This is a genomic window from Actinomadura sp. ATCC 39365, from assembly GCF_054392275.1.
In genome coordinates this window covers 10075001-10303959 of sequence record NZ_CP184335.1, presented here as the reverse complement: position 1 = coordinate 10303959, position 228959 = coordinate 10075001, and the positions used below count along the sequence as shown (strand labels likewise).

The window sequence follows — 228959 nt, the reverse complement described above, 5'->3', positions numbered from 1 at the left end:
CGGTGACCGTGCTGCCCGCCGTCGCCGGCGGGTGACATGCGGTTCGACTCGCTGATCGACTCGGTCGGGCGCACGCCGCTCGTCGGGCTGCCCCGGCTGTCGCCCTCGCCCGAGGTGCGCGTCTGGGCCAAGCTCGAAGACCGTAACCCGACCGGGTCGATCAAGGACCGGCCGGCGCTGTGGATGATCGAGCAGGCCGAGAAGGACGGCCTGCTCACGCCCGGCTGCACGATCCTGGAGCCCACCAGCGGCAACACCGGCATCTCGCTCGCGATGTCGGCCAAGCTCAAGGGCTACCGGCTGATCTGCGTGATGCCGGAGAACACCTCCGAGGAGCGCCGCCAGCTCCTGCGCATGTGGGGCGCGGAGATCATCTCCTCGCCCGCCGCGGGCGGCTCCAACGAGGCCGTCCGCGTGGCCAAGGGCCTGGCCGCGGAGAACCCGTCCTGGGTGATGCTCTACCAGTACGGAAACCCGGCCAACTGGCGCTCCCACTACGAGACCACCGGCCCGGAGATCCTGGCCGACCTGCCCACGGTCACCCACTTCGTGGCCGGGCTCGGCACGACGGGCACGCTCATGGGCGTCGGCCGGTTCCTGCGGGAACGGGTGCCCGGCGTGCAGATCGTCGCCGCCGAGCCGCGCTACGGCGAGCTGGTCTACGGCCTGCGCAACGTCGACGAGGGCTTCATCCCCGAGCTGTACGACGAGTCCGTGCTGACCACCCGCTTCTCCGTCGGCTCGGCCGACGCGCTGCGGCGCACCCGCGAGCTGCTGGCCGCCGAGGGCATCTTCGCGGGCGTCTCGACCGGCGCCGCGCTGCACGCCGCGCTGGGCGTGGCCGGGAAGGCCGTCAAGGCGGGCGAGCGGGCCGACGTCGTCTTCGTGGTGGCCGACGGCGGCTGGAAATACCTGTCCACGGGCGCCTACGACGGCACCCTGGAGGAGGCGGAAGAGCGCCTGGAAGGGCAGCTCTGGGCCTGACGACATGAAGAAGGGGGCGGCCGGTCCGGCCGCCCCCTTCTTCCATGGTCAGTTGAACAACACCCGCAGCGAGAAGTCCGCCTCGGTGGCGCTCTGCTTCCCGCTCAGCCCGACGGCCCGCAGGACCTGCGCGTTGGCCTTGTCGTCGCCCTCCATGCTCTGCAGGTAGAGGTGCTCGACCTTGTCGAGGTCCACGAAGAGCGCGAAGGTCGCCTCGCCGGCGTCGGGGATGGCGGTCTGGAACGTCTCGGAGTCGCCCAGCGTGCCTTCCTCGGCCAGCTTCTTGGCGTACTCCTCGCTCGTCGCCGCCGTGAAGACGCCGTCACCGGGCACCTTGGCGAGCTGCGGAGCGGGCTGCCCACTGGCCGCCAGCGCCTTCTCGATCTTGCCGACCACCGCCTGGGCCTTGGCCGGATCGGTGACCACGCGGACGCCCGCCTTGATCTGGTCGCCGTCCAAGCCCTGGCTGTCCACCGCGACCGTGAAGTTCTTGCCGAGCACCGTGGCCAGGTCGCCGGGCAGGTCGAGGCCGAACTTGGTCTTGGCCTGGTCGAGGAGCTGCCGGACCTCGGCGCCGCCGCCGGCCGCGGCCGACTTCTGGATCTGGGCCCACTGGCTGGTGATCATCTGGTCCAGGCCGGAGATCGACAGGGCCCCGGCGGTGCCGGCGGGCAGCGTGCCGAGGGCGGCGGGCTGGAGGTCGTCCGAGGTCACGCCCTTGGCGCCCCTGACCAGGCCGGCCAGCTCGACGTAGGCGCTGTCGAAGCGCAGCGCGCCGGCGAACCGGGCGTCCTTGATGGGCTCGATGCTCGCGGCCTGCTCGGCGGGGATGGGGGAGAGCTTGGCCAGCGCCCCCATGTCCGCCCAGAACGACAACACGCCCTGCTCGCCGACGTCACCCATGTCGTCGTTGAACTCGCTGTTGTCGGCGAGCGTGGCCTCGCCCTTCGCGTACTTGTCGGCCAGCGCCTGGGTCGAGGACAGCAGCGCGTAGTCGTCGCGGAAGGCGATGCCGTACTTGTCGCCGTCCATGAGCTTGGCGATGCCCGCCTTGGCCTGCGCCTGGTCCTTGACCTGCACGGCCACCGCGAAGTCGGGCTCGGACTTGCCGGAGGGCACGGCGGCGAAGCCGACCCTGCTGCCCAGCCACGGGTCCACGTCCTTGGCGAAGTCGACCTTCTTCTCGCCGGTCTCGTTGACCAGGTTGAACAGGGCCTGGCGGGGGTCCTCGCCGGTGAAGGAGCCCTTGGTGACCGTGAACTTCCTGGCGAGCTGGAACAGCGCCAGCTTCTGGTTCGCGGCCGGGTCGAGGTCGAGGCGGGCGTAGGCGATCGCGTCGGCGGGCAGGACCTCGTTCGGCTGCGTGCCGCCGCCGCCGATCGCGCCCACGGCCCACACCGCGCCGCCGCCGAGCAGCACCACCGCGAGCGCCGCCGCGCCGGCGATCAGCCAGCCCTTGCGGCCGCCCTTCTTCGCCGGCTGGGGCGGGCCGAAGCCGTCGGGGCCCTGCTGCTGCCAACCCTGCTGCGCGTACTGGTCCTGCTGCTGCCAACCCTGCTGGTGCTGCTGGGCGTACGGGTCCTGCTGGTGCTGCTGGGCGTACGGGTCCTGTTGCTGCCAACCCTGGTGCTGCGCGTGCTGGTCCTGTTGCGGCCAGGTCTGTTGCTGCTGCTGCTGTTGCCGGCCTTGCTGCGCCTGGCCGCCGTACGGGGCGCCGTAGGCGGGCTGCTGGCCGTAGGCGGATTGGGGGTTGTAAGCCGGCTGCCCGTACGAAGCTCCCTGCCCCGGCTGAGGGGCCTGCTGACCATAGGGCTGCTGGTACGGCTGCTGCTGCGGCTCCTGCGGCTGGTCCCAGCCTCCTCGGTACGCCGTGGTGCGCTCAGGATCCTGGCCAGGTGGGGGATTATTCGCAGACATCACTCAACTCACAATGTGGACTTTTGACCACAGAGAAGGTAGCTGATGTTGCTAGATGGCCGCTTGCAATGTGCTGAAGTCGGGATTAGGCCCGGTTCAGCTCCTTTTTCAGCACATCGAGGTGAACTTCGCCGCCTGTCCAGTCCGTCACGCAGGCCCAGGGCACGAACGTGCACCCGGCGTACACCGTCCGCGCCAGCGTCTTGGACAGCCAGGGGGAGCGGCCCTGACGGTCACGGGTGAGCCCGAGCAGGACGGGCGCCCGCCGCCCCGAGACGACCAGCCCGTAGACCGTCTGGCTCTGCTGGATCTCGCCCCTGTGCCTGTGGGCGCGGATGTCGACCACGTGACCGACCCAGATCCCGTTGGAGTCCCACACCGACTGACCGATGAGTTCGGTGACAGTTGCCATGATCGAACTGTCCCATCCGGGTGGTGTTTCCGCAGGTAGGCGCGCTGATATCGGAACGGCGTGGTGCGAACGCCGCAGCCCCGCGTAAAGTGGGGGGACTACTAGAATATAGTTCCGTACGGTGAAGGCAGGGCGGGATGACCAAGTTCGACGAGGCCACACAGGCGATCAGGGTCGACGAGACCACCTATGACGTGTGCCTCGACCCCGGATACTCCATCGGCGGCCCGCTCAACGGCGGCTACCTGATGGCCGTGGTCCTGCGCGCCGCCGTGGACGCCTCGCCGTTCGAGCACCCGGTGAGCACCACCTCGCAGTTCCTCAGATCGCCGGTCGCCGGCCCCGCCCAGGTCCGGGTCGAGCCGCTGAAGTCGGGCCGCACGGCCGCCTTCGCCAGGGCCACCCTCGTCCAGGACGGCGTGCCGCAGATCGAGAGCCTGATCACCACCGCCACCCTGGCCGGCGCCGACCCCGTCTACACCGACGCGCCCTCGGTCGTCATGCCGTCCGTCGAGGAGTGCGTCAAGCTGCCCGACCCCAAGCCCGAGAACAACATGACCCTCAACGCCCAGATGGACATGCGCTTCGACCCGCCCACCATCGCCTGGCTGGCCGGGGAACCGACGGGCAGGCCGGAGTCGCGGGCCTACTTCAGGATGGCCGAGCCGCAGGACGCCGACCCGTACGTGCTGGCCCTGGCCGTGGACGCGCTGCCGCCCGTGGTGTTCTCCGCCGGCGCCCGCGGCTGGGCGCCCACCGTCGAGCTCACCTGGCACCTGCGCGCCCTGCCCGCCCCCGGCTGGCTCACCCTGATCGGGAGCGGCCGGCTCATTTCGGACGGCTGGTTCGACGAGGAGGTCGAGGTGTGGGACTCCGCCGGCCGGCTCGTGGCCCAGTCGCGCCAGCTCGCCAGGGTCGGAAGGGGCTGATGTGAGCAACACGACAGTCGCGCCTTCATCAGGTGTGAGCATTCTTACGCGGTGTTGATCGAGCAGGTCGCCTACCCTCTAGAACGTGCCGGACGAGAGTATTGGGATCTTCGACAGCGGGGTGGGCGGCCTGACGGTCGCGCGCGCGATCATCGACCAGCTCCCCCACGAGTCGATCACCTACGTGGCCGACACGGCCCGCCAGCCGTACGGGCCGAAACCCATCGCGGAGCTGCGCGCCTACGCCCTTGAGGTGATGGACCACCTCGTCGAGCAGGACGTCAAGATGCTCGTCATCGCGTGCAACAGCGCCAGCGCCGCCGTGCTGCGCGACGCCCGCGAACGCTACGACGTGCCGGTCGTCGAGGTGATCCAGCCCGCCACCAGGCGCGCGGTGCGCGCCACCCGCACCGGCCGGGTCGGCGTGATCGCCACCCAGGCCACCATCACGTCGCTGGCCTACCACGACGCCTTCACCGCGGCCCCCGACGTGCAGCTCACCGGAGTGGCCGCGCCCCGCCTGGTGGAGTACGTCGAGCGCGGGGAGACGATGAGCAAGGAGCTCATCGACGTCCTGGCCGAGTACCTCGATCCGATCAGGACGGCCGGCTGCGACACGCTCATCCTCGGCTGCACCCACTACCCGCTGCTCACCGGCGCGATCTCCTACGTCGTCGGCGACGGGGTCACGCTGGTCTCCAGCGCCGACGAGACGGCCAAGGACGTCTACCGGATCCTGCACGACCGCGGACTGGCGGCGGGAGGCGAGGCCACCCCCGGCACCGCTTCCGCGCCACCGGCGACTCCCAGCTCTTCGCCCGCCTCGGCAGGCGGTTCCTGGGCCCGGAGATCGACGTGGTCGAAGTCGCGCCAGTGGGGGGTACTACCTTTAGCGGGAGGCCCACATGAAGGTGACCATCGTCGGATGCTCGGGCAGCTACCCCGGCCCCGACAGCCCCGCGTCCTGCTATCTCGTCGAGGCCGAGGGGTTCAGGATGCTGCTCGACCTCGGCAACGGGTCGCTCGGCGCGCTCCAGCGCCATATCGGCCTCTACGACGTGGACGCCATCTGCCTGTCCCATCTGCACGCCGACCACTGCCTCGACGTCTGCGGCTACCACGTGGCCCGTACGTACGGGCCCGACGCGCCGTACCCGCCCGTGCCGGTCTACGCGCCCGAGGGCGCCCCGGCCCGGCTCGCGGCCGCGTACGGGATGCCGGACGAGCCCGGGCTGGAGACCGCCTTCGACTTCACGCCGCTGTCGCCCGGCTCGTTCGAGGTGGGGCCGTTCGTCGTCACCGCCGGCCTGGTGAACCATCCGGTCGAGGCGTACGGGTTCCGGGTGGCCAGCGACGACGTGTGCATGGCGTACTCGGGGGACACCGGGGAGTCGGCGGAGCTGGTCAAGCTGGCCGCGGGGGCCGACCTCATGTTGTGCGAGGCGTCGTTCGTCGAGGGGCCCGACCTGCCGCCCGACCTGCACCTGACCGGCCGTCAGGCGGCCGAGCACGCGGCCAAGGCCAACGCGGGCAAACTCGTGCTCACCCACCTGGTGCCGTGGAACGACAACGCAAGAGTGCTGCAGGACGCGTCGAGGGGCGGTTACGCCGGGCCGATCGAGCTGGCCCGCAGCGGCGCGGTCTACGACCTGGCCTGAGCGTCGTCGAAGTCACGTAATCGGGGCAGCGGCGAGAACAGCAGCGGCACGAACGACATGACCCGGCCGATCATGAACACCCATAAGGCCGTCCGCACGCCGAACTGCTGGGCGACGATCCCGCCGAGCAGCGCGCCCAGCGGGACCGAGGCCCACGTCAACGACCGGAACGAGGCGTTGACCCGGCCCAGCAGCCGCTCGGGGACCGTCGTCTGCCGGTAGGTGATCTGGCCGACCGCGCCCAGCGCCGAGCTCCACGACAACGCGATCGAGGTGACGGCGAAGAACGCCACCCGCCAGTCGGCCTGGGTCATCGGCAGCAGCAGGGCGAAGGGCGCCGGCACGGTGAGGGAGAGCCAGGTGACCCTGGCCGTGCCGACCTTCCTGGCCAGCAGCGCGCCGAGCAGGCCCGCCGCCACGCCGCCGAACCCGCCGGACATGAGCAGCACGCCGATGAGGCCGGGCGCCAGCCCCACCTCGTCGGCCAGGAACAACACCGACAGGCCGAGCACCGCGCCGACCGTCAGGTTCGCCAGCACCGAGGACGCGGCGAACATGCGCATCAGGTGGTCGCGCCACACGTAGCGCAGCCCCACGCCGATGCCGCGCAGCAACGGCTCGGGCTCGCCCACGGCCGGCGGCTTGTCCGGGGTCTTGATGGTGCTGAGGAACAGCGCCGACGTCAGCGAGCCCAGCGCCGTGGCGAGCATCGTGAACGGCGCGCCGACGAGCTGCACCAGCAGGCCGCCGAGGCCAGGCCCGCCCAGGAAGCCGCCGGAGCGCACCACCTCCAGCTTGGAGTTGCCGTCGCCGAGCTGCCCCGCGCTCACCAGGCTGGGCAGGTACGTCTGGTCGGCGACGTCGTTGAACACCTGCGCCACACCCGCGAGGAAGGCGACCGCGAACATCATGCCGATCGACAGCACGCCCAGTTGCGCCGCCAGCGGAATGCTCGCCAGCAGCACGAACCTGACCAGGTCGGAGACCACCATCACGCGGCGCCGGCGCATCCGGTCGACCCACACCCCCGCGGGCAGGCCGAGCACGAGGAACGCGGCGGTCTGCAGCGCGGACAGCAGGGCCACCTGGGCCGGCTGCGCGTGCAGCGTGACGACCGCCACCAGCGGGAGGGCCACGCGCGAGATATTCGCTCCCAGTTCGTTCCCTACGTGCGATGTCAGGAACCGGAGGAAGTCAGGGTTTCGCAACACCCCCGTTGTCATTGCGTAAGGATCCATGTGTCGGACACATTTGGTCAAGAGTGTCGTGCCGCGGAGATAGGGTGATCTGCATGTCCCGACAGGATGGCCGCAACCCCGACCAGCTACGCCCCATCACCATCACCCGGCAGTGGCTGGCGCACGCCGAGGGTTCGGTCCTCGTCGAGTTCGGCGGCACGAGGGTGCTCTGCGCGGCGTCGGTGCAGGACAGCGTGCCGCGCTGGCGCAGGGGCAGCGGCCAGGGCTGGGTCACGGCCGAATACGCGATGCTCCCGCGGGCGACCAATACCCGTAATGACCGGGAATCGGTCCGCGGCAAAATCGGCGGGCGCACGCACGAGATTTCCCGGTTGATCGGAAGATCACTTCGCGCGTGCGTCGATTACAAAGCTCTCGGCGAAAACTCCATTCTGCTCGACTGCGACGTGCTGCAGGCCGACGGCGGCACCAGGACCGCCGCGATCACCGGCGCTTACGTCGCCCTCGCCGACGCCGTCGCCTGGATGAAGGCGCGCAAGATGTGCCCGGGAGACCCGCTGATCGGCTCGGTCGCGGCCGTGTCCGTCGGGGTCGTCGGCTCGGTCCCCATGCTCGACCTGTGCTACACCGAAGACGTCGCCGCCGAGACCGACATGAACGTCGTGATGACCGGCGAGGGCGCCTTCGTCGAGGTGCAGGGCACCGCCGAGGGTGTGCCCTTCGACCGCGCGGCCCTCGACCAGCTGCTCGACCTGGCCGCCGCCGGGTGCGAGGAGCTCACCCTGATCCAGCAGGAGGCGCTGAGCGCATGAAGATCGTGCTCGCCACCCGCAACCCGGGCAAGATCGCGGAGCTGCGGCGCATCCTCGCCGGGTTCGAGATCGTCGGGCTCGAGGAGTTCCCCGAGATCGGCGAGGTCGCCGAGACCGGCGTCACCTTCGAGGAGAACGCGCTGCTCAAGGCGCACGCCGTCGCCAAGGGCTCCGGGCTGCCGGCCGTGGCCGACGACTCCGGGCTCTGCGTCGACGTGCTCAACGGCATGCCCGGCGTCTTCTCGGCCCGCTGGTCCGGCCGCCACGGCGACGACCAGGCCAACCTCGACCTGCTGCTCGCCCAGCTCTCCGACGTGCCCGCCGAGAAGCTGTCGGCGCACTTCGCCTGCGCCGCCGCGCTCGCGCTGCCGTCCGGGGAGCACCGGGTGGTGGAGGGCACGCTGCCCGGCCACCTGATCACCACCCCGCGGGGCACCAACGGCTTCGGCTACGACCCGATCCTGGTGCCGCTCGGCCACGACCGCACCACCGCCGAGCTGTCTCCCGACGAGAAGGACGCCATCAGCCACCGGGGCCGTGCCTTCCGTGCGCTGGCGCCGATCGTGCGTGACATCGTCGGCTCGTAACCACCGCGTAAGAACCTGCTGACCGTGGGCGACGTAACGTCGTACCGTGCAGAAGAACGAGAGGGTGCCCGCCTGGGCCGGCGCCCTGGCGGGGCTCACGGCGGGTGCGCTGGCGCTGGGGATCGCGCAGCTTGTCGCCGGGTTCGCCGGTCCTGAGACCTTTCCGGTGGTGGCGGTGGGGGACACCGCCGTCGACCTGACACCGGCGCCGGTGAAGGACTTCGCGATCAACACGTTCGGGGAGAACGACAAGACCGTCCTCATCGGGGGCGTGCTCGTGGTGCTCGCCGGGATCGCGGCCGTCATCGGGGTGCTGGCGCGGCGCCGGCTCGCGTACGGGTACGCGGGGCTGGCCCTGTTCGGGGTGGTGGGGGCGGCCGCGGTGCTCACCCGTCCGGGGGCCGGGGCGGGGGACGTGCTGCCGACGGTGGTCGGGGTCCTGTGCGGGGGGCTGGTGCTGGGGTGGCTGCTCCGGCGCGCGGGCGGTGGTCGCGGCACGGTCGCGACGGCCCCCGAGGCCGGTGGCGGGGTCCCGGCCGCTGAGGCCGGTGGCGAGGCGGCGCCTGGGGGCGGCGGTGACGGCGCGGTCGCCGAGGTCGGTGGTGCGGGGCCGGTCTCCGAGGTCGGTGGTGACGGTACGGTCTCCGACGAGGTCGGTGGTGCGGGGGCGGGCGGCGAGGGGGCCGTGGAGCGGCCTGCCGTGATGCGGGCCGGGGCGGGGGAGCGCGGCTTCGACCGGCGGCGGCTGATCACCGGTGTGGCGGGCGGGATCGTGGTGGCGGGGGCGTCGGCCGTGCTGGGCCGGCAGCTCGGCGGGCAGCGGGAGCTGGACGCGACGCGGGTGAACCTGGCGCTGCCCAGGCCGGCGACGCCCGCCCGGCCCCTTCCCGCCGGTACGGACTTCCGCATCCCCGGCCTGTCCCCCTTCATCACGAAAAATCGGGACTTCTATAGGGTTGATACGGCGCTCGTCGTCCCCCAGGTGGACCCGCGCACCTGGACGCTTCGCATCCACGGCATGGTGGACAGACCGGTCGAGATCACCTACGCCGAGCTGCTGAACCTGCCGCTCACCGAGGCCGACATCACCCTGACCTGCGTCTCCAACGAGGTGGGCGGCCCGTACGTAGGCAACGCCCGCTGGCTGGGCGTACGCATGGCCGACCTGCTGCGCCGTGCCGGGCTCCAGCCGGGGGCCGACATGCTGCTGTCCACCTCCGACGACGGCTTCACCTGCGGCACGCCCGTGGACGTCGTGATGGACGGCCGCGACGCCCTCTTCGCCATCGCCATGAACGGCGAGGCGCTCCCGTTCGAGCACGGTTTCCCCGTACGCCAGGTCGTGCCCGGCCTGTACGGGTACGTGTCGGCCACCAAGTGGGTGGTGGACGTGAAGGTGACCCGGTTCGACCGGGACCAGGCGTACTGGACGCCACGCGGGTGGGCCGCCAAGGGGCCGATCAAGACGGAGTCGCGCATCGACGTGCCGAAGAGCGGCGACTCGCTGAAGGCCGGGCGCACGACCATCGCCGGGGTGGCGTGGGCCCAGCACACCGGGGTGGACGCCGTCGAGGTGCGGGTCGATCGCGGCGAGTGGCGGCAGGCGCGGCTGGCCGCCGTGCCGGGGCCCGACACCTGGCGGCAGTGGGCGCTCGACTGGGACGCCACGCCCGGGGAGCACACGATCGAGGCGCGGGCGACGGACGCGGCGGGTCGCACCCAGACCGAACGGCAGGCGCCGCCCGCGCCCGACGGCGCCAGCGGGTGGCCGGCCCTGACGGTCCAGGTGGCCTGATTCGCGGACGTTTGCGCAGGTAAAGCCGTTGGCCCAGACGGATAATCTTCCCCACTTCCCCCTCTCGGACGCGACGGCGGCCCTACGATCGGTCGTCCAAGCAGGACAGGAGGCAGGACGTGGTCCGCGAACGCAAGTCGAGCGTCCGAGGGGTCCTTCCGGAGGGGCAGTACAACCCGGTGGTGGGAGAGGGGGTCCGGTGGCTCGACTACGAACGTGCCGCCGAGGACGTCCCCGGCGAAGCACCCGCCACGACCGAGGTGCCCTCCTCCCGTGAGGGCTCGACCCCCTTAACGCCCGCCGCCTCCCGCGCCCCCGCCGAGGAGCCGCCGCCGTCCGGCCTCCGTACGCAGGCCCCTGCTCCCTCCCACCCGACCCCCGGCCCGCCGCAGCCTCCGTCCCTGGTGTGGTCTCCGCTCTGGACGTGCTCACCGGCCTCGCCACCCGCCCGGCCCCGGCCCGCACCGACACGCCGTACGGCCTGACGTTCAGCCTGAACACCCTCAACCGCCTCGCCACGGCCCTCCCGGACGAGCGGGAGAGCGCACATCCCGGCCGGCCGGACGACCGGAAGGCGCCGACGGGCGTGCCGGACGGCCCGTCGCCACGTTCCGCCGAGGCGACCACCTGCGCCGACGGCGGCGGGGCGACCGGCGCGGCGACCGGCGGGCAGGCCGCCACAGTGCCGAACCCGGACGTGCCGAACGCCGACGTGCCGAACGCCGGGGAAGCGCACGCCGGCACGTCCGGCCACCGGGAGGGACGTCCTGACGCGTCCGACGACCGGGAGCTCCCGCAGGCGCGGGCATCGCGCACGACGGCCCACCCGGCCGCGGCCCGCGATCCGCACGGAGCCCCACCCATGCCGGACGAGGGGGAGCCGGGGGAGTTCCCAGGGGGCGGGACCGGCGGGCCGGAGAGCCCCGGGGACGCGCTGACGCCGGGTTTCGGGGCGGCGGTCAACGGGATGCGGCGGCTGGAGTTCGGGGAGAGGGACGGGGCCCGTGGCGCGGACGGACGGCATCCGCTGGAGGCCCGGATCGACCGGGCGAGGAACCGTGCCGCCGTCGACTGGTTCGAGGGCGAGCGGCGGCCGCCGAGGCTGGCCGACTGCCGGCCGTACGGGCTGCCCGGCGGGTTGGCACAGCCGGACCCGCAGGTGGAACGGGAGCTGAGGCAGGCGCTGGAGCCCGGTGCCAGGTTCCCCGATCCGCGCGGCACCTGGGTCCGGCTGATCAACGGCGGCGGCCCGGCCGACGACCCGTTCCGGGCCTCCAATGCCGCCGACTGCGCCCTGGCCGTGTTGTCCACCTGGCACGGCGAGCCCGCCACCGCTGCCCCCCGGCTCCCCGAGTACGACGGGATCGGCCGGCCGCTGCTCACCGGCGAGAAGGGCGGAGCGGTCCGGATCGAGCGGTGGACCGGCCGGCGGTTCCAGTACGCGGGCCAGGGGCGGCACGCCTACCCCATGATCGCCCGGCGGCTGCTGGAGGCCGGGCACGGCGCGAGCGCGGTCATCGTGGTGCGCTGGCCGGGCGGCGGGTCGCACGTCTGGAACGCGGTCAACTCCGGCAGCGAGGTGATCTGGATCGACGCCCAGCGTGGGCACATGTCGGTCGAGCCGCCGTACGCGACGGTGACGGGGGTGTTCTGCATGATCCTCGACCGGCAGGGGCGGCCGCGATGAACATGGACCAGGCCAGGGCGCTGGCGGAGGAGTACGTCAACGGGACGCGCCCGCCGGACGAGCCGCTGTCGGTGGGCCTGTACGGCTTCCACGACGGGTACGTCGCCTGGATCCGGGAGCTCGACCCCGACGACCCCACCACCCTGCCGGACACGGTCGGCGGGGCGTGCATCGTGATCGACAAGGCGTCCGGGGAGGTCGTCGTCCGGCCTCTGCTGGATCCGGAGACCGTCGCCGAGCTGTGGCCCGGCCGCACCCCGCGCTGACCGCGTGACGCACGGGAGGCCGGGCGCCGCCCCCATAGGGCGCCCGACCTGTCGTCACGTGCGTGGCCGCGCCCCCATAGGGCGTCCGACCTGGTGGCACGTGCGTGGCCGCGCGGCCTCGGCGTCCCCCACGACACCCGTCCCATGAGACCGCGCAGCCCCTGCGCGTACCCTCTATCCTGATTTTTCGCTTTTATTCGCTTTTGCCATGGATCACCCCGTAGCCAACGAACCGACGATCGACGCCCTGGCCGCCCGCCGGGCAGGCACCACGGCGGCCAGCACGCCCGCCAGCCCCGAGAGCACCACGAACAGCGCGATCTGCCCGAGCGGCGCGGAGAAGACCGCCCCGGGCAACATCGCCCGTACCGCGGCCCAGCCGAACACGCCGCCGAGCACCACGCCGACCAGCGCCCCGACCAGGCCGAGCAGCAGCGCCTCGACCGAGAGCATCCGCCGCAGCTGCGGACGGGTCAGCCCGAGCGCCCGCAGCAGCGCCGACTCCCTGGTGCGTTCGTGCACCGACAACGACAGGGTGTTGGCGATGCCGAGCAGCGAGATCAGGATCGCCAGCCCGAGCAGCCCGGTCACGATCATGAGCAGCATGTCCAGGGTCTCGTCGAACTGCCCGCGTACCTCGGTCGAGCTGGCCATCTGGACGGTGGGATGGGCCGCGATCGCGGCCCTGACCACCTGACGGGCCTGGTCGGTCGCGACGCCGTCGCGGATGTTGATCATCACGCGGGAGTCGGGCACCCGGTCGTAGTAGGTGTCGAACGGCCGCTCGGCGACGGTGAGCGGGGGAAGGGTGGAGTTCGTCCCGGCGAGGACGGCGACGACCTTCAGCGGCACGGACCCGGCCAGCTCGGTCTTGACCGTGACAGTGTCGCCGACCTTGACGCCCAGGGCGGAGGCCGCGTAGTCGAGCAGCGCGACCTGCCCGGCCGACAGGCCCGCCATCGAGCCGGACAGCACCTCGGGGGCGACGGTCCCGTGGTAGGTGCCGATGTCGAAGCGCCGGTCGCCCACCTTGCCCGGGGTCTCGCGGATCTGCAGCACCGAGGCCAGCTCGGGACGGCCGCGCAGCTTCTCGGCCACCGACCTGGGCACCCCGCTGTCCTGCACCTGGCCGGCCAGCATGTAGTCGACGGGGAACTGCTCGTCGAGCTTGTTCCACACGGTCAGCCGGGTGGAGGCGCTGAGCACCGAGATCAGCGTCATCAGCGTGACGCCGATGGTGAGCGCGACCGTGGTGGTCGCGGCGCGCCGGGGGTTGCGGGCCGAGTTGTCCAGCGCCAGGCGTCCTGGCACGCCGAACAGCTTGGCCGGGATCCAGCCCACCACCGCGCTCAGCGGCCTGACCAGCACCGGCCCGAGGATCAGCACGGCCAGGAAGACCAGCGCGCCGCCGGCCATCACGACGAACAGCGTGCTCGTCTCGCCCGCCGGCAGCCCCGCCACGCCGAACGCGGTCATGCCCGCCCCGGCCAGCAGGAACAGCCCCGCGAACACCGAGCGCAGCAGGCCGGTGCGGAAGTCCTGCTCCTCCGGCTGGGCGCGCAGCGCCGCGACCGGCGGCACGCGGGTGGCCGCCCGCGCGGGCAGCAGGGCCGCGAACAGGGTGACCACCAGGCCGACGGCCAGGCCGATCCCGATGGTGGCCGGCGTCAGCGCGACCGCCGCGTCCGTGGGCATGGGGGCGTCGAACGCGGCCAGCAGCGTCAGCGCGAGCACGGCCAGCCCGTACCCGGTGAGCAGGCCGAGCGCGGAGGCGAGCAGCCCGACCGCGAACGACTCCAGCACGATCGAGCCGAACACCTGCCCGCGGGTCGCGCCGATGCAGCGCAGCAGCGCCATCTCCCGGGTGCGCTGCGCGACCAGGATGGTGAAGGTGTTGTAGATGACCAGCGCGGCCACCATCATCGCCACCGCCCCGAACAGCAGCAGGCCGATGGTCAGCGTGCGCATCGACAGCCCGGCCGAGGCCGCCAGGTCGTCGGCCAGCTCCGTGCCGGACTTGACCTCGTAGGCGTCGCCGAGCGCCGCGGCCACGGCCTGCTTCAGCCCGGGGGCCGAGCCGGCGACGTCGATCTCGCGGTAACCCTTGGCGCCGGTCATGCGCTGCGCGGTGGCCGCGGTGAAGCCGACCGCGCCGGTGAAGGACAGCTCCTGGTCCACCCCGGGATCGAGCAGGCCGACCAGCCGGAACTGGTGGCGGGCCTGCTTGCGGTCGAGCACGGTGATCGTGTCGCCGAGCCGCAGGCCCTGCGACTTCGCGGTGTTCTTGTCCAGCACGGCCGCCTGGTCGTCGGTGCCCGGGCCGGTGCCCGCGACGATCGAGGTGCGGTCCAGCGGGCCGGGGACGATGGACAGGGCCGTGGTCGGGCTGCTGCCGACCGCCCTGCCGTCCTTGCCGAGCAGCGGCGCGGGGTCGCGGATCAGGCCCTGCGCCTCGGTCACGCCGGTGAGGGCGCGCACCCGTTCCAGGGCCTTCTCCGGCAGCACGCCGTCGCGCTCCTTGGGCAGGACGGCCACGTCCACCTTGTCGGCGTCGGCGGTGACGCGCTGGGAGAAGCCCGCCTGGATGGTGTCGTTCAGCACGAACGTGCCCGCGATGAAGCCCACCCCCAGCGTGATCGCCAGCGAGGTGAGCAGCAGCCTGAGCTTGTGCGCGCGCAGCCCGGCCAGCGCCGTCTTCAGCACCTCAGCCCTCCAGCTTCACGAGCGTGTCCAGGACGGCCTGCGGCGACGGCGAGGTGATCTCGGTGACCAGCTCGCCGTCGCGCAGGAACACCACCCGGTCGGCGTAGGCCGCCGCGACCGGGTCGTGGGTGACCATGACGATGGTCTGGCCGAGCTCGCGGACCGAGGTGCGCAGGAAGGACAGGATCTCCGAGCCGCTGCGCGAGTCCAGGTTGCCCGTGGGCTCGTCGGCGAAGATCACCTGCGGCTTGCTGATCAGGGCCCTGGCCACGGCCACGCGCTGCTGCTGGCCGCCGGACAGCTCGGTCGGCCGGTGCCCGAGCCGGTTCCGCAGCCCGACGGTGTCGATGACCCGGGCGAACAGCTCCTCGTCCGCCTGCCGGGCGGCGATGTCCAGGGGCAGCCTGATGTTCTGCTCGGCGGTGAGCGTGGGCAGCAGGTTGAACGCCTGGAAGATGAAGCCGATCCGCTCCCGGCGCAGCAGCGTGAGCTGCCGGTCGGCCAGACCGGTCAGCTCGACGTCGCCGATGTGCACCGTGCCCGAGGTGGCGGTGTCCAGGCCGGCCAGGCAGTGCATGAGCGTCGACTTCCCGGAGCCGGACGGGCCCATGATCGCCGTGAAGGCGCCGGTGGCGAAGGCCACGTCCACGCCGCGAAGGGCGTGGACCTGGGCGTCGCCCTGGCCGTACACCTTGGTCAGTGCCTTGGCCACCACCGCGGGCGGTGCCGCGCGCCAGGACTCGGTGAGGGTCACTTTCACTCCTTGTCGCAATTTCTCGTCGCGACCAACGTTAGGAGTGGAAATTTCAGGAATTGTGGGGCCTGAGGAGGGACTTCGTGTAGGACCTCAGACGACCCCCGTCAGCCTTTCGGCCGATGCGAGGGCACGACGAGCCCCGCCTCGTACGCGTACACGACCACCTGGGCCCGGTCCCGCAGCCCCAGCTTGGCCAGCACCCGGCCGAGATGCGTCTTCACCGTGGCCTCGGCGACCTCCAGGCGGCCCGCGATCTCCATGTTCGACAGGCCGCGGGCCACCATGAGCAGCACCTCCCGCTCGCGCGGGGTCAGCTCGGTCGCCGCCGGCAGCTCCTCCACCGGCAACTGGGCGGCGAAGCGGTCCAGCATGCGGCGCAGCGTGCGCGGCGCGACCACGGCGTCGCCCGCGTGCACCTGCCTGATGGCGTTGACCAGGTCGGCGGGCGGCACGTCCTTCAGCAGGAACCCGGCCGCGCCCGCCTTGATCGCGGCCAGGGCGTACTCGTCGAGGTCGAACGTGGTCAGGATCAGCACCTTCGGCCCGTCGATGTGCCTGGTCGCCTCGACGCCGTCCATGCGCGGCATGCGGACGTCCATGAGCACGACGTCCACCTCGACGCGGTCCAGCAGCTCCAGGGCCGTGACGCCGTCGGCGGCCTCGGCCACCACGTCGATGTCGGGCTGGGCGCCGAGCACCATCTTGAACCCGGCCCGCAGCAGCTCCTGGTCGTCGACCAGCATCACCCTGATCATCATGCCGCCCTGGCCGCCGGGAGGCGGGCCAGCACCTCGAAGCCGCCGCCGGTCAGGGGACCGGCCGAGACCGCGCCGCCGTACATGCCGACGCGTTCGCGCATGCCGATCAGGCCGTGCCCGTCCGGGCTGCGCGGCGCGGCGGCGCCCCGGCCGTCGTCGGTCACCCGGACGACCAGCTCGGGCCCGCCGTAGTCGATCTCGACCCGCGCCTGGACGTGCGGGCCGCCGTGCTTGAGCGCGTTCGTCAGCGCCTCCTGGACGATGCGGTAGACGGCGAGCTGCTGCCCTTCGGGAAGGTCGCCCGGCACGCCGCCGATGCGCAGGCTGGCGGGCACGCCGGCGCCGCGTACCAGCTCTTCGAGCTGGCCCAGGCCGGGCTGCGGGGTGTAGTCGGTGCCGTCGTCCTCGTTCTCGCGCAGCACGCCGACCATCCGGCGCATCTCGGCCAGGGCCGCCCGCCCGGTCTTGGAGATGTTCCGTACGGCCAGCCGGGCCTGCTCTGGGTCGCTGTCGAGGGCGAAGCCCGCGCCGTCGGCCTGCACCACCATCACACTGACATTGTGCGCCACCACGTCGTGCAGCTCCCTGGCGATCCTGGCGCGCTCGGCCGCCGCGGCCATCCTGGCCTGCTGGTCGCGTTCGCGCTCGGCCCGCTCGGCGCGTTCCTCCAGCCCTTCGAGGTAGCGCCGGCGGGTGTTGGCGTACAGGCCGGCGAGCCAGATGGTGACGACGAAGATCGAGCCGCTGAAGAACATGCCGAAGGTGGCGACGGACCAGTTCACCAGTGCCAGGAACACCCCCAGCTCGGCCACCAGCCCGGCGGCCAGCGCCCACCGGAACGCGCACTCGGAGGCGACCGTCCACAGCGCCACCATGACCGCGAGGTTGGCGGGCAGCGGGTCGACGTGGGCCAGCCACTGCCCGAAGGAGGCCAGCGAGATCACCGCGTACGCCGCCAGCGGCCTGCGCCGCCACAGCAGCGGCGCTATCAGCAGCACCGAGAGCGCGACGTAGCCCGCCACGCCCAGGTACCGGCTGCCCCCCGCCGGGGTGAGCGAGGCGTAGGGGATCGCCAGAAGCAAGCTGAAGACGGCGAGGGGGGCGACCCGCAGGACGCTCACCAGCCCGCCGTGGCGCCTCGACCACGCCCGTACCCTGCCGAACACATCATCACGATATGTAAGCCACGCCGGGGATTTGTCCGCCTAGAGGGGGAAGTCCGCGTACGACCCAGGTCTTACATGGGTCTTACAAGGGACCAGGCATGGTGGTACATGGGAGCGCCCCTCGCGGGCGAGTAAAGGGAGATCGTGATGGCGGATCATGATCGAGACGCGGGTCGCGCGGTGAAGAGGAAGCACCGCGCGACCCGGCCTCCCGGACGGCGCGACCCTCGCAGCCGCTGCGTGTGCGGGCGGGGGGGACTCGAACCCCCACAGTGTCTCCACCAACAGGACCTAAACCTGCCGCGTATGCCATTTCGCCACGCCCGCGATCCCGCCGAGGCGGGCTGGGAACAGCTTAGCGCTCCGGCCGTGGCCGGGCAGCCTTCCGCGACGACCGCGGGCCCCCTGTCGGCGGGCCCGCGAGCCGGGGTCAGGCCAGGCCGAGCTTCTTCTTGAGCGAGGCCACGTGGCCGGTGGCCTTCACGTTGTAGAGCGCCTGCTCGATCTTGCCGTCGGCGTCGATGACGAACGTCGAGCGGATCACGCCGATCATCTCCTTGCCGTAGAGCTTCTTCGGGCCGTACGCGCCGTACGCCTGGTGGACGGCGAGCTCCGGGTCCGACAACAAGGGGAAGGTCAGGGCGTCGCGGGCGACGAACTTGGCCAGCTTCTCCGGCTTGTCCTTCGACACGCCGAGGACGACGAAACCCTCATCGGTCAGCTGGCCGAGGTTGTCGCGGAAGTCGCAGGCCTGTTTGGTGCAGCCGGGCGTCATGGCGGCGGGGTAGAAATAGAGGATCACCCTCTTGCCGCGAAGGCTGTCGAGGGCGACGGTGCCGCCGTCGGCGGTGGGTAGCGTGAACTCGGGCGCGGCGTCGCCGGGCGCGAGCTTGGTCTCTGTCATGGGCCCTCCTGAGTTCCTCCGGCAAACCTACCGGCCCGGCCGCTGTGCCGTACGGCACGCCGACCTGACAGACTGATCACGACCAGAACGGACGGAGCTCGCGACGGACTACGTAGCGGGCGCGACCACGCGTACGGTCGAAAGGAGAGCCATGGCTGACACCGATCCCGACGAGTTGGAGCGGCGGATCGCGCGCACGCGCGCGGAGTTGGCGCAGACGGTCGACGCCATCGCCGACCGGGTGAGCCCCAAGCGGGTCGCCGAGCGTACGGTCGCCGATGTCAGGAGCCGGGCGGGCCACTTCGTGGCGTCCGTGGGGGACGCCCTCGGGGTGACCGCCCGCCCGGTCGACTACGGCGACAAGCCCGAAGGGGTGTGGGAGGACGAGCAGCCCAACCTGGCGCCGGTGCTCATCGGCGTCGGCGCGGTGCTGGTCGTCGGCGCCGCGATCGTGCTGTTCCGGCGCAGGCGCCGCCGGCGCTGAGCGCGTGCCGGGGCCTGGGTCAGAGGAACGTCCTGCCCTCGCCCCGGTACGTCGGCACCGACTCGGTCAGGGTGTCGCCGTCCACGAGGTGCAGGGTGTCGAAGCGCTCGCACATCTCGCCCGCCTTGGCGTGCCTGAACCACACCCGGTCACCGACCCGCAGCTCCTGGGCCGCCTGGCCCAGCAGCGGGGTCTGCACCTCGCCCGCGCCCTCGTCCTGCGCGTACCGCAGGCCGGCGGGCAGGTACGGCTGCGGCAGCCGGCTCGGCCCGGGAGGGCCGGAGGCCAGGTAGCCGCCGCCCAGCACCGTCACCGTGTCCGGCCCGGGACGACGGACGACCGGCAGCGCGAACAGGGCCGCCGGACGCCCGGTGAAACGCCGGTAGAAGTCGAACAGCCGCGGGTGGAAGAAGCCCGATCCGGCGGCGACCTCCGTGATCGCCTTCTCCCTGACGGTCGTCTCGATCGAGCCGGTGCCGCCGCCGTTGACGAACTCCAGGTCGGCGACCTGGCGCACGGCGTTCACGACGCGGCCGCGGCGGACGACCAGCTCGCGGGCCGAGCGCGCCTGCATGACCCGGACGACCCGGGCGAAGGCGGCGTTGCCCGGCGGGTCGTCGCCGACCCCGGCGATCTGCGCCTCGTAGGCCATGAGCCCCACCAGGCGCAGCCCCGGACGCTTGGCGATGGCCGTGGCCAGGTCGGCGGCCTCATGGGGCTCGCGCACGGGGGAGCGGAGTGCGCCGGCCCGGAACTTGCCGCCGAGGGTGACGTAGCCGGCGTCCAGGTCGAGGGAGAGCCGCAGCTCGGCCCTGGGATGCACGCCTGACACGGCCTTCTCGACGAAGTCCAGCTGCTCGCGGGAGTCGACGGTGATCGCGATCTCGGCGGCGGCCCGCGGGTCGGCGGCCAGGGCGGCGAGCGCGTGCCGGTCGGCCGTGGGGTAGGCGACCAGGATGTCGGTGAAGCCCTGACCGGCCAGCCACAGGGCCTCGGGGAGGGTGAAGGCCATGATGCCGCGGAAGCCGTCCATGGCCAGGATGCGTTCGAGGACCGCGCGGCTGCGCACGGACTTGCTCGCCACCCGGATCGGCTTGCCGGCGGCGCGGCGTACCAGGTCGGCCGCGTTGGCCCGCATGGCCGCCAGGTCGAGGATCGCGAAGGGCGGTTCGAGCGCGGCGGTGGCGCGGTCGTAGCGCCGGCGGTCATCCATGTCAGCAGGGTAACGGCATATCGGGTGAATGAATATGAGTGGGGTTCATATTCATTCCTGGAGCCGGGAGAGGTTCACTTTCCTTGGTGCGGCCGTAATGATCGGGCAAACGGGCGGCGAGGGCGCGGTCGCGGCCCCTCCGGATCCATGTACGTCTGTCGTTGTGATGACCACGCTTCAGCAGATGGTGCCCGCAGCCATCACCGCCCAGCACCACACCGGGCTGCGCAGGGCGAGAAGGGCGCTCAGACCGGCGCGTGCGCTGCCCGGCGCCCTCGTCGCGCTCGTCCTGGCCGCCGTGCTCGGCGCGACGACCGCCGAGGTGGTGACGTCGCTGCTCGGCAAGCCGCTGGGCTGGGTCCCGGTGAACGAGGCGATCGAGCTGGCCGGCGCGCGGACGTGGCCGCAGGTCTCCTCGGCCGCGCTGCTCACCGCCGGGGCCGGGCTGCTGATGCTGCTGCTCGCGCTCGTGCCGGGACGGTCCAGGACGGTCCCGGTCGAGACGTCCGACCCGCTGATCGTCATCGGCATCACCCGCGCCGGGCTGCGCCGCACCCTGCGCGCGGCCGCCCAGAAGGTGAACGGCGTGGACCGCGCCCGGGTACGGCTGCGCCGGCGCACCATCGAGGTCACCGTCGTGACCGGGCCGGAGAGCTCGGGCGCGATGCTCCGGCAGGTCGGCACGGCGGTCGGCGACCGGCTGGCCGGCGTCGGCACGCTCGGCACCGGCGAGGTCGTCGTCCGGCTGCGCAGGAAGGGCGTGTGATGCGGCAGTACACGGGCAACCGCGTCGGTCTGGCCCTGGTCGGCCTCGCCCTGCTCGGCGCGGGCGGCTACGGCTGGCTGCGCGGCCAGGGCCTGCTCTTCGACCTGCCGCGCAACGCCAAGGTGCTGCCCGCCGAGATCGCCCGCACGATGGCCGCGGACCCCTGGACGTTGTGGCTGCTGGCCTTCGCCATGCTGATCCTGGCCATGCTCGCCGTGCGCTGGCTGCTGCTGAGCCTGGGCTGGGGCCGCCGGGGCGCGGCCAGCGGCACCGGCACGGCCATGCTGTGCGTGGGCCTCAAGGGCGTGGACGGCCTGGGCCGGGCGGGCGTACGGGTCGCCGACAACGGCCTGCGCGTCGCCCTGACCTGCCCCTCCGACGCGGACGTCGGCGCGGTGGTGACCAAGCTCGACCAGGACATCGTCGGCCGCATCCGCCGTGAGGTGCGCGACGACGAGACGCCTGCGGTCGTCCGCGTCCACGTCCGCCGCCAACCGGCCGAGCGCCGCTGACCAGTCAACCGGCTGCTCGTAGCTGAAGGAAGAAGGCGCGACTCGGCGCCTTCGCCGTCGAATCCGATCGGGAGGTCGTCATTCACCGCATCATCGGCGCGTTCGCCGCCGCAACCCTCGCTCTCGCCCTGACCGCACCCGCCGCCCACGCGGAGACGGGCGACGGCTTTCCGCTGATCCCCTGCAGGATCGGGGAAGACGGCCAGATGCAATGCGTCGGGGATCACCTGCCCGGCCTGCTGGCCCACGCGCTCAGCCCCGCGGTCGGCCTGATCTGCGTGAACAGCCACACCACCACGGTCATCTGCCGCTCGTCCGCCTGACACCCGGCCCGCCCGGCCCCTCCTGCGCGGAGGGGCCGGGCGGGCCGCCGCGTCTCTACTCGTAGTGGTAGCGAGCCTGCAGGACGACGATCTCGTCGTGTACGACCAGGTACACCAGGCGATGCTCGTCGGTGATGCGCCGGGACCAGGCGCCTGCCAACGCGTACTTGAGGGGCTCGGGCTTGCCGATGCCCTCGTAAGGATCGCGCAGGACATCCTCGACAAGCCGGTTGATGCGCTTGAGTACCTGCCGGTCGGCCGTCTGCCAGTGGACGTAGTCCTCCCAGCCCTGGCTGGTGAACGCCACCTTCACTGAGCAGCCTCGTCGCCCAGCAGTTCGTGCCGCTCATGACGCCCTTGGATCGCTTCCTGATAGGACTCGATCAGCCGGCGGGCGTTGGCCGGGGCACGTAGCAGATAGGCCGTCTCCTGCAGTGCTTCGTACTCCTCTGCGGCCACCAGGTAGGCGCTGCCGCTCTTGGACACGATCTCCACAGCGGTGCGGTCGTCGTTGACTTCTTCGATGAGCGGGAACAGGCGACGGCGAGCTTCGCTGGCGGTGATGGACATGAGCGCCTCCTCCGAGTGGTACAACTCTACGGTACCACTCGGAGGAGGGTCAGCACTCGATGACGTTGACGGCCAGGCCGCCGCGGGAGGTCTCCTTGTACTTGTCGAGCATGTCGCGGCCGGTGTCGCGCATGGTCTTGATGGCCTTGTCCAGCGCCACGTAGTGGCGGCCGTCGCCGCGTAGGGCGATCCTGGCGGCCGTGATGGCCTTGTTGGAGGCCACCGCGTTGCGCTCGATGCACGGGATCTGCACCAGGCCGCCGATCGGGTCGCAGGTCAGCCCCAGATTGTGCTCGATGCCGATCTCGGCGGCGTTCTCCACCTGCTCGGGGGTGCCGCCCATGACCTCGGTCAGCCCGGCCGAGGCCATCGAGCAGGCCGAGCCCACCTCGCCCTGGCAGCCGACCTCGGCGCCGGAGATCGAGGCGTTCTCCTTGAACAGCACGCCGATCGCGGCCGCCGTGAGCAGGAAGCGCACCACGCCGTCGTCGTCGGCGCGCGGGACGAACCTGGTGTAGTACGTCAGCACGGCCGGGATGATGCCCGCGGCGCCGTTGGTGGGGGCGGTGACGATGCGGCCGCCGGCGGCGTTCTCCTCGTTGACGGCCAGGGCGAACAGCGCCACCCAGTCCATCGCCTGCAGCGGGTCCTTCTCGGCCGACTCGGCCTGCAGCCGCCGGTGGAGCTGGTTGGCCCGGCGCTTGACCTTCAGCCCGCCGGGCAGCACGCCCTCCTTGGAGATGCCGCGCCGCACGCACTCCGACATCACGCGCCACAGGTTGAGGATGCCCGCGCGGATCTCCTCCTCGGTGCGCCCGAACGCCTTCTCGTTCTCCAGCATCAGGGCGGAGATCGACAGGCCGGTGTTCGAGCAGTGCTTGAGCAGCTCGTCGCCCGAGGCGAACGGGTAGGGCAGGACGGTGTCGTCGGGCTTGATGCGGTCGGCGCCGGTGGCCTTCTCGTCCACGACGAAGCCGCCGCCGACGGAGAAGTAGACCTTCTCGCGCACGGTCTCGCCCTGCTCGTCACGGGCGGTGAAGCGCATGCCGTTGGGGTGCTCGGGCAGGGAGATCTTGCGCTCGAAGACGAGGTCCTGGCCCACGACGAAGGGGATCTCGTGCTCGCCGTAGAGGTTGACCGTGCCCGAGGCGCGCATCTCGGCCAGGCGGGCGTCGACGGAGTCGACGTCGACCAGCTCCGGCTTCTCACCGGACAGGCCGAGCAGCACCGCCTTGTCGCTGCCGTGGCCCTTGCCGGTCAGGCCGAGCGAGCCGTACAGGATGACCTCGACGCGGGCCACGCGGGGGAGCAGGCCGTCGTCGTGCAGCCCGCGGGCGAACTTGTGCGCGGCGGCCATCGGGCCGCCCGTGTGGGAGCTGGACGGTCCGATGCCGATCTTGAAGAGGTCGAAGACGCTGATCGCCATTGATGGGCGCCCTTCAGTTCAGGAAGTGCCGGGGCCCGTCGCGGGCCCCGGCGTTGGTGTCAGGACTCGCCTGAGGTGAGCGCCGTGTACTCCTCGGCGGACAGCAGGTCCTCCGCGTCGCCCTCCATGCGGACGCGGAACATCCAGCCGTCGCCGTACGGGTCGCTGTTGGCCAGCGACGGGTCGTCGGCCACGGCCGCGTTCACCTCGACGATCTCGCCGCCGACGGGGGCGTAGATCTCGCTCACCGACTTGGTGGACTCCACCTCGCCGACCGAGTCACCCGCCTCGACGGTCGAACCGACCTCGGGGAGCTGCACGAAGACGACGTCACCAAGAGCCTCGGCGGCGAAGGCCGTGATGCCGACGGTCACGGTGATGCCGTCGTCCACGCCCGACACCCACTCGTGCTCCTTGGTGTAGTTCAGGTCGTCAGGGATGTTGCTCACTTGTTCCTCCTGTAGAAGGGCAGCTCGACCAGGTCCATAGGTTCATGGCTGCCCCGGATGTCCACGGCCAGACCTGTGTCGGCCCCGGCGTCCACGTAGGCCATCGCGATGGGCTTGCCCAGGGTCTGGGAGGGCGCACCGCTGGTGACCTCGCCGACGACGGCGCCGTCGCGGGTGACCGGGTAGCCGTGACGCGGCACCCGGCGGCCCTGGGCGACCAGGCCGACGAGGCGGCGGCGGGGCTGGTCGTCCTTGACCGCCTCCAGTGCCGCCCTGCCGACGAAGTCACCGGGCTTGTCGAATTTCACCACTCTGCCCAGCCCCGCGTCGAACGGGGTCAGGTCGGAGCTCAGCTCGTTGCCGTAGAGCGGCATGCCGGCCTCCAGCCTGAGGGTGTCGCGGCTGGACAGACCGGCGGCCCTGAGCCCGTGCGGCTCGCCCGCCGCCTCCAGGGCGCGCCAGAGCGGCACGGCGTCCTGGTTGGCGACGAACAGCTCGAAGCCGTCCTCGCCGGTGTAGCCGGTGCGGGCGATGAGCGCCTGGCGGCCGTCGACCACGCCGGGCAGGCCCGCGTAGTACTTGAGACCGTCGAGGTCGGCGTCGGTGAGCGTGGCCAGGATCTCCTGGGCCTTCGGGCCCTGGATCGCGATGAGGGCGTACTGCTGGGAGCGGTCGTCGACCGCCGTGTCATACGACTTAGTACGATTTTTCAGCTCATCAGCGACCTTGTCGGAGTTCGAGGCGTTGGCCACCACCATGAACTCCTCGTCCGCCAGCCGGTAGACGATCAGGTCGTCGAGCACCCCGCCGCGCTCGTCCACGATCATCGTGTACCTGGCCCGGCCGGGCGCGAGCGCCGACAGGTGGCCGACCAGGGCGTAGTCGAGGGCCTCTCCGGCCTGCGGACCGGTCAGGAAGATCTCGCCCATGTGCGAGAGGTCGAACAGCCCGGCCGCCTCGCGGACGGCTTTGTGCTCCGCCGACTCGCTGCCGTACCGGAGCGGCATGAGCCATCCGGCGAAGTCGGTCAGCGTGGCGCCTAGGGCCTCGTGGACGTCTCGTAGCGGCGTAGGTCGGGACATTTGTCGCACCTCAGGACAGGATTGGATGCCAGCATCCTCCCCCTCTGTCATGGATGCCTGAGAGCTTCGCCCGAGTTTTACCGGACTTTCACCTTCGGCGAGGCCCGAGGGCCTGCTTTCCAGAGGTCACCTCCCCGTAAGAACGCCTTACAGGGCTGCCGCGCGGTCCTTTGCCTTGAGAGGTTCGCGGGGAGGGCTTGCTCCTTCAGGGACCCTGACCGGCTGTCAGGGTGCTCTCCCGCACGGTTTCGCCGGTGATGTCCGTCAGCCTAGTGCCGTCATGGGGGTGTTGTCGCGCTTCGCCCCCTGCCTTCCGCAGCATCCGCGACATCCCGCACGCAGCGAAAAGCGGCCGCGGCCCCGGAGAGGCGGGGTCGCGGCCGCGTTGGTGGCCGCGCGCGAGCCGGTCATGGCAGGTCAGCTCGCACGCGGCAGCTCGGGGCGGGCCGGTGGCGACCGGCCCGCGCGTAGATCAGGCCCTGTGGATCAGGCTCTAAAGGTCAGGCCCGAGGATCAGGCCCGCGCCCAGAGGGCGGGCACGTTCGGCGGCTCCCAGCCCGGCAGGCTGGTGTGCGCCTGGAGGCAGCGGTAGCTGACCCCCTGGTAGGTGACGACGTCTCCGGCCGTGTACGACTTGTAGGCCGTCCAGGTGGTGCCCTGGCCGTCCCCTCCGACGGTCAGGGTGAAGGACGCGGAGTGGTCCGCCGTCGCCCCGTCGCCGTTGATCCCTATGGTGTACGTCCCCGCCGCGGCGCCGCTGGTGGTGGCGATCGTGACGGTGGACGACTGACCGGCCTGCACCGTGGACGGGCTGAAGGAGACGGTGACCCCGCTCGGCACGTTCCCGGCGGAGAGCGCGACGCTCTGCGCCTGGCCGGACGTGACCTGGGTACTGACCGCCGCGGTAGCCGACTGACCGGCCTGGACCGATGCCGACGACGGGGTCACCGAGATCGAGTAGTCGTTCTCCGTGGGCGTGCTGGTGCCCACGGCGAGCTTCCATATGGCGTACGCGATGGCGTCGGAGTTGCGGTCGAGCGCCGTGGTGTTGATGGCACTCGGGTAGCTGTCGCAGGCGCTGTGGTAGCAGCGGTCGAACGGCTGCCCGGCCGAGCCGCCCCACTTGGCGGCCTGGGCCGAGCTCTTGACCGCCCCGGCCCCCGTGGCCAGGCCGCCGACCCGGACGCCCGCGCTCTTGAACGAGGCGTGGTCGCTGCGGCCGTCGCCCTCCCTGTCGCCCTCGGTCTGCAGGCCAATGGTGGCGAAGTAGTCGTTGAAGGTGCGCTGGATCGCCGCGTCGTCGTCGTAGACGAAGTAGCCGGCGTTGGTCGAGGCGATCATGTCGAAGTTCAGGTACACCTCGACGCCGCTCGCGCCGCCGTTCTGCACGTAGTACCTGGACCCGACCATGCCCGCCTCTTCGGCGCCCCACCAGCCGAACCGCACGTGCTTGGTGAGGGTGGGCCTGCGGGCGGCGAGGGTGAGGGCGTTCTCCAGGAGCGCGGCCGAGCCGGAACCGTTGTCGTTGATCCCGGGGCCGGCCGCGACGCTGTCGAGGTGGGCGCCGAGCATCACGGTCTGGTTGGCCGGGCCGCCCGGCCAGTCGGCGATCAGGTTGCTGCCGCCGCTGAAGCTCTGCACGCGGGTGGTGAAGCCGGCCGCGTCGAGCTTGCCCTTGATGTAGTTCATCGAGGCGGTGAAGCCCGGCCTGCCCGAGGCGCGGTTGCCGCCGTTGCTCGTGGCGATGGACTGCAACTGGCTCAGATGCGCCGTCACGTTCGCGACGGGGATGTCGGGCGCGGGGTCGGCGGCGGCGCCGGCCGGTCCGGCCGGCGTGGTGAGGGTCAGGGCCAACGCGGCGGTGGCCGCGGCGCCCAGCCTGAGCATGGCGTTCACGATCTGTGGCTCCTCAAGGGGGTTGGGCGGCCACCCCGGCGTGGCCGCCCAGGTGTTGCGACTTAGACCGGCTGCCAGAGGGCAGGGGTGTTGGGCGGCTCCCAGCCCGGCAGGCTCGTGTGAGACTGCAGGCAGCGGTAGCTGGTGCCCTGGTAGGTGACGGTCTGTCCGGCTGTGTAGGCCGTGTACGTCTGCCACGTGGTGCCCTGGCCGCCGCCCACCGTCAGGCTGAAGGAGGCCGAGTGGTCGGCGCTCGCGCCGTCGGCGTTCAGGCTGATCGTGTACGTGCTGGGCGTCACGCCGCTCGTGGTCGCGAACGTCACCGTGGACGACTGCCCGGCGGTGATCGTGGACGGGCTGAAGCTGACCGTCACGCCCGCGGGCACGTTGCTCGCCGACAGGGCGATGCTCTGCGCCTGACCGGCGGTGACCTGCGTGCTGACCGTGGCGGTGGCCGACTGACCGGCCTGCACCGAGGCCGACGACGGGGTCACGCCGAAGGAGTAGTCGTTCGGCGAGCTCTGCCCGATCTGCAGGTTGTAGGTGGCCTGCCGGTCGACGTCGGCGCCGTCGGCCGTGATCGCGATCGAGTGGTTGCCCTGCGGGCTGCCCGCCGAGGTGGTGATCGTCAGCGTGGAGCTCTGCCCCGCGGTGATGGTGGCCGGGCTGAACGAGGCGGTCACGCCGGTCGGCAGGGTGCCGGTCCGCAGGGTGATCGACTGCGCCGAACCGCCGGTCACGGTGGTGCTGACCGTGGTCGTGGTGCTCTGGCCCGGAGTGACGCTGCCGGAGGCGGGGTTCAGGTTGACCGAGAAGTCGTTGCTGCCCTGGGTGCAGCTCGGCTCGCCGGACTGGGCCCGTACGCTGACGCCGTCCCAGGCGTTCTTGACCACGTTGAACTCGGTGCAGCTGCCCGGGTACAGGGTCTTGGCGGCCTGGAGGGTGGCGACCCTGGCCTTGGCGTGCGTCCACGGCTGGGTCTTCGTGTTCAGCGCGGACATGAACACCTCACCGGCCTTGCGGATGCCGATGCCGGTGATCGCGGCGCCGTTGTCGCAGCGCGTGCTCGCGGGCTTGCCCGAGGGGTTGGTGCCCTCGGCCACGAGGTAGAACCAGTGGTTCTGCGGGCCGGCCGCCGCGTGCACCTCGGTGTTCGGGATGGAGGCGCTGTAGCAGTTCGGGTGGCTGAGGGCCGACGGGTTGTACATGTTGCGGATCGGCCCGGACCCGGAGAGGTTGACCTCTTCGCCGACCAGGTAGTCCGGCGGGTCGTTCGGGTTGTTGGCGTACGCCTCGGTGAGCGCGCCGAAGATGTCGCCGGTGGACTCGTTCATGCCGCCGGCCTCGTTGCCGCTGCCCGAGCCGCCGCTGGTGAACTGGAAGATGCCGTGGCCGAACTCGTGGCCGACCACGTCCATCGACGTGAGCTGCTGGGAGTTGGCGGAGTTGTGGCCGAAGGAGCCGTACTGGCCGTTCCAGTAGGCGTTGACGTCGGCCAGGCCGACGCGGGCCGGGTAGCCGCCGCCCTGGCCGTTGATGCCGCTGCGTCCGAGCCAGGCGCTCAGCATGTCCCATTCCCGCTGCGCGGCGTAGAGCGCGTCGACGCAGGCGGTCTCCAGGTTCGTGCCCGAGCCGTTGCCCCAGGTGTCGGTGGTCTTCGTGTACGGCGAGCCGTTCTGGCCGCCGCACTGGACACCGCTCCTGCGGGGGTCGCGCATCGTGTACGAGGGGCTGGTGTCGATGGTGACGGTGCCGACGTAGTAGCTGTTGCCGGTGCCGTCGCGCACCTCGTCCCACTCGTCGATGACCTTGCCGGTGAGGGCGTCCACGTACACGTGGAGCTTGGTCTCGTGACCGGTGGCGTTGGCGCCGGTGACCAGGACCTCGTAGGCCAGCCGCGGGGTCTTCGTGGCGGCGTGCACGGACAGCACGGGCGTGGCGACGGTCTCGACCCTGGCCACCTTGGCCCTGGCCGTCACGGCGGCCTGGGCCGCGGTCACCTTCGCCTTCGTGCCGATCCCGATCTTCGTGCGCTGCCCGGTGGCGACCGTGTCGACCACCGCGCCGGAGGCGTCCGTGGCGACGACCACGTCGCCGCCGTAGACGGGCAGGCCCGCGTGGTTACGGGCGTAGGTCAGGTACTGCAGGCCGCGGACGCCTTCGACAGTCGACGTCAGCGTGAACGTGTCCTGCTCGGATGCCAGCAATGCCGCCGAGTCGGCCAGGATCGCGTTGTGTGCGGTGGCGATCGCGTTCCTGCGCTCGTCGGGGCTGGGAGGATCGGCCACCTGCGACGCTTGGGCTGTGGCGCTCGTGGCGCCCACCAGCGAGCTGGTGGTCAGGGCTAGCGCGAGCATTGCGGCAGCCCCCAACCTGAGTTTGGGGTTCACTCTCTGGCTCCTCAGGGGGGTGTGGAGTGGAAGAGCCCCGGCCGGCTGGGGATGAACACAGGGTGACACCGGGATGGCGCGACCCGGTACCCAACAAGTTTCCTATAACGTGGTGGTATGGCCCTCTGAACTGGGATTTCACGCGATTTCAGCGCGTAGAAAAGGTAAAGAAGCTTTCCAGTAACGGTCTCAGCAGGCCGCCGTGAACGCCTCGAAGAGCGCCGGCCCGTCGCCCGCCTCCGGGTGCCACTGGACCGCCACCGCGAACCCGCCGGAGTCGAGCTCCACCGCCTCGATCGTCCCGTCGTCGGCCGTGGCGGTGACCGTGAGGCCGGGGGCGAGCCGGTCGACGGCCTGGTGGTGGTAGTGCGGGACCGCCACCGGTTGCGTGCCGAGCGCCTCGGCCAGGCGGCTGCCGGGGACGGGCGTGACCGGCAGGTGGCCGAACTCGCCGGGCGCGGGGGAGTGGCCGGTGTGCCCGGTCACGTCCGGCAGGTGCTGGTGCAGGGTGCCGCCGAGCAGCACGTTGAGCACCTGCAGCCCCCGGCAGATGCCCAGGAACGGCAGCCCGGCCGCCAGGGCCGCCGCCAGCAGGGCGAACTCGGCCTCGTCCCGGAACTCCCGGACGTAGCCGGTGCGCTCGTGCGCCGTCCGGCCGTACCTGGCCGGGTCGACGTCGCCGCCGCCGGCCAGGACGAGACCGTCGAGCCGCCCCACGACCTGGGCGGGATCGCCGGCCGGCGGCAGCAGCACGGGCTGCCCGCCGGCCTGGACGATCTTCTCGACGTACATGTACGGCAGCAGCGCGACGGGCAGGTCCCAGACGGTGAACCGGGCGGGCTCGACGTACGTCGTGACACCGATGACCGGACGGGTCACAGCGGCGTCACGTACGCGCCGGAGATGCCGCCGTCCACCAGGAACTCGGCCCCCGTGATGAAGGAGGCGTCGTCACTGGCCAGGAACGCCACGGCGGCGGCGATCTCCGACGCCTCGGCGAAGCGGCCCACCGGAATGTGCACCAGACGCCGCTGGGCCCGCTCGGGGTCCTTGGCGAACAGCTCCTGCAGCAGCGGCGTGTTCACCGGCCCCGGGCACAGCGCGTTGACCCGGATGCCCTCGCGGGCGAACTGCACGCCCAGCTCGCGCGACATCGCCAGCACGCCGCCCTTGGAGGCCGTGTACGAGATCTGCGACGTGGCCGACCCCATCACCGCCACGAACGACGCCGTGTTGATGATCGACCCCTTGCCCTGCCGCCGCATGTACGGGATGGCGTGCTTGCAGCACAGGTACACGCTGGTCAGGTTCACCTCCTGGACGCGGCGCCAGGCGTCGAGGCCGGTCTCCAGGATCGAGTCGTCGTCGGGCGGCGAGATGCCGGCGTTGTTGAAGGCGATGTCCACGCTGCCGTAGGTCTCGTGGGCCGTGGCGAACATCCGGACGACGTCGTCCTCGCTGGTCACGTCGGCCTTGACGAAGAGGCCGCCGACCTCGGCCGCGGCCTTGGCCCCGGCGTCCTCGTCGATGTCGACGCAGACGACCTTCGCGCCCTCCTGCGCGAACCTGCGCGCCGTGGCCAGCCCGATGCCGCTGCCCGCGCCGGTGATGACGGCCACGCGGTCCTGCAATCGCTGCACTGTACTTACTCCCAGGATATGAAGACGTTCTTGGTCTCGGTGAAGGCCGTCAGGGCGTCCGGGCCCAGCTCCCGGCCGAGGCCGGACTGCTTGAAGCCGCCGAACGGGGTCCAGTAGCGCACCGAGGAGTGCGAGTTCACCGACAGGGCGCCCGACTCCACCGCGCGGGCCACCCGCAGCGCCCGCCCGACGTCGCGCGTCCAGATGGACCCGCTCAGCCCGTACGGGGTGTCGTTGGCGATGCGCACGGCCTCGGCCTCGTCGGTGAACGGCACCACCGACACGACCGGGCCGAAGATCTCCTCGGTGAAGGCGCGGTCGGTGACCTTCGAGGTGAGCACGGTCGGCGGGAACCAGTAGCCCTTGCCCTGGGGGCAGTCGCCCTGGAGGTAGGGCGTGCCCTCGACGAAGCCGCGGACGCGGTCCAGGTGCTCGGCGCTGATCAGCGGGCCCATCTCGGTGGACTCGTCGAGGGGGTCGCCGACCTTGACGCCGCGCACCGCCGCCGACAGGCGCTCCAGGAACTCGTCGTACACCTCGGCCTGGACGAGGATGCGGGAGCGGGCGCAGCAGTCCTGGCCGGAGTTGTCGAAGACCGCATAAGGGGCGGTTTTTGCCGCTTTTTCGAGGTCCGAGTCGGCGAAGACGATGTTCGCGGACTTGCCGCCCAGCTCCAGCGTCACCCGCTTGACCTGCGCCGCCGCCTTCGCGGCGATCTCCTTGCCCACCTCGGTCGAGCCGGTGAACACGATCTTGGCCACGCCGGGATGCTCGACCAGCCGGGCCCCCGCGACCTCCCCTGTTCCGGGCAGCACCTGGAGCACCCCCTCGGGGAGGCCCGCCGCCAGGGCCAGCTCGGCCAGCCGCAGCGCCGTGAGCGGAGTCCATTCCGCCGGCTTGACGATCACCGTGTTGCCCGCCGCCAGCGCCGGGGCGACGCCCCACGACATGATCAGCATCGGGAAGTTCCACGGCACGATGACGCCCACCACGCCCAGCGGCTCCTGGAACGTGATGTCCACGCCGCCGGGCACCGGGATCTGCTTGCCGTGGTTGCGCTCGGGGGCGGCGGCGTAGAAGTGCAGCACGTCGCGGACGGCACCGGCCGCCCAGCGCGCGTTGCCGATCGGATGCCCGGCGTTGTCCAGCTCCAGCCGGGCCAGCTCCTCGCCGTGGGCGTCCACCAGGTCGGCGAAGCGGCGCAGCAGCCGGGCCCGGTCGCCCGGCGCCACCTCCCGCCAGCTCCGGTACGCCTTCGCGGCCCGCTCCACCGCCCGGTCGACCTCGGCCGCGTCGGCCATCTCGACCTCGGCGACGACCTCTTCCGTCGCCGGATTAACGATCCTCATGCCTACCGTCACATTCGCTCGAAACCACGGAACAGCTCCCAGTCCGTCACCGCCGCGTCGAAGGCGGCCAGCTCCACGCGCGCGTTGTTCGCGTAGTGCTCGACCACGTCGTCGCCGAACGACTCCCTGGCCAGCTTCGACCCCTCGAACAGGGCGAGCGCGTCCCGGAGCGTGTGGGGCACGGTCTCGGCGCCGGAGTCGTAGGCGTTGCCTCCGAAGGCGTCCTCCAGCGGCAGCTCCCGGTCGATGCCGTCCAGCCCGGCCGCGATCAGCGCGGACACCGCCAGGTACGGGTTGACGTCCCCGCCCGGCACCCGGTTCTCCACCCGCAGCGAGGGCCCGTGGCCCACCAGCCGCAGGGAGCAGGTGCGGTTGTCGACGCCCCACTTGACGGCGGTGGGCGCGAAGCTGCCGGGCACGTATCGCTTGTAGGAGTTGACGTTGGGCGCGTACAGCAAAGTGAGCTCGCGCATGCGGGCGAGCTGCCCGGCGATGAACCGCGCGCCGAGCGGCGAGAGCCCGTACGGCCCCTCGCCCGCCATCACCAGGCCGCCGTCGAGGCCGCGCAGCGAGATGTGGATGTGGCAGGAGTTGCCCTCGCGCTGGTTCGGCTTGGCCATGAAGGTGATCGAGCGGCCCTCCTGGGCGGCGATCTCCTTGGCGCCGTTCTTGTAGATCGAGTGGTTGTCGCAGGTGCGCAGGGCCTCGTCGTAGCGGAAGGCGATCTCGTGCTGGCCGAGGTTGCACTCGCCCTTGGCGGACTCGACGTACATGCCGGCGCCCTCCATGTCGCGCCTGATGCGCCGGAGCAGCGGCTCGACGCGGGCGGTGCCGAGGAGGGAGTAGTCGACGTTGTAGAGGTTGGCGGGGGTCAGGTCGCGGTAGGCGCGCCGCCAGGCGTCCTCGTAGCTGTCGTCGTAGACGACGAACTCCAGCTCGGTGCCCACGTACGCGGCCAGGCCCCGGTCGGCCAGGCGGGCGAGCTGGCGGCGCAGGATCTGCCGCGGCGAGGCGGTGACCTCGCCGCCCTCCTCCCAGGCCAGGTCGGCCATGACCAGGGCGGTGCCGTCCTGCCAGGGGACCCGGCGCAGGGTGGACAGGTCGGGCTTCATCGCGAAGTCGCCGTAGCCCCGGTCCCAGGAGGACATGTCGTAGCCGGCGACGGTGTTCATGTCCACGTCGACCGCGAGCAGGTAGTTGCACCCCTCGGAGCCGTGGTGCAGCACCTCGTCCAGGAAGTAGCGGGCGGAGAGCCGTTTGCCCTGCAACCTGCCCTGCATGTCGGCGACGGCGAGCAGCACCGTGTCGATCCGGCCGGACGCGACCTCGCCCCGCAGTTCCTCGACGGACAGGAATCCGTTGCCCGCTGGTTCGCTCACCCTAGGTCGCTCCGATCTGCTCTGAAGCGCTTTCCCGTTGATTGGGCTAGTCTCAGACCATTGATGTGCATGCCGGGATCGCTTGTCAAGACCTGAGGACACCTTGGACGATTCGGCGCGTTTGATGACAGTGCTGCGGCCGGTGAAGGCGGGAAACGCCTTCGAGGAGACCGTGGAACGGCTGCTCCAGGCGATCAAACTGGGCGTGGTGGCGTACGGCGACAAGCTGCCGCCCGAGCGCGAGCTCGCCGTGCGGCTGGGCATCAGCAGGGTCACCCTGCGCGAGGCGATCCGCGCCCTTCAGGACGCGGGCTACCTCGACGTGCGGCGCGGCCGGTACGGCGGCGCGTTCGTCACCTATGTCCCGCCGCGGCCCGACGCGGGCGACCTGCGGCAGGCGGTGGCCGACATGGGCATGGCCGAGCTGTCGGACGCGCTGACGTTCCGGCTGGCGGTCGAGTGCGGGGCGGCGCAGGTGCTGGCCGCGGCCGACCTGGCCCCCGGTCAGCGGGAGGTGCTGCTGCGCCGGCTGGCCGAGCTGGACGCGGCGCCCCTGGAGGACTACCGGCGCCTCGACACGGCCTTCCACTTGTCGATCGCCGAGCTGACCGGCTCGACGCTGCTCGCGGCGACGTGCGCAGACGCCCGCTCCCGGGTGAGCGACCTGCTGAACGCGATCCCGATGCTCCAGGTGAACATCGAGCACGCGGCCGCCCAGCACCGGGCCATCGTGGACGCCATCCTGGCCGGCGACCCGGACGCGGCGCGCCGGGCGATGGCCGAGCACCTGGAGGGCACGGCGGCCCTCCTGCGCGCCTTCCTGGCCTGAGCCTGGGCGGGCCTTCAGGCCGCGGCGCCGCCCGGGGCGCGGACCTGGAAGGTGTGGCGGGTGCCGTCGGGCCAGGTCAGCGTGATGTCGTCGGCCGTCACCGCCGTCGGCACCGTCAGCGCCATGTCGTCAGCCGTCACGGCCGCCGTCGGCACCCCGGCGGGGTCGCCGCCCAGGACGGCCGCGCTGACCGCCCAGCCGTCCGCCGCCACCCCCTCCAGCACGGGCACGGCCGCCGGAGCTCCGAAGGCGCTGCCCTCGGGGTCGCCGGCGACGTACGCCCGGCTGTAGCCGCGCACCGCGACCAGCTCGGAGACCAGCCCGTCGCCGTCCCGGACCCGGGCGCCGGGCCCGCCGGCCGGGTCCGCGGCCGCGACGAGCGCCCAGCCGCTCTGCCGGACCGCCGAGCCGGGCGCGACCCGATGGACGCGCACCTCGACGGCCCCCTGATCACGCTCAGGCTCTCCACGCCGCCGCTCGCCGACGCCGCCCACGCCAGGTCGCCCGCCGAGCCCGCCCCCGAGGGGTGATCGTGCCGCGCCCGGCGACCGTGCCGTCCGGGCCGACCACGCCGAAGTGGTTGTCGGGGACGCCCATGGTCGGCGCCGTGCGGGTGGAGTAGGCGTAGCGGTCGTACAGGGGGTCGCCGGGGTGGTGCTGGCTGCCGTGGTTGAGCAGGCGGGCGACGTCGCCGGTGTGCTGGACGACCAGTCCGGGGCCGGGCAGCGCGGCGAGCCCGGTGGGGCCGGGCTCCTCGGGCGCCGTCCACACCGGGTGGCCGGCCGGCAGCAGCAGCCCGAGGAACGCCTTCGACGCCCAGTACGGCGACGCCGAGCCGGAGTAGGACTGCAGCGAGGGCTCGTGGGGGCCGTGCCAGCCCAGCGTGAGCAGCCCCTCGGGGGAGAGCGCGCCCTCGTCGAGGAAACGGCGCAGGACGCCGGAGGCGATGCGGCGGGTCTGGCCGGGGGACAGCGGGGTGGCCTCCAGCAGGGCTCCGGCGAAGAGCGAGGTCGCCGAGGCGAAGCGGTAGGTGAGGGAGCGGCCCTGGTAGAGCATGCGGCCGTCCTGGTCGAAGGTGAGCGCGTAGCTCTCCAGGAAGCGGCGCAGGCGGGGCCCGGGGGAGCCCTGGCCCGACAGGTGGGCCAGCAGGGCCGGGTAGAGGTGCATGGCCCAGCCGTTGTAGTGGTCGAAGGAGCGGTTGTCGCCGTCGGCGTACCAGCCGTCGCCGGCGTACCAGGGCTCGATGCGGGCCAGGCCGCGCGCCACCGCCGCGCCGGCCTCCTCGGCGTGCAGGCCGACGGCCGACAGGAAGCCGCCCACCATGGCGGGGAACAGCCACCAGTTGTTGTCCACCGGCTCGTGGCGCAGGGCCGCGGCCAGGTAGGCGGCGACGCGTTCGCGGGTGGCGGGGGACAGGCGGTCCCACAGGCTCTCGCGGGTCAGCCAGAGTGACAGGGCGATCGAGGCCGCCTCGACCATGGGCTGGGTGCGGTCCTCGATCGGCTGCCAGACGCCGGGGCCGGACTCCAGGCCGCGCGCGTACGGGGCCAGCAGCTCCTCGGGGCCGCCGCCGGCCACGCGGAAGGCGGCCAGCAGGAAGGTGCGCGCGTACCCCTCCAGGCCGTCGCAGCGCGACCAGCTCTCGCGCCCCGGCAACGTGATCACGGCGCCGTCCGGGGAGCGGTACGGTTCCACCGCGGCCAGCAGCCCGTCGGCCACCGCCTCCCAATGGGCGCGGGTCCAGCCGGTGTACGGGCTGAGCGTTCGATCCTCCGGGGGAAGCGGGAACATGCGGCACTCCAAAGGGACGTCCGGTCTCGGGCGGGACCTTAGCATCCTGATCGAACGAAAGCATCCGTTCAAAAACGAAAGCACTTCCCGCTAGGATCGTAGGGTCGAGTCAGAAGGAGTCGCGGTGTTCGCCGAACAACGTCATGAACTGATCCTGCGCGAGGTGCGCGAGCGCGGTTCCGTACGCCTGGCCGAGCTGGTCGACCGGCTCAACGTCTCGATGGTCACCCTGCGCAGGGACGTCGAGCACCTGGCCGGCCAGGGCCTGGTCAACCGCGTGCACGGCGGCATCACCCGGCCCGAGTCAGTGCCCGCCCCCACCAGGGAGCGCTCCCTGACCCTCGGCATGCTGGTGCCCTCGGCCACCTACTACTACCCGGCGGTCATCAGGGGCGCCCGCGAGCAGGCCGAACGGCTGGGCGCGCGGCTCGTCCTCGGCGTCTCGCGCTACGACGACGAGGAGGACCGCACCCAGGTCAGGCAGCTCGTGGACGGCGGCATCGAGGGCCTTCTGCTCACCCCGAGCAGGCAGCCGGACGCCTCGCACGAGGGCTGGCTGGCCGAGCTGGGCGTGCCGGCGGTGCTCGTCGAGCGGCGGGCCGAGCTGGGCGGGCCCGCCTCGCTGCTGGACGCGGCGGCCTCCCACCACGCCCACGGCGCCTTCCTCGGCGCGCGGCACCTGGCCGAGCTCGGGCACCGGCGCCTGGCCATGGTCTCGCGGGACAGCCCGACGGCCCCCCGGGTGCGGCACGGGTTCCTCGCCGCCGTCCGCGACCTGGGGCTGGCCGAGCCCGTCCACCTCGACGTCGCGCAGGAGGGGCCCTCGCGCGAGCAGGTGGCCGGCGTGGTCGCGGCGATCAGGGGCGGTGTCACGGCCATGCTCGTGCACAACGACGAGGACGCGTTGCTGCTGGTCCAGCACCTGCGGGCGGCCGGGGTGCGCATTCCCGAAGAGGTGTCGCTGGTCGCCTACGATGACGAGGTGGCGGCGCTCAGCGACCCCCGCTCACGGCCGTCGCGCCCCCCAAGGCCGCGGTCGGCCGCTGTGCCGTCGACCTGCTGGTGAGCCGGATCCAGGAGGGCCCGCGGCGCCCTGCCCAGCACGTGGCGCTGCTGCCCGAGCTGAGGGTCCGGGAATCCACGGTCGCGCCGCGTCCGTGAAGTTACGCATCCATTTCGTTATTGATCGATTTGTGGCCTCTCTCTAGACAACCGATCGAGTATGAGCGAATGATGCCTTATCGATCGAAAGCGATGAGGAGCCATCGATGGGACGCAAGAGCGCCGGCATTGCCGGACTGCTGGCCGGTATGAGCCTGCTCGCCGCCGCGTGCGGCAGCACGGAGCCGGCGCAGCCCGCGGGTGAGGCGGGCAAGCCCGCCCAGGTGACGTTCTGGGGCTGGGCGAAGGGCACCCAGCAGGTCGTGGACGCCTTCAACAAGTCACACAAGGACGTCCAGATCAAGTACGAGGAGATCCCCTCGGGCAACGCGGGCGGCTACGCCAAGTTCTCCAACGCCGTCAAGGCCGGCAACGCCCCCGACGTCATGTCCGTGGAGTACCCGCAGCTCCCCGACTTCGTGAACCAGGGCGCCCTCCAGGACATCTCGGCCGACGTGGCCGACGTCAAGTCCAAGTACCCGGCCGAGGTCTTCAGCCTGGTCGAGCTGGGCGGCAAGGCGTGGGCGCTGCCCATGGACGCCGCGCCGCAGGTGTTCTTCTACCGCAAGGACCTGTTCGAGAAGAACAAGATCGAGGTCCCCAAGACCTGGGACGACTTCCGCGCCGCCGCCGAGAAGGTCAAGAAGGCCGACGGCAAGTCCCGCATCGCGACCTTCTTCCCCGACGACCCGAGCGTGCTGGCCGCGCTGTCGTGGCAGGCGGGCGGCAAGTGGTTCGGCACCGAGGGCGACGCCTGGAAGGTGACGATCAACGACGAGCCCAGCAAGAAGGTCGCCGAGTACTGGCAGGGCCTGGTCAAGGACGACCTGCTCAAGGTCCAGCCGTCCTTCAGCCAGGAGTGGAACGCCGCCTTCGAGGACGACACCCTCTGGGGCTACGTCGGCGCCAACTGGGGCGCGGGCGTCATGAAGGGCAACCACGCCGGCCAGTCCGGCAAGTGGGCCATCGCGCCGATCCCGAACTGGGGCACCCCGGCCAGCGGCATGCTCGGCGGCACCACGTTCGGCGTGAGCAAGGGGTCGAAGAACGCCAAGGCCGCCGTCGAGGTCGTCAAGTGGCTGACCGGCTCGGAGGAGGCGTGGACCGCCCGCCTGTCCTCGGGCACCTCCAGCGGCTTCCCGGCCATCGCCGACCTCGTGCCGGTCGCGGCCAAGAGCTTCGACGCCTCCTTCTACGGCGGCCAGGACATCTACGCGCTGTTCTCGGAGTCGTACAAGACGGTCCAGCCCGGCTGGACGTGGGGCCCGAGCATGGTGCAGACGCTGACCACGTTCAAGGACGCGCTCGGCAAGGTGTCCAGCGGCGAGACCACCATCCCCGGCGTGCTGGACACCGCTCAGACGGCCACCGTCGGCGAGATCAAGAGCCGCGGCCTCAACGTCGCCCAGCAGTAGCACGACGCGCGCGGCGGAGCGCCGGCTCCGCCGCGACCCACCGAAAGGCAGCTTGTGACTCCTCCAGTAGGAAGCGGTCGCGGCGGCGAGGGGTGGCGGCGGCGGGGGGCGATCCTGCTGTTCGTCGGGCCGTTCTTCGCCCTGTTCGCGGCCGTGATCGTGGCCCCGCTGGCCTACGCGGTCTACCTCAGCCTGTTCAGCGAGAAGTCGTCGGGGCTCGGCTTCGGCGGCGCGGAGACCGTGTTCGTCGGGCTCGGCAACTACCTGGACACGCTGAAGGACTCCGCCTTCACCGACGGTTTCCTGGTCATCCTCGGCTACTGCGTGCTGTACATCCCGCTGATGATCGGCGGCGCGCTCACGCTGGCGCTGCTGCTGGACTCCGGGCTGGCCAGGCTGGGCAAGTTCTTCCAGCTCGCGCTGTTCATGCCGCACATCGTGCCGGGCGTGATCGCCGGGCTGATCTGGCTCTACCTGTACCTGCCCGGCATCAGCCCCATCGTGGACCTGCTCGGCGACGTCGACTTCCTCGGCGGCGACCACGTGCTCGGCTCGGTGGTCAACATCGCGCTGTGGGAGTGGGTGGGCTACAACATGATCATCTACTTCGCGGCGCTCCAGGCCATCCCGGCCGAGGTCGTCGAGGCGGCCAGGATGGACGGCGCGGGCCCGCTGCGCGTCGCCCTCCAGGTCAAGGTGCCGCTGATCCGCGGCGCCGTGGTCACCACCGTGCTGTTCACGATCATCGGCTCGCTGCAGCTGTTCACCGAGCCGATGGTGCTCGACAACGTCAGCGACGGCGTGGTCAGCACCTGGACGCCCAACATGTACGCCTACAACGAGGCGTTCGGCAACAACGACTACGGCCAGGCCGGCGCGGCCTCCATCCTGCTCGCGCTGCTCGCCGCCGTGCTGTCCTACGCCGTCACGAAGTGGGGGAACCGCCGGTGAAGTGGATGTCCCGCGCCACGGTCAACGTGCTGCTGATCATCTCCGCGCTCTACACGCTGCTGCCGCTGACGTGGCTGCTGTTCGCCTCCACCAAGTCGCTGTCCGACCTGTACTCGACGCCCGGCTTCTCCTTCGCCGGCTTCAACCTGTTCGAGAACATCAGGGCGGTCGCGCGGGAGGGCGACGGCGTCTTCTTCCGCTGGTACCTCAACAGCGTCCTGTACGCCGGCGTCGGCGCGGCGGTCAGCTCGTTCGTCACCGTGATGTGCGGCTACGCCTTCGACAAGTACTCCTGGTTCGCCAAGGAGAAGATGTTCGGGCTGGTGCTGCTCGGCGTGCTGGTGCCGACCACCGCCACCGCCGTGCCGCTCTACCTGCTGGCCTCCAAGGTCGGCGTGGTGAACACGTTCTGGTCGGTGTTCGTGCCGGTGCTGGTCCATCCGTTCGGCGTCTACCTGGCGCGGGTGCTCTCGTCCGGGTACGTGCCCGGCGAGGTGCTGGAGGCGGCCAGGTCCGACGGGGCCGGCGAGCTGCGCACGTTCGTGTCCGTGGCGCTGCCCATGCTGCTGCCCGCGTACGTGACGATCTTCCTGTTCCAGTTCACCGCCATCTGGAACAACTTCTTCCTGCCCCTGGTCATGCTGAGCGACCAGCAGCTCTACCCGCTGAGCCTCGGCCTGTACGGCTGGGAGAAACAGGGCAACGCCTTCCCCGAGTTCCACAGCCTCGTGATCACCGGGTCGCTGCTGTCCGTGGTGCCCCTGCTGCTGGTGTTCGTGTCCCTGCAGCGGTTCTGGAAGGCCGGGATGACGGCGGGCAGCGTCAAGTGAACGAGCTCTCGGGGGAGAACATGAACAAGCCGGTGACGGTCGTCGCCATGGCCGCGGGGGTCGCCGAGCGCATGCTCACCGGCGAGGTGCGGGCCCGGCTGGCCCGGGTGGCCGACGTCCGGGCCGAGGTCGCCGCGTTCGACGGCGCCGACCTGTCGCAGGCCGAGGTGCTGTTCACCTCGTGGGGGTGCCCGCCGGTGACCGCCGAGGTGCTGGCCCGCGCCCCCCGGCTGCGGGCGATCGTGCACGCGGCCGGCTCGGTCAAGCACCACGTCACCGACGCCTGCTGGGAGCGCGGCATCGTGGTCTCCTCGGCCGCCTCGGCCAACGCCGAGCCGGTGGCCGAGTTCACGCTCGCGGCGATCCTGTTCGCGAACAAGCGGGTGATCGACATCGCCCGCGCCTACCGGGCGCGGCGGGCCAACGACGACTGGGACGCCCGCTTCCCCGGCTTCGGCAACTACCGGCGGGTGGTCGGCATCGTGGGGGCCTCCAGGATCGGGCGGCGGGTGATCGAGCTGCTGCGGCCGTTCGACTTCGAGGTGCTGGTCAGCGATCCGTACCTGGCGGAGGACCTGGGGGCGCGCCGGGTCGGGCTGGACGAGCTGGTCGCCCGCTCCGACGTGGTCAGCCTGCACGCGCCCGACCTGCCCGAGACCCGCCACCTGATCGACGCGGGCCGGCTGGCCGCCATGCGCGACGGCGCCACGCTGATCAACACGGCCAGGGCCGCCCTGGTCGACCAGGACGCGCTCGTCGCCGAGCTGACCTCGGGACGGCTGTACGCGGTGCTCGACCACACCGAGCCGGAGTTCCTGCCCGCCGAGTCCCCCCTCTACGACCTGCCGAACGCGCTCGTCACGCCGCACGTCGCCGGCTCGCTGGGCGGCGAGCTGGCCAGGATGGCCGACCTCGCGCTCGACGAGCTGGCCCGGCACGCCCGGGGGCTGCCCTTCGAGCACGGGATCGAGCCCGCCACGCTGTCCCGGTCCGCCTGAACCCCTCTGAACTGCTCAGAGTTCGCCTGAAACACCCCCGGAGAGGAAACATGCGCCTTCAGTTAGTCGCGGCCCTGGTCGTGGCGGCCGGACTGGTCGCCACCCCCGCGGAAGCGGCCGCCGCCAGGAACTTCTTCGTCGACTGCCAGGCGCCGGACGGCGGCTCGGGGCGCAACGCCGCCGGGCCGCTGAACAGCCTGGACGCCGTCAACGCCGTCACCTTCCGCGAGAAGGACACGATCAGGTTCAGGGCGGGGACCGTCTGCGCCGGCCGGCTCGAACCCGTCGGTTCCGGCACGGCCGCGCACCCCGTCGTCTTCACCTCCTACGGCGAGGGCCCCAAGCCGATCATCCAGGGCGACGGCGGCGAATGGGCCGTCCACCTGGTGGACAACAGTTACGTGACGCTGGAGAAGCTGCACATCACCAACCCGGCGGCCACCACGGCCAAGCGGACCGGCGTGCAGTACAACTCCACGACCCCCGAGCCGAAGGCCGGGCTGGTCCTGCGGGACCTGGAGATCTCCGACGTCGCCGGCTGGGGCAACAAGACCGGGGCGAACGGCTCCTGGTTCTCCTACTCGGCGGGCATCAGCATCCAGGCACTGCCCGAGGGCAAGGTCGGCTACCTGGACGGCATCACGATCACCGGCAACTACGTGCACGACACGGGCGGCGGCGGCATCAAGATCAGCCGTAAGGGCACCGACTACCACCGGAACGTGCTCATCGCCCGCAACACCATCCGCGCGGTCGGCGGCGACGGCATCGTGGTGCACGCCTCGGACCGGCCGCTGGTGGAGCAGAACCTGTTCGACGAGGGCGGCGCCGGGAAATACCCGTACGTAGACGGAAATTTCGCGGGAATGTGGCCGATCAACTCTGTTGACCCGGTGTTTCAGTTCAACGAGGTGACCCGGCAGCGGCCCACCATCTTCGACTCCACCGCCTGGGACTGCGACGGCGGCATCAAGGGCTCGTGCGTCTACCAGTACAACTACTCGCACGACAACGCCGGCGGCTTCTACCTCGGCTGCCAGAGCTGCACCGAGTTCCCCAACTACAAGGCCACCGCCATCCTGCGGTTCAACATCGCCCAGGACGACTGCCGCATCGCGGGCAACGCCTCCGGTGACAACACGAGCCCGCTGTGGCTGTACAACAACACGTTCTTCTGCCCGTCGCAGAAGCTCGACGTGGCCGTGCCCACCGGGAACTCGAAGATCGTCAACAACATCTTCCACGCGCCGTCCGGCACGCTGCCCTCGGCCCCCGGCATCGGCTACGACTCCAACGTCTACCACGGCGGCGTGGCCGTACCGGCGGCCGACGCCCGCGCGGTGACGGCCGACCCCGGGCTCGCCGCCCCCGGCACCGCCGACGGCGCCGCCGACGTGGACGGCTACAAGCTGCTCGAAGGCTCGCCCGCGCTCGCGTCCGGCGCGGTCGTGGACGGCCTCGGCGACCGCGACTACTTCGGCAACCAGGTCGCCGGCACGGTCTCGCGCGGGGCCTACAACGGGCCCGCCACCGCGCCGGTCGTGTCCGGCTCGATCGAGGAGGCGTACAACAACGTCGCGGTCAGCTCCGACCTCAACCCGAACGTCGGCGGCTTCTCCACCAGCGGCCGCAGCTACTCCGGCCAGGCGCTGGAGAAGGCGGGCCTGACGCCGGGCCGGACGGTGAACGTGCTCGGCGCCGACTTCGTCTGGCACCCGCGCCCGTACGGCACGACGGACAACGTCAAGGCCGCCGGGCAGACGGTCGCGCTGTCCGGGCAGGGCGCCAGGCTGGTCCTGCTCGGAGCAGGTGGGCTGAAGGCGCGCGAGGGCGTGTTCAAGGTCACCTACACCGACGGGACGACCGAGGACAGGACCGTCAGGTTCGGCGACCAGTGGGACGCGACCGCGCCCGCCGGGGGCGTGCTCGTGGCCCGCGCCGAGTACCACAACATGACCCAGACCAGCTACAAGAACCCGGCCACCGGGCAGACGCGCGAGTCGGGCGTGTCGGTGTTCGGCTACGCGGTGCCGCTCGACGCGTCCAGGACGGTCGCCACGGTGACCTTCCCGGCGGGCAGCCCGCTGGCGAACGCGGGGTTCCACGTCTTCGACATGAAGATCGCGAGCTGACGCCATGACGAGCACCCCGGCTCCCGGCCGGCCGCGCCGGGCGTCCGGCCCTCGTCCGGGGTTCCCGGCGCGCGGGCGGGTCCTGTGGACGGCTCTCGCCCTGGCCGGGGTGCTCGTCGTCGGCATCGCGGTGCTGGGGAGGGAGGCCGGGGGCGGCGTACCCGCGCGGGCGGCGTCCGCGGGCGTGGCGGAGGTGCTCGGGATGCGTCCCGGGGACACGGTCGTCACGTTCGAGGGGGAGCCGGTGAGCGGGGCCGAGGTGCTCAGGGCGGCCGAGACCGTGCGCGCCGAGGTGATCTCCGAGTTCGCCGCCCAGGGGCTCGGCCCGGGTTTCTGGGACCGTCCCCGCGACGGCGTCACCCCGGCGCGGCGGCTCAGGGAGCGGGCGGTGCGGGCCGCCGTGCTGGACAAGGCGCGGCGGATCTGGGCCCGCGAGGCGGGCCTGCTCGCCGACGTCAGCGAGCAGGGATTTCAGCGCGAGCTGGCCGCCGAGAACGCCCGGCGCGCGCAGGCCGCGCGCTCCGGCCGCCCGATCCCGGGCGTGCCCTCCTACGACCAGTACACCTACGCGCAGGTGCGGGCCGCCGAGCTGGACTCGGCGCTCGGCAAGCTGCACGCGGCCACCCTCGACCTGTCCGAACGCCGCCTGCGCGACCGGTACGCCAGCACCGCGGCCCCCGGCGCGCCCCCTTTCGACCAGGTACGCGACAACCTCAGGCGGCAGCTCGTCATCGAGGGCTACGAACGGGCCCTCCAGGCGAGAGCCGCCTCATGAGCGCTCCCACGGCGGACATACAAGGCTGTTCCGGCTCGTACCATCGACTTCTAAGGTCATGGGGAACTGGTTCCAGAGCAACATCGTCACCACGGGACGGCTGCCGCTGTTCTGTTACTTCGTCACGCTCATCGTGGCGTTCATCGCCACCCGCATCAACGTCCGCCTGATCAGGGCCAAGGTCGGCTGGTTCCGCAACGTGAACGTGGGCGAGATGCACATCCACCACGTCGTGTTCGGCGTCGTGCTCATGCTCATCGGAGGCGTGACCGGGCTCATCGTCAACGGCGCCACGCAGGCCGGGCAGGTGGTCGCCGCCTGCGTGTTCGGCGTCGGCTCCGCCCTCGTGCTGGACGAGTTCGCGCTGATCCTGCACCTCCACGACGTCTACTGGGAGGAGGAGGGGCGCACCTCGGTGGACGCGGTCTTCATCGCCGTCGCCGTGACCGGCCTGCTCCTCATCGGCCTGCGCCCCCTGACCTGGGACTACGGCACGCCCGTCAACCCGGCGGCGCTGATCGTGGCCAACCTCGCGCTGGCGGTGATCACGCTGCTCAAGGGCAAGATCTGGACCGGGATGGCGGGGCTGTTCCTGCCCTTACTGCTCCTGGTGGGCGCCGTGCGCCTGGCCCGGCCCGGCTCGCCGTGGGCCCGCTGGTTCTTCCGCGGCGGACGCTCGCCCCGCAAGCTGGCCACCGCCGTCCACCGTGAGGAACGCTGGCGGCGGCCGGTCATCAGGGCCAAGATCGCGTTCCAGGAGTTCCTGTCGGGGCGGCACGACCTGCCCTCCAGCCGGCGCGGCCGTCGGCATACTTGACCCATGACACCGCTCGCGCCCCCCGCCGCGCTCTGATGCGCTTACCGCCGTTCCCCGAGCGCCTGCTGCGGGCCCTGTCGCCGGCCGGCGAGCGGCACGGGCTGCTGCTGGCCGGCGGTCACGCGCTGCGGGTCCACGGCTTCACCGACCGCCTGGTCGACGGCCTCGACCTGGTGACCGCCGCCGAACGGCCGCTGCCGTCCGCCGCCGGCGACGTCGTGGCCGCGTTGCGTGCCGGCGGGCTGGTCGCGGAGGTCGCCGAGAGCACCGCGTGGGCGGCCCGCCTGACCGTCACGGACCCGTCCACCGGGCACGACGCCGAGATCGCCCTGACCCGCGAGGCGCTGCGCGAGCCGCCGGTCGTGTGCGACGGCCTGCCGGTGGCGGCCCCGGCGGACGTGATCGGGCTGCGGGTGCGCGACCTGCACGAGAGAGGGCTGCCCGCCGACGTCGCCGACGCGGCCTCGGCGGCGCACGCGTTCTCCTTCCGCGACCTCGAACGCCTCGCCGCCGTCCACCTCGACGACTTCTCGCCGCAGGAACTGCTCATGCGGCTGGAGTTCGTCGAGCTGATGAGCGACGAACGCTTCGAGGCCCACGGCCTGGACGAACGGCACATCGAGGACATCCGCGCCTTCGCCCGGGAATGGACCGAGGACATCAAGCTGCGCAGGGCCGACGACGGCGACGCCGACTACGACGACCCCGACCTGCCCGAGGTCGACTGATCCGGCACCGGCGCGAGCACCGGGCGCTTGCACACCCGGCCGTCGCCCGACGAGCGGCCCCGCAGGCGCCGGGCGATCCACGGGCCGGCGAACGAGCCCAGCCAGCGTGCCTCCGCCGCCGCCGTACGCAGGCGGCCGGGCGGTGGCAGCACGGGGAGCGGCAGGTTCCAGCTGTCGTCGCTGCCGGGCAGCTCCAGCGCGTACGCCACCGACGCGGCGAACCTGGCGTGCCCCGCCGGGCTGGCGTGCAGCCGGTCGGGGCTCCACAACCGCGCGTCCGTCACCGCCGTGTCGGGGAAGGTGTCCACCAGCGTCACGCCGTGCCGGGCGGCGGCCTCGCGGACGCGGGCGTTGAGGTCGAGCACGCGCGGCAGCAGCGGCCTGGCCAGCGGCGCGATCCTGCCGATGTCGGGGAACGTGACCGTCACCACCCGCGCGCCCGCTCCGGTCAGCGCCGCGAACATGTGCTCCAGGTCGGCCGCGACGGCGGCGGCGTCGAAACCGGGACGGATGATGTCGTTCATGCCCGCCATGACCGTGGCCAGGTTGGGACGGAGCTCCAGCGCGACGGGAAGCTGCTCGGCGCGGATCTGGGCGGCCACCCGGCCGCGCACCGCGAGGTTGGCGTAGAGCAGGCCGGGATTGCCGCCGGCCGGGTGCTCGGCGAGCCGGTCGGCCCAGCCGCGGTGGCCGAGGACGTCGTCGCCGTCGCCGAGGCCCTCGGTCTGGCTGTCGCCGAGCGCGACGTAACGGGTGTAGGTCACGGGTTCTCCTCAGGGATGCGGGCGGCGCGCTCGCCGAGCGTCCGGGCGGTGCTCAGGCACCAGTCGCGCATCTCCCGCTCCAGGCGGCAGCCCGCCAGGCAGGACAGGTACGGGCCGACCCGCTCGCCCTCGCGCAGGAACGACTCCTCGTCGCGGTCGCCGCGCAGGCGCCGCAGGGTCTTCTCGAAGAACGCGAGCTTGGCGGCGGCCTCCCCGGCGCGGTCGAGGAGCTGGGCGATCAGCGGCGCCGGGTCGAGCCGGTCGGCGGCGTGGACCTTGACGGCCAGGTCGTCGCGGAGCAGCAACGGTTTGGCCGGGGCCGCGGCGAAGGCGGCCAGCTCGTCCAGACCGGCCGCGGTGACCGAGAACAGCCGTTTGTTCGGACGGCCGCGCTGGACCACCTCCCGGCCGGTGACCAGGCCGTCGGCCTCCAGCCTGGTCAGCTCGGCGTAGAGCTGCTGGGGGGCGGCGTACCAGAAGTTGGAGACGCCCACGTCGAAGATCTTGGTGAGCTGGTAGCCGCTGTACTCGCCGTCGAGCAGCGCCGCCAGCACGGCATGCCGCAACGCCATCAGCGATGCTCAAGAACATGACTACTCATGGACATGACTATAGGGCCGCCGCCGATCCCGGTGCCAGAGGGGGGCGATCGCCCGTGCGCCTCCTCCCCAAGGAGGAGGCGTCAACGAAAGTTGACATACTTTGGTCGTCAATCTAAGTTGACCCTGGCGCGGCGGTGCGGATCGCGCTGCGCCGTTCGTTGGGAAATTTCGAGAAATGTCGTGAGGGGAGTTGGGGTGCTCAAAGAGCTGCTGGCCTACATCCGGCCGCACCGGAAAGTCCTGATCGCGGGCGGTCTGCTCGGGTTGATCGGCTCGGTGGCGGGGCTCGCGATGCCCCTGCTGGCCAAGTACGTCGTGGACGCCTTCGGCGAGGACCAGTCGCTGGCCGCGCCGCTGTTAGGGCTGACCGTGGCGGTGCTCGTCGGAGCCGTCGTCTCGGCCGGGGGCAACTACCTGATGGAACGCACCGGCGAGGGCGTCGTGCTGGGCGCCCGGCGCAGGCTCGTCGACCGGATGCTCCGGCTCAGGGTCGCCGACGTCGACCGGCTCAAGCCCGGCGACCTGATGTCGCGGGTGACGAGCGACACGACGCTGCTGCGCGCGGTGCTGACCAACGGGATCGTGGAGTCGATCAGCGCGGTCTTCATGCTGGTCGGCGCGATCGTCATGATGGCCACCATGGACGGCGTGCTGCTGCTGGTCACGCTGCTCGTGGTGGTGGTGATCGGCGGCCTGGTCGCGCTCATCATGCCGCGGATCCAGCGGGCGCAGACGCAGGCCCAGGAGGCCGTCGGCGAGATGGGGGCCGTGCTGGACCGGGCGCTGCAGGCATACCGGACGGTCAAGGCCAGCGGCGCGGAGGAGCGGGAGATCGCGGTCGTGGGGGAGGCGGCCGAGCGCGCCCGCGACCGCGGGCTGCAGGTGGCCGGCTGGACGTCGCTGGCCGGCGTGGCCACCTGGATGGCCGTGCAGATCGCCTTCCTGTGCGTGCTGGCCGTCGGCGGGTCGCGGGTCGCGTCGGGCGTGCTGGAGGTCTCGTCCCTGATCGCGTTCCTGCTCTACCTGTTCTACCTGGTGCCGCCGATCGGGCAGCTCGTCCAGGGTGCCGTCCAGCTCCAGAACGGGCTGGCCGCGATGCGGCGCATCAAGGAGATCGAGGACCTGCCCGGCGAGCCGGTCAGCGCCGCCGTCCCGGCCGGGAGCACGCCGGTGGGCCTGCGGTTCGAGGACGTCGTCTTCCGGTACGGCGACGACCGTCCCGCCGTGCACGACGGCGTCACCTTCGAGGTGCCCGCGGGCGGGCTCACGGCGTTGGTCGGGCCGTCGGGCGCGGGCAAGTCCACGGTGTTCGCCCTGCTCGAACGCTTCTACGAGCACCAGGACGGCCTGATCTCCATCGGCGGCCGGGACATCCGTGACTGGCCGCTCGGCGAGCTTCGGGGCGCGCTCGGCTACGTCGAGCAGGACGCCCCCGTCCTGGCCGGCACGCTGCGCGAGAACCTGCTCTTCGCCGCCCAGGACGCCACCGAGGACGAGCTGCGCCGCGCCGTCACCCGCACCCGGCTCGACGACCTGGTCGCCCGGCTGCCCGAAGGGCTCGACACGGCGGTGGGTCACCGCGGGGTGCTGCTGTCCGGCGGCGAGCGGCAGCGGGTCGCCATCGCCAGGGCGCTGCTGCGCAGGCCCAGGCTGCTGCTGCTCGACGAGGCCACGTCCCAGCTCGACGCGGTCAACGAGCTGCGGCTGCGCGAGGTCATCGCCGAGGTGGCGGCCGAGACGACCGTGCTGGTCATCGCCCACCGGCTGTCCACCGTGACGAACGCCGACCGGATCGTGGTGATGGAGGCGGGCGGCGTACGGGCGGTCGGCACCCACGCCGAACTCGTCGCGGGCGACGACCTCTACCGCGAACTCGCCGCCACCCAGTTCCTGGTGAGCTGAAGGCCGCAAAGTGGTCCGCTGGGCGTTTTGGGACCGTAGGCGCAGGCTTCGCCTGTTGCCTGCGGTGGTCCGCTGGGCGTTTTGGGACCGTAGGCGCAGGCTTCGCCTGCTGCCTACGGTGGTCCGCTGGGCGTTTTGGGACCGTAGGCGCAGGCTTCGCCTGCTGCCTGCGGTGGACCGCTGGACGCGGTCCACCGTAGTCTTCGGGTGACAAAGGTGAATGTGTTCATTCAGGAGGGTCACCATGAGCCGCAGCGTGCGCGCACCGCGAGGCACTACGATCACCGCGAAGGGGTGGCCGCAGGAGGCGGCGCTCCGCATGCTCCAGAACAACCTGGACCCCGAGGTCGCCGAGCACCCCGAGCAGCTGGTCGTCTACGGCGGCTCCGGCAGGGCCGCCCGCGACTGGCCCTCCTTCGACGCCATGGTCAGGACCCTGACCACCCTGGAGGGCGACGAGACGCTGCTGGTCCAGTCGGGCCGCCCGGTGGGCGTCTTCCGCACCCACGAATGGGCCCCCCGGGTGCTCATCGCCAACTCCAACCTGGTCCCCGACTGGGCCAACTGGGAGGAGTTCCGCCGCCTGGAGGCGGCCGGCCTCACCATGTACGGCCAGATGACCGCCGGTTCGTGGATCTACATCGGCACCCAGGGCATCCTCCAGGGCACCTACGAGACGTTCGCCGCGGTCGCCGCGAAGCGGTTCGGCGGCACGCTGGCCGGCACGATCACCCTCACGGCCGGCCTCGGCGGCATGGGCGGCGCCCAGCCGCTGGCCGTCACCATGAACGGCGGCGTCGCGATCTGCATCGACTGCGACCCCCGCTCGGTCACCCGCCGCATCGAGCACCGCTACCTCGACGTGCAGGCGGCCTCCCTGGAGGAGGCGCTGCGGCTGGCCTACGAGGCCCGCGACGCGCGCCGCCCGCTGTCCATCGGCGTCGTGGCCAACGCCGCCGAGGCCCTGCCCGAGCTGCTGGCCGCGGGCGCCGAGATCGACATCGTCACCGACCAGACCTCGGCGCACGACCCGCTGATGTACCTGCCGGTCGGCGTCGCCTTCGAGGACATGGGCGCCGAACGCGACAAGGACCCGGCCGGCTTCACCGAGCGCGCGCGCACGTCGATGGCCCGGCACGTCGAGGCCATGGTCGGCTTCAAGGACGCCGGGTCCGAGGTGTTCGACTACGGCAACTCCATCCGCGGGGAGGCCCAGCTCGCCGGGTACACGCGGGCCTTCGACTTCCCCGGGTTCGTGCCGGCGTACATCAGGCCGCTGTTCTGCGAGGGCAAGGGGCCGTTCCGGTGGGCCGCGCTGAGCGGCGACCCGGCCGACATCGCCGCGACCGACCGCGCGATCCTGGAGCTGTTCCCCGACAACGAGCCGCTGGCCAGGTGGATCGCGCAGGCCGGCGAGAAGGTGCACTTCCAGGGGCTGCCCGCGCGCATCTGCTGGCTCGGCTACGGCGAGCGCAACGTCGCGGGCGAGCGGTTCAACGACATGGTGGCCTCCGGCGAGCTCCAGGCGCCGATCGTGATCGGCCGTGACCACCTGGACAGCGGGTCGGTGGCCTCGCCGTACCGGGAGACCGAGGCCATGGCCGACGGCTCGGACGCCATCGCCGACTGGCCGCTGCTCAACGCCATGCTCAACACCGCCTCCGGCGCGGCCTGGGTGTCCATCCACCACGGCGGCGGCGTGGGGATCGGCCGGTCCATCCACGCCGGGCAGGTCACGGTCGCCGACGGCACCGCGCTGGCCGGGGAGAAGCTCAACCGCGTCCTCACCAACGACCCCGGCACGGGCGTGATGCGGCACGTCGACGCGGGTTACGAGGAGGCCGCCGAGGTGGCCGAGGCCCGTGGCGTGCGCATCCCCATGCGCGAGTCCTGACCCCGCCGTCGCCGTCCCCCGCCCGGCGCGGGGGATGAGAATGCCGGTGGAGGAGTGTTGGAGGTGGCGTGGCTGACGGATATCACGGTGGACTCGGCGTGCTGCTCGACGGCCGGAGGTTGTCGCCGGTGCAGCGCAGGATCGCCCACTACCTGGGCGAGCACCTCGACGAGGCGATCTTCCTGTCCAGCGTCGAGCTGGCCGAGCGGGCCGGGGTCAGCCAGCCGTCGGTGACCAGGTTCGCCATGGTGCTCGGCTTCGCCGGCTATCCCGAGCTGCGCCAGGCGCTGCGCCCGCTGGTGCTCGGCGGCGGCGTGGTCGCGCCCCAGGAGAGCCTGCTGCGCAACGCGATCGACAGCGAGATCCGCAACCTCGCCGTCGTCCGCGAGCGGCTGGCCGCCCTCCCGCTCAAGGAGCTGGGCGAGCAGCTCGCCGCCACCGAGCCGCTGCCGGTGCTGGGCCTGCGGGTCTCCTGCGGCCTGGCCACCACCTTCGCCTACTACGCCAGGCGCATCCATCCCGACGTACGCCTGCTCACCCATGGCGGCTCCGAGCTGGTCGAGGGGCTGCACGCGGCGCGGCGGGCGGGCGCGGAGTGGGTGGTGGCGGTGGTGCTCCCGCGTTATCCGGCCGAGGTCGTGCAGGCGCTGGAGTACGCCGGGAAGCTCGGCCTGCGCGTCGCCGCCATCACCGACAAAGCGGACTTCCCGGCCGAGGTCGTGCTCGACGGCCCGGTCGGGGACCGCCTGGTGTTCGACTCCCACGCGGCCCCCCTTGCCCTCGCCATGGCCCTGGTCGAGGCCATGGCCGACGCCGCCCCGCTGCGTACCAGGGCCAGGCTGGAGGAGTACGAGCGGATGACCGACGAGGCCGGCACGTTCCTACCCGGCGATCCTGCGTAGCGACCGCATCGACCAGATCGTCGTGAGCACCGCGAGCACGATGAACAGCGCGAACGCGATCGGGATCGACGGGTCGCCGAGCCGCCCGGCGAACAGCGCCCGCCCGGCCTCGACCGCGTGGTAGAGCGGGTTGACCGGCGCGATCGCCCGCATCCAGCCGGGCGCGAACGCGATCGGGATGAACAGCCCGGCCAGCAGCATGATCGGCAACATGAACAGGTTGAGCGTCTGCGACATGCCGTTCTCGTCGCGCACGGTCAGCGCCAGCCCCTGTGACAGCCCGGAGGCGAACAGCCCGGTGGCCGCCATGAGCGCCAGCACCAGCACCAGCTCGACGCCGCCGATGCGCACGCCCATGGCCACGGCCACGACCAGCACCAGGACCGCCTGGCACACCAGCACGACCATGTCCTTGGCCACCCGCCCGAGCACGATGGCCGGCCGCCAGGCGGGGCTGACGGCGTACCGTTCGAGCGAGCCGTTGCGCAGTTCGGCGATCAGGCCGAACCCGGAGAACAGCGAGCCGAACACGGCGATCATCATCATCGACGCGGGCGTGAACATGCGCAGGGCGTCGACCGTGCTGCGGCCCGGCGTCAGGTCCTTGAGCAGCGGCGCGAACATCAGCAGGTAGAGCACCGGCTGCAGGATGCCGAACAGCGGCCAGACCGGGTTGCTGAAGGACTTCTTCAGCTCGTAGCCGGTGAACAGGGCGATGTGGCGGATCATGCGGCGGCTCCGGTGTCGCGCAGGGACCGGCCGGTCTTGGCCAGGAAGACGTCGTCGAGCGTGGAGCGGTCGAGCGCGATCGAGCGCAGGCCGATGCCCTGCTCCTCGAGGACGCGCAGCAGCGCGGGCAGCGTGTGCTCGCCGTCGTCGACGTAGACGCGCAGGGCGTCCTCGTCCAGGCGGACCTCGCGGGCCAGGGGCCTGAGCGCCTCGGCGGCCCGCTCGGGCTCGGCCAGCCGCAGCGTGACGACGTCGCCGGAGACCTCGCGCTTGAGCTCGCCGGGCGTGCCCTCGGCGACGATGCGTCCGTGGTCGACGATCACCAGCCGGTCGCAGAGCGCGTCGGCCTCGTCGAGGTAGTGGGTGCTGAGCAGCACGCTCGTGCCGGCCTCGCGGAGCTGCCTGATGCGGTCCCAGAGGTTCGCGCGGTTCTGCGGGTCGAGGCCGGTGGTGGGCTCGTCGAGGAAGAGCAGCGGCGGGGCGTGCACCAGCCCCAGCGCGATGGCCACCCGCCGCTTCTGGCCGCCGGAGAGCGTACGGCCGGGCCGGTCGGCCATGTCGGAGAGGTCGAAGCGGTCGAGCACGTCGGCCGTCGCCTGCTTCGGGTCGGCCACGCCGTGGATCTTCGCGGCCATCATGATCTGGGCGCGGGCGCTCGTGGTGTCCTCCACGCCGCCCGCCTGGCTGACGTAGCCGAGCCGGCGGCGCACGGCCTGGGGCTCCTTGCGCAGGTCGTGGCCGGCGACGACGGCGGTGCCGGAGTCGGGCGTGATCAGCGTGGCCAGCATGCGGATCGTCGTGGTCTTGCCGGCGCCGTTGGGGCCGAGCACGCCGAAGATCTCGCCCTTCTCCACGTCGAGGTCGATGCCGCGCACGGCCTCGACGGTCTGCGAGCCCTTGCGGCTCCTGGTGGTGAACGTCTTGCGTAACTCACGTGCCTCAATGATCATTTTTCTCCTCAGGGCAGTTCGTCCTTCTCGACCCGGCCGATCGCGCCTTCGACCCAGTCGAGCTGGGCTTGGAGCATGGCCTGGGTCAGGCGGAGGTTCTCGTCGAGGTGCCGGGGCTCGCCGTAGCGCTGCTTGGTGCCGTAGGCGTGGTCGATGGTCTCGATGTTCAGTCGCAGTTGCCGGATCCTGCCATGCAGGGCGTCGAGAATCTCCTGTTTCTCCAGCCGGTTCATGAACGTCAGCGCGACCTGGAAGGGGTCGACGACGGGTCTCACCTCGGACCAGCCGTGCATGAGCAGCCGGTGGAACTCGTAGCGGCCGGCCTCGGTCAGCTCGTAGACGACCTTGCCGCCCTTGCCGGCCTCGACGACCATGAGCAGCCCCTCGTCGGCCATCTTGCCCAGGCCGTGGTAGATCGACCCGAAGGCGACGTTGGCCCAGGTGTCGGCGCCCATCATCTCCAGCCGGCGGCGTACGCCGTAGCCGTTCATGGGGCCGTCGAGCAGGGAACCGAGGATCAGGATGCGCGTGGACGCCGACATGTGCTCAAGTTTGTACTCAAATTTGAATGCTCGTCAAGGTCATAAACTCGGCCCCATGACTGAACGACCGACTGCGCTGGTCACCGGCGCTTCCCGCGGTGTGGGCGAGGCCGTGGCGCGGGCGCTGGGCCCCACGCATCACGTCATCCTCGGCGGCAGGGACGAGTCCGCGCTCGCCAAGTTGGCGGGCGAGCTGCCCGACGCGCGGTCCTGGCCCGTCGAGCTGACCCGGCTCACCGAGGCCGACGTCAGCGGCGTCGAACGGCTCGACGTGCTCGTGCACAGCGCCGGGATCGCGCTGCTCGGCCGGATCGCCGACCAGCCCGTCGGCAACTGGCGCACGACCATGGAGCTCAACGTCGTCGCGGTCGCCGAGCTGACCCGGCTGCTGCTGCCCGCGCTGCGCCACGCCCGGGGGCACGTCGTCTGCGTGAACTCCGGCGCGGGGCAGCGGGCCAACCCCGATTGGGCCTCGTACGCGGCCAGCAAGTTCGCCCTGCGCGCCTTCGCCGACGCGCTGCGCCTGGAGGAGCCCGAGCTGCGGGTCACCACCGTCTATCCGGGCCGGGTGGCCACCGACATGCAGCGCGGCGTACGCGAGCAGGAGGGCGGCGCGTACGAACCGGACAAGTACCTCACTCCGCAGAGCGTCGCGCGGGCCGTGCTCGCCACGATCAACGCCGGACCCGACGCCCACCTCACCGAACTGACCATCAGACCGAGCGCGGGCCCGGCCAGCTGACAATTGAATGGATCCATTCACTACAGTGGACCCATGCTTGAACCACTCGCGCACATAGGACGAGATCCCCGCTCCGGCGGATACGTGAGAGACGCCTGGTCGGCCGCCGACATGGAGCTACGCGGGTGGTTCGCGGGCGAGGCCGCGCGCCGCGGGCTCGACCTGCGGGAAGACCGCAACGGCAACCTCTGGGCCTGGTGGGGCGACCCGTCGCGCCGGCCCGGCGTGGTCACCGGCAGCCACCTCGACTCCGTGCGCCACGGCGGCGCCTACGACGGCCCGCTCGGCGTGGTGTCCGCCTTCGCCGCCGTCGACCTGCTGCGCGAACGGCAGGTCACGCCGGGCCGGCCGATCGGCGTCGCCTGCTTCACCGACGAGGAGGGGGCCAGGTTCGGCGTGCCGTGCATGGGCTCCCGGCTGCTCACCGGCGCGCTCACGCCGGAACGCGCGCTCGCGCTCACCGACGACGAGGGCGACACGCTGGCCGACGTCATGGCGCGGGCCGGCCGCAAGCCGGAGACCGTGGGCCCCGACGCCGAGACCCTGGCCACCGTCGGCACGTTCGTCGAGCTCCACGTCGAGCAGGGCCGCGGCCTGGTGCACGAGGGCCGCCCGGTGGGCGTGGCCAGCGCCATCTGGCCGCACGGCCGGTGGCGGTTCGACTTCCACGGCAGGGCCGACCACGCGGGCACCACCCGGCTGGCCGACCGCGACGACCCGATGCTGCCCTTCGCCCGCCTGGTGCTGGCCGCCCGCGAGGCGGCCGAGCGGCACGACGTGGTGGCCACGGTCGGCAAGACCCGCGTCTCGCCCGGCAACGCCAACGCCGTCCCCGGTCTGGTCACGGCCTGGCTGGACGCCCGAGGCCCGGCGGAGCCCGCGGTCCGCGCCCTGGTCGGGGAGCTCTCCGCGGCGGCCGGCGCGGACGTGCGCGAGGAGTCGTGGACCCCCGAGGTCGCCTTCGGCGCGGCGCTGAGGGACCGGCTGGCCCGCGTGGCGGGCGGCGACACGCCCGCGCCGATCCTGCCGACCGGAGCGGGCCACGACGCCGGAATCCTGGCCACGGCGGGCGTCCCGAGCGCGATGTTGTTCGTACGCAACCCCACCGGCGTGTCCCATTCCCCCGAGGAGCACGCCGACCAGGCAGACTGCCATGCGGGAGTGGTGGCACTCGCGGACGTGCTGGAGGATCTGTGTCGCTGACCTACTGGTGCGAGCAGGCCTGGTTGCCCGACGGGGTCGCCCACGGCGTCCTCATCGAGGTCGAGGGCGCCCGGATCGCCAGGATCGGGCGGGGCGAGCCCGGCTCGGCCGAGCGGCTGTCCGGCCTGACCATCCCCGGCCTGGCCAACGCCCATTCCCACGCCTTCCACCGGGCCCTGCGCGGCGCCACCCAGCGCGGCAAGGGCGACTTCTGGACCTGGCGCGACCAGATGTACGAGGTCGCGGGCAAGCTCGACCCCGACACCTACTTCCAGCTCGCCAGGGCCGTCTACGCCGAGATGGCGCTGGCCGGGGTGACCTGCGTGGGCGAGTTCCACTACCTGCACCACGGCCCCGGCGGCCGCCCGTACGAGGACCGGAACGTGATGAGCCACGCGCTCGTCCAGGCCGCGCGCGAGGCCGGGCTGCGCATCACGCTGCTCGACACCTGCTACCTGTCCGGCGGCATCGGCGTGCCGCTGTCGGGCACCCAGCTGCGCTTCAGCGACGGCAGCGCCGACGGCTGGGCGGCCAGGGCCGACGAGCTGGCCGCCGCCTACGAGGGGCAGCACGACGTGGAGATCGGGGCCGCCGTCCACTCCGTGCGCGCGGTGCCGCCCGACCAGATGCCGGTGGTGGCCGAGTTCTCCCACCGGCACGGCGCCCCGCTGCACGCGCACGTCTCCGAGCAGCGCGCCGAGAACGCCGCCTGCGCCGAGACGTACGCCGCCACGCCGGTCCAGATCCTGCACGAGCGCGGCGTGCTGGGCCCGCGCTCGACCGCGGTGCACGCCACCCATCTGACCGACTCCGACGTGGAGCTGCTCGGCCAGTCGGGCACGTACATCTGCATGTGCCCCACCACCGAGCGCGACCTCGCCGACGGCGTCGGCCCGGCCAGGGCGGCGGCCGACCGCGGCACCCCGATCACGCTGGGCTCCGACGGCCACGCCGTGATCGACCTGTTCGAGGAGGCCCGCGCGGTCGAGCTCGACGAGCGGCTGACCAGCGAGCGGCGCGGCCACTGGAGCGCCGCCGACCTGCTCACCGCCGCCACCGGCGCCGGGCACACCTCGCTCGGCTTCGCCGACGCCGGCCGGCTCATCCCCGGGGCGTGGGCCGACCTGGTGTCGGTCCGCCTCGACTCGGTGCGCACGGCGGGCATCGGCGGGCTGGAGGCCGTGGTGTTCGCGGCCACGGCCTCCGACGTGCACTCGGTGGTCTCCGGCGGCCGCCGGGTGGTCGCGCAGGGCCGTCACGAGCTGGGCGACGTCGGGCACATGCTCTCCGAGGCGATAGGAAAGGTGCGATGACCACCACGCTGATCGACGGGATCGGGCTGCTCTACACCGGCGACCCCGAGCGCGAGGAGATCACCGACGCGGCGCTGGTCGTCGAGGACGGCCTGGTGGCCTGGGTCGGCCCCGCCGCCCGGGCGCCCGCCGCCGACGAGCGCCTGCACGCCGGTGGCCGGGCCGTGCTGCCCGGGTTCGTGGACAGCCACGCCCACCTGGTGTTCGCCGGCGACCGTACGGCCGAGTTCCAGGCCCGCATGTCGGGGCAGCCGTACACCGGCGGGGGCATCAGGACGACCGTCGCCGCCACCCGCGCGGCGAGCGACGCCGACCTGGCCACGCACGCGCGCGCCCTGGTGGAGGAGATGCTCGCGCAGGGCACCACCACCGTGGAGATCAAGAGCGGCTACGGGCTCTCCGCCGAGCACGAGCGCCGCTCGCTGGAGATCGCCACCACCCTCACCGACGAGACGACCTACCTGGGCGCGCACGTCGTCCCCGAGGGCGCCGACGCCGACGACTACGTCCGGCTGGTGACGGGCGAGATGCTCGACGCCTGCGCCCCCTACGCCAAATGGGTCGACGTCTTCTGCGAGCGCGGTGCGTTCGACGGCGACCAGACCAGGGAGATCCTGAACGCCGGGATCAAGGCCGGGCTCCAGCCCCGGGTGCACGCCAACCAGCTCACCGAGGGGCCCGGCGTGCGCATCGCCTGCGAGCTGGGCGCGGCCTCGGCCGACCACTGCACCCACCTGTCGGCGGCCGACGTCGACGCCCTCGCATCGAGCGGGACGGTGGCGACGCTGCTGCCGGGGGCCGAGTTCTCCACGCGCTCGCCCTATCCCGACGCCCGGCGGCTCCTCGACGCGGGCGTCACGGTCGCGCTGGCCACCGACTGCAACCCGGGCTCGTCGTTCACCTCGTCCATGCCGTTCTGCGTGGCGCTGGCGGTGCGCGAGATGGGGATGACGCCGCTGGAGGCGGTGCGCGCGGCCACGTACGGCGGGGCCCGCGCGCTGCGCCGCACGGACGTAGGGTGGCTGCGGCAGGGGGCCAGGGCGGACCTGGTCGTGCTCGACGCCCCCTCCTATGTCCACCTGGCGTACCGACCCGGTGTTCCCCTTGTCCACCAGGTGTTTCAGGCCGGTCTCCTCCTTTAGGAGGACGTCCAAGACCCTCCCTCTGACGTAGCTGTTTAGGGAATCTTTGCTTCCGGCCGGACGTTGGCCGGATATAGGACGCAGCTGCGGAACGAGGTGCCAGGGGATGGCAAGGCCTACGGGGAGTCGCACGCAGGAGCAGCACGTCGCTGATCGCGACCTGCTGGGGACGTATCTGGCCGAGATCGGCCGGGTCCCGCTGCTCACGGCGGAGGAAGAGGTGGAGCTCGCCAAGCGGATCGAGGCGGGCCTGTTCGCCGAGCAGCTCCTTGACAGCGGAGGCTCCGAGCCGCGCATCGGGGACGCGGCCGACGAGGAGCTGGAGCGCCTGGCCGTCTCCGGCCAGCGCGCGAAGGACGAGTTCATCCAGGCCAACCTGCGCCTGGTGGTGGCGGTGGCCCGGAAGTACTCGGGCCGGGGGATGCCGCTCATCGACCTGGTCCAGGAGGGGAACCTGGGCCTGGTTCGAGCGGTCGAGAAGTTCGACTACCGCCGGGGGTACAAGTTCTCCACCTACGCGACATGGTGGATCAGGCAGTCGGTCGGACGGGCCATCCACGAGCAGGCCCGTCCGGTCCGGCTGCCGACGCACGCCGGCGAGCAGATGACCCGGCTGATGCGGGTGCGCCGCGACCTGCTGGCCGAGTTCGACGCCGAGCCGACCGACGGCGACCTCGCCGAGATCCTCGACCTGCCGATCGAGCGGGTGCGCGAGCTGCGCCGCTGGGCCTCCGACCCGGTCTCGCTGCAGCTCGGCGTGGGTGACGAGGACGAGACCGAGCTCGGTGACATGATCGCCGACGAGACGTGGGCCGATCCCGAGCAGCAGGCCATCGACATCCTCGAGCGCGAGCGGCTCGACCAGTGGCTCACCGGCCTGGAGGGCGACACCAGCGAGATGCTGCGCTGGCGCTACGGGCTGGTCGACGGGCGCGAGCACACGCTGACCGAGGTGGGGGAGCGCTACGGCATCGGCCGCGACCGCGCCCGCCGCATCGAGCGCGACGCCCTGGCCCGGCTGCGCCGCATGGCCAACGCCGCCGCCTGACCTTTCTCCACTTCTTCGGCCCCGCCGCCCGGCCTTCCGGGCGGCGGCGCCGTTTCCGGGCTCTGAGGGCCTTCTACGGCCTGAGGACGCGGCGCAGGAACTCCTCCACGGCGGCCTCGGCCGTCTCCGTGTCGCCGCCCCTGGCGACCAGCAGGGCGCTCTCGTTGACGGCGGCCAGCAGCATGTGGGCGTGCAGGTCGACGTAGTCGTCGGGGACCGCGCCGGTCGCCTGCAGGGCCGCCTTCAGCATGCCGAAGGAGTACCGCTCCTCCATCGCCCGCCAGCTCTCCCACCCCAGCACCGCGGGCGCGTCGATGAGCACGATGCGCCGGATCACCGGATCGCCCGCCAGTCTGACCCAGGCCAGCGCGCCCGCCAGCAGCGCCGCCGCCGGGTCGGCGATGCCGCGCACCGCCTTGGCGATCTTGACGCCGATGGCCGACTCCGTGGCCTCCAGCACCGCCTCGAACAGCGCGTCCTTGCCCGCGTAGTGGTGGTACAGGGCCCCGCGGCTCAGCCCTGACTCCTGGAGCACGGTCTCGATCGACGTGTCGTCGTAGCCCCGCTCGGCGAACAGCCGCGTGGCGATGGCCAGGACCTTGTCGCGGGTGGCCGCGCCGCGCTCCGCCTTGAGGTTCATGCCCTCACTCTAGACAAACCGACCAACGGTCGGTAATTTTCTAGACCGACAGTCGGTCTGTAATCGAGAGGGAGTCGGCATGGACGGCATCAACTACGTGGACGTGGGCCAGGGCCCGGTGACCCTGTTCGTGCACGGCGTGGGCACCAGCTCGTACCTGTGGCGCAACGTCATCGCCGAGCTGCGCGACGAGCGCCGCTGTGTGGCCCTGGACCTGCCCGCGCACGGCGGCAGCGAGCCGCGCGAAGACCTGTCCATCCCCGCGCTGGCCGAGGCCGTGGAGGAGCTGTGCGCCGGGCTCGGCCTGGCCGAGGTGGACCTCGTGGCCAACGACACCGGCGGCGCCGTCGCCCAGGTCTTCGCGGTACGCCACCCCGGACGGCTGCGCTCGCTCACCCTCACCAACTGCGACGTGCACACCAACACCCCGCCGGAGGCGTTCAAGGACACCGTGGAGCTGGCCGCGAGGGGCGAGCTGGCCGGGCTGGTGGCCGCCGTGCTGGACCACCCGGAGCTGCTGGCCGGGACCGCCCTGGGCGCCGGCTACGAGCACATCGACGACCCCGCCGAGCTGGTGGACGCCTACCTGCGCCCGATCCTGGCCAAGCCGGGCGGCGGCCGCGCCTTCGAACGCCTGCTGGCCTCGATCGACGCCGCGGACATGGTCGCCATCGAGCCGCAGCTCACCGTGCTCGCCGTGCCGACGCTGGTCGTGTGGGGCACCGGCGACGTGTTCTTCGACGTGAGCTGGGCCCGCTGGCTGCGCGACACGATCCCCGGCGTGCGGGAGGTCGTCGAGATCGAGGGCGGGCGGCTGTTCTTCCCCGACGAGCGGGCCGCCGAGCTGGTCCCCCACCTGCGCCGTTTCTGGGGCCGGCCCTAAGCTCTCGATCATGTATGTCGAGACGTTGCGCCGCTATCCGGTGAAGTCGATGCTGGGCGAGGAGATCGCCGAGAGCGAGGTGACCGAGCGCGGCCTGGCCGGCGACCGGGCCCGGGCGGTGCTCGACGTCGCCACGGGGAAGATCGCCAGCGCCAAGAACCCGCGGCTCTGGCGCGACCTGCTGACCCTCGAAGGCGCCGCCGTGCCGGGCGACGAGGAGCTGTCGAAGCTGCTCGGCCGCGAGGTGCGGCTGATCGACGTGCCGCCGGAGGGGGCCGAGCTGGAGCGGTCGGTGCCCGAGCGGGTGCTGGCCGAGGGCATCGAGGCGGAGGTGCCGTACACGGTGGGCACGCTCGGCGGGGCCTCGCCGGAGGGCACCTTCTTCGACTTCGCGCCCCTGCACCTGATCTCCACCTCGACGATCGACCGCATCGGCGAGCTCAGCCCGCGCGGGCACGTCGAAGCCCTCCGCTACCGGCCCAACCTGATCATCAGGACGGAGGCGGCGGGCTTCGCCGAGAACGACTGGGTGGGGCGCGAGCTGCACGTCGGGGACGAGGTCGTGCTCCAGGTCATCGTGGCCAGCCCGCGCTGCGCGGTGCCGACGCTCGCCCACGGCACGCTCGGCCGCGACACCGAGGCGCTGCGCGTGGTGGCCCGGCACAACAGGGTCCAGGTGCTGGAGGCCGGGCTCCAGGCGTGCGCGGGCGTCTACGCGCGGGTGTTGCGCCCCGGCCGGATCGCCCAGGGCGACCGGGTCAGGCCAGCGGGCTGAGGTGCTTCTCCAGGTCGTCGAGGATCTTGCCGGCGGCGGTGACGCCGATGCCGGTCATCCAGATCTCGTCGTCGACGTCGTGGGCGTGGCCGGCCTTCACCGCGGCCAGGTTCTTCCACAGCGGGCCGCCGGTCACCGTGGCCTGCGACTTGGCGGCGGCCTCGCCGTAGGCGCTGTAGAAGACGGCGTCGCCGTCGGCCTTGGCGATGTTCTCCTGGCTCAGCTTGCCGAAGCGCTTGTCGTCCTGGTCGGCCAGGCGCTGGGCCTCGGGCCGCTGGACGCCGGCGTCGGCGACCACGATGCCGCTGAACGACTCGGGGCCGTACATGCGGATCTCGGTGGGCATGAAGCGCACGATGCTCACCGAGAGCTTCGAGAACTTCCCGCCCAGCGCCTCGGCCCGCTGCTCGTACGCCGACAGCAGCCCGGACGCCTGCTCCTTCTTGCCCAGGGCCTCGGCGTCCAGCAGGAAGTTCTCCTTCCAGGTGATGCCCACCTTCTCGGTGAACACGGTCGGCGCGATCTTGCTGAGCTTGTCGTAGAAGGCGGCCTGGCGGAACTTCGAGCCGAGGATGAGGTCCGGCTTGAGCGCCATGATCGCCTCGATGTTGGGCTGCTGGAGCGTGCCGACCGGCTTGGTGGCCGACAGCGCCGGGCCGAGGTACTCCGGCCAGGTCTGGTTCTCGCCCGCCTGGGCCGCGCCGACGGGGGCCATGCCGAGGGAGACCATCGTGTCCAGCTTGTCGGTGTCGAGCACCACGACCCGCTTGGGGGTCATCGGCACCTTGGTCTCGCCCATGGCGTGCTTGACGGTCCGGGTGGGGCCGGCGTCCTCCGTGCCGGTCGAGGTGCCGCAGGCGGCCAGGGCGAGGACGGGGAGCAGGGCCAGAAGCCGGAGACGCATGAGGGATTCCTTGATCTATTAGGTTAGGCAACCCTAAGTATCTCATGGCCGGATCGGCGCGTGTGAAGGGGCCGAAACCTACCCGAAACACCGTGCCGGCGAGATTCACCGGCGCGAAACACTGCAGGTCGAGCCACGAAACCCCGGCCGAACACGCTGTGGCAACACGTCACACGTAAGGAGGGTCGCGTCGTGAAGATCGATAGCGGCACCACAGCCTGGATGCTCGCGGCCACCGCGCTGGTGTTGCTGATGACTCCGGGTCTCGCGTTCTTCTACGGGGGCATGACCAGGGCCAAGAGCGTCCTGAACATGATGATGATGTCCTTCGGCGCCATCATCACGGTCACCGTGGCCTGGGTGCTGTTCGGGCACTCGCTCGCCTTCACCGACAACGGCAGCTCGCTGCTGAACAACGTCGTCGGCGGCTTCGACGCCCTGGGCCTGCAGAGCCTGGTGGAGACGGCCACCAAGGACGACGGCACCGGCATGCCGAGCCTGGTCTTCTCGGCCTTCCAGCTGACGTTCGCCATCATCACCGTCGCCCTGATCAGCGGCGCGATCGCCGACCGGGCGAAGTTCGGCGCGTGGATCCTGTTCAGCGTGGTCTGGGCCACCGTCGTCTACTTCCCGGTCGCCCACTGGGTGTGGGGCACCGGCTGGCTCAACACCATGGGCATCGAGGACTTCGCCGGCGGCACCGTCGTCCACATCAACGCCGGCGCCGCGGCGCTGGCCCCGGCCCTCGTGCTCGGCAAGCGCCAGGGCTGGCGCAAGGAGCCGATGCGGCCGCACAACCTCACGCTGGTCCTGCTCGGCGCGGGCCTGCTGTGGTTCGGCTGGTTCGGCTTCAACGCCGGCTCGGAGCTGGCCGTGGACGGCACCGCCGGTCTGGCGTTCATGAACACCCAGATCGCCACGGCGGTCGCCGCGGGGGCCTGGCTCGTCGTGGAGAAGATGCGCGACGGCCACGCCACCAGCCTCGGCGTCGCCTCCGGCGCGGTCGCCGGCCTGGTCGCCATCACGCCGGCCTGCGGCTTCGTGGACCCGTGGGCCGCGATGGTCATCGGCCTGGCCGCCGGGGCCGTCTGCGCCTACGCCGTGGGCCTGAAGTACCGGCTGGGCTTCGACGACTCGCTCGACGTGGTCGGCGTGCACCTGGTCGGCGGCGTCATCGGCGCCGTCTCGCTCGGCTTCCTGGCCGCCTATCCCTTCCTCGACCAGCAGAGCAAGGGCCTGTTCTACGGCGGCGGCCTCGGTCAGCTCGGGCTGCAGGTGCTCGGCCCGGTCGCCGTCGGCGGCTACTCGTTCGCCGCCACCTGGATCGTCGGCAAGCTCATCGACAGGACCATGGGCTTCCGCATCTCCGCCGAGGACGAGCTCACCGGCATCGACGTCACCACGCACGCCGAGACCGGGTACGACCTCGGCACGGTCTACGCCTCCGGCGTGACCACCCCGAACGGTCCGCTCACCCCGGCTCCGGCTCCCAAGAAGGTGGAGGCATGAGGCTCATCACCGCGATCATCAAGCCGTTCAAGCTCGACGACGTCAAGGCGGCGCTGGAGCAGTTCGGCATCAAGGGCATGACGGTCAGCGAGGCGAGCGGCTACGGCCGCCAGCGCGGCCACACCGAGGTCTACCGCGGCGCCGAGTACCAGGTGGACCTGGTGCCGAAGGTGCGCCTGGAGGTGCTGACCGAGGAGGACGACGCCGAGGACGTCATCGACGTCATCGTCAAGGCGGCGCACACCGGCAAGATCGGCGACGGCAAGGTCTGGTCCGTGCCCGTCGACACGGCCGTGCGCGTACGCACCGGAGAGCGAGGGCCGGAGGCCCTGTGAGAGGAGAGGCGCGCTCGTACGCCGCGGCCCGCAAGGAGCGGACCGCGGACACCGACCGCTGGCTCAAGGACCTCTTCAGGACGGCGAGCGACGGCGACCAGGTCTCCCTGGTCGCCGTCGGCAGCCTCGGCCGCGGCGAGCCGGCCCCCGGCAGCGACCTGGACCTGGTCCTGCTGCACGACGGGCGGGCCGACGTGGCGCGGATCGCCGAGCGCATCTGGTACCCCATCTGGGACTCCAGCGTCGGCCTCGACCACTCCGTGCGGACCGTGACGGAGGCCGTGGCCGTGGCCAGGCAGGACCTCAAGGCCGTGCTCGGCCTCATCCAGGCCAGGCACGTCGCCGGCGACCCCGAGCTGACCAGGAGGGCCAGGGAGGCGGTGCTGGCCGAGTGGCGGGCCGACTCGCGGCGCAGGCTGGGCGAGCTGCGCGCGTCGGCCGACCAGCGGGCGCAGGTCAGCGGCGAGCTGGCCTTCCTCCTCGAACCCGACCTCAAGGACGGCCGCGGCGGGCTGCGCGACGTCCAGGCGATGCAGGCCGTGGCGGCGGCGTGGGTAGCCTCGGCGCCGGGACCGCGGGCGCGCGAGGCCCACGAGTTCATCCTCGACGTGCGGCACGCGCTGCACGTCGTCACCGCGCGCGGCGCCGACCGGCTGGTGCTCCAGGAGCAGGACGCGGTGGCCGGGCTGCTCGGCCTGCTGGACGCCGAGGCCCTCATGCGCCGGCTCGCCGAGGCGGGCCGGACCGTCTCCCACGCCTTCGACGCCACCTGGCGCACCGTTGACAGGCTGCTGTCAGGGCCGGTCCCGCGAGGGCGCCGCCCGCTGGCCGACGGCGTGGTCGAGCACGGCGGCGAGGTGGTCCTGGCCAGGGGCGCCGACCCGCGCAAGGACCCCGTCCTGGTGCTGCGGGCCGCCGCCGCGGCGGCCGACTCGGGGCTGCCGCTGGCGCCCGCCACGGTTTCCGTCCTGGCTGCTCAGTCGGCTTCGATGCCGGTGCCGTGGCCCGAGGAGGCGCGCGACGCGCTGGTGTCGATCCTCGGCGCGGGACGGGCCGCCGTGCCGGTGTGGGAGGAGCTCGACCAGGCGGGCGTCATTGTCAAGCTGCTTCCTGACTGGGAACGCGTACGGCACCGTCCGCAGCGCAACCCCATCCACCGCTTCACCGTCGACCGGCACCTGATCGAGGCCGCCGCGAACGCCGCCGGCCACGCCCGCGAGGTCTCCCGTCCCGACCTGCTGCTGATCGGCGCGCTCCTGCACGACATCGGCAAGGGCTGGCCGGGCGACCACTCGGCGACGGGTGAGGTCGTGGTCCGCGACATCGCCCGGCGCATGGGGCTGCCCGCCCATGACGTCGAGACGCTGGCCACCGTCGTACGCCACCACCTGCTGCTGCCCGAGACCGCCACCCGCAGGGACCTCGACGACCCGGTCACGATCGAGAAGGTCGCCGCCACGGTCGGCTCCCGCGAGGTGCTCGACCTGCTGGCCGCGCTGGCCGTCGCCGACGGCAACGCGACCGGGCCGGCCGCCTGGAACGCCTGGAAGGCCGGGCTGGTCGCCGACCTCGTCCGCCGCGTCAGGTCCGTGTTGTCGGGCTCGCCGCCGCCCAGGGCGCCCTCGATCCCGCCCGAGCAGGCGGCGCTGGCCCGGCACGGCGGCGGCGCGGTCCGCGTCAACGGCGGGGCGGTCACCGTCGTCGCGCCCGACCGGGCCGGGCTGTTGTGGAGCGCCGCCGGGGTGCTGGCCGCCCACCGGATGGTCGTGCGCTCGGCGTCGGCCGCCTCGGCGGGCGGCACGGCGGTCATCGAGTTCGCCGTCGTGCCCGAGTACGGCTCGCCGCCCGACCCCGCCACCCTGGAGGCCGACCTCCGTCTCGTCCTTGCCGGCCGTCTTGACATCGAGCAGCGGCTGGCCCGCCGGAGCCGGTCCGTGCGGCCGCCGCGGGTACCTGTGGCTCCACCTCGGGTGACACTGGTCGACGACGCCTCCGCGACGGCCACCGTGGTGGAAGTCAGGGCCCATGACAGGCCGGGGCTCCTGTGGCGCATCGGACGGGCGTTCGGTGAGTGCGGTCTTGACGTGAGGGCCGCCCGCGTGGAGACTCTCGGCGCGGAGGCGGTGGACGTCTTCTATGTCGTGGACCGCGCCGGTCGCCCCCTCAGCGACAGCGCGCAGCGAGTTCAAGTCCGCGATCAGGTGCTGGCCGCACTGCGATAACCAACAGTGAACAACTGTCGGTCACATATGTAACGATTGTGTCCGAAATGCCTGTTAAGTCGGATGCTGCGGATACCTTGTGGACGGCTTGAACACCCGTCGTTGAACGGGACGATTGAGGGGTAGCGAAAGCAGTGATCACGGGGAACTCCGACAGCGGCCATGCCGCGAGGCGGGACCGCGGGAAGCGGTCGCTGCCTCGCATCGGCCTGCGGAACTGGCGCGTGAGATGGCGTCTGACGGCGCTCATCCTCGTGCCCACCATCGCCGGCGTCGTGCTCGGGGGAGCACGTGTGGTCGGCTCGGTCCAGAGCATCGGCGACTACGACCGCACGGCCACCGCGGCCGAGCAGGCCGGCCGGATCCGGGACCTGGTCCAGGCACTCGGTCTGGAGCGTGACACGGGGGGCTGGATCGGCGCCTATCCCAAGTTGCGCAAGTCCAAGGCCGGCGAGCTCGGCGAGTACAAGGCCGCGGTCGACAAGCTGGTCACCAGCGTCCGCGCGGACCTCGACACCATGGACGAGTCCTACGGCGAACGCGTCGTCAAGGCCGCCGGCCAGGCCAAGTACGACCTCAACCGGCTGGCCAAGATCCGCGCCGAGGGCCAGGCCGACACCATCCGGTACGACTTCCTGACCGACACCCTGCTCAAGCTGCACGACGAGCTCTCGCTGCTGTCGGACGACTCCCAGATCATCGGCCACTTCCGCGCCCTGAGCGCGCTCGCGCAGGCCAAGGAGGAGATGTCCCGCCAGCGCGTGCAGCTGCTGAAGAACTCCTACAACGTCGAGCGCGTCGACGCCAAGGAGGTCGAGCGGTTCATCGCCTCCAACGCCCGTGAGCAGAGCGACATCACCACCGTGGGCGCCGAGGCCGGCGTCGAGATCGGCCTGCAGCTGTCCAAGCTGCTGACCGGCAAGAACGAGTACGTCAACGTCCAGCTCACCAAGGCCCGCGCGGTCACCCTGGCCAGCGGCCGGGCGCCGGGCGTGCGGATCGCCGACAACCTGATCTCCTCCCGGTCCAACGCCCGCGAGCAGTGGTTCAACGACAACAAGGTCGCGATCGGCGTCCTGCACGAGATCGAGAAGGACCTCGCCGACAAGGTGAACCTGCGCAGCCAGGAGCTGCGCGAGTCCGAGATCCGCAACGCCATCATCGCCGGCGTGCTGATCCTGGCGCTGCTGCTGATCGTGCTGCTGCTCACCGTGGCCATCGCCCGTTCGATGGTCGGCCCGCTGCGCCGGCTGCGCACGGAGGCCCTGGAGATCGCCGGCTTCCGGCTCCCCGACGTGGTCCGCCAGCTCCGCGTCTCGGGCGAGGCCAGCACCGAGGTGCGCCCGATCGAGGTCGAGGGCCAGGACGAGATCGGCGAGGTCGCGCGGGCCTTCGACCAGGTCCACCGCCAGGCCGTGCGCCTGGCCGGTGAGGAGGCCGAGCTCCGCAGCAACATCAGCTCGATGTTCGTCAACCTCTCGCGCCGCACCCAGACGCTGGTCGAGCGGCAGATCTCGCTGATCGACGGCCTGGAGAAGGGCGAGCAGGACGGCGGCCGGCTGGCCGACCTGTTCAAGCTCGACCACCTGGCCACCCGCATGCGCCGCAACTCCGAGAACCTGCTGGTCCTCGCCGGCCACGAGGCCACCCGCCGGCGCAGCCAACCGGCCAAGCTGGTCGACGTCGTGCGCGCCGCGCTGTCGGAGGTCGAGGGTTACGAGCGCGTCCAGGTCAAGGTCCACCGGGCCACGTCCGTGCAGGGCAGCGCCGCCAACGACCTCGTCCACCTGGTGGCCGAGCTGGTCGAGAACGCCATCCAGTTCTCCCCGAGCAACTCCCAGGTCCTGGTCTCCAGCAGCCTCATCGAGGGCGGCGGCGCGCTGCTGTCGGTGAGCGACTCCGGCATCAGCATGACCGAGGAGGAGCTGGCCGAGGCCAACCGCCGCCTGGCCGAGCCGCCGGTCGTGGACGTGTCGGTCTCCCGCCGCATGGGCCTGTTCGTGGTCGGCCGGCTGGCGCTGCGCCACGGCATCCGGGTGCAGCTGCGCAAGGGCGAGGGCGCCGGCCTGATCGCCATGGTGCTGCTGCCGCCCACGCTGATCGCCGACAACATGCAGCAGCCGCTGCCGCAACGCCCGGCGTTCGGCGGCGGCACCGTGCCGCCGCCCACGCCGAACGGCTCGTTCCGGTCGTTCGGCAGCTTCGACTCGGTCGAGGCGAACGGGGCCAGGCCGGCTCCGGGCGACCCGGCCAGGTTCGGCACCGGACCCTCGGCGCCCTCTGCGCCCTCGGGTGCCTTCGACAGCGCCCCCGCCGGGCCGCCGTCCTTCGACAACCCGCCACCGCCACCGCCACCGCCGGCGCCCAGGCACGGGCTCGGGGCGTTCAACTCCGACCCGGGCCGTCCGGTCAACGGTTTCACGGCCGACACCGACGGCGGTTCCTACCGGCGGCAGCCGTCCTCGTTCGACTCCGGGGCCTACCCGTCGCTGTCGTCGGGCACCGGCTCGTTCCCGTCGTACCCGGCGAGCGGCGGGACGTTCCCGACGCCGCCGCCGTACGCGACGAACTACGGGACGAACGACGTACGCCGTCCCGATCCGGCGCCCTCGGTGGACGTCTCGCCGATGGAGCCGGAGCAGGAGGAGTTTCTGCCGATCTTCGCGTCGGTGGAGTCCGCGTGGTTCCGCAGGCCGCCGGGGGAGTCGGCGCCCGAGGCGCCCTCGTCCGGTGAGAACGGCGGTGAGGCGAGGCCCGCGCAAGCCGTACCCTCTGGGGAGGAAGCGTGGCAGACGGCCGCGGACGCCGGTTGGCGTGCGGCGGCCAAAGCCAGCGAGCCCAGCCTCGGCGGCGTGACCGCCGCGGGGCTTCCCAAGCGCACCCCCAAGGCCAATCTGGTCCCCGGCACGGCCAGCCAGCCCGCTCAGCAGCAGGCTCAGCAGTCGCCGCCGCCGGCGCCACCGGTCTCAGCAGACCGGATGCGCAGCCGCATGGCCAGCTACCAGAAGGGTGTGCAACGGGGCCGCCAGGAAGTACGTGGACAGGAGGAACAGAGTGAGTAAGCGTCCCGCTGGGGAGGATGCGTGACAACGCTGAGCCATGAGGCCAACCGCTTCGACTGGCTGATCACCGACTTCGTGCGCAACACTCCGGGGGTCGCGCACGCCGTGGTCGTCTCGGCGGACGGCCTGTGCCTGGCCGCCTCCGAGGGTTTCCCGCCGGACCGGGCCGACCAGCTCGCGGCGGTCTCCGCCGGTCTTCTGAGCCTGACGGTGGGCGCGTCCAGGGTGTTCGAGGGCGGCGCGGTGTCGCAGACCGTCGTCGAGATGCAGCGCGGGCTGCTCCTGGTCATGGCGATCAGCGACGGCTCCGTGCTCACGGTGCTGGCGGGTCCTGATTGTGACATGGGGCTGGTGGCGTACCAGATGACGCTGCTGGTAGACAGAGCGGGACAGGCGCTCACGCCGGCCCTGCGCGCGGAGCTCCAGGCCGCCAGGACCCGGTGATGTGATGGAACTGATGGGAGAGGGCCGTGTACGGCAGTGACGGGACCGGGGACGACGAGCCCCTGTTCCGTCCTTACGCGGTGACCGGCGGCCGTTCCGAGCCGCGGTATCACCTCGCGATGGAGACGCTGATCTCGTCGATGTCGATCCCGGACGACGAGATGGCCATGCTCACCCCCGAGCAGGAGGCCATCATGCAGCTCTGCAGGACGTTCCGGTCGGTCGCCGAGATCTCGGCCCTGCTCCGCGTCCCGCTGGGCGTGGCGAGGGTGCTTGTGGCGGACATGTCAGACGAAGGTCTCGTCCGCCTGCACCAGCCGCGCCTCAGCCAGGGACAGCCAGACCTCAACATGCTCGAAAGGGTGCTCAGTGGACTTCGCAGGCTCTAGCCCCGGGCTCACTTCGACGAAGATCGTCGTCGCTGGTGGGTTCGGCGTCGGCAAGACGACGTTCGTGGGGGCGGTGTCCGAGATCCTCCCGCTCACCACGGAAGCGGTGATGACCGACGCGTCCGCGGGCATCGACGACCTCGGGTTGACGCCGAACAAGCAGACCACGACCGTCGCCATGGACTTCGGCCGGCTCTCGCTCGACCGCGACCTGATCCTGTACCTGTTCGGCACGCCCGGACAGCACCGGTTCTGGTTCATGTGGGACGACCTGGTCCGCGGCGCCATCGGCGCGGTCGTGCTGCTCGACACCCGCCGCCTGGCCGACAGCTTCCCCGCGATCGACTACTTCGAAGAGGCCAAGCTGCCGTTCGTGGTGGGCATCAACGGCTGGGACGGGCAGTTCCCGCACACCGACGACGAGGTGCGCGAGGCGCTCGCGCTGGGCTCGCACGTGCCGATCGTGCGCACCGACGCGCGCAACCGCGAGTCGGTCAAGACGACGCTGATCTCGCTGGTCGAGCACGTCGTACGGCTGCGCGCGGCCCCCGTCCGCTAGCCGCCGACCGCCCACGGGACGCTCTCCAGCGAGTTGAGCACGGGCACCAGCGCCCGCTCCTCATAGTCGAAGTGGCTCTCCAGCTCGGCGGCGACGCGTTCGATCGCCGCCGGGTCGCTCGCCGCGCGCAGCTCCTCGACCAGCGCCGCGATCACCTCGTGCTCGCGGCGCAGCCGGTCGAGCGCCTCCTTCAGCTCCGGGCGCGTGCCCTCCAGGTACGGGAACGCCACCCGGTCCTCGCCGGAGTGGTGGAAGCTCAGCGCGTCGCAGAAGGTCAGGCAGTGTGCCCGCAGGTCGTCGGTGACCGCCCCGCCGGCGCGCAGTGCCGCCAGCTCGCCCCTGAACCAGTCGTGCACCTTGACCAGCTCGTCCCCGAAGGCCCGCACCCGCTCGTCCATGTCACTATCCTTTGCCCAGACGACGACAAATTAGCTTTGCGAACAAAGCTAATTTAGACAGCAAGGTATTGGCGATGTCAACCGACGGCTTGAGTGTGGACGAAGGCATCAGGACGCTGCTGCTCCTGATGCCGCGCATGGTGGGCCGGGCCAAGCGGCTCAAGGTGCCCGAGGCGCTGCAGTCGTTGTCGCTGGCTCCCCGGCACCTGTCGTTGCTGGCCTACCTGCTGTTCGACGGCCCGACGACGGTCAACGAGCTGGCCGGGCGCCTGGAGGTGGCGCCGGCCACGGTGAGCCTGATGGTGGGCGAGCTGAGCAGGAAGGGCGTGCTGGAACGCCGCGAGGACGACGCCGACCGGCGCCGCACGATCGTCAGCATCGCCCCGGCCCACCAGGAGGCGATCACCGAATGGCTCGGCTACGGCGCCACGGCCTGGCGGGCCGCGCTCGCTCCGCTGACGCCGCAGGAGCGGCAGACGTTCGTGCGCACCCTGCTGGCCTACGAGCAGGCGCTGTCAGCCCGCTGACCGGCTGTTGACCAGCACCTCGACGCCGTCGAGCACGCGCTGGAGGCCGAACTCGAAGGCGTGCTCCGGGCTGTAGGCGGCCTGCAGCGCCTCCCCGGCGGCCTGGCCGACGCGCGAGGCCGTGGGGAACATGGCGGGGTCGGAGATCCGGCTGAGGAAGGGCGCGTGCGCGGCCCACCACTGCATATCCGTCATGCCGGTCAGGCTCTCGGCCTGGGCCGCCTCCACCGCGCCCCTGGCGGTGCCGTGCACGAAGCCGGTGACCAGCGTGATCACCGAGTCCATCTCCAGGTCGGTCAGGCCGATGCCGTCGACGGCGCGCAGCTCGTAGTCGTACTTGGCGGTGACGTTGGGGCCGAGGACCGGGCGGCTCGACGCCACCTGGAGCAGCCATGGGTGGCGCAGGTAGAGGGCGAAGTTCTCGCGGGCGATCAGCTCCAGCCGGGCCCGCCAGCCGCCCGGCACGTCCTCGGGGCGGGCGGTCTCGCCGTAGACGGTGTCGAGCATGACGTCGAGCAGCTCGGGTTTGCCCGGCACGTACGTGTAGAGCGACATCGTGCCCACGCCCAGCTTCTCCGCCACCCGGCGCATGGACAGCGCCGCCAGCCCCTCGGCGTCGGCCACGTCGATGGCGGCGCGGACGACGCGCTCGACGCTCAGCTCCGGCTTGCCCTTGCGGCTGGCCCGTTCGCTCGTCCGCCACAGCAGCGCGAGGCTGCGGGCCGGGTCGCCTTTACCCGGGTACTCAACTGTCACCCTCGTACGGTACACCGTACGGTTGCACGCGTCGATCGTATGTTGTACGGTACGCCGTACGATTCGACAGGGAGGTGGCCATGTCCGCAGTGCTCGCCCAGGGCCTGCGCAAGACGTACGGCTCCAAGACGGCGCTGGACGGCATCGATCTCGACGTGCCCGCGGGCACCGTCTACGGCCTGCTCGGGCCCAACGGCGCCGGGAAGACCACCGCCGTCCGCATCCTCACCACGCTCCTTCGCCCCTCGGCCGGCCGGGCGGAGGTGGCCGGGTTCGACGTGACGGCCGAGCCCCGCCGGGTCCGCGCCGCCATCGGCCTGGTCGGCCAGCAGACGGCCGTGGACGAGATCCTGACCGGCAGGCAGAACCTGGAGCTGTTCGGCCGCCTCTACCACCTGAGCGCGTCGGCCGCCCGCGCCCGGGCCGCCGAGCTGCTGGAGCGCTTCGGCCTGACCGGGCACGACGGCCCGGCCAAGGAGCTGTCCGGCGGCCTGCGCCGCCGGCTCGACCTGGCCGCGAGCATGATCCTGGCGCCGCCCGTGCTCTTCCTCGACGAGCCCACCACCGGTCTCGACCCGCGCAGCCGCGCCGGGATCTGGAACGCGGTGCGCGAGCTGGTCGCGGGCGGCACGACCGTGCTGCTGACCACCCAGTACCTGGAGGAGGCCGACCAGCTCGCCGACCGCGTCGCGGTGATCGACTCCGGCCGGCTGGTGGCCGAGGGCACGCCGGAGGAGCTGAAGTCCAAGCTCGGCGGCGACCGGCTCGACATGGTGATCAACGACCCGGCGCGGCTCGACGAGGCGGCAGCGATCCTCTCGGGGGCGTCGGCGGGCCCCGCCGAGATCGACCGGGACACCCGGCACGTCAGCGCCCCGGTGGCCGACCGCGTGAGCGCGCTCACCCGGGTCCTGCCCGCGCTGTCGGCGGCCGGCATCGAGGCCGCGGACGTCGCGCTGCGCCGTCCGACCCTCGACGAGGTCTTCCTGAACCTGACGACCGCGGGAGGCGATCGATGACCGCACTCAGATGGGCGCTGGCCGACGGCTGGACCGTCACCCGCCGCGACCTGATCCACTGGGCCAACCAGCCCATGACGGTGGTCTTCGGGGTGCTCTTCCCCGTGGTGATCACCCTGGCCTTCGGCTACCTGTTCGGCGGCGCGGTCGAGGTGCCCGCGGGGGCCGACTACTTCGCCTTCCTCATGCCCGGCATGTACGGCATGACGATGCTCTTCGGCCTGAGCTCCACCATGATCGCCGTGTCCTCGGACGTCTCCAAGGGCGTCACCGACCGTTTCCGGTCGATGCCCATGGCGCCCTCGGCCGTGCTGATCGGGCGGGCCGTGGCCGACCTGCTCAACTCGGTCCTGATCCTGGGCGGGCTGCTGCTGTGCGGCCTGGCGGTGGGCTGGCGGCCCGCGTCGGCCGGGGGCGCGCTGGGTGCGATCGGCCTGCTGCTGCTCCTGCGCTTCGCCCTGCTGTGGGCGGGCATGTACCTCGGCCTGCTCACCCGCGAGCCGGGCGCGGTGGTCGCGATCCAGACGCTGGAGTTCCCGATCGGGTTCCTGTCCAACGCCTTCGTCGCGCCCGGCACCATGCCCGGCTGGCTGGGCGCGATCTCGGAGTGGAACCCGCTCTCCTCCACGGTCGCCGCCGCCAGGCAGCTGTTCGGCAACCCGGGCTGGGGCGGCGACTCGTGGGTGGCCCAGCACGCCGTGCCGATGGCAGTGCTGTGGCCGGTGGCGATCACCGTCGTCTTCTTCGTGCTGTCCGTCCGCCTGTACCAGCGCCTGGACCGGTGAGACCGGCTCAGGCGTGGCGGTGGAAGGCCGTGGTGTCGGGGGCGAGGGGGGTGTTGCCGAGGATCAGGTCGGCGGACTTCTCGGCGAGCATCATGACCGGGGCGTAGATGTTGCCGTTGGTGACGTACGGCATGGCGGAGGCGTCCACGACGCGCAGGCCGTCCAGGCCGTGCACGCGCATGGACCCGGGGTCGACCACGGCCAGGTCGTCCACGCCCATCTTGCAGGTGCACGACGGGTGCAGGGCGGTCTCGCCGTCCTTGGCCACCCAGGCCAGGATCTCCTCGTCGGTCCGTACGTCCGGGCCGGGGGAGATCTCGCCGCCGTCCAGGCCGGCCCAGGCGGGCTGGGACAGGATGGCGCGGGCGTGCCTGACGGCCTCCACCCACTCGCGGCGGTCCTGCTCGGTCGAGAGGTAGTTGAAGCGCAGCGCGGGCTTGTCGCGCGGGTCGGCCGACCGGATCCGCACCGAGCCGCGGGCGTCGGAGTACATCGGGCCGATGTGCACCTGGTAGCCGTGGCCGCCGGCCGGGGCCGAGCCGTCGTAGCGCACGGCGATCGGCAGGAAGTGGAACATCAGGTTCGGGTACGCGACGTCGTCGTTCGAGCGGATGAACCCGCCCGCCTCGAAGTGGTTCGTGGCGCCGGGGCCGCGCCGCAGGAACAGCCAGTCGGCGCCGATGAACGGCCGCCGCCACATCGCCAGCGACGGCTGCTGCGAGACCGGTTGCGTGCAGGCGTGCTGGACGTAGACCTCCAGGTGGTCCTGGAGGTTCTCGCCGACGCCCGGCAGGTCGTGGACCACCTGGACACCCACGGACTCCAGGAGCGCCTTCGGCCCGACCCCGGAGAGCTGGAGGAGCTGCGGGGTGTTGATCGCCCCGCCGCACAGCACGACCTCGCGCGCCTCGATGCGCTCGCCGCCGCACTGGACGCCCACCGCCCGCGTCCCCTCGAAGAGCACCTTCTCCACGTGGGCCCGCGTCCTGACCGTGAGGTTGGGACGGCGGCGCACCGGATGCAGGTAGGCGCGGGCCGCGCTGAGCCGGCGGCCCCGGTGGACGTTGCGGTCGAAGGCGGCGAAGCCCTCCTGGCGGTAGCCGTTCACGTCGTCGGTGAGCGGATGGCCGGCCTGCTGGACGGCCTCGAAGAACGCCTCGAACAGCGGGCCGCGGGCCGGGCCGCGCTCCAGCTTCAGCGGGCCGTCGCCGCCCCGGAAGGGCGAGCCGGGGTCGGCCAGGCAGTTCTCCATGCGCCTGAAGTAGGGCAGGCAGTGGGCGTAGTCCCAGCTCTCCATGCCGGGATCGGCGGCCCAGCGCTCGTAGTCGAGCGGGTTGCCGCGCTGGAAGATCATCCCGTTGATGCTGCTGGAGCCGCCCAGGACCTTGCCGCGCGCGTGGTAGATGCGCCGGCCGTTCATGTGCGGCTCCGGCTCGGACTCGTACTTCCAGTCGTAGAACCGGCTGCCGATGGGGAACATCAGCGCGGCCGGCATGTGGATGAAGACGTCCCAGAGGTAGTCCGGCCGGCCCGCCTCCAGCACCAGCACGGACACCGACGGGTCGGCGCTCAGCCGGTTGGCCAGGGCGCAGCCGGCCGAGCCGCCGCCCACGATGACGAAGTCGAAGCTCAACGCGGGATCCAGTCCTTCCACACGATCTTGTTCTCCTCCACCCACTGCCGGGCGGCCTGCTCGGCGGACTTCTTCCCGTTGATCATCTCGGCGGCCACGGCGTTCTGGTGGTCGTTGGTCCAGGTGAAGTTGCGCACCAGCTCGTACGCCTTCCCGCCGCGCTCGGCGAACCGCCTGCTGACGATCTTGTCCAGCAGGTACGGCGGGTAGTCGCAGGCGACCTTGGCGGGCACGTCGTCGCACCCGACCGCGTACGGGGGCAGGTTGACCTTGACCAGTTTGACCTTGGTGAACAGCCATTGCGGCTCGTAGAAATACATGAGCAGGGGCGTGCGAGTGCGGGCCGCCGACTGGGCGGCCTTGATCAGCGCGTCCTCGCTGCCGGAGTAGACGACCTTGTAATCGAGGCCGAGGTTCTTGATGAGAACCTCGTCGTTGGTGACGAATGTCGGGTCCCCGTCGAGCACCTGACCCAAATTTCCGGTTTTGGAGGTCCGGAATAGGTGCGCGTACTTGTTCAGGTTCCGGTAGTCGGTTATGTCGGGATATTTCTTGGCCATCCACTCGGGGACGTACCAACCGATCACGCCTTTGTTACCGGTGAGGCCGGCCGACAGCGCCACCTTCTTCTGCTCGATGTACTCCTTCTTCAGGTCGTTGTGTCCCCAGTTCTCGACGATCACGTCGACCTTGCCGGATTCGAAATCGCGCCAGGAATCGCTCTCGTTGTTCTTGCGCGTGTTGACCTTGTAGCCCAGCTCGTGTTCGAGCAGGTAGGCCAGCACGGCGGCCTGGGCCTCGTACCCGACCCAGGCGTGCACGTCGATGTTGACCGTGCCCTTGGCCGCGACCCCGGTCTCGGGGGCGCCGCCGGAGCAGGACGTCAGGAGCAGGGCCGCGAGCAGCGGCCCGGCCAGCTTCTTGGTTCGCATGAGAGGTCTCCGCGACCGCGTCTTCGCCGGCCCAGCCGGCGGGCGGCCGGCGAAGACGCGGTCAAGAGGGGTCACTTGGGGAGCCAGGCCTGCCACTTGGCGGTGTTGGCCTCGACCCACTTCTTGGCGGCCTGCTCGCCGGTCAGGCCGTTGTTGGTCATGTCGTTGGCGACCGCGTTCTGGTCCTCGTTGGTCCAGCTGAAGTTCTTGACCAGCTCGTACGCCTTGCCGCCGGTGTCGGCGAACTTCTTGCTGACGATCTTGTCGAGATCGAGCTCGGCGTAGTCGCAGGCGACCTTCTTGGCGTCGGCGTCGCAGCCCTCGGTGTACGGGGGCAGGTTCACCCGGGTCAGCTCGACCTTGTCGAACAGCCAGTGGGGCGTCCAGAAGTAGAACAGCAGCGCCTTCTTCTGCGCCTGCGCCTGCTCGGCCGCCTTGAGCAGGGCCGCCTCGCTGCCGCCGGTCACCACCTTGAAGTTCAGCTTCAGGTTCTTGACCAGGGCCTCGTCGTTGGTGACGTAGCTCGGGTCGCCGTCGAGGAGCTGGCCCTTGCCGCCGGACTCCGACGTCTTGAACAGGTCGGCGTACTTGTTCAGGTTCTTGTAGTCGGTGATGTCCGGGTACTTGTCGGCCATCCACTTGGGCACGTACCAGCCGATGACGCCCTTGTTGCCGGTGGAGCCCGCCGCGAGCGCGACCTTCTTCTCGTCGATGAACTTCTTCTTCAGGTCCGGATGACCCCAGTTCTCGATGATGACGTCCACGTCGCCCGTCTCGAAGCCCTCCCAGGCGACCTGCTCCTTGATCTCGGGCAGTTGCACGTCGTACTTGAGCTCGTTCTTCAGCAGGTAGGCGACGACGTTCGCGCTGGCCTCGTAGCCGACCCACGGGTTGATCGCGATCTTGACGGTGCCCGTCGTCGCCGCGCCGGAGGCGGCGCCGGCCGACGGGGCGGCGGAGCTGGGGGAGGAGGTCTCCACCTTGGCGCCACCGCCGCAACCCACGGCGGTGAGGCCGACAACGAGCAGGCCTGCGAGCAGGCGAATCTTCATGTGCGCTTCCTCTTTCGGGGGAAGGGCGCCTGTCGGCGCCCTGCGTGATGCGGTCGAGCATGACTCCGAGCAGGACGGTCGCGATGCCCGCCACGAAGCCCATGCCGAAATCCGTGCGCTGGGAGAAGCCGACGACCACGTCGTAGCCGAGCGCGCCCGCCCCGACCAGGCCGCCGACGACGACCATGGCCAGCGTCATCACGATGCCCTGGTTGGCGGCGAGCAGGATGGCCCGCCGCGCCATCGGGAGCTGCACCTTCCACAGGAGCTGGCCCGGGGTCGAGCCGGCCGACGCGGCCGCCTCGACGACCGTGCCGGGCACCCCTCTGATGCCGTCCTCGACCAGGCGCACCACGGGCGGCACCGCGTAGATGACCGAGGCGAAGATCGCGGTGAACCGGGTCGTCTCGAACAGGGCCAGCGCCGGCAGCAGGTAGACGAACGCGGGCATGGTCTGGGCGGCGTCCAGCAGCGGGCGCTGGACGGCCGAGTAACGCGGCGAGCGGGCCGCGGCCACCCCCAGCACCAGGCCGACGACCAGGGTGACGAGCACCGCCACCGCGACCGTGGTCATCGTCTGCATGGCGTGCTCCCACACGCCGAGCAGCGCGATCGCCAGCAGGCAGCCGAGCGCGGTCAGCGCCGGGCGTACCCCGCTCACCCGCCAGGCCAGGGCCAGCACCGCGAGGGCGACCAGCCACCACGGGGCGGAGGTGAGCAGGCCCTCCAGCGGGTTGAGCAGGAAGGCCGAGGTCAGATCCTTGACGAACGTCGTGACCGGGTACCAGGTCGTCTCCGCCCAGCGGACGGCGTCGTTCACCGCGCCGGCGAAGGTGACCGTCAGGCCGTCGGGCCAGCCGGCCGGCAGCGCGAGCCCGGCCGCCACTCCCGCGCCCGCCAGCGCCGCCGCGACCACCAGGTCCGGCCGGCCGAGCGCCGCGTGTGCCTCGCGGCGGGCCACCGACATGAGCATGCGGTCGAGCACGACGGCCATGACCACGATGGCCAGGCCCGCCGGGAGCATGATGCCGACCTGGGCCCGCGACAGGCCGCGGATGATGTCGCCGCCGAGGCCGGGGGCCGAGATCAGGTTGGCGATCACGACCATGGACAGCGCCATCATGATGGTCTGGTTCACCGCCAGCGCCATCGTCGGGCGGGCCAGCGGCAGGTGCACCTTGAACAGCGTCTGACGGCGGGTCGCGCCGAGCGACGCCGACGCCTCGACCGCCGTGGCGGAGACCCCCTCGACGGCCAGCGCCGTGATCCGGATCGCGGGCGGGATCGAGTAGATCATCGTCGCGATCGCCCCGGCCGGGGCGCCGATGTGGAAGAACAGCACGAGCGGCGCCAGGTAGGCGAACGTCGGCATGATCTGCATGACGTCGAGCACCGGCGTCAGCACCCGGCGCACCCGTGCCGACAGCCCGGCCCAGACGCCGAGCGGCACGCCGACCGCCAGCGACAGCAGCACCGAGGCCGCGACCAGCGCCAGCGTGTCCACGCTCGACTGCCACAGGCCGAGCACCCCGAACGCGCCCACGCCCGCCGCCGCGAGCAGCGCGATGCGCCAGCCGCCCGCGAGCCAGGCCAGCGCGGCCAGGACGCCGATGAGACCGGGCCAGTTCAGCGCGGTGAGCACGGTCTGGGAGAAGGTGTAGACGCCGTCGACGAACAGCCGGACGTAGTTGAGGAAGTACAGGAAGAGCGGGCTCTCGTTGCGGTGGTCGTCGATCCATTCACGCAGCTCGGTGACCGCCAGGAACTGCGGCGCCTCCTTGTCGTGCGGCAACGTGCCGGTGCCGCGGAAGACCAGGTACGCCACGGCGAACAGGATTGCGACCCCGGCGGGACCGGCCCATCTGGGGATCTTGAGCCTGGTGGGGGCGCTGACCGCGGTGGTGCTCACGCGCCTGCCCTTACCGCGGCGTCCGCGCCGGCGAGGAAGGACAGCAGGTCCACGCGGTCCACGACGCCGGTCAGCTCGTCGCCGTCCATCACCCGGATCGGGCGGGAGGAGGCCGAGGCCGCGGCGATGGCGTCCTTGACCAGGGTGGTGGCGGGGAGCTGGGGGCCGTCCAGCGGCTCGCCGGGCTCGGGCGCGCGGCGGATCCAGCGCAGCGTCAGCACATGGCTGCGCGGCACGTCGCGGACGAAGTCGGCCACGTAGTCGTCGGCCGGCGCGCCCACCAGCTCCTCGGCCGTGCCGAGCTGCACGATCGAGCCGGCCCGCATGATGGCGATGCGCTCGCCCAGCTTGAGCGCCTCGGACAGGTCGTGGGTGATGAACACCATCGTCTTGCCGACCTCGCGGTGGAGCCGGATCACCTCGGTCTGCATGTCGCGCCGGATCAGCGGGTCGAGCGCGCTGAACGGCTCGTCGAACAGCATGACCTGGGGATCGACGGCCAGCGCGCGGGCCAGGCCGACGCGTTGCTGCATGCCGCCGGAGAGCTGGTCGGGGTAGGAGCCGGCGTACCCGTCGAGGCCGACGAGGGTGAGGATCTCGGCGGCCCGCGCGTGCCTTTCGGCCTTGGGGGTGCCCTGGATCTCCAGGCCGTAGGCGACGTTGTCGATGACCTTGCGGTGCGGCAGCAGGCCGAAGTGCTGGAAGACCATGCTGACCCGGTGGCGGCGCAGCTCGCGCAGCTTGGCGGGGGAGGCGCGGCCGACGTCCTCGCCGCCGATGCTGATGCGGCCGGCGGTGGGCTCGACGAGCCTGGTCAGGCAGCGTACGAGGGTGGACTTGCCGCTTCCCGACAGGCCCATGACGACGAAGACCTCGCCGGGGCGCACCTCGAAGCTCACGTCACGGACGGCGGCGGTGCAACCGGTCTTCTCTCGCAGAGCGGCGGGGTCGAGGTGTCTGTCCTCGCTGTCCAGCACCTTTTGCGCCCTGGATCCGAAGATCTTCCAAAGCCCTTCGACGCTGATAGCCGCGCTGTCGGGAGAATCCCGCACCCTCGCCTCCTCGATTGCCGGGGCTCAACATATGCGGTGAATAACGCAAATCTCAACGCTGTGACCTGGGAGAGACCTGGCTGCTCCTCCCGTGTTATGCGCCTGGAACGCGCTAAACGCCCATACCCGGACATATGAAGGTATAGGGGGTTATTTCTGGTTGGACAGACGGCGAGATGGGGCTCCAGCTTTCGTCCCACTGGGCACAGAAGTTGAATTTCGCACCGATATGTGCGGGTGGCCACCTCCGCTTAGGATGTGTTCCAATTACCCGCACTTGCTGATTTCTCTCAAGGGCCACAGCCCTGACAAATACGCCGATTCGGGCGAGGTGCGTTCGGTGACAACACAGCTGGGCGAGCGACAGGCCGTCGAAGGCAACTGGCGCCTGCGCAATTGGCGCGTACGTGCGCGCCTGGTCGCCCTCATCCTGGTGCCGACCGCCGCCGCCGTGCTGCTGGGCGGCGTCCAGGTGCTGTCCTCGACGGGCGCCGCCGCCGACTACGACCGGACGAACCGATTAGCCGTGCTGTCGGAGCAGGTGGGCGACCTGACCCACCAGCTCGCCGGTGAGCGGGCCAAGACCGCCTGGTACATCGCCAGGAACCGGCCCATGAACGGGCTCGGCGGCGTCCGGTCCCAGATGGACCAGGTGGACGTCGCCATCAGGGAGGTACGCGGCACCGCCCAGCAGATCCTGGCCGACGTCGAGGGCCGTACCGCCGACCAGATCGAGAACATGCTCAGCCGCCTGGACGACCTGACCTCGCTGCGCGAGCAGGCGATGGACGCCGACCTGCTGCCCGGCCCCGCGGTCGACCTCTACACCACGGTGATCGGCGAACTTCTCTCCATCCACACCGAACTGATCAAGGGCAGCTCCGACGACGAGCTGTTCCGCCAGACCCGCATGCTGGACGGCCTGGCCAGGGCGAAGGAGAGCGTCTCCTACCAGCAGGCGCTGCTCACCACCGTCCTCGTCGAGGGCACCTTCGGCCAGGACCAGCTCAAACGTTTCCTCGGTGAGCTGTCCGCCGAGACCGCCGACCGCAGGGGTTTCGCTTCCGAGGCCACCGCCGACGAGCGCCGCTTCTTCGACGAGACCGTCAACGGCCGCAGCGCCGACCGCATGTTGTTCCTGCGCGAGCTGGTGCTCATCAGGGCCTCGGCCTCGCTGCCGCTGCGCGGGCTGGACCTGGCCAAGCGCGACGACGCCAAGGAGTGGTTCGACGCCTCCAACGTCGTCGTGGACTCCATGCGCAAGGTCGAGCAGCGCCAGGCCGCCGGGATCGTGGCGCGCAGCGGCACGCTCAGCGCCGAGGAGCAGCGGCGGGCGCTGGTCATCGCGGGTGCGGTGCTCGCGCTGCTCGTCGCCGTCCTGCTGATCACCACCGGCGTGGCCCGGTCGCTGGTCCGGCCGCTGCGCAGGCTGCGCGGCGAGGCGCTGGAGATCGCCGGGCGCCGCCTGCCGGACTTCGTCCAGCACCTGCGCGAGTCGCGCGACGGCGCGGTCGACGCCGAGGTGCCGCCCATCGGCATCTTCTCCAAGGACGAGGTCGGCGAGGTCGCCCGCGCCTTCGACGAGGTGCACCGCGAGGCCGTCCGGCTGGCCGGCGACGAGGCGCGGCTGCGCTCCAACGTCAACGCCATGTTCGTGAACCTGTCGCGGCGCAGCCAGACCCTGGTCGAACGGCAGCTCACCCTGATCGAGCGCCTGGAGCGCGGCGAGCGCGACGACGAGCGCCTCGGCGACCTGTTCAAGCTCGACCACCTGGCCACCCGCATGCGCCGCAACAGCGAGAACCTGCTGGTGCTGGCCGGTCAGGAGGCCGCGCGCAAGTGGAGCGAGCCGGTCGAGCTCATGGACATCGTGCGCGCGGCGCTCGGCGAGGTCGAGAGCTACGACCGGGTCAGCGTCCAGGCGCAGTCGGACGTCGCCATCGCCGGGCAGGCCGTCACCGACGTGGTGCACCTGCTGGCCGAGCTGGTCGAGAACTCGGTCTCGTTCTCCTCCAAGGACACCAAGGTGATCATCTCCAGCAGCCGCATCGACGGCGGCGGGCTGATGGTCTCGGTGACCGACAACGGCATCGGCATGACCCCCGAGGAGCTGGCCGAGGCCAACTGGCGGCTGGCCAACCCGCCGGTCGTGGACGTGTCCGTGTCGCGGCGGATGGGCCTGTTCGTGGTCGGGCGGCTCGCGCTGCGGCACAGCATCAAGGTGCAGCTCCGCCGCCAGGACATCGGCGGGCTGACCGCGATGGTGCTGATCCCGGAGATGCTGCTCGCCGCCGTCCCCGGCTCGATGGCCGGGCACCTGCACGGCTCGATGGCCGCGGCCGCGCACACCCCGGCCATGACCGCCATGGGCCGCCCGGACCAGGCCCGCGCCGAGTCCTTCCCGAACGCCGAGCCCTTCCGAAGCGCCGAGCCCTTCCGAAGTGCCGACACCTTCCAGAGCGCCGAGCCCTTCCACAGCGCCGAGCCCTTCCAGGGCGCCGAGCCGTACGCGCCGCCCACGGCACCGATGCCCGCCTACGGGCACCCGTCGTTCGACCCCATGCCGTCCGCGTCCGAGTCGTCCTGGTTCACCTCGTCCTCCTCGCAGTCGGTCGAGCAGCCGCAGCCGCAGCCGTCCGCGTCCGGCGCGTCGTACCCGTCGTTCGCCACGGGGCCCGAGCCGGCCGGGGCCGAGCCGGCGGCCGGGAACGAGTTCCTGCCGATCTTCGCCTCGGTCGAGGAGAGCAGCTGGTTCAGCAAGGCCGCGCCGACCGCCGACCGGCGGGACCCGGCCTGGTCATCGCCCGCCGACCAGGGCTGGCAGGCGGCGAACACGACCGCCGAGCCCGCCAGAGGCGGCACCACGAACTCCGGCCTGCCCAAGCGCACGCCGCGAGCGAATCTGGTGCCGGGTACCGCGGTTCCCCAGCCGCCGCCCGCGCCGGTTCCGCCGCCGTCCCCCGACCGGCTGCGCAGCCGGCTGGCCAGCTACCAGCAGGGCGTGCGCAAGGGCCGAGCCGAGCTAGAGGAGGACTGATGAAGGAACTGAGCCAGGGGGCCAGGGACATCAACTGGCTGGTGAGCGCGTTCGTCGAGGAGGTGCCCGGCGTGGCCCACGCCGTGGTCGTCTCCGCCGACGGCCTGCCGATGGCCTTCTCCCGCGGCTTCCCCAAGGACCGCGCCGACCAGCTCGCCGCCATCGCGGCCGGGCTGGTCAGCCTCACGCAGGGGTCGGCGCGGGTCTTCGAGGGCGGCGGCGTCACGCAGACCCTGGTGGAGATGGAACGCGGGCTGATGCTGGTGATGTCGATCAGCGACGGTTCGTGTCTGGCGGTGCTGGCCGCGCCGGACTGTGACATGGGCCTGGTGGCGTACCAGATGACGATTCTGGTGGAACGCACGGGGCAGGTGCTGACCCCTGCCGTACGGGCGGAGTTGTCATCCGCGCGCCCCTGGTGATGGGAGTGGACGTTGGCATCGTGGCATGACGGGGAGCCGGAGCCCCAGCGCAGCTCGCTGGTGCGCATGTACGCCGTCACCGGCGGCAGGACGGCGCCGCGCACCGGCCTGGCCATGGAGGCGCTGGTCTCGTCGGCGACCTCGGCCCGGCTCGGCATGACCTATACCCGCGAGTACCGCGCGATCAGCGAGCTGTGCCGCCAGGTGCGCTCGGTGGCCGAGATCTCCGCGCTGCTGGCCGTGCCGCTCGGCGTCGCGCGGGTGCTGGTCGCCGACATGGAGGCCGACGGGCTGGTCAAGGTCTACCAGCCGCAGCTGGAGGCCGGGCTGCCGGACCGCAGGCTGCTCGAAAGGGTCCTGAGTGGACTTCGCCGGCTCTAGCCCAGCGCTCACCTCAACGAAGATCGTCGTGGCGGGCGGGTTCGGCGTGGGGAAGACCACGTTCGTCGGCGCGGTGTCGGAGATCGTGCCGCTGACGACCGAGGCGGTGATGACGGACGCCTCGGCCGGCATCGACGACCTCGCGCACACCCCGGGCAAGTCCACCACCACGGTCGCGATGGACTTCGGCCGCGTCTCCCTCGAACGCGACCTGATCCTCTATCTCTTCGGCACGCCGGGCCAGCACCGGTTCTGGTTCATGTGGGACGACCTGGTGCGCGGCGCCATCGGCGCGGTCGTCCTGGTCGACACCCGCCGCCTGGCCGACAGCTTCCCCGCCGTCGACTACTTCGAGGAGGCCGGGCTGCCGTTCGTCGTCGGCCTGAACGGCTGGGACGGACGGTTCCCGCACATGGAGAGCGAGGTGCGCGAGGCGCTCACGCTCTCACCGCAGGTGCCCATCGTGCGCACGGACGCGCGTGCCCGCCAGTCGGTCAAGAACACCCTGATCACCCTGGTCGAGCACGTGATCGGCGCCCGCCCCTACTGAGCGTTCCACCAGTACGCGGCCACCAGCTCGGCCACCAGCGTCTCGGTGAGCAGCGCCACGTCGGGGTCGTCGTCGTGCGCGTAGCGGATCGCCGCCGCGGCGTCCTTCACCTCGCCGCCCACGGAGATCACCGTGGAGCCGCGCTCGCGCACCCAGTCCATGGCCTGCTCGTCGTAGCGGGAGCCGGGGAAGAGCAGCGCCCGGTAGTCGAGGGTCTTGGTGAGGTAGACGTCCACGTGCGACCAGTCGCCCGCCTCGCAGGCGTCGGCCGCGCGGCGCGGGCCCTCGCGGAACATCAGCGCCGACTGCTCGGCCGACGACAGCCGCTCGACGGGGGCGATCGTGTGGACGCCGTCGGGCCCGTCCAGGAGCTCCATGGTCAGCGGGAGCCATTCGTCCCGGCGGTCCAGGAGGTCGCGGGTGGCCTCGGCGGCCCGGGTGAGCAGCGCGGGCAGGTCGCCTCCCGCGCCGGTGAGCCGGGCTTCGAGCGCCAGCAGCAGCGCCAGCGTGTGCTGGAACGTCCGGCAGGCCACGCCGCCGCGCTCCTCGCCCGCGCCCATGGGGACGACCAGGTCGGCCGCCTCGGTGACGGGCGAGCCGGGCACGTTGGTGATCGCGGCCACGTACGACGGGCCCCCGGCGTAGCGGGCGAGGGCGTCGAGGGTCTCGCGGCTGCCGCCGGTGGCCGAGATCGGCACGACCAGCGTGTCCGGCCCGGCCGGGTAGGTCGCCGCGGCCGAGGCGTAGTCGGCGTAGGCGTCCACGCCGGCCGCGCGCAGGCGCAGGGCCGCCACCCCGGCGGCGTACCGGGAGCTGCCCATGCCGAGGAACAGCACCCGGCGCACGCCCTCGGGCAGCCCGGCGAAGGGATCGGCGGCGCGCAGCCCGTCGGCGAGGGCGGCCAGGGCGGCGGGCTTGGCCTCCAGGTCGGCCAGGTAGAGCTCGGGATTCACGGCAGATTCTCCTCGGGGTACCAGGTGCGCAGCACGCCCATGGGGGCGTAGCGCCAGCGGGGCAGGTGGCGGGCGGCGTAGATCAGCTCGCGGCACTCCTGCTCGACCTCGAACGGGCGGATCAGGGTCTCGTCCAGCAGGTCGGAGCGGCCGAGGCCGGACAGGCGGCCGCGGTAGGCGTCCAGCAGGCCGGTGCGGGCCCGCGCCGCCCAGGCCGCGGCGTGGGCGGGCGGGGTGCCCCGGCGCTTGACGGCGACCTGGGCCACGTGCTCCAGGCTCGTGGTGAGCTGGGCGACGTCCCTGGCGGCCGGCTGGCGCACGACGGTGTCGGCCACGGTCGGGTTGCCGTCGAAGTCGATCACGGCGTACCCGTCGCGCCACCGCAGGACCTGGCCCACGTGCAGGTCGCCGTGGATCCTGATCACCGGGCCCGCGAAGCCCGCGCGCAGCGGCTCCAGCTCGCCGGCCAGGACGCCGGCCCGCGCGGCCAGCCACTCGCCGTCCTCGCCGCCGGTGAGGGCCAGCGCCTCGGCCAGCGCGTCCGCGGCCCGCGCCGCCGGGTCGGCCTGCCGCGCGGACGAGCCGCCGGGCAGCGTGGACAGCGCGACGTGCAGGTCGGCGGCCAGCCGGCCGAGCTCGCCGGCGAACTCCGTGCCGCCCGACTCGGCCTCGTCCACGCACCACTCCCAGCCGTCGCGCGCCTCGGGCAGGTAGCCCGTCACCAGCGCGAGCAGCTCCTCGCCGGTGTCCGACGCGCGGGTCAGGGCCAGGTACGGGGGCGCGGTGCCGGTGAAGCCGACCTCGACGAGGTGGGCGAAGATCTCGGGCGTCGGGTGGGGGAGCGGGACCGGCGGGGCCAGCCACTTCACCACCATCCGCTCGTCCACCACGACCGAGTGGTTGGTCTGGTCGACGTGCGGCCCGAACCCGCGCTCGGCGGCCGTCGCCGCGAGGACGGGAAGGTCATGGAACCGGCGGACGGCGAACGGGTGCGGCGGGTCGTGCGCCAGCGCCCGCAGCAGGCTCGTGGACAGGCCGTGATCCCGGTCGGAGACGGGCTCCGCCGCGAGGGCGGCGAGCCGGGGCGCAATTGAATCCCAGTTCAACAGATTGACCATGGTTCCCGATCGACGTGTGGAAGGAAGTCTCGCTCATGTTGATTACCGCTGCAACTTCGCCCTCTTCGGGGCCCGTCATCGCATTAGGGGAAAAGCGCCTGCGCCGGTCAGGAGGGTACGGTCCCGCCCCCGGTGCTCGCTCCGGGCCGCCCCTGTCTCCGTGCGCGAGCACGGTCCGCGCGGTGTCACCGCGACCGATGACCCGCTCTGGGCTGATCCGGATCGTTCGCCCGTTCGCTGAGCACCCGCCAGGGATTGCGCGCTCCCGAGCCGATAGATTACGGCTGGGAGAGATGGCGCGAAGAGCGCGGCCCAAAGGCGGTCCGTACGCGAGGTGAGAGGTCCCTCACGGACCGGGATGAGGCGACTCCGTTATTGAATCTCGATTCAACACTCTGATCAAACTTCCTGGTAGCAATGTCGGGAAAAGTCTTGCTCATGTTGATTTCTGCTGCAACACTCCTGCTCTGGTCTGCCGTGTCCAGTAAGGTCGCGCGACCCCTCAATCCTCAGCACCAGAAGGAGTAGCGGCCGTGTCCCGTAACCGGTTCACCCGTCGTCTTCCGGCCGCCGTGGCGGTGGCCGGCCTCGCGCTAGCCGTCGCGGCGTGCGGCGGTGGGTCGTCGAGCAGCTCAGACGGCACGACCGCGGCAAAGGCCGAACAGCTCCAGCCCAACGCCGACCTGACCAAGCAGTCGCTCCAGGTGACCGTCTGGCCGGGTTACACCCCGGAGGAGCTGCCCGAGAAGGTCAAGCAGCAGCTCAAGGTCAAGGAGATGGGGATCACCAACCACGACACCAACGAGCTGGCGATGGCCAAGCTGACCGCCTCCGGCGACAGCGGCATCGACGTGGCGTTCGTGTCCGGCCAGTACGCCCAGGCGCTCAACGCCCAGGGCCTGCTGGAGCCCATCCACGCCGAGCTGATCCCCAACCTGGCCAATCTCTACCCCGAGGCCACTCAGCTCTCCTACGACAAGGGCAACAAGTACTCGGTGCCCTACACCTGGGGCACCACCGGCATCTGCTATCGCAGCGACCTGGTGAAGACGCCGCCGACCAGCTGGAACGACATCCTCAAGCCCGCCTCCTGGGCCGAGAAGAAGGTCACCATGATGACCACCGAGCGCTGGCTGGTCCTGCCCGCGCTCAAGGCGCTCGGTTACTCGGTCAACACCGAGAAGGACGAGGAGATCGCCAAGGCCAAGGAGCTCCTGGTCTCGCAGAAGCCGCACCTGCTGCGCTACGACGACACCACCTTCGGCGACCGGCTGAAGTCCGGCGAGGCCATCATGGTCGAGGCGTGGGACGGCTGGTGCCCGACCACGGACGAGAAGCAGAACATCAAGTTCGTGGTGCCGAAGGAGGGCAGCGACCTCTGGGTGGACACCATGGTGATCATGAAGTCCTCCAAGAACAAGGAGGCGGCCCACGCCTTCATCAACATGATCCTCGACCCGGAGATCCACCGCTGGGCGGCCGAGAACATCAACTACAAGGTCCCCAACAAGGCCGCCATGGACAAGGTGACCATCCCCAAGGGCTCGCTGCTGGACATCAAGCCGGCGGAACTGCTCAACGGTGAGTCGATCATCGACCTGGGACAGGCGTCGACCAAGTTCAGCCGCCTGTCGCAGGAAGTCACGGCCGGATAGTCGTTGGTGCAGTGAGATCCGAGGTCAAGGCCCGGCCGGTGTCCCGTACGCGGGGTCGCCGGCTGGGCGCGTTCGTTTTCCTGTCGCCAGGTCTGACGTACCTGGTCGTGCTCCTCCTCGTGCCGCTGGCGCTGGTGCTCAGCTACACCGTCTTCCAGCGGGGGCGCTTCGGGGGCATCGTCTACGAGTTCACGCTGGAGAACTTCCAGCGCCTGTTCGACTCCCTCTACCTGAACGTCGTCGGCGACTCGCTGAAGATGGCGACGATCGCCACGCTGATCGCGTTGCTGCTCGGCTACCCGACGGCGTACCTGATCGCCCAGCTCCCGTCGAAGTGGAAGACGATCGCCCTGGTGGCGATCGTGCTGCCCTTCTGGACGAACTTCATCATCCGCGTCTACGCGTGGATCATCATGCTCAGCAGCCAGGGACTGCTCAGCAACCTGCTGGGCAAGGAGATGGAGCTGCTGTACACCCAGGGCGCGATCGTCACCGGGCTGCTCTACTCGTACCTGCCGCTCATGGTGCTGCCGTTGTACTCCTCGATCGAGAAGCTCGACCCGCAGCTGCGCGAGGCGTCGGCGAACCTCGGGGCCTCGGCGTTCACCACGTTCCGGAAGGTGACGCTGCCGCTCACCCTGCCCGGCGCGCTGACCGGGGCGATGTTCGTGTTCGTGCCGAGCTTCGGCAACTTCGTCATCCCCGAGATGCTCGGCGGCAACAAGTCCATCATGGTGGGGAACCTGATCCGCAACCAGTTCCTGGTCGCGCGCGACTGGCCGTTCGGCTCGGCGCTGGTGCTGGCGCTGATCGCGGTGCTGATCCTGCTGCTGCTGGTGCAGGCGTGGGCGGCCCGCCGTGCGTAGACCCAAGCTGCTGTACGTGCCCTTCTGGGCGACCTACGCCTTCCTGTACGTGCCGATCATCGTCCTGGTCGTCATGTCCTTCAACTCCGGCAAGTCGGCCTACACCTACGAGGGCTTCAGCCTCAAGTGGTACGGCGAGCTGGCCGCCGACGAGAAGATCCGGGAGGGCCTGGTCAACACGCTGATCGTGGCCCTCGGCTCGACGGCGATCGCCACCGTGCTGGGCACGCTGCTGGCCGTCGGCCTGGCCCGGTACACCAAGTCGAAGCTCCTCGACGCGATCTCGCTCATGCCGGCCGTGCTGCCCGACCTGGTGCTCGGGATCGGGCTGCTGGTCCTGTACGCCCTGATCAACACCTTCCTGGCCCAGTGGGACGCCCAGTTCGCGCTCGGCCTGCCCACGGTGACCATCGCGCACGCCGTGTTCTCGATGGCGTTCGTCGCGGCGGTGGTGCGCACCCGGCTCACCAACGCCGACACCTCGCTGGAGGAGGCCTCGCGCGACCTGGGGGCCGGGCCGGTGGTCACGTTCATGAAGGTCACGCTGCCGCAGCTGGTGCCCGGGATCGTCGCCGGGGCGCTGCTGGCGTTCACGCTGTCGCTGGACGAGTTCGTGATCGCCTTCTTCACGATCGGCAACGCCGAGCCGACGCTGCCGATCGTCATCTACTCAATGGTTCGTTTCGGGGTGACCCCGAAGATCAACGCGCTGGCCGCGATCCTGCTCCTCGTGAGCTTCACGGCGGTGATCGCCGGGCAGCGGATGACCAAGATCGGGAAATCACGTGCTCAGGATTGACGGGGTCACCCGCAGGTTCGGTGACGTCACCGCGCTCGACGGCGTCTCGCTGGAGATCAAGCAGGGCGAGTTCTTCGCCCTGCTCGGGCCCTCCGGCTGCGGCAAGACCACGCTGCTGCGCATCATCGCCGGGTTCGAGTCGCCGGACGCCGGCACGGTCACGCTCGACGGCGAGGACCTGCTGTCCAAGCAGCCCAACCGGCGGCCGATCAGCCTCATGTTCCAGTCGTACGCGCTGTTCCCGCACATGACCGTGGCCAAGAACGTGGCCTACGGCCTGGAGCGGGAGAAGCTGCCCCGGCAGGAGATCAAGCAGCGGGTCGGCGAGGTGCTGGAGACCGTGGGCCTGTCGGCGCACGCCTCCCGCAAGCCCGCGCAGCTGTCCGGCGGCCAGCGGCAGCGGGTCGCGCTGGCCCGTTCCATCGTCAAGCGGCCGCGGCTGCTGCTGCTCGACGAGCCGCTGTCGGCCCTGGACAAGAAGGTCCGCGCGGACATGCAGCTGGAGCTCAAGCGGCTGCAGAGCGAGGTCGGCATCACCTTCGTGGTCGTCACGCACGACCAGGAGGAGGCCATGTCGCTGGCCGACCGCATCGCGGTCTTCGACAGCGGCAGCGTGCGCCAGGTGGACGCCCCCGTGGCCCTGTACGAGCGCCCGCGCTCGCCGTTCGTGGCCGACTTCGTCGGGGCGAACAACCTCTTCGAGGGCGTCTGCACCGGCCTGGACGGGATCAAGAGCGAGGAGTTCGGCATGCTGGCCGGCACGCCGCTCGAAGACCTGGCCGCCGACTCCAAGGCGCTGCTCGCGGTGCGGCCCGAGAAGATCGAGCTGGCCGACGAGAGCGCGGCGAGGGGCCTGAAGGGCAGCGTCCTGGACGTGAGCTTCTACGGCGGCGTCTCGCACATCTCGGTGGACGTGCCGGGACGGGCCAAGCCCGTGCTCGCCGCGGTGCAGGGGGCGAGCACGGTGCAGCCGGGCGCCAAGGTGAAGGTGCGCTGGGAGGCCCAGGACGCCGTCATCATGGCGGTCGATCAATGAGCCAGGTCGTTGCCCGTCGCCGCCCGCGCGTACGACAGGATCAGCTCGGCCGCCTCGTCGGGGCCGATCAGCGGGTGCCTGGCGGTGATGCGGTAGCCGTAGGCGTCCTCCAGGGCCACCAGGTTGCGCGCGATGGTCACGGAGTCTGCCGTCAGCCGGAAGACCCCGAGCGCGGCCCCGGTGTCCAGGATCGCCTGGTACATCGACACCTGGCGGTCGTACAGCGAGGTGAGCAGCACGCCGTAGACCCGGTTGCGGCCCGCGGCGCCGCCCAGCTCGTTGAGCAGGCGGACGTCGGGGTCGAGCGGCCCGGTCGGCAACCCCGACCGGATCGTGACGACCAGCTTCTCGACCGGGTCGGTGAAGTCGGCCAGGCGGCGCATGCGCAGCTCGTAGAACCGCTCCATGCCCGCGTGCTGCGCCTCGACCAGCAGTTCGCCCAGGTCGGGGTAGTGGTAGAGCACGGCTCCGGAGGTCAGACCGGCCTCCTCGGCGACGTGCGAGAGCTGTACACCGTCGATGCCGTGGCGGATGATGGCCCGGCGCGCGGCCTCGATCAAGTCGATGCGCCGGTCACTACGGCTTTTGCGCTGGGCCACGACCACCACCCCCCGTGCGTTTGGTCACCATTCAGATCGGCCGTGACCATAGTGCACTTAACTTGCGCTTCACGCTAGATGAGTATTTGAATTCCTCTTCAATTTGACGAGTTCCCCCGGAGTTCACGATGTCCCTCACCATCCTGTTCATGCCAGAGAGCGCGTACGGCCCCACGAACAACTGCATCGGCGTCGGCGACATTCTCCGCCGTCGCGGGCACCGCGTCGTCTTCGCCGCGGAGTCGTCCTGGAAGGGCAAGCTCGAAGCGCTCGGTTTCGAGGAGGACCTCGTCGACCTGGCCCCGCCGCCCGAGAACGCCGAGGAGCAGGACGCCGGCCAGTTCTGGAAGGACTTCATCCGCGAGACCGCGCCGGAGTACCGCAAGAGCACGCTGGAGCAGCTCGACACCGTCACCAAGCCCATCTGGGACTCCCTCATCGACGGCGCCAAGTACTGCGAGCCGCAGCTCAAGGCCATCATCGAGCGCGTGAACCCGGACGTGATCGTCGAGGACAACGTGATCACGTTCCCGGCGCTGCTCACGGCGGGCAAGAAGTTCGTCCGGATCGTCTCCTGCAACCCGCTGGAGGTGCGCGGCGAGAACGTCGCGCCGGTCTTCTCCGGCCTGCCCGCGGGCGACCGCTCCGACTGGGCCGCCTTCCGCGCCGAGTACGAGCGCACCCACCGCGAGATCTGGACCGCCTTCAACGAGTGGTGCGTCGAGCAGGGCACCGCCCCGCTGCCCGACCTGGACTTCATCCACGAGGGCGACCTGAACCTCTACGTCTTCCCCGAGATCCTCGACTACACCGACGCCCGCCCGCTCGGCCCGAGCTGGCACCGGCTCGACTCCTCGGTGCGCGAGACCGACGAGGACTTCACGCTGCCCTTCGAGCGCAACGACGGCTCGCTGATCTACTTCTCGCTCGGCTCGCTCGGCTCCTCCGACGTGGAGCTGATGCAGCGCGTGATCGACATCCTGGCCGGCACGCGGCACCAGTACATCGTCTCCAAGGGCCCGCTGCACGAGGAGATCAAGCTCGCCGACAACATGTACGGCGCCGAGTTCCTGCCGCAGACGAAGATCATCCCCCTGTGCGACCTGGTCATCACGCACGGCGGCAACAACACCACCACCGAGGCGGCGCACTTCGGCAAGCCGATGATCGTGCTGCCGCTGTTCTGGGACCAGTACGACAACGCCCAGCGGGTGGATGAGCTGGGCTACGGTGTCAGGCTTTCGACCTACACCTTCACCGACGAGGAGCTGACCGGCGCGGTGGAGCGCCTGCTCGGCGACACCGAGATGCGCGCGAGGCTCGCCGCGGCGGGCGAGGAGATCCGCCGCCGCGACGGCCTGCGCAAGGCCGCCGACCTGATCGAACAGCTCGGCCAGTAGGGATTTCGAGGACTTTCCATGCGTGAACTGATCAACCCCGCCACCGGCCTCCCGTGCGCCGAGATCCCGGACACACCGGTGGCGGACGTGGCGGCGGCCGTCCGGACCGCCCGGGGCGCGTTCGAGGAGTGGGCGCAGACCACCCCCGCCGAGCGCCAGCGGCTGCTGCTGCGCCTGGCCGACCTGGTGGAGGCCGACGCCGAGGAGCTGACCCGGCTGGAGGTGGAGGAGACCGGCAAGCCGGCGGCCGTGTTCAGGGACGGCGAGCTGCCCTTCGCCGTCGACAACCTGCGCTTCTTCGCCGGCGCCGCCCGCTCGCTCGAAGGGTCGGGCGCCGGGGTGTTCAGCGCCGGTTACACCTCGGTGCTGCTGCGCCGTCCGGTCGGGGTGGTGGGGTCGATCGCGCCGTGGAACTTCCCGTTCGTCATGGCGGTGTGGAAGGTCGGCCCGGCCGTGGCCGCCGGGAACGCCGTGGTCATCAAGCCGGCGCCGCAGACGCCGCGCACGACGCTGCGCCTGGCCGAGCTGTTCGCCGAGGCGGGCGCGCCCGAAGGGCTGGTCCAGGCGGTCACCGGCGACGCCGAGGTGGGCCAGGCGCTGGTCACCGACCCGGGCGTGGACATGGTCAGCGTCACCGGCTCGACCGGCACCGGCCGGGCGGTCATGACCGGCGCGGCGGCCACGCTCAAGCGGGTGCACCTCGAACTCGGCGGCAAGGCGCCCGCCCTGGTCTTCCAGGACGCCGACCTGGCCGAGATGGCCCGCGGCGTGGCCATGGGCGCCACGTACAACACCGGCCAGGACTGCACCGCGGCCACCCGCGTCTACGTCGCGCGCGAGATCTACGACGACGCCGTGGAGGCCATCCGGGCGACTCTCGCCGGGATCACCGTGGGCGACCCCTGGGACCCGGCGACGGACATCGGCCCGCTGATCTCGGCCGCCCACCGCGAGCGCGTGCACGGCTTCGTGTCGCGCTCGGGCGGACGGATCGTGCACGGCGGCGCTCCCGTCGAGGGGCCCGGGTTCTACTACCCGCCGACGCTTGTGACCGATGTCGCACAGGACAGCGAGATCGTCCAAGGCGAACTTTTCGGACCGGTCCTTGTGGCGCTGCCGTTCGACGGCGAGGACGAGGCCGTCCGGCTGGCCAACGACACCCCATACGGGCTCGCCTCGTCGGTGTGGTCGCGCGACGTCGCGCGGGCCATGCGCGTGTCCCACCGGCTCGACGTGGGCGTGACCTGGGTGAACGATCATCTGCCGATCGCCAGCGAGGCTCCGCACGGCGGCGTGAAGGGCAGCGGGTTCGGCAAGGACATGAGCCAGGAGGCGGTGCAGGAGTATTCGGTGACACGTCACCTGATGGTCAAGCACGCGGCACCCGTGGAGCGGGATTCGTTCCGGCCCGCCTGAAAACGTGTACGGCGATATGACGCCCAAAGTGTCGCTTTGGGTGCATTTAGTGGGAAATGTACGGTTGGCCGTCTGGTACGGACTGTGTTCCAATTACCCAGCCGGACAGAATCCCATGCGCCACACGCGTGTCTGATTTCTTTCGAGCACGTACCGGCGAGAGGTAGCGAGAGTCAGTGAGGACGGAAAACCCCAGGCACACGAGGTCAGGGGAGTACACAGGCGGAAGGTTCCGGCTGGGGAACTGGCGTGTGCGCTCGAGGTTGATCGCGCTGATCCTCATCCCCACCATCGTGGGCGTGCTCCTCGCGGGCGTGCAGCTCGCCAACGCCATCGGGACGAGCTCCGAGTACCGCCGGCTGACCCAGGTCGCCGAGCTGGTGCAGCGCATCGGCGGGCTCAACCACGAGCTGGCCAAGGAGCGCACGCTCACCGCGTGGTACGTCACCGACCAGTCGAAGGCGGGGCGGTTCGTCCAGCTCAAGACCCAGCGGGCGGCCGTCGACGCGGCCAAGAAGAAGGTGCTGGCCTCGGCGAACGCCATCGACGCCGCGCACTCGGCCCGTATCCGCGACGGTGTGGACAACATGCGCCGGTGGCTCACCGGCCTCGACAGCCTCCGCACGTCGATGGTGGCCGAGGGCGTGCCCCCGCGAGCCGCGATCACCACATACACCACGATGATCGGCGTCTTCTCCGCGATCCAGGGCGACCTGGGCGACGGCGTGAACGACGACGACCTCCAGGGTGACGTGGCCGCCCTCGGCTCGCTGCAGCGGGTCAAGGAAGAAGTCTCCAGGCAGCAGGCCATTCTCATGATCGCGCTCATTGAGCGTGAGCTGGACTACGACGACCTGTCGGAGTTCCTCGGCTCGTGGAGCCGCCAGCAGGCCGAGCTGACCGCCTTCGAGCGGGAGGCCGCCCCGGCGGACCTGCGGGCGTACCAGAAGGGCATGCGCGGCCCGGACATCGACCGCGCCGACGCCATGCGGCAGCGCGCCCTGGCCCAGGTCCGCGAGTACAACCGGATCCGGGACCTCGACGTCACCTCCGCCCGCGACCTGAGCCGCTGGTACGACAGCACCACCCTGGCCGGCAACACCATGCGCAAGGTCGAGGACGCGCTGGCCACCAAGATCGTGACCAGGGCCCGCGAGCTGAGCGACACCGAGCAGCGCAACGCGATCATCAGCGGCGCGACCATCCTCGTCCTGCTGCTGCTCGTCCTGATCATCACCACCCGGGTGGCCGGTTCGCTGGTCCGCCCGCTGCGCCGGCTGCGCGCCGAGGCGCTCCAGGTGGCCACCACCCGGCTGCCGGAGACCGTCCGCATCCTGCGCGAGTCCGGCGAGGGCGCGCAGGTGCCCGAAGTGCCCTCGGTCGGCGTCAACACCCGTGACGAGATCGGTGAAGTGGCGCGGGCCTTCGACGAGGTCCACCGCGAGGCGCTCCGGCTGGCCGGCGACGAGGCCAAGCTGCGCGCCAACGTCAACGCCATGTTCGTCAACCTCTCCCGCCGCAGCCAGACGCTGGTCGAACGGCAGCTCCAGCTCATCGAGGGCCTGGAGCAGGGCGAGGAGGACGAGCAGCGGCTCGCGAACCTCTTCCGCCTCGACCACCTGGCCACCCGCATGCGCCGCAACAGCGAGAACCTCCTGGTCCTCGCCGGCCAGGAGGCCGCGCGCAAGTGGAGCGAGCCGGTGCCGCTGGTCGACATCGCCCGCGCCTCGCTGTCCGAGGTCGAGAACTACGAGCGGGTCCAGATCAAGATCCCGTCCGGCACGCTGATCGTCGGCCCGGCCGTCACCGACGCCGTCCACCTGCTTGCCGAGCTGATCGAGAACGCGATCTCCTTCTCGCCGCGCGAGAGCAAGGTCGAGGTCTCCAGCGTGGCCGCCGACGGCGGCGTCATGATCTCCATCAACGACCTGGGCATCGGCATGAGCCCCGAGGAGCTCGCCGAGGCCAACTGGCGCCTGGCCAACCCGCCCGTCGTGGACGTCGGCGTCTCCCGCCGCATGGGCCTGTTCGTGGTCGGCCGCCTGGCGCTGCGCCACGGCATCCGCGTCCAGCTCAGCATGCGGGAGACCGGCGGCCTGAGCGCGCTGGTGATGATGCCTGACATGCTCATCAGCGGCGGCGCCGGCATGCCGCAGCAGCCCGGCAGCCAGTACGAGGCGTTCACCACGTTCGACCCGAGCCAGTTCGGCGTCGCCCCGCCGCCTGCCGAGGCGAGCCAGAACGGCGCCCCCGTCTCCGCGCCGGACGCGGCCGACCGGGTGCTGGACACGCAGTGGCCGGGCTCGCTGCCCGCGCCGGGCACCGGCAACTGGCCGTCCTTCGCCGACGAGTCGGCCCAGGAGGAGACCCGCTGGGGATCCTTCGGCGAGGAGCCGGGCCGGGACGAGCCGCGCTGGCCGTCGTTCGCCGAGGAGCCCAAGCCGTCCTTCGGCGAGGAGCCGAAGCCGTTCTTCGCCGACGAGCCCAAGCCGTTCTTCGGCGAGGAGCCGAAGCCGTCCTTCGGCGACGCGCCCAAGCCCTTCTTCGCCGACGAGCCGCCCGCGGCCCAGCCCGAGCCGCAGCCGCAGGCCCAGTCCCCGTGGGGCGAGCAGCGCTGGCCCTCCTTCGCCGAGCAGCCGCCGCCGCTGCAGGACGACGAGCCCCGCTGGCCGTCCTTCGCCACCGAGCCGCCGCAGAGCGGGACGGAGGAGCCCCGCTGGTCCTCCTTCGGCTCGCCGTCCTTCGGCGACACCTCGCTCGGCCAGTCGGCCTTCGGCGACGAGCCGCCGCGACGGTCCCTGTTCGAGTCGGTCGACCGGCCGGGCCCCTCGGCGTTCGGCGAGGAGCCCTACCGGGCGGCGTTCGGCGACCTTCCGGGGTTCGGCGCGGAGGAGCCCAAGCCCGCCGACCAGTTCGAGCAGAGCCGTCCGGGCGCCTACGGCCCGTTCGGCCAGGGCGACTACTCCTCCCAGGACCTGACCGGCCCGCTCCCCGTGGTGCGCACCTCGCCCCTGGAGGAGCAGAGCGAGGAGTTCCTGCCGATCTTCTCGTCCGTCGGCTCGGACTGGTTCCGCAGGCCCGACCCCGAGCAGCTGCGCCAGCAGGAGCAGGAGCCCGAGCACGAGATCACCGCCGTGCACCCGGCCGTGCCCGCCGAGCCTCCGGCGGCCGCGCCGCCCGCCGCCCCGGCGGTGGGCCGGTCCGGGCTGCCCCAGCGCAAGCCCGGCCAGTCGGGCGCCGGCGCGTCGTGGTCCTCGCCCGCCGACTCCGGTTTCCAGGCGGCCCAGGCCGCCGCGCAGCCCGCCCAGGCCGGCACGACGTCCTCGGGCCTGCCGCGCCGGGTGCCGAAGGCCAACCTCGTGCCCGGTACGGCCAGTCTCGCCGAGCCGCAGCCCACGTCACCGCCGCCGCAGATCTCGCCCGAGCGGTTGCGCAGCAGGCTCTCCAGCTTCCAGCAGGGAGTGCGGCAAGGCCGCGCGTTCACCCGCGGCGAAGAGAATGAGGAGGACAAATGAGAGAGATGAGCCAGGGAGCGCGTGGCATCAGCTGGCTGATCACCGACTTCGTGAACAACGTGCCGGGCGTCGCGCACACCGTCGTGGTGTCGTCCGACGGCCTGCCGCTGGCCTTCTCGGAGGGTTTCCCCAAGGACCGGGCCGACCAGCTCGCCGCGGTCGCCTCGGGCGTGATCAGTTTGACGCAGGGCGCCGCGCGGGTCTTCGAGGGCGGCATGGTGACCCAGACCGTCATCGAGATGCAGCGCGGGCTGTTGATGATCATGTCCATCAGCGACGGGTCCTGTCTGGCCGTCCTGGCGGCTCCCGACTGTGACATGGGCCTCGTGGCGTACCAGATGACGCTGCTGGTCGAGCGGGCCGGTCAGGTGCTCACCCCGGCCGTACGCGCTGAGCTGCAAGCGGCCCGCCCCCGCTAGCGGGCGGTGACAGGAGATCATGGTGTCAGGTCAGGGTTGGGCTGGTGATAGCACTCCGCCGCATCCGGCGGCCCCTCGTCCGCAGAAGCCGAGCTCCCTGGTACGGCCTTATGCCGTGACCGGGGGCGCACCGCGCCGCGGATGAAGTTCGCCATGGAGGCTTTGGTGTCCTCCGTGACGTCGGAATACCAAGACATTTCCCTACTGAGTCCGGAGTATCAGGCGATCATTCAGCTGACCCGGAACGTCCGGTCGGTTGCCGAGATCTCCGCCCTTTTACGCCAGCCCCTTGGTGTGGTCCGGGTGCTGATCGCCGACATGGCGTCGGAGGGCCTGATCCGCGTGCACCAGCCTGCGCTGGACGCGGGAAAGCCGGACCTCAACTTGCTCGAAAGGGTGCTCAGTGGACTTCGCAGGCTCTAGCCCCGGTCTGACCTCGACGAAGATCGTCGTGGCCGGGGGCTTCGGCGTGGGGAAGACGACGTTCGTGGGAGCGGTCTCGGAGATCCTGCCGCTCACCACGGAAGCGGTCATGACGGACGCCTCGGCCCACGTCGACGACGTCTCGCTCACGCCGAACAAGACGACCACCACCGTGGCGATGGACTTCGGACGTGTGTCGCTGGATCGCGACCTGATCCTCTACCTGTTCGGCACCCCCGGACAGCACCGGTTCTGGTTCATGTGGGACGACCTCGTGCGCGGCGCGATCGGCGCCGTCGTCCTGGTGGACACGCGCCGTCTCGCGGACAGCTTCCCCGCCATCGACTACTTCGAAGAGGCCAAGCTGCCCTTCGTGATCGGCATCAACGGCTGGGACGGCCAGTTCGCCCACGCGGAGGACGAGATCCGCGAGGCCCTGTCCGTCGGCGGTCACATCCCGATCGTCCGCCTCGACGCCCGCCAGCGCGACATGGTGAAATCCACCCTGATCACGCTGGTGGAGCACGCGCTCACCCGCCACTCCCACACGCCGGTATAGCCGGACGCGCACCGGGCGCGCGCATCCCGATCCGCGCGCGCCCGTCGACGTGTCGGCGGCGCGGTGACCCGCCGCCGACCTGCGCCGATGGACGGGCCTCGGGTGGGGAACGAATGACGGCATGTCCACACCTGAGAGCGAGGCGGACCCCGCGGCGGTCGTGGTGGCCGACGCCGAGGGCATCGTGGTCGGCTGGACCCGCGCGGCGCAGCAGCTCTTCGGCCACCGGGCCCCCGACGTGCTCGGCCGCGGCCTCGGCCTGCTGCTCGCCCCGGACGACGCGCGATCAGCCCTGCGGGCCCCGGACGGCCGGACGTCCTGGCTGCTGACCGTCCGGCCGGTGGCCGGCGGCGGCGGCCGGCCGGTGCTGGAGTCGCTGATGAGCCGCACGCCCGTCGGCATGGCGATCTGGGACCTCGACCTGCGCTGCGTCTGGCTGAACGAGGCCGCCCGGCGCCTGCGCGTGGTCTTCCCCCACTACGAGGTGGGCCGCGCGCTGACCGATCCGCTGCCCGGCGCCGACACCCGCACGGCCGTGGAGGCGATGCGCAGGGTGCTGGCCGACGGCGTCCCGCAGGTGGACCGCGAGGCGCGCTGGACGTCACCCGACCGGCACGTCGAACGCACCCAGTCGACCTCGCTGTTCCGCCTCGAAGGCGTGGACGGCCGCCCGCTCGGCGTCTACTCCGTCGCCATCGACATCAGCGACAGCCGCGCCCGCGACCGCCTGGCCCTGCTGCGCGCGGCCAGCGTACGCGTCGGCAGCACGCTGGACGTCTGGAAGACCGCCCAGGAGCTGGCCGACCTGGCCGTGCCGGCGCTGGCCGACTACGTCACCGTGGACCTGGCCGAGCCGGTGCTGCCCGACGCCGTGCCGTTGCAGCGGCTGGCCGCCACGGCGGTGAGCGTGCCGGTGTTCCGCCGGGCGGGCGTGGCCTCGATCCACGAGGGCGTGCCCGAGTCGCTCTGGCCGCGCGGGCAGGCGGTGTTCGTGCCGCCGTCGTCGCCGTTCACGGCGGTCCTGACGTCGGGACGGGCGCACTTCGAGCCCGTGCTGGACACCTCGCCCGGCACCTGGCTGGACCAGGATCCCGAGCGGGCCAGGGTCATCCGCGCCACCGGCATGCACACGCTGATCATCGTTCCGCTGGCGGCCAGGGGAGAGGTGCTGGGGGTCGCGGTGTTCGTCCGCACCGACAATCGGGAGCCGTTCACCAGGGACGACCTGCTGCTCGCCGAGGAGCTGGGCACGCGGGCGGCGCTGAGCCTGGACAACGCGTGGCGCTACACCCGCGAGCGCAGTGCGGCGCTCGCGCTCCAGCGCGACCTGCTGCCGCGGAACCTGACCGGCGGCGGCGCGGTGGACCTGGCCACGCGCTACCTGCCCGCCGACGTCCACGAAGGGGTCGGCGGCGACTGGTTCGACGCGATCCCGCTGACCGGCGGGCGGGTCGCCCTGGTCGTCGGCGACGTGACCGGGCACGGCATCAACGCCGCCGCCACCATGGGACGCCTGCGCACCGCCGTGCGCACCCTCGCCTACGTGGGCCTGCCCCCGGACGAGCTGCTCGCCCACCTCGACGCCCTGGTCGTCCGGCTGGCCGAGGAGGACGCCGACGCCGGCGGCCTGCCACCCGACCCCACCGGCGCCACCTGCCTGTACGCCGTGTACGACCCCGCCACCCGGCGCTGCACGATGGCGGCGGCCGGCCACCCGCCTCCGGCGATCGTCACCCCCGACGGCGCGGTCACCTTCCCGCGCCCGCCCACCGGCACCCCGATCGGCCTCGGCCTGGGCGACTTCCGCCCGCTCGACCTGGAACTAGGGCCCGGCAGCCTGGTCGCGCTCTACACCGACGGCCTGATCGAGACCCGCGAGGCCGACATCGAGGCGGGCATCGACCGCCTGGCCGCCGCGCTGACCGCAGCCGTGTCCGCAGCCCCCACGCTGGACGACTTCTGCACCTCGGTCATCAGGGCCATGACCGGCGACCGGCCGCCGGAGGACGACATCGCCCTGCTCGTGGCCCGCACCCGCGGCTGAGGCCGGCCCGCCCGCGCGTCAGACGGTGGCGGCGTGGCCGCGCACCAGACGGCCGACCTCGGCGCGAAGGTGCACGAAGTCGGGGTGCTCGCGGGTGGTGATCTGGTCGCGCGGCTCGGGCAGGTCGACCTTGAGGTCGCCGACCACGTGTGCGGGCGCCTTCGACAACACCACGACGCGGTCGCCGACGTAGACGCTCTCGTCGATGTCGTGGGTGATGAGCACGATCGTCATCTGGTGGTGGCCGCGCACCTTGAGCACGAGGTCTTCCAGGTCTTCGCGGGTCTGGGCGTCGACCGAGCCGAACGGCTCGTCCATGAGCATGAGCGAGGGCCGGTAGGCCAGCGCCCGCGCGATCGCCACCCGCTGCTGCATGCCGCCCGAGAGCTGGAACGGGTACTTCTTCTCGGCGCCCTGGAGCCCGACCGACTCCAGCGCCTCCTGGGCGGCCTCGCGGCGCTGCTGCTTGTCCATGCCCCTGCGGCGCAGCGGCAGGGCCACGTTGTCGGCCACCGACATCCACGGGAACAGCGAACGGCTGTAGTCCTGGAAGACCACCGCCAGGTTGTCGGGGGTCTGCCGCACCAGCTCGCCCTCGACCCTGACCTCACCGCCCGTCGGCCTGATCAGCCCGGCGATGGATCGCAGCAGGGTCGACTTCCCGGCCCCCGACGGCCCGACGATGCACAGCAGCTCGCCCGCGGCGACGCTCAGGTTCAGCCCTTCGATGGCGTGGTGAGCGTTGGGGCCACCGCCGCCGTACACGTGGGAGAGGTTCTCTATCTCGAGCATGGATGTCCTAGGGGGCGAGGCCGCGAGCGGAGGACCGACTCGGGAAGCCGGAAATGTCGGTATGGCTCTACGGTGTCGGATCTTACCCTTGAGTCTTCACGGCTGTCATGGGATGCGTACGCTCCACGACTCCCGCTCGTTCAGCGCCCGGACGTCGGCGTCGGAGATGCGCCGCTGCGCCCCGGCCATGGCGGCCAGCTCGGCCTCCGTCAGCACGTCGGCGATGTCGGCGAACCCGTCGGGCGCGCGCTCGGTCACCAGCCCGATCGTATCCTCGATGGGCAGCGCCCGATGCGCCACCACCAGCGCCGACGTGGGCGGACGCCGTTCCTCCTCGTACGCCTTGAGCGCCGTGACCGGGTCGCCGGACGTCGCCAGGCACCGGGCCAGCACCCGCGCGTCGAGCACCGCCTGCGAGCCGCCGTTCGAGCCGATCGGGTACATCGGGTGCGCGGCGTCGCCCAGCAACGTCACCCGGCCCTCTCCCCAGACGGGCAGCGGGTCCCGGTCCACCATCGGGTACTCCAGGATGCGCGGGGAGGCCGCGAGCAACCCCTGGACGTCGGCCGGCCGGTACCGCCAGTCCGCGAAGTGCGCGGCCACCTCCTCCAGCCGGCCCGCGCGCGACCAGTCGGCCTCCGCGGCGACGCCCGGCTCGGCCACCTTGACCTCGGCCACCCAGTTGACCAGCCGGGGGTTCCTGGCCGAGACGTGGTAGGTGACGAACTTCCCGGCGCGGTTGGAGCCGCCCACCAGCACGGTGGCGCCGTCCAGGATGGGGTCGGCCTCGGCCACCCCGCGCCACATCCTGATGCCCGACCACAGCAGCGGGTCGCCCGTCGGGTGCAGCAGCGCCCGTACCGTGGACTGCACGCCGTCCGCGCCGACGAGCACGTCAACCCGTTCCTCCACGAGCTCGCCGCCCTGCCGGAGCCGGACGAGGACCTCCTCGCCGTCCTGCTCGAAGCCCTCCAGGCGGACGCCCGTCCGCACCGGGCCGGCCCGCTCCTCGACCGCGGCCAGCAGCGCCATCTGCAGCTCGCCCCGGTGGATGCTGTACTGCGGCCAGCGGTAGCCGGCCGAGCGCCCGCGCGGCAGCGCCAGGATCACGTTGCCGTGCCGGTCGGCGAAGGTCATGAAGGTCGTCTCCACGCCCAGCGCGGCCAGCTCGCCGGCCAGCCCCAGCTCGGTCAGCTCCCGTACGGCGTGCGGTTGCAGGTTGATCCCGACGCCGAGCGGCCTCAGCGTGGCGGCCGCCTCCACGACCACGCACTCCAGCCCGGCCGCCGCCAGGCTGAGCGCGGTGGTGAGCCCGCCGATCCCGGCGCCCACGACCATCGTCCTCACGTCGCCCCCAGTGGTCTCGATCCGGTCCCACGTGTCCCTGACGGGGAACATGACGATAAGTTTCTCGCCCTTTGCAGGCCGAAGACCAGACTTATCCCACTAACCTCGTTCCTATCTGGGTGTGAGGTGTGTGATGCGCGGATTCAGTGACGGGGAGTTCGCCTACCTGCTCGAGCACGACCTGGCGCGGCTCGCCACGGCGGGGCCCGGGGGAACGCCGCACGTCGTGCCCGTGCGCATCCATCTCCAGCCGGACCGCGGCATGATCGCGGTCGGCTCCCGCCTGCTGCCCGGCGGCGTGCGTCCGCGGCGGTACCGCCGTGACGTCAGGGACAACCCCGAGGTGTCGCTCGTCGTGGACGACTTCACCGAGGACGGGCCGCGCGGCGTCCTCGTCCAGGGGGTCGGGCGGGTCCATGCCAAGGGCGGCGAACGGCTGAAACCCGGGTACGAGCCCGTATGGGTGGAGATCATGCCGCTGGCCGTCGCGTCGTGGGGCATCGACTCGGGCGCCTACGAACCGCCGCGCAGCCGCCCGGTCGCCGCCGGCACGTTCACTGCTCCGTGAGCCGCTGCGCGCCGAGGTGCCAGGCCAGCACCCGCCGCTCGGCCACCAGGAACAGCTCGTTGAGCAGGTAGCCCAGCACGCCCAGCAGCACGATCCCGGCCCACATCGCGGGCAGGTCGAACGTGGAGTACGCGGTGGTGAGCTGGAACCCGATGCCGTTGGAGGCCCCCGGCAGCAGCTCGGCGAAGACCATGACGATCAGCGACAACGACAGCGACAGCCGCAGCCCGGCGAACATCTTCGGCAGCGCCGACGGCAGGACGACCCGCAGCAGGCGTTCGGTCCTCGACAGCCGGAACACCCGCCCGGTGTCCAGGTGCAGCGGATCGACCGCCCGCGCGCCGTCGGCGGTGTTGAGCAGCACCGGCCACACGACGCTGAACATGATGAACGCCAGCTGCATGCGCAGCCCGAAGCCGAACACCACCAGGAACACGGTGACCAGCGCGGGCGGCGGGATCGCGCGCAGGAACTGCAGCACGCCGTCGAGATAGTCGTAGACCCGCGCCGACAGCCCGAACGCCAGCCCGAGCACCACCCCGGCCACCGCACCGCCCGCGAACCCGCCCGCCATCCGGCCCAGGCTCGGCAGGACGTCGTCCACCGCCGCGCCGGTCAGGAACAGGCTGCCGGGCGGGCCGGAGAACCACATCTGGTGCATCCGGGCCACGATCGTCGTCGGCGGCGGGAAGAACGAGCTGCCCGCCAGCCGCGTGCCCGCCTCCCAGGCCAGGACCAGCACGACCAGCACGGCCACCCGGAACGCCGTGCCGCGCGTGCGGTCGCGCGCCGACGGCCCGCGCCCGGCCCCGGTCACGACCCCTCCGTCAGCCGGGCGTGGTGCCAGCGGAAGGCGCGCTGCTCGGCCGCCACCAGCAGCGCGTTGACCAGCACGCCGAACAGCCCCACCCAGAACACCCCGGCCAGGATGTCGGTCATCCTGGCCGGCACCGCGATCCCGGCGAAGAAGATGAACACGCCGATGCCCTCCCCGCGCCCGGCCACGATCTCGGTGCTGACGGTCAGGATGAGCGCCACGGACGCCGCCAGCCGCACGCCCGTGGTGATGAACGGCGCCGCCGACGGCAGGCTGACGCGCAGCAGCACCGACAGCGGGCCGAAGCCGTAGGAGCGCAGGGTCTCCTTGGCGACGGGGTCGACGCCGCGCAGGCCGTACATGGTGTTGTAGAGGATGGGCCACACGGCGGCGTAGAGCACGAGCGTGACGCGGAGTTGCAGGCCGGTGCCGATCACGAGGGCGACCAGCGGGATCAGCGCCACCGACGGGATCGGCCGCAGGAACTCCACCACCGAGCGGGTGGCCGCGTCGATCACCGGCACGCTGCCGAGCAGCAGGCCGAGCGGCACCGCCACCAGCACCGCGAGGCCGAGCCCGAGGGCCCAGGCCAGCAGGCTGGTGCGGGCGTGGGTCAGGAAGGCGGGATCGGCGAGCAGCGCCACGCCGCGCCCGACGATCCGCGTGGCCGGCGGCAGCACCTCGGCGTCCACCAGCCCCGACCGGCTCAGCAGCTCGACGAGGACGGCGAAGCCGGCCGCCCCCGCCGCCCGGCGCGACCACCGCGTGGCGGCGCCGGCCGGACGGCGGACGACGCCCGTGGCAGTGCTGCTCACCCCGACGTCGTCGGCGACATCAACGTCTTGACGTCGATCTCCTTGCCCAGCCACTTGGCCTCCCACATCCAGTCGGCCACCCGCTGCAGCCGCACCGGGTTGTCGGAGCTGGAGAAGTAGGGGAAGGTGACCGTCGCCGCCGTGGACGCGTCGATCTGCGTGAAGTTCGGCAGCACCTTGGCCACCACCTCACGGTTGTTCTCCATCAGCTTGGCCGCGTTGTGGATGGCCCGCTGGAAGGCCGCCGCCGTCTTCGGGTTCTTGTCGTACCAGTCCTGGGTGCTGATGTATCCCGAGATCGGGAACTCCGCCGCCGGCCCGGAGGCCGGGTCGAGGATCTTGCGCGCGCCCATCGACGAGGTCGCCGCGGTGACCTGCGGCTCGCCCAGGTAGGCGGCGTCGATCTGGCCGCTCTTCCACGAGGCCATGATGTTCTGGAACGTCACGGGGACGTACTTGATCGTGCCGGGGTCGATGTTGTTGGCCTTGAGCACCTGGGTGAGTGCGAGCTCCTGGAAGTTGTGCAGGACGTTGACGTTGATCGTCTTGCCCGCGAGGTCCTTCGGCGTCTTGATGGGGGAGTTGGGCAGCGCCATGATGCTGAGCGAGTCGGGGGCGGCCCGCGAGCCCTCGGCGAGCACGTGGATCTTGATCGCCCCCTTGTCGTGCGCCTGGAACATCGACACGTAGTTGCCGAACATGGCGTCGATCTCGCCGTTGACCAGCATGGGGATCGCCTCGGGGGCGGCCTGGACGACCTGCGGGGTGACGTCCAGCCCTTCCTGCTCGAAGAGCTTCTGGTCGATGGCGACGTAGATGGCGGCACTGTCGATGGCGGGCAGGGTGGCGATCTTGAGCTTCGTCTTCTCCAAGGCGCCGCCGCCGCCGTTCGCGGAGGCGGAGGGTGGTGCGCTGGCGGTGGTTGAGCCGCCGGTGCTGCACGCTACGGCGCCTAAAGTCACAGCGAACCCGATGATGGCGGCCTTGGCGGAGCGGCCAAGCCTCATGTCAGGGACTCCCTTCAAGACGTGGAGCCGGGGGGACCGGGTGGCTGAACTGCCCCCGGGGCTGAGTGCCTGACGAACAAGCAGGAAACGACCGTAGCACCACATTGGCAGTCATTATCAAGAAAATGACTCTTGTGGTTGCAATGTCCGTTTGCCGCTCTATCGTAAATAGAGGCGTGAGATGTCTTTGTCCGTTTTGGGAAAGAGGGTGGCGACCGGGGCATCTGTTACTGGTGGGACTAGCTGACCTGGATCGTTCCGCGGGCGGAAGGGGGCTTGCGGAACACGTTTCGGCTGCCCGTTTTTGCAGGTAAACGGCGGTCTACCAATTTTGTCACAATTTTTGGACAATCCGGGATATATGCCTCAGAGGAGCACTATAGGTGGTTGGTCCTGACCGGCACCTGTGCTCAAATGGCCCTCATCTCGATTGTACATATTGCCCCACGTGCATTTACCTGCATGGTCTTCGAGAATTCCCCTCCGGGGCGAGAGGTTGCGAGGCAAGTGAGAACGCAGAGCGCTGAAGCTTCCGCTGACCGCGAGCCGCACGGGCACCAGAAGCGACGGCTGCCCAAACCTGCTTCTAACAGGTTCGGATTGGGCAATTGGCACGTACGATCGCGCCTCGTTGCGTTGATCGTCGTGCCCACGGCTGTCGCGGTGGGTCTGGGCGGGCTGAACGTGATCACCTCCCTCAGGGACGCCAACACCTACCAGACACTCAGAGAGGTGGCCGAGCTCAGCGAGCAGCTCGGCGCCGTCACGCACGAACTGGCCTTCGAACGGGACGAGACCGCTCTCTACATCGCCCAAGGCCGTCCGGAGAGCCGCGCGGCCCAGCTCCGCACCACCTACAGCGGGGTCGACAACCTCATCGACGAGGCCAAGGTGCGGGCCGGCGCCCTCACCGACACCCACGCCGACTCCGTACGCCCGGTGCTGCGCCGCCTGGAGGAGATCCAGACCCTGCGCGACACCGCCGTCAAGGGCAAGATCCAGCCCCTGCCGATGATCCAGAAGTACTCCCAGATCATCGCCACCCTCCTGCAGTTCCACGACCAGGTGGGACAGGTCGCGGTGGACGACGACATCTCCCACAGCGCCAGCTCCATGGCGGCCATCGCGCGCGCGAAGGAGCAGGCGTCCAAACAGCGCGGCATCCTGGCCAGCGCCCTGGACAAGAAGAGCTTCGACAGCGGCGAGCTCGACGCGCTCTCCGACGCCAAGGCGCGCGAGGAGAGCGAGGAGACCCTGTTCGCCACCCTCGCCAGCCTCGACCAGCTGGAGCTCTACCGCGACACCGTGGTGGGCAGGGACGTCGACCAGACCGACCTGTTCCGGCTGCGCGCCATGGCCCAGTCCGTCGAGGCCAAACCCCTGAGCATCGGCGTACGTCCGGACAAGGACGTCGGCACCTGGTTCGACGTCAGCACGGGCAAGATCGACGCCCTGCGCAGCGTGGAGAAGTCGCTGGCCTCCTCGGTCATCCTGCGGGCCCGTGCCCTGGAGGAGGCGGCCAACCGGTCGGCGCTGATCTCCGGCGTGCTCATCATGATCCTGCTGATCGTGGTGCTGATCATCATCACCTTCATCGCCCGCTCGCTCATCAGGCCGCTGCGCAGGCTGCGCGGCGAGGCCCTGGACATCGCCGGCAAACGCCTGCCGGAGACCGTGCGGCAGCTCCGCGAGGCGGGGGACGGCAAGGTCGGGCCCGTCCCGCCGATCGGGGTGGACACCCACGACGAGATCGGCGAGGTGGCCCGCGCCTTCGACGAGGTCCACCGCGAGGCGGTGCGGCTGGCCGGTGAGGAGGCGCGGCTGCGCTCGAACGTCAACGCGATGTTCGTGAACCTGTCGCGGCGCAGTCAGACGCTGGTGGAGCGGCAGATCACCCTGATCGACGGTCTGGAGCAGGGTGAGCAGGACGAGCAGCGGCTCGGCAACCTGTTCAAGCTGGACCATCTGGCCACGCGTATGCGGCGCAACAGTGAGAACCTGCTGGTGCTGGCCGGTCAGGATCCGCCGCGGCGCTGGAGCCAGCCGGTCAAGATGGTCGACGTCGCCCGCGCCTCCCTGTCGGAGGTCGAGAGCTACGAGCGCGTCGTGCTCCAGGTGCCCGACGGCGTGTCGGTCGCCGGCCAGGCCGTCAACGACGTCATCCACCTGCTGGCCGAGCTGGTGGAGAACGCGCTGTCGTTCTCGCCGCGCGAGACCAGGGTGGCGGTGTCGGGCAGCAGGATCGACGGCGGCGGCGTGATGTTGTCGATCACCGACTCCGGCATCGGCATGACGCCCGAGGAGCTGGCCCAGGCCAACGACCGCCTCACCGACTCGCCCAGCGTCGACGTGTCGGTCTCGCGGCGGATGGGCCTGTTCGTGGTCGCCAGGCTGGCCCACCGGCACGGCATCAGGGTGCAGCTGCGCCCGCACAGCTCGGGCGGGCTGACCGCCATGGTGCTCGTCCCGGAGAACATGCTCGGCACGCAGCCGCCCGGGTTCGGGGGCATGCAGCCGGCGGCGGCCGAGAGCACGTCCGGCAGCGAGCCGTACGTGGGGCCGCACGCGGCGCCCCCGGCCACCGACTGGCCGCCGGTCTCGGCTCCTCCCGAGGCCGACTGGCCCGCCGCCGCCTCCGCCGGGGCCGACTGGCCGCCCGCGCCGCCCGCGCCGGGAGCCGACTGGCCGCAGACGCCGCTCACGCCGGCGGCCGACTGGCCGCAGGCGCCGCCGGCCGCCGGACAGGACTGGCCGCGGCCCACCTACCAGATGGGCCCCGCGCACCCGTCGTACCCGTCGAACCCGGAGGCGGGGGGCAACTGGCCGCAGTGGCCGTCCGACGGCTGGCCCTCCGACCCGCACGGCGGCGGCTTCGACAGCCACGACATCTGGTCGCCGCCGCGCAACAACGGCGATCGCGGGCTGCCCAAGCGTCCAGCGGCCGAGCCGCCGCCCCCTGGAAGCAGGACGGCCTCCAGCGCCGGCGGCCCGACTTCCCCGAGACCGAGTCGGCGGCCACCGGCCCGATCCCGCCCGTGCCGCCCGCCTCCGCCGGGGACGACTACCTGCCGATCTTCGCCGCCGTCGAGTCGGCCTGGTTCGGGCGTAACGAGGGCGGCTGGGGCTCGACGAAGGCCGACGCCGGCTGGAGCGCGGCCGAGGCGGTGGCCGAACCGGCCCGCGACGGCACGACCGCGGCCGGCCTGCCCAAACGGGTGCCCAAGGCGAACCTGGTGCCGGGCTCGGCCGACACCGCCGCCTCGCCCAAGGGCGTGTCCCCGATGCCCTCGGTCTCGCCGGACCGGGTGCGGAACAGGTTGTCCAGCTTCCAGCAGGGCTTCCGGGCGGCCCGCGACGACATCACCGAGGGCAAGGCGTTCCAGCCGGGCCCTCGCGGCTCCTACAACGGTGAACCCCACAACAGTGAAAGAGAGGAGGGCGCATGAACGACCTGAGCCACGCGGCGCGCGGAGTCGACTGGTTGATCACCGACTTCGTCAGCACGGTCCCCGGTGTGGCACATGCGGTGGTCGTCTCGTCCGACGGGTTGCCGCTTGCGGCCTCGTCGGGTTTTCCGGCTGACCGGGCTGACCAGCTGGCTGCGATCGCGTCGGGGCTGGTGAGCCTGACGCAGGGTGCGGCCAGGGTGTTCGAGGGTGGTGCGGTCAACCAGACGATCGTGGAGATGCAGCGGGGGCTGATGCTGATCATGTCGATCAGCGACGGCTCGTGTCTGGCGGTCCTGGCGGCTCCGGACTGTGACATGGGGCTGGTGGCGTACCAGATGACCTTGATGGTGGATCGCGCCGGTCAGGTGCTGACCCCGGCGGTGCGGGCCGAGCTGCGCGCCAGCCAGACCAGGTGATGTAGGTGACGGACCAGAGATGGAACAGCGGCGGCTGGGCGCCTCCGCCCAAGCCACAGCCCCAGTCGCAGCTGCAGCCCGACCCCGCCTCACCCGTCCGCCCGTACGCGGTGACGGGTGGGCGGACGGCGCCCAGGGTCAAGCTGGCGATGGAGGCCCTGGTGTCGTCGGCGACCGCCGAGCACCGGGAGTTCTCCCACATCACGCCGGAGTACCAGGCGATCAGCCAGCTGTGCAGGCAGGTCCGGTCCGTGGCCGAGGTGTCGGCGCTGCTGCGGATCCCGCTGGGCGTGGTGCGTGTTCTGATCGCCGACATGGCGGCCGAGGGCCTGGTCCGCGTGCATCAGCCACAGCTGGACGCCGGCAGGCCGGACGTTAATCTGCTCGAAAGGGTGCTCAGTGGACTTCGCAGGCTCTAGCCCCGGCTTGACTTCAACGAAGATCGTGGTGGCCGGCGGCTTCGGCGTGGGCAAGACGACGTTCGTCGGCGCGGTCTCGGAGATCATGCCGTTGACCACCGAGGCGGTGATGACCGACGCCTCCGCGGGGATCGACGACCTGGGCATGACGCCGCTGAAGTCGACGACGACCGTCGCGATGGACTTCGGCCGCGTCTCGCTCGACCGTGACCTGATCCTCTATCTGTTCGGCACGCCGGGCCAGCACCGGTTCTGGTTCATGTGGGACGACCTGGTGCGCGGCGCGATCGGCGCGGTCGTGCTGGTGGACACCCGCCGCCTGGCCGACAGCTTTCCCGCGCTCGACTACTTCGAGGAGGCGCAACTGCCGTTCGTGGTGGGTGTCAACGGCTGGGACGGCCAGTACCCGCACAGCGACGCCGAGGTCCGCGACGCCCTCACGCTGGCCCCCCACATCCCGCTCGTCCGGCTGGACGCGCGCTCCAAGGACTCGGTCAAGAGCGCGCTGATCCACCTGGTCGAGCACGCCCTGTCGATCAGGATGGCGGTGCCGGGCTGGAGCGGCGGCAGCTGATCCGGCGCGCCGCCGCCCCTCGCGCTCAGCGGGGCCGGGCCTCGATGAGGCTGGCTCCCGCGCCCAGCTCGACGACCTCGGCCAGGCGCAGGTCCGCCCGGTCGAGCAGTGCCGTGTACTGCTCCCGGCTGCGCTCGGCGCCGCCGTCGAAGATCGCCAGCATCCGCATGTCGATGTCCTTGCCCAGGTGCGGCGCCTCGTCGTCGGGCAGCACCACCTCCAGCACCAGGACGCGGCCGCCAGGGTTCATCGCCCGGCGGACGTTGCGCAGGATGGTGACCGCGTCCTCGTCGTCCCAGTTGTGCAGGACGCTGGCCAGCAGGTAGACGTCGCCGCCGGCCGGGACCTCGGTGAAGAAGTCGCCGGTGACGACCTCGCTCCGCGCACCCAGCCCCTCGGCGGCCAGCAGCTCCCTGGCCCGGTCCGCCACGTGCTCCAGGTCGAACAGGATGCCGCGCATGTCCGGGTTGGCGTGCAGGACCGTGGCCAGGATGTGGCCCTTGCCGCCGGCCACGTCCACCATGGTCGCGGTGGCCGGGAAGTCGTACCGCTTGGCCAGGCCCTCGGTGAAGGGGATCGCGCGGGCGGTCATGTAGTCGTCGAACAGCTTGCCCGCTCCCGGGTTGGCCGCCAGGTACTCGTACAGGTGGCCGTAGCGGGCGGCGAAGGCCGAGCCGCCGCCGCGGACGGTCGCGGGCAGGTTGCCCATGGCGTGCCAGAAGCCCTCCTCGCCGAGCATCCGGATCGACGAGCGCACCGAGTCGGGCACGTCCGACCGCAGCGCCGTGCCGCGCTCGGTCAGGTCGTAGATGTCCGGCCCGGCGCCGCGGACGACGCCCATCCCGGCCAGCTCGCGCAGCACGCGGCGCAGCCTGGGGGCGTCGGCCTCGCAGCGGGCGGCCAGGTCGGTGGTGCTGAGCGGACCGTGGGCGAGATGGTCGGCCAGGCCGAGCTCCGCCATGGTCAGCAGAGCGGCGAAGCGCGAGATGTCGGCCACGGCCCCCCAAAGGAGGTCATCCGAGTGGGGCATGGGGTCCTTCCAGAAGTCAGACGTTGCGGTTGGCCTGCCGGTGCCACACCAGCAGGCGGCGCTCGGCCAGCACGAACAGCGAGTTCACCAGGTAGCCGAGGATGCCGAGCAGGGCGATCGCGGCCCACACACCGGGCCCGTCGAAGCTGCGCTGGGCCTGCAGGAGCTGGTAGCCGATGCCGTCCGTGCTGCCGAACAGCTCCGAGATCACCATGAGGATCAGCGCCAGCGACAGGCTCAGCCGCAGCCCGGCGAAGATCTTCGGCGAGGCGGCGGGGAGCACGACCACGCGCAGGCGCTGTGCCTTGGACAGGCCGAACACGGTGGCGGTCTCGGTGTAGGTGCGGTCCACGGCCCGGACGCCCTCGATCGTGTTGAGCAGCACCGGCCAGATCACGCCGAACACGATCGTGGCGAGCTGCATGCTGAGCTGCGCGTACTCGGTGCGCGCGAACAGCGCGACGAACAGCGGCAGCAGCAGCGGCGGCGGGATCGCCCGGCCGAACTCGAACAGCGCGTCCACGTAGTCGGTGGCCGCCTTGGAACGGCCGAGCGCCACGCCGAGCAGCACCCCGAGCAGCGAGGCCAGGATCCAGCCGCTGAACATGCGGCCGAGGCTGGGCAGGATGTTGCCGATCGCCTCTTCGGTGAGGAAGAGATGGGAGACGGGCCCGGAGAACCACATCTGGTACATGCTGGTGACGATGGTGAGCGGCGGCGGGAAGTCGCTGTCGTCGATGAGCCGCCCGAGCAGCTCCCAGACGACCAGCACGACCGGCACCACCCACAGCCTCGACAGCCGCCTCACGATTCCGACGCTCCCATCCGGACGCGGTGCCAGCGGAACAGCCGCCGCTCGCCGGCCAGCAGGACGAGGTTCGCGAACACCCCGAACGCCCCGGCCCAGAACGTCGCCGCCATGATCAGGTCCATCCGGTTGCCGCTGCCCGCCTGGATCGTGTAGACGCCGATCCCGGCCGTGCCGCCGGCCAGCAGCTCGGCGCTCACAGCGAGCACGAGCGCGATGCCGGCCGCGATCCTGATGCCGGTCGCGACGAAGGGCGCGGCGCTCGGCAGGCTGACCCGGGCCAGCACGGCCAGGCGGCCGAAGCCGAAGCTGCGCAGCGACTCCTTGGCCAGCGGGTCCACGTCCTGCATGCCGTACAGGGTGTTGATCAGGATCGGCCACATGGACGCGTACACGATGACCGAGACCTTCATCAGGCCGTCCACCGGGATCAGCAGGATCGCCAGCGGGATGATCGCCACCGAGGGGATCGGGCGCATGAACTCCAGCAGCGGCCGGATCGCCCGCTCCACCGGCGGCACCGCCCCCAGCAGCACGCCCAGCGGCACGGCCACGACGATGGCGGCGAGCAGGCCGAGCGCCCAGTTGGTGAGGGTGGTGACCAGGCCGTCCACGAACACCGGGTCGGCGAGCAGGCGCACGGCTTCGTACAGGATGACGGAGGGCGCCGGGAAGATCACGCCGTCGCTCAGCGCGAAGCGGATGACCAGCTCACCGGCGATGAGGAACCCCGCGGCGCCGGCGGCGCCGCGGAGCAGACGCGCGGTGTTCATCAGCTGGCAGGGGCGGCGATGACCGACTTCACGTCGACCGGGCTGGTGAGGTACTTGTACTCCAGCATCAGGTCGGCGACCTTCTGCAGCCGGTTCTCGTTCAGCTCGCTCGGGTACGTGCCGAGCGTGATCACCGAGGCCGTCTTGGCGTCGATCTTGGTGTACTTCGGCAGCGTCTCCTCGATGACCTTGCGGTCACTGGAGGCGAGCTGCTGCGCCTTGGCGATGGCCCGCTGGAAGGCGGCCAGCGTCTTCGGGTACTTCTGCACCCAGTCCTCGGTGGCCATCCAGCCGGCGATGGGGAAGTCCTCCGTCTGGCCGGTCATGGTGTCGGCGAGCTTGCGGAAGCCGAAGGCGCTCTGGTTGGCGGTGATGAAGGGCTCGGTCATCCAGCCCGCGTCCGCCTGCCCGGTGTTGATCGCGTTGCCCTGTTCCGGGAACGGCTTCTCCATGAACTTGACGTCGGTCTCGGCCAGACCGGCGACCTTGAGCTGCGTCTCCACGGCCAGGGTGGCGATGTTCTTGACGTTGTTGACGTAGACCGTCTTGCCCTTCAGGTCCGCCACCGTCTTGATGGGGGAGTCCTTGGGCACCATGATGTTGAACGTGTTCGGCGCGGCCTGGTACATGTCCGCGACCAGCTTGATCTTCTTGCCCTTGCTCACCGCGAGGAAGGTCGAGACGTAGTTGGTCTGGGAGATGTCGAGCGCGCCGCTCTCGATCTGCGGCAACGCCGCCGCGCCGCCGGTGATGGTGACCGGCTCGACGGTCAGTCCCTCTTCCTTGAAGAAGCCCTTCTCGTTGGCAAGATAGACCGACACAACGTCGGGCACGGGGAGGGCGCCGACCTTGATGGTGGTCTTCTCCAGGCCCTTGCTGTTGGCCGAGCTCTTCGCGGTCTCGCCGCCGCCTCCGCCGCAGCCGGCAAGGGTGAGCGCCAGAGCCACGCCGACGACAATGGCGTGACCGCGCATAGTGCGTGTCATGGGGGGTTCTCCTACCAGGGGGAAGTTCCGGAGATCGGCACGGGATGCCGGGCGTGAAGCGTACCGGAGCCGTCTTCGGATCTACAGCGCTATGCCGCGTATATGTAGGTTTATCGCGAAAATATGACAAATCAGCGTTATAGATGTAAATCTAGAGATTAAGTACGTTTAGTGGTGATTTGTCCGTATTGGGACGGTGGTTGCGCTCCGTGTGCGGTGGCATGCGACGTGAAGGGAGTGCGATGTGGAACGGTTGAAAACCACCGAAACGTTGGCCTAAGTATGAGGTTTGTGCTCAAATTGGGCCTCGAACTTGCCTGCGATCACTCGTCCGCGTGACGAAGCCGCTGATTCCCCCTGAAGCAGGCCATGGCGAGAGGTTGCCACCAGTGAGGACAACAACGACCGGCTCCGGTCGTGGCAGGGCTCCGGACGCCCCGGAAAAGGCCGCGGACGGCGAGGTGCAGCAGGCCCACCCGCCCAAGGCGGGCAGCCCGTTCGCCCTGCGCAACTGGCGCGTGCGTACCCGCCTCATCGCCCTCATCGCCATTCCCACGCTCGTAGCCGTCGTCCTCGGCGCCCTGCGGGTCACGACGTCGATCAGCAGCGCCCAGCAGTACCAGGACATCAGCAGCGTGGGGACCCTGGTCGCACAGCTCGGCGAGCTCTCCCGCGACCTCGGGCTCGAACGCGACCTGGCCACCCGCCACGTCGCCACCAACCGCGGATCCTCCGACGAGCAGCGGTTGAAGAGCCAGCACGAGATCGTCGACAAGCGCATCGCCGGCACCCTGGAGGCGGGCAAGAAGTCCGAAACGGCGCTGTCCGACCTCGGCAGGAAGTCCCTCGACCACATCCGGATCCGGCTCGGCCAGATCCCCACGATGCGCAAGGCCGTCGCCGAGACCAAGCTCGGCCCGCTGCCCACCAGCGAGAAGTACTCCGAGGTCATCGCCGAGCTGCTGCAGCTCTACGACGAGCTCGGCCAGGGCTCCACGGACGAGGAGATCATCGCCACCAGCGCGGCCCTGCGCGCCGTCGCCCGCGCCGAGGAGGAGGCCTCCAAGCAGCGCGGCCTGCTGACCAGCGCCCTGATCAGAGGCTCGTTCGAGGAGCCGGAGTACAACGCCTTCCTCGACGCCCGCTCCCGCCGCAGCAGCGAGCGCGACTCCTTCCGCGCCGTCGCCACGCCCGCGCAGCGCCAGTTCTACGACAACACCGTCGCCAGCCTGAAGATCGGCCGCGCCGAGTTCTACGCCAGCCGCGCGGTGCTGCTGCACAACGCCAACCAGTCACTGCGCCGGCTCGACACCTCGACCACGGACGACACCGACCAGTGGTTCCAGTCCATCACCGAGACCGTCGAGCGCCTGCACACCGTGCAGAAGTCGCTGTCGGAGCAGATCGCCACCCGAAGCGCCGACATCGCCAGCAGCGACCGGCAGCTCGCCGCGATCAACATCGGCGTCGTGGTGGGTCTGCTCGTCCTGGTGCTCGCGATCACCGCCCTGATGGCCGGCTCGCTGGTACGCCCGCTGCGCCGCCTGCGCTCGGACGCCCTGAAGATCGCCGGCCAGACGCTGCCCGACCTGGTCAGGCAGCTGCGCAACACCGACGTCAGCCCGGAACAGCTCCAGGTCCCGCCGATCGAGGTCAACTCCAAGGACGAGATCGGTGAAGTCGCCCGCGCCTTCGACGAGGTCCACCGCGAAGCCGTCCGGCTGGCCGGTGAGGAGTCCAGGCTCCGCTCGAACGTCAACGCGATGTTCGTGAACCTGTCGCGGCGCAGTCAGACGCTGGTGGAGCGGCAGATCACCCTGATCGACGGTCTGGAGCAGGGTGAGCAGGACGAGCAGCGGCTCGGCAACCTGTTCAAGCTGGACCATCTGGCCACGCGTATGCGGCGCAACAGTGAGAACCTGCTGGTGCTGGCCGGTCAGGACCCGCCGCGGCGCTGGAGCCAGCCGGTCAAGCTGGTCGACGTCGCCCGCGCCTCCCTGTCGGAGGTCGAGAACTACGAGCGCGTCGTCCTGGAGGTCCCCGAGGGCGTCTCCATCGCCGGCCAGGCCGTCAACGACGTCATCCACCTGCTGGCCGAGCTCATCGAGAACGCGCTGTCGTTCTCCCCGCGCGAGACCCGCGTCCCCGTCTCCGGCAGCAGGATCGACGGCGGCGGGATCATGCTCTCCATCAGCGACTCCGGCATCGGCATGACCGGCGACGAACTGGTCCAGGCCAACGAGCGCCTGACCGACGCCCCCACCGTGGACGTGTCGGTCTCCCGCCGCATGGGCCTGTTCGTGGTCGCCAGGCTGGCCCACCGGCACGGCATCAGGGTGCAGCTGCGCCCGCACGGCTCCGGTGGCCTGACCGCCATGGTCCTCATCCCCGAGACGCTGCTCGGCGCGCAGCCCGTCGCGGTCGCCGGCGCGGGCGGCAACACCGCCGCCACGACCTCCCGCGAGGACGCCTTCGCCGCCTCCCAGCCCGCCGCCGGGGCCCAGCAGTGGCCCAGCGCGTCGGGCTTCGGGCTCGCCCCCGGGCACCCGTCCTACCCGTCGTACCCGTCCGAGCCGGCCGGCGGGTCGTGGCCGTCGGTGCCGAGCTCGCTGCCGTCCTCGATGTCGTCCTCCATGCCGTCCGCGATGCCGCAGTGGCCCTCGACGGAGTCGACGAACACCGGCTCCGACTGGCTGCCGGACTCGTCGTCCGACGTCTGGGTGTCCTCGCGCGGGCCGGTCACCGGGGAGCACGCGCCGCCGCAGCGCGGCCTGCCCCCGAGGAGCCCCGCCCCTGGTCGGCTCCGCCGCAGGAGACGCCGTCCGCGTCCCCGTACGACTACCCCGAGACCGAGTCGGCGGCGACCGGCCCGATCCCCGTCGTCAAGCTCCGCCTCCGGCGGGGACGAGTACCTGCCGATATTCGCCGCGGTGGAGTCGGCCTGGTTCGACCAGGGCGAGCCGAGCGCCACCTGGGGCTCGGCCAAGGCCGACGCCGGCTGGAACGCGGCGGCGTCCGTGGTGGAGCCCGTACGCGACGGCTCGACGGCGGCCGGGCTGCCCAAGCGGGTGCCCAAGGCCAACCTGGTGCCCGGATCGGCGGACACGGCGTCCGCGCCCAAGGGCGTGGCTCCCATGCCGTCGGTCTCGCCGGACCGGGTGCGCAGCAGGTTGTCGAGCTTCCAGCAGGGCTTCCGAGCAGCGCGTGACGACATCAGCGAGGGCAGGACATACCAATCCGGTCCTAGGAACGACAGTAGGGAGGAGGGCGCGTGAATGACCTGAGCCACGCGGCACGCGGAGTCGACTGGTTGATCACCGACTTCGTCAGTACCGTCCCGGGGGTCGCGCACGCGGTGGTCGTGTCATCCGACGGGTTGCCGCTCGCGGCGTCGTCGGGTTTTCCGGCTGACCGGGCTGATCAGCTGGCTGCCATCGCGTCGGGACTGGTGAGTCTCACGCAGGGTGCGGCCAGGGTGTTCGAGGGTGGTGCGGTCAACCAGACGATCGTGGAGATGCAGCGGGGGCTGATGCTGATCATGTCGATCAGCGACGGCTCGTGTCTGGCGGTCCTGGCGGCTCCGGACTGTGACATGGGGCTGGTGGCGTACCAGATGACCTTGATGGTGGATCGCGCCGGTCAGGTGCTGACCCCGGCGGTGCGCGCGGAGCTGCGCGCCAGCCAGACCAGGTGATGTAGGTGACGGATTCCTGGAACAGCGGCGGTTGGGAGCCCCAGCCGCCGGTCAGCTCGGACCCGGCCTCGCCGGTGCGCCCGTACGCGGTGACGGGCGGACGTACCGCGCCCAAGGTCAAGCTGGCCATGGAGGCCCTGGTCTCGTCGGCTACGGCCGAACACCGGGAGTTCTCCCACATCACGCCGGAGTACAAGGCGATCAGCCAGCTCTGCCGTCAGGTGCGGTCGGTCGCCGAGGTGTCGGCGCTGCTGCGGATCCCGCTCGGTGTGGTGCGTGTTCTGATCGCTGACATGGCGGCCGAGGGCCTGGTGCGGGTGCATCAGCCGCAGCTGGATGCGGGTAGGCCGGACGTCAACCTGCTGGAAAGGGTGCTCAGTGGACTTCGCAGGCTCTAGCCCCGGTCTGACCTCGACGAAGATCGTGGTGGCCGGCGGCTTCGGCGTGGGCAAGACGACGTTCGTCGGCGCGGTCTCGGAGATCATGCCGCTCACGACGGAGGCCGTCATGACCGACGCCTCCGCGGGCATCGACGACCTGGGCATGACGCCGCTGAAGTCGACCACGACCGTCGCGATGGACTTCGGCCGCGTCTCGCTCGACCGCGACCTGATCCTGTACCTGTTCGGCACGCCCGGACAGCACCGGTTCTGGTTCATGTGGGACGACCTGGTCCGCGGCGCCATCGGCGCGGTCGTCCTGGTCGACACCCGCCGCCTGGCCGACAGCTTCCCCGCGATCGACTATTTCGAGGAGGCGCAACTCCCGTTCATCGTGGGGATCAACGGCTGGGACGGCACGTACGCCCACAGCGACGCCGAGGTCCGCGACGCCCTCACGCTGGCCCCCCACATCCCGCTGGTGCGCCTCGACGCCCGCCAGAAGGACTCGGTCAAAAGCGCTCTGATCAACCTCGTCGAGCACGCGTTGACCGTCCGGATGGCTGTGCCAGGCTGGAGCGGCTAGGAGAGCGGATAGGCTGAAGTCTTGACGTACATTCGCTTCGAGGACTGGCCAACCACGTGTTCGAGACGCTTTCCGACCGGCTGACATCGGTCTTCTCCTCCCTCCGATCCAAGGGTCGGCTGTCCGACGCCGACATCGACGCCACCGCCCGCGAGATCCGCATCGCCCTGCTCGAGGCCGATGTCGCGCTCCCGGTGGTCAAGGCGTTCGTCGCCCAGGTCAAGGAGCGCGCCCGCGGCGCCGAGGTCTCCCAGGCGCTCAACCCGGCGCAGCAGGTCGTCAAGATCGTCAATGACGAGCTGATCGAGATCCTCGGCGGCGAGACCCGCAGGCTCCGCTTCGCCAAGACCGCGCCGACCGTCGTCATGCTCGCGGGTCTCCAGGGTGCCGGTAAGACCACCCTGGCCGGCAAGCTGGCCCGGTGGCTGCGCGAGCAGGGCCACGCGCCCATGCTGGTCGCCGCCGACCTCCAGCGGCCCAACGCCGTGCAGCAGCTCCAGGTCGTGGGCGAGCGCGCCCAGGTCGCCGTGTTCGCGCCCGAGCCGGGCAGCGGCGTCGGCGACCCGGTCGACGTCGCCCGCCGCTCGATCGACGAGGCCAGGCGCCTCAACCACGACATCGTCATCATCGACACCGCCGGTCGCCTGGGCATCGACCAGGAGATGATGAAGCAGGCCGCCGACATCCGCGACGCGGTCCGCCCCGACGAGGTCCTGTTCGTGGTCGACGCCATGATCGGTCAGGACGCCGTCACCACGGCCCAGGCGTTCATGGACGGCGTCGGCTTCGACGGCGTCGTGCTGACCAAGCTCGACGGCGACGCCCGCGGCGGCGCCGCGCTGTCGGTGCGGCACATCACCGGCCGCCCGATCATGTTCGCCTCCACGGGCGAGAAGCTGGAAGACTTCGACGCCTTCCACCCCGACCGGATGGCCTCCCGCATCCTCGACATGGGTGACATCCTCACCCTGATCGAGCAGGCGCAGAAGACGTTCGACGAGGAGCAGGCCGCCAAGATGGCGGGCAAGCTCACCTCGGGCGAGAACTTCACGCTCGACGACTTCCTCGAGCAGATGATGATGGTCCAGAAGATGGGCCCCATCAAGAACCTGCTCGGCATGATGCCCGGCATGGGGCAGATGCGCGACCAGCTCAACTCCATCGACGACCGCGACCTCGACCGCATCGCCGCCATCATCCGCTCGATGACGCCCGGCGAGCGGCAGGACCCGAAGATTATCAACGGCTCCCGCCGCGCCCGCATCGCCGCCGGCTCCGGCGTCACGGTCAGCGCGGTGAGCAACCTCGTCACGCGCTTCTTCGAGGCGCAGAAGATGATGAAGCGGGTGGCCGGGGGCATGGGGCTGCCGGGCATGCCCGGGGGCGCGGGAAGGCGTCCAAGGCGCAGAAGAAGGCCAAGAAGGGGCGGCGCGTCAGCGGCGACCCGCGCAAGGCGGGTCTGGAGAAGTCGGCGTCCCCGTCGCCCGACGGCGAGGGCGGTGCGCCCAAGGCCGGGGGAGTGCTGGGGAACCTGGGTGGCAAGCTGCCGCCGGGCCTCGAACTGCCGCCGGGCTTCGACCCGTCGAAGCTGAAGCTGCCCGGGCAGTAACAGCCGACCGGGGCGGGCACCCCACCTGGCACCGCCCGCCCCTGCCTGCCCGATCCGTCCGCCCTGCCCTGCCTGTCTGCCTGCCCGGTCCGTCTGCTCTGCCTGCGGCGTCTGTCTGTGGCGCCTGCTTGTCGGGCGCGTGCTTGTCACGTGACTGTTTGTCGCGTGCGTGCCTGTCGGTGTCTGTTCGCCGTGCGCCTGTCCGTCGCGCGACGCGGAACCGTGTCCTGTGCGCGGGCCACGTCGGGGCCTCGCCCCGCACCGGAAGGCCTGGGCACCCAGGCGCGCCTGCACCGATGGGCCCCTGCACCGGCGGCCCTTGCGTCGGTGGCCCCTGCACCGGTGGTCCTGTGCCGGCGGGTTTGGTGCTGACGGTCTTCGCGCCGGCCCCTCATGCGCCGGCCCCTCATGCGCCGGCCCCTCATGCGCCGGCCGTTCTTGCGTCGGCTCTTCATGCGCCGGCGTTTTCGTGCCGGTCCTTCTCGCGTCGGCTTCATGACGGCGGATCGTGCGTCGGGGCTGCGTCGCCGTCCTCGGGCGCGTTCGTGTTCGCCCGAACGGGTGTGCGCCCGGGACCATGGTCGGTCACCGGGCGCGCGGGTCTGAGGCCGTTCAGCACGCTCTAACGGCAGAGGAGCATCCACTGCAGAGCGGGATCCATGAGGAGCCACCCTGAGGCGGCCGTTGCGGGCATCCACATCGGCAGGCCGGTGAGCGGCGACTTCTGGGTCAGCCAGGCGTCCTCGGGCGCCGGGCCGAACTCGCCGCCGTGGTCGGCGGGCCATTGATGACCGCTGGGGTCGCCGTGGTGGTGCGGGTTGTGCGGCCACCCGCAAGGGGGCCAGTAGCTCTCGTGCGGGTTGTGCGGCTTGTGTGGCCTGTGAGTGCAGTCATGCGTGGGCGTCGGGCTCGGCGTGGGCGTCGGAGTCGGGATGGGCGGCGGAATCGGCGTCGGCGTCACCGTCGGTGTGGGCGTCACGGTAGGCGTCGGCGTCACCGTTGGTGTGGGCGTGACCGTGGGCGTCGGTGTCACGGTGGGCGTCGGTGTCACGGTGGGTGTCGGTGTCACGGTAGGCGTGGGCGTCACAGTGGGCGTGACCGTGGGTGTCGGGGTCGGCGTCGGCGTGGGCGTGGGCGTGGGCGTCGGCGTGGGGGTGGGGGTCACGGTGGGCGTGATCGTGGGTGTCGGGGTCACCGTCGGGGTCGGTGTGGGCGTCGGCGTGGGGGTGGGGGTGGGGGTCACGGTGGGCGTGATCGTGGGTGTCGGGGTGGGTTGGTTGGGGACGCAGTTGACTTCCACCCGGCCGATGGTGACCTCCGTGAGCGGCCCCTCGTAGACGACGTTCCCCTCGGCGTCCCGCAGGAGGGCCGAGATCGAGATCGTCATGTCCGCCTCGGCGGAGGTCGCGTCGTTCGTCGTGGCGTTGTCGGTCCTGACCACCGTCAGGATCCCGTCGTACACGCCGGGATACCCGAGCTGCGCGCCCGTCGCGGGCACCTCCGTGGTCCCCTGCGCCACGGGCACGCCGAGCACCGTGATGGTCCCCGGCGCCGCCTGTACGGACGACATCGCCGGAGCCGGCGGCGTGCACCGCGCGTGCGTCTCCACGTTGCCCGTGACCAGCAGCGGCTCGGACGCGTCCGAGTTGAGCTGAAGGGTGTTGACGACCAGTTGGGCGCTGGCCTCCCAGACGTCCGGCGCGTCGAGGCCGTCGGCCTGGAGTTGTTGGTTGGCCAGGTCGGCGAACTCGGTGACCCCGTCGGGGTCGCTCCAGTCGCCGGTGTCGGTGCCGGGGTCGGGCCCGACGGACGCCGTGCCCCAAATGCCGGAGAAGCCTGGCTGGCCCAGTTCCGGGATTTCGGTGATGGTCAGGCCGATACCGTTGGCATTGGCGAACTCGCCCGCCGCGGCGGTGGCCGTAAGCCCGAACAAGGCGCCGGTGAGCAGGACGGACGCGCCGGCGGTGAGCAGCCGCGCGCGCGTGAACAGCGGATTGGTCGTGGTGGTCACCCACCCATTCCGCAGGGAAGTTGATCAAGTCGGGCGAGGTGACACGCGGCCCTTGCCGAGCCTTTGCCGCGGCCTGCCGGGACAGGTCGAAGGCACTGTCCGCGGTCTGGCAGAATGACATGTTGGAACACCGTGACCAGGTGGGTGCCCTCTCATCTCCCGCCGGCCACGCCTGTCCCTGGAGCGTCGTCTCATCGTGCCCCACTCGATGAGGTGCCGTTCACCCACGCTCGAATGCAGGAGAGACCACACCAGTGGCAGTCAAGATCAAGCTCAAGCGGCTCGGCATGATCCGCAACGCTCAGTACCGAATCGTCGTCGCCGACAGCCGCACCAAGCGTGACGGCCGGGCGATCGAGGAGATCGGCCTGTACCACCCGAAGGAAAACCCTTCGCGCATCGAGGTCAACGCCGAGCGTGCGGCCTACTGGCTGGGTGTCGGCGCGCAGCCGACCGAGCCGGTGCTCAAGCTGCTCAAGCTCACCGGTGACTGGCAGAAGTTCAAGGGCGAGGCCGCCCCGGCGCCGCTGCTGGTCGCCGAGCCCGCGCCCGACCGTCACGCCCTCTACGAGGCCGCGGCCAAGGAGGCGCTGTCCGGTGGCGACACCGGCACGGCCGCCACCACGGCGCCCAAGCGTGCCAAGAAGAAGGAAGAGGCTGAGGCCGCCCCCGCCGCCGAGACCCCGACCGAGGGCGAGGGCTGACGTGCTCGAGGAGGCTCTCGAGCACCTCGTTAAGGGCATCGTCGAACATCCAGACGATGTCCGGGTCCGCGCTCGCCGCATTCGCAGCGGGCGCGTCCTGGAGGTCCGGGTGCACCCCGAGGACCTGGGCAAGGTCATCGGACGCGGCGGGCGCACCGCCAAGGCGCTGCGCACCGTTGTGAACGCCCTGGCCGACGGGAAGTACGTACGGGTCGATCTGCTCGACCTGGACGAAGCAGTCCGTTAGCGTCAGGAATTCGCGCCCTCATCGGTCCTGAAAGGTCCGATGGGGGCGCTTGCGTTAGGAGAAGGTGGGTTTACGTGCAGCTGGTCGTCGGCCGGATAGGCCGTCCGCACGGTGTACGCGGCGAGGTGACCGTGGAGGTGCGCACCGACGATCCCGAGCTGCGCTTCGCCGAGGGCATGGCCGTCGCGACCGACCCGGCGAGCGCGGGGCCGCTCGTGGTCGAGAGCCGTCGCTGGCACAAGGACGTGCTGCTGATCGCGTTCGAGGGGGTCCACGGCCGAGACGCGGCCGAGGAGCTCCGGGGCACCATGCTGGTCATCGACTCCGCCGAGGTGGAGTCGTCGGACGACCCGGACGAGTTCCACGACCACCAGCTCATCGGGCTGGCGGTGGAGACCGTGTCGGGCGAGCCCGTCGGCGAGGTCACCGACGTGCTGCACCACGGTCAGGACCTGCTGGTCGTACGCCGGCGCGGGCAGGACGACGCGCTCATCCCGTTCGTGAAGGCCCTGGTGCCCGAGGTCGATCTGACGGGCGGGCGCCTGGTCGTCGACCCGCCAGAGGGCCTGCTGTGATGCGCCTCGACATCATCTCCATCTTCCCCGAGTACTTCGCTCCGCTCGACGTCTCGCTCATCGGCAAGGCGCGCGAGCGCGGCACCCTCGACGTACGCGTCCACCAGCTCCGCGACTGGGCGCACGACGTGCACAGGACGGTCGACGACACGCCGTACGGCGGCGGTCCCGGCATGGTGATGAAGCCCGAGGTCTGGGGCGAGGCCATCGACTCGGTGATCGGCGACGGCGCGCCGCGGGTCATCGTGCCGACGCCGAGCGGGCGGCCGTTCACCCAGGAGATGGCCCAGGAGCTGGCCGCCGAGCCGTGGCTGCTGTTCGCCTGCGGGCGTTACGAGGGCATCGACTCGCGGGTCATGGCCGAGTACGGCGCCCGGCTGCGGGTCGACGAGGTCAGCATCGGCGACTACGTCCTGGCCGGCGGCGAGGTCGCGGTGCTGGTGATGGTCGAGGCCGTCGGCAGGCTGCTGCCCGGCGTGCTGGGGAACGCCCAGTCGGCCGTGGACGACTCCTTCGCGCCGGGTTCGATGCAGAACCTGGTCGAAGGCCCGGTCTACACCAAGCCGCCGGTCTGGCGCGGGCACGAGGTTCCCGCCGTCCTACTGTCCGGACATCACGGAAAAGTCGCCCGATGGCGACGGGACGAGGCGCTCCGGCGTACGGTGCGGAACCGGCCGGAACTGGCGGCGGCGCTCGATCCCGAGACGCTCGACAAGCACGACAGGAAGCTGCTGGACGAGCTTTCGTTTCGCGTCCGGCCGGAAGATGTGGCAAACTGAATCGCTGCCGACCATCACACGGTTGGTCCGTCATGCCCGGGTAACGGTCCCGGGTTCATCAAATCAGCAAGCGTGTCCGCCGCGAGCTTCGGCCGGGTGGACCTCCGCGTGCTCGCGAGGACTTGAGGACAGCTCTCATGCACACGAAGATCCAGGAGCTCGAGAAGGCGACCCTTCGGAGCGACGTCCCGGCGTTCCGCCCCGGTGACACGCTCGAGGTCCACGTACGAGTCGTCGAAGGCAACCGCTCCCGTATCCAGGTCTTCAAGGGCTTCGTGCTGCGCCGGCAGGGCAGCGGCGCCCGCGAGACCTTCACGGTCCGCAAGGTCAGCTACGGCGTCGGCGTCGAGCGCACCTTCCCGGTGCACAGCCCGGTCATCGAGAAGATCGTGCTCGTGACCCGCGGTGACGTGCGTCGTGCCAAGCTCTACTACATGCGCGACCTGCGCGGCAAGGCCGCCCGCATCCGCGAGAAGCGCGAAGCCACGCCCGCGAAGTAACCCCAATCTTTTCCGAAAGGCCCGTGCACCGCACGGGCCTTTCGGCTTTGCGGGGCCATTTCCTTTATGTGGAGCGACTCGTGCGTGGGTGTAACGTCGGTCGAGGCTTGTCGAGCCGTTCCATCATCTAGGCTCGTCAGCGATGACAAGCGAAGACCAGGAGTACGGCGCCTCGCGCCGCCCTGTCGAGGACGAGGTGGACGTGGTCGCCGAAGAGACTCAGAAGCCGGCAAAGGGCGATAAGGAGAAGAAGGGGTCGTTCTGGAAAGAACTCCCCGTTCTTGTCGTTGTGGCCCTCGTGCTGGCCCTGATCATCAAGACGTTCGTGATCCAGGCCTTCTACATTCCGTCGGAGTCCATGGAGAACACCCTGCTCAAGAACGACAGGGTCCTGGTCAACAAGCTCGTCTACCACACCCGTGACATCGAGCGCGGCGACGTGGTCGTCTTCTCCGGCGTCGACTCCTGGGACGGCGAGTTCGAGGTCGAGGAGCCGTCCAACCCGATCGCGGCCTTCTTCCGCTGGGTCGGCACGGCCTTCGGCGTCGTCCCCGGCGAGAAGGACTACATCAAGCGGGTCATCGGCGTGGGCGGCGACCACGTCAAGTGCTGCGACTCCAAGGGCCGCATCACGGTCAACGGCACGGCCATCGACGAGGAGAGCTACCTCTATCCGGGCAACGTGCCGTCCGACAGGTTCTTCGACATCACCGTGCCGCCCGGGCGGCTGTGGGTGATGGGCGACCACCGCTCCGTCTCGCTCGACTCCCGCTCGCACACCGGTGACCAGGGCGGCGGCTCGATCCCCGAAGGTCAGGTCATCGGCCGGGCCTTCGTGATCGTCTGGCCGTTCAACCGGGCGGGCGTGCTGTCCATACCCGACACCTTCGCGCAGCCCGCGCTCCAGGCACTCGGAGGCGCCGTACCGCTGGTGGCCGGGTTCGGGCTGGCCGTACCCTTGGTCCTGGTTCGTCGGCGCCGGTTGGGGAGGAAGCGCTGATGGCCGTCACCAAGAAGGCGGAGGGCGTGGCCAAAGAGAAGAAAAAGGGCGGTTTCCGGGAGACCGTCCTGCTGCTGGTGCTCGGCGTGGGCATCGCGCTGTTGCTCCAGGCGTTCGTGATCGGGTCGTTCTACATCCCGTCGGAGTCGATGGAGAACACCCTGCTCATCAACGACCGGGTCTTCGTCAACAAGCTGGCGGGCGATCCCGAGCGCGGCGACATCGTGGTCTTCAAGGGCTGGCGCACCGGCGAGGACACCATCAAGCGGGTCATCGGCGTCGGCGGCGACAAGGTGGTCTGCTGCGACTCCAAGCACCGCATCAGCGTCAACGGCACGCCGCTCGACGAGGAGTCCTACCTCTACCCCGGCGACTTCGGCGGCGGCGACAAGTTCAGCGTCACCGTCCCGGCCGGCAAACTGTGGCTGATGGGCGACCACCGCACCGCCTCGGCGGACTCGCGCGCCCACATGGACGAGCCCGGCGGCGGCTTCATCTCCGTCGACGACGTGATCGGCAAGGCGGTCGTCCGCTACTGGCCGCTGTCGCGCGGCTACCTGTTCTCCACGCCCGAGACTTTCGACAAGGTCAAGTAAGGGGCTTTCGGTCGCGGTTTGCGGCGAATGGGGCGTACGCTTCGAGTGTCATGACAGTTGCGTTCCGCCCTCGACCGAGCGTCGTCCGGCGCGATTCCGGACTCTACGCCTATGAGCGGGCGCTGGCCCGCCGTGGGCTGACCCCGATCGCCGGGGTCGACGAGGCGGGCCGCGGCGCCTGCGCCGGGCCGCTGGTCGTCGCGGCCGTCGTCCTGCGCAGGGAGATCGGCGGTCTCGGTGACTCCAAGTTGCTGTCCCCGCTGGTGCGCGAGCGCCTGTACGACCGCGTCATCGCCACCGCCCATGTGGGCGTCGTGGTGATCCCGGCCGCCGAGATCGACGCCCGGGGGCTGCACAGGAGCAACATCTCCGGAATGCGGCGGGCTGTGGCGCAGTTGCCATGTGATCCGGAGTACATCCTCACGGACGGCTTCCCGGTGCCCGGCATGCCCGCGCCGTCCCTGGCGGTGTGGAAGGGGGATCAGGTGGCCGCCTGTGTGGCGGCCGCGTCGATCGTGGCCAAGGTGACGAGGGACCGCCTGATGGTCGAGCTGGATCGAAGGTTCCCTCAGTACGGTTTTGCTGAGCACAAGGGGTATGTCACGCCAGGACACCGTTTGGCACTGGAGAGACATGGCCCGTGCCCCGAACACCGTTACTCCTTCGTCACGGTGGCCAGGGGCATGGGTGAAAATGAGATGGGGGCCGGGGTTGCCTGAGCAGGCGAACCGGGGGACCGGTACGACAGGAGGACCGCGATGAGCGCAGAGGATCTCGAAAAGTATGAGACCGAGATGGAGCTGCAGCTTTACCGCGAATACCGTGATGTCGTCGGTTTGTTCACATACGTCGTCGAGACTGAGCGTCGTTTCTACCTGACCAACTCGGTCGACCTCGACGTCCGTACGGCGGAGAACGGCGACGTCTTCTTCGATGTGAAGATGCAGGACGCCTGGGTGTGGGACATGTACCGGCCGGCGCGGTTCGTGAAGAACGTGCGGGTGGTCACGTTCAAGGATGTGAACGTGGAAGAGCTGGCCAAGGCCGACCTGGAGATGCCCAAGGAAGGGTTCTCGGGGTAGGGCCGCGAGGGCGCCGTCGAGGCGGGGGGCCGATGGGCGGCGGGTGTGGTTGGTGCGTCCGGCGGCGGTTGCGCTTGTGCTCGCACCTGGAGTTCCAGGGTTCTGGTGTTGCGCGTGACGCCGACGCCGGGGTACTCGTTGTTTCGAGTGGGCTCAAGGTCCCAGGAAGCGCTGTTGCCGGTTGACCAACCCTGACCTCATCGGCCCGATGCCCTGCACAATGCGCGTACCTGCGCACCTAAGCACTGCCCACCTGCACATGCTGAGCACCGCCTGCTGCACGCTGGGCATCGCTGCTGCCTGCTGGGCACTGTCGGCATAGGTTGGGCGCCATCAGCGCACGCTGAGGTGTCATCCGGCCTGCGGTGAGTCGTCGTCGAACGCAAGGCGCGGGTCGTCTCGCATGCGGGACGCGGTAGCCGGCTCAGGGTAGCTGCGCCTGGCCCGAGATGATCGTTGGCGGCCAGCTCAAGATGGGCGTCAACTGGCCCACAGCGCAGGCGTCTGCCCCCTCCCGGCACCTGCGACCCGGCACCTGTGACCTGGCACGTGCGACCCGCCGGGTGCGCCCCGGTACGTGCGACCCGCCCGGTGCGCCATGCCACGCGCCGCATCCCTTCCACGTGCTGCCCGCCACGTGCTGCCTCCCTGCGACGTGCTGCCCGGCACGTGCCGCCTTCTGCCACGTGCCGCTTCGTGCGGTGCGTTACGCGGCCTGCCAATGCCGTCGCTGTCAGCCGTCTGCATCGCTTCAGGGGGCCGCGGAGGTCCGTAGGGGGCAGGGGGCGCCAGTGGGTCGCAGGGCTCCGTAAGGCCCGTGGTGCGACACCGCCTCCTGCGCTGTGCGAGCGGTCGGCTCTCTCGCGCCGCGGCGACCCGTCCCCGCAGGACCGTCACGCCGCACATTGCGCCTGACCACACAACGCCTCGTCCCATTTCCCCGGCATGGGAGCACGGGTGTCGCGGGTGTGGCCCTCGATGACCGGCAACGGGCCCCCGTTGCGAGGAGTTATCCACAAGCCGCCAGCCACCTCTCCCGGCTATCCCCAGAATCCCGTTCGCCTCCTTCTGATCTCCCCGCCATCCGCCAAGGTCGGTGACCGAACACCGCACCGACGACGGACGAAGGGACGCCACCCATGGCCCCGAAAGACGAGCTCGGCAAAGAAGGCGAGCACCTGGCCGCGATCTACCTCGAAGCCAAGGGGATGACGATCCTCGAACGCAACTGGCGCTGCCGTCGCGGCGAGATCGACATCATCGCCATGGACGGTCAGGTCCTGGTGGTCGTCGAGGTCAAGACCAGATCGAGCAGATCCCACGGCACAGCCTTGGAATCGGTGAACCACACCAAACTGGCGCGGCTCCGCATGCTGGCCGCCAAATGGCTGTCGGCGCAGTCCCGGTCCTTCGAAGCCGTGCGCATAGACGTGATCGCCCTTGAGCGCTTCGCGGGCAACTTCGCCCTGCGCCACATACGGGGGGCGATCTAGATGGCCGTGGCCCGGACCCGGAGCGTCGCGCTGGTCGGCGTGAGCGGCCGCAGCGTCGAGGTTGAGGCCGATGTGGGCAACGGCCTGGCCGGCATCCACCTCATCGGCCTGCCCGACACGGCGCTCAGCGAGGCCCGCGACCGGGTGCGATCCGCCGTGGTCAACAGCAGCTACCCATGGCCGGACGCCCGCATCACCGTCAGCCTCTTCCCCGCCAGCCTCCCCAAGCGCGGATCCCAGTTCGACCTGGCCATCGCCATGGCAATCCTGGGAGCCGCCGGAGTCGTCCCGGCGGAACGCATCGCGGAGCCCTTCTTCCTGGGCGAGCTCGGCCTCGACGGCCGCATCAGGCCCGTACGCGGAGTGCTCCCGTCCATCCTCGGTGCCGCGGCCGCGCACGAAGACGCCACGATCATCGTCCCGTCGGAGAATGCGGGGGAAGCCGGCCTGGTCCCCGACGTGAACGTGGTCCCGGTGGCTCACCTGCGCCAGCTGGTCGAGTGGCTCCGCAAAGGCGACAAGCCACCCGAACCCGAGGTCGATGCCCGCGTCGACACGCCCACACCCGTGTCCCAGCCCGCCGTCGACCTGGCGGACGTCGTCGGCCAGCCCGTGGCCCGCCGAGCGTTGGAAGTCTGCGCCGCGGGCGGCCACAACCTGTGGATGGTGGGCCCGCCCGGCACCGGCAAGACCCTGCTGGCCGAACGCCTTCCCACCCTCCTGCCGGACCTGGAGCTCGACCACGCCCTGGAGGTCACGGCCATCCACTCCGTCGCGGGGTTGCTGCCGCCCGACAGTCCCATGATCAACCGTCCTCCGTTCGTCAGCCCCCACCACACGGCGACGGCGGCCGCCATCATCGGTGGTGGCAGCACGGTCGTCCGTCCGGGAGCGGTCTCCCTCGCGCACAGGGGCCTGCTGTTCATGGACGAGGCCCCCGAGTTCCCTCGTCACGTCCTCGACTCGTTGCGGCAACCGCTGGAGTCGGGGCGCGTCACGGTGTCCAGATCCGCGGCGTCGGTCACGTTCCCCGCCCGGTTCATGCTGGTGCTTGCCGCCAACCCGTGCCCCTGCGCCCAGGCCGACGACCAGGTCGGCGCGACCTGCCGCTGCTCGCCCACCACAAGGCGCCGATACCTGGGCCGGCTGTCCGGCCCCCTCCTCGACCGCATCGACATGAAGGTCACGGTCGCCCGTTCGTCCAGGCGTGAGCTCCTGGCCGACCGTCACTTCGTCGAATCCAGCGAAACAGTGGCCGAACGTGTCCTGTTGGCCCGCGAGCGCGCCGTGAAACGCCTGGCCCACACCCCTTGGCGGACGAACGCCGAGATTCCTTCCTCAGTCCTCCACGCCGAATTCCGTCCGTCCGATGCGGCGATGAAGCCCATGACCTCCTGCCTCGACTCGGGCTCCCTCACCGCTCGCGGCCTCGACCGCACGCTGCGCGTCGCCTGGACCCTCGCCGACCTCGCAGGCAAAGACCGCCCGCAAGAAGACGAGACCACCGCAGCCCTCGGCTTCTGGCTCGGAGTACGACCGTGACCCCGGCCATCTGCTTGCACACGAACCCGCCCATGAAGATCACCAGGAGGCCCCTGTGATTAGTCCAGAGCATGAGGCACGTGCGGCCCTCATGCGAGCCGCCGACGTGGGCGACACGGCCATGGGCCGTCTGGTGGCGCACCTCGGTGCGTCCGGAGCGGTGGAGGCGATCCGCGAGCGGGCACTGCCACCGGCCTTCACCGCCCAGGAGTCCCGGCAGGAACGTCCATGTGACCTGTCGGGGCGGCTGAACGCCTGGTTCCTCCGGCTGGCGGCGTCGAAACCCGCCGCCGATCTGGAGGCCGGCGAGAAGCACGGAGCCAGGCTGATCGTCCCCGGTGACCCCGAATGGCCCACGCAACTGGACGATCTTGGCCCGAGCCGCCCCCTCGGCCTCTGGTTGCACGGCACGGCCGATCTCCGTTTCGCCTGTCTGCAGTCCGTGGCAGTCGTAGGCGCCCGAGCCGCCACCCAGTACGGCCTGCACATCGCGGCCAACTTCGGCATCGGCCTCAGCGAAGCGGGCTGGTCCGTCGTCTCCGGCGGCGCCTACGGCGTGGACGGTGTGGCCCACAAGGGCGCCCTGCTGGCCGACTCGCCCACGGTGGTCGTGCTCGCCTGCGGAGTGGACATCTGCTACCCGAGCGGCCACCAGACTCTCTTCGCCCAGGCCCGCGAGCAGGGCGTCGTGATGAGCGAATGCCCGCCCGGCGTCCATCCCACCCGCGCCCGCTTCCTGATCAGGAACCGCCTCATCGCCGCCCTGACCAGAGGCACGGCCGTCGTGGAGGCAGCCCTCCGCAGCGGTGCCCTGAACACCGCCGGCCACGCGCTCACTCTCAACCGGCACCTGGGTGCCGTGCCCGGGCCTACGACGTCCGCGTTGTCGGCCGGCTGCCACAAACTCCTGCGCGAACGCAAGGCGGTCTGTGTCACCACTCCGGAGGAGATGATCGAACTCGTCGGCGTCATGGGCGACGACCTGGCCCCACAGACCCGACCGCCCATCGTCCCCCGCGACGGTCTCAGCGAATCCACCAAGAGAGTCCTGGACGCCATCCCCACCCGCGGCGGCGCCGGTCCGGCATCGATAGCGGTCTCCGCAGGCGTCAGCATGGACATCACACTGAGCGCCCTGGGCGGTTTGGCCGCAGCCGGATACATAGAACGAGCGGGCGGCGGTTGGCGCCTCCGCAAAACCACATCCAGCTACCCGAAAGCCCCCGAAGCCATGGCCCTGACCCCACCCTCGCCCAACGAAGCCCCAGTCACAGACCCTCCGCCACCTGCCGAAGACGACACCCCGCCTCCACCCCACCCCGAAGAACTCGCCACCCCTACCTGACCGACTCTTCCGACGTAGCGGCATGCACCCCGCCGATGTGACAGCCACCCTGACCCAGGTGGCGAGTTCATGGGGTGAGATGGTGGGGGAAGGGGGCATGAGGTCGATCGAAATGACTGACATATGGCCAGCACGACGCGCAACCAAGCCGCAGCCGGCGTCCCCGCCGTGCCTTGCCCGGCCGCTCGGACGGATGCTCGGACGGTTGAGCGCACACCGCTCCCATGGCGACTCCGAGGCACGGGGCGACACAGCAGTGACACAAGTGGCAGATGTTCGCGCGGACAGTGGGTGAAGCCTTGAACAACGACCTGAACGACAGCCTGAACCGCGACCCGAATCACGACCCGAATCACGACCTGAACCCCGACATGAACGCCGACCTGAGTCGTGACCTGACCCCCGACCTGATCCCCGATCTGAACCGTGACTTGACTGCCGACGAAGTGCTTGCCGAGTTCGAGAGGTATCTGCGGTTCGAGCGAGACCTTTCCCCACATACAGTGCGTGCCTATCTCTCCGACATCACCGCCCTCCTCGACCACCTCCGTGGACGGCTTGACGGCCTGGACATCAGCGAGTTGCGAGGTTGGCTGGCCGACCAGCACAGTGCAGGCAAGGCAAGAGCCACGCTGGCCCGCAGGACGGCCTGTGTCCGTACCTTCACCGCGTACTGCCACCGCCGGGGTTGGCTGGCCGCCGACCCCGGCCTGTTGCTGGGCAGCGCAAAGGCACCCCGTCCCTTGCCTGCCGTGCTCGACCAGGAGCAGGCGCAGACCGTCCTGAACGCGCCCCCTCCACCGGCGACCCCAAGGACTTGCGAGACCAGGCTCTCCTGGAGCTCCTGTACGCCACGGGTGTGCGCGTGGGTGAGCTCTGCGCGCTCGACGTCGATGACGTGGACCGGGACCGGCATGTCATCAGGGTCCTGGGTAAGGGACGAAAGGAGCGTTCCGTGCCGTTCGGGCTACCAGCGCTTCGAGCTCTGGACCGATGGTGCATCAACGGGCGTCCCATCTGGGTTCGGGAACGCTCCGGACCGGCTCTCTTCCTCGGAGTCCGTGGCGGCCGGATCGACGCCGGCACCGTACGACGGGTGGTGCACGCGCGACTGGCCCAGACCGAGGGCGCCCCGGACATGGGTCCGCACGGACTGCGGCACACCGCGGCAACTCACCTGCTCGAAGGGGGAGCAGACCTGCGAAGCGTCCAGGAACTACTCGGTCACGCCTCCCTCAACACAACCCAGATCTACACCCACGTCTCGATCGACCGCCTCCGCACCGCCTACCGCCAAGCCCACCCCCGCGCCTGACCACAGACACCAGAACGTCGTTGTCTCCCATGACAACCCCTCGCTGCCCGCTGAGGCTGAGCGGCAAGGGCCACAAGACGTCGCAGCAAGCGCCTACGAAGGCAGAGGGCCCGGCCGAGCCCGCCTCCCACCGATGCCAACGACCCATGACCTGAAGCCACGCCGGCCTGAGAACCCGACGGTGTGTCGACACGGCAGTGGCGTTGATGCGTGAGGCGTGTGAAGGCGCGAGAGGCAATGACGTGAAAAGCATGCTCCTGCCGCGGAGGTCGTGATGGATCACACGGTGCGGAGCGAGAGATTGGCGGCGACCACCTAACCGACGGTTGTCCTGCCGGACGGGAGCGCGCGGCAGGTGTGGGAGGCGTGGGTGACGTGCAGCGCCTTGGTTGAGGACCTGCTGCTCCTGACTGGCGCCGCTTCGCCGGACATTCCAGATCACCCGCCGTCATCCCAAAGCACGATGCGTCCGTATCCGGCCCCCTCCGCGGAGAAGTGGAGAACGAAGGGTCGCGCACGACAGCGTCGCGGACGGTAGAGGAACGAAGCCACTCCGGCGTTGGAGGGCGTATTCGAGGGCATGGTCTCCCGCCAGGGCCAGCCCTCGCCTGGGTGAGTCACCCGCCCCGCCAGCAGACGTGGGCTCCGGCGCAGGTTCAGCCCCCCGCCAGGGTCAGTCCCCGCAGGGGTGAGTCTCCCGCCTCGCCGGCGGGCGTGGGCTCCGGCGCGGGTCCAGTCCCGTCGGGGTGCGGCCCCCCTGCTGAACGAGCTTCCTCTTGCGGCGGAGAGAAGCGTTTCGCATACATGGGAGCGGTGGCCATGCGGCGGCTGTGTTGACTTACGGTGGCCGAGAGATGCGTAGTCGCCATTCACATGGCGCAGTTGCAGTATGCCGCTACAGGCAACCACGACACTCATGGCGCTGGCGCTCTATGCGCTGTATGTAGGCCGCAACTTGGTGGTGTCGGCGGTTGAGGGTTTGCAGAGGGAGTTTCTGAGGGCGGCTTCGGGGAGGTCAGGAGGAGCGTCGTGAGGGTGGGGTGGGGCGTCTGTGGACCCCTTCCGATCTTGGGGGTTTGCGGTGTTGGGCGCTTCTTGAGCCGTAGTGCTTCTTGTGGGGGCGTCGGCGGCGGCGTAGGGCCGTGATCAGGACGGCGGCGCCGAGGAGGGTGCCCAGTCCGATTGCTGGGGCTGCTGGCAGCGAAGCCCCACGTGTCAGGAGTCGGAGGACGGCTGGGAGGCGCCTGGCGGGGCCGCGAGTCGGGTCATGTCGCTGCTCGGGAGTTCTGGCTGATTCGTTGCGGAGGGGAAGGTCGCTGGAACGCATCTCCGGGCGCGAGGGGGTGACTTCAGGGGTGACGAACGGGGGCTCGATGGGTGGCTCTGAGGTGAGGGCAAGTGCCTGCAGGACGGTGGAGTAGGGGGATGGGAGCGCGTTCCGAGGGGCCGAGGATGAGTCATGGTGCGCGAGAACTGTGAGCAGGGGCGGGGGTAGGGGGACGAGAAGCGGGGGCGGAGGAGGCACGGGGGCGCTGGAGAGCAGGTTCCGCGCCAGCGGAACAGCCGGGGTCGGGAGCGGAAGTAGGGACGGGTTCGGGCGGTAGAAGGCGGCGGACAGGCTGGTGAGCAGGGGAAGGGTGGGTGGGGTTGATGTGCTGCGTGCAAGGGCCTGCGTGGGGGCGAAGGAGACGTCAAGGGGTGCTTCGGAGGGGGCGATGCGGACAGCGAGAGGCGCTGCGGAAGGCTCGAAGGGGTAGGCAAGGGGGGCTTCGGAGAGTGTGTTGGGGGCCGGAGGCAGCAGGGGCGGGGTGATCGGGGGCGTGGCGGATTTAGGCCAGATGGGGAGGAGGCGGATGGGGGCGTGGCCGAGGAGAAGGAGAGGGTCCAGGTAGCGGGCGCTTTGGATCAGGCCCCAGTGCAGGCATGACTCCTGGCAGTGGCCCTGTGCGGCTTGTACGACACCCAGACGGCTGCCCATCGTGATCGGCTCACCCCGCTTCACTGATGCGCTGATCGGCAGGTACGTCGTTCGGAGGCCGCCTGGGTGGTCGATGGTGACGACTCCTCGTCCGCCTACTGGGCCTGCGTAGCGGACGGTGCCAGAGCCTGCGGCCAGGACAGGGGTGTCGGCGGGGGCGGCCAGGTCTACGCCTCGGTGTCCGGCCAGCCATGGAGCGGAGGGCGGGGCGAAGCGGCGCAGGATGCGGGGGCTGCCGTCGAGGGGCCATCGCCAGGCAGGTGGGGCGGCCTTCGCCGGCGGAGCCGGGGTGGCGATGGCCGTGAGCAGGATCGCCGTCGCGAGCACGACCAGGTAGATCACGGCACGGCAAGCCACGTTCCGCATGCGGGGTCTCGGCGGTGGTGGTGCTGAGCGAGGGGGCATGGCGGGGAGGCGTGGACAAGGAGGCATGACCGGGAGGCGTGGGCGAGGGGGCATGGCGGGGAGTCTTGCCGGGAGCGGCCTGCCGAGGTCGAGGCGAGTGGAATTCTGTGGACAGAGGAAGCGGCGGGGAGTCTCCTGTGGACAACCAGCCTTGTGCCGGGCTGCGCCGCCCGGTGGAAATCCGATGGACGAGGTCATCCGGGCGATGCAAGAGTCCCACCGTGAGCCCGACCGCAGCTTCCCTTGCACCCGTCCCGCTGGCCGACGGCCTCGTCCTGCGGCGGGCACGGCCTCCGGACCTCGATCAGATCAGCGAGCTTCTCACCGAACGTGGCGACTCGGCCGACGCCCTCGACCACCGGCTGGTCGTCTCAGACGCCGACGCCGGCTGGCCCGCCTGTGCCGTGGTCGTGGACGGAGACCGGGTCGTGTCCACCGCGACGCTCCTTGACGAGGAAGTGCGCATCGGCGGCATCCGCCTACCCGCCGGCCAGGTCGAACTGGTCGCCACCGACCGCGAGTACGAAGGACGCGGACTCGTACGAGCGCTCATGCGATGGGCGCACGAGCGCTCCGCCGCCCGCGGTCACGTCGTTCAGGTGATGATCGGGATCCCGTACTTCTACCGGCTGTTCGGCTACGAGTACGCCATCGACATACCGTCGGCGCTGACCGTGCACACGTCGCCGGCCGGTGAGGGCACACCCGCACTCCGCGCCGCCCGGCCCGCCGACATCCCCGCCATGGCAGCTCTGCAGGACATGGCTCAGGACAGGTTCGACGTGGCCATGCCGCACTCGGCCGCATGCTGGCGATGGCTGCTGGACCACCAGGCGAGCACCTCCTGGGTCCTGGAGCACGCCGGCACCGTCGTCGCCACCGGACGCACCACGCCCCCCGACGACGACGAAGTGCTGCTGGCCGAGGCCGCCGCCGCCAACGAGACCGCGGCCCGCGACCTGCTGCGTGCCGTCGTCGCTCAGTTCCCCGGGAGCGAGCTGAAGGTCGTCCATCGGGCCGGATCCGTGACTGCCGCCGCCTGGCAGGAGTACCTCGAACACGAACCGCGGAAGCGGGCGGAGCAGTACTACGTGCGCATTCCGGACGTCGCGGTGCTGCTCGACCGCCTGCGGCCGCTGCTCTGGCAGCGCCTCACCGCAGAGGGGACGGACCACACCGGCGATGACATCGTCATCTCCACCTTCGGCGCCCATTACCGGATCCCCGTCGGCGCCGATGGCCTCGGCGAGGTCGTCACCGGCGGCCCGATGCAGAGACCCGGATCCGTGAAGGGCATCGGAGTGGCACCCGACCACCTGCCAGCCTTGTTGTTCGGCCCGCACGGGATAGAGGGGCTGACCCGGATCCGGCCCGACGTCTACACCGGGGAGGAAGAGCTGTTCCAGGCGCTCTTCCCGCCGCTCACCGCGGATCTGCTCAGCTACTACCTGCCGTATTAGGCCTGTTCCAGCTTCAGGTCACGGAGCTCGGTCGTCTGACCGTGCAGGCAGCTGAACGGCGTGATCTGCCGCGATATGGCCGAGTGCTGCGGCTCCTGGTCGACCGTCAACGGCCGCTTCCAGCGATGGGTGCTCACGGGTGGCTTCAGAACGTTGACGAAGCAGGATAGGTCGATCTTTGTCTGGCCGGGGGACGGGCCGCCCCGGTGACGGTGACCCGCCGACGCCGAGGTGGAGGCGTCCACGAGAGGCCGGGGGAGTCGTAGGCCGTGAGGGGGTCTAGCTGCATGCCGTAGCCGGTGCAGACGCTGTGGGCGTACGTGCTGGTGGGCGGCGTGGGGGCGGCGGAAGCGGGACGTCTGTGGTCCGTATGGGGGGAGTGTGGGGTGAGGTGGCTAGATGACTGAGTGGCGCTTGGATTCGATCAGGTGGGTCAGTGCCTGGGGGAGGGGGTTCTGCGGGGGCGGAGGCGGGATGTGGGTGGCCTGAGGGCGGTTGGGGCGTAGGGGAGAGAGCCAGATCCAGAGGCTGCTCAGGGCGATGCCCGCCGCGCTGATGAGGATGACCGGGCGAAGGCCCATGAACTCGGCCAGTACGCCGCCGGTCAGGCCGCCGACGGCCAGGACGCCCTGTACGGCGAAGGTCATGGTGGCGTTCACGCGGCCGCGGAGGGCGGTGGGGGTGTCGCGGAGGGTGATCACGCCCATGCAGGTGGAGAAGGCGACCACGATGACGCCGGTCAGGACGCCCGTCAGGCCGAGGACCGTGAGCTTCACCCAGAGGGGGCCGGTCAGGAGGCCGACGGCGAGGATGTCCAGCGGGAAGAACAGGACCGCGACGAGCAGGATGCGGTTCTCGCCGTAGCGCTTGGACAGGCGGGAGGTGAGCCAGGCGCCCAGAAGGCCGCCCACGCCGCTCAGTGCCGTGAGGAAGCCGATCATTCCCTTGGGGATGTCGAGCGTGTTGACCATGTAGAGCATGTAGACGGCGATGTACGCCATGGCGAAGAAGTTGATCGTCACGCCGGCGCCCAGGACGGCTCTGAGTGTGGGGTGGGTGAGGCTGGTTCGCAGGCCCTCGACGATGTCGCGCCACATGCTGGACGAGCGGGTGGGCTCGTTGTTCTCCGGGGTGCGGATCGAGCGGAGCAGGAGGGCGGAGGCGAGGAAGGACAGCGCCTCAGCCAGTACGGCGAACGGCGCGGTGAGTGTCTGGACCAGGATGCCGGCCAGGCCGGGGCCGCTCACGGAGGCCACCGAGTACGAGGCCTGGAAGCCGGCCATGGCCTCGGTGCGCTGCGACGGGTCCACGACCGCGGCTATGTAGGGGAAGTTGGCGGATTTGAAGATGACGCCGGCCGTACCGATGACCAGGGCCACGATGACCAGCCAGGGCACGGTGAGGACACCGAGCAGCCAGGCCAGCGGGACGGTCGCGGCGGCGGCGCAGGAGACGAGTTCGCAGGCGATCATCAGCGGGCGGTGCCGGGCGAGGCGGTCGGCGATGGCGCCCGACTGGAGGCCGAACAGCAGGGCGGGCAGCGGGGCGGCGGCGGTCAGCAGCCCCATCTCGGTGGGTGAGGCGGTCAGCAGTGTGATGGCGGTCAGGGGGACGGCCAGCTTGGAGACCTCCGAGCCGGTGATCGAGATCGTGCGGGCGCTCCACAACAGGCGGTAGTCGCGCTGTTTGCGAAGGGGGAGTGGGGGCGTCGTGTCCATGCTGGGGGTCTCCGGTGGCGAGTTCGGGCCGGGTGGGGCTTGAAGAGGTGCCGGTTGGGAGGAGCGTGGGTGAGGGCGGGAGATGTGAAAGGAAGACTTCATAAGTATGAAGGGATCCCTTCAGAGTTGTAAAGGGAATGCTTCATATCTCCCGCCGGGTACCTTTGGCACATGACGCAGGACATGGAGGGGCTCAGCGATCCCAAGATGATGCGGGCGCTGGCTCACCCGGCGAGGCTGTTGATCCTCAACCGGCTCGGCGTGGAGGACAGTGCGACCGCCACCGAGGTGGCGGAGATCGCGGGGATCACGCCCAGCGCAGCCAGCTATCACCTGCGCATGCTGGCCAAGTACGGGTTCGTCGAGGACGCCCCGCCCAGAGGGGACGGACGCGAACGGCTGTGGAGATCGACGCACAAGCCGTTCAGCGTGGGAGTGCTTCCGGACGACCAGCCGGAGGTCCGTGACGCCAAGACCCTGTTGATCAAGGCGTTCCGCAAGGAGGCCGGCGACGAGGCCGACCGGGCCCTGGCCGGGATCGAGCACGACACGGACGAATGGCGCGACGCGACGCGCTTCAGCCGTACCCGGATCAGGGTCGACGCGAGCGAACTGGGACGGCTGAGCGCGGAGATCGAGAAGCTTCTGGAGCCGTACATCGCTCACCAGCGCAGCCAGGAGGACGCGCCGAGCGGGGCCAGGATCGCGGAGGCGCAGATCAACCTCTTCCCGATCGCACCCAGGACGTCGCCCGGGTTGCCCACGGAGGACCACGATGTGGGGTGAGCCGTACCCGGTATGTCGGTTTGACCTCCGACGGTCAGCCTGGGGCGGTGTGGGAGGTAGACTTTTCGATGGCCTGTGGCAACAGGCCGACTTCGCATGCCCCGTTGCGGACCGCACCCTCGGTCCGGGCTTCGGCCCGGCTGGAGCGGTTTTGGGGCATCAGGGCGGTAGACAACGCGCTGCCGCGGCACAACCGAGAACTGCGCCCATCCGCAGGGCGCCCAGACCTGGAGGACCATCACATGGCCCCCGTCGTCACCATGCGACAGCTGCTCGAGAGCGGCGTTCACTTCGGCCACCAGACCCGTCGGTGGAACCCGAAGATGAAGCGCTTCATCTTCACCGAGCGCAACGGCATCTACATCATCGACCTGCAGAAGTCGCTGTCGTACATCGACCGTGCCTACGACTTCGTCAAGGAGACCGTCGCCCACGGCGGCACGATCCTGTTCATCGGCACCAAGAAGCAGGCTCAGGAGGCCATCTCCGAGCAGGCCGCGCGGGTCGGCATGCCGTACGTGAACCAGCGCTGGCTGGGCGGCATGCTCACCAACTTCTCCACCGTGCACAAGAGGCTTCAGCGTCTGAAGGAGCTCGAGGAGCTCGACTTCGACAACGTCGCCGGCTCGGGGCTCACCAAGAAGGAGCTCCTCATGCGCCGTCGCGAGAAGGACAAGCTCGAGCGCACGCTCGGCGGCATCCGTGACATGGGCCGCGTGCCCAGCGCGGTGTGGGTCGTGGACACGAAGAAGGAGCACATCGCGATCAGCGAGGCCAAGAAGCTTGGCATCCCGGTCGTCGCGATCCTCGACACCAACTGCGACCCCGACGAGGTCGACTACCCGATCCCGGGCAACGACGACGCCATCCGCGCCGTCGGCCTGCTCACCAGGGTCGTCGCCGACGGTGTCGCCGCCGGTCTGATGGCTCGCTCCGGCGCCGCCCGCGGTGACGAGAAGCCGGCCGCCGCCGAGCCGCTGGCCGAGTGGGAGCGCGAGCTCATCGAGCAGGGCCAGGGCCAGGCCGCCGAGGCCGCTCCCGAGGCCGCCGCCGAGGAGGCCCCTGCTGCCGAGGCTCCGGCTGAGGAGGCCCCCGCTGCCGAGGCTCCGGCCGAGGAGGCGCCCGCCGCCGAGGCCGCTCCGGCTGCCGACGCGACCCCCGAGTCCGAGCCGCAGGCCTGAGACACGGCCGCCGGGCCCGGGCGTGAGGCCGGGCACGGTGCAGGCGCCGGCTCCGCGCCGCAGGTCGTCATCGACCGCGGTGCGGGGCGGGCATCTGGCCGATCGAGGGTGAGCGGAAACCAGGTCCTGCGCGGGCCGAGGTTGTGAAAGGCCGAGGTCCTGCGCGGGCTGAGGCTTGATAGGGCAAGGTACGCGTCTCGACTGGGCAAACGGCCGAGCCGGGACGGCAAGCCGGGCAGGACGGCACCCCGCGGAGGCGATAAGCCAAGGCAGGGTGACCATCGGGCCAAGGTGGTAAGCCAAGGCAGGTCGGCAGTCGGGCCAAGGCGGTAAGCCGAGGCCGGGGCATCGGAAACCGAGGCGGTGAGCCGAGGTGGATGACCATCGGGCCGGAGCGATAAGCCGAGCCTGGCTGGGCAGTATGCCGAGCGAGGCGGAGCGGAGCTCCACCGGCGGAGCCCGTCCTGCTGAGCGGAGACCTGGGCGCAAGCTCGGGCCCGAGCGGAGTCTGCGCCCAGGCCGGACGAAGCCCGAGCCCAGACCAAGCCCAGGTACGAGCGAAGGTCACGGTGGAAGCCGGACGGGCCAGGTGAAAGCCGGGCCAGTCAGGCGAAAGCCAAGGGCCGGGCAGAAGCCCAGCCGGTCGGACGGGAGTTCGACGGGTCGGATGGAAGTCTGGCGGGTGGGACGGAAGTTCAACCCGGTCGGGTGGAAGTCCGGGCCGGTCGGGCGGAGGTTCGGCGGGTCGGAGTTCAGCCGGTTGGGTGAGGGCCGGGTCGGTCGGACGGGAGTCCGGCTGGTCGGGAGGGAGCCCGGCGCAAGGGCGTCCTTCGAACCGGTCCCGGGCACGACTGTCCGAGCACGACCTGGCACCACCGTCCGAGCACAGCCCGACACGACCCGGCACCACCGCTTGAGACCGCGCAAGACCGAGGCAGAACGCACGACCCGCGCACGACCCGCGCACGACAAGGCCCCGGTACGGCACGCGCTTGCCGTACCGACCAGGGGCGGGCGCCCAGGGCGTCCACTCCGATCCACGACGACGACGAAATCCCACAAGGAATAAGAGCAATGGCTTCCGTGAACATGGCCGACGTCAAGCGGCTTCGCGAGATCACCGCTGCCGGCATGATGGACTGCAAGAAGGCGCTCGAGGAGTCCGACGGCGACTTCGACCGCGCCATCGAGCTCCTGCGCCTCAAGGGCGCCAAGGACGTGGGCAAGCGCGAGGCCCGTACGGCCTCCAACGGCCTCGTCGCGCTCCAGCAGGACAGCGACTCCTCCGCCGCTCTTCTCGAGCTCAACTGCGAGACCGACTTCGTGGCCAAGGGCGAGCGCTTCCAGGAGCTGGCCGCCGGTGTGGTCGCGCACATCCTGGCGAGCAAGCCCGCCGACGTGGCGACGCTGCTCGACTCCTCCTTCGGCGGCAAGACCGTCAAGGAGCACCTGGACGAGGCCAACGCCGCGCTCGGTGAGAAGATCGAGATCCGCCGCTTCGCCGTGCTCGAGGGCGGCTACATCGGTGCGTACATGCACAAGACGGACCCGGCGCTGCCGCCGGCGGTCGGTGTGCTCGTGCAGCTCGACAAGCCGAACGCCGAGGTCGCCAAGGACATCGCCCAGCACGCCGCGGCGATGGCCCCGCAGTACCTCAAGGCCGAGTCCGTCCCCGCCGAGGTCGTCGAGAAGGAGCGCAAGCTCTTCGAGGAGATGACCCGCGAGGAGGGCAAGCCCGAGGCCGCCATCGGCAAGATCGTCGAGGGTCGCGTCAACGGCTGGTACAAGGACTTCACCCTGGTCCAGCAGGCCTTCGTGAAGGACAACAAGAAGAGCGTGGGCAAGTACGCCGAGGAGAACGGCGTCGAGGTGCTCGCCTTCGTCCGATTCAAGGTCGGCCAGGCTTAGGCTTGAGCGAACTGCCTGCCCAGAGTTCCACCCAATGAAGGAGGCCGCCGCCGTGCAGGACCACCGGGAGTCAGCCCACGAATCCACACGGACGGCGGCTTCCTCATCACCCAGCCCGCAGGGTCCACTGAGGTGGAAGCGGGTGATGTTGAAGCTGTCAGGCGAGGCGTTCGCCGGAGACGACCCACTGGGCATCGACCCGGGCGTCGTCGACCACCTGGCCGACTCGATCACCGAGGCCGTGCGCGAGGGCGTGCAGGTCGCGGTCGTGGTCGGCGGGGGGAACATGTTCCGCGGCGCCACTCTGTCCCAGGGCGGCATCGACCGTGCCAGGGCCGACTACATGGGCATGCTCGGCACGGTGATCAACTGTCTGGCGCTCCAGGACTTCCTGGAGAGGCGGGGCGTCGAGACCCGCGTCCAGACCGCCATCACCATGCAGCAGGTCGCCGAGCCCTTCCTGCCGCGCCGCGCGATCAGGCACCTGGAGAAGGGCCGCGTGGTCATCTTCGGGGCGGGTCTCGGCTCGCCGTACTTCTCCACCGACACCGCGGCGTCGCAGCGGGCCCTGGAGATCGGCGCCGAGGCGCTGCTCAAGGGTACGCAGGTCGACGGGATCTACGACTCCGACCCGCGCAAGAACCCCGACGCGGTCCGGTTCGACCATCTTGACTACGGCGAGGTGCTGCTGCGCGACCTCGCGGTCATGGACGCGACCGCGATCAGCCTGTGCAAGGACAACGATCTGCCGATCGTGGTCTTCGACCTGATGGGCGAGGGCAACATCCTGCGAGCGGTACGCGGTGAGAAAATCGGCACGCTGGTGAGTCCCGCAGGCAAATGAGGGAGCTAGCCCGACACCGCCAGCTAGTAGACAGGGAGCCGCTGTGATCGACGAAACCCTCCTCGAAGCCGAGGAAAAGATGGACAAGGCCGTCTCGGTCGCGAAGGAAGACTTCGCGACCATCCGGACCGGCCGGGTCACCCCCGCGATGTTCAACAAGATCAATGCGGAGTACTACGGCACTCCGACACCGGTGCAGCAGTTGGCCTCGTTCCACCTGCCCGAGGCGCGCATGGTCATCATTCAGCCCTTCGACAAGAGCGCGATGGGCGCGATCGAGAAGGCCATCCGCGACTCCGACCTCGGCGTCAACCCGACCAACACCGGCGACGTGATCCGCGTGACGTTCCCGGAGCTGTCCGAGGAGCGCCGCAAGGAGTACATCAAGGTCGCCAAGAACAAGGGCGAGCACGCCAAGGTGTCGATCCGGAACATCCGTCGTACGGCCAAGGAGGCCCTCGACAAGATGATCAAGGACGGCGAGGCGGGCGAGGACGAGGTCCGTCGCGCGGAGAAGGAACTCGACGACCTCACCCAGAAGCACGTCGCCAAGATCGACGAGCTGCTCAAGCACAAGGAAGCCGAGCTGCTCGAAGTCTGAGCGGCACGCCTCGCGGCCCTCGCCGGAAGGCGGGGGCCGTGGCTATGGAGAGTGTCTGTGGAAGAACGTACGGCCGGCACCGGCCCGGACGGCGGCAGCCGTACCGGAAGGAACCTGCCGGCCGCGATCGCGGTGGGTGTGGGGCTGGGTGCGCTGGTCCTCGGTACCCTCTACACGATCAAGGAGCTCTTCCTCCTGGTGATCGTGGTGTGCGTCGGCGTGGGCGTGCTGGAGCTGACCAAGGCGTTCGCCACGCGCGGGATCAAGGTGCCGGCCGTCCCCGTGCTCGCGGGGCTGGTGGCGATGCAGGCCGGGGCGTACTGGGGCGGGCCGTTCTGGCTGCTTGGGGCGTTCGCGGTGTTCGCGTTCGTGCTGCTGGTCTGGCGGATGTTCAGCGACGGCACCGACGGCTACGTGCGCGACGGCACGGCGTCGGTGTTCACGTTGTTCTACCCGGCGATGCTGGCGGCGTTCGCGGCGTTGCTGCTGGCGCCGCCCGACGGCCGCGACCGGGTGCTGATCTTCATCGCGGTGACCGTGGCCAGCGACATCGGCGGATACGTCGCGGGTGTGCTGTTCGGCAGGCACAAGATGACGGTCATCAGCCCGAAGAAGACCTGGGAGGGTTTCGCCGGGTCGGTGATCGCCTGCACGCTGGTCGGCGGCTGGCTGGTGACCTGGCTGCTGGACGGCCCGCTCTGGCTGGGCGCGCTGATCGGGGCGCTGGCGGCGCTGCTGGCGACCGTGGGCGACCTCATCGAGTCGATGATCAAGCGGGACCTCGGCATCAAGGACCTCGGCACGATCCTGCCGGGGCACGGCGGCCTGATGGACCGCCTCGACTCGCTGGTGACCACGCTGGTGCCGGTCTGGCTGCTACTGACGCTGTTCCTCTAACGCCTCCGTCGTGACGGGCGTGAGCCACAACCATCGAACGGCCTCCCCGCCGAACGCGAACCCCGACATGTCCGGCATGTCGGGCGGGTCGGCCCGCATGAGGACCCCCGAGTACTGCGACCCCAGCGGGAACGTCGAGGGCTCGTGGTACCACTTGGCCGTGTGCCCGTGGCCGAGCCAGGTCACCGAGTGCCATGGATACTGGGCCAGCCACACCAGCAGCAGCGCCGCGTCCCGGGGGTCGTCGTGGGTGGCCACGGCCAGCTCGATCCGGGCGTAGGCGTCGGGGCGGTCGATCCACTGCTCGACGGTCGGCATGCGCTGGCAGCTCATCCCCACCGTGGACAGCACGGTCGGCTCGCGGCCCTCGTACGGGGGGCGTTCGGTGATGCCGACGGTCGGCAGGCGCTCGCCGCTGGCGTCCCAGTAGCGGCCGGCCGGGCCGAGCACCCGGTCGAGATGGCCCATGACGAACTGCTGGAACGACGGCCACGACCCCTCGCCGTGCCGCCAGCGCCAGTAGGACGTGGCGTTGGAGATGCGCGGCCGCAGCCCCTCCAGCGCCTCTGACAGCGCCCACGCGAACGGCGACTCGCCCACGGCGTCACGGGCGTAGCCGGGCATGCCCCTGCTCATGTCGGCCCAGCCGGGGATGACCGCGAGCAGGTCGTCGTCCTCGTAGAGCGCGACGCCGTCGCCCTCCTCGAACCACAGGGCGGACAGCTGGCCGAGCGGCCTGCGCCCCTCGGGGTGCGTCGTGTTGCCCCTGGGCATCAGCGGGGGCAGACCGGAGTTGATCCGGGCCAGGTCGACCACGGACGGGGCCGGCCGGTGGTTGGCCAGCCAGACCGCTCCGTGGACGGCGCCCTCGGGCGAGCACAGGTAAGCTACCGAGGAGTCCTCGTCCCGCTCGACCACGAGCGTGCGGCTGCCGTAGGGGTTACCGGCGGCGAGGACGACCTCGTTCCCACCCTCGCCAGATGCCGACCGGAAAATCGCCATACGAGATGACTGTAGATCGGGCGGTGACCCTGACGCGAGCCGTACCGTGATCAGGAATGCCTCCTCCGCGGCCGGCGTTCACTAACCTGGCCGGTGAGAAATCCCGGAAGCCCGACCAGAATCCCGAAAGCCCAAGCAGAATCCCGGAAGTCCCCCCAAGCAAAGGCAGGAACGTGTCCCAGCAGCCAGGCCAGCTCACCTTCGTCGCACCCCGACGGGCCAAGCCCGCGCGGCACCTGGCGGACCTGTCCATGGCCGAGCGCCGGGCCGCGGTCACCGAGCTGGGGGAGAAGGCGTTCCGCGCCGACCAGCTCTCGCGCCACTACTTCGAGCGCCACACCGCCGACGTCGCCGAGATGACCGATCTGTCCGCTGCGGCCCGCGACAAGCTGTCGGCGCTGCTGCCGACGCTGCTCACGCCGGTCAAGGAGCTGACCACCGACGGCGGCACGACCCGCAAGACCCTGTGGCGGCTGTTCGACGGCGCGCTGGTCGAGTCGGTGCTCATGCGCTATCCCGAGCGGGTCACGATGTGCGTGTCGTCGCAGGCCGGTTGTGGCATGAACTGCCCGTTCTGCGCCACCGGCCAGGCGGGCCTGACCCGGAACATGTCCACCGCCGAGATCGTCGAGCAGGTGGTCTCCGGCGCCCGCGCGCTGGCGGCGGGCGAGGTGCCGGGCGGTCCGGGCCGGGTGAGCAACATCGTCTTCATGGGCATGGGCGAGCCGCTGGCCAACTACAAGCAGGTGATCGGCGCCGTGCGCCGCATCGTCGACCCCGCGCCGCACGGTCTCGGCATCTCCGCGCGCGGGGTCACGGTCTCGACCGTGGGGCTGGTGCCCGCCATCGGCAAGCTCGCCGAGGAGGGGCTGCCGGTCACGCTCGCGCTGTCCCTGCACGCGCCCGACGACGAGCTGCGCGACACGCTCGTCCCGATCAACACGCGCTGGAAGGTGGCCGAGGTCCTCGACGCGGCCTGGTCGTACGCGGCGAAGACCAAGCGCCGCATCTCCATCGAGTACGCCCTGATCAAGGACGTCAACGACCAGGAGTGGCGGGCCGACCTGCTCGGCAAGCTGGTCAGGAACAAGCTCGTGCACGTCAACCTGATCCCGCTCAACCCCACGCCCGGCTCCAAGTGGACGGCCTCCCGGCCGGAGGACGAGCGGGCGTTCGTGCGCCGGCTGGAGTTCCACGGGGTGCCGGTGACCGTGCGCGACACCCGGGGCCGCGAGATCGACGGCGCCTGCGGCCAGCTCGCCGCGGCCGAGTAACCGGCGACCGCCCCTAGCAAGGCGGCGATCGCCCCTAGCAAGGCGGCGGTCGCCGCTCGCCTACCTCGTGGCGGTCGAGCGGGCGGCGAAGGTCTCGACCAGGTCGGCGATCATGGCGGCGCCCCGGCTGTTGAGGTGCACGGTGTCGGTGGTGAGCCGCAGGCCGCGGCTGCTGGAGATGGCGTCCAGGCTGCGGCCGAGCAGGAAGTGCTGCATGGCGGCGGTCTGCGCCTGGTTGCTCTCCGGACGGTAGTGGGTGCGGGGCGAGGTGCCTTCCAGGTCGGCGGTCATGCGCTCGTTGAGCGGCAGATAGGTCACGCCCTGCTCGGCGGCGACCGTCCTGACGATCTCGGCGAACTCCTGGGTGCGGCGCACCGGGACCGAGTCCAGGTCCTCGCCGATGACCGGCGGGGACAGCAGCGCCACGCGGGCCATGGTCTCGTTCTGCAGGCGGGCGGCGATGGCCGTCAGGTTGGCGGCGTACGCGGCGGCTGTGGGAGTCTGCGTGAGCTTCCAGCGCTTGCGCAGGGCCCTGGCCCGCTTCTCGCTCAAAGTGGCGTTGGCGTCATTGGTGCCGATGAGCACGGTGACCACGTCCGGATCCTGCAGTGCGACGTCGTCGAGACGCTTGAGCAGCTCGGACGACGGCTCGTAGTTGACACCCGCGTTGATCACAGTCTCGCCGGGCAGCCGGTCGCGCAGCATGGCCACATAGTCGACGCTCACTTGTCCGCGGGTGATGCTGTCACCCAGGCAGATCACCTTCACCGTTGCCTCCTCAGGAGTGAGTGAACGCTTACTAACCTACCCTACGGCGCCTCCAGGCATACAGGGCGAGTCCCGCCAGGCACCACGCCAGGGAGATCGCGGACAGTTGGGGCAGCTGGTCCAGCAGCTCGTCGGCGCCCGCCGTACGCATCCAGACCACCAGCGGAACCGTCAGCCAGTACGCGGGGGACGCGCTGAGCAGCAGCATCACCAGGTAGCCGAGCACCAGCGACATGATCGAGACCGCGGGGGAGCGCAGCACGGCCCGGCTGGTGAGCGCGCCGAGCGCCGTCCCGGCGAGCACCGCCAGGGCGTGCAGGACGAGGGCCGCGCCGAGCACGTCCCGGCCGGGGCGCTCGCTCAGGCCGAGCAGGACGGCCCACGCGAGGCCGACGCCGGCCAGCACGGCGCCGGCGACCAGGCTCGCCACCAGCCCCGCGGCCACCTCCTTGCCGCGCCCGCCCGCGGTGACCGCCGACAGCTCGCGCTGCCGGTCGGGCTCGGTGTCCAGCAGGCTCCGCGTGGCCCAGGCCAGGATGGGGATGATCAGCACGGCGCCGTCGGCCAGCACGGCGGCCTCCGTGCCCCTGGGCGCGCGGCTGCCGTAGACGATCGCGAGCATGGCGAGGGTGAGCAGGAGCGCCTGGTGGACGCGGTGCGACCGCACGTAGGCGGCCAGCCGGAAGACGGCCAGAGCGATCACCGGCGCTCCTCGGTCAGGCGGACGACGGCCAGGGCGATCAACCGGACTCCTCGGGCGGGTCGGGATGGGTGTGGTCGAGGTCGGAGATCCGGTAGCCCTGGTCGCGCATCCTGGCCAGGAAGAGCGGGAGCTCGTCGGCGGGCAGGGTGACCGACACGGTGGTCAGCGGGCGTTGCGGAGCAGGGGGCACAGGGGCCGCGGGGGCGGCCTCCTTGAGGCGGCCGTCCACGATCGACCACGAGCGCAGCCCGGGAAGGCCGCGCAGGCCGCCCTGGTGGTCGCTGGCGACGACGATGCCCCCGCGCCCGGTGACCTCGGTGACGATGGCGGGCAGCGTCTCGCGGGCGTCGGCGTCCAGGCCGGCGAAGGGCTCGTCCAGGATCAGCAGGCCGGGGTCGGCCATCAGGGCCTGGACCAGGCCGACCTTGTGCGCGCTGCCCTTGGACAGCTCGCCGAGCGGCAGGCCGAGGAGGTGGCCCATGTTCAGGCGTTCGGCCCAGGGCCGCCACCGGGCGCCGCCGCGTACGGACGCCATGTGCGTCAGGTAGGAGGTCACCGTGAACGGCTGGGCCGTCGGGAAGCGGTCGGGGGCGAAGCCCACGACGCCGGGACGGTCGGTGACGTGGCCCCGCGTCGGCCGCGCGAGCCCCGCGAGGAGCCGCAGCAGCGTGGACTTCCCCGCCCCGTTGACCCCGGTCAGCTCGATCGCGTCGCCCGGCGCGAGCTGCGCGTCGGCCTCTTCGAGGATGAAGGGCTGACGTCTTCGGTAGCGAAAAGAGACCTGTAACAGTCGCATGGTGCTGTAACGGTATATGTCAGGGCGCAGGGCCGTGATAAAGGGCCTCACAATGGAGAAACCCCCGGCACATCTCAGGAGGAGTGGGCTTGAACCGCTTTCCACGCGTCATGGGTATGCGTTCAGGCTATGACCCCGTGGAAGTCGACGCCCTGATCGCGCGCATCGAGTCGACTTTGGGCAGGGGCCCGCACACGGTCGAGCCCGTCACCGCCGACGAGGTCCGCACCGCGACCTTCCGCGCCAAGCGCGGCGGCTACCACGAGACCGCGGTGGACTTCGCGCTGGAGGCGTTCGTCGTGGCCCTGGAGACCCAGGCCAGGCGCCCGGTACGGCTCGCCATGGCCGAGCCCACCGGGGAGCTGCTGCGCGAGGAGTGGTTCGAGACCCAGGCGGCCCGGGTCGAACGCGTGGCCTTCCGCCCCGGCCGCATGGGCACCGGCTACAACGAGGACGAGGTCGACGCCTTCCTCGACCGCATCGTGGCCACCCTGCGCGGCACGACCGAGTTCGCGGTGACCGCGGAGGAGGTGCGCCAGGCCCGGTTCTCGACCGTGCTCCTGCGCGCCGGCTACCTGATCGCCGACGTCGACTCCTTCCTCGAAGGCGTCGCCGAGATCCTGGAGAAACCCCGCTAGGCCGACCAGCCGGCCCGAGCTCCGCTACGCCCGTTCGACGGCCGCGAGCAGGCCGCGGAGGTCGGGCAGGACCACCCGGACGACCTCGGGCCCGGCGGGCCGCTCGCCGTGCCGGTTGATCCACACCCGGCGCACGCCCAGCCGCTCGGCCGGGATCATGTCGTGGAAGTGGCTCTGCGCCACGTGCACCCACTCGGCCGGCTCGTACGCCCTTCTGAAGTGCTCGAAGTGCGCCTCGTCCGGCTTGTAGGCCCCGGCGTCCTCGGCGGTCACCACCGCGTCGAACGGCACGGGCAGCCGCCGCAGCGTCTGGGCGATCAGGTCGCGGTCGCAGTTGGTCAGCAGCGCCAGCCGCCGGCCCGCCGCGCGCAGGGCCGACAGCTCCGCCCCGACCTCGCCGTACACCGGCCAGTAGGGCAGCGTGGCGGCCAGCAGCGAGGCGTCGTCGTCGTTCAGCGGGACTCCGGCGTCGGCGCAGGCGCGGCGCAGCGCCTCGGCCATGACGTCCCGGTAGCGGGCCCGTGGCGTCTCGGCCTCGACCGCGCTCTCGTGCCGCAGGTACGCCGCCAGCAGCTCGTCCCCCCTGCCGGGGGCGATCAGCTCAAGGCTGGTGCCGATGCCGTGCCGCCAGTCGACGAGGGTGCCGAAACAGTCGAACGTGATCCATCGCATAGGTCACATGATGACCCTTCCGAGCACCTGGTCGAGCGCCCGGCCGATCTCGCCCTCGACGGCCGGTCCTTCGGACCGCCAGGCCACGTAGCCGTCCGGGCGGACCAGGACGGCGGTGGCGTCGCCGTAGCGTTCGGCCCAGGCGTCCTCGACGTCGAGCACGTCACCGCCCACCTGGTGCACCCGCACGCCGGGCCCGGCGGCCCGCGCCCAGTCCGCGCCGCCGGGGCCGCACAGCAGGACGAACGTGTCGTGGAACAGGTCGTGGACGCCGATGCGCACGCCGTCCCGGTCGAGCCAGAGGTGCGGGGCGCGGGTGCCGGGACGGGCGCCCTGGGCCACCGAGTCGCCGAACACCGTCTCGTGGGTCGCGCCGACCATGGCCGACGAGCGGTAGCGCTGCCCCAGGATCGCCACGACGTGGTCCAGCGGGTCGTCCTCGGGGTTGGGGCCGAACCTGGCCGCCTGGCTGCGTACGGTCAGGTCGGCCAGCTCCAGGGCGACCGGGCGGCGCTCGGCCTCGTAGGTGTCGAGCAGCGCGTCGCAGGCCCGGCCGGCGAGCACGGCGGCCAGCTTCCAGGCCAGGTTGTGCGTGTCCTGGACGGCCGAGTTGGCGCCCAGCCCGCCGGCCGGCGGCCAGACGTGCGCCGCGTCGCCGACCAGGAAGACCCGTCCCTCGCGGTAGCGCGTGGCGACGCCCACCGCCTCCTCCCACGCCGCCCTGCTGACGATCTCCACGGGCAGGTCGCGGCCGATCAGCTCCTTGGCCGAGGCGACCAGCCGCTCGTCGGTGAAGTCGTCCGGCGACTCGGCGGCGGGGTCGTACGCCAGGGCCATGCCCCAATGGTCCGGCAGCGCGTGGGAGACCATCGCGCCCGAGGCCGTCCCGCCGGGCGCGCCGAGGATCCAGAACAGCGCCCGCTTGGTGACCAGCTCGGACAGGTCGGCCCTGAAGACGAAGGACTGGTAGGCGCGCAGGACGCCGAGCCCTTCGCGGGCGATGCCCAGCCGCTCCCTGATCGTGCCGCGGTAGCCGTCGGCGGCGATCAGGTAGCGGGCGCGCAGGGTCCGGCGCTCGCCGGTGCGGGTGTCCTCGGTCACCACCGTGACGCCGTCCGCGTCGGGCTCGATCGACCTGCACGTGGTGTCGAAGCGCAGGTCGGCGCCCCGGGCGCGGGCGGCCTCGGCGAGGATCGGCTCGACCGTGCTCTGGTCGGCCAGGCCGTACTCGCCCGCGGTCAGCTCGGGCAGCGCCCGGGAGGAGCCGCCCTCGAAGATCCACTGCCACTCGCCGGCCAGCGTCGTGCAGCGGGCCACGCCCGCTTCCTCGTCGAAGGGCCGCCCGGCCTCCTTGACGGCCTGCTCCAGGCCGAGCGGCCGGTAGATCTCCATCGTGCGCGGGGTGATGCCGCGCGCCCGGCCCAGGAGCGACACGCCGGGGTGGCGGTCGACGAGCACGCAGGGCACCCCGTGGTGGGACAGGAACAGGGCGGAGGTGAGCCCGGCGTAGCCGCCGCCGACGATCAGCACGGGGATCTCGGTCATGACGCCCTCTGGGCGGTCTGCTGTGGTCATGGGCTTGATAGTTGCATTGCAACTAGTATCAAGTCAACTAGTTTCGCTGAACGATAGGGTGAGCCCATGGCGCTCGACCGCGGCTCGCCGCTCGCTTTGACCGTGCTGACCCTGCTGAACCACCAACCCCTGCACCCGTACGGCATCCAGCGGTTGCTCAAGCAGTGGGGCAAGGACCTGGTGGTCAACGTGGGCCAGCGGGCAGGGCTCTACCGCACGATCGACCGGCTGGACGAGGCCGGGCTGATCAGGGTCAGGGAGACCGGGCGCGACCAGCAGTACCCGGAGCGCACGGTCTACGAGATCACCGACGAGGGCCGCGAGCGGCTGCTGACCTGGCTGGACGACATGCTCAGCCGTCCCAAACAGGAGTTCCCGCAGTTCCCTGCGGCGCTGGCGAACGCGATGCTGCTCGGCCCCGGCGGGCTGTCCGACGCGCTGGAGCGGCGGGCGGCGGCCGTGGAGCGCACGCTCGCCCAGCTGGAGTCGAGCCTGGCCGAGGAGGACCTGCCGCGGGTCACGATGCTGGAGTGCGAATACCTGCGCGAGGTGACGGCGGCCGAGGCCCGCTGGCTCCGCGCCGTCATCGCCGACCTGCGCGAGGGGCGGTTGGAGTGGTCACGCGAGCAGCTCGAACAGGTCAGCTCGGCCCGGGAGTGATCAGGTGCGGGCGCGGCCGCCGCAGCAGCGCTACGAGCACCGAGGTCACCGGCGCGGCCAGGAACGCGCCGGTGATGCCCGCGATCACGCTGCCCACTGTGATCGCGACCAGGATGACCGCCCCCGGCAGGTCGAGCGCCTTGCCGTAGACCTGCGGCGCCAGCACGTGCCCTTCGAGCTGCTGCACCGCCACCGTCACCGCGACCACGATCAGCGCCACCAGCCACCCCTTGGCCACGAGTGCCACCACGGCCGCCAGCAGCCCGGCCATGAACGCCCCCACCACCGGCAGGAACGCCCCCACGAACGTCAGCACGGCCAGCGGCAGCGCGATCGGCACGCCGAGGATCCACAGCGCGAGCCCGATGAAGAAGCCGTCGACCACGCCGACGATCGCCACCCCGCGGATGTAGCGCCCGATCACCCCGAAGATCAGCACGCCGGTGTCGCGGCAGCGCGTCTTGGCCCCCTCGGGCAGCAGATCGACGATCCAGGCGAACAGCCGCTCGCCGCCGTGCACGAAGTACACCGACAGGATGACCGCGAGCACCGCGCCGACGACGATCTCGCCGGCCGTCCTGACCCCGGCGATGGCGCCGCTGGTGATCTGCCTGCCCTGCTTGGACAGGTACTCCCTGGCCTGGGCGAGGAGCCGCTGGTCGTCGAGTCCGAACCGGGCGGCCAGGCCGTGCAGGTCGCCGAGCGCCTTGCCCAGGCTGGTGCGCATCTCGCTCAGGCTGTCGACCGTGGGCGGCACCAGCAGCGCGATCAGCGCGCCGGCCAGCAGCAGGCCGCCGACGAAGACGATCGTGGTGGCCAGCGCCGGCCCGAGCCCGCGGGAGGTGAGCCAGCGGGCCGGCGGGTGCAGCAGCGCCGTGAGGAAGACGCCGATGATCACGGACATGACGACCGTGCGCAGGTGATAGAGGCAGAAGAAGGCGACCGCGATGATCGCGATCCACCCGAGCGCCCGCCACGGCCTCATGCCCAACCCCCTATCGTGCCTGGTCAGTGGCCTTCCCGGCGGTGATCGAGGGCAACCCTGGTCAGGACGGCGGACTCAGGTGCGCGCGCTGCGACCGCTTGGCCTCCTCGTACGCCGCCCGCTCGGCCGGCGCGCCCACCCCGGCCACGGGCACGTCCCACCACGCCTGCGAGGAGGGGACGTCGTCGGCCATGGGGTCGGTGCGCACGTGCACGACCGTCGTCTCGCTGGACGAGCGGGCCTCCTCCAGTGCCTTGCGCAGGTCGGCCAATGACTCCGGACGCAGCACGGCCGCGCCCAGGCTGGCGGCGTTGGCGGCCAGGTCGACCGGCAGCGGCCCGCCCGTACGGGAGCGGTAGGACGTGCCCAGGCGGCGCGCGCCCACGCTCTCCGACAGCCGCCCGATGGAGGCGAAGCCCGAGTTGTCCACCAGGACGACGACCAGCTTGACGCCCTCGGCGACCGCGGTGACCAGCTCCTGCGCCATCATCAGGTACGACCCGTCGCCCACCAGGACGAACACCTCGCGCTCCGGCACGGCCAGCTTGACGCCGACGCCGCCCGCGATCTCGTAGCCCATGCAGGAGTTGCCGTACTCGACGTGGTAACCGCCGGGGCCGCTCGGCCGCCACAGCTTGTGCAGGTCGCCCGGCATGGAACCGGCCGCGCACACCACGACGCCGTCCGGGCCCGCCGCCGCGTTCACGGCGCCGATGATCGCCGCCTGCGACAGCGGGGAGCCGTCGAGCGCGTACGCCCGGTCCACCTGCGCGTCCCACTCCCGGGAGAGCGCGGCGGCCCTGGCCGTCCAGGCGTCGTCGGAGCGCCGGCCGGCGACGGCCGCGACCAGGTCGGCCAGGCATTCGCGGGCGTCGGCGACCAGTTGCAGCCCCGACAGCTTGGCGGCGTCGAAGGCGGCGACGTTGACGTTGACGAACCTGGCCTCCGCCGCGAAGAGCGACCTCGACGCCGTGGTGAAGTCGCTGTAGCGGGTGCCGATCCCGATGACCACGTCGGCCTCGCGGGCCAGCGTGTTGGCGGCGGTGGTGCCGGTCGCGCCCACCGCGCCCACCGCCAGCGGATGGCCGTGCGGCAACGATCCCTTGCCGGCCTGGGTCTCGGCGACCGGGATGCCGTGCGCCTCGGCGAAGGCGGCCAGCTCGGCGGTGGCCCGGCTGTAGATCGTCCCGCCGCCCGAGACGATCAGCGGGCGGGCCGCCGACCTGATCACCTCGGCCGCCCTGGCCAGCGCGGCGCGTTCGGGTCGCGGGCGCGGCACGTGCCACACCCGGCGGGCGAACAGCTCCTCGGGCCAGTCGTACGCCTCGGCCTGCACGTCCTGCGGCAGCGCCAGCGTCACCGCGCCGGTCTCGACCGGGTCCGTGAGCACCCGCATGGCCGCCGTCAGCGCGGACGGGAGCTGTTCCGGCCGGTTGAGCCGGTCCCAGTACCGCGAGACCGGCTTGAAGCAGTCGTTGACCGAGATGTCGAACGAACGCGGGTCCTCCAGCTCCTGGAGCACCGGGTTGGCGGCACGGGTGGAGAAGACGTCGCCGGGCAGCAGGAGCACGGGCAGGCGGTTGATCGTCGCGCCGGCCGCGCCGGTGATCATGTTGGTCGCGCCGGGGCCGATCGACGTCGTGCAGGCCAGCGTGGCCAGCCGGTCGGCGGCCCGGGCGTAGGCGGCGGCGGTGTGCACCATGGCCTGCTCGTTGCGGGCCAGGTAGTAGGGCAGGTCGTCGCCCGCGGTGGCCAGCGCCTGGCCGAGCCCGGCGACGTTGCCGTGGCCGAAGATGCCGAAGCAGCCGCCGAAGAAGCGGCGCTCCTCGCCGTCCCGCTCGCTCCACTGGGCGGCCAGGAAGCGCACGACGGCCTGCGCGACGGTCAACCGGGTCATGCGTGCCCTCCGAACGGCAGTCTCGGGTCGATGTCCTGGCCCGACCAGGACGAGCGGATCCAGGCGTGACGGGGATCGTCGCAGAACGCCATCGAACGCTCCTCCGCCGGCCCCGCCAGCACGTTGAGGTAGTACAGGTCGTAGCCCGGGGCGGCCATGGACGGCCCGTGGTAGCCGTAGGGCACCAGGACGACGTCGCCGGAGGAGACCTCGGCCAGCGTGTCGATCTGCCCCCGCTCGGAGGAGTAGACGCGCTGGTAGCCGGGGCCGTCGCCGGCGACCTCGAAGTAGTAGACCTCCTCCAGCACGGCCTCGCCCGGGTTGGGGGTGTCGTGCTTGTGCGGCGGGTAGGACGACCAGTTGCCGCCCGGGGTCAGCACCTCGACGGCCATGAGCTTGTCGCAGTCGAACACGCCGGGGGCGCAGAAGTTGTTCACCTGCCGGCTGGCCTGCCCCGCGCCCCTGATCTCCACCGGCACCCGGGCGGCGGGCACGTGGCGCGGCGGCAGCGACCGGGTCGCGCGGGCCGACGGCAGCGCGATGCGTCCGCCGCCGCTCAACGTGACCTGGACGCCGATCGGCAGATACGCGAAGTCGCTCGGCCCCTCGAACACCGACCCGCGCCCGGCCAGCACGAACGTCTCACCGCCGACCTCGACCGTGCACGACCCCGACAGCGGAAGGACGATCATCTCCTCCGCGCCGGTGCCGAACGACAGCGGCGTGCCGGTCAGGTCCGCCACGCGCAGCCCGGAGTAGGTCCAGCCGGCCAGCGAGGGGGTGATCTCCACCGACCAGGGGCCGCTGGCGGCCTTGCCATAGGGCAGGTAGGTCATGCGTGTGCCTCTCGTACCAGGGCGGCGGCGCCGTCCACCGCCGTCGCCACGTCGTCGTCGGATGGGTAGAGCAGGGCGCGGCCGACGACCAGGCCGAGCACGCCGGGCAGGGCCAGCGCGCGGTGCCAGTCGGCGTAGGCCGTGCCGATGTCGGGCGGGTCGCCGCCGAGGAGCAGGGTGGGCAGCGTGGTCGCGGCCATCACCCGCTCCATCTCGGCCACCACGGGGATCTTCAGCCAGGTGTGGGCCGAGGTGGCGCCGAGCGCCCGGGCGACGCTGATCGAGCGGATCACGGCGTCGGGGGACAGGTCGTTGCGCAGCACGCCGGACTCCGAGCGCGCCGCCCAGAACGGCTCCACCATGGCCACCAGCCGCCTGCGGGCCAGCCCGGTCACCGCGTGGGCGCACGACTCCAGGGTGGCGGCCGTCGCGTGGTCGCCGGGGTCGATGCGGCACAACATCTTGCCGCCGTCGAGGCGCATCGTGTCGATGGCTTCGGGGTCGAAGCCGGTGAAACGGTCGTCCAGCTCGAACACCGAGCCCTGCAGCCCGCCCCGGTTCATCGAGCCGAAGGCCAGCTTGCCCTCCAGCGCGCCCAGCAGCAGCAGGTCCTCCAGGACGTCGGGGGAGGCGAGGATGCCGTGCACGCCGGGCCGGGCCAGCGCCGCCTGGAGGCGGTCGAGCAGGTCGTGCCGGCTGCCCATGGCCAGCGGGCGGTCGCGTACGGACAGGGCGCCCCTGGCCGGATGGTCGGCCGCGATGATCAGCAGCCGCTCGTCCGGCCCCGGCATCCGGCGGCGCTGCCGGCGCGCGGCGGCCTCGGCGATCTCCTCGGGGCGGGTCGCGCGGATCCGCGTGAGCCACTCGTAGCGGGCGGTCCTGGGCAGCGTGAGGTCGCTCACGTGGGCACCTCGTTCAGCAGCTCGTGCACCTCGTCGGTGGTGGGCATGGCGTCGGCGCAGGCCAGGCGGGCGGCCACGAACGCGCCGGCGGCGCCCGCGAAGCGGATGGTGCGCTCCAGCGGCCAGCCGCGCAGCAGCCCGAGGCAGACCGCGCCGCCGAACGCGTCCCCGGCCCCGATGCCGTTGACCACCTTCACCTCGACCGGCTCGGCCACGACGGTCTCGGTGGCGGTGCGGGCGAGGACCCCGTCCGGGCCCATCTTGACGATCGCCACCTCGACCCCGGCGTCGAGCAAAGCCTGCGCCGCCGCCTCCGGCTCGCGCACGCCCACGGCGTTCTCCACCTCGTCCAGGTTGCCGACGGCCACGTTCGCGTGCGGCAGCGCCTCGCGCGCCGCCGCGCGGGCGGCCGCGCGCGACTCCCACAGCGCCGGACGGTGGTCGAGGTCGAACACGGTCCAGCCGGCGGTGCGGGCCGACAGGGCGGCGGCGTGCGCCGCGCGGCTCGGCTCCTTGCTCAGGCCGGTGAGGGAGAACCAGAACAGGCCGGTCGCGCGGATGGCGTCGAGGTCGAGGTCGCCGGGGGTGAGGCGCAGGTCGGGCGGGTGCTCGCCGCGGTAGAACCAGATGGGGAAGTGGTCGGGCGGGAAGATCTCGCAGAACGTGACCGGGGTGGCCGGGCCCTCGATGACGCTCACGTAGGCGTCGTCCACGCCGAAGTCGCGGATGGCCCGTCGTACGTACGCGCCGAAGGGGTCGGCGCCCACCGCGGTGATCACCGCCGAGCGCAGGCCGTGACGCGCCGCCGCGACGGCGACGTTGGTCGGGCTGCCGCCGAGGAACTTGCCGAAGGTCTCGACGTCGGCCAGCCCGACGCCGGTCTGCAGCGGATAGACGTCGACGCCGCAGCGGCCGATCGTGATCAGGTCGTACAACGCACCTCCAGAGGACGCACCTTACCTCGACACTATGGCATATTGTCATGACATAAGGATGTCCGCTATGTTGTTGATGATCCTTCAGGACGGGCCCCCGTCACCTCACTTCTGTAGTGTCGGGCGGTGAGGAGGTTCGCTCATGTTCGTCCCCAACGGCGTCCATCACGAACAGCACACCACCAAGCTCTCCTTCCGCCCCGCCTCAGGCAAGGGCGGACCGGCGTGAAAGGCCACTGGAGCCTCGACGACCGGCTGGAGCGGTCGTTGCGCGAGGTCCCCTTCGAGGTGCCCGCCGGGTCGGAGTCCGTCACCGTGCGGCTCGACCATGACCGGTCGCAGGGCGTGCTCGATCTCGGCTGCGGCTCGCCCGGCGGCTTCCGCGGCTGGTCGGGAGGGGCGCGCACGGAGTTCACGATCGCCCGAGACTGGGCCACCCCCGGCTACCTGCCCGGCGTCCCCGAGCCCGGCACCTGGCACGTGTGGCTCGGGCTGCACCGCGTGCCGCCGCAGGGCCTCGACTTCACCCTGGAGATCACGGCCGGGCGCACGGCCCCGCCGGAGCCGGTCGCCGCCGACCCGCCGCCCGGCGAACGGCCGCCGCGCAGGGACGTGCCCGACGTCGGCGGGCTGCGCTGGTTCGCCGGGGACTTCCACGCGCACACCGTCCACAGCGACGGCGCGCTCACCGTCGCCGAGCTGGCCGAGCTGGCCCGCGGCCGGGGCCTGGACTTCCTGGCGGTCACCGACCACAACACCGTCAGCCACCACCCCTGGCTGCGCGCGACCGACCGCGGCGTCACGCTCATCCCCGGCCAGGAGGTCACCACCGACCGCGGCCACGCCAACGTGTTCGGCGAGGTCGGCTGGGTGGACTTCCGGCGGCCCGCGGGCTCCTGGACCGAGCACGCGGGGCGTGCGGGCGGCCTGATCTCGATCAACCACCCGCTGGGCGGCGACTGCGCCTGGCTGCTGCCGGTCGACGAACGCCCGAGGGTGGCCGAGGTGTGGAGCTCCGGGTGGTGGGACCGCCGCTGGGGCGCGCCGCTGGCCTGGGCCGACGCCTGGCGCGACGACGTGGTGGCGATCGGCGGCAGCGACTTCCACCGGCACGGCAGCGACGGGCTCCCGGGCGCGCCGACCACGTGGGTGCTGGCCGAGGAGCCGGGCGCGGTGCTCGACGGCGTACGCGCCGGGCGCACCGCGGTCTCGGCGGGACCGGACGCGCCGCTGCTGCTCCGGCTGGGCGACGAGCTGCTCGCGCTCGACGCCGACGGCCTGGTGCTGGTCCGCCCCGGCGGCGCCCGCCAGGTCGTACGCGGCGAGCGGGCGCTGCTCCCCGCCGTCGAGGGACGCCACCGCCTGGAGACCTACGAGAACGAGGTGATCGCCCTATGCGAGTGAGGAGAGTCGCGAACGCGCCGGTGAGCTTCGGCGTGTTCGAGCTCAGCGACGCGCCGCCACCCCTGGGCCCGGACGAGATGGTCCGCGCGCTGGCCGAGGCCGGTTACGCGGGCATCGACTCCGGGCCCATCGGCTATCTCGGCACCGGCCCCGGCCTGGCCGCCCGGCTGTCGGCGCACGGCCTCCTGCTCGCCGGCGGCTGGGTCGACCTGCGATACGGCGACGCCGAGGCCTACCGGCGGGGGCTGCCCGCGCTGGAGGCCGCGCTCGACGTGTTCGCCGCCGCGCCCGAGGCGCCCGCCCTCTTCGCGCCCCGGCCCACGCTGGCCTGCTCGGGCTCGCCCGAGAGGTTCGCCAGGCCCGGCGGGAGCGCCCCAGGGCTGCCCGCCGCCGACTGGCCCGGGTACGCCGCCCGCGTCCAGGACGCCGCCGACCGCTGCCGCGAACGCGGCCTGGAACCCGCCTTCCACCACCACCTCGGCACCTACGTCGAGACCCCCGACGACGTCGAGCGCCTCCTGGAGCTGACCGACGTCCAGCTCTGCCTGGACACCGGCCACCTGCTGCTGGCCGGCGGGGACCCGGTCGCGGCGCTGCGCGCGTGGGCCGGCCGCGTCGGGCACGTGCACGTCAAGGACGGCGACACCAAGATCCTGGCCGCCGCCCTGGACGACGGCGCCGACCTGCGCGAGCTGATGGCCAGGGGCGGCTTCACCCGCCTGGGCGACGGCGAGCTCGACCTGCCCGCGGTCGTGGCGGCGCTCGACGCCATCGGCTACGAGGGCTGGATCGTGGTCGAGCAGGACACGATGCCGGGCCGTCGCCCGGTCGCGCGGAACATCGCCGACCAGGCCGCCAACCGCGAGCGGCTGAGGGAGCTGGGCCTGTGAGGATCGCGCTGGTCGGGTGCGGGGCCGTCACCCAGGCGGTCTACGTGCCGCTGCTGTCCAGGCGGCGGGACCTGTTCGAGGTGAGCGCCGTCTGCGACCTGTCGCGCACGCTGGCCGACGTCGTCGGCGACCGGCTGGGCACGTCCCGGCGCTACACCTCCCTGGCCAAGATGCTGGCCGACGGCGGTTTCGAGGCCGTGGTGGTGCTGGCCTCCGGCTCCCACGGCGAGACCGTGCGCCGGGCGCTGGCCGCCGGGTACGCCGTGCTGTGCGAGAAGCCGCTCGCGCTGACCAGGGCGGAGGTGGCGGCGCTGCCCGAGGGGCGGCTGATGGTCGGCTACATGAAGCAGTACGACCCGGCCGTGCGCCGGGCCGTCGCGCTGCTGGAGGAGCTGGGCGGCCCGGCGGCCGTCCGGTCGGTCGAGGTGACCGTGCTGCATCCCAGCGGGGAGTCGCAGCTCGCGTTCGCGAACCTGGCGCGGGCCGGCGACGTCGATCCCGGCGTGCTCGGCTCGTTGCGCGAGGCCGAGGACACGCTCGTCTCCCGAGCGCTGGGCCAGGCCGCCCCGGAGTCGCTGCGCAACGTCTACGCGGTCTCCCTGGGCTCGATCTGCCACGATCTGTCGCTGCTCAGGCGCTTCACCGGATCGCCGCGGGAGATCGCGCACGTGGACAGCTGGGGGCCGGCGCCCGGGTCCGTGGAGATCTCCGGGCCGCTGCCCGTGGCGGGCCGGTTCCACATCCGCTGGCACTACCTGGACGGCTACCCCGCCTACCGCGAGACCGTCGCGATCCACCACGACGGAGGCACGCTGGAGCTGGTCTTCCCCACGCCCTACCTGATGAACGCGCCCACCACCCTCACCGTGGTCTCCGGGGCCGAGACCCGCGCCGAACACCGCCAGGTGACCGAGGCGTTCGAGGTACAACTGACGGCCTTCCATGCTTATGTGAACGATGGCAGCTCGCCGCTCACCGACGCGGCCGGCGCACTGGAGGACATCGTGACGGCTCAGCGGATCGCCGCCCGCTACGCCGTCCAGCATCGGCTGCCCATCGGAGGGGAGGCGGCGGCATGGACATAGTGGTCGTACCGCACACGCATTGGGACAGGGAGTGGTACGAGCCCTTCCAGCGCTTCAGGCTGCGGCTGGTGGACCTCCTCGACGAGGTGCTCGACACCATGGAACGCGAGCCCGCCTACCACTTCACCCTCGACGGCCAGCTCGCCTGCGTGGACGACTACCTGGAGGTACGCCCGGAGAACCGGCACCGCGTCGCGGCGCTCGTCGAGTCCGGGCGGCTGGCGGTGGGTCCGTGGCAGATCCTGCTCGACGAGTTCCTCTGCTCGGGCGAGAACATCGTGCGCAACCTCGAACTCGGGCTGGCCGGTGCGGACGGGCTCGGCGGCGCGATGCGGGTGGGCTACCTGCCGGACATGTTCGGTCACACCGCCCAGATGCCGCAGATCCTGCGGCTGGCCGGTCTGGAGCACGCCTGCGTCTACCGCGGGGTGCCGTCGTCGGTGACGACCGACGCCTTCGCCTGGGTGGCCCCCGACGGCACGGCGATCCGCACCCAGTACCTGCCCGAGGGCGGCTACGGCAACGGCGCCCACCTGTTCTCCGACGCCAAGGGGCTGGAGGAGCGGGCGGCGGAGTTCGTCGCCACCATGCGCGCCTGGCACGGCCCCGAGGGCGAGCTGCTGGCCATGTACGGCACCGACCACTCGGCCCCCGTGCGCGGGTTGCCGGAGATGGTGGCGGCCGTCGGCGCCCGCATGGACACCTTGTCTGGATATATCGAGAAATTCTCGGGTGACACCGCGGGGCTGCCCCAGGTCGTCGGCGAGCTGCGCTCGCACGCCCGCGCCAACATCCTGCCCGGCGTCATCTCCGTCCGCGCCGCCGTCAAGCAGGCCATGGGCCGGGCCGAGCGCATGGTCGAGCGCTACGCCGAGCCCCTGGCCACGCTCTGGGGCGGCCCGTGGCCCGGCCGCTTCCTCGACATGGCCTGGCGGCGGTTGGTGGAGGCCAGTGGCCACGACTCGGTCACCGGCTGCGGCGTGGACGAGACCGCCCAGCAGGTCGCCGCCCGCATCGCCGAGGCCGAGCAGCTCGGGCAGGCCGTCCGCGACATGGTGACCGCGCGGCTGGCGGCGGCGGTGCCGGCCGACGGCGTGCTCGTCGTCAACCCGACGCCCGCCGTGCGCAGCGGCGTGGTGATCGCCGACGTGGCCGGCGGCAGCGGGCCGCTGGTGGGCCCCTCCGGCACGCCGGTGCCCACCCAGCCCCTGGAGTGCGGGCCGGTGCTGCTGCTGGACGAGCGGATCGACCCCCTCACCGTGCTGGGCTTCGTGCACGGCACCGAGCTGTACGGCCAGCACGTCATCGGCTGGAAGGTGTTCGACGACATCCTCCTCATCACCGTGGGCAGGGAACCGCGCGGGCCGTTCGACCAGGCCGAGCTGCGCCGCGCGCTCGACGGCGTGACCTGGGTCCGGGTCGAGGCCGAGCCCCGGTCCACGGTCGCCGCCTTCGTCGAGGTGCCCGCGCTCGGCCACACGAGCCTGCGCCCCGGCCCGCCCGAGCCCACGCACCCCGCTCCGCTGGCGGAGGTCCGCAACAACGGCCACCACCAGGACTGCTGGCTCTCCTCCGACACCGGCGTCCTGCCCATCAAGGTCAGCTCCACGGTGATGGACAACGGGCTGTTGCGGGTCGAGATCGAGCCCGACGGCACCCTCGGCCTGTTCGGCGAGGACGGCCGGACGATCACCGGCGTGGGCCGCATCGAGGACGGCGGCGACTCCGGCGACACCTACAACCACGCGCCCCCCGCCGACGACCTGGTCGTGTCCGAGCCGATCTCGATCGACACGGAGATCGTCGAAGGCGGCCCGCTCGTCGCCGCCGTGGAGATCACCCGGGTCTACCTGTGGCCGGCGGCGGGCGAGCCCGTCCCCAACACGCCGGAGCGGCCGCCGCCCGCGCGTACCGGCGCGACCGAGGACGTCGTGGTCACCATGCGGGTCGAGCTGCGGGCGGGCGAGCCGTTCGTCCGGCTGCGGGTGTCGTTCGACAACCGGTGCGCCGACCACCGGGTGCGGCTGCACGTGCCGCTGCCGAGGCGGGCCGACCATTCGCTGGCCGAGGGGCAGTTCGCGATCGTGCGGCGGGAGCTGGAGGCCGAGGGCGGCTGCGGCGAGACCCCGCTGCCCACCTTCCCCGCCTCCGGCTGGGTGGCCGCCGGCGGCGTCGCCGCGCTGCTGGAGCACGTCACCGAGTACGAGCTGCTGGACGACGGGTACGAGCTGGCGCTCACGCTGCTGCGCTCGGTCGGCTACCTGTCGCGCAACCACAACGCGCTGCGCCCCGAGCCCGCCGGTCCGCAGCTGCCGACCCCCGCCGCGCAGTCACGCGGGCCGCACACCGTGTCGCTGGCGCTGATGCCGTACATGGACTGGCGGGACGTGCCGCCGCAGGCGGAGACGTTCCGGCACGACCTGCTGGTCGTGCCGGGCAGCGGCGATCGCGAGCTGAGCCCGCCGCCGGCGGCGCAGGGGTTGTCGGTGTCCGGCCAGGGCGTGACGATGAGCTCGCTGCGCCGCCGCGACGACTGGCACGAGCTGCGCCTGGTGGCGCTCACCTCGTCCGGCACCGAGGCCGTGGTGCGGGGGGCCTTCACCCGGGCCAGGCGGGCCGGCCTGACCGGCAGCCCCGGCGAGCCGCTGGAGACCGAGGACGGCACGCTCAGGCTGCCGCTGAGACCGTGGGAGATCGCCACCGTCCAGCTCCGCTGACCCGGAGCCTCAGCACAGGCCGAGCTGGCGGGCCGCGCGCACGGCCAGCCAGACCTCCGCGAACGCCGCGCTGGACGACAGGTCGCGCCCGCTCAGCGCGGCGAACCGGCGCAGCCGGTAGGCCAGCGTGTTGGGATGGACGTGCAGCGCCGCCGCCGCGTCCTCGACGTGGCGGTTGCGCTCCATCCACGTGCGCACCGACAGCAGCAGCCGCGAGTCGTGGGCCTCGTCGTAGGCCAGCACCTCGCCCAGCACGTGGTCGACCAGGGCCGACAGCGTCGAGGGGTCGTCGGGCAGCCAGCGGCCGGTCGTGTCGTCGCCGTAGTGGACCAGCGCCTTGCCCGACTCGGCGGCGTGCGCGGCCGCCCACACGGCCTCGCGCTGGGCCACCCGCAACGACTCGCCCGGCGGGAACGGCCGGCTCACGCCCGCGCTCACCCCGGGCACGGCGGCCACCGCGGGCCCCAGCTCGGGCGGCCCCAGCAGGTAGTGGTCGTCGCCGCGCCGCAGCAGCAGGTGCGGCAGCTCGCCCACCGCCCTGCGCAGCGCGTCGTCGGGCGCGTGCCGCACGACGAGCAGCACCGACCCGGTCTCCAGGGGCAGGCCCATCCTGGCCAGCCGGCGCCGGGCCGCGGGCGGGTCGAGCACGTCCTGGAGCAGCTCGGCCAGCGTCTCGGCGCCCTCTCTGCGCAGGGTCTCGCGCTCATGCCTGACCATGGCGACCTGGAGGGCGGCCACGGTGGCGATGTGCTGGACCACGGCCAGCCCGGCGGGCCGCGCACCCTCCCGCTCGAAGGCCACCAGGAACCCGGCTGGGCCGCCGGGCGCCGGCACCGGCAGCGCGAAGCCGCCCGGGATCGTGGGCGGCGCGTCGGGCTCGGCGGGCAGGACGTCGAGCGCGGGCACCGGCACGCCGGGCAACAACGGCCGGCCCTGCGGGGTGCACAGGTAGACGTCGTAGCCGGACAGGCGTTCCAGGCGCTTGAACAGGGTGACGGTGTCGAGGTCCTCGGCGGCCAGCCAGCGCAGCGCGCCGAACACCTGGAGCTGGGCGCCCAGCCGGTGGCTGGCGTCCTCCTGCAGCGCCGCCGCCACCTCCTGCGAGACGGCGATGAACGGCACCGCGAGCGGCACCTCCAGCACCGGCATGCCGCGCTCCTCGGCGGCCTCGAAGAACGCCTGGTGCAGCGGCGGCACGTGCAGCTGGGCCGACAGGGCGAGCGCCGAGACCCCCGCGTCGTCGAGGCGTTCGAGGTAGGCGCGCTGCCGGGCGGCCGAGCGCGGCAGGCCGAGACCGGTCGTCATGATGACCTCGGCGCCGAGCAGCCAGGGCGTCGGGTCGGCCAGCTCGCTGACGTGCGCCCACGAGACCGAGCGGGACAGCCCGGCCTCGCCGGCGAGCACGCGGAGCTGGAGAGCGGGGGAGCGGAGAAGGTCTTCGACCGTCAGCTTGTGGTCAGCCACAACACACACCGTATTACTTTGTGGGAGTAACAATTGCCGCAGGTCAGAAGCGTGACGAACACTGACGAGCATGCACATCGGTCCCGTCGACTCCTCCCGGGTCCCGCGTTTCGCCGGGCCCGCCACCTTCGCCCGGCTGCCCCGGCTCGACCAGGTCGAGCGGGCGGACGTGGCCGTCGTTGGCGTGCCCTTCGACGCGGGCGTGTCCTACCGTCCGGGCGCCCGGTTCGGCCCCGCCGCCGTACGGGAGGCCAGCCGGTTGCTGCGGCCCTACCACCCGGGGCTGGACGTCTCGCCGTTCGAGCGCGTCCAGGTCGCCGACGCCGGTGACATCGCGGCGAACCCGTTCGACATCGGCGAGGCCGTCGAGACCATCGAGGCCGCGGCCGACGAGCTGGACGCCCGGCTGGTCACCATCGGCGGCGACCACACGATCGCGCTGCCGCTGCTGCGCTCGGCGGCCAGGAAGCACGGCCCCGTGGCGCTGCTGCACTTCGACGCGCACCTCGACACCTGGGACACCTACTTCGGCGCCGAGTACACCCACGGCACCCCCTTCCGCCGGGCGGTCGAGGAGGGCCTTCTCGACACCGAGGCGCTGAGCCACGTCGGCATCCGCGGCCCGCTGTACGGCAAGAAGGACCTGGAGGACGACCGGCGGCTCGGGTTCGGCATCCTGACCGCCGCCGACGTGCTCCGCCGCGGCCTGGACGAGGTCATCGACGTGCTGCGGCAGCGCGTCGGCGACCGCCCGCTCTACGTCTCCGTCGACATCGACGTGCTCGACCCCGCCCACGCCCCCGGCACCGGCACGCCGGAGGCCGGCGGGCTCACCAGCCGGGAGCTGCTGGAGATCCTCCGCGGTCTGGCCGGCTGCCGCCTGATCGGGGCCGACGTGGTCGAGGTGGCCCCCGCCTACGACCACGCCGAGATCACCTCGGTCGCCGCCTCCCACGTGGCCTACGACCTCGTCAGCCTGCTGGCGATGCAGGAGAAGACATGAGCATCACCGAGATCGAGACCTACGGCGTCGAACGCATCCCCGACGCCGACCGCACCGCCGGGCCGTTCGACCTGTTCCGGGTCGCCTTCGGGGGCGCGAACACGTTCGCCACCTGCGTGCTCGGCGCCTTCCCCATCCTGTTCGGCCTGTCGTTCTGGCAGGGGCTCGCGGCCACCGTGCTCGGCCTGGTGGTCGGGGCGCTGATCCTGGCGCCGCTGTCGCTGTTCGGGCCGCTCAACGGCACCAACAACGCCGTCTCCTCCTCGGCCCACCTGGGCGTGCACGGCCGGGTCGTCGGCTCGTTCCTGTCGCTGCTGACCGCCATCGCGTTCTTCTCGATCTCGGTGTGGTCGTCGGGCGACGCGCTGGTGGGCGGTGCGCACCGGCTCGTCGGCCTGCCCGACACCGACCTGTCCTACGGGGTGGCCTACGCCGTCTTCGCCCTGCTCGTCCTCGTGGTCTGCGTGTACGGCTTCCGCTTCATGCTGTTCGTCAACAAGATCGCGGTCGCGGCGGCGTCGCTGCTGTTCGTGCTCGGGCTGTTCGCCTTCGCCGGGGACTTCGACCCGTCCTATCCCGGGACGCTGGCGGCCGGCGACCCGCTGTTCTGGCCGTCGTTCATCGGCGCGGCGCTGATCGTGTTGTCGAACCCGGTGTCCTTCGGCGCCTTCCTGGGCGACTGGTCCCGCTACATCCCGGCCTCGACCCCGCGCTCCCGCGTGATGGCGGCGGCCTTCCTGTCGCAGCTCGCCACCGTCCTGCCGTTCTTCTTCGGGCTGGCCACCGCCTCGATCATCGCCGCCAAGGCCGCCGAGTACGTCGACCCGGCCGCGCCCAACTACGTGGGCGGGCTGCTGGCGATCTCGCCGGCCTGGTACTTCGTCCCGGTCTGCCTGATCGCGCTGATCGGCGGCATGTCCACCGGCACCACCTCCCTGTACGGGACCGGGCTCGACTTCTCCAGCGTGTTCCCGCGCTTCTCCCGGGTGCAGGCGACCGTGTTCATCGGCACTCTGTCGATCGTGTTCATCTTCGTCGGGCGCTTCGCGGCGAACCTGACGGCCAGCATCTCCACGTTCGCCACGCTGATCATCACCTGCACCGCGCCCTGGATGGTGATCATGATGCTCGGCTACGTGACCCGCAGGGGCTGGTACGACCCCGACGCCCTGCAGGTCTTCAACCGGCGGCAGCGCGGCGGGCGGTACTGGTTCACCCACGGCTGGAACTGGCGCGGCCTCACGGCGTGGCTGCTCGCGGCCGCCGTGGCGCTGATGTTCGTCAACCTGCCCGGCCAGTTCGTCGGGCCGCTGGGCGACCTGGCCGGCGGCGTGGACGTCTCGCTGCCGCTGGGCCTCGCGGTCGCGGCCGTGCTCTACCTGACGCTGCTCGCGCTCTTCCCCGAACCGCGCGAGGTGTACGGCCCGCGGGGCCCGCGCCTGGTGCGCTCGGCCGATACGCCGATCCTGCCCATCGTGGACGCGGCAGAATCGATGGCGTGATGGAACTCGTCGACCTGTCGGTGCCCGTCGAGACCGGGATGCCCGTCTACCCGGGCGATCCCGAGGTCTCGGTCGCCCCCGCGCTCACCGTCGCCCGCGACGGCGTCAACGTGCTGGGCCTGCACCTCGGCTCGCAGTCGGGCACCCACGTCGACGCCCCCTTCCACATCGACGACGCGCTGCCGGCGCTCGGCGAGCTGCCGCTGTCCCGCTTCGCCGGGCCCGCCGTGGTGGCCGACGCCCGGGGGCTCGCGCCCCGGTCCCCGATCGGGGCCGGGCTCCTCGACGGCCTGGCCTGGCCGTCCGGCGGGGACGCGCCCATCGTGCTGGTCGCGACCGGCTGGTCGGCCCACTGGGGCGGCGAGTCCTACCAGGGCCACCCCTTCCTCACCGAGGACGCCGCCACGCTGCTGGTCGAGCGGGGCGTGCGCACGGTCGGCATCGACGCGCTGAGCGTCGACCCCACGCCGGCCGACGACTTCCCGGCCCACCGCGTCCTGTGCGGGGCGCACGCCGTGATCGCCGAGAACCTGACCGGCCTCGACCGGCTGCTCGACGCCCAGGCCCGGGGGCGGCCGATCGAGGTCTGGATGATGCCGCTGCGGCTCGACGGCGCCGACGGCGCGCCCGTGCGGGCCGTGGCGCGGATCGGTTAGCGCGTGCCCCAGGAGTACGACTGCTTGCGCAGCTTCAGGTACACGAACGACTCCGTGGCCCGGACGGCGGGGATGGCGCGGATCTTGCTGAGGATCTCCAGCAGGTGCCCGTCGCCCTCGCAGACCACCTCGACGATCACATCGAAGGAGCCTGCCGTGAGCACCACGTAGTCGATCTCCTCGATGGCCGACAGCTCGTCGGCCACCGACTCCAGGTCGCCCTCGCAGTTGACCCCGATCATCGCCTGGCGGGGGAAGCCGAGGGTGAGGGGGTCGGTGACCGCGACGATCTGCATCACCCCGGCGTCCTGCAAACGCTGGACGCGCTGACGGACCGCGGCCTCGGAGAGCCCGACGGCCTTGCCGATCGCCGCGTAGGGCATGCGCCCGTCTGACTGGAGCTGCTCGATGATCTGCTTGGAGAGATCGTCGAGCACGACGGGCCCGGAACTGGCGTTGTTTCGTCGTACGCGGGGCGGCGTCGTCATGTCAGAGGAATCCTCCTAGCGGTCCGGCGTTACGGGGGCGTTCCCGCTCGATTGCCGTCCTGGTGCGACATGTTGTCAGTTCTTGGCGGTGTGTCAAGCGAATTCGTAGCAATTTGATATCTTCACCACGAAATCCCTTGTCCAGATGCATCTGCTCTGTAAGAGTCGCGGCATCTCAGCCACCTCAACGAGGAGGTCGTGCATTGACCACCCGTCTGCAGAACTTCATCAACGGTGAGTTCGTGGACGCCCAGAGCGGCCGGTTCTCCGACATCATCGACCCTTGCACGGGAGAGGCCTACCTTCAGGCCCCGGTCTCCGGTGTCGAGGACGTCGACGCGGCCTACGCCGCGGCGGCCGCCGCGTTCGAGTCGTGGGGTCGGACCACCCCCGGTGAGCGGGCGAACCTGCTGCTCAAGGTCGCCGACGCGATCGACGCCCGGGCCGACGAGATCAACGAGGCCGAGTGCCTCAACACCGGCAAGCCGCGCGCCCGCATGGCCGAGGACGAGACGCCGGTCGCGGCCGACCACTTCCGCTTCTTCGCCGGCGCCGCGCGCACCCTGGAGGGCCCCACGGCCGGGGAGTTCCTCGCCGAGCACACCAGCGTCATCAGGCACGAGCCCATCGGCGTCGTCGGCCAGGTCACCCCCTGGAACTACCCGATGATGATGGCCGTGTGGAAGATCGCCCCGGCGCTGGCCGCCGGGAACACGATCGTCCTCAAGCCGTCGGACACCACCCCGGCCTCCACGCTCAAGCTGGCCGAGATCGTCGGCTCGGTGCTGCCGCCCGGCGTCTTCAACGTCGTCACCGGCGACCGCGAGACCGGCGCGCTGGTCGTGGGCCACCCGACCGCCGCCATGGTGGCGATCACCGGGTCCGTCGGCGCGGGCATGGCGGTCGCCAAGAGCGCCGCCGACGACCTCAAGCGGGTGCACCTGGAGCTCGGCGGCAAGGCGCCGGTCGTGGTCTTCGAGGACGTCAAGGACCTCGCCAAGGCCGCCGCCGACATCGCCACCGCCGGTCTCTACAACGCCGGCCAGGACTGCACCGCGGCCTGCCGCGTGCTCGTCCAGGAGAGCGTGCACGACGAGTTCGTGGCCGCGCTGACCGAGGCCGCCGCCGCGACCGTGACCGGCGGCCTGGACAACGAGGAAGCGCTCTACGGTCCGCTCAACAACGAGAACCAGCTCACCAGGGTCCAGGGCTTCATGGACCGGGTCCCCGGCCACGCCAAGGTGCTCACCGGCGGCAACCGCGTCGGTGACAAGGGCTGGTTCTTCGCCCCGACCGTCGTCGACGGCCTGCGGCAGGACGACGAGATGGTGCAGAACGAGGTCTTCGGCCCCGTCATCACCGTCCAGACGTTCACCGACGAGGCCGACGCGCTGGCCAAGGCCAACGACGTCAGGTACGGCCTGTCCAGCTCGGTGTGGACCTCCGACCACGGCCGCGCCATGCGCATGTCGAACCGCCTCGACTTCGGCGTGGTCTGGGTCAACACGCACATCCCGTTCGTCTCGGAGATGCCGCACGGCGGCTTCAAGCACTCCGGGTACGGCAAGGACCTGTCGGTGTTCGGTCTGCACGACTACACCAGGGTCAAGCACGTCATGCACTACATCGGCGAATAAGGACGAGCCCTGGACATGACCGAGCTATCCGCGATTCAGCTTGAGGACGTCGTCAAGGAGTACCTCTCGCACGGCGAGGTCGTCCAGGCGGTCAAGGGTGTGTCGCTGGACATCGCCGAGGGGGAGTTCTTCTCCCTCCTCGGCCCGTCCGGATGCGGCAAGACCACGACCATGAGGATGATCGCCGGCTTCGAGGAGCCCACCAAAGGGCTCGTGAGGCTGCACGGCAAGGACGTCACCGACGTCCCGCCGAACAAGCGCGACGTCAACATGGTCTTCCAGTCCTACGCCCTGTTCCCGCACATGAGCGTGTGGGACAACGTGGCGTTCGGCCTGAAGCAGCGCAAGACGCCGCAGGAGGAGATCCGGCGGCGGGTCGGCGAGATGCTGGAGATCGTCGACCTGACCGGCCGGGAGAAGCGCCGACCGCGCGAGATGTCCGGCGGTCAGCAGCAGCGCGTGGCGCTGGCCCGCGCGCTGGTCAACCGGCCGCGGGCGCTCCTGCTCGACGAGCCCTCGGGCGCGCTCGACCTCAAGCTGCGCCAGGCCATGCAGATCGAGCTCAAGCGCATCCAGCGCGAGGTCGGCATCACGTTCGTGTACGTGACGCACGACCAGAACGAGGCGCTGACCATGAGCGACAGGATCGCCGTGATGAACGACGGGCTGGTCGAGCAGCTCGCGAGCCCGCGGGAGATCTACGAACGGCCGGCCACCGCGTTCGTGGCGGGGTTCATCGGCACCTCCAACCTGATCACCGGGACGGTGACCGGCGGGGTGCTGGGGATCGGCGGCGGCCGGGTGCTGGTGCCGGGCCACGAGGGCGACGTGACGGTGACCGTCCGCCCCGAGAAGATCACGATCTGCGCGGACGAGCCGGGAGCCGGGCTGAGCGCCGTCCCCGGGACCGTCACGGAGATGGTCTACCTGGGCACCTCCAACAGTTACGCGGTGAAGCTCGCGGACGGGGCCGACATCACCGTGTTCGAGCAGAACGCGCATGACGCGACGGCGACCGCGGAGCGGGGCGACTCCGTGTGGCTGTCGTGGGAGGCGCAGCACTCTTACGTGATTGGAAGTTGATAGCACCCCATGAACCCCCGCCAGATCACCCCCGCCCTCCTGAGGGGCATGACCCAGCCCCGCACCCGCCGCGACTTCTTCCGTGTCACCGGCCTGTCCGCCGCCGGCCTCGCGCTCGCCGCCTGTGGCGTCCAGGGCCAGAAGGCCGCCCCTCCGAAGGCCGACGCCGTCCAGGACTACTGGTCCAAGCAGAGCAAGCACGGCAAGCTCGTCTTCGCCAACTGGCCCGAGTACATGCCCGAGGACCAGGCCCCGCTGAAGAAGTTCACCCAGACCACCGGGATCTCCGTGGAGTACAAGGAGGTCATCCAGGAGAACGCGGAGTTCTTCGGCAAGGCCGACCCCGTGCTCCGCGCCGGCCAGTCGCTCGGCTACGACATCATCGTGATGACCAACGGCGTGCAGCTCCAGCACATGGTCGAGCTCGGCTACATCGTGCCGCTCGACCACAGCCGGATGCCGAACTTCCTGGCCAACGCCGGCGACAAGTACAAGGAACGCGCCTACGACCCGGGCAACCAGTACACGATGCCCTACTCCTCGGGCGTGACCGGCATCGCCTACAACACCAAGTACGTCAAGGACGACATCACCAGCATCGAGGCCCTGTTCGACCCCAAGTACAAGGGGCGGGTCGGGATGATGGCCGACGCGCAGGAGATCGGCAACTTCGGGATGTTCGCGCTGGGCGTCGATCCGGAGAAGTCGACCGAGGCCGACTGGAAGAAGGCCGGGGAGAAGCTCAAGCAGCAGCGCGACGCGGGAATCGTCCGGAAATATTACGACCAGAGCTACATCGACGCCGTCTCCAAGGGCGACGTCTGGCTGACCATGGCCTGGTCGGGCGACATCTTCCAGCGGCAGCTCGCCGGCGAGCCGGTCAAGTTCGTGGTGCCGGCGGAGGGCGGCACGATCTGGACCGACAACATGCTCATCCCCAAGGGCGCGGCCAACCCCGTGGACGCCCTCACCCTCATGGACTACCTGTACCAGCCCGCGGTGGCCGCCGAGCTCGACGAGTTCATCCAGTTCGTCACCCCGGTCCCGGCCGTCCAGGACCTCCTGCGGGAGAAGGCCAAGACGGCCAAGGGCGAGGACAAGAAGGCCCTGGAGGACATGGTGGACAGCTCGCTCATGTTCCCCTCGGAGGCCGACTACGCCAAGCTGCGCACCTACACCAAGCTGACCACCCAGCAGGAGCAGGTGTTCAACTCCATCTTCCAGTCGATCACCCAGGCATAGCCATGAAACGGCTCACCCCCTACCTGCTCGCCCTGCCGAGCTGGCTGTGGCTGGCGATCTTCCTGGTCGTGCCCATGGTGGCGATGGCGTCGGTCTCGCTCCAGACGGGCAACGCCATCGACGGCTACGCGATGACGTTCAGCTTCTCCAACTACGCCGACGCGCTCGGCAGGTACAGCGACCAGCTGCTGCGCTCGCTCCTGTACGGCGGCCTGGCCACGGTGGCCATGCTGGTGATCGGCTACCCGGTGGCGTACTGGATCGCCTTCAAGGGCGGCAGCCGCAAGTCGGTGTACCTGTTCCTGCTGCTGCTGCCGTTCTTCGTGTCGTTCGTGCTGCGGACGATCTCGTGGAACTTCCTGCTGGCCGACAACGGCATCCTGTTCGGGACGCTGAAGGGCTGGGGGGTGCTGCCGGAGAGCTTCCACGTGCTGGCCACGACCGTGGCCGTGGTGGGCGGGCTCACGTACAACTTCCTGCCGTTCATGATCCTGCCGATCTACGTGGCCCTGGAGCGGGTGGACCCGCGGGTGGTGGAGGCGGCCCAGGATTTGTACGCCACCCGCGCCGGGGCCTTCCGCCGGGTGGTGCTGCCGCTGTCGCTGCCCGGCGTCTTCGCCGGGGTGCTGATGACGTTCGTGCCCGCGACGGCCGACCCGGTCAACGCGCAGATCCTCGGCGGCACGGCCAACACCATGATCGGCAACATCATCCAGACCGAGTACCTGACCAACCTCGACTACCCGACCGCCTCGGCGCTGTCGTTCACGCTGATGGCGATCCTGCTGGTGGGCATCTTCGTCTACGCCCGCGCGCTCGGCACCGAGAACGTCCTTGAGGCGGCGGCGCGATGAGCGGCGAGCGAGCAATGAGCAGGGGCGCGCGGGGCAGGTTCGGCGACCGCCTGCTGCACGTCTACACCTGGCTGATCATCCTGTGGCTGTCGTCGCCGATCGCCGTCATGATTCTGTTCGGCTTCAACGACAAGAAGAGCAAGTCGAACACGAGCTGGCAGGGCTTCACCCTCAAGTGGTACGGCGAGCTCTTCGAGATCTCCGACCTGACCACGGCGCTGCGCAACTCCATCGTGATCGCCCTGGCCAGCACCGTGATCACGGTCGTCATCGGGACGATGCTGGGCCTGGCCGTCGGCCGCCACCGCTTCCGCGGCCTCGGCGCCACGAACTTCCTGGTCTTCGCCGCCATCTCCACGCCGGAGCTGGTGATGGGGGCCTCGCTGCTGTCGCTGTTCGTCTCGGGCAACGTGCCGCGCGACGGCAACACGATCATCGTCGCGCACGTGCTGTTCTCGCTCTCCTTCGTCGTGGTGACGGTCAGGGCGCGGGTCATCACGCTCGACCCGTCGCTGGAGGAGGCGGCCAAGGACCTCGGCGCGACCGCCTGGGGCACGTTCCGGCAGGTGACGCTGCCCTCGATCATGCCGGGCGTGCTCGCGGGCGCGATGCTCTCCTTCGCGCTGTCGATCGACGACTACGTGGTGACGAGCTTCGTCAACGGCTCGACCGTCACCTTCCCGCTGTGGATCGTGGGCGCGGTGAAGACCGGCATTCCACCGCAGGTCAACGTGATGGGTACGCTCATCTTCGGGATCGGTGTGCTGATCGCCGTGGCGAACGCGGTGGCCGCCAGACGCCGCGCCTAGGATCTGCTCCAACAGGCTTTCCCCCGCGATCCGGCGGGGGGATTGGTGTATTCCGACCAAGAACAGGGAGGCGAGATCGGATTTCGGCGGGGGGAACCCGCGCGTGATCACATCATGCTTTTGGATCCCGCAATCATCAAAGAACATCTAAGACTTTCGTAGGGAAGTGGGATTTGTGGATCCGCTGAAGGCGCTGGCTGACGCGGAGCGCAAGCCGTACTGGCTGGACAGCCCGGCCAGACCCGAGCCGCGCGCGCGGCTCATCGGAAACACCGACGCCGACCTGGTCGTCGTCGGCGGAGGCTTCTCGGGGCTCTGGACGGCCCTGATGGCCAAGGAACGTGACCCTTCACTGGACGTGGTCCTGCTCGAAGGGCGCAGGATCGGCTGGGCGGCGACCGGCCGCAACGGCGGGTTCTGCATGGCGACCCTCACCCATGGCCTGGCCAACGGCCTGGAACGGTGGCCGGAGGACATCGGCCGGCTCGAACGCATGGGTGTCGACAACCTCGACGAGATCGAGCGCACGCTGGAGCGGCACGGCATCGACTGCTCCTTCGAGCGCACCGGCGAGCTGCACGTGGCCACCGAGCCGTGGCAGCTCGACTCGCTGGGCGAACACCTGGACCTGATCTCCGAGCTCGGCCTCGACTACGTGCCGATGGACGAGCGGCAGGTGCGGGCCGAGGTCAACTCGCCGACCTATCTGGGCGGCCTGTGGGAACGCAGCGGCTGCGCCATGCTGGACCCGGCGCGGCTGGCCTGGGGGTTGCGCGAGGCGTGCCTGCGGCTCGGCGTACGGGTCTTCGAGCGCAGCCCGGTGCGTTCGCTGCGCGACGACGGCACGACGATCACTCTGCGGACCCCGTACGGGTCGGTGACGGGCCGCCGGGTGGCGCTGGGCACGGGGGTCTTCCCGCCCCTGCTGCGCAGGCTCAAGCACTTCGTCGTCCCGGTGTACGACTACGCCCTGATGACCGAGCCGCTGACCGCGGCCCAGCTCGCCGAGGTGGGCTGGCACAACCGGCAGGGCGTCGGCGACTCGGGCAACCAGTTCCACTACTACCGGCTCACCGACGACAACCGCATCCTGTGGGGCGGCTACGACGCGGTCTACTACAACGGCGGCCTGGTCAAGCCGGAGTACGAGCAGCGCGACGAGACGTTCGTCAAGCTCGCCGAGCACTTCGCCACCACGTTCCCGCAGCTGTCCCAGGTGCGCTTCACGCACCGCTGGGGCGGCGTGATCGACACCTGCAGCCGCTTCAGCGCCTTCTACGGCACGGCGCACGGCGGCCGGCTGGCCTACGCCGTGGGCTACACCGGCATGGGCGTCGGGGCCACCAGGTTCGGCGCGAACGTGATGCTCGACCTGCTGTCGGGGGAGGCCACCGAGCGGACCGAGCTGCGGATGGTCAAGGAGAAGCCGGTCCCGTTCCCGCCCGAGCCGGTCCGGTCGGGGGTGATCCAGTTCACCCGGTGGTCGATCGCCCAGGCCGACCAGCATCAGGGCAAGCGCAACCTGTGGCTGCGCACGCTCGACAAGATGGGCCTCGGGTTCGACTCCTGATCCGGTGTTCCGAGGGGGCGCCGGGCCCGCCGGCCGCGGGCCTGGCGCACACTTGTCACCATGAAAGTCGAGTTCGCCGCCGACGGCGTGCCCCTGACCGGTGACCTGCGGACGCCCGAGGGCACCGGTCCCTGGCCGGGGCTGGTGCTCACCGGGCCGTTCACCGGGGTGCGCGACCAGGTCACCGGCCTGTACGCCGAACGGCTGGCCCGGCGCGGCTACGTGACGCTGTCCTTCGACCACCGCAACTGGGGCGAGTCGGGCGGCGAGCCGCGCGGGCAGGAGGATCCGCAGGGCAAGCTGGCCGACCTGCGGGCGGCGGTGTCGCTGCTGCGGTCGCGCCCCGAGGTGGACGGCGACCTGATCGGCGCGGTCGGCATCTGCCTGGGCGCGGGGTACGCGCTGAGGTTCGCCGCCTTCGACCCGCGCGTACGGGCGTTCGCGGGCATCGCCGGGGCCTACAACAACCCGTACACGATGCGGTCGGGCATGGACTACCAGGCCGCGCTGGCCGGGTTCGCCGGCGTCCTGGAGCGGCAGGACCGGGGCGGCCCGGTCGAGTACGTGCCCGCCGTGGCCGAGGAGGGCGAGGCCGCGATGCCGGGCGACGAGCCGTTCGCCTACTACGGCACCGAGCGCGGCGCCTCCGCCTCGTGGCGGAACGCGGTGACCCGGGCCGGGCTGCGCGAGCTGATCACCATGGACAACATGATGGGCGCCGACTTCCTGTCGCCGAAGCCCGCCCTGATCGTGCACGGCGTGATCGACAGGTTCTGCCCGCCGGAGGGTGCCGAGGAGGCGTTCAAGCGGCTCGACCAGCCCAAGAGGCTCGTCTGGGTGGACGCCAAGCAGCACATCGACCTCTACGACCGCGAGCCGTACGTGTCGCAGGCCGTGGAGGCCACGGCGGACTTCCTCGCCGAGCACCTCCGGCCGGGCGGCTCCGGAGCCTGACGTTACGCTGGGTGGTATCGCACGGAATGGGGGGATTCATGCGTGCCATCCAGTTCACCCGCTTCGGCGGCCCGGAGGTGCTCGAAGAGGCCGAGGTGCCCGACCCGGTGGTGGGGCCGGGCCAGGTGCTGGTCGACGTCGAGGCCGCGGGGCTGAACTTCGCCGACGTGCGGCAGATCTCCGGCCACTACTCCGCTCCCGACCGCCTGCCGCACATCCCCGGCAGCGAGGTCGTCGGGCTCGACCCTCGGGGGCGGCGGGTGATGGGCTTCACCGCCAACGGCTACGCCTCCAGGGCCGTCCTGGACGAGGGCGACGTCGTGGTCGTGCCCGGCTCGCTGCGGGCCGGCGAGGCGCTGGCGCTGCTCGTCCAGGGGCTCACCGCCTGGCACCTGCTGCGCTCGTCGGCGCGGCTCAGGGAGGGCGAGAGCGTGGTCGTCCACTCCGGCGCGGGCGGCGTCGGCAGCCTGGCCGTGCAGCTCGCCAAGGTGTTCGGCGCCGGACGCGTGATCGCCACCGCCTCCAGCGAGGACAAACGCTCGCTCGCCCTCGACCTCGGCGCGGACGCCGCCGTGGACGGCGCGGCCGACGGGTACGCCGAGCGCGTCATCGAGGCCAACGGCGACCGGCCGGTGGACGTCGTGCTCGACGCCGTGGGCGGCGAGGTCTTCGACGCGGCGCTGACCGTGCTCGCCCCCTTCGGGCGGCTGGTGAGCTACGGGTCGTCGTCGGGCGAGCAGGCCAGGCCGGTCGAGGTCGGGCGGCTCACCGCGGGCAACCTCGCCGTCCTCGGGTTCTGGCTGCGTCCGCTGCGGGGGCGGCGGGAGATGGTCGGGCCCCCGCTGGGCGAGCTGCTCGCGCTGACCGCGGCCGGCCGGCTGAGGCCGCTGGTGGGCGGCGAGTACCCGCTGGCGGAGGCGGGCCGGGCCGTGGCCGACCTGGCCGGACGGCGAACTGTCGGAAAGGTGGTGCTCCTGCCTTGACGGGCAGGGTGTGACCATTGCCGCCACTGGGCAGAAGGTGATCAAAACCCCCGAGACGTGACGATCACGGGGGTTTGCGAGTGTGGTGGAGATGGCTGGCCGTCGCAGTGGTCTGGGGGCTCGCGACCGGGTGTGCGGCCGGACGGCTGCCCGAGGTGCCGGGCGTGCGGAAGGCGCCGGTGAAGGTCGGCCGATGCGTCCTGAAATTTCAGGATAAGAGGGCTGGAAGGGCGGCCCGCGACCGGCTCGCGCACGACATCGAGCAGTACCTGTCCAGACGCCCGGGACGGGTCGCCTACAGCATGCTGGAGCTCGACAGCGGCATCACCCTGGGCCGCGGTGAGCACCAGCACGACATGATCACCGCCAGCGGCGTCAAGGTGGACATCCTGACGGCGCTCGTGCTCGGCCGCGGCGCCCTGGGCGAGGAGGAACGCGACCTGGCCGAGCGCATGATCACCGAGAGCGACAACGGCGCCGCCGACGCGTTGTGGGGCCGGGTCGGCGGCGCGATGGGCGAGTTCTACCGGCGGATGGGCCTGACCGAGACCGTCCCCGGGCCCGGCGTCTTCTGGGGCGGCACCAACACCAGCCCCGCCGACCGCATCCGCCTGCTCCAGGTGCTGGTGAAGGGCGGCGAGGGCCTGTCCGACCGCGACCGCGACCTCGTGCTCGGCCTGATGGGACGCGTGGTCAAGGACCAGTCGTGGGGTGTCAGCGCGGCCGCCCGCCCGGTGGACCGGGTGGCGTTGAAGAACGGCTGGACGCCGCGCCCGTTCATCCACAACACCTGGGCGGTGACCAGCTACGGCCGCGTCGTCGGGCCGGGGCGCGACCTGCTGCTGGCGGTGCAGACCGACGAGCAGCCGGGGGAGGGGGCGGGCATCGAGACGATCGAGGGGGTGGCCAGGATGATCGGCACCCGCCTCGACGAGCTGTCACCGACGATGATCCGGGCCTGCCCGTGGAACCCGGGCGCCTGACGGTGACCGTCCCGGCCGCACCAGAGGGTCCGGTCTCAGACGACCGTGCCCGCGGTGCCGTCCACGGTGACGGTCTGGCCCGTACGGAGGCGTTCGACGGCGTGCGGGACGCCGACGACGGCCGGGATGCCGTACTCGCGGGCCACCACCGCGCCGTGCGAGTTGGACCCGCCCATCTCCATGACCAGCCCGCCCGCGGTCAGGAACAGCGGCGTCCAGCCGGGGTCGGTGGACGGGCAGACCAGGATCTCGCCGGGCTCCAGTCGCGCGCCCACGGGATCGAGCACCACCCTGGCCACGCCGGTCACCTGGCCGGGCGAGGCGGGCGAGCCGGTCAGCGCGCCCTCGGCCGGCTGCCCGGAGGCGACGGCCTCGGGCTCGGTGCCGTCCGACAACAACAGCCGGGGCACGTGCCGGCGGCGCAGCTCCCGCTCGTGGCGCTCGCGCCGGACGGCGACCCGCCCGCGCAGGTCCCGGCCGGACTTGGCCTCCGCCAGGGTCAGGAAGAACACGTCGCCGGGCGCGTCGAGCAGCCCCCGGCCGGCCAGCTCGCGGCCCACGTCGAGCAGCTGGGCGCGCAGCGCCGCGAAGATCCGCACGATGAGGAACTTCGGCAGCTCGCGCACCCCGACCAGCTCCCTGGCCCGGCCGAGCGCGAAGCGCGCCACCCGGCCGCGCAGGCCGCCCACCCGCCCGGCCAGCTCCTCGACCATCGCCTCGGCCTCGGCCGCGCCCTTCGCGAACAGCACGTCGGGGGCCAGGGCCGGATCCTCCAGGCGCAGGTAGTTGGCGAGCATGCCGATGACGTGCGTGGGATCCTCCGACCAGCGGGGCAGGCCGAGGTCGATCTCGGCGACCGCGCGGTGGCCGTACTCGTCGAGGAAGGCGCGTACGGGGGCGGGCAGGGGCTCGCGGGCCAGGAGCTCGGGCGGCTCGGTCAGGAAACGGGCGGCCACGTCCGGGTCCTCGCGCAGCCGCCGGGCCAGCGCCCACAACGCCAGGTCCATCTCGGTGGTCACGTTCCTGGGCGCGCCGCGCAGGACGGTCTGCAGCTCGCCAGGGGCGACCCTGCCCTTCAGCAGCCGCGCGGCCAGCAGCAGCATGGGCAGCGCGGCGGCGGCCACCGGGAAGACCCGCGGCGCGATCGGCACGACCTGGCCGATCAGCGTCCTGGCCACGTGGTCCACGCGTTCCGTCAGGCTCGCGCCGGGCGGCGGGGCGAGCCTGGCGAGGTGGGCGTCGGCCTGCCGGCGCGCCCGCCGCTCCGCGCCCGCCGGATCGGCCAGCGCCCGGACGAACGTGACCGGCAGGCGATGGCGCACCATGATCGCGGCCAGCCGACGGACGAACGGCCAGACCGAGTGCCGGGTGACGCCGAGGCGCGGGTCGTCGAACAGGCCGCGCAGCAACCGCGCCGACCTGGCCTCCATGACGTCGAACACGCGCGGCACGATCGCCCGGCCCACCCTGCTCCGCAGCACGCCCGTGACGTCGATGAACAGCCGCCCGCCCGCCTCGGCGAAGGCCGGCGCGCCGGCCAGCGGCGCGGCCACCGGGAAGCCGAACAGGCCGGACACCCCGGCGGACACGGCCCGCGCCGCCGCCATCCCCATCGGCGTGAACGGCCGCAGGACGCCCTGGGCGACGCTGAAGCAGAAGTAGGCGCGCAACCCCTCGCCCCGGTGCCCGGCGGGCAGCGGGAACAGCGTGGTGATGGGCCTGGCCTGGGTCAGCCAGAGCGTGCCCGCCTGGTCGAAGGCCCATTCGAGGTCCTGCGGCACGCCGTAGAGCTCCTCGACCCGCGTGCCGAGCGCGGCCAGCTCGCGCAGCTCGCCGTCGGTCAGGCACGGCTCGGCGGAGGCGCCGGCCGCCTCGTGGACGACGCCGCCGTCCGGCAGGGGGCGCACGGCCAGGCGTTTGTCGCCGATCCGCCGCTCCAGGACGCGCCCGGTGTCCGGGTCGACGAGGAAATGGTCGGGATTGACCGCGCCCGACACCACCGACTCGCCGAGGCCGGGGGCGGCGTCGACGACCGCCCGCCGGCGGCGTCCGGTGACGGGGTCGGCGGTGAACAGCACGCCGGCCGTACGGGCATCCACCATGCGCTGGACGACCACGGCCAGGCTGACCGCCCGGTGGTCGATGCCGTTGGACTCGCGGTAGGCGACCGCGCGGTCGGTCCAGAGCGAGGCCCAGCAGCGGCGTACCGCGTCGAGCACCGCCTCCGGCCCGGTCACGTTGAGGTAGGTGTCCTGCTGGCCGGCGAAGCTCGCGTACGGGAGGTCCTCGGCGGTGGCCGACGAGCGCACCGCCACCGGGTCGCCGGGCAGGGTCTCGGCCAGGGCTTCCGTCACGGCCCGCGCGAGGCCGGCGGGGATCGTCGCGTCGAGGATGTGCTTGCGGGCGACGGCCGCGTCCGTCACGTCGCCGAGGCCGGCGGTGATCGCGCGGTACGCCTCCGTCGTGACGCAGAAACCCGGCGGGACGGGCAGCCCCGCCCTGGTGAGGACGCCGAGGTTGGCCGCCTTGCCGCCCACCAGCGCGAGCATCGAGCCGTCGATGTCAGGAAATTTCAGGATCGCATCCATGTCACTGCCTCCAGACTTCCGACGGTAAATCTCAACATCGTTGAAGTCAACGATAAATGAATTAAGTCACCCGTTTCCTGCAATAGGATCGGCTCTCGTCGCGTTTGACTGAAACGAACTGATTGACCGCTCGGCGGCCGGCACCCGCCGGTATCTACCCCGGTCGAAGCCCACCTCCGACGGTGTGCTCCCCCGGGGAGGACTCCGTCATGATCTGGACGGAGACCCTTGAAGTCCTATCTCGACGTGCTGGCCACCCCCGGCGCCTGGCGGTTCCTCGTGCCCGCGCTGCTGGCCCGCGTGCCGTTCGCGATGACCCAGATGGGCATCCTGCTGCTGGTCCAGTGGTCCACCGGCTCCTACGGCGCGGCCGGGATCACCGCCGCCGCCTCCGCCGTATTCCAGGCCCTCATCGGCCCCCAGACGGGCCGCCTGGCCGACCGGTACGGTCAGGCCCGCGTACTGCTTCCGCAGGTGGCCCTGCACGCCGTGGCCATGGGCGGCCTGCTGGCCCTGGCCGCCGCGCACGCCCACCTCGCGCTGCTGGTCGCCATGGCCGCCCTCGTCGGCGCGTCCGGACCGCAGGTCGGCTCGATGGTCCGGGCCCGCTGGGCGCACCGGCTCGGCGGCACCGGCAGGCTGAACACGGCGTTCGCGGTCGAGTCGATCACCGACGAGCTGACGTTCACGCTCGCCCCGGTGCTGCTGGTGGGGCTGTCCACGGCGTACTCGCCGGTGGTCGCGCTGCTCGGCGGGCTCGTGCTGATCCTGGTGGGCACGGTGGTCTTCGCCGCCGTCCGGACGGCCGCGCCCGAGCCGGTGCCGGTCAGGATCGCCGCCTCCAAGGGCGTGCTGCGGCGGCGCGGCGTGGCGCTGCTGGCCGCCGCGTTCCTGGCCATGGGGTCGGTCTTCGGCAGCCTCCAGGTCGGCGTCACCTCGCTCACCACCGCCCTGCACGCGCCCGCCGCCGCCGGGCCCGTCTACGGCGTCTTCTCCGGCGCCAGCATGCTCGGCGGCCTGCTGTACGGCGCGGTCCGCTGGCGGTCGTCCGCCCGCGTCCGGCTGGTCGCCGGGCTGGCCCTGCTCGCGGTCGCGACCAGCGCGTTCACGCTCGCCGGAGCCGTCCCCCACATGTACGTCGCCGCCGCCCTGGCCGGCCTGGTGATCGCCCCCGTGGTGATCACCGGCTACACCCTGGTCGAGGGCCTGGTCGCGGCGGAGGTCCGGACCGAGGCGTTCACCTGGCTGAACGGCGGCATCGCCCTCGGCATCGCTGCCGGGTCGTCGGTCGCCGGGCAGCTCGTGGACCACTTCGGCGCCTCCCTGGCGTTCGTGGTCGCGCCGGTGGCCACCGGGGTGGCCGCGCTGCTCGTGCTGGCCAGGGTGGGCAGCCTGCGCCCGCTTGCCGGCGGCACCGCGGCGGACGTCCCCGCGCTCAGTGAGGGACCGGCGACTCTTCCTGGATGACCTTCGGCACACCGCGCAGCCCGGCCAGCGCGAGCACCGCGACCACGGCCAGCAACACCGCCGTGACCAGCGTCGTCACCTGCATCCCTGCCACGAACGCCGTGCGCGCCGCGCGCATCAGCTCCCCGGCCGCCTGCGGGGGCAGGGTCGCGGCCGTGGCGGTGGCCCCGGCGATCGACTCCCGCGCCGCCTCGCCGGGCACCCCGGCGGGCACCAGCAGGTTCGCGCGGTAGACGCTGTTGAGCACGGTGCCCAGGACCGCGATGCCCAGCGCCCCGCCCAGCTCGAACGCCGTCTCCGACACCGCGGCCGCCGCCCCCGCCCGCTCCTTGGGGGCCGTGGCCAGGATGTTGTCGTTGTTCACGGTGAAGGTGAGCCCGATTCCCAGCCCGCCGATCATCATCACGGGCAGCAGGGTGAGATAGTCCACCTCGGTGCCGAGCATGGCGTACCGGACGAACGCGCCGGCGTTCAGCGCCAGGCCCAGCGCGACCACGCCGTTCCTGCCGAGCCGGCCGATCAGCCGGGCCGCGAGCACCCCGCCCACCGCGCCGCTCAGGCCGCCGGGGATCTGCGCCAGCCCAGCCTGCAGCGGTGACCAGCCCAGGACGAGCTGCAGGTACCAGGCGAACAGCAGGCTCATGGCCGACAACGCGAAGATCGCCAGCAGGTTCGTGCCCACGGACGCGCTGAACGCCCGCCGCCGGAACAGCCGTACGTCGATCAGCGGCGTGGTCAGCGTCTTCTGCCGCCGGACGAACAGCACCAGGCACACCGCGCCCGCCACGGCCGCCCCCAGCACGTCGGCGTGCGCCAGGCCCTGGTGGGCGGCCTCCTTGACCGCGTAGACGGCCGTCACGACACCGGCGAACGACAGCGCCACGCTGAGCCCGTCGATCCGTCCGGCGGCGGGGTTGCGCGACTCCGGCAGCAGCAGGAAGCCGCAGACCAGCACCAGCGCCATGATCGGCACGTTGAGCAGGAACACCGACCCCCACCAGAAGTGGTCCAGCAGCACACCTCCGACGACCGGCCCCAGCGCGAACCCGGCCGCGCTCATCCCGCTCCAGAGCCCGATGGCCGCGGTCCGCTCGCGCGGGTCGGCGAAGACGTTCCTGACGATCGAGAGCGTGGACGGCATGATCATCGCGCCCGCCACGCCCAGCAGCGTCCTGGCGGCGATCAGCAGCTCGGGGTTCGGGGCGTAGGCGGTCACCACCGAGGCCGCGCCGAACCCGGCCACGCCGATCAGCAGCAGCCGCTTGCGGCCCACACGGTCGCCGAGGTTGCCCATGGTGACGAGGAGGCCGGCCAGGGCGAAGCCGTAGATGTCGCCGATCCAGAGCAGTTGCGTCGAGCTCGCACCGAGGTCGGCGACCAGCCGGGGGAGCGCCAGGTGCAGCACGGTGAGATCGACCGAGAGCAGCAGCGTCGCCAGGCAGGCGATGGCCAGACAGGCCCATTTGCGCGTCATGCCGTCCACGGTGGCGGGGGCGGCTGACGGCCCGCCTACCGTTCGCTGACCGCCCGGCCGAGGGCCTCGTCGATGCGGTTGCGGATGTCCTCGGTGCTGAACCAGTCGTCGGGGCACTCCGCGCGGGCCTGGGCCAGCAGGGACAGTGCGGCGTCGCGCTCGCCACCGACCAGCGCCACCTCGGCCATCCCGAGGTGCGCCCAGGCCAGCATGTCCATGGAACCCACGCGACGGGCCAGCTCGGCCGCCTCCTCGAAGTCGGCCCGCCCGCCCAGCGGCTCGCCCATGCCGAGCAGCGCGTCGCCGCGCCGGCACAGGGCCTCGGCCATCTCCGCCCGCGCGCCGAGCTCGCGGGCCAGCGTCAGCCCCTCGTCCGACAGCGCGTACGAGGCCGCGTAGTCCCCCTCGCGGGAGGCCAGCTCGCCGAGGCCCGACAGCACCAGCACCGCCCCCCAGCGCTCGCCGATGGCCCGGAAGGCGGCCAGGGCGTGCCGGAAGGAGGCCAGCGACTCCTCGATCCGCCCCAGGATCTGCAGCACGAACCCCGCGCCGCTGTACGACAACGCCCGCTGCCAGGGCGGCAGCCCCTCGATGTGGGCCTGCAGCTCGTGGTAGATCTCCTCGACGTCGCCCGGCGGCCCGGTGAACATCGACCGCATCATCATCAGGAACTCCACCCGCTCCGGCAGGTGGGTGATCGGCAGCAGCTCGTGCACCTCGGCCAGCCGCTCGCGCACGACGTCGTCGGCCACGCCCGTCCACGCGGTGACGAGCAGGCACATGACGTACTCCTCCTCCATGCCGGCGGGGCCGGCGTCGCCGATCCTGGCCAGCAGCGCGGCGGCCAGACCGGCGATGACGCCGCGGTGGCCGCGCATCCACCAGTAGCAGGCGCTGTGCGCCAGCAGCCGCAGGCCGGTCTCCGGCTGCCCGGACGCGGTCGTCCAGCGCACGGCGGCTTCGAGGTCGTCGCTCTCCTGGTCGAGGCGGGCCAGCCAGGTGAGCTGGTCGGCGGTCCGCAGCAGCGGGTCGGCGGTCAGGACCAGGTCGAGGTAGTAGGCGGTGTGCGCGTCCCTGATCGCGGCGGTCTCGCCGGACTCGGCCAGGCGTTCGGCGCAGAACGCCCGGATCGTGTCGAGCATGCGGTACCGGCCGCCGACGTACTCCACCAGCGACTTCTCCGCCAGCGAGAACAGCACCTCCTCCGGCAGCCCGCACACCCGCTCGGCCGCCTCGGGCGTGGCGCCGCCGACGAACACGCTCAGGCGGGCGGCCAGGCGCTGCTCGGCGTCGTCCAGCAGGTCCCAGCTCCACGCGACGACCGCGCGCAGCGTCTGGTGCCGGGGCAGCGCCGTACGGCTGCCGCGGGTCAGCAGCCGGAACCGGTCGTCCAGGCGGGCCGCCACGTCGGCGACCGACAGCGTACGGAGGCGGGCCGCGGCCAGCTCGATGGCCAGCGGCAGCCCGTCGAGCGCCCGGCAGATGCGCACCACGTCCGCGGCGTGGTCGGCGTCCACGGCGAACCCCGGACGCACGGCGGCGGCCCGGTCGGCGAACAGCCGGACGGCGGCGTACTCCAGCGGGTCGTCCGGCTCCGGCGGCGGCAGGCGCAACGGGGACACCGGCAGGATCGACTCCCCGGTGATGCCCAGCGCCTCGCGGCTGGTGGTCAGCACCCGCAGCCCGGGGCAGGAGGCCAGCAGCGCGTCGGCGAGCTCGGCCACGGCGCCGACCAGATGCTCGCAGTTGTCCAGGACGAGCAGCAGGTCGCGCTCGGCCAGCGCGGTGAGCAGCCGGGTGACGGGGCCGACCGCGGCGCGCTGGGGCGCGGGCAGCAGGGCGTCGCGGATGTCGAGCGCGACCAGCACCGCGCCGGGCACCCCGGCGGCGCCGGCGACGTGGGCGAGGGGCACGAAGCACACGTCGCCCGGCTCCTGGGCGGATGCCTCCTGCGCCAGCCTGGTCTTGCCCGCGCCGCCGGGGCCGATCAGCGTGACGAGCCTGCTGTCCCGCAGCCGCGCGCCCACCTGCGCCAGCTCCTCCGCCCGGCCCACGAAACTGGTGAGCTGCGCCCGCAACCCCTGCTTGAGCCCCCCGCCCGGCGACACGGCGGGCCCCACGGGCTCGGGAAGGGACGGGGTACCCAGCGGCTGGACCGGCGCCGAGGCCGGTGCGGAGGCCGGCGTCGAGGTCGGCGCGGGACTCGGCGCGGGACTCGGCACGGTGATCGGCACGGCTGTCGGCACGGCTGTCGGCACGGTGATCGGCGGAGTGAGGGACGGGTCGGCGCGCAGGACGGCGAGGTGCACGGCGGCCAGCTCGGCGCCCGGCTCGATGCCCAGCTCCCGGTCGAGCAGCCGCCGCGCCTCGTCGTAGACGGCCAGCGCCTCGGCCCGGCGGCCGCTGCCGTACAGGGCGCGCATGAGCTGGGCGCGCAGGCGCTCGCGCAGCGGATGGGCGGCGGTGAGCCGGCGCAGCTCGGCGACCAGGTCGCGGTGCCGCCCGAGCTCCAGGTCGGCCTGGAGGCGGTCCTCGACGGCGGCCAGCCGCAGCTCCTCCAGCCCGGCCGCGGCGGACACCGCGTGCGGCGCGTCGGCGAGCGGCGCGCCCCGCCACAACTCCAGCGCCTCGCCCAGCAGCGCCGCCGCCCGCCCGGCGTCCCCGGCGGCCAGCGCCCGCCGACCGTCCAGGGCCAGGAGCTCGAAGCGGCGCGCGTCCACGTCGTGCGGGTCGGCGACCAGCCGGTAGCCCGCCGGGTGGAACTCGACCAGGTCCCGGCCGAGCGCCCGGCGCAGCCTGGACACCTGGGACTGCAGCGCGTTGGCCACGCCGTCCGGCGGGTGGGGGCCGTAGAGGTCGTCCACGAGCCGGCCGGCGTCGACGACGCGGCCGGCGTTCAGGGCCAGCAGGGTCAGCAGGGCGCGCACCCGCGGCCCGCCGAGCGCCACCGGCGCGCCGTCCTCGTCCAGCACGCTGGTGGGTCCGAGGATCTCGAAGCGCATGCCCCGATTATCGGGTCTGCGGGAGGAGCGCGGCGATTTCTCCGTACGTCGGCAGCGCCGGGGCCTCCTTGCCCTGCGCGCCCAGCACGGCGGCCAGGGCGCCCTGGAGCGCGGCCCGGTAGAGCAGCGAGCCGGTGCTCACCCTGGCCACCCCCACCTCGGCCAGCCGGTCCAGGGTGGGCCCGCCCGGCTGGTAGAGCACGTTGAGCGGCAGCCGCGTACGCGCGACGACCTCGGCGATCTCCGCCGGATCCGAGAGCCCGGGGACGAAGATGCCGTCGGCGTGCTCGTAGGCGTCCACCCGCTCGCGCCAGTCGCCGGTGCCCAGCCAGTGGGTGTCGGTGCGGGCGTTGACGAACACGCCGTGGCCCGTGGCGGCCTCGATGATCCGCCGGTGCAGCTCGACCGGGCGCAGCGTGCCGTCGGGACGGCCGTCCTCCAGGTTCACGCCCGCCACCCCGAGCGCGGCCAGGCTCGCCACCAGGTCCGACACCTCCTGCGGGTCGTCGCTGAAGCCGCCCTCGATGTCCACCGTGACCAGCACGTCCAGGTCCTTGACCGTCTCGGCGAGCTCGATCGTCTCGGCCCTGGTCGCGCCGGCGGCGTCCGGCTTGCCGTGCACGGCGGACACGCCGAGGCTGGTCGTGCCGATCGCGGGGAAGCCGTGCGCGGCCAGGATCGCGGCCGAGCCGTAGTCCCACGCGTTGGGCAGCAGCAGCGGGTCGCCCGGCTTGTGCAGGTCGTGGAAGTTCATCGGCGGGTCCCTTCGAGGAGCGCGTCGAGCACGCCGGCGGCCAGCGCGAGGGCGTGGGCGGGAGCGGGGCACGGGCGCAGGCCGTCCCCGAACGTCAGGTGGGGGGCGGGGTCCCGGGAGGCGTCGAAGCGGTCGGGGTCGGCGAACACCTCGGGATCGCGGTTGGCCGCGACCAGGTCGATCGTGACCTCCTCGCCGGTGCGGGTGTCGAGCCTGCGGCTGGCCTTCAGCGGCGGGTCCTGCCTGAGCGTCTCGCGCAGCACCGCCTCGGGGTCGTCGCCCGGCACGGCGTGGGCGAGCGCGTTCTCGATGAGCGCCTCGGTGGCGGCGTGGCCCTGGAGCAGCAGGGTGACGGCCGGCAGGTCGGTCAGGCCGAGCAACTGGGCGACGGCGGCGTCGGCCTGCGGGCCTCCCTCGCCCGACAGGTAGCCGCTCGCGGCCGCGGGCACGGCAGAGGTGTCCGGCACGCCGAGCGCGGCTCCCAGCACGGCCGTCGGCACGCCCCGCCAGTCGCCGCCGCGGTCGCGCGTCGCGGACCTGGCGGCCGTCCGCAGCGCGGCCGGGTCGAGGGCGGACAGGCGCTCGACGACCAGACGGCGGCGTTCGGCGTGCGTCTCGCCGGTGCTGAAGCGCGACACGTGGGCCCGCAGCCAGGCGAGCGTCCCCGGCTCGCCGTCCTGCGGGACGGGCGGCGGCACGTACCGGCTGTCGGACAGCACCGCCCGGGCTTCGGCGTGGTGGGTGATGAGCATGGGTCCACGCTAGGCCGCCGACCGTTCGACGGCGGACGAAGTATGGTCGCGCCGCCGGTCACGCCGCCAGCCGCTGGGGGCTCTCGGGCTGCGCGGGCGCCCCGGTGGCCCGCGTGCCCTGCACCCGTACGGCGGCGCGGCCCGGTGCGCAGGCCAGCGCCATGGCGACGACGAGCACGATCTCGGCCAGCACCAGCCCTCGTTCGAGCAGCCCGTAGTAGGCCTCACCGCCGATCAGCGAGGAGGTGACGGCGGCCGGGTGGGCCGCCAGGTACGCGACCAGCGTCAGCCCGGAGGTCACGCTCAGGGCCTTGACCGCGCTCCAGCGCGCGCCCGCCGCCCGCCCTCTGGCCAGGGTCCAGCCGGCGACCGGCAGCGCGGTGAAGACCACGGCGGCCGACCAGCGGTGGATCTCCCCGCCGAGAGTGCTGATGTCTGACATGCCGGGATCGGTGGGGAAGATGGCGCTGAGCATCAGCCCGGCCGCCCCCGCCAGCAGCAGCACCCGGGTCGCGGCGGTCCGTCCCGGCTCCCGGGCGGCCAGCCCGTACGCCAGCGCCAGGCAGGCGGCGGCCAGCGCGAGCGTCCCGGCCAGCACCGGCAGCATGCCGCCGGGGACGAGCGCGTAGTCGCTGATCAGCGGCTGCTCGGGCAGGGTCACCTGCGCGTAGCCGAGGGCGGCCACCGCGGTCACGGCGCCGGCCACGGGAGCCAGCACGGCACGCCAGGTCATCGGGCCACCTCGTCGTAGATCTGCTCGAATCGGGCGAGCGACACCTGGTCGTCGTGGGTGAGCGCCAGCGCCCGGCTGGCGTTGCCCAGGCGGGCGCGCAGGTCGTCGTCGGTGAGGACGGCGGTCAGGTGCCTGGCCAGTGCGACCACGTCGCCCGGCTGGTAGAGGTAGCCGTTGCCGTCCACCAGGTGCGGCAGGGCCATCGCGTCGGCGGCCACGACGGGCAGGCCGGACGCCATGGCCTCCAGCGTGGCGATGCTCTGCAGCTCGGCGACGCCCGGCATGGCGAACACGTCGGCGGCGGCGAACGCCTGCGGCATGCTCTCGTCGGGCACGAACCCGACGAAGAACACCCGGTCGCCCACCCCGATGCGCTTGGCCAGCTTCTCCAGCTCCATCCGCTGGTTCCCGCGGCCCACGAACGCCACCTGCGCGTCGGTCTCGTTGAGCACGAGGGGCAGCGCGCGGATCAGCTCGTCGAGGTGCTTCTCCTCGTCCAGGCGGCCCACGAACAGGGCGGTCGGCCGGTCGGGCAGCGCGAACCGCCGGCGCGCCCACGACTTGGGCTCGGCGTGCGGGTGGAACCTGCCCAGGTCGATGCCGCACGAGACGGCCTCGACGTCGCGGGAGAAGCCCTGGTCGGACAGGAGCTTGGCGGCCAGCGGGGTCGGCGTGGTGATGTGGTCGGCGCGCTTGAAGATCCGGCTGAAGTCGCGCCAGGCCAGCCGGCCCGCCCTGGCCCGCAGCGCCTCGGGGACGTGCCCGAACTGGAAGAGGTTGTCGGGCATGAAGTGGTTGGTGGCCACGACCGGCACGCCGCGGCGCCGGGCGGCGGCGATGGCGGCCCGGCCGACCACGAAGTGGCCCTGGGTGTGCAGCACGTCCGGGTCGATGTCCGCGACCAGCCGGTCGAGCCTGGTCGGCACGGTGACCCGCATGGTCGGGTGCACCAGCAGCGGGGCCGAGCGCAGCCGGTGGACGATCACGCCGTCCACCACGTCGGCGCTGGCCGGGCCGGCCTCCGACTGGCACACCACGTGCACCTCGTTGCCGCGCGCGGCCAGGCCGGTGGCCAGGCGGTGGGTGAAGTAGGCGGCGCCGTTCACGTCGGGGGGATAGGTGTCGGTCGAGATCAGGACCCGGCGGGGACGTTCGGGGGCGGGGGCGAGCTGGGCGTGGTCGGTGACGTTGCGCAGGGGCATGGCCATGACGGTGACTCCGCTTTCACAAGGGGGGACGGCTGGGGGAGGGCCGATGGACGAACAGGGGGTTTCGGTCAGGGGAGGGGATCAGGCGATGTCGTTGCGCGCCTCCAGCGGGGACGTCCGGGCCAGGGCGACCGTGCCCGCCGCGGTGAGGGCGGCGGCCGCGATCGGCGCGAGGCCGGACGGCAGCGGCTCGCCGAGCAGCAGTGCCCCGAAGGCCACCGCCGTGAGCGGGTCGGCGATCTGCAGCGAGGCGAAGGAGACGCCGAAGTGCCCGACGGCGTAGGCGCGCTGCAGCATCACCAGCGCCAGCAGCAGCGGGACCGGCAGGGCCAGCAGGTACCACCAGTTCCAGCCGCCGTCCACGAGCACCCGCATGAGCGTGGCGGTCGCGCCGTACAGGACGCCGGAGCCCGTGGCGAGCAGCGCGGCCCGGCCGGCGGGGGAGGCGGCCTTCGAGCCCGCCCACAGCAGCACCGACGCGACGCCGGCCACGGCGAGCAGGGTGAGTACGCCCGTGGGCGCCAGGTACGTCGGCCCGTCGGACTCGGGCACCAGCAGCACCAGGCCGATCAGCCCGGCAGCGACGACGCCCGCCGCGGCCAGCTCCTTGCGCGAGGGCCGGCGGCCGTGCAGCGCGGCGGCGATGGGCAGCGCGAACAGCAGGCTGGCCACCCCCATCGGCTGCACCACGGTCAGCGGGCCGAGCCCGAGGGCGACGATGTGCAGGCCGCCGCCCGCCACGATGGAGGCGCCGCCGAGCAGCCAGCGCGGCCTGCGCAGCAGGGTCAGCAGCGCGGGCTTCGCCGAGCCCGCCGCCTCGAACTGCTGCAGCGCGGCCCCGAGCGCGAAGAACAGCGAACCGACCAGCGCGATCGCCGCGGCCAGCACACTCATGCGCACTCCTTTCAGACGGATGGTTGCCGGACAGGGTCAAACGGACGTGTCCACCGGAAGGCGTTCCGGGGAAGGCTGGGTGGCGCGCCGCTTCCTGGCCCACCGCACCAGCTCGACGAGCCCGGTGATCGACAGCGCGATCCCGAGGCCCAGCAGCAGGCCCTTGATCGGGTCGTTCTCGAAGGCCATGCCGCCGAAGAAGCCGATCAGCCCGGAGTACACCGCCCACGAGCCGGCCGCGATGGCGTCGAAGAACGTGAACGAGCGCAGCGGATGCCCCACGGCGCCCATGGTCAGCGTCGTCGCGGTCCGCCCGCCGGGGATGTACCTGGCCACGACCAGCACCAGCCCACCCCGCTCGGCCAGCGCGCCACGGGCCCAGACGAACGCCTTCTTGCCCCGCAGCCGCCCCGCCGACCTGTTGCCGATGAGGTACGACACGTGGTCGCCGGCGAACGCGCCGAGCGCCGAGACCAGGATCACCAGGGCCAGGTTGGTCTGGCCGGAGGCGGCGAACACCGCCGCGGTGATGACCGACGTCTCGGCGGGCACGATGGGGAAGAAGCCGTCGAGCAGCGCCAGGGCGAACAGCGCCACGTAGAGCCATGGCGATGACATCACCTGCTGGACCAGGTCGAGAATGGCGTGCGACATATGCGTGGACTCCGATCGTCAGGGCACTCACAAAGCCTGTCGGTGTGAGCGGACCGGGGACATCGGGGATGCCCCCGGTCGAACGCGGGCCCGTCCCCTAGGAGGGTCAGGGCCGCCTACCCCATGAAGGTAGAAATTCCGCAGGTCATGCCACATCGGCCCATCGGCACGCGCCACCCCCTACTTTCGTCAGGGGCGGACGTGCGACTTCCGCGTGACACCAACGATCAAACCGGTTGCGAGCTCCAGAAACAGGAGAGGAGGTATCCGCCTTTCAGGGGGGGTTAGCCCCACCGTGATCGCTGTACCAGGCACCACCCTGACTTTCGTCAGGGGCGCCGCATGACCTTCGGGCGGGACGGGCCCGGTCCGGCGGCGGATACCGTCGGTGCGTGAACCGTCTGCGTCGTGAGAGCCGCCGTCAGGTCGTCCTCGACCTGCTGCTGTGGGTCGTGCTGGGCATCTTCGTGACCGCCATGGGCCCCGACCCGTTCGCCGATCCGGCCGGGTTCGCCATGGTGACGCCGCCCAGGGTGGGGCTGGCGGCGCTGGCCGTGCTCGTGGGCCGGGCCTGGCCGCTGGCGGCGCTGGTGCTGCTGCTGCCGCTCGGCCCGTGGACCTTCACCGAAGGCTTCGCGACGGTCGACCTGACGTGGCTGCTGCCCCGGCGCAACGTGAAGATCCTGCCGCTGCTCGCGACCTCGCCGTTCATCATCTGGTACGCCTACCTCACCGGCCGGCGCATGACCCGGTTGTGGCCCGCGGGGGCCGTGTTCTGCCTGATCACGGCCGTCGGTTGCGGGGTCGTGCTGGCCCATGGCGGTGACCTGGCGCTGTGGGTGTCGATGGGCACCGGGCTCGTCGGCACGTACCTGGTGCCGTACCTGCTGGGGCTGCTCCGGCGGGGCGTGCTGCAGCAGCGGCGGCAGGCGCGGCTGTCGGTCGAGGCGCAGGCGCGGCTGCGCGAGCGGGCCAGGATCGCCCGCGAGATGCACGACTCGCTCGGCCACGACCTGGCGCTGATCGCGGTCCGCGCCGGCGGGCTCGAACTCGCCCCGGGGCTCGGCCCGGCCCAGGTCAAGGCGGCCGGCGAGCTGCGCGTGGCGGCGGCCGACGCGACCGAGCGGCTGCGCCAGATCATCGGCCTGCTGCGCGAGGACGCCGAGGAGGCCCCGCTGTCCCCGGTGGGCGAGGACGTCGCCGAGCTGGTCGGCCGGGCCAGGGACTCCGGCATGTCGATCACCCTCGACCTGGCGCCGGGGGCGTCGTCGGAGCTGGCGCACGCCGTCGTCCAGGAAGGGCTGACGAACGCGGCCAAGCACGCGCCGGGGGCGCTGGTCGCCGTGTCGGTCGCGCCGCACCGGGTGGTCGTGCGCAACGGCCCGCCGAGCTCGCGTCCCAGCGCCCGGCGCGGCGGGCTGGGCCTGGCGGGCCTGCGCGAACGCGTACGGCTGGCCGGCGCCACGCTGACCGCGGGCCCCGACGGCGACGGTTTCCGCCTGGCCGTCGAGCTCCCCCACGAGGGGGAGGCGGATCCCCGCCGCTCGGGAGGGGGCCGGCCCGCCTGAGGCGCACGATCGGGGCATGACAGAACAGCGAGCGGGCATCGGCCGGCTCACCGCCGCGATCGTGGCGGTCGCCGCCACGCTGCCCTACCTCACGATCAAGACGCTCTGGCTGACCGGCGACTCCGTCGGCGTCTCCGACCCGGCGCTCATGGACAACGGGCAGATGCTCGGGATGAACGCGCTCACCTTCGCCATGGAGGCCGCCGGGCTGCTGCTGGCGCTGGCCTTCACCATGCGCTGGGGGATGCGGCTGCCCGCCTGGCTGGTGCTGCTGCCGCTGTGGGTGGGCACCGGCCTGCTGTCGGTGCTGGCCGTCACGACCCCGCTGATCATGCTGATCGGCGGCCTGGCGATCTTCAGCGGCGGCCCGATCCAGACCTGGGTCTATCTGGTCGTCTACGGCGGTTTCATCACCCTCGGCGTCGCCCTCATGACGGCCTTCGCCCTCTACGCCCGCGACCGCTGGCCGGCCGTCTTCGCCACCCCGGTCAAGCTGCCGTTCCCGAGCGCGACCAGGTCGTTCCAGGAGGTGGTGGCGTGGGGCGCGCTCCTGGTGGCGACCGCCGTCGCGGTGCTGCGCGTCGTCATGGCGTTCGACGGGGCCGTCCAGGCCGTCCAGAACGGGCTGAAGGGCCTGCTCGCGGTGGGCGGGGCGGCCGCGCTGGTGGCCCTGGTCAGGCGGCGCGGGAACGGCCCGTTCTGGCGGCCGCTGGTGCTGGCCTGGCTGGGGTCGGGCTCGCTGTTCGGCTGGGGGCTGTTCTCGATGATCGTCAGGTCCACGGGCGGCCCCCTGGCCTACGGCGGCACGGGCGTCGCGGACTTCGCCGAGCTGTTCGGCATGCTGACCGGGCTGGTGATGGGGATGTGTGGAGCGTTCCTGCTGGCCGAACGGTCAGGCGTGGGCCACGTGCAGCCTGGCCAGGACGCGCTTGAACGCCAGGATCGAGAACGTGATCGCCAGCCCGCTGATCACGGCCACCGCTGAGGTGCGCAGCACCATGAACGCGCCGAGCGAGCCCTCCAGCTTCTCGTAGACGGCCAGGAAGATGCTCAGCGTCGAGTTGGCCAGCAGCACGAACGCCCACAGCAGCGTGATCCTGGCGAAGAACCTGCGCACCCGCTCGTGCTTGAGCACGGCCGACGGCAGGTGGATGTAGTCGAGGGTGAGCTTCTGCACCAGCGGCCGGTTGAGCCGGACGGAGGCCAGGAAGACCATGCTGATGCAGATCGTGCCCAGCTCCGGCTGGATGAAGAACCACATCCAGGTGCCCGTCCAGAACGACACCAGGGCCCGCACCGTGATCGCGAACGCGGCCAGGAACATGGTGGCGGGCACCTTGACCCCTCTGACCAGCCGCCAGGCCACGCCGAGGTACACCCAGGAGACCGTGGCCACCAGGGCCCACTTGAAGCCCAGCACGACCATGGCGAGGTAGAACACCAGCAGAGGGGCGACCACGCCTTCGAGCAGGCGGGGGGCCGCCTGACGGGCGAGCGCGGTCAGACGGGGGAGTGCGACCGGATGGTGGTTCAAGGCTGCTCCGCAGATAGGCCGACGATCAGCGTCTACCCGGGCTTCGGGGGTCCAGGCTTGCCGGATGGACCGGTCGGCGTCACCGCCGGGTGCGACTCCGAAGGCCGGTGGCCTACCGTACCGGAGCCCGGCGAGTAGGACTGCCGCTTTTGCCGCGTTCCATCTGTTCCATACGAAACCAGCTCACCCTTGAACCTGGCTTTCAGCCGAGTGACGCCGTGGCGAGCTTGGCGCCGAACCCGAGGAACAGCGCGCCGACGCCCGAGGTCAGGCCCGCGCTCAGCTTCTTGTGCCGGCGGAACTGGCCGGCCAGGAACGTGCCGGAGAAGATCAGCGTGGTGAGGTAGAGCACGCTGAAGATCTGGATCACCGCGCCCAGGATGAGGAACGACAACCAGGGCGCGCTGTACCCGGGGTCCACGAACGGGATGAAGAACGACAGGAAGAACAGGATCGCCTTCGGGTTCAACAGGCTGATCGTCAGGGCCTTGCGGAACGGCCGGGCCTGCCGCAGGGGGGCCGCCCCGGCGTCGTCCGCCGCCGCCGGACCGGCCCGCCAGGCCCGTACCGCGCCGCGGATCATCTGGAAGCCGAGCCAGGCCAGGTAGGCGGCGCCGGCGTACTTGACGACGGTGAACAGCACGGGCGTCGCGCGCAGCAGGGACGCGGCCCCGGCGGCGGCGAGCACCATCAGGACGGTGTCGCCGAGGAACACGCCCGCCGCCGCCCGGTAGCCCTGCCGGACGCCGTGCCGGGCGGCGAAGCTGAGGACGTACAGGGAGTTCGGGCCGGGGAGCAGCACGATGAAGAAGGCGCCGACGACGTAGGTCCAGATGTCCGTGATACCGAAGAACACGCTTAACGGTATCGCGTGATATATGCCGATTTAGTCGGCCGGGGCCTGCACTTTGCGGCGCCGATGCCTATTGACCCAGTAGGGATACTCGTGAATATCTGGAGTCATGGCTCTCTGGACCCCCGACCCCACGTTCTACCCCTCCCCACGCGACGCCGTCGAGGCCCCCGTGGAGAAGCTGGCCTACGTCGCCGCCTTCGACCGGTCGGCGAACCGTCCGGACGCGCTGGCCGTGCTCGACACCGACCCCGCCTCGCCGGCCTACGGCACGGTCATCGGCTGGACCGACCTGCCCGGCACCGGCGACGAGCTGCACCACTTCGGCTGGAACGCCTGCAGCAGCGCCCTGTGCCCCAACGCGCCGCACCCGCACGTCGAGCGGCGCTACCTGGTGGTCCCCGGCCTGCGCTCCTCGCGCATCCACATCTACGACACCAAGGACCGGGTCAGCCCCGAGCTGGTCAAGGTGATCGACGCCGAGTCGCTGGCCAGGCGGGCGGGCTACTCCCGCCCGCACACCGTCCACTGCGGCCCCGAGGGCCTGTACGTCTCGGCGCTCGGCGGTGCGGACGGCGCCGAGGGCCCCGGCGGGATCGCCGTGCTCGACCACACCTCCTTCGAGGTGCTCGGCCGGTGGGAGCTGGACCGCGGGCCGCAGTACCTCGCCTACGACTTCTGGTGGCACATCAACCACGACGTGCTGATCACCTCGGAGTGGGGCACCCCGTCCATGATCGAGGACGGCGTGGTCGGCGAGCTGCTGCTCGGCCGCAAGTACGGCCACAAGCTGCACTTCTGGGACCTGCGCAAGCGCCGGCACGTCCAGGAGGTGGACCTGGGCGACCAGCACCAGATGCCGCTGGAGCTGCGCCCCGCCCACGACCCCACCCGCCTGTACGGCTTCGTCGGCGTGGTCACCAGCGTCGAGGACCTGTCGGCCTCCGTCTGGTTGTGGTTCCACGAAGACGGCCGCTGGCAGGCGCGGAAGGTCATCACCATCCCCGCCGAACCGGCCGACCCCGCCCTGCTGCCGCCGGTGCTGCAGCCGTTCGCCGCCGTGCCGCCGCTGGTCACCGACATCGCCCTCTCCGTGGACGACCAGCGCCTGTACGTCTCGTGCTGGGGCACCGGCGAGCTCAAGCAGTACGACGTGTCGGACCCGTACAAGCCGGTCGAGCTGGGATCCCTGCGGATCGGCGGCATCACCCGGCGCACCCCGCACCCCGCCGAGCCCGGCCTCCCGCTGCGCGGCGGCCCCCAGATGGTCGAGGTGAGCCGCGACGGCCGCCGCGTCTACCTCACCAACTCCCTGTACGGCTCCTGGGACGACCAGTTCTACCCCGAGGGCGTCGGAGCCTGGCTCGCCAAGGTCGACGCCGCCTCGTTCACCTTCGACACCGCCTTCTTCCCCCACGGCGACGCCTTCCGCGGCCTGCGCCCCCACCAGGTACGCCTCCAGGGCGGCGACGCCTCCTCCGACTCCTACTGCTACCCGTGACCATGCCCGCCATGAGCACCGCGACGGTCCTGCTGCTCGGGGCCTTCCACGGCCTGAACCCGGCCATGGGCTGGCTCTTCGCGGTGGCCCGCGGCCTGCAGGAGCGCAGCCGCGACCTGCTGCTCCAGTCGATCCCCGTGATCGCCCTGGGCCACCTGGCGTCGGTGGCCCTGGTCGCCCTGGTGGTGGCCGTCACCGGCTCCCTCGTGACGGGCGCGGCGCTGCCGGTGGCGGGCGGGCTGGTGCTGGTGGCGTTCGGGCTGTGGCGGCTGCTGTCCACCCGCCACTTCCGGTGGGTGGGCATGCGCCTGTCGCTCGCCCAGCTCGCCGGCTGGTCGTTCCTGATGTCGTCGGCCCACGGCGCCGGGCTCATGCTGCTGCCCGTACTCACCGGGCTGCGCGCGGAGGGCCACACGGGGCACGCCGTCTCAGGAGGGCTGGCGGTGGCGGCCCTCCACACGCTGGCCATGTTCGTGGTGGCCGGCGTCGTGGCCCTGGTGGTCTACGAGGTGCTCGGCCTGACGATCCTGCGCCGCGCCTGGTTCAACGTGGACCGCATGTGGGCCACCGCCCTGATCGCCGCCGGCCTCCTCACCCTCCTCCAAGCCTGACCCGAACACCTCGCCGAGACGGTCGGCGTGGACGGCCCGGTCGATCCAGGTCTCGAGGACGGCGATGTCCGTGCAGGCGGTGACCCCCTCCCGCACATCATCGGGCACCTCCAGGCCTCGCCCGTCCAGCAGCCGCAAGAGCCCCCTGGCCATGCCCCTGGCCATGCCCCTGGCCATGTCCCTGGCCATGGCCTCCGCCCTGCCTTCGGCGCGCAGCATCTCGGCGTACTCGGAGCGGTAGCGGTACGTCATGGCCGCCCGTCAGCCCTGTTCCGGTTGCTCGTCGTCAATCCCGAAGATGTCGGAGAGGCTGGTGGCGTGGACGGCCCTGTCGATCCAGGAGTCAATGACAGTGGTGTTGGTGCAGGAGAGGATGCGCTCACGCACGACGTCGGGGACCACTACGCCACGACGGTCGAGCATCCGAAGCAGCGCGTTGGCTTCGCCCTCGGCTCTGCCTTCGGCGCGCAGCATCTGGGCGTACTCGGACTGGTAGCGGTAGGTCTTGGTCGCCATCAGGTCTCTCCAGATTCGTCGGGCGTCGGTGTTTCCGAGGCCTACTTCGGTTTGTTCGGCGATGTGTCCCGCGCTGGTGGTGTCGGTGGTGTCCAAGGCGTCTGCCAGGACTTCCAGTATGGCAGCGACCTCCTTGGAACGGGCGTGGGTCAGCGCCGAGAACATGGTGAGCACCACGTCGTTCACCGCCGCGGCGAGGTCGTCGATCACGGGGATGTTGTGCGGGCCCACGACGACCGCGCGGACGGACAGCGTCGGCCAGTCCGGCAGGCCGATCGTCTTCGGAAGGGCGGCCCAGCCGGCGGCCGCCTCATCCTGGCAGATCACCAGCAACGTCACCGGGCAGCCGAACTTGACGTGCACGTGGCTGATGTAGTGCGCCCAGGCGGCGGTCTTGCGGTCGTCGGGCTTGGACTGTGACTCGGTGATGACCGCGTGCTGTCCCTCCAGGGACGTGAACATCATGATCGTGTCGGCGCGCCGCTCGATCGGCTTGATCTCGGTCAGGTCGGTGTCCACCACCGCGACCTCGGTCGGTGACGGGAAGGGGATGTCGAGCACCTTGAAGACGCTCGTGCAGAGCTCTGGATTGTCACGGAAGACGCGGTGCAGCGCCTCGTGCTGGGAGGAGATCACGAGCGGAACGTTAGCGGTCGATGACGCTGTGTGTCCGTGAAAAAAGGGATGGCAGGCGCGTGACGGTGGAAAGAGTTCATCCCTGGGAGGAAACGGGCGGGGGAAAGGTCTCTGCCGGAGCATGTGCGCAGGCAGGGCAGGATGTGGTACGTGCGGATATCCATCCTGGGACCGTTGGAGGTCGAGGGCGACGGGGGACCGGTCGTGGTCGGCGGTCCCCGGCTGCGGGCGCTGCTGGCCGTGCTGGCGCTCGAAGCGAGCCGTACGGTCACGGCGGAGCGGCTGATCGACGTGCTCTGGCCGCACGAGCCGCCCGCCAACGCGGCCAACGCGCTGCAGACGCTGGTCAGACGCCTGCGGGCGGCGCTCAGGCCGGACGAGGTGATCGACAGCCGCCCCGGCGGGTACGCCCTCGCACTCCCCGCCGAGCAGGTGGACGCGCTGGCGTTCCGGCGGCTGGCGGGCGAGGACGCCGACCGGGCGCTGGCGTTGTGGCGTGGGGCGGCGCTGGCGGATCTCACGTCGGTCCCGTACCTGGCCGACGCGGCGATCGCCCTGGAGCAGGAGCGGCTGGCGGCGGTCGAGGCCAGGGCCGAGCGCCTGCTGGCCGCCGGGCGGCCGGTCGAGCTCGCCGCCGAGGTGACGGCGCACCCGTTGCGCGAGCGGCTGGTCGGGCTGGCCATGCGCGGGCTGGCCGCGTCCGGACGGCAGGCCGAGGCGCTGGAGCTGTTCGAACGCACCCGCCACCGGCTGGCCGACGAGCTGGGCGTCGACCCCTCCGCCGAGCTGCGGGCCGCGCACCTGGCGGTGTTGTCGGCGGAGCCGCGCCCGGTCGCGTGGCCGAGGAGCCGGCCGAAGGGCAACGTACGCAAGCCGCGCACCAGCTTCATCGGCCGCGAGGCCGAGCTCGGACGGCTCACCGGCCTGCTCCGCCACGACAGGCTCGTCACGCTCGTAGGCCCCGGCGGCGCGGGCAAGACCAGGCTGGCGACCGAGGCAGCCCTCCGACTGGCCACCGAACCCCGCCCCGAACCCCGCCCCGAACCCCGCGCCGAGGCGGCCCTCCAACCCTCCACACCGCGGACGGCAGGGGAGCCCGGCGGCCGGCGGGTGGCCGCGGCGTGGATGGTGGAGCTGGCCTCGGTCAGCGACCCGGCCGGCGTGCCCGGTGCCGTGCTGGACGCGCTCGGCCTGCGTGACGACCGCCCCGGCTACCGCCCGCCCGAGGCGGCCAAGGACGTGGTCGAGCAGGTCGCCGAGGCGCTGGGCGAGCGGCCCGCGCTGGTCGTGCTGGACAACTGCGAGCACGTGGTGACGGCCGCGGCCGTGCTGGTCGAGCGGCTGCTCGACGAGTGCCCCGAGCTGCGGGTGCTGGCCACCAGCAGGGAGCCGCTCAACGTGCCGGGCGAGCGGCTGCTGCCCCTCCCGCCGCTCGAACCGCCGCCGGTCGGGGCAGGCCCCGCCGAGGCGGCGGCGTACCCGGCGGTGCGGCTGCTGGTCGACCGGGCGGCGGCGGCCCGGCCGTCGTTCGCCGTGGACGAGGGCAACGCGGCGGCCGTGGTCGCGCTCTGCCGCAGGCTCGACGGCATGCCGCTGGCCATCGAGCTGGCCGCCGCCCGGCTGCGCACGATGACGCCGCGCCAGCTCGCCGACCGGCTGGACGACAGGTTCAGGCTGCTCGACGGCGGCAGCCGTACCGCGCTGCCGCGCCAGCAGACGCTGCGGGCGGTCGTGGAGTGGAGCTGGGACCTGCTCGACGAGCGGGAACGCGTGCTGGCCAGGCGGCTCGGCGTGTTCGCCGATGGCGCGACCCTGGAGGCGGTCGAGGAGGTGTGCGGCGGCACGGCCGACGTCCTCGGCGCGCTGGCCGACAAGTCCCTGGTGCGCCTGTCGCCCGAAGGCCGCTACTCCATGCTGGAGACCATCCGCGCCTACGCCCTGGAACGCCTGGCCGAGGCGGACGAGACCGCCGAGTACCGCGACCGGCACGCCCGCCACCTGCTCGACCTGGCCGAACGCGCGGTGCCCGAGCTCCGCACCGCCACGCAGGTGGAGTGGATCGAACGGCTGGCGGCGGAACGCGACGACTTCGCGGCGGCGCTGCGCTGGCTGATCGACCGGCGCGACGCCGGGCCCGCGCTGCGGCTGTGCGGGGCGCTCAACTGGTACTGGTGGATGTGCGGCTACCGCCGGGAGAGCGCGGTGTGGGCCAGGCAGGCGCTCGACCTGGCCGGGGACACGCCGCCGCCGGGGCTCGCGGCGGCGTACACGTCCTGCATGTTCGCCTACGGCGTCGACGTGTTCGGGACGATCAGCAACGACCGCGCGGCCATGCTGGAGCTGTCGGGCCGGATGGAGGAGCTGGTGGAGCGGGCGGTCCGGGAGGGGCCGGTGCACCCGCTGCTGCTGATCAGCAGGGTCGTCATGGCCGCGGGGGCCGGCCAGGACGAGCGGGCGGCCACGCTGATCGGCGACTACGCCGGCAGCGACGACCTGTGGTTGTCGTCCGCCGCCCTGATGATCGGCGGCCGGATGCAGGCGGGGGGAGAGCGGGAGCTGGAACGGGCGGTCGAGGGGTTCAGGCGGCTCGGCGACCGCTGGGGGCTGAGCGAGGCGCTGCTGGGTCTGGCCGACCTGCGGGCCGAGCGCGGCGCGAACACCGACGACCTGATCGCCGAGACCAGGTCGCTGACCAGCGAATGGGTCAGCGACGACGAGTCGATCTCCACCCTGATCCGGGTCGCCCAGCTCCGCCTGCGGGTCGACGACCTGGACGGCGCGGGCGCCGACCTCGCCATGGCCAGGTCCCGGGTGGGCGAGGAGACGTCGCCGTGGACGCTGGTGCTGCTCGGCCTGGGCGAGGCCGCGTACCAGGCGCAGCGCGGCGACCTGGACGGCAGCCTGGCGATCTACCGGGACATGGACGGCGTCGTGGCCGCGGCTCCCCGGGTGCCGCAGCTCACGGCGGTGTACCTGACCTCCTACGGCCGGGCGCTGGCCCGCGCCGGCGACCTGGAGGCCGCGCTGGCCCGGCACCGGCAGGCGCTCGACGTCCTCGGCGACGTCAGCCCGGACCGGCCGCTGCTGTCGATGACGCTGGCCGGGTTCGCGCTGGCGGCGCAGGCCGCGGGCGACCAGGAACGGGCGGCGGTGCTGTTCGGCGGGGCGTCGGCGGTCGTCCCCCAGGACACCTCGCCCGACACCACCGAGGGACGCGCGGCGGCCAGGAAGGCACTCGGCGACGAGCTCTTCGAACGCCGTTTCGCCGAGGGCGCCGCCCTGTCACCGGCCGAGCTCTACTCGATGGTCGGCAGCACCACGTAGGAGGGCGCGGTCACCGCACTTTCCTGTTGTAGGCACGAAGGGCGAAGGGGGCGAAGAGGGCGAGCAGCGCGGCGGCCCAGCCGAGCGTGATCCACACGTCGGACGCCGCCAGGCCGCCCACCAGCAGACCGCGCAGCGCGCCGGCCAGGTGCGAGACGGGGTTGACGCCCATCCACCAGGTCAGCCAGCCCGGCAGGTCGGTGGCGGGGATGAAGGCGCTGCTGCCGAACGTGAGCGGCAGCAGCACGGCGGTGGCGATGCCCTGCATGGAGGCGACCGACTTGGCCACCAGCCCGATCCAGGCCGACCCCCAGCTCAGTGCCGTCACCATGAGCAGCACCAGGCCGATCCCCGCCAGCGCGCTCAGCGGATCGGTCCGCACGCGGAAGCCGACGGCGTACCCCACGGCCAGAGACATGGCGACGGTGATCAGCAGGGTCAGCAGGTCGGCCATGATGCGCCCGGCCAGCGGCGCCGACCTGGCGATCGGCATGGTCCTGAACCGGTCGAACACGCCGTTGCCGATGTCGGTGGCCAGGTTCATGCCCGTCGTGATCGTCGCCATCAGCGCGACCTGGACGAGCACGCCGGGCAGCATGTACGACACCGCGCCCGCCCGGTCGCCCCCGGCCGCCCCGCCGAACAGGTAGACGAAGATGACGATCATGAAGACGGGCTGGAGCAGCAGCCCGGCGAGCTGGCCGGGGTTGTTCTTCAGCGGGATCAGGCTGCGCCAGGCGAGCGTCAGCCCCTGGGAGAGCGCGGTGGTCATGAGCTTGCTCCGGTGAGTGTGCGGAAGACGTCGTCGAGGGAGGGCAGGCGCAGGGCGTGCTCGGCCAGCACGATCCCGGCGTCGTCCAGCCGCCTGAGCAGGTCGGGCGGCGCGGCCAGGTCGTGCACGGGCACGCTGAGCAGCCCGTCCACGGCCGTGGCGCCGAGGATCGAGCCGGCCTTCTCCAGGTCGGCGGCGTGCAGCGGCCGGACGTCCAGCCGGTGCCCGCCGGCCAGCGACTTGAGCTCGGCCGGCGTGCCGCTCGCCGCCACCCGGCCGCGGTCGATGACCAGCAGGTCGTCGGCGAGCTGGTCGGCCTCCTCCAGGTACTGGGTGGTCAGCAGGACCGTCACCCCGTCCGCGACCAGCTCCCTGACCACGTCCCACAGGTCGCCGCGGGCCCGCGGGTCGAGGCCGGTCGTCGGCTCGTCGAGGAACAGGATGCGGGGCCGGCTGACCAGGCTGACCGCCAGGTCCAGCCGTCGGCGCATGCCGCCCGAGTAGCCGGCCGCCGCCCGGCCCGCCGCCTCCTCCAGGCCGAACCTGGCCAGCAGCTCGGCGGCCCTGGCCCTGGCGGCCGGCCTGGACAGGCCGAGCAGGCGGCCGACGAGCACGAGGTTCTGGGTGCCGGTCAGCTTCTCGTCGACCGAGGCGTACTGGCCGGTCAGGCCGATCAGCTCGCGGACCCGGCGGGCCTGGGTGACGACGTCGTGCCCGCCGACCGTGGCGTGGCCGGCGTCGGGGGCGGCGAGGGTGGCCAGGATGCGGACGGCGGTGGTCTTGCCCGCGCCGTTGGGGCCGAGCACGCCGAGCACGGTGCCGGTCCTGACCCGCAGGCCGACGCCGTCCAGCGCGGTCTTGTCGCCGTACCGCTTGACGAGCCCTTCCGCTTCGATCGCGTATGTCATGCCCCTACGGTCGCGGGGGGCGCTGGCAGCGCTCTGGCAGCTACCTGTCAGCCGCCGCCAGTGGCTGGACCCGGTGCGGCACGACGGTCGACAGCGCGATGACGGTGGTGCTCCGGCGCACGCCCGGGATCGTCAGCATCCGGTCGATCACCCGCTGGACGTGCTCGTTGTCACGGCCCGCGACGCGGCACCAGACGTCGCCCTGACCGGTCACGATGCAGGCTTCGAGCAGCTCGGGGATGGACTCCAGGGTTTTGGAGATGTGCTCGCGGGCGGCCTGCTCGACCTCCAGGGTGGTGAACGCCTGCACCGGGTAGCCGAGGGCGGCGGGGGACAGGTTCGGGCCGTAGTCGATGATCACGCCGTCCGCGGCCATCCGGTCCAGCCTGGCCTGTACGGTCCCCCGCGCCACCCCGAGCAGCCGGGCGATCTCCAGCAGCCCGCTGCGCGGCCGGTCGGCGACCAGGCGCAGGACGCGTAGGTCCAGATCGTCGAGCCCGCGGCGACGTGCCGGCATATTCGCCTCCCAAAAGCCGATTCGGCTGTCAGATCGGCAGCATACGGCGAGCGGTGTTGTCACAGCCGCCAGTCGTGCCGAGACTGCGGATCTTATGGAGCACCAGTTTCCGTTCGTCCCCTACCGGCCCGAACGCTACGACGCCGACGAGATGATCAAGCGCGGGGAGGAGTTCCACGCGCTGGCCGACCGGCGGCGCAGCGTGCGGTTCTTCAGCGACGAGCCGGTGCCGTACCGGTGCGTCGAGCTGGCCGTACGGGCGGCCAACACCGCGCCGTCGGGCGCGCACCAGCAGCCGTGGAAGTTCGTGGCGATCGGCGACCCGGAGACCAAGCGGCGCATCCGCGAGGCCGCCGAGGAGGAGGAACGCCGCAACTACGAGGGCGGCAGGCTGCCGCAGGAGTGGCGCGAGGCGCTGGCCCCGCTGGAGACGACCTCCGACAAGGGCTACCTGGAGGTCGTGCCGTGGCTGGTGGTGTGCTTCGCCGAGAAGTACGGCGTGCGCCCCGGCGGCCGCAAGGTCAAGCACTACTACGTCAACGAGAGCGTGGGCATCGCCTGCGGCCTGTTCATCACCGCCCTGCACGCCATGGGCCTGTCCACGCTCACCCACACCCCCAACCCGATGGCCTTCCTCAGCGAGATCTGCGAACGCCCGGCCAACGAGCGGCCCTACATCCTGTTCCCCGTCGGGTACGCCGCCCCCGACGCCGAGGTGCCTGATCTTGCCAGGAAACCGCTGGAAGAGGCCCTGATCCGGTTCGACGGAAAATTGGGCCTTTCCTAGGGCACCCATCGTCTTCACTCTCAGTTCAGGCGCGGGTCAAAACCCCCAGTCCCGCGCGGGCGAGGAGGACGAGGTGAAACGCCGATTACTCATCCTGCTGGCGGTCCTGAGCATGGTCAGCCTCACCGGCATGACCGGCGCCGGGGCCGGCGCGGAACCACCGGCGAACAAGCAGTACCGGGTCTCCGGCCCGGCCGACGCGCGGCAGCGCAGCGCCGTCGCGGCGACCGGCGCCGCCATCGAGGACGTGCAGCCGAACTCGGTGCTGGTCACCGCCACGCAGGCCGAGATCGCGGCCATCAGGCGGCTCGGCTACCGGGTGACGGAGGCGCCGCGCCCGGCGCCGCCGGACGCCGTCGGGACGTTCGACTTCCCGCCGTCGGACTCCGGCTACCACAACTACGCGGAGATGACGGCCGAGATCAACACCATGGTCGCGGCCCATCCGGGGATCATGAGCCAGAGCACGTTCGGCACCTCGTACGAGGGACGGCCGATGCGCCTGGTCAAGATCAGCGACAACGTGGGCACGGACGAGGCCGAGCCCGAGGTGCTGTTCACCGCCCACCAGCACGCCCGTGAGCACCTCACGGTCGAGATGGCGCTGTACATCATGCACCTGCTGGCCGACAACTACGGCACCGACGCCAGGATCACGAACCTGGTCAACACCCGCGAGATCTGGATCATGCCGGACCTCAACCCGGACGGCGGCGAGTACGACATCGCCAGCGGCACCTACCGTTCCTGGCGCAAGAACCGGCAGCCGAACTCCGGCTCATCGGCCGTCGGCACCGACCTCAACCGCAACTGGGCCTACCAGTGGGGCTGCTGCGGCGGCTCCTCGGGCACGACCTCCAGCGAGACCTACCGCGGCGCGAGCGCCGAGTCGGCCCCCGAGGTCAAGGCGGCGGCCGACTGGGTGCGCAGCCGGGTCGTCGGCGGCGTGCAGCAGATCAGGACGAACCTCGACTGGCACACCTACAGCGAGCTGGTCCTGTGGCCCTACGGTTTCACCTACAACGACACCGCCCCCGGCCTGACCCAGGACGACCGGGACGCCCACGCCACCCTCGGCCAGAACATGGCCGGCACCAACGGCTACACGCCCGAGCAGTCCAGCGACCTCTACATCACCGACGGGACGATCGACGACTGGATGTGGGGCCAGTACAAGATCTTCAGCTTCACGTTCGAGATGTACCCGGTCGGCGCGAGCCCCGGCTTCTATCCGCCGGACGAGCAGATCGTCCCGCAGACCACCCGCAACAAGGAGGCCGTGCTGCGCTTCCTGGAGTACTCCGACTGCGTCTACCGGATCATCGGCAAGGAGTCCCAGTACTGCGGCACCGGCACGCCGCCGGTGACGGTCTGGTCCGACACGTTCGAGACGGCGACCGGCTGGACGGCGAACCCGTCCGGCACCGACACCGCCACCACGGGCGCGTGGGAGCGCGGCGACCCCGAGGCGACCACCTCCTCGGGCGCCAAGCAGCTCGGCACCACGGTCAGCGGCACGAACGACCTGGTGACCGGCCGCCTGGCGGGCACCGCGGCCGGTGACTACGACCTCGACGGCGGCGTCAGCTCGATCCAGTCGCCGCCGATCACGCTGCCCTCGACGGGCACGCTGAGCCTGTCGCTGTCGTGGTACCTGGCGCACGGCTCGAACGCCTCCAGCGCGGACTACTTCCGGGTCCGCGTGGTCGGCGGCACCACGACCACCGTGTTCCAGCAGGCCGGTGCGGCCACGAACCGCAACGGCGCCTGGGCCGTGGCGTCGGCCGACCTGACCGCCTATGCGGGCCAGACGGTCCGCATCCTCATCGACGCGGCCGACGCCTCCGGGGCCTCCCTGGTGGAGGCGGGCGTGGACGACGTCAAGATCACTCAACAGCCCTGACCCGACCACCGCGCCCTCTCGCTCCGGACCCCGGTCCGGGCGAGGGGGCGCTGCCATTGGCTCCGGCACCCCGCGTTTCGGCACGTCACGGGCCGTCACGTGATTGGGTCTTGTAAGCACAGGGTGTCAAGGCTACGATCGCGACAACTCTTAGGAAACTTTCCTAAAAGAAATCATGGATCGGATGGCCCATGACCCGCTCGCCGCCCGCATGACTCGCCGCTGAGCTGCGGAGACATCCGCCCGAACGACCTCTTCTCCCACGCCCCCGGCGCTGCGGGCGTGCACACCCCCCACCTTTTCCCAGCCGCTGGAGCGGTCACGCGGTCCGGCCGGACACGCCGGCCCTGACTGCCGTTGCAAGCTCCGCGCGCGCCTGTCGTTCCACCGGCCTGCGCCGACACCCCCGAAAAGGCCCGTGTCTCACCTCCACGGGCCCGTGCCGTACGGCTTGCGCTCTCACCCCCGGTGCAAGCCGTACGGCACGCCAGAAGAACGGAAATCGACAGTGAGATTTCGCGCGATCCTCTTAGCGCTCGCGACCCTCGCACTGAGTCTCCTGGCACTGCCCGCCCATGCCGCCGCCGCCACCGCGACCTTCGTCAAGGTCGCCGACTGGGGGTCCGGCTTCGAGGGCAAGGTCACCGTCGTCAACGGCACCACCGCCCCCCTGGTTTGGAACGTGCAGTTCGACGTGCCGGCCGGGTTCTCCATCCCGTCCGCCTGGGACGCCGTCCTGACCAGGAGCGGCCAGCACTACACCTTCACCGCGCCGAGCTGGGCGGGACCGCTGGCGGCCGGGGCGAGCACGAGCTTCGGCTTCAACGGCGCCCCGGGGAACTTCCCCGGCATCACCGGCTGCACGCTGAACGGCTCCTCGTGCGGCGGCACGACCGTGGAGGTCCCCGGCAAGCCCGGCACGGCCACCGCGACCAGCACGGACACCAGCATCGCCCTCTCCTGGGGCGCCTCCGCCGGCACGGTGACCGGCTACCGCGTTTACGAAGGCAGCGCCGTCAAGGCCACCGTCACCGGCACCACGGCGACGATCTCCGGCCTCGGGACGTGCCAGAGCCACACCTACACCGTCAAGGCGTACAACTCGGCGGGCGAGTCGGCCGCCGGCGACGCCGTGACCGCGACCACCACGGGCTGCGGCACCGGCGTGCCCGGCAAGGCCGGCCCGATCACCGTGACCGGCACGTCCCAGACCGGCGCCACGGCCGGCTGGCCGGCGGTCGCCGGAGCCACCGGCTACAAGGTCCGCCTCAACGGCTCCCAGGTGGCCACCGTCACCGGCACCTCCCACACCCTCACCGGCCTGACCGCCTGCACCTCGTACTCGCTGACGGTCACCGCGTCGAACGCGACCGGCGACGGCCCGCCCAGCGACGCCGCGACCTTCACCACCCCGGGCTGCACCACCGACCCGCTGCCCAAGCACTTCCTCACCGGCTACTGGCACAACTTCGTCAACGCCGCGACCGAGCTCAAGCTGTCGGCCGTGCCCAACGAGTACGACGTCGTCGCCGTCGCCTTCGGCGAGGCCACCTCGACCGCCGGCGAGGTCGTCTTCTCGGTCGACCCGGGCCTTTCCACCGCGCTCGGCGGCTACACCGACGCCCAGTTCAAGGCCGACGTGCAGGCCCTGCACCAGCGCGGCAAGAAGGTCATCCTGTCGGTCGGCGGCGAGGCCGGCCGCGTGCAGGTCTCCAGCGGCGCGGCCGCCACGAAGTTCGCCGACACGGTGTACGCGCTGATGCAGAGCTACGGCTTCGACGGCGTGGACATCGACCTGGAGAACGGCCTCAACGCCACCTACATGGGCCAGGCCCTGCGGGCGCTGCGCGCCAAGGCGGGCAGCGGCCTGATCATCATGATGGCCCCGCAGACCATCGACATGCAGTCGACCGGGATGGAGTACTTCAAGCTCGCCCTGAACATCAAGGACATCCTCACGGTCGTCAACATGCAGTACTACAACTCGGGCTCCATGCTCGGCTGCGACCAGTCCGCGGCGTACTCGCAGGGGACGGTCAACTTCATGACCGCCCTGGCCTGCATCCAGCTGGAGAACGGCCTGCGCCCCGACCAGGTGGCACTGGGCCTGCCGGCCGGGCCCGGCGCCGCGGGCGGCGGCGTCGTCTCGCCCTCCCTCGTCAACCAGGCGCTCGACTGCCTGGCCAAGCGCACCAGTTGCGGATCCTTCGTGCCGCCGCGCGCCTACCCGGACATCCGGGGCGCGATGACCTGGTCCATCAACTGGGACGCCAGCAACAACTGGTCCTTCTCCAAGACCGTCAAGCCGCACCTTCAGGGAATGCCATGAGATTACGTAGCAGACTGATCAGCTCGGTGGCCGGCCTGGCCATCGCCCTCACCGGGGCCGGCCTGGCCACGGGCGTCCCCACCGCCTACGGCGCCGCCGCCCAGCAGCAGCTGGCCGCCGCCTGGGCGCCGTGGACCGCCTACGCCACCGGCGCCGCCGTCACCTACAACGGCGTGGACTACGTGGCCCTGCAGGGTCACACCTCCCAGCCCGGCTGGGAGCCGCCGAACGTGCCCGCGCTGTGGAAGCAGGGCAGCGGCGGAGGCGACCCCACCCCGCCGTCGGTGCCCGGCAACCTGCGCTCGACCACCGTCACCGCCACCAGCGCCGGCCTGGCCTGGGACGCCTCCACCGACAACGTCGGCGTGACCGGCTACAACGTCTACCGCGGCGGCACCCAGGTCGGCACCGCGACCGGCACGACGTACACCGACAACGGGCTGACGGCCTCGACCACCTACAGCTACACGGTCCGGGCCCGCGACGCCGCGGGGAACCTGTCCGGCGTCAGCAACGCGCTCAGCGTCACCACCCCCGGCGGCAACGGCGCGCCCGGCCAGCCCGGCACGGTCACCACGACCGTGACCGACACCAGCATCGCGCTGTCGTGGGGCGCCTCCTCCGGCACGGTGACCGGGTACCGCGTCTACGAGGGCGCGACCCAGAAGGCCGAGGTCACCGGGACCAGCACGACGATCTCCGGGCTGAGCGCGTGCCAGAGCCACACCTACACCGTCAAGGCGTACAACTCGGTGGGCGAGTCGGCCGGGCGTGACGTCTCGGCGACCACGACCGGTTGCCCGACCGGCGGCAAGATGCCCGGCGCCCCCTACCTCTACACCGGCTGGGGCGACCCGCCCTCTCCCACCACGGTGATGAGCGCGACCGGCATCAAGTCGTTCACGATGGCCTTCATCCTGGCCAGCAACGGCTGCAACCCGGCCTGGGACGGGCAGCGCCCGCTGTCCGGCGGCCAGGACGCGCAGGCCATCTCGGCCATCAAGGCGGCCGGCGGCAGCGTGCAGGTGTCCTTCGGCGGCTGGCAGGGCAACAAGCTCGGCCCGAACTGCTCCACGCCCGAACTGTTCGCCGGCGCGGTGCAGAAGGTCATCAACGCCGTCGGCCCGGCCGTCGTCGACTTCGACATCGAGAACACCGACGAGTTCGAGAACCTGACCGTCCAGGACCGCATCCTGAACGCCCTCAAGATCGTCAAGGCGGCCAACCCGAACGTCAAGATCGCCGTCACCTTCGGCACCGCGACCACCGGCCCGACCTACTACGGCACCCGCCTGATCAACCGCGCCAAGGAACTGGCGGTGCCGATCGACAACTACACGATCATGCCGTTCGACTTCGGCGGCGGCGCCAACATGTACCAGAACACCGTCAACGCGGCCGAAGGGCTCAAGAACGCCCTGAAGACCGCCCAGGGCTGGACCGACGCGCAGGCGTACGCCCACATGGGCATCTCCGGCATGAACGGCCTGTCCGACCAGCAGGAGCTCACCAACCAGAGCACCTGGACCCAGATCCGCGACTACGCCAACTCCCACGGCCTGACCAGGCTCGCGTTCTGGTCGGTCAACCGCGACCGCCCCTGCCCGGGCGGCGGCGTCGCGGAGAACTGCAGCGGCATCGCCCAGGACAACTGGGAGTTCACCAAGATCACCGCTGGTTTCTGACCCGCTGAGGCGGCCCGCCACCCCCGGTGGCGGGCCGCACCGGCGCGCGGTCCGCACCCCCCGAAAGGACCCGCATGAGACCCCGCACGAGACTGCGCGGACTGGCGGCCACGGCCCTGGCCGCACTGGGACTCACCGTCCTGCACGCCACCCCGGCCGCCGCCGCGAACATCCTGTCCAACCCCGGCTTCGAGTCCGGCCTGAGCGGCTGGACCTGCCCGGCCGGCGCGCAGGCCGTCACCACTCCCGCGCACGGCGGCGCGCAGGCGCTCCAGGCCACCCCGCAGGGCTCCGACCTCGCCCGCTGCCAGCAGACCGTCACCGTCAAGCCCGGCACCGCCTACCAGCTCTCCGCCTGGGCCCAGGGCTCCTACGTCTTCCTCGGCGCGACCGGCGCCGGCGTCAACGCCAGCACGTGGGGCACCCCCGGCAACCAGTGGGGCCAGCTCAGGACCTCCTTCACCACCGGCGCCACCACCACCTCCGTGACCGTGTACGTCAACGGCTGGTACGGCCAGAGCGCCTACACCGCCGACGACATCGTCCTCGACGGCCCCGGCGGCCCGCCCGACACCGAGGCTCCGACCGTCCCCGGCGGCGTGGCCGTCGGCGGCCCCACCGGCACCAGCCTGACCGTGACCTGGTCGCCCTCCACCGACAACTCCGGCTCGGTGGCCCGCTACGAGGTCTCCAGGGACGAGGCCGCCCCCGTCGCCGCCACCACGACCAGCCACACCGCGACCGGCCTCACCCCCGACACCTCCTACGCCTTCCGCGTCAGGGCCTGCGACGCCGCCGGCAACTGCTCGGCCTACTCGCCCCCGGTCAGCGGCCGCACCTCCAAGGACACCGTCCCGCCCGCCGGCGACATCAGGTACGCCCCCTACATCGACATCACGATGACCAGCCCGTCCCTGGTGGGCGCGGCCAACGCGACCGGCGTGAAGAACTACACGCTGGCGTTCGTCCTCGGCGACAGCAGCGGCTGCAACCCTGCCTGGGGCGGCACGATCCCGCTCGCCGACACCCGGATCGTCAACGACGTCAAGGCCCTCCAGGCCCAGGGCGGCCAGGTCGTCGTGGCCAGCGGCGGCGCGGTCGGACCGTACCTGGAGCACGCCTGCGGCACCTCGGCGGCGCTGCTGGCCGCCTACAAGAAGGTGCTCGACACCGTCGGCACCAACCACCTGGACATCGACGTCGAGGCGAGCATCGACGCGAACAAGGTCAACACCGCGCTCAAGCAGCTCCAGACCGAGCGCGGCACGGTGATCAGCTACACGCTGCGCGTGCAGGGCCGAGGACTACGGCGTGGACCCGTTCTCGTTGCAGATCCTCCAGGACGCCGCCGCCAAGGGCCTCGACGTGATCGTCAACCCGATGCTGATGAACTTCGGCTACACCGGCAACTGGGGCGACGCGATGACCGCCGCCGCCCAGGCCACGCTCGGCCAGATGAAGGGCGTCTGGCCGGCCAGGAGCGACGCCCAGCTCAGGCGCGCGCTCGGCGTCACCCCCATGATCGGCAAGAACGACACCGGCATGACCACCACCCAGGCCGACGCGCGCAAGCTCCTGACCTGGGCCAACAGCAACCACATCGGATTCGTCGGCTTCTGGTCCGCCGCCCGCGACAACGGCGGCTGCCCCAACGGCCAGGTCTCCCCGACCTGCAGCGGGATCTCCCAGTCCAGCTACGAGTTCACGAACATCTTCAAGGGGTTCACCGGATGAGCGGCATCTTCAGGTGGCGCACCGCCGTCGCGGCGGTCGCGCTCGCCCTCGGCACGGCGGGCCTGTCCGCCACCCCCGCCCTGGCGGCCAACATCGCCGTCAACCCCGGCTTCGAGGACGGGCTGACCGGCTGGACCTGCAGCGCCTCCTCCGGCGCCGCCGCCGTCACCTCGCCCGTCCACGGCGGGACGAAGGCACTCAAGGCCACCCCGGCGGGCGCCGACCTCGCCCGCTGCCAGCAGCAGATCAAGGTGCAGCCGTCGTCGTCGTACACGCTGTCGGCCTGGGTGCAGGGCGGCTACGTCTTCCTCGGCGCCACCGGCACCGGCGGCACCGACCCCCAGACGTGGGGCTCGCCCGGCTCGGCCTGGACGCAGCTGCGCACCACGTTCACCACCGGCGCCACCACCACGTCCGTGACCATCTACCTCAACGCCTGGTACGGCCAGAGCGCCTACACCGCCGACGACGTCGTCCTGGACGGCGCGCCCGGCGGCGGAGGCGGCGGCGACAACCAGGCTCCGACCGTCCCCGGCAACCTGACCGTGGGCGGCGCGACGAGCAGCACGCTCACCGCCACCTGGTCGGCCTCCACCGACAACGTCGGCGTGGACCGGTACGAGGTCTCCCGCGACGGCGGCACCCCGGCCGCCGTGACCGCCACCAGCCACACCGCCATCGGCCTGGCCGCCTCCACCTCCTACCGCTTCAAGGTCCGCGCCTGCGACGCCGCCGGCAACTGCTCGCCCTACACCGCCGAGGCCACCGGCACCACGACCGCCGGCGGCGGCGGGGGAGGCGGCCTGCCCAAGCGCGTCCTGGTCGGCTACCTGCACGCCTCCTTCGCCAACGGCTCCGGCTACATCCGCATGGCCGACGTGCCCGCCGAATGGGACGTCATCAACCTCGCCTTCGGCGAGCCCACCTCGGTGACCTCCGGCGACATCCGCTTCCGCCAGTGCCCGGCCGCCGAGTGCCCGAACGTCGAGCCCGAGGCGGACTTCGTCGCCGCCATCAAGGCCAAGCAGGACCAGGGCAAGAAGGTGCTCATCTCCATCGGCGGCCAGAACGGCCAGGTGCAGCTCACCACCACGGCCGCCAGGGACAAGTTCGTCGAGTCGGTCGCGGCCATCATCGACAGGTACGGCCTGGACGGCCTCGACGTGGACTTCGAGGGCCACTCCCTCTACCTCAACCAGGGCGACACGAACCTGGCCAACCCCACCACGCCCGTCGTCGTCAACCTGATCTCCGCGCTGCGCGCGCTCAAGAGCCGCTACGGCGCCAAGTTCGTGCTCACCATGGCGCCCGAGACGTTCTTCGTACAGCTCGGCTACCAGTTCTACGGCCCCGGCCCGAACGGCTCGGCCGACAGCAGGGCCGCCTCCTACCTGCCGGTCATCCACGCCCTGCGCGACGACCTCACCCTGCTGCACGTGCAGGACTACAACTCCGGCCCGATCACCGGGCTGGACAACCAGTACCACACGATGGGCGGCCACGACTTCCACGTCGCCATGACGGACATGCTGCTGGCCGGCTTCCCGATCATGGGCAACCCCAACAACGTGTTCCCGCCGCTGCGCCAGGACCAGGTGGCCATCGGCCTGCCCGCCTCGCCCAACGCGGGCAACGGGTTCACCACCGTCGCCGAGGTCCAGAAGGCGTTCGACTGCCTGGCCAAGGGCAGCAACTGCGGCAGCTACAAGCCACGCGGCGTCTACCCGAACCTGCGCGGCCTGATGACCTGGTCGATCAACTGGGACAAGTACAACGCCTTCGAGTTCTCAAGGAGGCACCGGGCCTACCTCAACGGCCTGTGAACGGCCGGACGAGCTGGGTGGGCTTGAGCGGCACCCCCAACCCCGGCGGACGGTAGGTCGGCAGCGCCTCGCCGTACTCGTGCATCCAGGCGTGGTCGACCATCAGGCGCATGCGCCCGTCCGCCGGCGTGCCGTCCGGGTCCGCCCGGGACGTCCGCCCGGCCAGCCGGGCCACCGCCTCGGCCACCAGGCCCGCGTCCGGCGGCGCGAGGTCGCACTGCTCGTCGGGGCCGATGAGCAGGTCGACCTCCGGCGGCAGCGGGTAGATCGGCCGGGGGATGGCCAGCACGCGCGGCGAGGGAGCCATCGGCCACCCGTCGCGCACCGCCTCCAGCAGCACCGACCGCGACGTGCGGCGCGCGAACAGGCCCTCGCACAGGGCCCAGCTCAGCGCGCCCACGTCGGCGCGGTCCTCGCCGCAGGCGTGCAGGCACAGGTACGGCACCAGCGGGATCCCCGCGCCGCCCGCCGGCTGCGCCCACCCGCTGCCGCACCCGGTCAGCACCAGCAGCGCCAGCATCGCCCGGTAGGCGGTGTCGGCGTGCGGCGTCTCCAGCCGGCCCGGCACGATCATGCACCGCCCGCCGGTCTTCTCCGCCGTCACGCCCAGCTCCCGCGCCGTCTTCACGGTCCGCGAGGCGGCCACCCCGGTGTAGATCTCCTGCCAGCCCGGCGTGTACGGCTCCCGGTCCCCGTACCCCTGCGGCCACACCCCGGGCAGCCCGTCACGTGCCACGCCGTAGGCGGCCAGCAGCAGGTCGAACACCGTGGTCACCAGCTCGCCGCCGTCCCTGACGACCGGCACGCCGCGCCGCAGCACGCCCGGCCCGAAGTCGAAGCGCGGCAACAGCACCTGCACCGCCTCGCCGCCGTACACGCTGAGCCGGTCGCAGGCCCGGCCGAGCAGCCCGCCCGGCACGTACGCGTCCTCGCGCTCGCGCAGCCGCACCAGGAACGGCAGGTCCGTCCGCTCCATCGCGTGCGCGGCGAACGGCGGCCGGTCCAGGAAGAACTCCTTCAGCAGCACGTGCCCCATCGCCATCGCCAGCGCGCCGTCCGTGCCCGGCCGCACGACCAGCGTCTCGTCCGACAACCGGGTCGGATGGGTGCCGATCGCCACCACCTTCTGGCCCTTGTACCGCCCGGCGATCACCCAGGGCGTGTCCGCCGTACGCGCCAGCCGGTTGTTCTCCCCCCACAGCAGCACGTACGCCGCCCGCGCCCAGTCCTCGGCCCCCGGCCCCGTGAACCGCGGCCCGAGCACCTGCTCCGACGCGCACGGATGCTCCGTCAGCAGCGCGCCGCCCAGCCCGTCGACCACGCCCGCCAGCGGCGACGTCGCCAGCGCCGCCACCCGGTCCGCGCCGTGCTCCGACGCCGTGTGCACGATCGCCGCCGCCGCCAGCTCGGCCGCCGTGGCGTCGTCCAGCGGGACCCGCCGCTCACCGCGCCGCGCCTGGTAGACCTGAGAGTTGCCTGTGAGTTTCGCCCAGGCCGCGACCGGGTCACGGACCCCGTCCCTCACCTCGAAATAGAGCCTGACCAGTGCCTGGTTGACCTGCGATCCCCCCATGGAAAAAGTTCAACACAGACAGTCATGTTCTATCGCGTTACGTGTCCGCATGTCGGGGATAAGAATTGGAAGCCCAGGTGGCGGCACTCAGATTGTTACGGCAGGCTAGGGGCCGCCATGGATTACGCAGTTCTCACGGGGGTCGTCCTCGTCACCGGTGTCGTGCTCGCCGTCGTCGCACAGTGGCGCGACTGGCGGCCGCCGCTCTACGTCGCCGTGCTCGTCGGCATCGCCGTCCGCGTGCTGATCATGTACACCTCCGCGATCGACTCATGGCAACCCGTCGACTTCATGGAGAGCTTCAAGCCCGCCGGCGAGGCGGTGCTGCAGGGCAAGGACCCGGTGCTGGCCAGCGAGGGCGGCTGGCACTTCCTGCCGACCATCCCCTACGTCTACGGCATCCTGCTGTGGCTCGGCATCCCGTGGGAGTACGCCGGCCGCCTGGTCACCGTCGTCGCCGACATCGTGCTGGTCCCGCTGGTCGCCAAGCTGGCCGGCGGCCCCAAGGCGTCCCTGCGCGCCTTGCAGTACGCGCTCAACCCGCTGGCCGTGCTCATCGCCAGCGTCCACGGCCAGGTCGAGCCGGTCGCGCTGGTGTTCGGCGTGGCCGCGTTCGTGGTCGCCCGCGGCCCCGGCGCGCCCGACCGTCCCGGCGCCACCATCGACGCCGACGGCCTTCGTGCCGTGGCACGCCGCCCTGTCGCCATGCTGCGCCGCGCCCTCATGCCCGGCTCCGACGATCGCGCCGACCTGCGGCGCGCCATGCTGGCCGGGCTGCTCATGGGCCTCGCGCTGTGCGCCAAGAGCTGGCCGATCTGGCTGGTGCCCGGCATGCTGCTGCTCCTGCCCCACCTGCGCGCCAGGATCGCCGCCCTCGTCATGACCGGCATCGTCCCGGTGTTCTTCCTGCTCACCTCGCCGATCTTCGCGGGCACCACGCTCGACGAGATCCCCGCCGTCATCCGTACCATCCAGGACATCCGTCCGATCGTCGGCGAATGGGGCTACACCCCATGGTTCACCGGCGGCGACTGGGCCCTGATGCCGGGGCTGGCCTCGTTCGGCACGAAGCTCATCTACGTCAGCGTCATCGGCGTCCTGCTGCTGTGGCGGCGGGCCGACCCGATCGACCTGACCACGGCCATCCTGCTCGTCTTCATGGTCATGACGCCCCGCCTCGGCGCCCAGTACCTGCTGTGGTTCATGCCGTTCCTGGTGGCCAGGCCGACCAGGTGGGCCTGGCCGGCCATCATCGGCGTCTCCTTCTGGGCCGCCTTCGGCTACCTGTACATGACGCAGTTCAGCACCAACGACTGGTGGTACCTCCACCGCGACTGGTCACGGGCCTCCATCGTGCTGCTGCCGGTGCTGCTGCTGGCCATGCCCTGGGCCCGTCGCGTGTCGACGGCCCAGGACAGAGTCGCCGCCGTCCCGCCGAAGATCACCTCAACGGCGGTCTAGCCGCCGCCACAAGGCCACCCACTGGTCAGGATGCACGTGGCCCACGACGGCGTCGCGGGCCACGCCCGCCTCGCCGAGCGCCGCGTCCACCCCCCGGTAGTGCGGCCGCAGGGAGGCGCGCACCGAGCCGCCGACCCCGCCGAAACCCAGCTCGACCAGCTCCAGGTAGCTCCCGCGGTCGCTCACCAGCGGCTCGGGCCGCCGCCGCAGGCGCAGGATCGCCGAGTCCACCGACGGCACGGGACGGAAGCTCTCCCTGCCGATCGTGTCGCCGAGCCGCCAGTCGAACCACGGCCACGACGACACCGTCACCAGGCTCCACCGGCCGTAGTCGCCGGTGCGCTTGCGCGCGTACTCCCGCTGGGTGAGCAGCGTCGCCGAGGTCAGCTCCCGCGCCCGCAGGCACCAGTCGACGATCCTCGACGTGATCGAGTACGGGATGTTGCCCACCACCGCGAACGGCTCACGCGGCGCCCGTGCGGCCGTGAAGTCACCCCTGACCACCTCGATCCGCGGATCGTTGCGCGTACGCGAGGCCAGCCGCCCGGCGAGCCGGGGATCGAGCTCGTAGCCGACCACGTGCGCCCCGGCCTCGGCCAGCGCCAGCGTGAGCACGCCCGGCCCCGAGCCGGGCTCGAGCACCAGCCCCTCCGGCGCCGCCGCCTTGACCATCAGCTCCACGGCATGCCGGTCGGCCAGGAAGTTCTGCGAGAGCTCACGCCTGAGCCGGTCGGCGGGCGTACGACCGCCGCCGCCGTTCCTGACGTTCTTCTGGGTGTGTGAATAGTTTCCGTGCGCGAAGTTCTGCGCCACAGCACTGCCCTTTCGGGTCCTCGAGATGAACAGGTCTCGAAGGGCCCTGGGCGCGCCGGCGGACGCGCGGTGTCAGCCGTCCGCTAGCGGGCCAGAGCCCGGCCGCGGCGGATGCGGATGAACACGGTGCAGAACATGGAACACATGCCGCCGACAGTAGGCCGGACGGCGTCACCAGGGCAAACGATTAATGTGATGCGCGGGCACGCCCGGTTCGTCACCCTTGGACGCATGCAGGCAACGGTCACCGTCACCCCGGCGCAGCTTCCGGAGGTGCTGCTGCACGTCGCCGTGGTCCGCCCGGTCTTCCTGTGGGGCGCGCCCGGCATCGGCAAGAGCTCGCTGGTACGCGAGTTCGCCGGCTCGCTCGGTCTCGACTGCGTGACCCTGCTCGGCACCCAGCTCGCCCCCGAGGACCTGATCGGCGTGCCCGAGCTGGTCGGCGGGCGCAGCCGGTTCGCGCCGCCGGAGTCCATCGCCCGCGACGAGCCCTACTGCCTGTTCCTCGACGAGCTCAACGCCTCCGCGCCCGAGGTGCAGAAGGCGTTCTACTCGCTGATCCTCGACCGCCGCATCGGCACGTACGAGCTGCCCGCCGGCTCGGTCGTGATCGGCGCCGGCAACCGGGCCACCGACAACGCGCTGGCCCGCCCGATGGCCTCGGCCCTGATCAACCGCCTGGTCCACGTGCACCTGCGCGCCTCGGCCGACGACTGGCTGAAGTGGGCGGCGGCCTCCGGCATCCACCCCTGGATCGTCGACTACCTCGTCCAGCGTCCCGACCACCTGTGGAGCCCGCCGCCCAAGACCGAGGAGCCGTTCTCCTCGCCGCGCGCCTGGCACATGCTCTCCGACGTGCTCACCTCCTACGGCGACGACGTCGGCGACGAGACCCTCGCGATGCTCGCCTTCGGCACCCTCTCCACCGCCCACGCCTCCGCCTTCCGCGCCTACGTCAGGACCGTCCGGCACGCCTACGACCTCGACGCCGTGCTCAAGGGCGAGGCGCCCTGGCCGCGCCGCCCCGAGGAGCGCGACCTGCTCTACTTCCTGGCCGAGACCTTCCGCGCCCGCCTGATCAAGGAGCTGCCCGCCGACAAGCGCGGTGCCTCGGCCCGCGGCCGCGACCTCGGCTTCCGCGCCAAGACACTGCTCGTCGAGCTGGCCGAGATCTCCCTCGAATGCGCCCAGCTCGTCATCGCCAACGACGCCGACGGCGCGCCCGCGCTGCCCACCTGGTTCCTCGTCGAGATCGGCAGAGACGTGCCCCGGCTCATGGCGGCCCGCGCGTGAGCCGCCGCAAGCCCAAGGCCGACCCCTGGCGGGCCGAGGTCATGAACGGCTGGGCCGCCGTCAACCGCCACCCGCTGTTCGCCGGCCTGCACGGCACCCTGCTGGAGGCCGCCGACGGCCGGCTGCCGCCCGAGACGTGGGCCGTCGTCAGCGAGGACGGCGACGTCAGCTTCCACCCCAAGCGCCGCGCCCCCGCCGCGGAGTGGGCATGGGTCTTCGCCCACCTGCTGCTCCACCTGGGCTTCGGCCACGCCGACCCGCGCGTCTGCGCCCCCAAGGACGTCGACGGCGACCTGCCCGACCCCGCCTACCACGCCGCCTGCTGCGTGGCGGTCGAACGTTTCCTGCGCACCGTCAAGATCGGACACTGCCCCGCGCCGCTGCCCGACGAGCTGCCCGAGGAGGACGAGGTGACGCTCTCCGAACGGTGGCGCAGGGTCGGCGTCCCGCCCCGGTTCCAGCCGCTCGGCCCGGCCGACTTCCACATCGGCACCGAGGAGGACGCCGAGCACTTCGACTTCCAGCGCGGCTTCGCGATCGGCGTCGCCTGGTCCGCCACGTCCGCGCTCGACCGGGCCGGCGCGCCGCGCACCCCCGTCGAAGGCCACGTCAAGGGCCCCTGGGACGGCGCGCTGCGCTGGTTCATGTCGTCGTACCCGCTGCTCGGCGCGCTGGCCGCGGGCATGAAGATCGTCTCCGACGCCGAGCTGGCCAGGGCCTGGGACATCTCGATCGCCGCCGTCAGCGCCGAGGCGGCCGAGATCTACGTCAACCCGCTGGCCACGCACACCGAGCCCGAATGGCGTTTCGTGCTCGCCCACGAGATGCTGCACGCCGCCCTGCGGCACGGCGAACGGGCCGGCATGCGCGACCCGTACCTGTGGAACGTCGCCTGCGACTACGTGATCAACGGCTGGCTGGTCGAGATGGGCGTCGGCGAGATGCCCGAAGGGCTGCTGTTCGACCAGTCGCTCGGCACGATGTCCGCCGAGGCCGTCTACGACCAGATCGCCGGCGACCTGCGGCGCATGCGCAAGCTGGCCACCCTGCGCGGCCGGGGCATGGGCGACGTGCTCGACCGCCCGGCCCGCCAGGCCCGCGGCTACGTCGACCTCGACGACTACTACCGCAACGCCCTGTGCACCGGCCTGGCCTACCACCAGTCCAGCGGACGCGGCCTGCTGCCCGCCGGGCTCGAACAGGAGATCCGCGCGCTCGAACAGCCGCCCCTGCCCTGGGACGCCCAGCTCGCCCGCTGGTTCGACGAGCACTTCCAGCCCGAGGAGTCGCGCCGCTCCTATGCCCGCGCCTCCCGCCGCCAGGCCGCCAGCCCCGGCATCCCGCGCCCCGGCCGGGTACGGCCAGAGGAGGTCGTACGCAGGAAGACGTTCGGCGTCGTCCTCGACACCTCCGGCTCCATGGACGTCAAGCTGCTCGGCAAGGCCCTCGGCGCCATCGCCTCCTACGCCGCCGCCCGCGACGTGCCCCGGGCCAGGGTCGTCTTCTGCGACGCCACGGCCTACGACGCCGGCTACCTGCCGGTCGAGGAGATCGCCGGCCGGGTCAGGGTGCGCGGCCGCGGCGGCACGATCCTCCAGCCCGGCGTCAAGCTGCTCGAACGCGCCGACGACTTCCCGCCCGACGGCCCCATCCTGCTGATCACCGACGGGCAGTGCGACGTGCTCCGCATCCGCCGCGAGCACGCCTTCCTGGTGCCCCAGGGCGCGCCGCTGCCCTTCCGGCCGCGCGGCCCGGTCTTCTTCATGAAGTGACCCGGACGCGTCCGATTCCGACAAGAGCCGTCCGCGCCCTCCACGGTAGCGTCGCCGGACACGACCCTCTCGACGGAAGCGCGGACATGGACACACTCGACCGAGCAGCACAGTTCCTGCGACTCCACGGCAGGCTCATCGACAGACTGAGGTTCGAGGCCCTGTTCGCGGACGGCTCCCGCGCCCGCGTGCTCGACGCCCTGCGCTGCTACCAGAACGCCGACGGCGGCTTCGGCAACGCCCTGGAGCCCGACCTGCGCGGCGCCGCCGGCCAGCCGCAACCGGTCGAGGTCGCCTTCTGGATCCTCGACGAGCTCGACGCCTTCGACTCGCCGATGGTCGCCGCCGCCTGCGACTACCTGACGGACATCACGGCCGCCGGGGGCGGGGTGCCGTTCGTGCTGCCGTCCGTCCGCGACACGCCGCGCGCACCCTGGTGGCAGACCCCCGACGACCCGCCCGGCGACCTCAACCCCACCGCCGTGCTCGCCGCGCTGCTGCACAAGCACGGCGTCACCCACCCCTGGCTCGGGCCCGCCACCGACTTCTGCTGGTCGCGCATCGCCGGGCTCACGCACACCACTCCGTACGAGGCCCGCGCCCTGCTCGTGTTCCTCGAACACGTCCCCGACCGGGAGCGCGCGCAGGCCGAGTTCGCCCGGCTGCGCGAAGCCGTCCTGGCCACGGTCACCTTCGACCCGCACGCCGAAGGCGCGGTCCACCACCCCCTCGACTTCGCGCCCGCGCCGTCGGCCCTGCCCCTCTTCGACGCCGCCACCCTCGACACCCACCTGGACGCCATGGCCGCCGCCCAGTCCCCGGAAGGCGGCTGGCAGCCGAACTGGAACGCCTGGACCCCGCTGGTCGCGCACGAATGGGCGGGCTACCTGACCGTGGCGCACCTGAAGACCCTGCGCGCGTACGGCCGCCTGCCCGCCTGAACGGATTCTGTCGGCGGGGTCGCGTACGTTGGAGGCATGTACGCGGAACGGCCCCCGGGCGACGCTCTCGCCGGCCGTGTCGCCTGCGTGTGGCACCAGGTCAGCGAGGGCGACACCACGCAGCTCGTGGTGCCCGACGCCTGCGTCGACCTCATCTGGGGCCCCGGCGGCCTCTTCGTGGCCGGCCCCGACACCGGCCCGGTGCCGACCCCGATGGCGACGGGCGACGCCTACGTCGGCATCCGGTTCAAGCCCGGCGCGGCGGGCGCCGTCTTCGGCGTCCCGATCCACGAGCTGCGCGACCGCCGGGTCCCGCTCGCCGCCCTGCCCGCCCTCGCCGTCCCGTCCCGCCTGCTGTCCGACGCGACGCCCGCGCCCGACATGGCGGCGCGGCTCGCGGCCATGCGCGCCGCCGTCCTGACCCGCCTGCGTGAGACCCCCGCCCCCGACCGGGCCGCGCCCGCCATCGCCGGGGCGCTGCGCATGGGCCGCAGCGTGCGCGACGTCGCCTGGGCCATCGGCCTCAGCGAACGCCAGCTCCACCGCCGCAGCGTCGCCTCCTTCGGCTACTCGCCCAAGACCCTCCAGCGCATCGTCCGCTTCCAGCGCGCGCTCACCTTGACCCGCGCGGGCGTCCCACCGGCGGAGGCGGCGGTCCGCGCCGGCTACGCCGACCAGGCCCACCTGTCCCACGACGTGAAGCGGCTGAGCGGCGTCCCGCTGGGCCGCCTGCTCTCACCCGTCCGGCATCTTCCCTGACACCAGCGCCTGCGCCCACTTCGCGCTCGGGTCGCTGTCGATCAGCACCGCCCGCGCCAGCAGGCTGAGCGGGATCGCCAGGATCGCGCCGAGCGGCCCCAGCATGAACGTCCACACGATCAGCGACAGGAACGTCATCGTGGTAGAGAGCCCCACCGCGTCCCCCAGGAACTTCGGCATGATGAACGACTGCGTGACCACGTTGATGACGATGTAGGCCACGACGACCAGCACCATCGTCTTGACGCCGCCGTGCAGGAGCGCCAGCAGGGCGGGCGGCAGCAGCCCGATGACGAACCCGATGTTCGGGATGTAGTTGGCGATCAACGCCAGCACCCCCCACAACAGCGGCAACGGCACGTCCAGCAACGACAGCACGATGACGTCGAGAACCGCGTCGATCAGCCCGAAGACGGTCGAGACGATGAGATACCGCCGCGTCTTGTGCGCGAACGTCGCCAACGCCGTCACCAGCTGCGGCCGGTTCCCCTCGCCGGTGGTGAGGATCCGCGCCGTCACCGGCGCGTCGAGGCACATCGCCAGCAACAGCACCACGATCAGGAACAGGCTCGACAACACGCCGATCAGGCTCCCGAGCAGGCTCTGCGCCAGCCCCAGCATCCGGCCGGGGTCGAACGCCTGCACCGCCTTGGCCAGCACGTCGTT

At 71.4% G+C, this 228959-nt stretch carries 203 protein-coding genes, 1 tRNA gene, 6 pseudogenes and 2 riboswitches (2 of these 212 running past the window's edge); of the genes and pseudogenes, 126 read left to right on the top strand and 84 right to left on the bottom strand.

Features of this window, described 5'->3' with window-relative positions; all coding sequences use genetic code 11:
* Together ACNF49_RS49180 and ACNF49_RS49175 are read left to right on the top strand one after the other, a co-directional pair.
* On the top strand, positions 1-35 hold the final stretch of the coding sequence (locus ACNF49_RS49180) for a MoaD/ThiS family protein (protein WP_352350116.1). It extends 238 nt beyond the left edge of the window; the window shows 35 of its 273 coding nt (coding positions 239-273); the start codon falls outside the window, past its left edge; it ends in the stop codon at positions 33-35.
* 1 nt (position 36) lies between these two features.
* On the top strand, positions 37-984 hold the full coding sequence (locus ACNF49_RS49175; protein WP_357971112.1) for a PLP-dependent cysteine synthase family protein: 948 nt from the start codon (positions 37-39) through the stop codon (positions 982-984).
* 48 nt (positions 985-1032) lie between these two features.
* Here ACNF49_RS49175 and ACNF49_RS49170 read toward each other — a convergent pair whose 3' ends face one another.
* Both ACNF49_RS49170 and ACNF49_RS49165 read right to left on the bottom strand, forming a co-directional pair.
* On the bottom strand, positions 1033-2901 hold the full coding sequence (locus ACNF49_RS49170; protein ID WP_482941983.1) for a DUF3352 domain-containing protein: 1869 nt from the start codon (positions 2899-2901) through the stop codon (positions 1033-1035).
* An 85-nt stretch (positions 2902-2986) separates the two neighbouring features.
* On the bottom strand, positions 2987-3313 hold the full coding sequence (locus ACNF49_RS49165; protein ID WP_357971114.1) for a hypothetical protein: 327 nt from the start codon (positions 3311-3313) through the stop codon (positions 2987-2989).
* Positions 3314-3450: 137 nt separating this feature from the next.
* Here ACNF49_RS49165 and ACNF49_RS49160 point away from each other — a divergent pair, with 137 nt between their 5' ends.
* The 3 genes and pseudogenes from ACNF49_RS49160 to ACNF49_RS49150 all read left to right on the top strand — a co-directional run bounded on the left by ACNF49_RS49160 (position 3451) and on the right by ACNF49_RS49150 (position 5900).
* Positions 3451-4242: a thioesterase family protein gene (locus ACNF49_RS49160; RefSeq protein WP_482941982.1), complete on the top strand. Its 792-nt coding sequence runs from the start codon at positions 3451-3453 to the stop codon at positions 4240-4242.
* 85 nt (positions 4243-4327) lie between these two features.
* Positions 4328-4942 (top strand): annotated as a pseudogene (murI, locus tag ACNF49_RS49155) (glutamate racemase); the annotation flags it as partial.
* A gap of 205 nt (positions 4943-5147) precedes the next feature.
* Positions 5148-5900 (top strand): MBL fold metallo-hydrolase, encoded by a 753-nt coding sequence (locus ACNF49_RS49150; protein WP_357971117.1) that lies wholly within the window; start codon positions 5148-5150, stop codon positions 5898-5900.
* On the opposite strand, the gene ACNF49_RS49145 is transcribed toward ACNF49_RS49150, so the two are convergent.
* Complete coding sequence (locus tag ACNF49_RS49145; protein WP_498703608.1) at positions 5885-7123, bottom strand: MFS transporter; 1239 nt, start codon at positions 7121-7123, stop codon at positions 5885-5887. The two genes, ACNF49_RS49150 and ACNF49_RS49145, sit on opposite strands and share 16 nt — an antisense overlap.
* 68 nt (positions 7124-7191) lie before the next feature.
* Here ACNF49_RS49145 and rph point away from each other — a divergent pair, with 68 nt between their 5' ends.
* From rph to ACNF49_RS49120, 5 genes are all read left to right on the top strand, one after another.
* Positions 7192-7911 carry a ribonuclease PH gene (gene rph / locus ACNF49_RS49140; RefSeq protein WP_357971213.1) on the top strand — a complete coding sequence of 240 codons (720 nt, stop codon included), beginning with the start codon at positions 7192-7194 and terminating at the stop codon, positions 7909-7911.
* Positions 7908-8498, top strand: a complete 591-nt coding sequence (rdgB, locus tag ACNF49_RS49135; RefSeq protein WP_352326185.1) for an RdgB/HAM1 family non-canonical purine NTP pyrophosphatase — start codon at positions 7908-7910, stop codon at positions 8496-8498. The genes rph and rdgB overlap by 4 nt, the downstream gene beginning before the upstream one ends.
* 46 nt (positions 8499-8544) lie before the next feature.
* Positions 8545-10293 (top strand): molybdopterin-dependent oxidoreductase, encoded by a 1749-nt coding sequence (locus ACNF49_RS49130; RefSeq protein WP_482941980.1) that lies wholly within the window; start codon positions 8545-8547, stop codon positions 10291-10293.
* Between the two features lie 406 nt (positions 10294-10699).
* Complete coding sequence (locus ACNF49_RS49125; RefSeq protein WP_482941979.1) at positions 10700-11980, top strand: toxin glutamine deamidase domain-containing protein; 1281 nt, start codon at positions 10700-10702, stop codon at positions 11978-11980.
* Positions 11977-12246 carry an SUKH-4 family immunity protein gene (locus ACNF49_RS49120; protein ID WP_357971121.1) on the top strand — a complete coding sequence of 90 codons (270 nt, stop codon included), beginning with the start codon at positions 11977-11979 and terminating at the stop codon, positions 12244-12246. The genes ACNF49_RS49125 and ACNF49_RS49120 overlap by 4 nt, the downstream gene beginning before the upstream one ends.
* Positions 12247-12459: 213 nt before the next feature.
* Here ACNF49_RS49120 and ACNF49_RS49115 read toward each other — a convergent pair whose 3' ends face one another.
* The 6 genes from ACNF49_RS49115 to bcp form a co-directional block, all read right to left on the bottom strand.
* Positions 12460-14949: an ABC transporter permease gene (locus ACNF49_RS49115; RefSeq protein ID WP_357971122.1), complete on the bottom strand. Its 2490-nt coding sequence runs from the start codon at positions 14947-14949 to the stop codon at positions 12460-12462.
* 1 nt (position 14950) lies between these two features.
* Positions 14951-15703 carry an ABC transporter ATP-binding protein gene (locus tag ACNF49_RS49110; RefSeq protein ID WP_352350142.1) on the bottom strand — a complete coding sequence of 251 codons (753 nt, stop codon included), beginning with the start codon at positions 15701-15703 and terminating at the stop codon, positions 14951-14953.
* A gap of 107 nt (positions 15704-15810) precedes the next feature.
* Positions 15811-16461: a response regulator gene (locus ACNF49_RS49105; RefSeq protein ID WP_357971214.1), complete on the bottom strand. Its 651-nt coding sequence runs from the start codon at positions 16459-16461 to the stop codon at positions 15811-15813.
* Positions 16461-17630 carry a sensor histidine kinase gene (locus ACNF49_RS49100; protein WP_482941978.1) on the bottom strand — a complete coding sequence of 390 codons (1170 nt, stop codon included), beginning with the start codon at positions 17628-17630 and terminating at the stop codon, positions 16461-16463. Before ACNF49_RS49100 ends, ACNF49_RS49105 begins: the two co-directional genes overlap by 1 nt.
* Before the next feature lie 243 nt (positions 17631-17873).
* Positions 17874-17957 (bottom strand) — tRNA-Leu (locus ACNF49_RS49095).
* A gap of 103 nt (positions 17958-18060) precedes the next feature.
* Positions 18061-18534 (bottom strand): thioredoxin-dependent thiol peroxidase, encoded by a 474-nt coding sequence (gene bcp, locus ACNF49_RS49090; RefSeq protein WP_357971124.1) that lies wholly within the window; start codon positions 18532-18534, stop codon positions 18061-18063.
* 151 nt (positions 18535-18685) lie between these two features.
* Here bcp and ACNF49_RS49085 point away from each other — a divergent pair, with 151 nt between their 5' ends.
* Entirely contained in the window at positions 18686-19018 is a 333-nt protein-coding gene (locus ACNF49_RS49085; RefSeq protein WP_357971125.1) for a DUF3618 domain-containing protein, read from the top strand.
* A gap of 19 nt (positions 19019-19037) precedes the next feature.
* On the opposite strand, the gene ACNF49_RS49080 is transcribed toward ACNF49_RS49085, so the two are convergent.
* Positions 19038-20231, bottom strand: a complete 1194-nt coding sequence (locus tag ACNF49_RS49080) for an amino acid deaminase/aldolase (protein ID WP_482941977.1) — start codon at positions 20229-20231, stop codon at positions 19038-19040.
* A 184-nt stretch (positions 20232-20415) separates the two neighbouring features.
* On the opposite strand from ACNF49_RS49080, the gene ACNF49_RS49075 reads away from it, so the two are divergent.
* Both ACNF49_RS49075 and ACNF49_RS49070 read left to right on the top strand, forming a co-directional pair.
* Positions 20416-20997 carry a DUF6286 domain-containing protein gene (locus ACNF49_RS49075; RefSeq protein ID WP_357971127.1) on the top strand — a complete coding sequence of 194 codons (582 nt, stop codon included), beginning with the start codon at positions 20416-20418 and terminating at the stop codon, positions 20995-20997.
* Entirely contained in the window at positions 20997-21509 is a 513-nt protein-coding gene (locus ACNF49_RS49070; RefSeq protein ID WP_357971128.1) for a hypothetical protein, read from the top strand. Before ACNF49_RS49075 ends, ACNF49_RS49070 begins: the two co-directional genes overlap by 1 nt.
* Before the next feature lie 378 nt (positions 21510-21887).
* Here the strand turns inward: ACNF49_RS49070 and ACNF49_RS49065 are convergent, their stop codons facing one another.
* The 11 genes from ACNF49_RS49065 to ACNF49_RS49015 all read right to left on the bottom strand — a co-directional run bounded on the left by ACNF49_RS49065 (position 21888) and on the right by ACNF49_RS49015 (position 34013).
* The gene (locus ACNF49_RS49065) at positions 21888-22145 is read right to left on the bottom strand and encodes a Txe/YoeB family addiction module toxin (protein WP_357971129.1); all 258 of its coding nucleotides are present in this window, start codon (positions 22143-22145) and stop codon (positions 21888-21890) included.
* Complete coding sequence (locus tag ACNF49_RS49060) at positions 22142-22402, bottom strand: type II toxin-antitoxin system Phd/YefM family antitoxin (protein WP_357971130.1); 261 nt, start codon at positions 22400-22402, stop codon at positions 22142-22144. The genes ACNF49_RS49065 and ACNF49_RS49060 overlap by 4 nt, the downstream gene beginning before the upstream one ends.
* A 49-nt stretch (positions 22403-22451) precedes the next feature.
* On the bottom strand, positions 22452-23828 hold the full coding sequence (locus tag ACNF49_RS49055) for an L-serine ammonia-lyase (protein ID WP_357995305.1): 1377 nt from the start codon (positions 23826-23828) through the stop codon (positions 22452-22454).
* 59 nt (positions 23829-23887) lie between these two features.
* Positions 23888-24277, bottom strand: coding sequence for a glycine cleavage system protein GcvH (gcvH, locus tag ACNF49_RS49050; protein ID WP_357971132.1), 390 nt, complete (start codon positions 24275-24277; stop codon positions 23888-23890).
* Positions 24274-25359 (bottom strand): glycine cleavage system aminomethyltransferase GcvT, encoded by a 1086-nt coding sequence (gene gcvT, locus ACNF49_RS49045; protein WP_482941976.1) that lies wholly within the window; start codon positions 25357-25359, stop codon positions 24274-24276. Before gcvT ends, gcvH begins: the two co-directional genes overlap by 4 nt.
* A 34-nt stretch (positions 25360-25393) precedes the next feature.
* A riboswitch (glycine riboswitch) is annotated at positions 25394-25492 on the bottom strand.
* A 20-nt stretch (positions 25493-25512) separates the two neighbouring features.
* Positions 25513-25610: riboswitch (glycine riboswitch) on the bottom strand.
* Between the two features lie 262 nt (positions 25611-25872).
* The gene (locus tag ACNF49_RS49040; protein WP_357971215.1) at positions 25873-27246 is read right to left on the bottom strand and encodes a M28 family peptidase; all 1374 of its coding nucleotides are present in this window, start codon (positions 27244-27246) and stop codon (positions 25873-25875) included.
* A 71-nt stretch (positions 27247-27317) separates the two neighbouring features.
* The gene (locus ACNF49_RS49035; RefSeq protein ID WP_357971134.1) at positions 27318-29612 is read right to left on the bottom strand and encodes a M4 family metallopeptidase; all 2295 of its coding nucleotides are present in this window, start codon (positions 29610-29612) and stop codon (positions 27318-27320) included.
* Positions 29613-29834: 222 nt separating this feature from the next.
* The gene (locus ACNF49_RS49030; protein WP_357971135.1) at positions 29835-30524 is read right to left on the bottom strand and encodes a gamma-glutamyl-gamma-aminobutyrate hydrolase family protein; all 690 of its coding nucleotides are present in this window, start codon (positions 30522-30524) and stop codon (positions 29835-29837) included.
* The gene (locus ACNF49_RS49025; RefSeq protein WP_357971136.1) at positions 30521-31285 is read right to left on the bottom strand and encodes a 3-oxoacyl-ACP reductase; all 765 of its coding nucleotides are present in this window, start codon (positions 31283-31285) and stop codon (positions 30521-30523) included. The genes ACNF49_RS49030 and ACNF49_RS49025 overlap by 4 nt, the downstream gene beginning before the upstream one ends.
* Positions 31286-31290: 5 nt before the next feature.
* Positions 31291-32634: an aldehyde dehydrogenase family protein gene (locus ACNF49_RS49020; protein WP_482941975.1), complete on the bottom strand. Its 1344-nt coding sequence runs from the start codon at positions 32632-32634 to the stop codon at positions 31291-31293.
* Between the two features lie 8 nt (positions 32635-32642).
* Positions 32643-34013 carry a glutamine synthetase family protein gene (locus ACNF49_RS49015; protein ID WP_357971138.1) on the bottom strand — a complete coding sequence of 457 codons (1371 nt, stop codon included), beginning with the start codon at positions 34011-34013 and terminating at the stop codon, positions 32643-32645.
* A 124-nt stretch (positions 34014-34137) separates the two neighbouring features.
* Between ACNF49_RS49015 and ACNF49_RS49010 the strand changes: the two genes are divergently transcribed.
* A complete protein-coding gene (locus tag ACNF49_RS49010) occupies positions 34138-34842 on the top strand; it encodes a FadR/GntR family transcriptional regulator (RefSeq protein WP_357971139.1) in 705 nt (234 codons plus the stop codon).
* A gap of 14 nt (positions 34843-34856) precedes the next feature.
* Here ACNF49_RS49010 and ACNF49_RS49005 read toward each other — a convergent pair whose 3' ends face one another.
* Positions 34857-35276: a hypothetical protein gene (locus ACNF49_RS49005; protein WP_482941974.1), complete on the bottom strand. Its 420-nt coding sequence runs from the start codon at positions 35274-35276 to the stop codon at positions 34857-34859.
* Positions 35277-35298: 22 nt separating this feature from the next.
* Positions 35299-36633 carry a DUF2264 domain-containing protein gene (locus tag ACNF49_RS49000; protein ID WP_482941973.1) on the bottom strand — a complete coding sequence of 445 codons (1335 nt, stop codon included), beginning with the start codon at positions 36631-36633 and terminating at the stop codon, positions 35299-35301.
* A gap of 124 nt (positions 36634-36757) precedes the next feature.
* Here ACNF49_RS49000 and ACNF49_RS48995 point away from each other — a divergent pair.
* From ACNF49_RS48995 to ACNF49_RS48955, 9 genes and pseudogenes are all read left to right on the top strand, one after another.
* A pseudogene (locus ACNF49_RS48995) lies at positions 36758-37794 on the top strand (substrate-binding domain-containing protein).
* Between the two features lie 107 nt (positions 37795-37901).
* Positions 37902-39209 carry an ABC transporter substrate-binding protein gene (locus ACNF49_RS48990; RefSeq protein ID WP_357971142.1) on the top strand — a complete coding sequence of 436 codons (1308 nt, stop codon included), beginning with the start codon at positions 37902-37904 and terminating at the stop codon, positions 39207-39209.
* A gap of 54 nt (positions 39210-39263) precedes the next feature.
* Positions 39264-40160, top strand: a complete 897-nt coding sequence (locus tag ACNF49_RS48985; protein ID WP_352324984.1) for a carbohydrate ABC transporter permease — start codon at positions 39264-39266, stop codon at positions 40158-40160.
* Between the two features lie 5 nt (positions 40161-40165).
* Positions 40166-40990, top strand: coding sequence for a carbohydrate ABC transporter permease (locus ACNF49_RS48980; protein ID WP_357971216.1), 825 nt, complete (start codon positions 40166-40168; stop codon positions 40988-40990).
* The gene (locus tag ACNF49_RS48975; RefSeq protein WP_357971143.1) at positions 40987-41988 is read left to right on the top strand and encodes a hydroxyacid dehydrogenase; all 1002 of its coding nucleotides are present in this window, start codon (positions 40987-40989) and stop codon (positions 41986-41988) included. The genes ACNF49_RS48980 and ACNF49_RS48975 overlap by 4 nt, the downstream gene beginning before the upstream one ends.
* Before the next feature lie 50 nt (positions 41989-42038).
* Positions 42039-44120, top strand: a complete 2082-nt coding sequence (locus ACNF49_RS48970; protein ID WP_357971144.1) for a beta-sandwich domain-containing protein — start codon at positions 42039-42041, stop codon at positions 44118-44120.
* Between the two features lie 4 nt (positions 44121-44124).
* Positions 44125-44895 carry a hypothetical protein gene (locus ACNF49_RS48965; protein WP_482941972.1) on the top strand — a complete coding sequence of 257 codons (771 nt, stop codon included), beginning with the start codon at positions 44125-44127 and terminating at the stop codon, positions 44893-44895.
* A gap of 58 nt (positions 44896-44953) precedes the next feature.
* Entirely contained in the window at positions 44954-45712 is a 759-nt protein-coding gene (locus ACNF49_RS48960) for a hypothetical protein (protein ID WP_357971146.1), read from the top strand.
* 35 nt (positions 45713-45747) lie between these two features.
* On the top strand, positions 45748-46440 hold the full coding sequence (locus ACNF49_RS48955; protein WP_482941971.1) for a nucleotidyl transferase AbiEii/AbiGii toxin family protein: 693 nt from the start codon (positions 45748-45750) through the stop codon (positions 46438-46440).
* Here ACNF49_RS48955 and ACNF49_RS48950 read toward each other — a convergent pair.
* Together ACNF49_RS48950 and ACNF49_RS48945 are read right to left on the bottom strand one after the other, a co-directional pair.
* Positions 46407-47204 carry an SGNH/GDSL hydrolase family protein gene (locus ACNF49_RS48950; RefSeq protein WP_482941970.1) on the bottom strand — a complete coding sequence of 266 codons (798 nt, stop codon included), beginning with the start codon at positions 47202-47204 and terminating at the stop codon, positions 46407-46409. The two genes, ACNF49_RS48955 and ACNF49_RS48950, sit on opposite strands and share 34 nt — an antisense overlap.
* Entirely contained in the window at positions 47201-47776 is a 576-nt protein-coding gene (locus ACNF49_RS48945) for a PadR family transcriptional regulator (protein ID WP_482941969.1), read from the bottom strand. The genes ACNF49_RS48950 and ACNF49_RS48945 overlap by 4 nt, the downstream gene beginning before the upstream one ends.
* 225 nt (positions 47777-48001) lie before the next feature.
* Here ACNF49_RS48945 and ACNF49_RS48940 point away from each other — a divergent pair, with 225 nt between their 5' ends.
* The 3 genes from ACNF49_RS48940 (at position 48002) to ACNF49_RS48930 (ending at position 52504) form a co-directional block, all read left to right on the top strand.
* Positions 48002-49708, top strand: coding sequence for an ABC transporter ATP-binding protein (locus tag ACNF49_RS48940; protein ID WP_482941968.1), 1707 nt, complete (start codon positions 48002-48004; stop codon positions 49706-49708).
* A gap of 244 nt (positions 49709-49952) precedes the next feature.
* Positions 49953-51602 (top strand): urocanate hydratase, encoded by a 1650-nt coding sequence (hutU, locus tag ACNF49_RS48935; protein WP_357971151.1) that lies wholly within the window; start codon positions 49953-49955, stop codon positions 51600-51602.
* Positions 51603-51670: 68 nt separating this feature from the next.
* Entirely contained in the window at positions 51671-52504 is an 834-nt protein-coding gene (locus ACNF49_RS48930) for a MurR/RpiR family transcriptional regulator (RefSeq protein ID WP_357971152.1), read from the top strand.
* On the opposite strand, the gene ACNF49_RS48925 is transcribed toward ACNF49_RS48930, so the two are convergent.
* Genes ACNF49_RS48925 through ACNF49_RS48915 form a run of 3 tightly spaced genes read right to left on the bottom strand, consistent with a single transcriptional unit; the run spans position 52484 to position 54725 of the window.
* Positions 52484-53233 (bottom strand): ABC transporter permease, encoded by a 750-nt coding sequence (locus tag ACNF49_RS48925; RefSeq protein ID WP_357971153.1) that lies wholly within the window; start codon positions 53231-53233, stop codon positions 52484-52486. The genes ACNF49_RS48930 and ACNF49_RS48925 overlap by 21 nt on opposite strands.
* Positions 53230-54183, bottom strand: coding sequence for an ATP-binding cassette domain-containing protein (locus tag ACNF49_RS48920; protein WP_482941967.1), 954 nt, complete (start codon positions 54181-54183; stop codon positions 53230-53232). Before ACNF49_RS48920 ends, ACNF49_RS48925 begins: the two co-directional genes overlap by 4 nt.
* Positions 54184-54191: 8 nt before the next feature.
* Positions 54192-54725 carry a PadR family transcriptional regulator gene (locus ACNF49_RS48915; protein WP_357971155.1) on the bottom strand — a complete coding sequence of 178 codons (534 nt, stop codon included), beginning with the start codon at positions 54723-54725 and terminating at the stop codon, positions 54192-54194.
* Positions 54726-54780: 55 nt separating this feature from the next.
* On the opposite strand from ACNF49_RS48915, the gene ACNF49_RS48910 reads away from it, so the two are divergent.
* The 5 genes from ACNF49_RS48910 to ACNF49_RS48890 all read left to right on the top strand — a co-directional run bounded on the left by ACNF49_RS48910 (position 54781) and on the right by ACNF49_RS48890 (position 60173).
* The gene (locus tag ACNF49_RS48910) at positions 54781-55467 is read left to right on the top strand and encodes an SDR family oxidoreductase (RefSeq protein ID WP_482941966.1); all 687 of its coding nucleotides are present in this window, start codon (positions 54781-54783) and stop codon (positions 55465-55467) included.
* Positions 55468-55500: 33 nt separating this feature from the next.
* The gene (locus ACNF49_RS48905) at positions 55501-56670 is read left to right on the top strand and encodes an allantoate amidohydrolase (protein ID WP_357971157.1); all 1170 of its coding nucleotides are present in this window, start codon (positions 55501-55503) and stop codon (positions 56668-56670) included.
* Positions 56661-57983, top strand: a complete 1323-nt coding sequence (locus tag ACNF49_RS48900) for a formimidoylglutamate deiminase (RefSeq protein ID WP_357971158.1) — start codon at positions 56661-56663, stop codon at positions 57981-57983. Before ACNF49_RS48905 ends, ACNF49_RS48900 begins: the two co-directional genes overlap by 10 nt.
* On the top strand, positions 57980-59125 hold the full coding sequence (hutI, locus tag ACNF49_RS48895; protein ID WP_482941965.1) for an imidazolonepropionase: 1146 nt from the start codon (positions 57980-57982) through the stop codon (positions 59123-59125). Before ACNF49_RS48900 ends, hutI begins: the two co-directional genes overlap by 4 nt.
* Positions 59126-59231: 106 nt before the next feature.
* Positions 59232-60173: a sigma-70 family RNA polymerase sigma factor gene (locus tag ACNF49_RS48890; protein ID WP_357971160.1), complete on the top strand. Its 942-nt coding sequence runs from the start codon at positions 59232-59234 to the stop codon at positions 60171-60173.
* 73 nt (positions 60174-60246) lie between these two features.
* Here ACNF49_RS48890 and ACNF49_RS48885 read toward each other — a convergent pair whose 3' ends face one another.
* Positions 60247-60813 (bottom strand): TetR/AcrR family transcriptional regulator, encoded by a 567-nt coding sequence (locus ACNF49_RS48885; protein WP_357971161.1) that lies wholly within the window; start codon positions 60811-60813, stop codon positions 60247-60249.
* A gap of 79 nt (positions 60814-60892) precedes the next feature.
* On the opposite strand from ACNF49_RS48885, the gene ACNF49_RS48880 reads away from it, so the two are divergent.
* On the top strand, positions 60893-61696 hold the full coding sequence (locus ACNF49_RS48880; RefSeq protein ID WP_482941964.1) for an alpha/beta fold hydrolase: 804 nt from the start codon (positions 60893-60895) through the stop codon (positions 61694-61696).
* Positions 61697-61706: 10 nt separating this feature from the next.
* Entirely contained in the window at positions 61707-62471 is a 765-nt protein-coding gene (locus ACNF49_RS48875; protein WP_357971163.1) for an MOSC domain-containing protein, read from the top strand.
* Here ACNF49_RS48875 and ACNF49_RS48870 read toward each other — a convergent pair.
* Positions 62455-63375 (bottom strand): ABC transporter substrate-binding protein, encoded by a 921-nt coding sequence (locus tag ACNF49_RS48870; RefSeq protein WP_482941963.1) that lies wholly within the window; start codon positions 63373-63375, stop codon positions 62455-62457. The two genes, ACNF49_RS48875 and ACNF49_RS48870, sit on opposite strands and share 17 nt — an antisense overlap.
* 192 nt (positions 63376-63567) lie before the next feature.
* On the opposite strand from ACNF49_RS48870, the gene ACNF49_RS48865 reads away from it, so the two are divergent.
* The 7 genes from ACNF49_RS48865 (at position 63568) to ACNF49_RS48835 (ending at position 71895) form a co-directional block, all read left to right on the top strand.
* Positions 63568-64884, top strand: a complete 1317-nt coding sequence (locus tag ACNF49_RS48865) for an ammonium transporter (RefSeq protein ID WP_482941962.1) — start codon at positions 63568-63570, stop codon at positions 64882-64884.
* Positions 64881-65219 carry a P-II family nitrogen regulator gene (locus ACNF49_RS48860; protein WP_352321406.1) on the top strand — a complete coding sequence of 113 codons (339 nt, stop codon included), beginning with the start codon at positions 64881-64883 and terminating at the stop codon, positions 65217-65219. The genes ACNF49_RS48865 and ACNF49_RS48860 overlap by 4 nt, the downstream gene beginning before the upstream one ends.
* The gene (locus ACNF49_RS48855; RefSeq protein WP_482941961.1) at positions 65216-67441 is read left to right on the top strand and encodes a [protein-PII] uridylyltransferase; all 2226 of its coding nucleotides are present in this window, start codon (positions 65216-65218) and stop codon (positions 67439-67441) included. The genes ACNF49_RS48860 and ACNF49_RS48855 overlap by 4 nt, the downstream gene beginning before the upstream one ends.
* A gap of 224 nt (positions 67442-67665) precedes the next feature.
* Positions 67666-70503, top strand: a complete 2838-nt coding sequence (locus ACNF49_RS48850) for a nitrate- and nitrite sensing domain-containing protein (protein ID WP_482941960.1) — start codon at positions 67666-67668, stop codon at positions 70501-70503.
* Between the two features lie 21 nt (positions 70504-70524).
* Positions 70525-70947, top strand: coding sequence for a roadblock/LC7 domain-containing protein (locus ACNF49_RS48845; RefSeq protein WP_357971168.1), 423 nt, complete (start codon positions 70525-70527; stop codon positions 70945-70947).
* Positions 70948-70973: 26 nt separating this feature from the next.
* Positions 70974-71336, top strand: a complete 363-nt coding sequence (locus tag ACNF49_RS48840) for a DUF742 domain-containing protein (RefSeq protein ID WP_125631446.1) — start codon at positions 70974-70976, stop codon at positions 71334-71336.
* A complete protein-coding gene (locus ACNF49_RS48835) occupies positions 71317-71895 on the top strand; it encodes a GTP-binding protein (protein ID WP_352321413.1) in 579 nt (192 codons plus the stop codon). Before ACNF49_RS48840 ends, ACNF49_RS48835 begins: the two co-directional genes overlap by 20 nt.
* On the opposite strand, the gene ACNF49_RS48830 is transcribed toward ACNF49_RS48835, so the two are convergent.
* Positions 71892-72293 (bottom strand): hemerythrin domain-containing protein, encoded by a 402-nt coding sequence (locus ACNF49_RS48830; protein WP_482941959.1) that lies wholly within the window; start codon positions 72291-72293, stop codon positions 71892-71894. The genes ACNF49_RS48835 and ACNF49_RS48830 overlap by 4 nt on opposite strands.
* 74 nt (positions 72294-72367) lie before the next feature.
* Between ACNF49_RS48830 and ACNF49_RS48825 the strand changes: the two genes are divergently transcribed.
* Positions 72368-72820 carry a MarR family winged helix-turn-helix transcriptional regulator gene (locus ACNF49_RS48825; RefSeq protein ID WP_357971170.1) on the top strand — a complete coding sequence of 151 codons (453 nt, stop codon included), beginning with the start codon at positions 72368-72370 and terminating at the stop codon, positions 72818-72820.
* Here the strand turns inward: ACNF49_RS48825 and ACNF49_RS48820 are convergent.
* On the bottom strand, positions 72809-73576 hold the full coding sequence (locus tag ACNF49_RS48820) for a TetR/AcrR family transcriptional regulator C-terminal domain-containing protein (protein WP_357971171.1): 768 nt from the start codon (positions 73574-73576) through the stop codon (positions 72809-72811). The two genes, ACNF49_RS48825 and ACNF49_RS48820, sit on opposite strands and share 12 nt — an antisense overlap.
* An 80-nt stretch (positions 73577-73656) precedes the next feature.
* Between ACNF49_RS48820 and ACNF49_RS48815 the strand changes: the two genes are divergently transcribed.
* Positions 73657-74595: an ATP-binding cassette domain-containing protein gene (locus tag ACNF49_RS48815; protein WP_482941958.1), complete on the top strand. Its 939-nt coding sequence runs from the start codon at positions 73657-73659 to the stop codon at positions 74593-74595.
* A complete protein-coding gene (locus tag ACNF49_RS48810) occupies positions 74592-75380 on the top strand; it encodes an ABC transporter permease (RefSeq protein ID WP_357971173.1) in 789 nt (262 codons plus the stop codon). Before ACNF49_RS48815 ends, ACNF49_RS48810 begins: the two co-directional genes overlap by 4 nt.
* 7 nt (positions 75381-75387) lie before the next feature.
* Here ACNF49_RS48810 and betA read toward each other — a convergent pair whose 3' ends face one another.
* From betA to ACNF49_RS48790, 4 genes and pseudogenes are all read right to left on the bottom strand, one after another.
* Positions 75388-77034: a choline dehydrogenase gene (betA, locus tag ACNF49_RS48805; protein ID WP_482941957.1), complete on the bottom strand. Its 1647-nt coding sequence runs from the start codon at positions 77032-77034 to the stop codon at positions 75388-75390.
* Positions 77010-77945, bottom strand: coding sequence for an ABC transporter substrate-binding protein (locus ACNF49_RS48800; RefSeq protein WP_357971175.1), 936 nt, complete (start codon positions 77943-77945; stop codon positions 77010-77012). The genes betA and ACNF49_RS48800 overlap by 25 nt, the downstream gene beginning before the upstream one ends.
* A 71-nt stretch (positions 77946-78016) precedes the next feature.
* Positions 78017-78997: an ABC transporter substrate-binding protein gene (locus ACNF49_RS48795; RefSeq protein WP_482945689.1), complete on the bottom strand. Its 981-nt coding sequence runs from the start codon at positions 78995-78997 to the stop codon at positions 78017-78019.
* An 85-nt stretch (positions 78998-79082) separates the two neighbouring features.
* Positions 79083-80390 (bottom strand): annotated as a pseudogene (locus ACNF49_RS48790) (ABC transporter permease subunit); the annotation flags it as partial.
* Here ACNF49_RS48790 and ACNF49_RS48785 point away from each other — a divergent pair.
* On the top strand, positions 80377-80658 hold the full coding sequence (locus ACNF49_RS48785; RefSeq protein WP_482945733.1) for a hypothetical protein: 282 nt from the start codon (positions 80377-80379) through the stop codon (positions 80656-80658). The pseudogene ACNF49_RS48790 and the gene ACNF49_RS48785 overlap by 14 nt on opposite strands.
* Before the next feature lie 244 nt (positions 80659-80902).
* Here ACNF49_RS48785 and ACNF49_RS48780 read toward each other — a convergent pair whose 3' ends face one another.
* On the bottom strand, positions 80903-81883 hold the full coding sequence (locus tag ACNF49_RS48780; protein WP_482941956.1) for a quaternary amine ABC transporter ATP-binding protein: 981 nt from the start codon (positions 81881-81883) through the stop codon (positions 80903-80905).
* A gap of 415 nt (positions 81884-82298) precedes the next feature.
* Here ACNF49_RS48780 and ACNF49_RS48775 point away from each other — a divergent pair, with 415 nt between their 5' ends.
* The 4 genes from ACNF49_RS48775 to ACNF49_RS48760 all read left to right on the top strand — a co-directional run bounded on the left by ACNF49_RS48775 (position 82299) and on the right by ACNF49_RS48760 (position 86348).
* Positions 82299-84995, top strand: a complete 2697-nt coding sequence (locus ACNF49_RS48775) for a sensor histidine kinase (RefSeq protein ID WP_482941955.1) — start codon at positions 82299-82301, stop codon at positions 84993-84995.
* Entirely contained in the window at positions 84995-85417 is a 423-nt protein-coding gene (locus ACNF49_RS48770; RefSeq protein WP_357971180.1) for a roadblock/LC7 domain-containing protein, read from the top strand. Before ACNF49_RS48775 ends, ACNF49_RS48770 begins: the two co-directional genes overlap by 1 nt.
* A gap of 66 nt (positions 85418-85483) precedes the next feature.
* Positions 85484-85798, top strand: a complete 315-nt coding sequence (locus ACNF49_RS48765; protein ID WP_229824241.1) for a DUF742 domain-containing protein — start codon at positions 85484-85486, stop codon at positions 85796-85798.
* Positions 85779-86348 (top strand): GTP-binding protein, encoded by a 570-nt coding sequence (locus ACNF49_RS48760; RefSeq protein ID WP_357971181.1) that lies wholly within the window; start codon positions 85779-85781, stop codon positions 86346-86348. Before ACNF49_RS48765 ends, ACNF49_RS48760 begins: the two co-directional genes overlap by 20 nt.
* Here ACNF49_RS48760 and ACNF49_RS48755 read toward each other — a convergent pair.
* Positions 86342-87301 (bottom strand): SIS domain-containing protein, encoded by a 960-nt coding sequence (locus tag ACNF49_RS48755; RefSeq protein ID WP_357971182.1) that lies wholly within the window; start codon positions 87299-87301, stop codon positions 86342-86344. The genes ACNF49_RS48760 and ACNF49_RS48755 overlap by 7 nt on opposite strands.
* The gene (locus tag ACNF49_RS48750; protein WP_482941954.1) at positions 87298-88407 is read right to left on the bottom strand and encodes a hypothetical protein; all 1110 of its coding nucleotides are present in this window, start codon (positions 88405-88407) and stop codon (positions 87298-87300) included. Before ACNF49_RS48750 ends, ACNF49_RS48755 begins: the two co-directional genes overlap by 4 nt.
* Positions 88408-88952: 545 nt before the next feature.
* Between ACNF49_RS48750 and ACNF49_RS48745 the strand changes: the two genes are divergently transcribed.
* Genes ACNF49_RS48745 through ACNF49_RS48730 form a run of 4 tightly spaced genes read left to right on the top strand, consistent with a single transcriptional unit; the run spans position 88953 to position 92775 of the window.
* Complete coding sequence (locus ACNF49_RS48745; RefSeq protein ID WP_357971184.1) at positions 88953-90074, top strand: polyamine ABC transporter substrate-binding protein; 1122 nt, start codon at positions 88953-88955, stop codon at positions 90072-90074.
* An 11-nt stretch (positions 90075-90085) separates the two neighbouring features.
* The gene (locus tag ACNF49_RS48740) at positions 90086-90940 is read left to right on the top strand and encodes an ABC transporter permease (RefSeq protein WP_482941953.1); all 855 of its coding nucleotides are present in this window, start codon (positions 90086-90088) and stop codon (positions 90938-90940) included.
* Positions 90933-91739, top strand: coding sequence for an ABC transporter permease (locus ACNF49_RS48735; RefSeq protein ID WP_357971186.1), 807 nt, complete (start codon positions 90933-90935; stop codon positions 91737-91739). Before ACNF49_RS48740 ends, ACNF49_RS48735 begins: the two co-directional genes overlap by 8 nt.
* On the top strand, positions 91726-92775 hold the full coding sequence (locus ACNF49_RS48730) for an ABC transporter ATP-binding protein (protein ID WP_482941952.1): 1050 nt from the start codon (positions 91726-91728) through the stop codon (positions 92773-92775). The genes ACNF49_RS48735 and ACNF49_RS48730 overlap by 14 nt, the downstream gene beginning before the upstream one ends.
* Here ACNF49_RS48730 and ACNF49_RS48725 read toward each other — a convergent pair.
* Complete coding sequence (locus tag ACNF49_RS48725) at positions 92769-93374, bottom strand: TetR/AcrR family transcriptional regulator (RefSeq protein ID WP_352321451.1); 606 nt, start codon at positions 93372-93374, stop codon at positions 92769-92771. The genes ACNF49_RS48730 and ACNF49_RS48725 overlap by 7 nt on opposite strands.
* A 149-nt stretch (positions 93375-93523) precedes the next feature.
* Between ACNF49_RS48725 and ACNF49_RS48720 the strand changes: the two genes are divergently transcribed.
* The 7 genes and pseudogenes from ACNF49_RS48720 to ACNF49_RS48690 all read left to right on the top strand — a co-directional run bounded on the left by ACNF49_RS48720 (position 93524) and on the right by ACNF49_RS48690 (position 103150).
* Complete coding sequence (locus ACNF49_RS48720) at positions 93524-94774, top strand: glycosyltransferase (RefSeq protein WP_357971188.1); 1251 nt, start codon at positions 93524-93526, stop codon at positions 94772-94774.
* An 18-nt stretch (positions 94775-94792) separates the two neighbouring features.
* Positions 94793-96190, top strand: a complete 1398-nt coding sequence (locus ACNF49_RS48715) for an aminobutyraldehyde dehydrogenase (protein ID WP_357971189.1) — start codon at positions 94793-94795, stop codon at positions 96188-96190.
* Positions 96191-96441: 251 nt separating this feature from the next.
* Complete coding sequence (locus tag ACNF49_RS48710) at positions 96442-99705, top strand: sensor histidine kinase (RefSeq protein ID WP_482941951.1); 3264 nt, start codon at positions 96442-96444, stop codon at positions 99703-99705.
* Positions 99702-100124, top strand: a complete 423-nt coding sequence (locus ACNF49_RS48705) for a roadblock/LC7 domain-containing protein (protein WP_090935862.1) — start codon at positions 99702-99704, stop codon at positions 100122-100124. The genes ACNF49_RS48710 and ACNF49_RS48705 overlap by 4 nt, the downstream gene beginning before the upstream one ends.
* 19 nt (positions 100125-100143) lie before the next feature.
* Positions 100144-100547: pseudogene (locus ACNF49_RS48700) on the top strand (DUF742 domain-containing protein).
* A 7-nt stretch (positions 100548-100554) separates the two neighbouring features.
* The gene (locus ACNF49_RS48695; RefSeq protein WP_357971218.1) at positions 100555-101106 is read left to right on the top strand and encodes a GTP-binding protein; all 552 of its coding nucleotides are present in this window, start codon (positions 100555-100557) and stop codon (positions 101104-101106) included.
* 121 nt (positions 101107-101227) lie between these two features.
* Positions 101228-103150, top strand: a complete 1923-nt coding sequence (locus tag ACNF49_RS48690; protein ID WP_482941950.1) for a SpoIIE family protein phosphatase — start codon at positions 101228-101230, stop codon at positions 103148-103150.
* Positions 103151-103168: 18 nt separating this feature from the next.
* Here the strand turns inward: ACNF49_RS48690 and ACNF49_RS48685 are convergent, their stop codons facing one another.
* Together ACNF49_RS48685 and ACNF49_RS48680 are read right to left on the bottom strand one after the other, a co-directional pair.
* Positions 103169-103942, bottom strand: coding sequence for an ABC transporter ATP-binding protein (locus ACNF49_RS48685; protein ID WP_357971191.1), 774 nt, complete (start codon positions 103940-103942; stop codon positions 103169-103171).
* 105 nt (positions 103943-104047) lie between these two features.
* Positions 104048-105340, bottom strand: a complete 1293-nt coding sequence (locus ACNF49_RS48680; protein ID WP_482941949.1) for a flavin-dependent oxidoreductase — start codon at positions 105338-105340, stop codon at positions 104048-104050.
* Between the two features lie 82 nt (positions 105341-105422).
* Between ACNF49_RS48680 and ACNF49_RS48675 the strand changes: the two genes are divergently transcribed.
* Positions 105423-105857 (top strand): pyridoxamine 5'-phosphate oxidase family protein, encoded by a 435-nt coding sequence (locus tag ACNF49_RS48675; RefSeq protein WP_357971193.1) that lies wholly within the window; start codon positions 105423-105425, stop codon positions 105855-105857.
* Here the strand turns inward: ACNF49_RS48675 and ACNF49_RS48670 are convergent.
* Genes ACNF49_RS48670 through ACNF49_RS48660 form a run of 3 tightly spaced genes read right to left on the bottom strand, consistent with a single transcriptional unit; the run spans position 105844 to position 108361 of the window.
* Positions 105844-106674, bottom strand: a complete 831-nt coding sequence (locus ACNF49_RS48670; RefSeq protein ID WP_482941948.1) for an ABC transporter permease — start codon at positions 106672-106674, stop codon at positions 105844-105846. The two genes, ACNF49_RS48675 and ACNF49_RS48670, sit on opposite strands and share 14 nt — an antisense overlap.
* A complete protein-coding gene (locus ACNF49_RS48665) occupies positions 106671-107489 on the bottom strand; it encodes an ABC transporter permease (protein WP_482941947.1) in 819 nt (272 codons plus the stop codon). The genes ACNF49_RS48670 and ACNF49_RS48665 overlap by 4 nt, the downstream gene beginning before the upstream one ends.
* The gene (locus ACNF49_RS48660; RefSeq protein WP_357971196.1) at positions 107486-108361 is read right to left on the bottom strand and encodes an ABC transporter substrate-binding protein; all 876 of its coding nucleotides are present in this window, start codon (positions 108359-108361) and stop codon (positions 107486-107488) included. The genes ACNF49_RS48665 and ACNF49_RS48660 overlap by 4 nt, the downstream gene beginning before the upstream one ends.
* A 780-nt stretch (positions 108362-109141) precedes the next feature.
* Here ACNF49_RS48660 and ACNF49_RS48655 point away from each other — a divergent pair.
* From ACNF49_RS48655 to ACNF49_RS48640, 4 genes are all read left to right on the top strand, one after another.
* Positions 109142-112078: a sensor histidine kinase gene (locus ACNF49_RS48655; protein ID WP_482941946.1), complete on the top strand. Its 2937-nt coding sequence runs from the start codon at positions 109142-109144 to the stop codon at positions 112076-112078.
* The gene (locus tag ACNF49_RS48650) at positions 112011-112361 is read left to right on the top strand and encodes a roadblock/LC7 domain-containing protein (protein WP_482941945.1); all 351 of its coding nucleotides are present in this window, start codon (positions 112011-112013) and stop codon (positions 112359-112361) included. Before ACNF49_RS48655 ends, ACNF49_RS48650 begins: the two co-directional genes overlap by 68 nt.
* Positions 112362-112432: 71 nt before the next feature.
* Complete coding sequence (locus ACNF49_RS48645; RefSeq protein WP_125632598.1) at positions 112433-112780, top strand: DUF742 domain-containing protein; 348 nt, start codon at positions 112433-112435, stop codon at positions 112778-112780.
* A 7-nt stretch (positions 112781-112787) separates the two neighbouring features.
* Positions 112788-113354 (top strand): GTP-binding protein, encoded by a 567-nt coding sequence (locus ACNF49_RS48640; RefSeq protein ID WP_357971198.1) that lies wholly within the window; start codon positions 112788-112790, stop codon positions 113352-113354.
* A 25-nt stretch (positions 113355-113379) separates the two neighbouring features.
* Here ACNF49_RS48640 and ACNF49_RS48635 read toward each other — a convergent pair whose 3' ends face one another.
* The 4 genes from ACNF49_RS48635 to ACNF49_RS48620 are packed head-to-tail and all read right to left on the bottom strand — an operon-like array spanning position 113380 to position 116951.
* On the bottom strand, positions 113380-114384 hold the full coding sequence (locus ACNF49_RS48635) for a methyltransferase (protein WP_482941944.1): 1005 nt from the start codon (positions 114382-114384) through the stop codon (positions 113380-113382).
* A 16-nt stretch (positions 114385-114400) separates the two neighbouring features.
* Complete coding sequence (locus ACNF49_RS48630; protein ID WP_357971200.1) at positions 114401-115192, bottom strand: ABC transporter permease; 792 nt, start codon at positions 115190-115192, stop codon at positions 114401-114403.
* Positions 115189-115965: an ABC transporter permease gene (locus tag ACNF49_RS48625; RefSeq protein WP_357995429.1), complete on the bottom strand. Its 777-nt coding sequence runs from the start codon at positions 115963-115965 to the stop codon at positions 115189-115191. Before ACNF49_RS48625 ends, ACNF49_RS48630 begins: the two co-directional genes overlap by 4 nt.
* Positions 115965-116951 (bottom strand): ABC transporter substrate-binding protein, encoded by a 987-nt coding sequence (locus ACNF49_RS48620; RefSeq protein ID WP_357971202.1) that lies wholly within the window; start codon positions 116949-116951, stop codon positions 115965-115967. The genes ACNF49_RS48625 and ACNF49_RS48620 overlap by 1 nt, the downstream gene beginning before the upstream one ends.
* Positions 116952-117340: 389 nt before the next feature.
* Between ACNF49_RS48620 and ACNF49_RS48615 the strand changes: the two genes are divergently transcribed.
* The 5 genes and pseudogenes from ACNF49_RS48615 to ffh all read left to right on the top strand — a co-directional run bounded on the left by ACNF49_RS48615 (position 117341) and on the right by ffh (position 123220).
* Positions 117341-120226 (top strand): sensor histidine kinase, encoded by a 2886-nt coding sequence (locus ACNF49_RS48615; RefSeq protein WP_482941943.1) that lies wholly within the window; start codon positions 117341-117343, stop codon positions 120224-120226.
* Positions 120223-120645 (top strand): roadblock/LC7 domain-containing protein, encoded by a 423-nt coding sequence (locus tag ACNF49_RS48610; protein ID WP_020546542.1) that lies wholly within the window; start codon positions 120223-120225, stop codon positions 120643-120645. Before ACNF49_RS48615 ends, ACNF49_RS48610 begins: the two co-directional genes overlap by 4 nt.
* Before the next feature lie 5 nt (positions 120646-120650).
* The gene (locus ACNF49_RS48605) at positions 120651-121043 is read left to right on the top strand and encodes a DUF742 domain-containing protein (protein WP_352350303.1); all 393 of its coding nucleotides are present in this window, start codon (positions 120651-120653) and stop codon (positions 121041-121043) included.
* 7 nt (positions 121044-121050) lie between these two features.
* Entirely contained in the window at positions 121051-121611 is a 561-nt protein-coding gene (locus tag ACNF49_RS48600) for a GTP-binding protein (protein WP_352350493.1), read from the top strand.
* Between the two features lie 56 nt (positions 121612-121667).
* Positions 121668-123220 (top strand): annotated as a pseudogene (gene ffh / locus ACNF49_RS48595) (signal recognition particle protein).
* 622 nt (positions 123221-123842) lie between these two features.
* On the opposite strand, the gene ACNF49_RS48590 reads toward ffh, so the two are convergent.
* Positions 123843-125231 (bottom strand): hypothetical protein, encoded by a 1389-nt coding sequence (locus ACNF49_RS48590; RefSeq protein ID WP_482941942.1) that lies wholly within the window; start codon positions 125229-125231, stop codon positions 123843-123845.
* A 254-nt stretch (positions 125232-125485) separates the two neighbouring features.
* Here ACNF49_RS48590 and rpsP point away from each other — a divergent pair, with 254 nt between their 5' ends.
* The 14 genes and pseudogenes from rpsP (at position 125486) to ACNF49_RS48520 (ending at position 136409) form a co-directional block, all read left to right on the top strand.
* The gene (gene rpsP, locus ACNF49_RS48585) at positions 125486-125935 is read left to right on the top strand and encodes a 30S ribosomal protein S16 (RefSeq protein WP_352329496.1); all 450 of its coding nucleotides are present in this window, start codon (positions 125486-125488) and stop codon (positions 125933-125935) included.
* Between the two features lies 1 nt (position 125936).
* Positions 125937-126182 carry an RNA-binding protein gene (locus tag ACNF49_RS48580; protein ID WP_020546537.1) on the top strand — a complete coding sequence of 82 codons (246 nt, stop codon included), beginning with the start codon at positions 125937-125939 and terminating at the stop codon, positions 126180-126182.
* Between the two features lie 74 nt (positions 126183-126256).
* Positions 126257-126757: a ribosome maturation factor RimM gene (gene rimM, locus ACNF49_RS48575; RefSeq protein WP_357984144.1), complete on the top strand. Its 501-nt coding sequence runs from the start codon at positions 126257-126259 to the stop codon at positions 126755-126757.
* On the top strand, positions 126757-127536 hold the full coding sequence (gene trmD / locus ACNF49_RS48570) for a tRNA (guanosine(37)-N1)-methyltransferase TrmD (protein WP_364389021.1): 780 nt from the start codon (positions 126757-126759) through the stop codon (positions 127534-127536). The genes rimM and trmD overlap by 1 nt, the downstream gene beginning before the upstream one ends.
* Positions 127537-127673: 137 nt before the next feature.
* Positions 127674-128036 carry a 50S ribosomal protein L19 gene (rplS, locus tag ACNF49_RS48565; protein WP_357707128.1) on the top strand — a complete coding sequence of 121 codons (363 nt, stop codon included), beginning with the start codon at positions 127674-127676 and terminating at the stop codon, positions 128034-128036.
* A 142-nt stretch (positions 128037-128178) separates the two neighbouring features.
* A complete protein-coding gene (lepB, locus tag ACNF49_RS48560) occupies positions 128179-129036 on the top strand; it encodes a signal peptidase I (protein WP_357984150.1) in 858 nt (285 codons plus the stop codon).
* Positions 129036-129632, top strand: a complete 597-nt coding sequence (lepB, locus tag ACNF49_RS48555; protein ID WP_352330985.1) for a signal peptidase I — start codon at positions 129036-129038, stop codon at positions 129630-129632. The genes lepB (ACNF49_RS48560) and lepB (ACNF49_RS48555) overlap by 1 nt, the downstream gene beginning before the upstream one ends.
* A gap of 50 nt (positions 129633-129682) precedes the next feature.
* Positions 129683-130351, top strand: a complete 669-nt coding sequence (locus ACNF49_RS48550; protein WP_482941941.1) for a ribonuclease HII — start codon at positions 129683-129685, stop codon at positions 130349-130351.
* 39 nt (positions 130352-130390) lie between these two features.
* Complete coding sequence (locus ACNF49_RS48545) at positions 130391-130714, top strand: DUF2469 domain-containing protein (RefSeq protein ID WP_026215037.1); 324 nt, start codon at positions 130391-130393, stop codon at positions 130712-130714.
* A gap of 1139 nt (positions 130715-131853) precedes the next feature.
* Positions 131854-132207: a YraN family protein gene (locus tag ACNF49_RS48540; protein WP_357984159.1), complete on the top strand. Its 354-nt coding sequence runs from the start codon at positions 131854-131856 to the stop codon at positions 132205-132207.
* Positions 132208-133749, top strand: coding sequence for a YifB family Mg chelatase-like AAA ATPase (locus tag ACNF49_RS48535; RefSeq protein WP_482941940.1), 1542 nt, complete (start codon positions 132208-132210; stop codon positions 133747-133749).
* Positions 133750-133840: 91 nt separating this feature from the next.
* The gene (dprA, locus tag ACNF49_RS48530) at positions 133841-135094 is read left to right on the top strand and encodes a DNA-processing protein DprA (RefSeq protein ID WP_482941939.1); all 1254 of its coding nucleotides are present in this window, start codon (positions 133841-133843) and stop codon (positions 135092-135094) included.
* Positions 135095-135366: 272 nt separating this feature from the next.
* Positions 135367-135723: pseudogene (locus tag ACNF49_RS48525) on the top strand (site-specific integrase); the annotation flags it as partial.
* Positions 135724-135953: 230 nt separating this feature from the next.
* Positions 135954-136409 carry a tyrosine-type recombinase/integrase gene (locus ACNF49_RS48520; protein WP_482941938.1) on the top strand — a complete coding sequence of 152 codons (456 nt, stop codon included), beginning with the start codon at positions 135954-135956 and terminating at the stop codon, positions 136407-136409.
* A 1015-nt stretch (positions 136410-137424) separates the two neighbouring features.
* Here ACNF49_RS48520 and ACNF49_RS48515 read toward each other — a convergent pair.
* On the bottom strand, positions 137425-138753 hold the full coding sequence (locus ACNF49_RS48515) for a M23 family metallopeptidase (protein WP_482941937.1): 1329 nt from the start codon (positions 138751-138753) through the stop codon (positions 137425-137427).
* Positions 138754-139013: 260 nt separating this feature from the next.
* Between ACNF49_RS48515 and ACNF49_RS48510 the strand changes: the two genes are divergently transcribed.
* Positions 139014-140252, top strand: a complete 1239-nt coding sequence (locus ACNF49_RS48510) for a GNAT family N-acetyltransferase (RefSeq protein ID WP_482941936.1) — start codon at positions 139014-139016, stop codon at positions 140250-140252.
* Here ACNF49_RS48510 and ACNF49_RS48505 read toward each other — a convergent pair.
* Both ACNF49_RS48505 and ACNF49_RS48500 read right to left on the bottom strand, forming a co-directional pair.
* Positions 140249-140389 carry a hypothetical protein gene (locus tag ACNF49_RS48505; protein WP_482941935.1) on the bottom strand — a complete coding sequence of 47 codons (141 nt, stop codon included), beginning with the start codon at positions 140387-140389 and terminating at the stop codon, positions 140249-140251. The two genes, ACNF49_RS48510 and ACNF49_RS48505, sit on opposite strands and share 4 nt — an antisense overlap.
* 258 nt (positions 140390-140647) lie before the next feature.
* Complete coding sequence (locus ACNF49_RS48500; RefSeq protein ID WP_357984180.1) at positions 140648-141970, bottom strand: MFS transporter; 1323 nt, start codon at positions 141968-141970, stop codon at positions 140648-140650.
* A 171-nt stretch (positions 141971-142141) separates the two neighbouring features.
* Between ACNF49_RS48500 and ACNF49_RS48495 the strand changes: the two genes are divergently transcribed.
* From ACNF49_RS48495 to ACNF49_RS48470, 6 genes are all read left to right on the top strand, one after another.
* On the top strand, positions 142142-142756 hold the full coding sequence (locus ACNF49_RS48495) for an ArsR/SmtB family transcription factor (protein ID WP_357984183.1): 615 nt from the start codon (positions 142142-142144) through the stop codon (positions 142754-142756).
* Positions 142757-142998: 242 nt separating this feature from the next.
* Entirely contained in the window at positions 142999-143937 is a 939-nt protein-coding gene (gene rpsB / locus ACNF49_RS48490) for a 30S ribosomal protein S2 (protein WP_357984186.1), read from the top strand.
* Between the two features lie 1074 nt (positions 143938-145011).
* Positions 145012-145845 (top strand): translation elongation factor Ts, encoded by an 834-nt coding sequence (gene tsf / locus ACNF49_RS48485; protein ID WP_357984188.1) that lies wholly within the window; start codon positions 145012-145014, stop codon positions 145843-145845.
* 145 nt (positions 145846-145990) lie between these two features.
* Positions 145991-146689, top strand: coding sequence for a UMP kinase (gene pyrH, locus ACNF49_RS48480; RefSeq protein ID WP_221762026.1), 699 nt, complete (start codon positions 145991-145993; stop codon positions 146687-146689).
* 43 nt (positions 146690-146732) lie between these two features.
* Complete coding sequence (gene frr / locus ACNF49_RS48475) at positions 146733-147290, top strand: ribosome recycling factor (protein ID WP_352350337.1); 558 nt, start codon at positions 146733-146735, stop codon at positions 147288-147290.
* Between the two features lie 57 nt (positions 147291-147347).
* Positions 147348-148187 (top strand): phosphatidate cytidylyltransferase, encoded by an 840-nt coding sequence (locus tag ACNF49_RS48470; RefSeq protein ID WP_357984190.1) that lies wholly within the window; start codon positions 147348-147350, stop codon positions 148185-148187.
* On the opposite strand, the gene ACNF49_RS48465 is transcribed toward ACNF49_RS48470, so the two are convergent.
* A complete protein-coding gene (locus ACNF49_RS48465; protein ID WP_482941934.1) occupies positions 148167-149189 on the bottom strand; it encodes a suppressor of fused domain protein in 1023 nt (340 codons plus the stop codon). The genes ACNF49_RS48470 and ACNF49_RS48465 overlap by 21 nt on opposite strands.
* A 173-nt stretch (positions 149190-149362) precedes the next feature.
* Here ACNF49_RS48465 and rlmN point away from each other — a divergent pair, with 173 nt between their 5' ends.
* Entirely contained in the window at positions 149363-150463 is a 1101-nt protein-coding gene (rlmN, locus tag ACNF49_RS48460) for a dual-specificity RNA methyltransferase RlmN (protein ID WP_357984197.1), read from the top strand.
* 60 nt (positions 150464-150523) lie between these two features.
* Here the strand turns inward: rlmN and ACNF49_RS48455 are convergent, their stop codons facing one another.
* From ACNF49_RS48455 to ACNF49_RS48445, 3 genes are read right to left on the bottom strand one after another with little or no spacing between them, the layout of a single operon-like run.
* Positions 150524-151231: an SGNH/GDSL hydrolase family protein gene (locus tag ACNF49_RS48455; RefSeq protein ID WP_482941933.1), complete on the bottom strand. Its 708-nt coding sequence runs from the start codon at positions 151229-151231 to the stop codon at positions 150524-150526.
* Between the two features lie 31 nt (positions 151232-151262).
* Complete coding sequence (locus ACNF49_RS48450) at positions 151263-151934, bottom strand: hypothetical protein (RefSeq protein WP_482941932.1); 672 nt, start codon at positions 151932-151934, stop codon at positions 151263-151265.
* 37 nt (positions 151935-151971) lie between these two features.
* Entirely contained in the window at positions 151972-152730 is a 759-nt protein-coding gene (locus ACNF49_RS48445; protein ID WP_357984206.1) for an ABC transporter ATP-binding protein, read from the bottom strand.
* Positions 152731-152867: 137 nt separating this feature from the next.
* Here ACNF49_RS48445 and ACNF49_RS48440 point away from each other — a divergent pair, with 137 nt between their 5' ends.
* Complete coding sequence (locus ACNF49_RS48440) at positions 152868-153368, top strand: DivIVA domain-containing protein (RefSeq protein WP_357984209.1); 501 nt, start codon at positions 152868-152870, stop codon at positions 153366-153368.
* Between the two features lie 24 nt (positions 153369-153392).
* Here ACNF49_RS48440 and ACNF49_RS48435 read toward each other — a convergent pair whose 3' ends face one another.
* Positions 153393-154040 (bottom strand): HAD-IA family hydrolase, encoded by a 648-nt coding sequence (locus ACNF49_RS48435; RefSeq protein WP_482941931.1) that lies wholly within the window; start codon positions 154038-154040, stop codon positions 153393-153395.
* Positions 154041-154043: 3 nt separating this feature from the next.
* Positions 154044-155615 carry an FAD-dependent monooxygenase gene (locus tag ACNF49_RS48430; RefSeq protein ID WP_482941930.1) on the bottom strand — a complete coding sequence of 524 codons (1572 nt, stop codon included), beginning with the start codon at positions 155613-155615 and terminating at the stop codon, positions 154044-154046.
* A gap of 66 nt (positions 155616-155681) precedes the next feature.
* Here ACNF49_RS48430 and ACNF49_RS48425 point away from each other — a divergent pair, with 66 nt between their 5' ends.
* Positions 155682-156275 (top strand): PadR family transcriptional regulator, encoded by a 594-nt coding sequence (locus ACNF49_RS48425; protein ID WP_357984218.1) that lies wholly within the window; start codon positions 155682-155684, stop codon positions 156273-156275.
* On the opposite strand, the gene ACNF49_RS48420 is transcribed toward ACNF49_RS48425, so the two are convergent.
* The 5 genes from ACNF49_RS48420 to iolC form a co-directional block, all read right to left on the bottom strand.
* Positions 156256-157260, bottom strand: coding sequence for an AI-2E family transporter (locus ACNF49_RS48420; RefSeq protein WP_357984221.1), 1005 nt, complete (start codon positions 157258-157260; stop codon positions 156256-156258). The genes ACNF49_RS48425 and ACNF49_RS48420 overlap by 20 nt on opposite strands.
* Before the next feature lie 61 nt (positions 157261-157321).
* Positions 157322-159157 carry a 3D-(3,5/4)-trihydroxycyclohexane-1,2-dione acylhydrolase (decyclizing) gene (gene iolD, locus ACNF49_RS48415; RefSeq protein ID WP_482941929.1) on the bottom strand — a complete coding sequence of 612 codons (1836 nt, stop codon included), beginning with the start codon at positions 159155-159157 and terminating at the stop codon, positions 157322-157324.
* Complete coding sequence (gene iolB, locus ACNF49_RS48410) at positions 159154-159993, bottom strand: 5-deoxy-glucuronate isomerase (protein WP_357984227.1); 840 nt, start codon at positions 159991-159993, stop codon at positions 159154-159156. Before iolB ends, iolD begins: the two co-directional genes overlap by 4 nt.
* Positions 159990-160895 carry a Cgl0159 family (beta/alpha)8-fold protein gene (locus ACNF49_RS48405; RefSeq protein ID WP_482941928.1) on the bottom strand — a complete coding sequence of 302 codons (906 nt, stop codon included), beginning with the start codon at positions 160893-160895 and terminating at the stop codon, positions 159990-159992. Before ACNF49_RS48405 ends, iolB begins: the two co-directional genes overlap by 4 nt.
* Positions 160892-161830, bottom strand: coding sequence for a 5-dehydro-2-deoxygluconokinase (gene iolC, locus ACNF49_RS48400; protein WP_357984233.1), 939 nt, complete (start codon positions 161828-161830; stop codon positions 160892-160894). Before iolC ends, ACNF49_RS48405 begins: the two co-directional genes overlap by 4 nt.
* Before the next feature lie 225 nt (positions 161831-162055).
* On the opposite strand from iolC, the gene ACNF49_RS48395 reads away from it, so the two are divergent.
* From ACNF49_RS48395 to ACNF49_RS48380, 4 genes are read left to right on the top strand one after another with little or no spacing between them, the layout of a single operon-like run.
* Entirely contained in the window at positions 162056-163234 is a 1179-nt protein-coding gene (locus tag ACNF49_RS48395; protein ID WP_357984236.1) for a CehA/McbA family metallohydrolase, read from the top strand.
* Positions 163225-164124, top strand: a complete 900-nt coding sequence (locus tag ACNF49_RS48390; RefSeq protein ID WP_357984238.1) for a TIM barrel protein — start codon at positions 163225-163227, stop codon at positions 164122-164124. The genes ACNF49_RS48395 and ACNF49_RS48390 overlap by 10 nt, the downstream gene beginning before the upstream one ends.
* Complete coding sequence (locus ACNF49_RS48385; RefSeq protein WP_482941927.1) at positions 164121-165209, top strand: Gfo/Idh/MocA family protein; 1089 nt, start codon at positions 164121-164123, stop codon at positions 165207-165209. The genes ACNF49_RS48390 and ACNF49_RS48385 overlap by 4 nt, the downstream gene beginning before the upstream one ends.
* Positions 165200-167926, top strand: coding sequence for a glycoside hydrolase family 38 N-terminal domain-containing protein (locus ACNF49_RS48380; protein ID WP_498703594.1), 2727 nt, complete (start codon positions 165200-165202; stop codon positions 167924-167926). Before ACNF49_RS48385 ends, ACNF49_RS48380 begins: the two co-directional genes overlap by 10 nt.
* Positions 167927-167935: 9 nt before the next feature.
* Here the strand turns inward: ACNF49_RS48380 and ACNF49_RS48375 are convergent, their stop codons facing one another.
* Positions 167936-169390, bottom strand: a complete 1455-nt coding sequence (locus tag ACNF49_RS48375; protein WP_357984245.1) for a PucR family transcriptional regulator — start codon at positions 169388-169390, stop codon at positions 167936-167938.
* A gap of 70 nt (positions 169391-169460) precedes the next feature.
* On the opposite strand from ACNF49_RS48375, the gene speB reads away from it, so the two are divergent.
* From speB to ACNF49_RS48360, 3 genes are read left to right on the top strand one after another with little or no spacing between them, the layout of a single operon-like run.
* Positions 169461-170393: an agmatinase gene (gene speB, locus ACNF49_RS48370; RefSeq protein ID WP_352322711.1), complete on the top strand. Its 933-nt coding sequence runs from the start codon at positions 169461-169463 to the stop codon at positions 170391-170393.
* Positions 170390-171895 (top strand): purine-cytosine permease family protein, encoded by a 1506-nt coding sequence (locus ACNF49_RS48365; protein ID WP_482941926.1) that lies wholly within the window; start codon positions 170390-170392, stop codon positions 171893-171895. The genes speB and ACNF49_RS48365 overlap by 4 nt, the downstream gene beginning before the upstream one ends.
* Positions 171895-172551 carry a cyclase family protein gene (locus ACNF49_RS48360; RefSeq protein WP_482945688.1) on the top strand — a complete coding sequence of 219 codons (657 nt, stop codon included), beginning with the start codon at positions 171895-171897 and terminating at the stop codon, positions 172549-172551. The genes ACNF49_RS48365 and ACNF49_RS48360 overlap by 1 nt, the downstream gene beginning before the upstream one ends.
* Here ACNF49_RS48360 and ACNF49_RS48355 read toward each other — a convergent pair.
* Positions 172548-173039 carry an Lrp/AsnC family transcriptional regulator gene (locus ACNF49_RS48355; RefSeq protein WP_352322709.1) on the bottom strand — a complete coding sequence of 164 codons (492 nt, stop codon included), beginning with the start codon at positions 173037-173039 and terminating at the stop codon, positions 172548-172550. The genes ACNF49_RS48360 and ACNF49_RS48355 overlap by 4 nt on opposite strands.
* A 203-nt stretch (positions 173040-173242) precedes the next feature.
* Here ACNF49_RS48355 and ACNF49_RS48350 point away from each other — a divergent pair, with 203 nt between their 5' ends.
* The 9 genes from ACNF49_RS48350 to ACNF49_RS48310 all read left to right on the top strand — a co-directional run bounded on the left by ACNF49_RS48350 (position 173243) and on the right by ACNF49_RS48310 (position 183154).
* Positions 173243-174676: a gamma-aminobutyraldehyde dehydrogenase gene (locus tag ACNF49_RS48350; RefSeq protein WP_357984251.1), complete on the top strand. Its 1434-nt coding sequence runs from the start codon at positions 173243-173245 to the stop codon at positions 174674-174676.
* 15 nt (positions 174677-174691) lie between these two features.
* Positions 174692-175759, top strand: a complete 1068-nt coding sequence (locus tag ACNF49_RS48345; RefSeq protein WP_482941925.1) for an ABC transporter ATP-binding protein — start codon at positions 174692-174694, stop codon at positions 175757-175759.
* A gap of 48 nt (positions 175760-175807) precedes the next feature.
* Positions 175808-177001: a polyamine ABC transporter substrate-binding protein gene (locus ACNF49_RS48340; RefSeq protein WP_498703591.1), complete on the top strand. Its 1194-nt coding sequence runs from the start codon at positions 175808-175810 to the stop codon at positions 176999-177001.
* Between the two features lie 2 nt (positions 177002-177003).
* A complete protein-coding gene (locus ACNF49_RS48335) occupies positions 177004-177855 on the top strand; it encodes an ABC transporter permease (RefSeq protein WP_357984259.1) in 852 nt (283 codons plus the stop codon).
* 14 nt (positions 177856-177869) lie between these two features.
* Positions 177870-178664 (top strand): ABC transporter permease, encoded by a 795-nt coding sequence (locus ACNF49_RS48330; RefSeq protein ID WP_482941923.1) that lies wholly within the window; start codon positions 177870-177872, stop codon positions 178662-178664.
* 175 nt (positions 178665-178839) lie between these two features.
* Entirely contained in the window at positions 178840-180234 is a 1395-nt protein-coding gene (locus tag ACNF49_RS48325) for an NAD(P)/FAD-dependent oxidoreductase (protein ID WP_357984265.1), read from the top strand.
* A 60-nt stretch (positions 180235-180294) separates the two neighbouring features.
* A complete protein-coding gene (locus ACNF49_RS48320; RefSeq protein ID WP_482941922.1) occupies positions 180295-181188 on the top strand; it encodes an alpha/beta hydrolase in 894 nt (297 codons plus the stop codon).
* A gap of 38 nt (positions 181189-181226) precedes the next feature.
* Positions 181227-182171 carry a quinone oxidoreductase family protein gene (locus tag ACNF49_RS48315; RefSeq protein WP_482941921.1) on the top strand — a complete coding sequence of 315 codons (945 nt, stop codon included), beginning with the start codon at positions 181227-181229 and terminating at the stop codon, positions 182169-182171.
* 80 nt (positions 182172-182251) lie between these two features.
* Positions 182252-183154: a serine hydrolase gene (locus ACNF49_RS48310; RefSeq protein ID WP_482941920.1), complete on the top strand. Its 903-nt coding sequence runs from the start codon at positions 182252-182254 to the stop codon at positions 183152-183154.
* A gap of 35 nt (positions 183155-183189) precedes the next feature.
* Here ACNF49_RS48310 and ACNF49_RS48305 read toward each other — a convergent pair whose 3' ends face one another.
* Positions 183190-185742: a PEP/pyruvate-binding domain-containing protein gene (locus tag ACNF49_RS48305; RefSeq protein ID WP_482941919.1), complete on the bottom strand. Its 2553-nt coding sequence runs from the start codon at positions 185740-185742 to the stop codon at positions 183190-183192.
* Positions 185743-185970: 228 nt separating this feature from the next.
* On the opposite strand from ACNF49_RS48305, the gene ACNF49_RS48300 reads away from it, so the two are divergent.
* Entirely contained in the window at positions 185971-187209 is a 1239-nt protein-coding gene (locus ACNF49_RS48300) for an MFS transporter (protein ID WP_482941918.1), read from the top strand.
* On the opposite strand, the gene ACNF49_RS48295 is transcribed toward ACNF49_RS48300, so the two are convergent.
* The 8 genes from ACNF49_RS48295 to ACNF49_RS48260 form a co-directional block, all read right to left on the bottom strand.
* Positions 187178-188683, bottom strand: coding sequence for an MFS transporter (locus ACNF49_RS48295; protein WP_482941917.1), 1506 nt, complete (start codon positions 188681-188683; stop codon positions 187178-187180). The genes ACNF49_RS48300 and ACNF49_RS48295 overlap by 32 nt on opposite strands.
* A 35-nt stretch (positions 188684-188718) precedes the next feature.
* Positions 188719-191685, bottom strand: coding sequence for an AfsR/SARP family transcriptional regulator (locus ACNF49_RS48290; protein WP_482941916.1), 2967 nt, complete (start codon positions 191683-191685; stop codon positions 188719-188721).
* A 7-nt stretch (positions 191686-191692) separates the two neighbouring features.
* Positions 191693-192439, bottom strand: a complete 747-nt coding sequence (locus tag ACNF49_RS48285) for an isocitrate lyase/PEP mutase family protein (RefSeq protein WP_482941915.1) — start codon at positions 192437-192439, stop codon at positions 191693-191695.
* Positions 192436-193191, bottom strand: a complete 756-nt coding sequence (locus ACNF49_RS48280) for a cytochrome P450 (protein ID WP_357984292.1) — start codon at positions 193189-193191, stop codon at positions 192436-192438. The genes ACNF49_RS48285 and ACNF49_RS48280 overlap by 4 nt, the downstream gene beginning before the upstream one ends.
* 58 nt (positions 193192-193249) lie before the next feature.
* The gene (locus ACNF49_RS48275; RefSeq protein WP_482941914.1) at positions 193250-193924 is read right to left on the bottom strand and encodes a DUF998 domain-containing protein; all 675 of its coding nucleotides are present in this window, start codon (positions 193922-193924) and stop codon (positions 193250-193252) included.
* Entirely contained in the window at positions 193921-195132 is a 1212-nt protein-coding gene (locus ACNF49_RS48270) for a glycosyltransferase (protein WP_482941913.1), read from the bottom strand. Before ACNF49_RS48270 ends, ACNF49_RS48275 begins: the two co-directional genes overlap by 4 nt.
* 81 nt (positions 195133-195213) lie before the next feature.
* Positions 195214-196026: a DMT family transporter gene (locus ACNF49_RS48265; protein ID WP_482941912.1), complete on the bottom strand. Its 813-nt coding sequence runs from the start codon at positions 196024-196026 to the stop codon at positions 195214-195216.
* A 36-nt stretch (positions 196027-196062) separates the two neighbouring features.
* Positions 196063-196680, bottom strand: coding sequence for a DedA family protein (locus ACNF49_RS48260; RefSeq protein ID WP_357984304.1), 618 nt, complete (start codon positions 196678-196680; stop codon positions 196063-196065).
* Between the two features lie 392 nt (positions 196681-197072).
* Here ACNF49_RS48260 and ACNF49_RS48255 point away from each other — a divergent pair, with 392 nt between their 5' ends.
* Together ACNF49_RS48255 and ACNF49_RS48250 are read left to right on the top strand one after the other, a co-directional pair.
* Entirely contained in the window at positions 197073-198248 is a 1176-nt protein-coding gene (locus ACNF49_RS48255) for a sensor histidine kinase (protein ID WP_482941911.1), read from the top strand.
* A gap of 16 nt (positions 198249-198264) precedes the next feature.
* The gene (locus ACNF49_RS48250; protein ID WP_482941910.1) at positions 198265-199233 is read left to right on the top strand and encodes a hypothetical protein; all 969 of its coding nucleotides are present in this window, start codon (positions 198265-198267) and stop codon (positions 199231-199233) included.
* Here the strand turns inward: ACNF49_RS48250 and ACNF49_RS48245 are convergent.
* Both ACNF49_RS48245 and leuE read right to left on the bottom strand, forming a co-directional pair.
* Positions 199141-199782: a VC0807 family protein gene (locus tag ACNF49_RS48245; RefSeq protein WP_357707198.1), complete on the bottom strand. Its 642-nt coding sequence runs from the start codon at positions 199780-199782 to the stop codon at positions 199141-199143. The two genes, ACNF49_RS48250 and ACNF49_RS48245, sit on opposite strands and share 93 nt — an antisense overlap.
* A gap of 202 nt (positions 199783-199984) precedes the next feature.
* The gene (leuE, locus tag ACNF49_RS48240; protein ID WP_482941909.1) at positions 199985-200638 is read right to left on the bottom strand and encodes a leucine efflux protein LeuE; all 654 of its coding nucleotides are present in this window, start codon (positions 200636-200638) and stop codon (positions 199985-199987) included.
* A 106-nt stretch (positions 200639-200744) separates the two neighbouring features.
* Between leuE and ACNF49_RS48235 the strand changes: the two genes are divergently transcribed.
* From ACNF49_RS48235 to ACNF49_RS48225, 3 genes are all read left to right on the top strand, one after another.
* Positions 200745-202136 carry a selenium-binding protein SBP56-related protein gene (locus ACNF49_RS48235; protein ID WP_482941908.1) on the top strand — a complete coding sequence of 464 codons (1392 nt, stop codon included), beginning with the start codon at positions 200745-200747 and terminating at the stop codon, positions 202134-202136.
* An 11-nt stretch (positions 202137-202147) separates the two neighbouring features.
* Positions 202148-202747: a hypothetical protein gene (locus ACNF49_RS48230; RefSeq protein WP_482941907.1), complete on the top strand. Its 600-nt coding sequence runs from the start codon at positions 202148-202150 to the stop codon at positions 202745-202747.
* Positions 202748-202811: 64 nt separating this feature from the next.
* The gene (locus ACNF49_RS48225; RefSeq protein ID WP_482941906.1) at positions 202812-202988 is read left to right on the top strand and encodes a hypothetical protein; all 177 of its coding nucleotides are present in this window, start codon (positions 202812-202814) and stop codon (positions 202986-202988) included.
* 20 nt (positions 202989-203008) lie between these two features.
* Here ACNF49_RS48225 and ACNF49_RS48220 read toward each other — a convergent pair whose 3' ends face one another.
* A complete protein-coding gene (locus tag ACNF49_RS48220; protein ID WP_482941905.1) occupies positions 203009-203899 on the bottom strand; it encodes a hypothetical protein in 891 nt (296 codons plus the stop codon).
* A gap of 150 nt (positions 203900-204049) precedes the next feature.
* On the opposite strand from ACNF49_RS48220, the gene ACNF49_RS48215 reads away from it, so the two are divergent.
* Positions 204050-207223 (top strand): AfsR/SARP family transcriptional regulator, encoded by a 3174-nt coding sequence (locus ACNF49_RS48215; RefSeq protein WP_482941904.1) that lies wholly within the window; start codon positions 204050-204052, stop codon positions 207221-207223.
* Positions 207224-207233: 10 nt separating this feature from the next.
* On the opposite strand, the gene ACNF49_RS48210 is transcribed toward ACNF49_RS48215, so the two are convergent.
* From ACNF49_RS48210 to ACNF49_RS48200, 3 genes are read right to left on the bottom strand one after another with little or no spacing between them, the layout of a single operon-like run.
* A complete protein-coding gene (locus ACNF49_RS48210; RefSeq protein ID WP_482941903.1) occupies positions 207234-207995 on the bottom strand; it encodes an ABC transporter permease in 762 nt (253 codons plus the stop codon).
* The gene (locus ACNF49_RS48205) at positions 207992-208903 is read right to left on the bottom strand and encodes an ATP-binding cassette domain-containing protein (RefSeq protein WP_357984327.1); all 912 of its coding nucleotides are present in this window, start codon (positions 208901-208903) and stop codon (positions 207992-207994) included. Before ACNF49_RS48205 ends, ACNF49_RS48210 begins: the two co-directional genes overlap by 4 nt.
* Before the next feature lie 40 nt (positions 208904-208943).
* On the bottom strand, positions 208944-209420 hold the full coding sequence (locus ACNF49_RS48200) for an Lrp/AsnC family transcriptional regulator (protein WP_357984330.1): 477 nt from the start codon (positions 209418-209420) through the stop codon (positions 208944-208946).
* Positions 209421-209514: 94 nt separating this feature from the next.
* Here ACNF49_RS48200 and ACNF49_RS48195 point away from each other — a divergent pair, with 94 nt between their 5' ends.
* The 5 genes from ACNF49_RS48195 (at position 209515) to ACNF49_RS48175 (ending at position 219681) form a co-directional block, all read left to right on the top strand.
* Positions 209515-210207 carry a nitroreductase family protein gene (locus ACNF49_RS48195; RefSeq protein ID WP_357984333.1) on the top strand — a complete coding sequence of 231 codons (693 nt, stop codon included), beginning with the start codon at positions 209515-209517 and terminating at the stop codon, positions 210205-210207.
* Between the two features lie 73 nt (positions 210208-210280).
* Entirely contained in the window at positions 210281-212110 is a 1830-nt protein-coding gene (locus ACNF49_RS48190; RefSeq protein ID WP_482941902.1) for a M14 family metallopeptidase, read from the top strand.
* A gap of 508 nt (positions 212111-212618) precedes the next feature.
* Positions 212619-214439 (top strand): cellulose binding domain-containing protein, encoded by a 1821-nt coding sequence (locus ACNF49_RS48185; RefSeq protein ID WP_482941901.1) that lies wholly within the window; start codon positions 212619-212621, stop codon positions 214437-214439.
* Complete coding sequence (locus ACNF49_RS48180) at positions 214436-216124, top strand: fibronectin type III domain-containing protein (RefSeq protein ID WP_357984342.1); 1689 nt, start codon at positions 214436-214438, stop codon at positions 216122-216124. Before ACNF49_RS48185 ends, ACNF49_RS48180 begins: the two co-directional genes overlap by 4 nt.
* Before the next feature lie 74 nt (positions 216125-216198).
* A complete protein-coding gene (locus ACNF49_RS48175) occupies positions 216199-219681 on the top strand; it encodes a carbohydrate binding domain-containing protein (protein WP_482941900.1) in 3483 nt (1160 codons plus the stop codon).
* On the opposite strand, the gene ACNF49_RS48170 is transcribed toward ACNF49_RS48175, so the two are convergent.
* Positions 219668-221254 (bottom strand): molybdopterin-dependent oxidoreductase, encoded by a 1587-nt coding sequence (locus tag ACNF49_RS48170; protein WP_357984351.1) that lies wholly within the window; start codon positions 221252-221254, stop codon positions 219668-219670. The genes ACNF49_RS48175 and ACNF49_RS48170 overlap by 14 nt on opposite strands.
* Positions 221255-221371: 117 nt before the next feature.
* Here ACNF49_RS48170 and ACNF49_RS48165 point away from each other — a divergent pair, with 117 nt between their 5' ends.
* On the top strand, positions 221372-222715 hold the full coding sequence (locus ACNF49_RS48165; RefSeq protein WP_357984354.1) for a putative hexosyltransferase: 1344 nt from the start codon (positions 221372-221374) through the stop codon (positions 222713-222715).
* Here the strand turns inward: ACNF49_RS48165 and erm are convergent.
* A complete protein-coding gene (gene erm / locus ACNF49_RS48160) occupies positions 222701-223528 on the bottom strand; it encodes an ErmE/ErmH/ErmO/ErmR family 23S rRNA (adenine(2058)-N(6))-methyltransferase (protein WP_357984358.1) in 828 nt (275 codons plus the stop codon). The two genes, ACNF49_RS48165 and erm, sit on opposite strands and share 15 nt — an antisense overlap.
* A gap of 231 nt (positions 223529-223759) precedes the next feature.
* Between erm and ACNF49_RS48155 the strand changes: the two genes are divergently transcribed.
* From ACNF49_RS48155 to ACNF49_RS48140, 4 genes are all read left to right on the top strand, one after another.
* Positions 223760-224821 carry an ATP-binding protein gene (locus ACNF49_RS48155; protein ID WP_357984361.1) on the top strand — a complete coding sequence of 354 codons (1062 nt, stop codon included), beginning with the start codon at positions 223760-223762 and terminating at the stop codon, positions 224819-224821.
* A complete protein-coding gene (locus ACNF49_RS48150) occupies positions 224818-226593 on the top strand; it encodes a vWA domain-containing protein (protein ID WP_482941899.1) in 1776 nt (591 codons plus the stop codon). Before ACNF49_RS48155 ends, ACNF49_RS48150 begins: the two co-directional genes overlap by 4 nt.
* 86 nt (positions 226594-226679) lie before the next feature.
* On the top strand, positions 226680-227534 hold the full coding sequence (locus ACNF49_RS48145; protein WP_482941898.1) for a hypothetical protein: 855 nt from the start codon (positions 226680-226682) through the stop codon (positions 227532-227534).
* A gap of 36 nt (positions 227535-227570) precedes the next feature.
* Positions 227571-228293 (top strand): DUF6597 domain-containing transcriptional factor, encoded by a 723-nt coding sequence (locus ACNF49_RS48140; RefSeq protein WP_482941897.1) that lies wholly within the window; start codon positions 227571-227573, stop codon positions 228291-228293.
* Here ACNF49_RS48140 and ACNF49_RS48135 read toward each other — a convergent pair.
* A protein-coding gene (locus tag ACNF49_RS48135; protein ID WP_357984373.1) for an AI-2E family transporter crosses the window boundary here: on the bottom strand, positions 228270-228959 show its 3' portion. Its footprint extends 336 nt past the window's final position; 690 of the gene's 1026 nt are visible here — the last part of the coding sequence; its start codon lies beyond the right edge, outside the window — the gene reads right to left on this strand; its stop codon occupies positions 228270-228272. The two genes, ACNF49_RS48140 and ACNF49_RS48135, sit on opposite strands and share 24 nt — an antisense overlap.

Coding starts and splice junctions, on each gene's coding strand:
- ACNF49_RS49175 (WP_357971112.1), top strand. CDS start 37: ATGCGGTTCGACTCGCTGATCGACTCGGTCGGGCGCACGCCGCTCGTC.
- ACNF49_RS49170 (WP_482941983.1), bottom strand. CDS start 2,901: ATGTCTGCGAATAATCCCCCACCTGGCCAGGATCCTGAGCGCACCACG.
- ACNF49_RS49165 (WP_357971114.1), bottom strand. CDS start 3,313: ATGGCAACTGTCACCGAACTCATCGGTCAGTCGGTGTGGGACTCCAAC.
- ACNF49_RS49160 (WP_482941982.1), top strand. CDS start 3,451: ATGACCAAGTTCGACGAGGCCACACAGGCGATCAGGGTCGACGAGACC.
- ACNF49_RS49150 (WP_357971117.1), top strand. CDS start 5,148: ATGAAGGTGACCATCGTCGGATGCTCGGGCAGCTACCCCGGCCCCGAC.
- ACNF49_RS49145 (WP_498703608.1), bottom strand. CDS start 7,123: ATGACAACGGGGGTGTTGCGAAACCCTGACTTCCTCCGGTTCCTGACA.
- rph (WP_357971213.1), top strand. CDS start 7,192: ATGTCCCGACAGGATGGCCGCAACCCCGACCAGCTACGCCCCATCACC.
- rdgB (WP_352326185.1), top strand. CDS start 7,908: ATGAAGATCGTGCTCGCCACCCGCAACCCGGGCAAGATCGCGGAGCTG.
- ACNF49_RS49120 (WP_357971121.1), top strand. CDS start 11,977: ATGAACATGGACCAGGCCAGGGCGCTGGCGGAGGAGTACGTCAACGGG.
- ACNF49_RS49105 (WP_357971214.1), bottom strand. CDS start 16,461: ATGATCAGGGTGATGCTGGTCGACGACCAGGAGCTGCTGCGGGCCGGG.
- bcp (WP_357971124.1), bottom strand. CDS start 18,534: ATGACAGAGACCAAGCTCGCGCCCGGCGACGCCGCGCCCGAGTTCACG.
- ACNF49_RS49085 (WP_357971125.1), top strand. CDS start 18,686: ATGGCTGACACCGATCCCGACGAGTTGGAGCGGCGGATCGCGCGCACG.
- ACNF49_RS49080 (WP_482941977.1), bottom strand. CDS start 20,231: ATGGATGACCGCCGGCGCTACGACCGCGCCACCGCCGCGCTCGAACCG.
- ACNF49_RS49075 (WP_357971127.1), top strand. CDS start 20,416: ATGGTGCCCGCAGCCATCACCGCCCAGCACCACACCGGGCTGCGCAGG.
- ACNF49_RS49070 (WP_357971128.1), top strand. CDS start 20,997: ATGCGGCAGTACACGGGCAACCGCGTCGGTCTGGCCCTGGTCGGCCTC.
- ACNF49_RS49060 (WP_357971130.1), bottom strand. CDS start 22,402: ATGTCCATCACCGCCAGCGAAGCTCGCCGTCGCCTGTTCCCGCTCATC.
- ACNF49_RS49055 (WP_357995305.1), bottom strand. CDS start 23,828: ATGGCGATCAGCGTCTTCGACCTCTTCAAGATCGGCATCGGACCGTCC.
- gcvT (WP_482941976.1), bottom strand. CDS start 25,359: ATGTCCCGACCTACGCCGCTACGAGACGTCCACGAGGCCCTAGGCGCC.
- ACNF49_RS49040 (WP_357971215.1), bottom strand. CDS start 27,246: ATGCTCAGGCTGGGCGCCGCGGCCACCGCCGCGTTGGCCCTGACCCTC.
- ACNF49_RS49035 (WP_357971134.1), bottom strand. CDS start 29,612: ATGCTCGCGCTAGCCCTGACCACCAGCTCGCTGGTGGGCGCCACGAGC.
- ACNF49_RS49020 (WP_482941975.1), bottom strand. CDS start 32,634: ATGAGGATCGTTAATCCGGCGACGGAAGAGGTCGTCGCCGAGGTCGAG.
- ACNF49_RS49010 (WP_357971139.1), top strand. CDS start 34,138: ATGACAGTGCTGCGGCCGGTGAAGGCGGGAAACGCCTTCGAGGAGACC.
- ACNF49_RS49000 (WP_482941973.1), bottom strand. CDS start 36,633: ATGTTCCCGCTTCCCCCGGAGGATCGAACGCTCAGCCCGTACACCGGC.
- ACNF49_RS48990 (WP_357971142.1), top strand. CDS start 37,902: ATGGGACGCAAGAGCGCCGGCATTGCCGGACTGCTGGCCGGTATGAGC.
- ACNF49_RS48980 (WP_357971216.1), top strand. CDS start 40,166: ATGTCCCGCGCCACGGTCAACGTGCTGCTGATCATCTCCGCGCTCTAC.
- ACNF49_RS48970 (WP_357971144.1), top strand. CDS start 42,039: ATGCGCCTTCAGTTAGTCGCGGCCCTGGTCGTGGCGGCCGGACTGGTC.
- ACNF49_RS48965 (WP_482941972.1), top strand. CDS start 44,125: ATGACGAGCACCCCGGCTCCCGGCCGGCCGCGCCGGGCGTCCGGCCCT.
- ACNF49_RS48960 (WP_357971146.1), top strand. CDS start 44,954: ATGGGGAACTGGTTCCAGAGCAACATCGTCACCACGGGACGGCTGCCG.
- ACNF49_RS48955 (WP_482941971.1), top strand. CDS start 45,748: ATGCGCTTACCGCCGTTCCCCGAGCGCCTGCTGCGGGCCCTGTCGCCG.
- ACNF49_RS48945 (WP_482941969.1), bottom strand. CDS start 47,776: ATGGCGTTGCGGCATGCCGTGCTGGCGGCGCTGCTCGACGGCGAGTAC.
- hutU (WP_357971151.1), top strand. CDS start 49,953: ATGAGCCGCAGCGTGCGCGCACCGCGAGGCACTACGATCACCGCGAAG.
- ACNF49_RS48925 (WP_357971153.1), bottom strand. CDS start 53,233: ATGATCCGCCACATCGCCCTGTTCACCGGCTACGAGCTGAAGAAGTCC.
- ACNF49_RS48920 (WP_482941967.1), bottom strand. CDS start 54,183: ATGATCATTGAGGCACGTGAGTTACGCAAGACGTTCACCACCAGGAGC.
- ACNF49_RS48915 (WP_357971155.1), bottom strand. CDS start 54,725: ATGTCGGCGTCCACGCGCATCCTGATCCTCGGTTCCCTGCTCGACGGC.
- ACNF49_RS48910 (WP_482941966.1), top strand. CDS start 54,781: ATGACTGAACGACCGACTGCGCTGGTCACCGGCGCTTCCCGCGGTGTG.
- ACNF49_RS48905 (WP_357971157.1), top strand. CDS start 55,501: ATGCTTGAACCACTCGCGCACATAGGACGAGATCCCCGCTCCGGCGGA.
- hutI (WP_482941965.1), top strand. CDS start 57,980: ATGACCACCACGCTGATCGACGGGATCGGGCTGCTCTACACCGGCGAC.
- ACNF49_RS48890 (WP_357971160.1), top strand. CDS start 59,232: ATGGCAAGGCCTACGGGGAGTCGCACGCAGGAGCAGCACGTCGCTGAT.
- ACNF49_RS48885 (WP_357971161.1), bottom strand. CDS start 60,813: ATGAACCTCAAGGCGGAGCGCGGCGCGGCCACCCGCGACAAGGTCCTG.
- ACNF49_RS48880 (WP_482941964.1), top strand. CDS start 60,893: ATGGACGGCATCAACTACGTGGACGTGGGCCAGGGCCCGGTGACCCTG.
- ACNF49_RS48875 (WP_357971163.1), top strand. CDS start 61,707: ATGTATGTCGAGACGTTGCGCCGCTATCCGGTGAAGTCGATGCTGGGC.
- ACNF49_RS48870 (WP_482941963.1), bottom strand. CDS start 63,375: ATGCGTCTCCGGCTTCTGGCCCTGCTCCCCGTCCTCGCCCTGGCCGCC.
- ACNF49_RS48860 (WP_352321406.1), top strand. CDS start 64,881: ATGAGGCTCATCACCGCGATCATCAAGCCGTTCAAGCTCGACGACGTC.
- ACNF49_RS48830 (WP_482941959.1), bottom strand. CDS start 72,293: ATGGACGAGCGGGTGCGGGCCTTCGGGGACGAGCTGGTCAAGGTGCAC.
- ACNF49_RS48825 (WP_357971170.1), top strand. CDS start 72,368: ATGTCAACCGACGGCTTGAGTGTGGACGAAGGCATCAGGACGCTGCTG.
- ACNF49_RS48815 (WP_482941958.1), top strand. CDS start 73,657: ATGTCCGCAGTGCTCGCCCAGGGCCTGCGCAAGACGTACGGCTCCAAG.
- ACNF49_RS48810 (WP_357971173.1), top strand. CDS start 74,592: ATGACCGCACTCAGATGGGCGCTGGCCGACGGCTGGACCGTCACCCGC.
- ACNF49_RS48800 (WP_357971175.1), bottom strand. CDS start 77,945: ATGCGAACCAAGAAGCTGGCCGGGCCGCTGCTCGCGGCCCTGCTCCTG.
- ACNF49_RS48795 (WP_482945689.1), bottom strand. CDS start 78,997: ATGAAGATTCGCCTGCTCGCAGGCCTGCTCGTTGTCGGCCTCACCGCC.
- ACNF49_RS48785 (WP_482945733.1), top strand. CDS start 80,377: ATGACGTCGAGCACCGGCGTCAGCACCCGGCGCACCCGTGCCGACAGC.
- ACNF49_RS48770 (WP_357971180.1), top strand. CDS start 84,995: ATGAAGGAACTGAGCCAGGGGGCCAGGGACATCAACTGGCTGGTGAGC.
- ACNF49_RS48765 (WP_229824241.1), top strand. CDS start 85,484: ATGTACGCCGTCACCGGCGGCAGGACGGCGCCGCGCACCGGCCTGGCC.
- ACNF49_RS48720 (WP_357971188.1), top strand. CDS start 93,524: ATGCCAGAGAGCGCGTACGGCCCCACGAACAACTGCATCGGCGTCGGC.
- ACNF49_RS48715 (WP_357971189.1), top strand. CDS start 94,793: ATGCGTGAACTGATCAACCCCGCCACCGGCCTCCCGTGCGCCGAGATC.
- ACNF49_RS48705 (WP_090935862.1), top strand. CDS start 99,702: ATGAGAGAGATGAGCCAGGGAGCGCGTGGCATCAGCTGGCTGATCACC.
- ACNF49_RS48690 (WP_482941950.1), top strand. CDS start 101,228: ATGTCCACACCTGAGAGCGAGGCGGACCCCGCGGCGGTCGTGGTGGCC.
- ACNF49_RS48685 (WP_357971191.1), bottom strand. CDS start 103,942: ATGCTCGAGATAGAGAACCTCTCCCACGTGTACGGCGGCGGTGGCCCC.
- ACNF49_RS48680 (WP_482941949.1), bottom strand. CDS start 105,340: ATGTTCCCCGTCAGGGACACGTGGGACCGGATCGAGACCACTGGGGGC.
- ACNF49_RS48675 (WP_357971193.1), top strand. CDS start 105,423: ATGCGCGGATTCAGTGACGGGGAGTTCGCCTACCTGCTCGAGCACGAC.
- ACNF49_RS48635 (WP_482941944.1), bottom strand. CDS start 114,384: ATGCCCCACTCGGATGACCTCCTTTGGGGGGCCGTGGCCGACATCTCG.
- ACNF49_RS48625 (WP_357995429.1), bottom strand. CDS start 115,965: ATGAACACCGCGCGTCTGCTCCGCGGCGCCGCCGGCGCCGCGGGGTTC.
- ACNF49_RS48620 (WP_357971202.1), bottom strand. CDS start 116,951: ATGACACGCACTATGCGCGGTCACGCCATTGTCGTCGGCGTGGCTCTG.
- trmD (WP_364389021.1), top strand. CDS start 126,757: ATGCGCCTCGACATCATCTCCATCTTCCCCGAGTACTTCGCTCCGCTC.
- rplS (WP_357707128.1), top strand. CDS start 127,674: ATGCACACGAAGATCCAGGAGCTCGAGAAGGCGACCCTTCGGAGCGAC.
- lepB (WP_357984150.1), top strand. CDS start 128,179: ATGACAAGCGAAGACCAGGAGTACGGCGCCTCGCGCCGCCCTGTCGAG.
- lepB (WP_352330985.1), top strand. CDS start 129,036: ATGGCCGTCACCAAGAAGGCGGAGGGCGTGGCCAAAGAGAAGAAAAAG.
- ACNF49_RS48550 (WP_482941941.1), top strand. CDS start 129,683: ATGACAGTTGCGTTCCGCCCTCGACCGAGCGTCGTCCGGCGCGATTCC.
- ACNF49_RS48545 (WP_026215037.1), top strand. CDS start 130,391: ATGAGCGCAGAGGATCTCGAAAAGTATGAGACCGAGATGGAGCTGCAG.
- ACNF49_RS48540 (WP_357984159.1), top strand. CDS start 131,854: ATGGCCCCGAAAGACGAGCTCGGCAAAGAAGGCGAGCACCTGGCCGCG.
- ACNF49_RS48535 (WP_482941940.1), top strand. CDS start 132,208: ATGGCCGTGGCCCGGACCCGGAGCGTCGCGCTGGTCGGCGTGAGCGGC.
- dprA (WP_482941939.1), top strand. CDS start 133,841: ATGCGAGCCGCCGACGTGGGCGACACGGCCATGGGCCGTCTGGTGGCG.
- ACNF49_RS48515 (WP_482941937.1), bottom strand. CDS start 138,753: ATGCGGAACGTGGCTTGCCGTGCCGTGATCTACCTGGTCGTGCTCGCG.
- ACNF49_RS48500 (WP_357984180.1), bottom strand. CDS start 141,970: ATGGACACGACGCCCCCACTCCCCCTTCGCAAACAGCGCGACTACCGC.
- ACNF49_RS48495 (WP_357984183.1), top strand. CDS start 142,142: ATGACGCAGGACATGGAGGGGCTCAGCGATCCCAAGATGATGCGGGCG.
- rpsB (WP_357984186.1), top strand. CDS start 142,999: ATGGCCCCCGTCGTCACCATGCGACAGCTGCTCGAGAGCGGCGTTCAC.
- tsf (WP_357984188.1), top strand. CDS start 145,012: ATGGCTTCCGTGAACATGGCCGACGTCAAGCGGCTTCGCGAGATCACC.
- pyrH (WP_221762026.1), top strand. CDS start 145,991: ATGTTGAAGCTGTCAGGCGAGGCGTTCGCCGGAGACGACCCACTGGGC.
- ACNF49_RS48465 (WP_482941934.1), bottom strand. CDS start 149,189: ATGGCGATTTTCCGGTCGGCATCTGGCGAGGGTGGGAACGAGGTCGTC.
- ACNF49_RS48445 (WP_357984206.1), bottom strand. CDS start 152,730: ATGCGACTGTTACAGGTCTCTTTTCGCTACCGAAGACGTCAGCCCTTC.
- ACNF49_RS48435 (WP_482941931.1), bottom strand. CDS start 154,040: ATGCGATGGATCACGTTCGACTGTTTCGGCACCCTCGTCGACTGGCGG.
- ACNF49_RS48430 (WP_482941930.1), bottom strand. CDS start 155,615: ATGACCACAGCAGACCGCCCAGAGGGCGTCATGACCGAGATCCCCGTG.
- ACNF49_RS48425 (WP_357984218.1), top strand. CDS start 155,682: ATGGCGCTCGACCGCGGCTCGCCGCTCGCTTTGACCGTGCTGACCCTG.
- ACNF49_RS48420 (WP_357984221.1), bottom strand. CDS start 157,260: ATGAGGCCGTGGCGGGCGCTCGGGTGGATCGCGATCATCGCGGTCGCC.
- iolD (WP_482941929.1), bottom strand. CDS start 159,157: ATGACCCGGTTGACCGTCGCGCAGGCCGTCGTGCGCTTCCTGGCCGCC.
- iolB (WP_357984227.1), bottom strand. CDS start 159,993: ATGACCTACCTGCCCTATGGCAAGGCCGCCAGCGGCCCCTGGTCGGTG.
- ACNF49_RS48390 (WP_357984238.1), top strand. CDS start 163,225: ATGCGAGTGAGGAGAGTCGCGAACGCGCCGGTGAGCTTCGGCGTGTTC.
- ACNF49_RS48380 (WP_498703594.1), top strand. CDS start 165,200: ATGGACATAGTGGTCGTACCGCACACGCATTGGGACAGGGAGTGGTAC.
- speB (WP_352322711.1), top strand. CDS start 169,461: ATGCACATCGGTCCCGTCGACTCCTCCCGGGTCCCGCGTTTCGCCGGG.
- ACNF49_RS48365 (WP_482941926.1), top strand. CDS start 170,390: ATGAGCATCACCGAGATCGAGACCTACGGCGTCGAACGCATCCCCGAC.
- ACNF49_RS48360 (WP_482945688.1), top strand. CDS start 171,895: ATGGAACTCGTCGACCTGTCGGTGCCCGTCGAGACCGGGATGCCCGTC.
- ACNF49_RS48355 (WP_352322709.1), bottom strand. CDS start 173,039: ATGACGACGCCGCCCCGCGTACGACGAAACAACGCCAGTTCCGGGCCC.
- ACNF49_RS48345 (WP_482941925.1), top strand. CDS start 174,692: ATGACCGAGCTATCCGCGATTCAGCTTGAGGACGTCGTCAAGGAGTAC.
- ACNF49_RS48340 (WP_498703591.1), top strand. CDS start 175,808: ATGACCCAGCCCCGCACCCGCCGCGACTTCTTCCGTGTCACCGGCCTG.
- ACNF49_RS48335 (WP_357984259.1), top strand. CDS start 177,004: ATGAAACGGCTCACCCCCTACCTGCTCGCCCTGCCGAGCTGGCTGTGG.
- ACNF49_RS48330 (WP_482941923.1), top strand. CDS start 177,870: ATGAGCAGGGGCGCGCGGGGCAGGTTCGGCGACCGCCTGCTGCACGTC.
- ACNF49_RS48320 (WP_482941922.1), top strand. CDS start 180,295: ATGAAAGTCGAGTTCGCCGCCGACGGCGTGCCCCTGACCGGTGACCTG.
- ACNF49_RS48315 (WP_482941921.1), top strand. CDS start 181,227: ATGCGTGCCATCCAGTTCACCCGCTTCGGCGGCCCGGAGGTGCTCGAA.
- ACNF49_RS48305 (WP_482941919.1), bottom strand. CDS start 185,742: ATGGATGCGATCCTGAAATTTCCTGACATCGACGGCTCGATGCTCGCG.
- ACNF49_RS48295 (WP_482941917.1), bottom strand. CDS start 188,683: ATGACGCGCAAATGGGCCTGTCTGGCCATCGCCTGCCTGGCGACGCTG.
- ACNF49_RS48290 (WP_482941916.1), bottom strand. CDS start 191,685: ATGCGCTTCGAGATCCTCGGACCCACCAGCGTGCTGGACGAGGACGGC.
- ACNF49_RS48285 (WP_482941915.1), bottom strand. CDS start 192,439: ATGAACTTCCACGACCTGCACAAGCCGGGCGACCCGCTGCTGCTGCCC.
- ACNF49_RS48280 (WP_357984292.1), bottom strand. CDS start 193,191: ATGCTCATCACCCACCACGCCGAAGCCCGGGCGGTGCTGTCCGACAGC.
- ACNF49_RS48275 (WP_482941914.1), bottom strand. CDS start 193,924: ATGACCTGGCGTGCCGTGCTGGCTCCCGTGGCCGGCGCCGTGACCGCG.
- ACNF49_RS48270 (WP_482941913.1), bottom strand. CDS start 195,132: ATGGCCATGCCCCTGCGCAACGTCACCGACCACGCCCAGCTCGCCCCC.
- ACNF49_RS48265 (WP_482941912.1), bottom strand. CDS start 196,026: ATGAGTGTGCTGGCCGCGGCGATCGCGCTGGTCGGTTCGCTGTTCTTC.
- ACNF49_RS48260 (WP_357984304.1), bottom strand. CDS start 196,680: ATGTCGCACGCCATTCTCGACCTGGTCCAGCAGGTGATGTCATCGCCA.
- ACNF49_RS48250 (WP_482941910.1), top strand. CDS start 198,265: ATGACAGAACAGCGAGCGGGCATCGGCCGGCTCACCGCCGCGATCGTG.
- ACNF49_RS48235 (WP_482941908.1), top strand. CDS start 200,745: ATGGCTCTCTGGACCCCCGACCCCACGTTCTACCCCTCCCCACGCGAC.
- ACNF49_RS48230 (WP_482941907.1), top strand. CDS start 202,148: ATGAGCACCGCGACGGTCCTGCTGCTCGGGGCCTTCCACGGCCTGAAC.
- ACNF49_RS48225 (WP_482941906.1), top strand. CDS start 202,812: ATGTCCGTGCAGGCGGTGACCCCCTCCCGCACATCATCGGGCACCTCC.
- ACNF49_RS48210 (WP_482941903.1), bottom strand. CDS start 207,995: ATGACCACCGCGCTCTCCCAGGGGCTGACGCTCGCCTGGCGCAGCCTG.
- ACNF49_RS48205 (WP_357984327.1), bottom strand. CDS start 208,903: ATGACATACGCGATCGAAGCGGAAGGGCTCGTCAAGCGGTACGGCGAC.
- ACNF49_RS48200 (WP_357984330.1), bottom strand. CDS start 209,420: ATGCCGGCACGTCGCCGCGGGCTCGACGATCTGGACCTACGCGTCCTG.
- ACNF49_RS48195 (WP_357984333.1), top strand. CDS start 209,515: ATGGAGCACCAGTTTCCGTTCGTCCCCTACCGGCCCGAACGCTACGAC.
- ACNF49_RS48180 (WP_357984342.1), top strand. CDS start 214,436: ATGAGATTACGTAGCAGACTGATCAGCTCGGTGGCCGGCCTGGCCATC.
- ACNF49_RS48175 (WP_482941900.1), top strand. CDS start 216,199: ATGAGACCCCGCACGAGACTGCGCGGACTGGCGGCCACGGCCCTGGCC.
- ACNF49_RS48170 (WP_357984351.1), bottom strand. CDS start 221,254: ATGGGGGGATCGCAGGTCAACCAGGCACTGGTCAGGCTCTATTTCGAG.
- ACNF49_RS48165 (WP_357984354.1), top strand. CDS start 221,372: ATGGATTACGCAGTTCTCACGGGGGTCGTCCTCGTCACCGGTGTCGTG.
- ACNF49_RS48155 (WP_357984361.1), top strand. CDS start 223,760: ATGCAGGCAACGGTCACCGTCACCCCGGCGCAGCTTCCGGAGGTGCTG.
- ACNF49_RS48145 (WP_482941898.1), top strand. CDS start 226,680: ATGGACACACTCGACCGAGCAGCACAGTTCCTGCGACTCCACGGCAGG.
- ACNF49_RS48140 (WP_482941897.1), top strand. CDS start 227,571: ATGTACGCGGAACGGCCCCCGGGCGACGCTCTCGCCGGCCGTGTCGCC.